Source organism: Edaphobacter modestus (genome assembly GCF_004217555.1).
GTDB classification, from domain to species: Bacteria; Acidobacteriota; Terriglobia; order Terriglobales; family Acidobacteriaceae; genus Edaphobacter; species Edaphobacter modestus.
The window spans coordinates 3,568,773-3,799,458 of record NZ_SHKW01000001.1 but is presented as its reverse complement, the minus strand read 5'-3'; the positions used below and the strand labels follow the sequence as shown (position 1 = coordinate 3,799,458).

210 protein-coding genes, 1 other RNA gene and 2 pseudogenes (2 of these 213 only partly in view) are annotated in these 230,686 nt (G+C 58.7%); 87 read left to right on the top strand and 126 right to left on the bottom strand.

Features of this window, described 5'->3' with window-relative positions; translation table 11 throughout:
- A protein-coding gene (gene aspS / locus BDD14_RS16230; RefSeq protein WP_130419717.1) for an aspartate--tRNA ligase crosses the window boundary here: on the top strand, positions 1 to 1,715 show its 3' portion. 109 nt of this gene lie to the left of the window's left edge; the window shows 1,715 of its 1,824 coding nt (coding positions 110-1,824); its start codon lies off the left edge, out of view; it ends in the stop codon at positions 1,713 to 1,715.
- A 22-nt stretch (positions 1,716 to 1,737) separates the two neighbouring features.
- Here aspS and BDD14_RS16225 read toward each other — a convergent pair whose 3' ends face one another.
- The 3 genes from BDD14_RS16225 to BDD14_RS16215 form a co-directional block, all read right to left on the bottom strand.
- Positions 1,738 to 3,285, bottom strand: coding sequence for a tannase/feruloyl esterase family alpha/beta hydrolase (locus BDD14_RS16225; RefSeq protein WP_242617991.1), 1,548 nt, complete (start codon positions 3,283 to 3,285; stop codon positions 1,738 to 1,740).
- 64 nt (positions 3,286 to 3,349) lie between these two features.
- Positions 3,350 to 4,786, bottom strand: coding sequence for a hypothetical protein (locus BDD14_RS32440; protein WP_207231756.1), 1,437 nt, complete (start codon positions 4,784 to 4,786; stop codon positions 3,350 to 3,352).
- A 204-nt stretch (positions 4,787 to 4,990) separates the two neighbouring features.
- A complete protein-coding gene (locus tag BDD14_RS16215; RefSeq protein ID WP_130419715.1) occupies positions 4,991 to 5,818 on the bottom strand; it encodes a rhomboid family intramembrane serine protease in 828 nt (275 codons plus the stop codon).
- 261 nt (positions 5,819 to 6,079) lie between these two features.
- Between BDD14_RS16215 and BDD14_RS16210 the strand changes: the two genes are divergently transcribed.
- From BDD14_RS16210 to BDD14_RS16195, 4 genes are all read left to right on the top strand, one after another.
- Positions 6,080 to 6,277: a hypothetical protein gene (locus tag BDD14_RS16210; protein ID WP_130419714.1), complete on the top strand. Its 198-nt coding sequence runs from the start codon at positions 6,080 to 6,082 to the stop codon at positions 6,275 to 6,277.
- A gap of 35 nt (positions 6,278 to 6,312) precedes the next feature.
- Complete coding sequence (locus BDD14_RS16205) at positions 6,313 to 6,702, top strand: carboxypeptidase-like regulatory domain-containing protein (RefSeq protein ID WP_130419713.1); 390 nt, start codon at positions 6,313 to 6,315, stop codon at positions 6,700 to 6,702.
- Between the two features lie 353 nt (positions 6,703 to 7,055).
- Positions 7,056 to 7,883, top strand: a complete 828-nt coding sequence (locus tag BDD14_RS16200) for an oxidoreductase (RefSeq protein WP_130419712.1) — start codon at positions 7,056 to 7,058, stop codon at positions 7,881 to 7,883.
- Between the two features lie 106 nt (positions 7,884 to 7,989).
- The gene (locus BDD14_RS16195; RefSeq protein WP_130419711.1) at positions 7,990 to 8,793 is read left to right on the top strand and encodes a DUF3050 domain-containing protein; all 804 of its coding nucleotides are present in this window, start codon (positions 7,990 to 7,992) and stop codon (positions 8,791 to 8,793) included.
- 138 nt (positions 8,794 to 8,931) lie between these two features.
- Here the strand turns inward: BDD14_RS16195 and BDD14_RS16190 are convergent, their stop codons facing one another.
- A complete protein-coding gene (locus BDD14_RS16190) occupies positions 8,932 to 9,474 on the bottom strand; it encodes a GNAT family N-acetyltransferase (protein WP_130419710.1) in 543 nt (180 codons plus the stop codon).
- Between the two features lie 142 nt (positions 9,475 to 9,616).
- Between BDD14_RS16190 and BDD14_RS16185 the strand changes: the two genes are divergently transcribed.
- The 3 genes from BDD14_RS16185 (at position 9,617) to BDD14_RS16175 (ending at position 11,566) form a co-directional block, all read left to right on the top strand.
- Positions 9,617 to 10,171: an RNA polymerase sigma factor gene (locus BDD14_RS16185; RefSeq protein WP_130419709.1), complete on the top strand. Its 555-nt coding sequence runs from the start codon at positions 9,617 to 9,619 to the stop codon at positions 10,169 to 10,171.
- Positions 10,168 to 10,731: a hypothetical protein gene (locus tag BDD14_RS16180; RefSeq protein ID WP_130419708.1), complete on the top strand. Its 564-nt coding sequence runs from the start codon at positions 10,168 to 10,170 to the stop codon at positions 10,729 to 10,731. The genes BDD14_RS16185 and BDD14_RS16180 overlap by 4 nt, the downstream gene beginning before the upstream one ends.
- 82 nt (positions 10,732 to 10,813) lie before the next feature.
- Positions 10,814 to 11,566 carry a hypothetical protein gene (locus BDD14_RS16175; RefSeq protein WP_130419707.1) on the top strand — a complete coding sequence of 251 codons (753 nt, stop codon included), beginning with the start codon at positions 10,814 to 10,816 and terminating at the stop codon, positions 11,564 to 11,566.
- Between the two features lie 222 nt (positions 11,567 to 11,788).
- Here BDD14_RS16175 and BDD14_RS16170 read toward each other — a convergent pair whose 3' ends face one another.
- Both BDD14_RS16170 and BDD14_RS31885 read right to left on the bottom strand, forming a co-directional pair.
- A complete protein-coding gene (locus tag BDD14_RS16170; protein ID WP_130419706.1) occupies positions 11,789 to 12,865 on the bottom strand; it encodes a Rieske 2Fe-2S domain-containing protein in 1,077 nt (358 codons plus the stop codon).
- A gap of 3 nt (positions 12,866 to 12,868) precedes the next feature.
- Positions 12,869 to 13,009, bottom strand: a complete 141-nt coding sequence (locus BDD14_RS31885) for a hypothetical protein (protein ID WP_165420111.1) — start codon at positions 13,007 to 13,009, stop codon at positions 12,869 to 12,871.
- Between the two features lie 263 nt (positions 13,010 to 13,272).
- Between BDD14_RS31885 and BDD14_RS16165 the strand changes: the two genes are divergently transcribed.
- A complete protein-coding gene (locus BDD14_RS16165; protein ID WP_242617990.1) occupies positions 13,273 to 15,234 on the top strand; it encodes a phospholipid carrier-dependent glycosyltransferase in 1,962 nt (653 codons plus the stop codon).
- A gap of 82 nt (positions 15,235 to 15,316) precedes the next feature.
- Here the strand turns inward: BDD14_RS16165 and BDD14_RS16160 are convergent, their stop codons facing one another.
- From BDD14_RS16160 to BDD14_RS16105, 12 genes are all read right to left on the bottom strand, one after another.
- Positions 15,317 to 15,655: a cytochrome C oxidase subunit IV family protein gene (locus BDD14_RS16160; protein WP_130419704.1), complete on the bottom strand. Its 339-nt coding sequence runs from the start codon at positions 15,653 to 15,655 to the stop codon at positions 15,317 to 15,319.
- Positions 15,656 to 15,676: 21 nt separating this feature from the next.
- Positions 15,677 to 16,438, bottom strand: a complete 762-nt coding sequence (locus BDD14_RS16155; RefSeq protein ID WP_242617989.1) for a cytochrome c oxidase subunit 3 family protein — start codon at positions 16,436 to 16,438, stop codon at positions 15,677 to 15,679.
- A complete protein-coding gene (locus tag BDD14_RS16150; RefSeq protein WP_130419703.1) occupies positions 16,431 to 18,104 on the bottom strand; it encodes a cytochrome c oxidase subunit I in 1,674 nt (557 codons plus the stop codon). Before BDD14_RS16150 ends, BDD14_RS16155 begins: the two co-directional genes overlap by 8 nt.
- Positions 18,101 to 19,144, bottom strand: a complete 1,044-nt coding sequence (coxB, locus tag BDD14_RS16145) for a cytochrome c oxidase subunit II (protein WP_130419702.1) — start codon at positions 19,142 to 19,144, stop codon at positions 18,101 to 18,103. The genes BDD14_RS16150 and coxB overlap by 4 nt, the downstream gene beginning before the upstream one ends.
- A gap of 9 nt (positions 19,145 to 19,153) precedes the next feature.
- Positions 19,154 to 20,062, bottom strand: coding sequence for an SCO family protein (locus tag BDD14_RS16140; RefSeq protein WP_242617988.1), 909 nt, complete (start codon positions 20,060 to 20,062; stop codon positions 19,154 to 19,156).
- Positions 20,063 to 20,160: 98 nt separating this feature from the next.
- Entirely contained in the window at positions 20,161 to 20,826 is a 666-nt protein-coding gene (locus BDD14_RS16135; RefSeq protein WP_130419701.1) for a hypothetical protein, read from the bottom strand.
- Positions 20,816 to 22,150, bottom strand: a complete 1,335-nt coding sequence (locus BDD14_RS16130; RefSeq protein ID WP_130419700.1) for a hypothetical protein — start codon at positions 22,148 to 22,150, stop codon at positions 20,816 to 20,818. The genes BDD14_RS16135 and BDD14_RS16130 overlap by 11 nt, the downstream gene beginning before the upstream one ends.
- Positions 22,151 to 22,184: 34 nt before the next feature.
- The gene (locus tag BDD14_RS16125) at positions 22,185 to 22,919 is read right to left on the bottom strand and encodes a c-type cytochrome (RefSeq protein ID WP_130423214.1); all 735 of its coding nucleotides are present in this window, start codon (positions 22,917 to 22,919) and stop codon (positions 22,185 to 22,187) included.
- Between the two features lie 28 nt (positions 22,920 to 22,947).
- On the bottom strand, positions 22,948 to 23,490 hold the full coding sequence (locus BDD14_RS16120; RefSeq protein WP_130419699.1) for a DUF3341 domain-containing protein: 543 nt from the start codon (positions 23,488 to 23,490) through the stop codon (positions 22,948 to 22,950).
- Positions 23,490 to 24,920: an NrfD/PsrC family molybdoenzyme membrane anchor subunit gene (gene nrfD, locus BDD14_RS16115; RefSeq protein WP_130419698.1), complete on the bottom strand. Its 1,431-nt coding sequence runs from the start codon at positions 24,918 to 24,920 to the stop codon at positions 23,490 to 23,492. Before nrfD ends, BDD14_RS16120 begins: the two co-directional genes overlap by 1 nt.
- The gene (locus BDD14_RS16110) at positions 24,921 to 28,115 is read right to left on the bottom strand and encodes a TAT-variant-translocated molybdopterin oxidoreductase (RefSeq protein WP_242617987.1); all 3,195 of its coding nucleotides are present in this window, start codon (positions 28,113 to 28,115) and stop codon (positions 24,921 to 24,923) included.
- A gap of 29 nt (positions 28,116 to 28,144) precedes the next feature.
- Positions 28,145 to 29,005 carry a cytochrome c3 family protein gene (locus BDD14_RS16105; protein ID WP_130419696.1) on the bottom strand — a complete coding sequence of 287 codons (861 nt, stop codon included), beginning with the start codon at positions 29,003 to 29,005 and terminating at the stop codon, positions 28,145 to 28,147.
- A gap of 453 nt (positions 29,006 to 29,458) precedes the next feature.
- Between BDD14_RS16105 and BDD14_RS16100 the strand changes: the two genes are divergently transcribed.
- The 5 genes from BDD14_RS16100 (at position 29,459) to accD (ending at position 35,892) form a co-directional block, all read left to right on the top strand.
- Positions 29,459 to 30,187 carry a DNA-3-methyladenine glycosylase family protein gene (locus BDD14_RS16100; protein WP_130419695.1) on the top strand — a complete coding sequence of 243 codons (729 nt, stop codon included), beginning with the start codon at positions 29,459 to 29,461 and terminating at the stop codon, positions 30,185 to 30,187.
- Between the two features lie 207 nt (positions 30,188 to 30,394).
- The gene (locus BDD14_RS16095; RefSeq protein WP_130419694.1) at positions 30,395 to 32,971 is read left to right on the top strand and encodes a DUF3536 domain-containing protein; all 2,577 of its coding nucleotides are present in this window, start codon (positions 30,395 to 30,397) and stop codon (positions 32,969 to 32,971) included.
- Positions 32,972 to 33,039: 68 nt separating this feature from the next.
- The gene (locus tag BDD14_RS16090; RefSeq protein ID WP_130419693.1) at positions 33,040 to 34,317 is read left to right on the top strand and encodes a serine hydroxymethyltransferase; all 1,278 of its coding nucleotides are present in this window, start codon (positions 33,040 to 33,042) and stop codon (positions 34,315 to 34,317) included.
- A 185-nt stretch (positions 34,318 to 34,502) separates the two neighbouring features.
- Positions 34,503 to 34,988: a DUF4126 family protein gene (locus BDD14_RS16085; protein ID WP_165420110.1), complete on the top strand. Its 486-nt coding sequence runs from the start codon at positions 34,503 to 34,505 to the stop codon at positions 34,986 to 34,988.
- Between the two features lie 52 nt (positions 34,989 to 35,040).
- Positions 35,041 to 35,892: an acetyl-CoA carboxylase, carboxyltransferase subunit beta gene (gene accD, locus BDD14_RS16080; protein WP_130419691.1), complete on the top strand. Its 852-nt coding sequence runs from the start codon at positions 35,041 to 35,043 to the stop codon at positions 35,890 to 35,892.
- 127 nt (positions 35,893 to 36,019) lie between these two features.
- Here the strand turns inward: accD and BDD14_RS16075 are convergent, their stop codons facing one another.
- Positions 36,020 to 36,505 carry a hypothetical protein gene (locus tag BDD14_RS16075; RefSeq protein WP_130419690.1) on the bottom strand — a complete coding sequence of 162 codons (486 nt, stop codon included), beginning with the start codon at positions 36,503 to 36,505 and terminating at the stop codon, positions 36,020 to 36,022.
- Positions 36,506 to 36,634: 129 nt separating this feature from the next.
- Positions 36,635 to 38,251: a murein biosynthesis integral membrane protein MurJ gene (gene murJ, locus BDD14_RS16070; protein WP_242617986.1), complete on the bottom strand. Its 1,617-nt coding sequence runs from the start codon at positions 38,249 to 38,251 to the stop codon at positions 36,635 to 36,637.
- Positions 38,252 to 38,373: 122 nt separating this feature from the next.
- Here murJ and BDD14_RS16065 point away from each other — a divergent pair, with 122 nt between their 5' ends.
- Both BDD14_RS16065 and BDD14_RS16060 read left to right on the top strand, forming a co-directional pair.
- On the top strand, positions 38,374 to 39,219 hold the full coding sequence (locus tag BDD14_RS16065; protein WP_130419688.1) for a class I SAM-dependent methyltransferase: 846 nt from the start codon (positions 38,374 to 38,376) through the stop codon (positions 39,217 to 39,219).
- 28 nt (positions 39,220 to 39,247) lie between these two features.
- Positions 39,248 to 40,342 carry an ATP-dependent DNA ligase gene (locus tag BDD14_RS16060; RefSeq protein WP_130419687.1) on the top strand — a complete coding sequence of 365 codons (1,095 nt, stop codon included), beginning with the start codon at positions 39,248 to 39,250 and terminating at the stop codon, positions 40,340 to 40,342.
- A 9-nt stretch (positions 40,343 to 40,351) separates the two neighbouring features.
- On the opposite strand, the gene BDD14_RS16055 is transcribed toward BDD14_RS16060, so the two are convergent.
- The 17 genes from BDD14_RS16055 to BDD14_RS15975 form a co-directional block, all read right to left on the bottom strand.
- Complete coding sequence (locus BDD14_RS16055; RefSeq protein ID WP_130419686.1) at positions 40,352 to 40,609, bottom strand: hypothetical protein; 258 nt, start codon at positions 40,607 to 40,609, stop codon at positions 40,352 to 40,354.
- A 30-nt stretch (positions 40,610 to 40,639) separates the two neighbouring features.
- Complete coding sequence (locus BDD14_RS16050; protein WP_130419685.1) at positions 40,640 to 40,855, bottom strand: hypothetical protein; 216 nt, start codon at positions 40,853 to 40,855, stop codon at positions 40,640 to 40,642.
- Positions 40,856 to 40,877: 22 nt separating this feature from the next.
- Positions 40,878 to 43,217 carry a hypothetical protein gene (locus BDD14_RS16045; RefSeq protein WP_130419684.1) on the bottom strand — a complete coding sequence of 780 codons (2,340 nt, stop codon included), beginning with the start codon at positions 43,215 to 43,217 and terminating at the stop codon, positions 40,878 to 40,880.
- The gene (locus BDD14_RS16040; protein ID WP_130419683.1) at positions 43,214 to 44,455 is read right to left on the bottom strand and encodes a phage portal protein; all 1,242 of its coding nucleotides are present in this window, start codon (positions 44,453 to 44,455) and stop codon (positions 43,214 to 43,216) included. Before BDD14_RS16040 ends, BDD14_RS16045 begins: the two co-directional genes overlap by 4 nt.
- Before the next feature lie 114 nt (positions 44,456 to 44,569).
- Complete coding sequence (locus BDD14_RS16035; protein WP_130419682.1) at positions 44,570 to 45,430, bottom strand: DUF3037 domain-containing protein; 861 nt, start codon at positions 45,428 to 45,430, stop codon at positions 44,570 to 44,572.
- A gap of 30 nt (positions 45,431 to 45,460) precedes the next feature.
- Positions 45,461 to 46,327, bottom strand: a complete 867-nt coding sequence (locus BDD14_RS16030) for a HipA domain-containing protein (RefSeq protein ID WP_165420109.1) — start codon at positions 46,325 to 46,327, stop codon at positions 45,461 to 45,463.
- Between the two features lie 78 nt (positions 46,328 to 46,405).
- The gene (locus BDD14_RS16025) at positions 46,406 to 47,866 is read right to left on the bottom strand and encodes a terminase large subunit (RefSeq protein WP_130423210.1); all 1,461 of its coding nucleotides are present in this window, start codon (positions 47,864 to 47,866) and stop codon (positions 46,406 to 46,408) included.
- Between the two features lie 87 nt (positions 47,867 to 47,953).
- A complete protein-coding gene (locus BDD14_RS16020) occupies positions 47,954 to 50,356 on the bottom strand; it encodes an SGNH/GDSL hydrolase family protein (RefSeq protein WP_165420108.1) in 2,403 nt (800 codons plus the stop codon).
- Positions 50,357 to 50,422: 66 nt separating this feature from the next.
- Positions 50,423 to 51,385, bottom strand: coding sequence for a hypothetical protein (locus BDD14_RS16015; protein ID WP_242617985.1), 963 nt, complete (start codon positions 51,383 to 51,385; stop codon positions 50,423 to 50,425).
- A complete protein-coding gene (locus BDD14_RS16010) occupies positions 51,382 to 51,879 on the bottom strand; it encodes a hypothetical protein (protein WP_130419681.1) in 498 nt (165 codons plus the stop codon). The genes BDD14_RS16015 and BDD14_RS16010 overlap by 4 nt, the downstream gene beginning before the upstream one ends.
- 38 nt (positions 51,880 to 51,917) lie before the next feature.
- Positions 51,918 to 52,349, bottom strand: a complete 432-nt coding sequence (locus BDD14_RS16005) for a hypothetical protein (RefSeq protein WP_130419680.1) — start codon at positions 52,347 to 52,349, stop codon at positions 51,918 to 51,920.
- Between the two features lie 4 nt (positions 52,350 to 52,353).
- Positions 52,354 to 52,977 carry a hypothetical protein gene (locus tag BDD14_RS16000; protein ID WP_130419679.1) on the bottom strand — a complete coding sequence of 208 codons (624 nt, stop codon included), beginning with the start codon at positions 52,975 to 52,977 and terminating at the stop codon, positions 52,354 to 52,356.
- 108 nt (positions 52,978 to 53,085) lie between these two features.
- The gene (locus BDD14_RS15995; protein ID WP_242617984.1) at positions 53,086 to 54,060 is read right to left on the bottom strand and encodes a hypothetical protein; all 975 of its coding nucleotides are present in this window, start codon (positions 54,058 to 54,060) and stop codon (positions 53,086 to 53,088) included.
- A 94-nt stretch (positions 54,061 to 54,154) separates the two neighbouring features.
- On the bottom strand, positions 54,155 to 54,571 hold the full coding sequence (locus BDD14_RS15990) for a hypothetical protein (RefSeq protein WP_242617983.1): 417 nt from the start codon (positions 54,569 to 54,571) through the stop codon (positions 54,155 to 54,157).
- Between the two features lie 33 nt (positions 54,572 to 54,604).
- Entirely contained in the window at positions 54,605 to 54,988 is a 384-nt protein-coding gene (locus tag BDD14_RS15985; RefSeq protein ID WP_130419678.1) for a hypothetical protein, read from the bottom strand.
- 37 nt (positions 54,989 to 55,025) lie between these two features.
- Positions 55,026 to 55,685, bottom strand: coding sequence for a hypothetical protein (locus BDD14_RS15980; RefSeq protein WP_242617982.1), 660 nt, complete (start codon positions 55,683 to 55,685; stop codon positions 55,026 to 55,028).
- Between the two features lie 113 nt (positions 55,686 to 55,798).
- The gene (locus BDD14_RS15975; protein ID WP_130419677.1) at positions 55,799 to 56,287 is read right to left on the bottom strand and encodes a hypothetical protein; all 489 of its coding nucleotides are present in this window, start codon (positions 56,285 to 56,287) and stop codon (positions 55,799 to 55,801) included.
- 666 nt (positions 56,288 to 56,953) lie between these two features.
- Between BDD14_RS15975 and BDD14_RS15970 the strand changes: the two genes are divergently transcribed.
- Together BDD14_RS15970 and BDD14_RS15965 are read left to right on the top strand one after the other, a co-directional pair.
- On the top strand, positions 56,954 to 57,673 hold the full coding sequence (locus tag BDD14_RS15970) for a helix-turn-helix domain-containing protein (RefSeq protein WP_130419676.1): 720 nt from the start codon (positions 56,954 to 56,956) through the stop codon (positions 57,671 to 57,673).
- 42 nt (positions 57,674 to 57,715) lie between these two features.
- Positions 57,716 to 58,927 carry an alpha/beta hydrolase family protein gene (locus BDD14_RS15965; protein WP_130419675.1) on the top strand — a complete coding sequence of 404 codons (1,212 nt, stop codon included), beginning with the start codon at positions 57,716 to 57,718 and terminating at the stop codon, positions 58,925 to 58,927.
- Positions 58,928 to 58,933: 6 nt separating this feature from the next.
- On the opposite strand, the gene BDD14_RS15960 is transcribed toward BDD14_RS15965, so the two are convergent.
- Complete coding sequence (locus tag BDD14_RS15960; RefSeq protein WP_130419674.1) at positions 58,934 to 59,548, bottom strand: Maf family protein; 615 nt, start codon at positions 59,546 to 59,548, stop codon at positions 58,934 to 58,936.
- A 2-nt stretch (positions 59,549 to 59,550) separates the two neighbouring features.
- The gene (locus BDD14_RS15955) at positions 59,551 to 60,468 is read right to left on the bottom strand and encodes a D-hexose-6-phosphate mutarotase (RefSeq protein WP_130419673.1); all 918 of its coding nucleotides are present in this window, start codon (positions 60,466 to 60,468) and stop codon (positions 59,551 to 59,553) included.
- Between the two features lie 150 nt (positions 60,469 to 60,618).
- On the opposite strand from BDD14_RS15955, the gene BDD14_RS15950 reads away from it, so the two are divergent.
- Positions 60,619 to 61,527 (top strand): hypothetical protein, encoded by a 909-nt coding sequence (locus BDD14_RS15950; protein WP_242617981.1) that lies wholly within the window; start codon positions 60,619 to 60,621, stop codon positions 61,525 to 61,527.
- 19 nt (positions 61,528 to 61,546) lie between these two features.
- Here the strand turns inward: BDD14_RS15950 and BDD14_RS15945 are convergent, their stop codons facing one another.
- Positions 61,547 to 62,701: a mechanosensitive ion channel family protein gene (locus tag BDD14_RS15945; RefSeq protein ID WP_242617980.1), complete on the bottom strand. Its 1,155-nt coding sequence runs from the start codon at positions 62,699 to 62,701 to the stop codon at positions 61,547 to 61,549.
- 164 nt (positions 62,702 to 62,865) lie between these two features.
- A complete protein-coding gene (locus BDD14_RS15940) occupies positions 62,866 to 65,025 on the bottom strand; it encodes a glycosyltransferase family 87 protein (protein WP_165420107.1) in 2,160 nt (719 codons plus the stop codon).
- Between the two features lie 148 nt (positions 65,026 to 65,173).
- Between BDD14_RS15940 and mnmG the strand changes: the two genes are divergently transcribed.
- Positions 65,174 to 67,138 (top strand): tRNA uridine-5-carboxymethylaminomethyl(34) synthesis enzyme MnmG, encoded by a 1,965-nt coding sequence (gene mnmG, locus BDD14_RS15935; RefSeq protein WP_130419670.1) that lies wholly within the window; start codon positions 65,174 to 65,176, stop codon positions 67,136 to 67,138.
- Positions 67,139 to 67,198: 60 nt separating this feature from the next.
- Positions 67,199 to 67,903 (top strand): peptide-methionine (S)-S-oxide reductase MsrA, encoded by a 705-nt coding sequence (gene msrA / locus BDD14_RS15930; RefSeq protein ID WP_242617979.1) that lies wholly within the window; start codon positions 67,199 to 67,201, stop codon positions 67,901 to 67,903.
- An 85-nt stretch (positions 67,904 to 67,988) separates the two neighbouring features.
- Here the strand turns inward: msrA and alr are convergent, their stop codons facing one another.
- The 4 genes from alr to dnaB form a co-directional block, all read right to left on the bottom strand.
- Positions 67,989 to 69,194 carry an alanine racemase gene (gene alr / locus BDD14_RS15925; protein WP_242617978.1) on the bottom strand — a complete coding sequence of 402 codons (1,206 nt, stop codon included), beginning with the start codon at positions 69,192 to 69,194 and terminating at the stop codon, positions 67,989 to 67,991.
- Between the two features lie 139 nt (positions 69,195 to 69,333).
- Positions 69,334 to 70,056, bottom strand: a complete 723-nt coding sequence (locus BDD14_RS15920; RefSeq protein WP_130419669.1) for a helix-turn-helix transcriptional regulator — start codon at positions 70,054 to 70,056, stop codon at positions 69,334 to 69,336.
- A 77-nt stretch (positions 70,057 to 70,133) separates the two neighbouring features.
- Positions 70,134 to 70,517 (bottom strand): VOC family protein, encoded by a 384-nt coding sequence (locus BDD14_RS15915; RefSeq protein ID WP_130419668.1) that lies wholly within the window; start codon positions 70,515 to 70,517, stop codon positions 70,134 to 70,136.
- Positions 70,518 to 70,640: 123 nt separating this feature from the next.
- Entirely contained in the window at positions 70,641 to 72,047 is a 1,407-nt protein-coding gene (gene dnaB / locus BDD14_RS15910) for a replicative DNA helicase (RefSeq protein WP_130419667.1), read from the bottom strand.
- Between the two features lie 247 nt (positions 72,048 to 72,294).
- Between dnaB and BDD14_RS15905 the strand changes: the two genes are divergently transcribed.
- Positions 72,295 to 72,504, top strand: a complete 210-nt coding sequence (locus BDD14_RS15905) for a hypothetical protein (RefSeq protein WP_130419666.1) — start codon at positions 72,295 to 72,297, stop codon at positions 72,502 to 72,504.
- Positions 72,505 to 73,566 carry a Gfo/Idh/MocA family protein gene (locus BDD14_RS15900; protein ID WP_130419665.1) on the top strand — a complete coding sequence of 354 codons (1,062 nt, stop codon included), beginning with the start codon at positions 72,505 to 72,507 and terminating at the stop codon, positions 73,564 to 73,566.
- A gap of 611 nt (positions 73,567 to 74,177) precedes the next feature.
- Here the strand turns inward: BDD14_RS15900 and BDD14_RS15895 are convergent.
- Positions 74,178 to 74,927 (bottom strand): SDR family oxidoreductase, encoded by a 750-nt coding sequence (locus BDD14_RS15895; protein WP_130419664.1) that lies wholly within the window; start codon positions 74,925 to 74,927, stop codon positions 74,178 to 74,180.
- A 126-nt stretch (positions 74,928 to 75,053) separates the two neighbouring features.
- Positions 75,054 to 76,001, bottom strand: coding sequence for an RNA polymerase sigma-70 factor (locus BDD14_RS15890; RefSeq protein WP_130419663.1), 948 nt, complete (start codon positions 75,999 to 76,001; stop codon positions 75,054 to 75,056).
- A gap of 638 nt (positions 76,002 to 76,639) precedes the next feature.
- Here BDD14_RS15890 and BDD14_RS15885 point away from each other — a divergent pair.
- Together BDD14_RS15885 and BDD14_RS15880 are read left to right on the top strand one after the other, a co-directional pair.
- Positions 76,640 to 77,821 carry a DUF481 domain-containing protein gene (locus BDD14_RS15885; protein WP_165420106.1) on the top strand — a complete coding sequence of 394 codons (1,182 nt, stop codon included), beginning with the start codon at positions 76,640 to 76,642 and terminating at the stop codon, positions 77,819 to 77,821.
- A gap of 138 nt (positions 77,822 to 77,959) precedes the next feature.
- Positions 77,960 to 78,784, top strand: a complete 825-nt coding sequence (locus BDD14_RS15880) for a class I SAM-dependent methyltransferase (RefSeq protein WP_130419661.1) — start codon at positions 77,960 to 77,962, stop codon at positions 78,782 to 78,784.
- Positions 78,785 to 78,817: 33 nt separating this feature from the next.
- Here BDD14_RS15880 and BDD14_RS15875 read toward each other — a convergent pair whose 3' ends face one another.
- Together BDD14_RS15875 and mltG are read right to left on the bottom strand one after the other, a co-directional pair.
- Complete coding sequence (locus BDD14_RS15875) at positions 78,818 to 79,702, bottom strand: DUF4292 domain-containing protein (RefSeq protein WP_242617977.1); 885 nt, start codon at positions 79,700 to 79,702, stop codon at positions 78,818 to 78,820.
- Between the two features lie 154 nt (positions 79,703 to 79,856).
- Positions 79,857 to 80,849: an endolytic transglycosylase MltG gene (gene mltG, locus BDD14_RS15870; RefSeq protein WP_130419660.1), complete on the bottom strand. Its 993-nt coding sequence runs from the start codon at positions 80,847 to 80,849 to the stop codon at positions 79,857 to 79,859.
- Positions 80,850 to 81,103: 254 nt separating this feature from the next.
- Between mltG and BDD14_RS15865 the strand changes: the two genes are divergently transcribed.
- From BDD14_RS15865 to BDD14_RS31880, 3 genes are read left to right on the top strand one after another with little or no spacing between them, the layout of a single operon-like run.
- Positions 81,104 to 81,577 carry a GreA/GreB family elongation factor gene (locus tag BDD14_RS15865; protein ID WP_130419659.1) on the top strand — a complete coding sequence of 158 codons (474 nt, stop codon included), beginning with the start codon at positions 81,104 to 81,106 and terminating at the stop codon, positions 81,575 to 81,577.
- 51 nt (positions 81,578 to 81,628) lie between these two features.
- The gene (locus BDD14_RS15860; protein ID WP_130419658.1) at positions 81,629 to 82,261 is read left to right on the top strand and encodes a CDP-alcohol phosphatidyltransferase family protein; all 633 of its coding nucleotides are present in this window, start codon (positions 81,629 to 81,631) and stop codon (positions 82,259 to 82,261) included.
- Positions 82,262 to 82,299: 38 nt separating this feature from the next.
- Entirely contained in the window at positions 82,300 to 82,503 is a 204-nt protein-coding gene (locus BDD14_RS31880; RefSeq protein ID WP_165420105.1) for a hypothetical protein, read from the top strand.
- Positions 82,504 to 82,527: 24 nt separating this feature from the next.
- On the opposite strand, the gene poxB is transcribed toward BDD14_RS31880, so the two are convergent.
- On the bottom strand, positions 82,528 to 84,264 hold the full coding sequence (gene poxB / locus BDD14_RS15855; protein WP_130419657.1) for a ubiquinone-dependent pyruvate dehydrogenase: 1,737 nt from the start codon (positions 84,262 to 84,264) through the stop codon (positions 82,528 to 82,530).
- Between the two features lie 23 nt (positions 84,265 to 84,287).
- Complete coding sequence (locus BDD14_RS15850; RefSeq protein WP_242617976.1) at positions 84,288 to 84,593, bottom strand: KTSC domain-containing protein; 306 nt, start codon at positions 84,591 to 84,593, stop codon at positions 84,288 to 84,290.
- A gap of 130 nt (positions 84,594 to 84,723) precedes the next feature.
- Here BDD14_RS15850 and BDD14_RS15845 point away from each other — a divergent pair, with 130 nt between their 5' ends.
- The 4 genes from BDD14_RS15845 to BDD14_RS15830 all read left to right on the top strand — a co-directional run bounded on the left by BDD14_RS15845 (position 84,724) and on the right by BDD14_RS15830 (position 87,284).
- Positions 84,724 to 84,954, top strand: coding sequence for a hypothetical protein (locus tag BDD14_RS15845; RefSeq protein WP_130419656.1), 231 nt, complete (start codon positions 84,724 to 84,726; stop codon positions 84,952 to 84,954).
- A 4-nt stretch (positions 84,955 to 84,958) separates the two neighbouring features.
- Positions 84,959 to 85,897, top strand: coding sequence for an isoaspartyl peptidase/L-asparaginase (locus BDD14_RS15840; protein WP_130419655.1), 939 nt, complete (start codon positions 84,959 to 84,961; stop codon positions 85,895 to 85,897).
- A 143-nt stretch (positions 85,898 to 86,040) separates the two neighbouring features.
- Positions 86,041 to 86,385, top strand: coding sequence for a VOC family protein (locus BDD14_RS15835; RefSeq protein WP_130419654.1), 345 nt, complete (start codon positions 86,041 to 86,043; stop codon positions 86,383 to 86,385).
- A gap of 131 nt (positions 86,386 to 86,516) precedes the next feature.
- Positions 86,517 to 87,284 (top strand): endonuclease III domain-containing protein, encoded by a 768-nt coding sequence (locus BDD14_RS15830; protein ID WP_130419653.1) that lies wholly within the window; start codon positions 86,517 to 86,519, stop codon positions 87,282 to 87,284.
- Between the two features lie 57 nt (positions 87,285 to 87,341).
- Here the strand turns inward: BDD14_RS15830 and BDD14_RS15825 are convergent, their stop codons facing one another.
- The 6 genes from BDD14_RS15825 to BDD14_RS15800 all read right to left on the bottom strand — a co-directional run bounded on the left by BDD14_RS15825 (position 87,342) and on the right by BDD14_RS15800 (position 95,184).
- Positions 87,342 to 87,929 (bottom strand): hypothetical protein, encoded by a 588-nt coding sequence (locus BDD14_RS15825; protein ID WP_130419652.1) that lies wholly within the window; start codon positions 87,927 to 87,929, stop codon positions 87,342 to 87,344.
- Positions 87,930 to 87,975: 46 nt separating this feature from the next.
- Positions 87,976 to 90,411: an arylsulfatase gene (locus tag BDD14_RS15820; protein ID WP_130419651.1), complete on the bottom strand. Its 2,436-nt coding sequence runs from the start codon at positions 90,409 to 90,411 to the stop codon at positions 87,976 to 87,978.
- 66 nt (positions 90,412 to 90,477) lie between these two features.
- Positions 90,478 to 93,210, bottom strand: a complete 2,733-nt coding sequence (locus tag BDD14_RS15815; RefSeq protein ID WP_130419650.1) for an ABC transporter permease — start codon at positions 93,208 to 93,210, stop codon at positions 90,478 to 90,480.
- 24 nt (positions 93,211 to 93,234) lie between these two features.
- A complete protein-coding gene (locus tag BDD14_RS15810; protein ID WP_130419649.1) occupies positions 93,235 to 93,600 on the bottom strand; it encodes a PadR family transcriptional regulator in 366 nt (121 codons plus the stop codon).
- A 136-nt stretch (positions 93,601 to 93,736) separates the two neighbouring features.
- The gene (locus BDD14_RS15805) at positions 93,737 to 94,261 is read right to left on the bottom strand and encodes a thioredoxin domain-containing protein (protein ID WP_242617975.1); all 525 of its coding nucleotides are present in this window, start codon (positions 94,259 to 94,261) and stop codon (positions 93,737 to 93,739) included.
- 161 nt (positions 94,262 to 94,422) lie between these two features.
- Positions 94,423 to 95,184 (bottom strand): hypothetical protein, encoded by a 762-nt coding sequence (locus tag BDD14_RS15800; protein WP_130419648.1) that lies wholly within the window; start codon positions 95,182 to 95,184, stop codon positions 94,423 to 94,425.
- Between the two features lie 19 nt (positions 95,185 to 95,203).
- Here BDD14_RS15800 and BDD14_RS15795 point away from each other — a divergent pair, with 19 nt between their 5' ends.
- A complete protein-coding gene (locus BDD14_RS15795; RefSeq protein WP_130419647.1) occupies positions 95,204 to 95,521 on the top strand; it encodes a hypothetical protein in 318 nt (105 codons plus the stop codon).
- Between the two features lie 269 nt (positions 95,522 to 95,790).
- On the opposite strand, the gene BDD14_RS15790 is transcribed toward BDD14_RS15795, so the two are convergent.
- Entirely contained in the window at positions 95,791 to 95,994 is a 204-nt protein-coding gene (locus BDD14_RS15790; protein ID WP_130419646.1) for a hypothetical protein, read from the bottom strand.
- A gap of 315 nt (positions 95,995 to 96,309) precedes the next feature.
- Here BDD14_RS15790 and BDD14_RS15785 point away from each other — a divergent pair, with 315 nt between their 5' ends.
- From BDD14_RS15785 to BDD14_RS15740, 10 genes are all read left to right on the top strand, one after another.
- Positions 96,310 to 98,088, top strand: coding sequence for a M20/M25/M40 family metallo-hydrolase (locus BDD14_RS15785; protein WP_130419645.1), 1,779 nt, complete (start codon positions 96,310 to 96,312; stop codon positions 98,086 to 98,088).
- Positions 98,089 to 98,296: 208 nt separating this feature from the next.
- Complete coding sequence (locus BDD14_RS15780) at positions 98,297 to 99,931, top strand: phospholipase C (RefSeq protein ID WP_130419644.1); 1,635 nt, start codon at positions 98,297 to 98,299, stop codon at positions 99,929 to 99,931.
- Positions 99,932 to 100,034: 103 nt separating this feature from the next.
- Entirely contained in the window at positions 100,035 to 101,636 is a 1,602-nt protein-coding gene (locus tag BDD14_RS15775) for a multicopper oxidase family protein (RefSeq protein WP_242617974.1), read from the top strand.
- A gap of 154 nt (positions 101,637 to 101,790) precedes the next feature.
- Positions 101,791 to 103,752 (top strand): C1 family peptidase, encoded by a 1,962-nt coding sequence (locus BDD14_RS15770; protein ID WP_130419643.1) that lies wholly within the window; start codon positions 101,791 to 101,793, stop codon positions 103,750 to 103,752.
- Between the two features lie 55 nt (positions 103,753 to 103,807).
- Positions 103,808 to 105,196: a DNA polymerase domain-containing protein gene (locus tag BDD14_RS15765; RefSeq protein ID WP_130419642.1), complete on the top strand. Its 1,389-nt coding sequence runs from the start codon at positions 103,808 to 103,810 to the stop codon at positions 105,194 to 105,196.
- A gap of 78 nt (positions 105,197 to 105,274) precedes the next feature.
- Entirely contained in the window at positions 105,275 to 105,799 is a 525-nt protein-coding gene (gene purE, locus BDD14_RS15760) for a 5-(carboxyamino)imidazole ribonucleotide mutase (protein ID WP_130419641.1), read from the top strand.
- On the top strand, positions 105,796 to 106,974 hold the full coding sequence (gene purK / locus BDD14_RS15755) for a 5-(carboxyamino)imidazole ribonucleotide synthase (RefSeq protein ID WP_130419640.1): 1,179 nt from the start codon (positions 105,796 to 105,798) through the stop codon (positions 106,972 to 106,974). The genes purE and purK overlap by 4 nt, the downstream gene beginning before the upstream one ends.
- 141 nt (positions 106,975 to 107,115) lie before the next feature.
- Positions 107,116 to 107,328 carry a hypothetical protein gene (locus tag BDD14_RS15750; RefSeq protein ID WP_130419639.1) on the top strand — a complete coding sequence of 71 codons (213 nt, stop codon included), beginning with the start codon at positions 107,116 to 107,118 and terminating at the stop codon, positions 107,326 to 107,328.
- A 10-nt stretch (positions 107,329 to 107,338) separates the two neighbouring features.
- On the top strand, positions 107,339 to 108,190 hold the full coding sequence (locus tag BDD14_RS15745; protein ID WP_130419638.1) for a hypothetical protein: 852 nt from the start codon (positions 107,339 to 107,341) through the stop codon (positions 108,188 to 108,190).
- Positions 108,191 to 108,387: 197 nt separating this feature from the next.
- Positions 108,388 to 108,693, top strand: coding sequence for a carboxymuconolactone decarboxylase family protein (locus BDD14_RS15740; protein WP_130419637.1), 306 nt, complete (start codon positions 108,388 to 108,390; stop codon positions 108,691 to 108,693).
- A gap of 79 nt (positions 108,694 to 108,772) precedes the next feature.
- Here the strand turns inward: BDD14_RS15740 and efp are convergent, their stop codons facing one another.
- From efp to BDD14_RS15700, 8 genes are all read right to left on the bottom strand, one after another.
- Positions 108,773 to 109,348, bottom strand: a complete 576-nt coding sequence (gene efp, locus BDD14_RS15735; RefSeq protein WP_130419636.1) for an elongation factor P — start codon at positions 109,346 to 109,348, stop codon at positions 108,773 to 108,775.
- A 99-nt stretch (positions 109,349 to 109,447) separates the two neighbouring features.
- Positions 109,448 to 109,906 (bottom strand): Holliday junction resolvase RuvX, encoded by a 459-nt coding sequence (gene ruvX / locus BDD14_RS15730; RefSeq protein ID WP_130419635.1) that lies wholly within the window; start codon positions 109,904 to 109,906, stop codon positions 109,448 to 109,450.
- A gap of 128 nt (positions 109,907 to 110,034) precedes the next feature.
- Positions 110,035 to 110,493 carry a GyrI-like domain-containing protein gene (locus tag BDD14_RS15725; RefSeq protein ID WP_130419634.1) on the bottom strand — a complete coding sequence of 153 codons (459 nt, stop codon included), beginning with the start codon at positions 110,491 to 110,493 and terminating at the stop codon, positions 110,035 to 110,037.
- Between the two features lie 252 nt (positions 110,494 to 110,745).
- A complete protein-coding gene (sucB, locus tag BDD14_RS15720) occupies positions 110,746 to 112,398 on the bottom strand; it encodes a 2-oxoglutarate dehydrogenase, E2 component, dihydrolipoamide succinyltransferase (protein ID WP_130419633.1) in 1,653 nt (550 codons plus the stop codon).
- Positions 112,399 to 112,575: 177 nt separating this feature from the next.
- Positions 112,576 to 113,334, bottom strand: a complete 759-nt coding sequence (gene lipB, locus BDD14_RS15715; protein WP_278045487.1) for a lipoyl(octanoyl) transferase LipB — start codon at positions 113,332 to 113,334, stop codon at positions 112,576 to 112,578.
- Between the two features lie 46 nt (positions 113,335 to 113,380).
- Positions 113,381 to 115,432, bottom strand: coding sequence for a DNA/RNA helicase domain-containing protein (locus tag BDD14_RS15710; protein WP_130419631.1), 2,052 nt, complete (start codon positions 115,430 to 115,432; stop codon positions 113,381 to 113,383).
- Between the two features lie 113 nt (positions 115,433 to 115,545).
- Positions 115,546 to 116,967 (bottom strand): dihydrolipoyl dehydrogenase, encoded by a 1,422-nt coding sequence (gene lpdA / locus BDD14_RS15705; protein ID WP_130419630.1) that lies wholly within the window; start codon positions 116,965 to 116,967, stop codon positions 115,546 to 115,548.
- A 163-nt stretch (positions 116,968 to 117,130) separates the two neighbouring features.
- Positions 117,131 to 118,471: a cytochrome P450 gene (locus BDD14_RS15700; RefSeq protein ID WP_130419629.1), complete on the bottom strand. Its 1,341-nt coding sequence runs from the start codon at positions 118,469 to 118,471 to the stop codon at positions 117,131 to 117,133.
- Positions 118,472 to 118,623: 152 nt separating this feature from the next.
- Between BDD14_RS15700 and BDD14_RS15695 the strand changes: the two genes are divergently transcribed.
- On the top strand, positions 118,624 to 119,580 hold the full coding sequence (locus tag BDD14_RS15695; protein ID WP_165420104.1) for a nucleoside hydrolase: 957 nt from the start codon (positions 118,624 to 118,626) through the stop codon (positions 119,578 to 119,580).
- Here BDD14_RS15695 and BDD14_RS15690 read toward each other — a convergent pair whose 3' ends face one another.
- The 3 genes from BDD14_RS15690 to BDD14_RS15680 all read right to left on the bottom strand — a co-directional run bounded on the left by BDD14_RS15690 (position 119,581) and on the right by BDD14_RS15680 (position 122,130).
- Complete coding sequence (locus tag BDD14_RS15690; protein ID WP_130419627.1) at positions 119,581 to 120,468, bottom strand: 2-dehydropantoate 2-reductase; 888 nt, start codon at positions 120,466 to 120,468, stop codon at positions 119,581 to 119,583.
- Positions 120,469 to 120,547: 79 nt separating this feature from the next.
- Positions 120,548 to 121,537, bottom strand: a complete 990-nt coding sequence (gene hemB, locus BDD14_RS15685) for a porphobilinogen synthase (RefSeq protein WP_130419626.1) — start codon at positions 121,535 to 121,537, stop codon at positions 120,548 to 120,550.
- A 50-nt stretch (positions 121,538 to 121,587) separates the two neighbouring features.
- A complete protein-coding gene (locus tag BDD14_RS15680) occupies positions 121,588 to 122,130 on the bottom strand; it encodes a hypothetical protein (RefSeq protein WP_130419625.1) in 543 nt (180 codons plus the stop codon).
- A gap of 100 nt (positions 122,131 to 122,230) precedes the next feature.
- On the opposite strand from BDD14_RS15680, the gene BDD14_RS15675 reads away from it, so the two are divergent.
- Complete coding sequence (locus BDD14_RS15675; RefSeq protein ID WP_242617973.1) at positions 122,231 to 124,744, top strand: endonuclease MutS2; 2,514 nt, start codon at positions 122,231 to 122,233, stop codon at positions 124,742 to 124,744.
- An 88-nt stretch (positions 124,745 to 124,832) separates the two neighbouring features.
- On the opposite strand, the gene BDD14_RS15670 is transcribed toward BDD14_RS15675, so the two are convergent.
- From BDD14_RS15670 to BDD14_RS15650, 5 genes are all read right to left on the bottom strand, one after another.
- Positions 124,833 to 126,368, bottom strand: coding sequence for a tannase/feruloyl esterase family alpha/beta hydrolase (locus tag BDD14_RS15670; RefSeq protein ID WP_165420103.1), 1,536 nt, complete (start codon positions 126,366 to 126,368; stop codon positions 124,833 to 124,835).
- Positions 126,369 to 126,504: 136 nt separating this feature from the next.
- Positions 126,505 to 127,812, bottom strand: a complete 1,308-nt coding sequence (locus tag BDD14_RS15665; protein ID WP_130419622.1) for an alpha/beta fold hydrolase — start codon at positions 127,810 to 127,812, stop codon at positions 126,505 to 126,507.
- Positions 127,813 to 127,848: 36 nt separating this feature from the next.
- On the bottom strand, positions 127,849 to 128,262 hold the full coding sequence (locus BDD14_RS15660; protein ID WP_130419621.1) for a hypothetical protein: 414 nt from the start codon (positions 128,260 to 128,262) through the stop codon (positions 127,849 to 127,851).
- On the bottom strand, positions 128,259 to 128,612 hold the full coding sequence (locus tag BDD14_RS15655; RefSeq protein ID WP_130419620.1) for a PadR family transcriptional regulator: 354 nt from the start codon (positions 128,610 to 128,612) through the stop codon (positions 128,259 to 128,261). Before BDD14_RS15655 ends, BDD14_RS15660 begins: the two co-directional genes overlap by 4 nt.
- A gap of 207 nt (positions 128,613 to 128,819) precedes the next feature.
- A complete protein-coding gene (locus tag BDD14_RS15650) occupies positions 128,820 to 129,260 on the bottom strand; it encodes a hypothetical protein (RefSeq protein ID WP_130419619.1) in 441 nt (146 codons plus the stop codon).
- 134 nt (positions 129,261 to 129,394) lie between these two features.
- Here BDD14_RS15650 and BDD14_RS15645 point away from each other — a divergent pair, with 134 nt between their 5' ends.
- A complete protein-coding gene (locus BDD14_RS15645; protein WP_130417184.1) occupies positions 129,395 to 130,486 on the top strand; it encodes an IS5 family transposase in 1,092 nt (363 codons plus the stop codon).
- Positions 130,487 to 130,933: 447 nt separating this feature from the next.
- Complete coding sequence (locus BDD14_RS32435; RefSeq protein ID WP_207231755.1) at positions 130,934 to 131,221, top strand: hypothetical protein; 288 nt, start codon at positions 130,934 to 130,936, stop codon at positions 131,219 to 131,221.
- Between the two features lie 11 nt (positions 131,222 to 131,232).
- On the opposite strand, the gene BDD14_RS15635 is transcribed toward BDD14_RS32435, so the two are convergent.
- Positions 131,233 to 131,457 carry a hypothetical protein gene (locus tag BDD14_RS15635; protein ID WP_130419618.1) on the bottom strand — a complete coding sequence of 75 codons (225 nt, stop codon included), beginning with the start codon at positions 131,455 to 131,457 and terminating at the stop codon, positions 131,233 to 131,235.
- A 110-nt stretch (positions 131,458 to 131,567) separates the two neighbouring features.
- On the opposite strand from BDD14_RS15635, the gene BDD14_RS15630 reads away from it, so the two are divergent.
- The 3 genes from BDD14_RS15630 (at position 131,568) to coaBC (ending at position 134,805) form a co-directional block, all read left to right on the top strand.
- Entirely contained in the window at positions 131,568 to 132,851 is a 1,284-nt protein-coding gene (locus BDD14_RS15630; RefSeq protein WP_130419617.1) for an MFS transporter, read from the top strand.
- A 32-nt stretch (positions 132,852 to 132,883) separates the two neighbouring features.
- Positions 132,884 to 133,480, top strand: a complete 597-nt coding sequence (gene ruvA, locus BDD14_RS15625; RefSeq protein ID WP_130419616.1) for a Holliday junction branch migration protein RuvA — start codon at positions 132,884 to 132,886, stop codon at positions 133,478 to 133,480.
- Positions 133,481 to 133,545: 65 nt separating this feature from the next.
- A complete protein-coding gene (gene coaBC, locus BDD14_RS15620; protein WP_130419615.1) occupies positions 133,546 to 134,805 on the top strand; it encodes a bifunctional phosphopantothenoylcysteine decarboxylase/phosphopantothenate--cysteine ligase CoaBC in 1,260 nt (419 codons plus the stop codon).
- A 12-nt stretch (positions 134,806 to 134,817) separates the two neighbouring features.
- Here coaBC and BDD14_RS15615 read toward each other — a convergent pair whose 3' ends face one another.
- Complete coding sequence (locus tag BDD14_RS15615) at positions 134,818 to 135,000, bottom strand: hypothetical protein (RefSeq protein ID WP_130419614.1); 183 nt, start codon at positions 134,998 to 135,000, stop codon at positions 134,818 to 134,820.
- Positions 135,001 to 135,507: 507 nt separating this feature from the next.
- Here BDD14_RS15615 and BDD14_RS15610 point away from each other — a divergent pair.
- Positions 135,508 to 135,762: an N-acetylmuramoyl-L-alanine amidase gene (locus BDD14_RS15610; protein WP_165420102.1), complete on the top strand. Its 255-nt coding sequence runs from the start codon at positions 135,508 to 135,510 to the stop codon at positions 135,760 to 135,762.
- The gene (locus BDD14_RS15605) at positions 135,756 to 136,157 is read left to right on the top strand and encodes a hypothetical protein (protein WP_165420101.1); all 402 of its coding nucleotides are present in this window, start codon (positions 135,756 to 135,758) and stop codon (positions 136,155 to 136,157) included. Before BDD14_RS15610 ends, BDD14_RS15605 begins: the two co-directional genes overlap by 7 nt.
- A gap of 1,069 nt (positions 136,158 to 137,226) precedes the next feature.
- Here BDD14_RS15605 and BDD14_RS15600 read toward each other — a convergent pair.
- The 5 genes from BDD14_RS15600 to BDD14_RS15585 form a co-directional block, all read right to left on the bottom strand.
- Complete coding sequence (locus BDD14_RS15600) at positions 137,227 to 137,982, bottom strand: hypothetical protein (RefSeq protein WP_130419611.1); 756 nt, start codon at positions 137,980 to 137,982, stop codon at positions 137,227 to 137,229.
- A gap of 1,365 nt (positions 137,983 to 139,347) precedes the next feature.
- Positions 139,348 to 139,797 (bottom strand): hypothetical protein, encoded by a 450-nt coding sequence (locus BDD14_RS15595; RefSeq protein WP_130419610.1) that lies wholly within the window; start codon positions 139,795 to 139,797, stop codon positions 139,348 to 139,350.
- Positions 139,775 to 140,380 carry a nucleotidyltransferase domain-containing protein gene (locus BDD14_RS15590; RefSeq protein WP_130419609.1) on the bottom strand — a complete coding sequence of 202 codons (606 nt, stop codon included), beginning with the start codon at positions 140,378 to 140,380 and terminating at the stop codon, positions 139,775 to 139,777. Before BDD14_RS15590 ends, BDD14_RS15595 begins: the two co-directional genes overlap by 23 nt.
- A gap of 297 nt (positions 140,381 to 140,677) precedes the next feature.
- Complete coding sequence (locus BDD14_RS31875) at positions 140,678 to 140,848, bottom strand: hypothetical protein (protein WP_165419823.1); 171 nt, start codon at positions 140,846 to 140,848, stop codon at positions 140,678 to 140,680.
- 103 nt (positions 140,849 to 140,951) lie between these two features.
- Positions 140,952 to 142,043, bottom strand: coding sequence for a hypothetical protein (locus BDD14_RS15585; protein WP_130419608.1), 1,092 nt, complete (start codon positions 142,041 to 142,043; stop codon positions 140,952 to 140,954).
- 82 nt (positions 142,044 to 142,125) lie between these two features.
- On the opposite strand from BDD14_RS15585, the gene BDD14_RS33750 reads away from it, so the two are divergent.
- From BDD14_RS33750 to BDD14_RS33045, 3 genes are all read left to right on the top strand, one after another.
- Positions 142,126 to 142,407: a transposase gene (locus tag BDD14_RS33750; protein WP_278045486.1), complete on the top strand. Its 282-nt coding sequence runs from the start codon at positions 142,126 to 142,128 to the stop codon at positions 142,405 to 142,407.
- A gap of 177 nt (positions 142,408 to 142,584) precedes the next feature.
- A complete protein-coding gene (locus BDD14_RS33745; protein WP_278045485.1) occupies positions 142,585 to 143,331 on the top strand; it encodes an IS3 family transposase in 747 nt (248 codons plus the stop codon).
- Positions 143,332 to 143,601: 270 nt separating this feature from the next.
- The gene (locus tag BDD14_RS33045) at positions 143,602 to 143,949 is read left to right on the top strand and encodes an antitoxin VbhA family protein (RefSeq protein WP_242617972.1); all 348 of its coding nucleotides are present in this window, start codon (positions 143,602 to 143,604) and stop codon (positions 143,947 to 143,949) included.
- Between the two features lie 18 nt (positions 143,950 to 143,967).
- Here the strand turns inward: BDD14_RS33045 and BDD14_RS34525 are convergent.
- The 7 genes and pseudogenes from BDD14_RS34525 to mnmE form a co-directional block, all read right to left on the bottom strand.
- Positions 143,968 to 144,420, bottom strand: a pseudogene (locus tag BDD14_RS34525) (ParA family protein); the annotation flags it as partial.
- Positions 144,417 to 144,623 carry a helix-turn-helix transcriptional regulator gene (locus tag BDD14_RS15570; RefSeq protein ID WP_130419606.1) on the bottom strand — a complete coding sequence of 69 codons (207 nt, stop codon included), beginning with the start codon at positions 144,621 to 144,623 and terminating at the stop codon, positions 144,417 to 144,419. The gene BDD14_RS15570 and the pseudogene BDD14_RS34525, both read right to left, overlap by 4 nt.
- Before the next feature lie 58 nt (positions 144,624 to 144,681).
- Positions 144,682 to 145,035 (bottom strand): hypothetical protein, encoded by a 354-nt coding sequence (locus tag BDD14_RS15565; protein WP_130419605.1) that lies wholly within the window; start codon positions 145,033 to 145,035, stop codon positions 144,682 to 144,684.
- 189 nt (positions 145,036 to 145,224) lie between these two features.
- On the bottom strand, positions 145,225 to 145,548 hold the full coding sequence (locus tag BDD14_RS15560; RefSeq protein ID WP_130419604.1) for a hypothetical protein: 324 nt from the start codon (positions 145,546 to 145,548) through the stop codon (positions 145,225 to 145,227).
- Between the two features lie 11 nt (positions 145,549 to 145,559).
- On the bottom strand, positions 145,560 to 146,075 hold the full coding sequence (locus BDD14_RS32430; RefSeq protein ID WP_278045526.1) for a tyrosine-type recombinase/integrase: 516 nt from the start codon (positions 146,073 to 146,075) through the stop codon (positions 145,560 to 145,562).
- A 7-nt stretch (positions 146,076 to 146,082) separates the two neighbouring features.
- The gene (locus tag BDD14_RS32425) at positions 146,083 to 146,733 is read right to left on the bottom strand and encodes a tyrosine-type recombinase/integrase (RefSeq protein ID WP_207231753.1); all 651 of its coding nucleotides are present in this window, start codon (positions 146,731 to 146,733) and stop codon (positions 146,083 to 146,085) included.
- A 184-nt stretch (positions 146,734 to 146,917) separates the two neighbouring features.
- Positions 146,918 to 148,300, bottom strand: coding sequence for a tRNA uridine-5-carboxymethylaminomethyl(34) synthesis GTPase MnmE (mnmE, locus tag BDD14_RS15550; protein ID WP_130419603.1), 1,383 nt, complete (start codon positions 148,298 to 148,300; stop codon positions 146,918 to 146,920).
- 179 nt (positions 148,301 to 148,479) lie between these two features.
- Here mnmE and BDD14_RS15545 point away from each other — a divergent pair, with 179 nt between their 5' ends.
- Positions 148,480 to 149,571 carry a glycoside hydrolase family 88/105 protein gene (locus BDD14_RS15545; protein WP_130419602.1) on the top strand — a complete coding sequence of 364 codons (1,092 nt, stop codon included), beginning with the start codon at positions 148,480 to 148,482 and terminating at the stop codon, positions 149,569 to 149,571.
- 69 nt (positions 149,572 to 149,640) lie between these two features.
- On the opposite strand, the gene BDD14_RS15540 is transcribed toward BDD14_RS15545, so the two are convergent.
- The 3 genes from BDD14_RS15540 to BDD14_RS15530 form a co-directional block, all read right to left on the bottom strand.
- Positions 149,641 to 151,098 (bottom strand): energy transducer TonB, encoded by a 1,458-nt coding sequence (locus BDD14_RS15540; protein WP_165420099.1) that lies wholly within the window; start codon positions 151,096 to 151,098, stop codon positions 149,641 to 149,643.
- 379 nt (positions 151,099 to 151,477) lie between these two features.
- Positions 151,478 to 154,888: a TonB-dependent receptor gene (locus tag BDD14_RS15535; RefSeq protein WP_130419600.1), complete on the bottom strand. Its 3,411-nt coding sequence runs from the start codon at positions 154,886 to 154,888 to the stop codon at positions 151,478 to 151,480.
- 239 nt (positions 154,889 to 155,127) lie between these two features.
- A complete protein-coding gene (locus BDD14_RS15530; protein WP_130419599.1) occupies positions 155,128 to 158,487 on the bottom strand; it encodes a TonB-dependent receptor in 3,360 nt (1,119 codons plus the stop codon).
- Positions 158,488 to 158,788: 301 nt separating this feature from the next.
- On the opposite strand from BDD14_RS15530, the gene obgE reads away from it, so the two are divergent.
- A complete protein-coding gene (gene obgE, locus BDD14_RS15525) occupies positions 158,789 to 159,889 on the top strand; it encodes a GTPase ObgE (RefSeq protein WP_130419598.1) in 1,101 nt (366 codons plus the stop codon).
- Between the two features lie 184 nt (positions 159,890 to 160,073).
- Here the strand turns inward: obgE and BDD14_RS15520 are convergent, their stop codons facing one another.
- Positions 160,074 to 162,599 carry an ABC transporter permease gene (locus BDD14_RS15520; RefSeq protein ID WP_130419597.1) on the bottom strand — a complete coding sequence of 842 codons (2,526 nt, stop codon included), beginning with the start codon at positions 162,597 to 162,599 and terminating at the stop codon, positions 160,074 to 160,076.
- 203 nt (positions 162,600 to 162,802) lie between these two features.
- Between BDD14_RS15520 and BDD14_RS15515 the strand changes: the two genes are divergently transcribed.
- From BDD14_RS15515 to rsfS, 4 genes are all read left to right on the top strand, one after another.
- Positions 162,803 to 163,702, top strand: a complete 900-nt coding sequence (locus BDD14_RS15515; protein WP_130419596.1) for an alpha/beta hydrolase family protein — start codon at positions 162,803 to 162,805, stop codon at positions 163,700 to 163,702.
- 236 nt (positions 163,703 to 163,938) lie between these two features.
- A complete protein-coding gene (locus BDD14_RS15510; protein WP_130419595.1) occupies positions 163,939 to 164,454 on the top strand; it encodes a hypothetical protein in 516 nt (171 codons plus the stop codon).
- A gap of 34 nt (positions 164,455 to 164,488) precedes the next feature.
- Entirely contained in the window at positions 164,489 to 165,118 is a 630-nt protein-coding gene (gene nadD, locus BDD14_RS15505) for a nicotinate-nucleotide adenylyltransferase (protein ID WP_130419594.1), read from the top strand.
- A gap of 78 nt (positions 165,119 to 165,196) precedes the next feature.
- Positions 165,197 to 165,733, top strand: coding sequence for a ribosome silencing factor (gene rsfS, locus BDD14_RS15500; RefSeq protein WP_130419593.1), 537 nt, complete (start codon positions 165,197 to 165,199; stop codon positions 165,731 to 165,733).
- A 73-nt stretch (positions 165,734 to 165,806) separates the two neighbouring features.
- On the opposite strand, the gene BDD14_RS15495 is transcribed toward rsfS, so the two are convergent.
- Complete coding sequence (locus BDD14_RS15495) at positions 165,807 to 169,448, bottom strand: TonB-dependent receptor (RefSeq protein WP_165420098.1); 3,642 nt, start codon at positions 169,446 to 169,448, stop codon at positions 165,807 to 165,809.
- 265 nt (positions 169,449 to 169,713) lie between these two features.
- Between BDD14_RS15495 and BDD14_RS34520 the strand changes: the two genes are divergently transcribed.
- Genes BDD14_RS34520 through BDD14_RS33735 form a run of 3 tightly spaced genes read left to right on the top strand, consistent with a single transcriptional unit; the run spans position 169,714 to position 170,745 of the window.
- Positions 169,714 to 170,157: a 23S rRNA (pseudouridine(1915)-N(3))-methyltransferase RlmH gene (locus BDD14_RS34520; protein WP_130419591.1), complete on the top strand. Its 444-nt coding sequence runs from the start codon at positions 169,714 to 169,716 to the stop codon at positions 170,155 to 170,157.
- On the top strand, positions 170,126 to 170,425 hold the full coding sequence (locus BDD14_RS33740) for a cob(I)yrinic acid a,c-diamide adenosyltransferase (RefSeq protein WP_278045484.1): 300 nt from the start codon (positions 170,126 to 170,128) through the stop codon (positions 170,423 to 170,425). Before BDD14_RS34520 ends, BDD14_RS33740 begins: the two co-directional genes overlap by 32 nt.
- 2 nt (positions 170,426 to 170,427) lie before the next feature.
- Positions 170,428 to 170,745: a cob(I)yrinic acid a,c-diamide adenosyltransferase gene (locus BDD14_RS33735; RefSeq protein WP_278045525.1), complete on the top strand. Its 318-nt coding sequence runs from the start codon at positions 170,428 to 170,430 to the stop codon at positions 170,743 to 170,745.
- 229 nt (positions 170,746 to 170,974) lie between these two features.
- Here BDD14_RS33735 and BDD14_RS34515 read toward each other — a convergent pair whose 3' ends face one another.
- Positions 170,975 to 171,223, bottom strand: coding sequence for an energy transducer TonB (locus BDD14_RS34515; protein ID WP_423201799.1), 249 nt, complete (start codon positions 171,221 to 171,223; stop codon positions 170,975 to 170,977).
- A gap of 304 nt (positions 171,224 to 171,527) precedes the next feature.
- Positions 171,528 to 171,773, bottom strand: a pseudogene (locus BDD14_RS34510) (BlaI/MecI/CopY family transcriptional regulator).
- Between the two features lie 272 nt (positions 171,774 to 172,045).
- On the opposite strand from BDD14_RS34510, the gene BDD14_RS15470 reads away from it, so the two are divergent.
- Complete coding sequence (locus BDD14_RS15470) at positions 172,046 to 173,761, top strand: alpha-N-arabinofuranosidase (protein WP_130419590.1); 1,716 nt, start codon at positions 172,046 to 172,048, stop codon at positions 173,759 to 173,761.
- A gap of 89 nt (positions 173,762 to 173,850) precedes the next feature.
- On the opposite strand, the gene BDD14_RS15465 is transcribed toward BDD14_RS15470, so the two are convergent.
- Positions 173,851 to 175,182, bottom strand: a complete 1,332-nt coding sequence (locus BDD14_RS15465; RefSeq protein ID WP_130419589.1) for an Hsp70 family protein — start codon at positions 175,180 to 175,182, stop codon at positions 173,851 to 173,853.
- 217 nt (positions 175,183 to 175,399) lie between these two features.
- Positions 175,400 to 176,701 (bottom strand): aminotransferase class V-fold PLP-dependent enzyme, encoded by a 1,302-nt coding sequence (locus BDD14_RS15460; RefSeq protein WP_130419588.1) that lies wholly within the window; start codon positions 176,699 to 176,701, stop codon positions 175,400 to 175,402.
- Positions 176,702 to 176,914: 213 nt separating this feature from the next.
- Here BDD14_RS15460 and BDD14_RS15455 point away from each other — a divergent pair, with 213 nt between their 5' ends.
- The 3 genes from BDD14_RS15455 (at position 176,915) to BDD14_RS15445 (ending at position 179,699) form a co-directional block, all read left to right on the top strand.
- Positions 176,915 to 178,321 (top strand): LssY C-terminal domain-containing protein, encoded by a 1,407-nt coding sequence (locus BDD14_RS15455; protein ID WP_130419587.1) that lies wholly within the window; start codon positions 176,915 to 176,917, stop codon positions 178,319 to 178,321.
- An 85-nt stretch (positions 178,322 to 178,406) separates the two neighbouring features.
- The gene (locus BDD14_RS15450; protein WP_130419586.1) at positions 178,407 to 179,111 is read left to right on the top strand and encodes a DUF2461 domain-containing protein; all 705 of its coding nucleotides are present in this window, start codon (positions 178,407 to 178,409) and stop codon (positions 179,109 to 179,111) included.
- A 291-nt stretch (positions 179,112 to 179,402) separates the two neighbouring features.
- A complete protein-coding gene (locus BDD14_RS15445; protein ID WP_026387847.1) occupies positions 179,403 to 179,699 on the top strand; it encodes an HU family DNA-binding protein in 297 nt (98 codons plus the stop codon).
- Between the two features lie 224 nt (positions 179,700 to 179,923).
- On the opposite strand, the gene BDD14_RS15440 is transcribed toward BDD14_RS15445, so the two are convergent.
- The 8 genes from BDD14_RS15440 to BDD14_RS15405 form a co-directional block, all read right to left on the bottom strand.
- On the bottom strand, positions 179,924 to 180,661 hold the full coding sequence (locus BDD14_RS15440) for a methyltransferase family protein (protein WP_130419585.1): 738 nt from the start codon (positions 180,659 to 180,661) through the stop codon (positions 179,924 to 179,926).
- 50 nt (positions 180,662 to 180,711) lie between these two features.
- On the bottom strand, positions 180,712 to 181,665 hold the full coding sequence (locus BDD14_RS15435; protein ID WP_130419584.1) for a ParB/RepB/Spo0J family partition protein: 954 nt from the start codon (positions 181,663 to 181,665) through the stop codon (positions 180,712 to 180,714).
- Between the two features lie 70 nt (positions 181,666 to 181,735).
- Positions 181,736 to 182,737, bottom strand: coding sequence for a ParA family protein (locus BDD14_RS15430; protein WP_130419583.1), 1,002 nt, complete (start codon positions 182,735 to 182,737; stop codon positions 181,736 to 181,738).
- 209 nt (positions 182,738 to 182,946) lie between these two features.
- A complete protein-coding gene (gene rsmG / locus BDD14_RS15425; RefSeq protein ID WP_130419582.1) occupies positions 182,947 to 183,555 on the bottom strand; it encodes a 16S rRNA (guanine(527)-N(7))-methyltransferase RsmG in 609 nt (202 codons plus the stop codon).
- Positions 183,556 to 183,640: 85 nt separating this feature from the next.
- Entirely contained in the window at positions 183,641 to 184,429 is a 789-nt protein-coding gene (locus BDD14_RS15420) for a gamma-glutamyl-gamma-aminobutyrate hydrolase family protein (RefSeq protein WP_130419581.1), read from the bottom strand.
- A 41-nt stretch (positions 184,430 to 184,470) separates the two neighbouring features.
- Positions 184,471 to 185,265: a lysophospholipid acyltransferase family protein gene (locus BDD14_RS15415; RefSeq protein ID WP_130419580.1), complete on the bottom strand. Its 795-nt coding sequence runs from the start codon at positions 185,263 to 185,265 to the stop codon at positions 184,471 to 184,473.
- On the bottom strand, positions 185,258 to 186,736 hold the full coding sequence (locus BDD14_RS15410; protein WP_130419579.1) for a bifunctional folylpolyglutamate synthase/dihydrofolate synthase: 1,479 nt from the start codon (positions 186,734 to 186,736) through the stop codon (positions 185,258 to 185,260). The genes BDD14_RS15415 and BDD14_RS15410 overlap by 8 nt, the downstream gene beginning before the upstream one ends.
- Before the next feature lie 350 nt (positions 186,737 to 187,086).
- Positions 187,087 to 187,341 carry a hypothetical protein gene (locus BDD14_RS15405; protein ID WP_130419578.1) on the bottom strand — a complete coding sequence of 85 codons (255 nt, stop codon included), beginning with the start codon at positions 187,339 to 187,341 and terminating at the stop codon, positions 187,087 to 187,089.
- Between the two features lie 152 nt (positions 187,342 to 187,493).
- Between BDD14_RS15405 and thrS the strand changes: the two genes are divergently transcribed.
- The 3 genes from thrS (at position 187,494) to BDD14_RS33035 (ending at position 191,194) form a co-directional block, all read left to right on the top strand.
- Entirely contained in the window at positions 187,494 to 189,542 is a 2,049-nt protein-coding gene (gene thrS, locus BDD14_RS15400; protein WP_130419577.1) for a threonine--tRNA ligase, read from the top strand.
- A gap of 230 nt (positions 189,543 to 189,772) precedes the next feature.
- The gene (locus BDD14_RS15395; protein WP_130419576.1) at positions 189,773 to 190,303 is read left to right on the top strand and encodes an SRPBCC family protein; all 531 of its coding nucleotides are present in this window, start codon (positions 189,773 to 189,775) and stop codon (positions 190,301 to 190,303) included.
- A 183-nt stretch (positions 190,304 to 190,486) separates the two neighbouring features.
- On the top strand, positions 190,487 to 191,194 hold the full coding sequence (locus BDD14_RS33035; RefSeq protein WP_130419575.1) for a PEP-CTERM sorting domain-containing protein: 708 nt from the start codon (positions 190,487 to 190,489) through the stop codon (positions 191,192 to 191,194).
- Positions 191,195 to 191,239: 45 nt separating this feature from the next.
- On the opposite strand, the gene BDD14_RS15385 is transcribed toward BDD14_RS33035, so the two are convergent.
- The 8 genes from BDD14_RS15385 to rpmH all read right to left on the bottom strand — a co-directional run bounded on the left by BDD14_RS15385 (position 191,240) and on the right by rpmH (position 197,101).
- Positions 191,240 to 191,779: a Jag family protein gene (locus BDD14_RS15385; protein WP_242617969.1), complete on the bottom strand. Its 540-nt coding sequence runs from the start codon at positions 191,777 to 191,779 to the stop codon at positions 191,240 to 191,242.
- Positions 191,780 to 191,965: 186 nt separating this feature from the next.
- Positions 191,966 to 192,862 (bottom strand): arsenite methyltransferase, encoded by an 897-nt coding sequence (gene arsM, locus BDD14_RS15380; protein WP_130419573.1) that lies wholly within the window; start codon positions 192,860 to 192,862, stop codon positions 191,966 to 191,968.
- A 190-nt stretch (positions 192,863 to 193,052) separates the two neighbouring features.
- Positions 193,053 to 194,867, bottom strand: coding sequence for a membrane protein insertase YidC (gene yidC, locus BDD14_RS15375; protein ID WP_130419572.1), 1,815 nt, complete (start codon positions 194,865 to 194,867; stop codon positions 193,053 to 193,055).
- Between the two features lie 304 nt (positions 194,868 to 195,171).
- The gene (yidD, locus tag BDD14_RS15365) at positions 195,172 to 195,438 is read right to left on the bottom strand and encodes a membrane protein insertion efficiency factor YidD (RefSeq protein ID WP_130419571.1); all 267 of its coding nucleotides are present in this window, start codon (positions 195,436 to 195,438) and stop codon (positions 195,172 to 195,174) included.
- Between the two features lie 2 nt (positions 195,439 to 195,440).
- A complete protein-coding gene (rnpA, locus tag BDD14_RS15360; RefSeq protein WP_130419570.1) occupies positions 195,441 to 195,881 on the bottom strand; it encodes a ribonuclease P protein component in 441 nt (146 codons plus the stop codon).
- Positions 195,882 to 195,954: 73 nt separating this feature from the next.
- Entirely contained in the window at positions 195,955 to 196,317 is a 363-nt protein-coding gene (locus BDD14_RS15355) for a PilZ domain-containing protein (RefSeq protein ID WP_130419569.1), read from the bottom strand.
- Positions 196,318 to 196,550: 233 nt separating this feature from the next.
- Entirely contained in the window at positions 196,551 to 196,718 is a 168-nt protein-coding gene (locus BDD14_RS31865; RefSeq protein ID WP_165420095.1) for a hypothetical protein, read from the bottom strand.
- A gap of 227 nt (positions 196,719 to 196,945) precedes the next feature.
- On the bottom strand, positions 196,946 to 197,101 hold the full coding sequence (rpmH, locus tag BDD14_RS15350) for a 50S ribosomal protein L34 (protein ID WP_130419568.1): 156 nt from the start codon (positions 197,099 to 197,101) through the stop codon (positions 196,946 to 196,948).
- A gap of 966 nt (positions 197,102 to 198,067) precedes the next feature.
- Here rpmH and dnaA point away from each other — a divergent pair.
- Complete coding sequence (dnaA, locus tag BDD14_RS15345) at positions 198,068 to 199,504, top strand: chromosomal replication initiator protein DnaA (RefSeq protein WP_130419567.1); 1,437 nt, start codon at positions 198,068 to 198,070, stop codon at positions 199,502 to 199,504.
- A 203-nt stretch (positions 199,505 to 199,707) separates the two neighbouring features.
- Positions 199,708 to 200,718 (top strand): methyltransferase family protein, encoded by a 1,011-nt coding sequence (locus BDD14_RS15340; RefSeq protein ID WP_242617968.1) that lies wholly within the window; start codon positions 199,708 to 199,710, stop codon positions 200,716 to 200,718.
- A 53-nt stretch (positions 200,719 to 200,771) separates the two neighbouring features.
- Here the strand turns inward: BDD14_RS15340 and BDD14_RS15335 are convergent, their stop codons facing one another.
- Entirely contained in the window at positions 200,772 to 201,359 is a 588-nt protein-coding gene (locus BDD14_RS15335) for a hypothetical protein (protein WP_207231752.1), read from the bottom strand.
- An 82-nt stretch (positions 201,360 to 201,441) separates the two neighbouring features.
- Positions 201,442 to 202,083 (bottom strand): NAD(P)-dependent oxidoreductase, encoded by a 642-nt coding sequence (locus BDD14_RS15330; RefSeq protein ID WP_130419566.1) that lies wholly within the window; start codon positions 202,081 to 202,083, stop codon positions 201,442 to 201,444.
- Positions 202,084 to 202,759: 676 nt separating this feature from the next.
- Between BDD14_RS15330 and dnaN the strand changes: the two genes are divergently transcribed.
- The 3 genes from dnaN to BDD14_RS15315 all read left to right on the top strand — a co-directional run bounded on the left by dnaN (position 202,760) and on the right by BDD14_RS15315 (position 205,915).
- On the top strand, positions 202,760 to 203,923 hold the full coding sequence (gene dnaN / locus BDD14_RS15325) for a DNA polymerase III subunit beta (RefSeq protein ID WP_130423180.1): 1,164 nt from the start codon (positions 202,760 to 202,762) through the stop codon (positions 203,921 to 203,923).
- Positions 203,924 to 204,366: 443 nt separating this feature from the next.
- Positions 204,367 to 205,311 carry a hypothetical protein gene (locus BDD14_RS32415; protein WP_207231751.1) on the top strand — a complete coding sequence of 315 codons (945 nt, stop codon included), beginning with the start codon at positions 204,367 to 204,369 and terminating at the stop codon, positions 205,309 to 205,311.
- A gap of 142 nt (positions 205,312 to 205,453) precedes the next feature.
- Complete coding sequence (locus BDD14_RS15315; protein ID WP_130419565.1) at positions 205,454 to 205,915, top strand: GyrI-like domain-containing protein; 462 nt, start codon at positions 205,454 to 205,456, stop codon at positions 205,913 to 205,915.
- Positions 205,916 to 205,993: 78 nt separating this feature from the next.
- On the opposite strand, the gene BDD14_RS15310 is transcribed toward BDD14_RS15315, so the two are convergent.
- Positions 205,994 to 207,127 carry a phosphatidylinositol-specific phospholipase C1-like protein gene (locus BDD14_RS15310; RefSeq protein ID WP_130419564.1) on the bottom strand — a complete coding sequence of 378 codons (1,134 nt, stop codon included), beginning with the start codon at positions 207,125 to 207,127 and terminating at the stop codon, positions 205,994 to 205,996.
- Positions 207,128 to 207,270: 143 nt separating this feature from the next.
- Here BDD14_RS15310 and BDD14_RS15305 point away from each other — a divergent pair, with 143 nt between their 5' ends.
- Together BDD14_RS15305 and BDD14_RS15300 are read left to right on the top strand one after the other, a co-directional pair.
- Positions 207,271 to 208,110 carry an ATP-binding response regulator gene (locus BDD14_RS15305; protein WP_130419563.1) on the top strand — a complete coding sequence of 280 codons (840 nt, stop codon included), beginning with the start codon at positions 207,271 to 207,273 and terminating at the stop codon, positions 208,108 to 208,110.
- Between the two features lie 83 nt (positions 208,111 to 208,193).
- Positions 208,194 to 208,673 (top strand): NUDIX hydrolase, encoded by a 480-nt coding sequence (locus BDD14_RS15300; RefSeq protein ID WP_130419562.1) that lies wholly within the window; start codon positions 208,194 to 208,196, stop codon positions 208,671 to 208,673.
- 69 nt (positions 208,674 to 208,742) lie between these two features.
- On the opposite strand, the gene BDD14_RS15295 is transcribed toward BDD14_RS15300, so the two are convergent.
- From BDD14_RS15295 to BDD14_RS15285, 3 genes are all read right to left on the bottom strand, one after another.
- Positions 208,743 to 209,186, bottom strand: a complete 444-nt coding sequence (locus BDD14_RS15295; protein ID WP_130419561.1) for a PA2169 family four-helix-bundle protein — start codon at positions 209,184 to 209,186, stop codon at positions 208,743 to 208,745.
- 192 nt (positions 209,187 to 209,378) lie between these two features.
- Positions 209,379 to 209,936, bottom strand: coding sequence for a ferritin-like domain-containing protein (locus BDD14_RS15290; protein ID WP_130419560.1), 558 nt, complete (start codon positions 209,934 to 209,936; stop codon positions 209,379 to 209,381).
- A 251-nt stretch (positions 209,937 to 210,187) separates the two neighbouring features.
- Positions 210,188 to 211,783 (bottom strand): carboxylesterase/lipase family protein, encoded by a 1,596-nt coding sequence (locus BDD14_RS15285; protein ID WP_130419559.1) that lies wholly within the window; start codon positions 211,781 to 211,783, stop codon positions 210,188 to 210,190.
- Between the two features lie 313 nt (positions 211,784 to 212,096).
- Here BDD14_RS15285 and BDD14_RS15280 point away from each other — a divergent pair, with 313 nt between their 5' ends.
- Complete coding sequence (locus BDD14_RS15280) at positions 212,097 to 214,310, top strand: outer membrane protein assembly factor BamB family protein (RefSeq protein ID WP_130419558.1); 2,214 nt, start codon at positions 212,097 to 212,099, stop codon at positions 214,308 to 214,310.
- A gap of 119 nt (positions 214,311 to 214,429) precedes the next feature.
- Here BDD14_RS15280 and BDD14_RS15275 read toward each other — a convergent pair whose 3' ends face one another.
- The 6 genes from BDD14_RS15275 to BDD14_RS15250 form a co-directional block, all read right to left on the bottom strand.
- Positions 214,430 to 215,338, bottom strand: a complete 909-nt coding sequence (locus BDD14_RS15275; protein WP_242617967.1) for a 3-keto-disaccharide hydrolase — start codon at positions 215,336 to 215,338, stop codon at positions 214,430 to 214,432.
- Between the two features lie 334 nt (positions 215,339 to 215,672).
- Complete coding sequence (locus tag BDD14_RS15270; protein ID WP_130419557.1) at positions 215,673 to 216,770, bottom strand: hypothetical protein; 1,098 nt, start codon at positions 216,768 to 216,770, stop codon at positions 215,673 to 215,675.
- 11 nt (positions 216,771 to 216,781) lie between these two features.
- On the bottom strand, positions 216,782 to 217,594 hold the full coding sequence (locus BDD14_RS15265) for a hypothetical protein (RefSeq protein ID WP_130419556.1): 813 nt from the start codon (positions 217,592 to 217,594) through the stop codon (positions 216,782 to 216,784).
- A 124-nt stretch (positions 217,595 to 217,718) separates the two neighbouring features.
- Positions 217,719 to 218,163, bottom strand: an RNA gene (gene rnpB / locus BDD14_RS15260) — RNase P RNA component class A.
- Positions 218,164 to 218,296: 133 nt separating this feature from the next.
- Positions 218,297 to 219,100, bottom strand: a complete 804-nt coding sequence (locus BDD14_RS15255) for an SDR family NAD(P)-dependent oxidoreductase (RefSeq protein WP_130419555.1) — start codon at positions 219,098 to 219,100, stop codon at positions 218,297 to 218,299.
- Between the two features lie 125 nt (positions 219,101 to 219,225).
- Positions 219,226 to 219,816, bottom strand: coding sequence for a TetR/AcrR family transcriptional regulator (locus BDD14_RS15250; protein WP_130419554.1), 591 nt, complete (start codon positions 219,814 to 219,816; stop codon positions 219,226 to 219,228).
- A gap of 167 nt (positions 219,817 to 219,983) precedes the next feature.
- Here BDD14_RS15250 and BDD14_RS15245 point away from each other — a divergent pair, with 167 nt between their 5' ends.
- Together BDD14_RS15245 and BDD14_RS15240 are read left to right on the top strand one after the other, a co-directional pair.
- On the top strand, positions 219,984 to 221,210 hold the full coding sequence (locus tag BDD14_RS15245) for an ABC transporter permease (protein WP_130419553.1): 1,227 nt from the start codon (positions 219,984 to 219,986) through the stop codon (positions 221,208 to 221,210).
- A gap of 44 nt (positions 221,211 to 221,254) precedes the next feature.
- Positions 221,255 to 222,502 carry an ABC transporter permease gene (locus BDD14_RS15240; protein ID WP_130419552.1) on the top strand — a complete coding sequence of 416 codons (1,248 nt, stop codon included), beginning with the start codon at positions 221,255 to 221,257 and terminating at the stop codon, positions 222,500 to 222,502.
- A 43-nt stretch (positions 222,503 to 222,545) separates the two neighbouring features.
- On the opposite strand, the gene BDD14_RS15235 is transcribed toward BDD14_RS15240, so the two are convergent.
- A complete protein-coding gene (locus BDD14_RS15235; RefSeq protein WP_130419551.1) occupies positions 222,546 to 223,016 on the bottom strand; it encodes a cupin domain-containing protein in 471 nt (156 codons plus the stop codon).
- A 90-nt stretch (positions 223,017 to 223,106) separates the two neighbouring features.
- On the opposite strand from BDD14_RS15235, the gene hpnI reads away from it, so the two are divergent.
- The 6 genes from hpnI to BDD14_RS15205 form a co-directional block, all read left to right on the top strand.
- A complete protein-coding gene (gene hpnI / locus BDD14_RS15230; RefSeq protein ID WP_341273330.1) occupies positions 223,107 to 224,399 on the top strand; it encodes a bacteriohopanetetrol glucosamine biosynthesis glycosyltransferase HpnI in 1,293 nt (430 codons plus the stop codon).
- A 128-nt stretch (positions 224,400 to 224,527) separates the two neighbouring features.
- Complete coding sequence (locus tag BDD14_RS15225) at positions 224,528 to 225,520, top strand: tetratricopeptide repeat protein (RefSeq protein WP_130419550.1); 993 nt, start codon at positions 224,528 to 224,530, stop codon at positions 225,518 to 225,520.
- A gap of 52 nt (positions 225,521 to 225,572) precedes the next feature.
- Complete coding sequence (locus BDD14_RS15220; protein WP_130419549.1) at positions 225,573 to 227,054, top strand: deoxyribodipyrimidine photo-lyase; 1,482 nt, start codon at positions 225,573 to 225,575, stop codon at positions 227,052 to 227,054.
- 12 nt (positions 227,055 to 227,066) lie between these two features.
- Positions 227,067 to 228,014, top strand: coding sequence for an SDR family oxidoreductase (locus BDD14_RS15215; protein WP_130419548.1), 948 nt, complete (start codon positions 227,067 to 227,069; stop codon positions 228,012 to 228,014).
- Positions 228,015 to 228,027: 13 nt separating this feature from the next.
- Complete coding sequence (locus BDD14_RS15210; protein ID WP_130419547.1) at positions 228,028 to 229,413, top strand: nucleotide sugar dehydrogenase; 1,386 nt, start codon at positions 228,028 to 228,030, stop codon at positions 229,411 to 229,413.
- Positions 229,414 to 229,593: 180 nt separating this feature from the next.
- On the top strand, positions 229,594 to 230,686 hold the beginning of the coding sequence (locus BDD14_RS15205; protein WP_130419546.1) for a choice-of-anchor D domain-containing protein. The gene runs 3,350 nt beyond the window's last position; the window shows 1,093 of its 4,443 coding nt (coding positions 1-1,093); its start codon is at positions 229,594 to 229,596; its stop codon lies off the right edge, out of view.

Genomic DNA, 230,686 nt, shown 5'->3' with positions numbered 1-230,686 from the left:
GGGATCACGGCAACCTCATTTTTCTGGACCTACGCGATCGCACAGGCATCTCCCAGGTCGTACTGGACAAGGAATTTGCGGACGAAGCGCACGCGAAAGCTGAGACAGCGCGCTCTGAGTATGTGGTTGCCGTCAAGGGCAAGGTTCGCCGGCGCGAAGCCGGCCTCGAGAATCCGAACATGGCCACGGGAGCCATCGAGGTGGTCGCCAAAGATCTTCTGCTGCTGAACGAGGCGAAGACGCCTCCGTTTTCCCCTGCAGAGGACGACATTGCCAACGAAGAGGTACGGCTGAAGTATCGCTACCTGGATCTGCGTCGCGGGCAGATGCAGCGTAACTTCGCCCTGCGTCACAAGGTCGCGCGCGCCATTCGCGAATATCTCTCCGAAAACGGCTTCCTCGAGATCGAAACACCATTTATGACGCGCTCCACTCCCGAGGGAGCGCGCGACTACCTCGTCCCCAGCCGTATCCATCCGGGCGAGTTTTATGCGCTGCCGCAATCTCCGCAGATCTTCAAGCAGATCCTGATGATCTCGGGCTTCGACCGTTACTTTCAGATCGCACGCTGCTTCCGCGATGAGGACCTCCGCGCGGACCGTCAGCCGGAGTTCACCCAGATCGACCTTGAGATGACCTTTCCGCAGCAGGAGACGGTCTTCCGCGTGGTCGAAGGCTTCCTCACCGCCGCCTTCAAGACGGCAGGTATCGAGCTCAAGGCTCCGTTCGTGCAGATGACCTACGACGAAGCCATCCGGCAGTACGGCATCGACAAGCCGGACATGCGCCTGCCCGCGATGGTAGAGCTGACCGATGAGTTGACACCCGAGCTTCGCGAACAGCTGAAGATCGAGCAGAAGCTGCCCGTCCTCAGCTTCATCATCCCGAAGGCCGGCGGACTCAGCGGCACCGAGCGGAAGAAGCTCATCAGCGAAGTGCGCGCAGGCTTCGGCGAGAGCGGGCTCGACCTGCTCGACACCGAGCGCCTGAAGACAAGCGAGACCTTTGCTCCACTCGCCGCGACGATCACGCAGAAGCTCGAAGCCGGAGCCGATGACCTGACCGTCGTCGTCACACCCAAGCTCGGCACGCCCGAGAAGTGGAACTACGATCCGCAGTGGATCTACAAGCGCGTCGGCGCCCTGCGTCTCCAGCTTGCACAGAAATTCGCTGACAAGCACGGCCTTTTCACACAGACCGGCACCGCAGAGGACTTCAAATTCCTCTGGGTCACCGACTTCCCCATGTACGAGTGGGATGAAGAGACGAAGACCTGGAACGCGGCGCATCATCCCTTCACCTCGCCGCACGAGGATGACATCAAGTCCGGCGCTTTATTCAACGACAAGGGAGCCGTTCGCGCTTTAGCCTACGACATCGTACTTAACGGGACCGAGCTGGGCTCGGGCTCTATCCGTATTCACCGTCAGGATGTGCAGGCGGAGATCTTCCGCTCGCTGGGTATGAGCGACGAAGAGGCCAAGGAGCGTTTCGGCTTCTTCCTCGATGCGCTTGAGTATGGCACACCTCCACACGGCGGCATCGCACTCGGCCTCGACCGCATCGTGATGATCCTCGCAGGAGCCTCAAGCCTGCGCGAAGTCATCGCCTTCCCGAAGACCGCAAAGGCAATCGACCTGATGGTCGACGCGCCAAGCCCGGCAACCGAGCAGCAGATGAGAGAGCTGCATCTGAAGACGGTCGTGCGAAGCTAGCTCTTTGGCAACACAACACTCGTCATTTCGACACGCAGGAGAAGTTCTCGGCCTCGTCGATGCTTCCCTCGCCCTTATACCGCGCAACCTGCGGATAAGGGCAGAGCGGCCGGGTGCGATCGACCTTGCCTCCAGTGTGATGCGCAGCGACGATCCGCTCCGGAGACTTGCCTCGCTCCACCCAGTCCTCAATCACCGCAATCTTGTCGAAGCTGTCCGGACCTTCTCCACCGGAACAATGTCCCATGCCCGGAACCATGAAGAGACGCATCCACTCCGATGCATGTGCGGGATCTCCACTCATCTCGGCCGCGGAATGATAGAAATCGACCGTTGAACCAGGTGCGACCTGCTGATCTGCCCAGCCATGATAGAGCAGCAGTCTTCCACCATGTTTCGCGAAGGCGGCAAGGTGCGGATCAAGCTCGTCGACGTCTTTGTCGATTGCATTCGCCTTGGCCGAGTCGCGCTCGAGATCGAAGGTGCGCCAATCCCATTTAGCGTCCTGATAGACGACATAGCGAAACTGATCGAGAAATAAATCGTCTGGCTCGGGCCCTCCCGCCAGACGACCCCACCGAAGCTCGGTGCCCGGTTCGAGGCGCGGAAAGAGTACTTTGCCCGAGGAGTTCTTCGCGGGGCTGAGAATGGTCTGCGCGGTATGCACCTGGCTGGGCGTGAGACAGTCAGGTCGATCGCCGGCTTTACACGTCAGTACAGTGAAATCCACATGGCAACCTTCAGGATTGTCAATGAGGCCGTCTTTCAATCCATCCTTTGCATCGCAGGCGTCGAGAACGGCGCGATGAATCATCGGATACTTCGCCGGTGGGATAAAGTCCCGCGAGTCCTTGAACGTCTCATTCGCCAGCCAAAGCGCCCATGCATTGCGTCGAACGTTTGCCGGATCGCCGGCGATGATTCCGTCGAACTCCTCCGGGAAGCGATAAGCCTGTAACAGCCCCTCACGACCACCACCGGAGCAGCCGTTCCAATACGCGTAGCGCTGGGGACGACCATAGAAGGCTTTGATCAAAACCTTCGCCTCGGTCGTCGTCTCGTGTTCGGCACGGTAGGCAAAGTCGATAAACTTCTCCGGATGGCCCACGATAAAGCTGGCGCTTGGTCCCGTGTGTCCATCATCGGTCGCACTGGTCGCATATCCCCTGCGCAGGGCCTCGGCCATGGCATCGTAGGCCAACGAACCTCCCCATCCGCCACTGCCGACGGCCATGTATTTACCATTCCAGCCGGAGGAGGGAAGCCATATCTCCGCATGTATCTCGGAATCAGCCGTCGGCCTCAGGATCACTGCGACGCGGCAGAACGCAGGCAGGCTTTGAATCTTCTTTCCACCTGACCCCACGGTCAGATCACCCTCTGCGATTGCTTTTGCACTCTGGATGACGGTCTTTCGTGAAGCTGGACTCGAGAGTTCCTCGCACGACTGCGCATGGACCATGGACAGGGAAACGGAAGTGAAAGCAACCGCGACGAGCAACCATCGTTCGTTCATGACGAAACTATAGCGGCTCCCATGCCTGGAATCACCCCATCTTGTACGGCTCATGCCAAAGTGCCGCGCCCTGAAGAACAGAACGCGGCACTTTTGGTTGGCGCGACTTGCGAAATAACTACTGCACGGTAATGGTGATGGTCTTGCTGCTTCGATCGAACTGGTTGGTTGCGTAAAGCGTGTAGGTTGTCGTCGTCGTCGGATGAACCGTAACGCTGTGTCCGCGTACGGCCCCGGCTTCGGGCGAGACGATGTAGTAGCTTGCATTGTCAGCAGCCCAGCTCAACGTCACTGCCGTGCCGGCCGAAACGGTCGCGTTGTCGGCGGTAAAGCTGGTGATGTTGGGAGCGCTGCCGCTGGGAACATTCGAAGGGGTGTAGACCGTTCCGGACTGCACCACCTCAAACGCCGACGCAGGAACCTGCTTCAGCGAATTGAGGTCATCGTTGTTCCAGCGGTCGTCAGGCGCGCCGATCATGAACATGTTGCTGCCATTGTCGGCATTGATCAGGCCATAGTTCTTCAACGCGGTAAGAATGACCTTAGCCTGCGGAGGGAACGATGAGATGTCAAAGTTTGCCTTGAGCCTCATGCGCATGCCCATGGGCGCGGCATTCGGATCGGACGAGTTAGGCGCCCAGTGCGAAGCCGGAGCCACGAAGGCCTGACGACTGCGACTAAGCGTGACACGGATTGCGTGATCGATGTGGCCGGCTGCAACCTCGTCATATCGCACGAGGCCCGGGAACACGGGAAGACCAGCCGCATCGGTAGAGGTCCATCGGAATGGACGTGCGTTTTCGTTGAGCATATCCCAGACCGCTCCGGCCGCGGCCTGCCATGTTCCGTCTCCCTGTGGGGAAGCGGCGCCGATCTCATAGAGCCAGCAGTTATCGCGATCCAGGACGAGGACGTGGCGATCTCCATCCCCGGGATTTGGAGCGCCTTCGATCAGCGTTGAGGTCGAGATGGGCATGGGGCCCGGATCGCTCTCATCGCCATACAAGTTGTAGTTGATTGTGGTGAAGGGTGAGCCGCTCACTACGGTATAGGGAATCCCGATGATGTTTCCATCATAGGTTCCGGAACCGAAGTTTGCGCGGAGGCTGGAACCTCCAATGAAGTTGATCAGGTTGCCGGAATTGCCATCGACTGGCGCGTTGGCAACGTTCTGCCGCCACGCGCTGTTGGCCTGAAAAGGAACGAAGCCATTCAGATTCGCACCCGCGCCGAGATCCATCACACTGCAAGCAGACGGTGTGGGGGTCGTCGCCGGAGGAGTGGTGGGCTCTGTAGGAGTGGTAGTCGGAGGAGACGTCGGCTCCGTGGGAGGCGTTGCGGGCGGAGTTGTAGGCTCCGTCGGGGTTGTCGTTGGAGGAGTCGTCGGCTCCGTCGGAGTGGTAGCAGGTGGAGTCGTCGGCGTACTTGGCGGCGGCGTCACTGGCGCAGGCGCCTTGAGTTTCACGATGGTGTAGCGCGTATTCGAACCTTGTCCATAGCTAAACGTACTTGCGGACAAGGCAATAAGGGCCAGCATGGGGAGGGTGCGTGGCATAGATGGCGTTTCTCCTTGATGGCTGTTTCGTGCAAGCCATTGTTGACTGGTTAATACGCCAAGGACAGAATTTTTTTGGGAAGGTTACTGACTGTAGACCCGGGGGGAATGCTCTGCGGTGCGGCTGCCTGTAACGTCAGAACTAATTTCGCAATTATAGAGGAACGAGCCTCTCGGTCTATAAAATGCGGTTCGGAAAAATTTTTAATTCATCCAGCGTTTATCGTTTGGATCACGGCGGAGCTCGTCTGGATCGATATAGCGTCCGTCCTTATCAAAGTGTACCTCGCGATTCTGTTTCCGCATATACACTTCGAACTTTCGCGCTGCCCGGCGCCGCTTGTACCGGTAGTAACTGTTACGTAAACCATACAGCCGTTCCGTCACACCGAACGCGAGTCCCCGGCGCGGAGCAAAACGTACAAACAAAAAACCGGCGAGAGCCCCCGAAAGCTGTAACAGGGCCCCAAAATTATCGGATTGTTTCAGCAGAACGGCGATCGCGATCAGGATATAAATCGCAACCATATACTTCGCCTTGATTCGGACCAGAAACCAGAGCAGAAATTCCTGGTCTCCGAAAAGCATGGCGATCGCCACAAGAAGGCCGAAGATACCCGCCCACGCCCCTACAGCAACCGCATCGGGCCGAAGGCCGAACACGTGCGTGAACGAGATCGCCGAGGCTATCGCCGCTCCGCCAATCACCGAACTCCAGTAAAGCTCCGTAAGCCACCGGCTGCCGTAACTTCCCTCAAGCAACGACCCAGTAAACCAAAGGGTCAGCATGCTGAAAACAATGGACAGAATTCCGGGATTAATCAGCGAATAGGTGAAGAGCTGCCACAACTCCCCCCGAACAACCGCGAGTGGCTCCAGTAACAGATGGGCCGTCAAAATGCGATTCAGACCAGGGGATACCCATGAAAGCAGGGCGAGTGCGAAGAACACCCCCACATTCAGCAGGATCAGCCTGCGTACGGCTCCTCCGAAGGAGGGCAAAGCGAGCGGGATGGATCCGGTACGGCGCATGGTGATTCGTCTCTTTTATTTCATCACAGCACGCGCCTTTGTGCTCGACCTAGTGACCTCAGACCAGTTCCCGTTTTAGACGCCCCACGGTTCGGTGGACGACAAGGCAGCCGAGTGGGGAAACCAGGTAATGGGCGAATCCTTCGAAGGAAAGATCAGCATGGATCATCGTTAAGCTTGACGCCCCGTCTCAGGGAGTCGATAAATTATTAGCGGACCCGGGGAACGGCTAGCCCATCCGCTCCACTGGGGAGGCTCATTATGGCTACATTATGTCCCGAATGCGATAACCCGCTCGATTTCGACGACGAACTGGACGAAGGCGAAACGATTCAGTGCGACGAGTGCGGCATGGAGCTGGAGGTTGTCTCAACCGATCCGCTTCAGCTGGCACCGGTCGAGGAGGCCAGATATGACGATGAGGATATCTCTCACCTGCCCAGCGAAGATGACGAGTAAATTCGCCTTCGGGAGCCGATCCGTATACTGGAACCATGAAAGGTTTCTCCTTGCTTCCCTCTTGCATTGGTAAAGCCGCCCTGGTGTTCTCGTCGTTCTGTGCCACCACTGTTCTGCCTGCGGTTGCCGCAGTCCCGGCTGCCGCACAGCAACGAGGTCCCGTGCAGCGCATCGTTCAGGGCAAAGTGACCGATCACGCAAACTCTTTCATCAAGGGGGCCGTCGTCTATCTCAAGGATGGCCGGTCCGTGAAGAGCTTTATCGCAAACGATCAAGGAGAGTACCGCTTCGGCCAACTCGCTCAGAATACGGATTACGAGATCTGGGCGGAAGAGAACGGAAAGAAGAGCGATGTCAAAACCATCAGCTCCTTCGATAGCAAGAATCACTTCTACATCGATCTGAAGATCGACACGAGCAAGTAGTCTCCAATAGAGAGCGAACTTCGCTGTACGAGCGAAAGTCACCGCACGAACAGGGAAACATCCGCCGCTGCGCCATGGATTCCGTTACCCGAGGGCTGCAAGACAGTCCCCGGGTCTGGTTGATCATGGTTCAAGGTTAGAAGATATACGCAATCTTGAACTGGGTCGCGCCTAACGACCGGCAGCATCTGGCCCTGCGTCCTTATGCGCCACTCATCATGCCTTCAAATCGTCTTCGCCCCTCTCACCCTCCGCGCCGGTAGAGCCGTCTGGAATCGCCTCGGAGTTCGGAAGTATCGTATATCCAGATAAGAACGAAACACGACGTTTCGATATTCCGCGAGGAGGACATCATGGCACAGAAGGTATGGTTCGTTACAGGCGCATCCCGTGGGTTCGGTGCCCAGATCGCGAAGGCGATCCTCGCCGCAGGCGACAGGCTCGTCGCAACAGCGCGTAAGGCCGAGGCGCTGAGCTATCTCTCACAGCAGGACAATCTCCTGCCCCTCGCCCTCGACGTCACCGACGAGAAGCAGGCCCGGCAGGCCGTCGATGCCGCGCTTGCCCGCTTCGGCCGCATCGATGTCCTCGTCAACAACGCCGGCTACGGCATCCTCGGCGCCGTCGAGGAGACCAGCGCCACCGAAGTGGAAAATGTCTATCGCACCAATGTCTTCGGCTCGCTCAATCTCATCCGCGCCGTGCTTCCCGCCATGCGGCAACAGCGATCCGGCCACATCATCAACATCTCTTCCATCGGAGGCTACGGTGCTTACGCGGGCTGGGGAGTCTACGGCTCCACGAAGTTCGCAATCGAAGGCATCACCGAAGCATTGCACGCCGAGCTTGCACCCCTCGGAATTCACGCCACCGTCGTCGAGCCCGGTTTCTTTCGTACCGACTTTCTCGACCCAAGCTCCCTCGTCACAACCCGGTCTCGTCTCGACGATTACGCCGAGACCGTTGGCAGGACGCGTGACTTCGCCGGTGGCCACAGCGGTCAGCAGCCCGGCGATCCCGCGAAGCTGGCGCAGGCGTTCCTCCGATTGGTCAATGCTCCTGAACCACCTCTGCGCCTTCCCCTCGGGACCGACACTCTCGCCCGGATCGCCGAGAAGAACGTCTTCGTCGAAAAAGAACTCGAACAATGGCGTTCGCTCTCCGTCTCCACCGATTTCTAAAGATTCCGTTCGTCCCACTCATGCAGGCTCATCGATGGGCAGCAAGTCTGATAGACCTGGGTCAGAGCGTCGGTTTCTCTTAGGCCCACGTTCGAAGGTGAAAGGAATGCTCGTCTGGAACGATAATGGGAAGGTGCAGATCACCGAAATACCCCCCTCCATCAAAGCCATGGAGTTGCGTCTCAGCCCTCTGCGTCAGCAACTCCACTCGCATTCTCTGTACAACAGAATTCACCATCTCAGCGATATTCGTCTGTTCATGGAATCCCATGTCTTTGCCGTCTGGGATTTCATGAGTCTCCTGAAGGCATTGCAACGGACGTTGACCTGCGTCGATGTCCCCTGGGTGCCGACACCATTCCCCAGGAGCCGTCGCTTCATCAATGAAATCGTCCTCGGCGAAGAGAGCGACGAATATCAGGGTCGCGCCATCAGCCACTTTGAGCTTTACCTCGAAGCCATGGAACAGGCCAAGGCAGATACCCGCCCTATCCGTAGATTGCTGAGCAGCGTTTCGCGCGACCCAGGAGAATTGATCTTCGACGACGTTCCACCTGCGGCCAAAGAGTTCGTTGCGGCGACCTTCCAGACAATCCGCAATGGGTCTCCGGCTGCACTTGCCGCTGCATTTGCCTTCGGTCGCGAAGATGCCATTCCAGCAATGTTCCGGTCATTGGTACGCCATCTAAGTCATACACTCGACGGCGAACTCGATCTCTTCGTCTGGTATCTGGAACGGCATATTGAAATCGACGGTGAGGATCACGGACCTCTCGCGCTGAAGATGGTCTCCGATCTGTGCGGAGACCATCCCGAAGCCTGGGAAGATGCCTCTCTGGCCGCCGAACAGGCATTGCGTGCACGGCTCAGGCTGTGGGATGGTGTACTGGCTCAGATCGACGGGAGATAGGCGGTCCCACTTCGTGGCCAAAAAAGCCGGGGTCGATCTTATAACCAATGCAATAGAAATAAACTTGAATGGGCTATTTACTTGTGGCTCCTCCAAGGGAATGTCGTCCGCCAGTGGATCACAGGCCGCTTGTCTTGCTCAGCGCAGGTTGAGCCGGTAGCGGATGGTACCGGGCTCCTCGCCGTCGCCGTCGAAGGTGAGGCCGCACTTCTCCATCACGCGGATCGATCGCGGCAGCGACGGGAAGGTGTGCGCGATGATGCTTGCGACCCTTCCATCGCTGCGTAGAAATTCGATCAGCGCTTGTGTGCCCTCGGTAGCGAAGCCCTGGCCCTCAAACGAAGGCAGGATACCGTAGCCGATCTCGCAGGTGCCAGGAGGATCGTTTTTACTAAAGGCCCCCAGCGAGCCTATCAGTGTGCGCGTTCCATCGGGCTGCGGCAGGGCGACGTAACGATTCCAGCCGACCTGGTCCGGATGCTCGCGAAACTGTTTGAGGAAGAAGTCGAAGACGTGCGGCTCCCAGTGGATGGGAGGCCACTCGCGATGAATGGTGCAGCCGATGCGTTCTCCAAAGCGGCGGTAGTCGCCGCCTGCTGACTGCTCGATGAGGACGCTCTCCGGTGTGAGTGCGATGAGAGCGAGCCGTGACGTAAGAATGTCCGAAGGGTGCAATGACATTGCGGCAAATCTCCTGAATCGGCATGCGGGCAACGAGAGCTGGGCTGAAATAATTCAGCATTCAGGCAATCATAGACAAGCGGCCCAAAATTATTCTCGAGCGGAAGGACGGTTTCGCCGTCTGTCCTGATAGATGGGATCTATGGCATCGATCGAGGAATATAGCCTGGTATTGTCTTCCATAAGGAGCGCCGGTTCGGAGATCGACCTGACAGCTCTGGTAGAGACATACTCCACGCTTCTCTTCCGCGTCGCCTTCTCGCTCCTGCGCTCTCAGGCAGAGGCCGAGGACATGGTTCAGGACGTCTTCGTTCGCGTCCTCGAACACCAGCGATCTCTGCCCGAAGTGCGGGAGATGCGTGTCTGGCTGGTCCGCATCGCCTGGAACCTCGCCATCGACCGACGCCGGCGTATCAAGCCTGATCAGATGGACGTCGTCCTCGCAGAGACCCTTGCAGCAACCAGCATCTCCGCCGAAAAGGCGCTCGACGAGGCTCAGCGTATGCAGGCCGTTCTGCGCGAGCTCGAGAGACTGCCGAAGGTCGAGCGCCACGTCCTTCTTCTCTCGTCGCTTGAAGATCTGAATACAAGAGAGATCGCTACCGTTCTGGGGAAAACCGAATCGGCCGTCCGTGGGCTGCTCTCCCGTGCCCGAACCCGTCTGCGGGAGAGGCTCGAGAAGGGAGGGAGGAAATGAAGAATTCTGAAGATGCAATCACCAAAGTGCTGGCCGGTCTGCGGGACTCTCCCGCTCCCACGGGCATGGAACGCCGCATCCTCAAGGCACTTGAAGATCCGGCAAACCTGCGGACCCGATCGCGCTGGCGCTGGCTCTCGATCCCGGGCTACAGGACACCAGCCGCATGCAGTCTCGCACTGGCGGCGGTGGGCGCAGTTATCCTCACCCTCATCGGTCCCCCACGCCGCCCTCCTGCGAAACAGGCGGACACGCAGAGAAACTCTCATACCGCAAATCTGCACTCTGCCAAAGAATCCGCTGGCGAGGTTCCAAATACCCAGACCACCGGCGCCGCTACGCGAAGCCTCTGTTCGAAACGGCATGGAAAAATGCCGCACATTCGGACCACAGCCGATGCAGATGCCGCAGAATCCGCCGCAATCCGTCCCGCCAACATCCCTCCGCCTCCCATGCCCCTGACCAGGCAGGAAAGACTTCTGCTGCAAATTGCACGTGTGCAGCCCCATGTTCAGCTCGCTGAGCTGAGCTCCGCCAGAAGAGCAGCCCAGGATGAGTAGGAGAGAGGTGAGTTTGAACGATTCTTTGATCCAAAAAAGACGGAAAAGACCGATGAGGCACAATGACCGCGAAAGGCGAACAATGAACCGTACCCATGGAATCCTCAAAGCCGCACTGATCCTGATCATGAGCGCGACCGCCGCATGGTCACAGCCCAGCTCCGCGCAGCGCGAGCCCACTTCCGTCCAGACCTACCACCTCAAAAACACCACTCAGATGCAGGACGGGAACGAAATTTTTGAGGCGTTGCGCAATACTCTTACACCCCAAGCCAAGATCACATTCATCCGGTCGCAAAATGCTTTCCTTATAGAGGCGACTCCCGACCAGCTTGCGCTTGCCGAGAAGATCCTCAACGAGCTCGATCCTCGGAGGAATACTTATCGCCTGACGTACACGATCATCGACAGGGACAGCACGAAGCGCATCGGGGAACAGCACTATTCCATGATTGTTGTCGCCGGCCAACGAACGCTGATGAAGCAAGGTAGCAGGGTGCCGATCATGGTGAGCGACAACAAAAACCCCGCCAGCTCCACAGTCACTTACATTGATGTAGGCATGAACTTCGAGGCCACTCTCACCGAAGCAGAAGGTGGCGCGAGCCTCAGGACAAGGGTAGAGCGCTCCAGCACGGCAGAAGAGAAATCTGCCGTAGCTCCACAGGATCCCATAGTGCGGCAGTCTCTGGTTGAGGGAACGTCTTTTCTGACACTCGGCAAACCACTGACCATCGGCTCCCTCGACGTCCCCGACAGCACCCGTCATCTCGATATAGAGGTAACGATTGAGTCATTCGCTCCCGATGCCCAGAAAAAGCCTGTCAAGCCCTGAAACGATGCAACTAGCAGATAAAAGAGTAGATAGACTCTGCCGATTTCCTGGTTTCCACCTGCTCTTCTTAAAAGAAGAGGAATCCCCCGGCGACCATTGCCGGGGATTCGTTTTTCCAGAGAGAGAGAGAGAGAGACCCGTAGGGAGGCGTCCCTCGAAGGTCCAAAGCTAAGTCTTTTTATCGGAAGATTTTGCAACAAATCGATGGGAGGGGGAGGGTACCTAACTCCTCCAGTGCAACGTTACAGGCCCCGTGAGCGGATGTTCGTCTGTTCCATTCAGCCGTGCCTGCTTCAGCGCGAAATACCACTTCGCTGGCTTGTCTGCATCGTCGATCAGCATCAGCGCCGGATGGAACCGCAGCCCCTGCGCCTGCTCGATCATCGTCTCCTGGTCCTGACGCACGAACCGCGCCCCAAAGAACCGTGCGATCGAAGTCACCAACGGAACGTTGTAAAACACATTCCACGCCGCGATCACATCGATCCGGCACGTCGATGCGGTAACCGGCGTGATCGTCGTCAGGCTTGAGAACCACTTTGCGCCGGCACGGATCGTCTCGTAACGCCGATTCGGGAGTACAAAATCGATCGTCGTGGTAATCGGCTCACCGTACACGCCAAGCAGCTTGTAAGGAGCCGAATTCGCGCTGGGAGCATGCGATGACATTCGGAATCCCTGCGGTATAGGCTCGAAGTGTTTTTCCTTCTCGTGAATACTCGCCCGGCTGCGCCACCACCACGCCTGGTGTACAAACGGCCCATGCGCAGGATCCATCAGCCCGATGATCCCATGATCGACGTTGCAGGGAAGATCGGCCACCAGGTGCGCGCTGCGATATCGATCGGAGAACTTCGGAAGCTCCGGAACTGGCGGCACAGATCCGGCCAGCCGCCCCGAACCTGGCTCAGGAAGATAGACCCACGCATACCCGTCCCGCTCCTCGCAGGGATAGGCACCTGCATAGATCTTTCCGGGATCGAGAATCTCGAACTTCGTCAGCGAGGGAATCTCAGTGCACTGCCCGGAACACGGTTCGAACTTCCAGCCGTGATACTTGCACTGAACATTCTCACCATCGAACCATCCCGCCGAAAGCGGAATCCCGCGATGCGGACAGAGATCGCGCATCGCGAAGATCCTTCCATCGCGCTTGCGGCCCAGCACCAACGGGACGCCCAACAGAAGCGCCTGCGTCATCCTGCCCGCCCGCAGATCGCCAGAGCGCAGCCCCGGATACCAGTCGCCGAAGATCAGCTCCGCCGGAGGCGCAGGTGCAATGATCTGTTCATAGCTCATCACTCAAATCTTCTCGGTTGTCTGCTCATTGATCGCGGACACCACTTCATCATAGGGGATGGAACCAGCATCCGGAGTGTTGACCGCCTTGAAGTCATTCGGTACGCTAAAACCATATGTCAGCAGGGATTTCCAATCTCTCATCTCTCGCTGTCATGAGCTCGGAGGCACCTCTAAAACAGGAACACTCCAGTCTTCCAGCCCCTGAAAACAAGTACTGTCTTTTGTGGCCGGTCCATTTCGGCAACAATGGCCATGTGCTCGCGATCCACACGCCCATCTCCAGGTTCGGCGCTCTCGAGCAACTCCGCTCTCGCTTCAGCGATCTCCAGTTGAGCGAGTCTCCCTTCCTGAGACTGAAGGATCGCTGACCGTCTAACCGGCTGCATACCATGAAGGATGCCTATTTGGAATCCGGTCGACTGCGCAGACCTCTCGTAATCGTCGCACTCTGGTTCGTCTTCTACTCGACCTTCGCCCTGCTCGCGCCGCCTCTGCTCGACGACGCCGACTCGGTCCACGCCGAGGTCGCCCGCGAGATGCTCGTACGCCACGACTGGACCACGCTCTACGCCAACGGCATCCGCTACCTCGAGAAGGCCCCGCTGCTCTACTGGTCGATGGCCAGCAGCTTCAAGATCTTCGGTGTAGGCACCGCGGCGGCGCGGCTCCCGTTGGCCCTAACCGTCCTCGCGCTCGCCCTGGTCGTCGAGGCTTTCGCGCGAAGAGCGTTCGGCGCCAGTGGACCGAAGGAGTCGTCTGACTCCGGACAGGAAGAAGCCGAGACGGAAGAGGAAACCGCAGCCGTGAACAAGTCCGGAGCGAGGGCCGGCCTCTACGCCGGGCTCATCCTGCTCTCGAGCTTCGGAATCTTCATCTTCACCCGCATCACCATCCCCGACGCGATGGTCTGCCTGTGGCTGACGCTCTCGATCTTCTGTTACTGGCTCACCGAGCAGCAATCACGGCCGGGCGCACCGCTCTGCTACGGCTTCGCCCTCTGCTGTGCGCTCAACATTCTCACCAAAGGACTCATCGGCATCGTCTTTCCCATCGGCATCGTACTGCTGCACCTGCTGTTCACGCGAGGGCTGCGCGGCACGATCGCCCGACTGCGCCAGCTTCACCCCTTCGGCAGCCTGCTGGTCTTCCTCCTCGTCGCCGCGCCGTGGCACATCCTCATCGCTCTCGCCAACCCGACCCAGGGCCACCCCGGAGAGATCTCCTTCACGAAAGGACACTGGATCGTCCCTCAGCCGACCGACGGAAACGTCCACGGCTGGACGTGGTTCTACTTCGTCAACGAGCACCTGCTGCGCTATCTCAACCTCCGCGTCCCGCGTGACTACGACACCGTTCCTCTCTTCCTGTTCTGGGGATTACTTCTCATCTGGCTGATGCCGTGGAGCGCCTTTCTCTTTCATGCTCTCGCTGCGGTTCCGTGGCGCAGGATGCTGCGGCGCGCTGCACTCGACAGGCAGCAATCCACTCTCGCGTTGATGGGGATCTGGGCCATGTTTCCTATGCTCTTCTTCTCTTTTTCAACACGCCAGGAGTACTACGTTCTGCCTGCCCTTCCGGCGCTGATTATGCTGATCGCGCTATGGCTCTCCCGTGAGGCAGACGAGGCCGAAAGCTTTGCGGTCCCGAACCTCCTCGTCATCGCAGGACAACGAATCTCACTGGTACTGCTCGCCTTTGGTTCCCTGGCCACCTTCGCCGCATTCTTCTTTCTTGTACACAGCCAGCCTGCTGCACCCAATATGGACCTCGCCAGTCTGTTGCAACAGAATCCCAGCGAGTATGCTCTCTCCTTCGGCCACTTCCTGGACCTGAACTCCAGGGCCATGGGAGCCTTCCGCCGGCCGCTTGGCCTCACCGGTCTCTCGCTGTTTACGGCAACGCTCGCGGCCTGCCTCTTACGTCGGGCTTATCGCCCGCATGCGGCGAATCTCTGGCTGACTGGCGGAGCCTTTGGATTTCTCCTGGCTGCCCACCTTGGCCTCCAGATCTTCTCTCCAGTCCTGACCTCGAAACAACTGGCCGATGTCATCGCACCCTATCTGAAGCCGGAGGATATTCTCGTGATCCATGGGGAATACGAGGCAGGCAGCACCCTGGGCTTCTACCTGAAGCGGAACAACCTGCATATCTTCGAAGGCCGCAGCTCCAATCTCTGGTACGGCGGCTTCTTTCCTGACGCGCCGCATATCTTCGAAACCGAGACCACACTGAACCTGGAGTGGACCGGTCCGCACCGCGTCTTTCTTTGGCAGGACGTAAGCCAGCCCCTGCCTCGGCTTCGAGGAAGAAGCTATGTACTTATTCAAAGCGGTGGCAAGGAGATCCTGAGCAATCGACCGAACTGAAGTAGAACGATCGAGCATCGTCGTTTCATTCAAAAAAAATGCGGCCCGAAGGCCGCTTCATCGTTTGAAACAAACTTTTGACCTACCAGAGCCCCCAGGCACGGCTCATATAGTCGGTCAGCGTCATGACAATCAGGATCAGGAAAGTGAAGAATCCTGCGGCCACTGTCATCTTGATCAACTTGGATTGAAAGATGACGTGCATGAAGAACAAGATGACGATGACTGCTTTGATACACGCAATCGCAACCGCAATGATCGGGTTGAAGATGTGCAGGTCGACGAATGCTGCTCCAACCGTGATTCCGGTAAAGATCAACAGCGCGATATAGACAGCGATGTAGGTACCCGGCTGAACGATACGATGCTCAGCGTGCTCCGGATTGGTCACGTTGGCCGGGTCATGATGATGAGACGACATGATCTTCTCCTTATAGCGCGGCTACGTGCCGGGGTGTCGATTGATGAGATAGAGCAACGGAAACAGAAAGATCCACACAATATCGACGAAGTGCCAGTACAACCCGAAATTTTCGATCGGGGCCACATACCCTGAACTGAAATCCCCTCGATTCGCTCGAATTGTTAGCCAAACCAGCAACACAATACCGATGATCATGTGCAGGGCGTGCATACCGGTCATCGCAAAGTAGAGCGAGAAGAAGACCTGGGTCTTTTGCGCCATGTCTGGCGCCAGGGGCTGTTCGATCGGTTTTCCGGTCTTCGGGTTCAGCGGAGGGTTCACGAACTCCGAGATATCAAAGCTTGCGCCTGGAATGTGATGCTTCTCCCACTTCTCCTTGTACTCAAAATATTTCACGCCAAGGAAGATGCAGCCGGACAGGATCGTCAGCACCAGGAAGATAACCAGAAGGCCCTTTTTGCGAACCTCCGCAGCCCAGACGCCCAACGCCATAAAGAAGCCGGACGAGATCAGGACTCCCGTGTTCACCGTGCCAAGCGGTATGCTCAGCTGGTTAGAGGCCGCCACAAACGCAGGGTTGTACCAGTTCCGATAGAGCAGGTAGGCAAAGAACAACCCGCCGAAGAACATGATTTCGGTCAGGAGGAAGAGCCACATGCCAAAGGTTCCGGCCTCGCGCTGCTGCTCCTCTGTCTCGAAGTGATGACGGTGCTGCGGGAGCGAGACGTGATGATGCTCCTCTGCCTGAATATCGTGTGTTGCTACGATCGTGTTATCCAACGGTCGTCACCTCTTGTTCCGTCTTGTGAGCGAGCCACTCATAGTCGTAGGCCTCGTAGTCCACAACCGGTGTCTCGATAAAGTTCTCGGTCAGCGGCGGCGACTGAATCTGCCATTCAAGGCCGGTCGCCTGCCAGGGATTGTTGCCTGCAATCTCGCCATACTTCAGCGACCAGGCCAGGTAGATCAGAGGCATCAGGAAGCCGATACCGAGCACGGTGGCTCCTGCCGTCGAAAGTACGTTAAGTACTTGGTATTCCGCTGGATAGGCGTGATACCGACGTGGCATACCCAGGTATCCAAGGATGAACTGCGGCATGAAGGTCAGGTTGAATCCGATGAAGCTTGTTACCGCAGAGAGCTTCGAGATCGACTCCGGATACATACGACCCGTCATCTTCGGCCACCAGAAGTGAACCCCGCCAAGGAACGCCATCAACATGCCGCCCACCATCACGTAATGGAAGTGCGCAACGATGAAGTAGGTCTCCGTTAGGTGAATGTCCATACCCAGCGAACCCAGGAAGACGCCCGTAAGGCCGCCGATGGTGAACAATCCGATGAACGCAAACGCGTAGAGCATCGGAGTCTCGAAGGTGATCGATCCCTTTTGCAGGGTAAAGGCCCAGTTGAAGACCTTGATCGCGGAGGGAACCGCCACGAGCATCGTCAGCAGCGAAAAGACCAGGGCCGAGTAGTTGGAGACGCCCATGATGAACATGTGGTGCTCCCACACGAAGAACCCGAAGACCGCGATGGCCACCGAGGAGAATGCAACCGCCGTATAACCAAAGACGCGCTTGCGGCTGAAGGTCGAGATGATCTCGGAGATAACACCCATTCCGGGGAGAATCATGATGTAAACGGCAGGGTGAGAGTAGAACCAGAACAAATGCTGAAAGAGCAGGGGATCGCCGCCGAGGTTCGGGTCGAAGACGCCTATATGAATGGTTCGCTCGAGCACCACCAGTACCAGCGTGATCGCCAGGACCGGGGTTCCAAGAACCATCAGGATCGAGGCCGCGTAGTTGGACCACACGAAGAGTGGCATACGGAACCAGGTCATGCCGGGAGCGCGCATCCGGTGGATGGTCACGATAAAGTTCAGCCCGGTAAAGATCGACGAGAAGCCGATAATAAAGACGCCAAGCCCGGCCGTCACCACATGCGTGTTCAGATAATGAGTGGACAGCGGGGTTGTAAAGGTCCAGCCGGTATCCACGCCACCCAGAACCAGGGCTGCCAGCGTGAAGATTCCGCCGATCATGTAAAGGTACCAGCTTAGAAGGTTGATCTTCGGGAATGCCAGGTCCTTGGCCCCGATCATAATCGGCAGCACGAAGTTCCCGATGGTTGCCGGTACAGACGGAACCAGGAAGAGGAACACCATGATGATGCCGTGCATCGAGAAAAGCTTGTTATAGGTGTCCGAGGCTACGAGATCAGGCTGAGGTGTCAGCAACTCCAGACGGATGAGGCCAGCGAAAGCGCCCCCGATGAAGAAGAAGAACGTGATCGAGATGAGGTAAAGCATCGCGATACGCTTGTGATCGCCCGTGAACAGCCAGCTGAGAAGACCATCTTCCGCGGAGATGTAATTCATCTTCGGAATGGTCGCCGTCCTCTGATCCGGAAGGTTGACGATGGTTGAACTGGTAGTACTCATGGTTTCACCACCCCTGGCGTCATCGGCGCCGCTTGGTTGGACTCTGACGTGGTCAGCGTTTGCTGCACGCGATAGTTCGTCTTAAGGGACTTCAAATATTCCACCAGATCGATCAGGCCCTCTTCGCTGATCTGCCCCTGGTAGGTGGGCATGATGGGCGCATAGCCCGCGGTCAGGTGCTGCGACGGATTCAGGATCGCATCGCGGAGGTAAGCTTCGTTGACCAGAACTTGAGATCCATTAGCCAGCTGGAGCTTTGAACCGTACACTCCCGCCAGGCTGGGGCCGCGGGCCGCCGCGTTGCCAGAATGGCAGGCATTGCATCCCATGCTAGCGAAGAGACGCTCTCCGTTCTGGGCCAGCGACATGCCGCTGGTCGAGCCCTCTGTCCACTTCTTGTAATCCTCTGGGCTCAGAACCGTGACCTCACCAATCATGCCGGAGTGCTTGGTCCCACAATATTGTGTGCAGAAGATGTGGTACGTTCCTGGGGTCGTCGCCTCAAACCAAACAGTGGAGTACCGGCCAGGGATGACTTCACGCTTCACGCGGAAATCGGGAATCGAGAAGCTGTGAAAGACGTCCTGCGAGATCATGGTCAGCTGAATCGGCTGGCCCATGGGAACATGCAGGTTGTTGATCTCATGCTGCCCGCCAGGGTGCTCAGCCTTCCACATCCACTGCTTTCCTACCACGTAGATGTTCATCGCGTTAGTCGGAGGGTTATAGATGCGGAAGTACAGCAAGGCTCCCCAGACGAAGCAGATGAGAAACAGGGCCAGCGGAATGATCGTCCAGGTCGCCTCCAGGAGAGTGGATCCCTCCACCTGGGTGGCGACGGGATTACGCTCTTTGCGGTAGCGGATGGAGAAGCCGAGCACCAGCGCTCCCACCAGAACGAGACCAACGATCGTAATCAGCAGAAGAAAGAAGTAGAGCGCGTCGGCATAAGGCGCAATCGTCGACGCCTCGCGCGGAAAGAGCGCTGAGTTCGTGAGCCACTTCACCAGAAACTGCCACAGTACGGGACTGATATGCATCGTTACCCTTTATCCATTCTCTTTCTTCGTCAAATCGTGGTCACGGCCAAGCTTCATATCCCGGCGGAACATCAGGAACATGAAGCCACCCAGTCCAGCCACCGTCACTACGCCGCCTAACTGGACCACGCGCGCGACAATCAGCGAATGCTTGTTGGTCTGAGGATCGTAGTGATAGCAGTAGGTCAGGATATTCGCCACGGGAGAGCCAATCTTGTTGCCGGACGCTTCAATCAGCCCCAACAAAATGTCCTTCGGCGAATATTCGACGCCAAGGTAGTACTGCGCTAGCTTGCCATCGGTCGTCACGACTTCGATCGAGCTGGCGTGTGCAAATTGGGTCAGCTTGCCGTCAGGTCCTGGAACCCGAACATAGCCGAAGCCGGTTGCATCGGTCACTCGGTCAATCGACGGGCGCTGCCCCGTAAGGAAGTGCCATCCGCCCGCAGTCTCCGGTCTGCCATAGCGTTTTACGTAATACGCCTTCTTCTTTGCAGCGATCTCCGGGGTATCGCTGGGATCGATGGAGATGACGACGACATTAAAGTCTTTGCCCGGCGTAAGCTTGACCATCTCAAGCGCGCCCGCCAAACCGTCCAGCTCTTCGGAGCAAAGCATCGGGCAGTTGTAGTAGACAAGCGTGAGGATCGCCGGATGCTTGCCGAAGTAATCCCCGAGGTGAACCGGCTTGCCCGTATCATCGACGAACTGAGCATCGAGCGGGAGCTGCTGGTTCAATTTCTGCGTGACGCCGACTCTTTGCAGGACCTGAGGAAGCTGATCGCCGGAGTTTTCTCCGCTTTGCTTGTCTCCGTAGCTGGAGACCTGGGCTGCCAGCGGGGAACACAAGAGAGTGCAGCCAAGCGCGGCCATCGCCGCCCCCCGCCATCCGCCTCGCATTGTGCCCCACTTCGTCATCTTCCGATCCTTGATCCTATAGGCTCTTGTTCGCCCGGAGAGATCTTCCATACTTCCATTTTAAGTCGCTGGCTTTCGAGCGCCTACGACTGCACCGATTACCGGACGGGTGTCAGCTGCGCATGCGCAGCCTCTTCGGCTTTTCCAAAGTCCAGCCTTTGCTTGCGTGCCTCAATCACATCCAGCTCATAGCCTGTCCGCGCAAAGCCATTCGTCAAAGGTGCCTGAATCTGCGGCTCCACATCCCCGGCCATTTTGACCTCAGAACCAGCAGGGCTCGTATGAACTGGCAGGCCGCGTTGCGCGATCAGCTGCATGGCGCGTTCGATCGGAATACGAATTCCAGGCTGCCCTGGATTGCTGCTATAGTGCTCCAGCATCAGGTCTTCCCTTGCATGCAGATCCGCGGTCTGCTGATTGCCATCATCAAGGTCCACGCGGGGTTCCGGGAACTCAGAGGTCAACTGCTGCAGTTGCTTCTGTTGAAGCTGAGGATTGCTGGTCAGTCCCTTGACTCCGTTTTCGTTCGCCGTCTGGTGCCACTTGTCTTCAGGTCCATCCGACTTCTGGAGAGCGCCGTTGATGACCTTGCCCATCAGAAAGCAAAAGATGAAGAAGACGAATACCGAGCCCACCAGGCCCGAGAGAAACACCACGATGCCGTTGACATTGACGTCAGTCGTTTCGTAGCCCGGGTCGTCCGGTGTGTGGGCATGCTGATCGTGTTTTGCCGGCTTGTTCAGATCATGGTCGTTAGTGGGCATGTTCGGGCTCCAGCATCTCTTCCAAGTGCGGGTCGTTGACGTTCATCAGCGGTCGCTTCATCAGTTCGGTCAGATAATAGGCGCCCCAGACCGACAGGACAGCGACCGGGACCGTAATGTAAGCAAGAATTCCAAGATTTCCTGAGAGATGCAGGTTGCCAGCAGCGTCCGGGAAGTTCGGCTCAATCAACCAGAACATGTCCAGGCACCGGGCAAAGATCATAAAGCAAGTCAGCCAGATCATCTTCTGCTTGTTACGCTTCAGATCGCGTGAGAGCAGCAGCGTGAATGGAATCAGCCAGTGGCAAATGAAATCGAGCGAGCAGATGTACCACCATCCACCATGAATGCGGGCCAGGTACCAGGGAATCTCGTCCGGAATGTTTCCCGACCAGATAATCAGGAACTCCGCGAAGCAGAGGTAAATATTCAGCATCGTGAAGGCGAAGGCGAACTTGCCCAGATCATGCTGCTCGGTCACTCGCAGCAGGGACTTCATGGGTTGGTACCGCGAGAGCAGGATCACGATGAGGATGCCGAGCGCTAGCGTCTGGTAGCCTTGGCCGACGAGAAACTGAAGACCATAGATCGAGGAGTACCAGGTCACGTCGAGGGATTTGATTAGAAGAATCGCGAGGTCCGTCAGCAGGATGACGTAGATCAGGATGCCGATACCGGAGAGATTCTCAAACTTGATGCGCCAGTAGTCGAAGCTCGACTGTGATCCCGCGTTGGGGTCCGCGTCGCGCTGGAGAGACCAGCGGTTCAGCAGCGTAGTGAACAGCAAGAGAATTCCGAAGACAATAACGACTTGGACCACGGCGGCGCTTGGACTCAGCATCGCGTGCTTGGCATTGGCCGTGAGCATCTGCTCCTGGGTCATCAACCCTTTTGCGTAGGCCGCTGCGGTGGCCTTGGCATTCGGGTAAGCCGCCCACTGGTAGAGATGCTTCATGAAGAAGAGGACAGGGATTACCATGGCAGCAACGAGCCACAAGGTGCGCGAGGCTGCTTCGAGCGGACGGCGTAGAAGCAGACCCCACTTGCCGCCCGAGACATACTGCAGCATCAGCATCGCCAGTCCGCCGCCGGCAAAGCCGAACGAGACCATGAAGCCCATCAGGTAGGCGCGCAGAATATGCCCCGGCCCACCCTTCAACAGAAGGAAGGCCAGGGAGATCAATGCGGCGGCCCCGCCGACGATCAACAGACGTGTCCGCCAGGCCTTGATGGCCTCCTCGGGCGCGGCAAGCGATGAAGGAAGCACGCGCGGCCCGTGGTCGTGGTGTCCTGCGTCTCCGTGATGTTCGTGTCCAAGTGACATGCGTTTTCAGGCCTTCATTCGGAAGCTTCCGAGATTATTGCTTTGGTGCTGCTCCAGGGGTTTGCGACTTGACTGCTGCAGGAGCGCTGGGGGATGTCCCCGCTCCTGGCGTCGGGAGAACAAAAAGTTTGCCGTTGGGAGTTCCGGTGACCGCCGTTGCGGGAAGTACCGGTTCCTGAGCGAACGAGGCGGGTACACCCTCGCTCTCGGCGATGTTCTTCAGACTCGCAACATGGGCTCCGGCCGGGACATCGGCCTGGGTGGCATTCTGGCTCAGTTGCAAGGCGCGAATGTAGGCCGCGATTGCCCAGCGATCAGTCGGGTTCACCTGCGCGGCATAATCCGGCATCGCGCCGTAGCCATTCGTAATTACGTGAAAGAAGTGGCCCAACGGCGCAGAGCGCAAACGTTCCGAGTGAAGACCGCCCGCCTTGGCGTAACCGCGCTGCACAATCATGCCATCACCATTTCCTACTCGCGAATGACACGGGGTGCAGTAGATGTTGTAGCGTTCCTGGCCACGCTCGAGAACCTGAGCCGTGACCGGGAAGGGAAGACCGTCGCCTTCCTTACCGTCCACCAGACCTGTATAGAAGTAGTTATCCTGGTGCAGCTGGTCGCGCGCAACCGTGTTCGCCACCTGCGGGCGCACGGAGCGCCCGTCAGCGTAGAGTGTTGTGCCCCGCTGGGGGAAGAACTTGGGCTGGTCGTGCATATCCTGGCGGCAGCCGATGGTCGCCGCAAGCGCGATCGTCGCCACCACGGACATCCTCAGCCTCACGGGTGTGCTCTGGGTATTAATGATCCACCTCCACCACGGAGACCGCGTGAAACCGTTCCAGGAAAGCCCTGGTTCCAGCCGAAGAAAACTGGGGATCGGTCGCCTCGAGGCACAGAAAGAACTTGTCGGTCGTAGCGCCATTGCGAAAGTTCGGCGCATTGAACAGCGGATGGTAGAGCTGTGGGAGTCCATTGAGGGCGAGCATCCCGAAACCAGCCGAGAGGCCGGCGAACAGAATAGTCCACTCATACGCCGGAATAATAAACGCCGGCCAAGAGAACAGGGGACGCCCCGCGATGTTCAGCGGATAAGCCCAGACCGCGATCCAGGTCTGCATCAGGAACGCTGTCGTAACTCCCATCAAACCGCCCAACAGACATATCAGCGGAACGCGATTCTTGTGGAAGTGCAGGGCCTCGGCGGCCTCTTCGACCGGATAGGGCGTGTAGCACTCCATGCGGCGATAGCCGACGCGGCGCGCCTCTTCGGTCGCAACCACCAGTTCGCCGGGAGTGTTGAACTCCGCCAGCAGGCCGTAGATTCCTTCTCTGCGCGGCATTACGTCGTCTCCTCAATGACCGTCTCGGCGTCAGGTCCGCGGCGGGTAATCTTGGTCTGTGGCAGCATCATCCGAATCTCGGACATCGGGATGATCGGAAGGAAGCGCACGAACAGGAGGAACAGCATGGTAAACAGGCCCCAGGTTCCGATAAAGAGCATGTAGTCCCACTTGGTTGCCCGGTAGGTTCCCCAGCTCGACGGCAGGTACTCGCGGTAGAGCGAGGTTATGACGATGACGAAGCGCTCAAACCACATGCCGATGTTGACGATGAACGAGAGGACGAACAGGTAACCTACGTTGACCCGGAGCTTGCGCGACCACAGCGTAGTCAGCGGAATCGCGATGTTCGTCAGGATCAGGAGCCAGTAGCCCCACCACATTGGACCAAACATGCGATTCCACATCATGAAGAACTCCCAGTGGCTGGCCGAGTACCAGCTCATGAAGACCTCCATGCCGTACCCGTAGGCCACGATCGATCCGGTCGCCAACATAACCTTCGCCATGTTGTCGAGGTGACGCAGGGTGACCAGGTCCTCCATGTGGTAGAACTTTCGGATCGGAATCGCCAGTGTGAGCACCATGGCAAATCCGGAGTAGACGGCGCCGGCGACGAAGTAGGGTGGGAAGATCGTCGTATGCCATCCAGCAAGGGCCGCCACAGCGAAGTCGAAGCTGATGACTGTGTGTACCGAGAGCACCAGGGGAGTCGAGAGTCCAGCCAGAAGCAGCGAGGCCGTCTCGTAGCGAATCCAGTGTCGCGTCGATCCCCTCCAGCCCAACGAGAGCATTCCGTAGAAGTAGCGGGCCAGCGGCAGTGTCGCGCGATCACGCAGCGTACCGAAGTCTGGAATCATACCGATGTACCAGAAGACGATCGAGATCGTTGCGTAGGTCGAGACCGCGAACACGTCCCATGCCAGAGGCGAACGGAATTGCGGCCAGACGTTCATCGTGTTCGGGTACGGGAAGAGCCAGTAACCCAGCCACGGACGGCCAACGTGGAGCAGCGGGAACATGCCGGCGCAGACCACGGCGAAGATCGTCATCGCCTCTGCGAAACGGTTGATCGAGTTTCGCCACGTCTGCTTGAAGAGAAGCAGAATCGCCGAGATCAGCGTACCGGCATGGCCGATACCGATCCACCAGACGAAGTTGATGATCGCGAAGCCCCAGGCTCCTGGCATCGTGATGCCCCAGATGCCGACGCCCTTCAGGAACAGCCAGGTCACGGCGATGACCACCAGCGAGGCCACCCCTCCGGCGACCATCAGCCCGAAGAACCAGCCAAGCGGGGTGTTTGACGTAAGCACCAGGCCCGCGATCTTCTGCGTCACCGACTTGAAGTTGTGGCCCGGGGCGATGACCGCGTACTCACCGGTTCGCGGATCGATCATCGGGTCATTGATGGGTTGTTTGGTCGCCATTTATGCCAGCTCCGGATTCGGGTTGATGACGCCAGCCGTGTAGGTTGTGCGTGGACGGTAGTTCAGGTCGCCCAGCACCGGGTAATTCCGCTCGGTGGCTTTGCGCTTGGCAACCTTGCTCGCAGTGTCGTTGATGTTGCCGAAGATAATGGCATCGGTCGGGCATGCCTGCTGGCAAGCCGTCACGATCTCGCCGTCGCGAATCGCGCGATTCTCCTTGTCGGCCGTAATCTTTGCGGCCTCGATGCGCTGCACGCAGTAGGTGCACTTCTCCATGACTCCGCGGGAACGGACACTGACATCCGGATTGCGCATGAACTTCAGACTTTCGGTCTCGTAATCCGAGTACAGAAGGAAGTTGAACCGGCGAACCTTGTACGGGCAGTTGTTCGAACAATACCTTGTACCCACGCAACGGTTGTAGACCATCATGTTCAGGCCTTCCGGCGTGTGCACCGTCGCTCCTACCGGGCAAACCTGTTCGCAGCCTGCATTCTCGCAGTGCTGGCAGGCCATAGGCTGGAAGTGGGCCTTTGGCGCATGCAGATCGCCCTCGAAGTAGGTATCGATGCGCAGCCACTGCATGTTACGGCCCACCTTCACCTGTTCGCGGCCTACCACGGGAATATTGTTCTCCGCGTAGCAGCTCACGATGCAGGCGTTGCACCCGATGCAGCTGTTCAGGTCGATCGACATGCCCCAGGAGTTCTGGATCTTCAAGGAAGACGGATCGGTCTTCTTGTAGTCCCAGGCATTCGGGAACATGGTGAGGTTGACCTCTTTCTGCGACTTCCAGCCAGGGTCGCCGTGGGCGGGGTTCTCGCCCTGCGGACCGTACCCAACCTTGTTCACAAGCGTGCCGCTGGCGCCCTCTTCGGCGAACTTCGGGTTCTTCTCCGCCTCCTCCACCGTCGCATAGCGGATAATCGACCGCTCCATCGCCTCGTGGCCTTCGAGCGAGTAGGTGCCCTTGGTGTCGTACTCCGGCCGCTCGAGGTCGTGCTGCGCGAACGTGCCGCGGTGCTCCGTGCTGTGAACCTTGGTGACGCAGAGGTCGTAGTAGCTTCCATTGACCTTCTTCGCGATTCCGCCGGAAGCGGAGAGCAAGCCCGTCGAGGTGCGCAGCTTATAGGCGTCGAAGCCGACTCCCGAACCCACACGCCCTGCCTCCACCCCACGGCCGAGACCAAGATGGACCGTGATCGTATCGTCAGGATGGCCGGGAACCATCAGAATCGGAGCGGTCACCTTGCGGCCGCCCAACTCAAGCTCGATCAGCTCGGTCTCTTCCACCTTCAGATCGGCCATGGTCTTCATGCTGACCAGAGCGGCATTATCCCAGCTCAGGTTGGTCACCTGCTTCGGAAGCTCCTGCAACCAGCCGACGTTACCAAATCGGCCGTCAAAGAGAGACGGGTCGGGCCGGAAAGAGATCTCGTATCCCGATCCAGTGGAGGCCAGAGCCGGGAATGCGGTGACGCGCGCCGGGACACCAGCCTTGGGGGTAAACGCGGTGCCATCCACCCAGCCGTCGTGCAGCGCCTTACGCCATCCCGCCGCGAAGTCACCCTTAATATAGGTCGTCGCGTTGGCAGCTACGACATCATATGCCGAGGACTGCGGATCACTGAGCAGCGTCTGGAAGATGTCGTGCGCGCTCTTTCCGCCGTACATCGGATCGATCATCGGCTGAACGATCGTAAGGGTGCCATCGTAGGCGCGAGCGTCCGACCAGCTCTCAAGGTAGTGCGCTTTGTTGATGTGCCAGGTCGAGACCGCACCGGTCTCATCAAGATGCGTACCCAGGTGAACCGTAGTCGGAACCTTCGCCATTGCGCCGGCAAAATCGAGGTCCGCGGGTGCCGAGTAGATCGGGTTGACCCCAAGCATCACCAGCCACTGAACCTTACCGGCGTTTACGTCAGCGACCAGCGTCTTGAAATCGGCCAGCTGCTCGCTCGGGAGCGGATTCACCGTCTCGGTATAAACGACCGTCTTTCCGACCGCGCCGATCAACGTGTTGATGGCGTACGCCGCGGCGTGAACGGAGGGCGGAGCCTGCTCGCCGGGAATCACGACCGCCCTGCCGCTGGACTTCTTGAGATCATTAAGCAACGCGGTAAAGAACTTTTGCTGTTCCGCACTGAGGCCCTGGGGTGCGGAGCCGTAGACCAGGGCATCGGCAAACTGTGCAATCTGGCTCGGCTTCAGAGCCAGCCGATGCTCCGCCTTGAAGCCCGTTACCGTCGGCATCGACTCGACGACATACAGCCTATTCATCGTCTTGCCTTCTTCGTAACGGTGCCGCTCGGCATAGGAGGCAGCCAGCGGCAGGAAGCCCGGATGAGCAATCCCGCCCAGGAAGTCAGCATCGAGCGAGAGAATAACGTCCGCGTCCTCTAACTTGTACTGCGCATCGGAGTAGCTTCCGAAGGCCGCCTTCGAGGCAGCGCGCGAAGAATCCTGATTGACCGGCTCCCACTGGACCAGCTTTGCCTGGGGATACTTTGCCTGCACCGCCTTCCACTGCGCGGCCAGCGTCGGCGAGGTAACGGTCTCGCTCAGAAAATAGATTCCCTGCCCGCCGGAGCTCTTGTTAGCCGCGTCCTGAAATGCCTTCTGGAAATCACCGTAGCTTGATCCCTGCCCACGCAGACGAATGCGCTGGGAGCGATCGGGATCATAGAGGTCGAGCAGCGTAGCCTGGGTCATGGCGTCCGATCTGCCCTTCGACATCGGATGCTCCGGATTGCCGTCCACCTTGATAGGCCGGAAGGAGTCCGACTTGATCAGGACCGGAATCGCACCGGTCGGAAAGGGGTACGCCGTGGCAAAGTACATCGGCTTGCCCAGGATAAGATCCTCGGGCTGCTTTACGTAGGGATAGATCGGCTCGTCGGGCTGCTTGGTGCATCCGGCCAGTCCGGCGAGGGCAAACGAGGCGCCCATTACCTTGAGGAAGCCACGCCGGGATACGGGATCGACCCACTCACCAGCGCCAGCCTGCCGAGGAAACTCCTCCTGCATCAGCTCCTGAAACGCCGAGGTCTCCGCCAGCTCATCGAGGTTCTTCCAAAATCGCCGCCCGGTCTTGCCATCCAGCTTCGCCCGAACCTCGGCAAGCGTCATCTTCGCCGGCGCAATCTGTGTCACCACCTGCGCTTCGGCCTGCGTCTGTGACTTGGTATCAGTCATGATTTCTTCTGTCCCAATCCCTGTCGTCTTCATCGGTGGCACGTCTCGCAGCTGGAGAGCTCATTCGGCGTGCGAATGTGATATTGCGCGGTGAGGTATTTGCCCAGCTCGATCTGGCCGGTGAACTTCTGGTAGCTGGCCGGAATCACAACTCCGCCCGCCGGAACATCGCTGACCGCGCCCGAAGCCGTACCAGCGGGACCACCCTGCAGCTCAGCCAACTCAGAACCACCCTTGTTCGGATCGGTAGTCGTGCAGGCGACCGCATTCGCAGTCGGCCCACCCTGCCCAGTCGACGCGCACCAGACCGGCTTCGTGCTCGACGGCCCGGTCCAGGCCATGTTGTAGATCTCCGAGGTTGGACGGAGGTTCACGGCAGGATTGCGGTGGCAGTTCAGGCACCACTCCATCTGCAGCGTATTCTCCTGGTACATCAGCGGCATCTCGTCCACGCGGCCGTGACAGCTGGCGCAGCCGATGCCCTTATTCACATGAATGTCGTGATTGAAGTAAACGTAGTCCGGAAGATCATGGACGCGGATCCACTGGATGGAGGCTCCGGTCGCCCAGCTCTCGCGCACCGGCTCCAGATAGTCGGCATTGGTCCAGATCTGCGCGTGACAGTTGATGCACGTCTTGGTTGGCGGAATTCCGGCATAGGCCGCCTTTTCCACCTGCGTGTGGCAGTACTGGCACTGCAGCCCGAGCCCTTCGACGTGGTGCTTGTGGCTGAATGGAATCGGCTGATCCGGCCGCTGACCCTGCTTGGTCACCCACGGGGATCGCTGCAGCTGATTCAGGGCAATGCCGAGCGCGATGACGATCAAGCCTGTCAAAACCAGGCTCGCTCGAGCCAACGCGTTCGAACTGCGGTCAAAAACTTGCGCCATGAGTGCTTTCCTGCTTCCTCTCCGGTTTGCCTGTCCTCAGGCCGAGAAGGGGGTTCAAGGGTTGTGGTTCTTGGCTGCTGCACCGATCAGTGCCTGCATCGGTGGTTTCGGCTTCCGCCCGTAGGCTTCAGCCGGAAATTTTCGTCTCTCAGAAAATCTGAGTATAGCAGTGGAAAAAGGCATCCCCAACCATGTGACCGATACTCGAAAGTGATTTTTCGCACACGAATTCGATTATCGAAACCTGTGGAATGCCCCTCGAGATAGTGGCTGCACAATATCTCGTGTACCCACGCATCCGGAGCGCCTCTGACCACAACATCTACCCTGCCCTAAAGGTATCTCTCTTGTAAATCCGCACCGTTTGAGTCCGATTTCAATCGGACCGGATTTCGGCTAATATCAGCTGCTGCAGCAACTTGAAGTCAGGCATTCTCTGTTACGGTCGTCCACATGGCTCGAATCCTTCTTCGTCCACGCGCGCCACACTATGATTCCAGCGCAGCCGTTGCACATCTTTCCGCAGCCGATTCAAAACTAGCCCGTCTGATCGAGCGGGCCGGTCCGTTCACGCTTCGGCTCGCCAGCTCACTGTCTCCGTTTGAGGCGCTCGTCGAATCGATCATCTATCAGCAGCTACACGGCAAGGCCGCCGCCACCATCCACAAGCGCGTGATTGAGAGCTTTCATGACGTCTGCGGAATCGGAGTACATCCATCGGCGCAGCACCTGCTCGACTGTCCCAATGAACAGCTTCGTACGGCAGGCCTGTCCCACAACAAGATGCTGGCGTTGCGTGATCTGGCGGCCAAGACCGTTGACGGAACCGTGCCGACGCTTGCGCGCATTCGCCGCATGTCCGACGAAGAGATCATCGAGCACCTCACCCAGGTTCGCGGCATCGGCCGCTGGACGGCAGAGATGTTTCTGATGTTCAGACTGGGCCGCCCCGACGTTCTTCCGGTTTCGGACTATGGTGTGCGCAAAGGCTTCGCACTCACCTTTCAGCGACTGAAGGCAACGGCCAAGGTCACTCCCGGCGATCTTCCCTCCGCGGAGGTCATGCATAAGCGAGCACGCCGTTGGGCTCCATGGCGCTCGGTCGCGAGCTGGTATATGTGGCGGGCCTGCGATCTCGCCAATGGCGCCGCATCGCCAAGACCGGGGGCTGCGGAATCTTGATCCGTTCGACTGATATTGGTGCGCGCACAGCCACTCTTCGTCCCTCGAGACAGGATCGATGTCCGGCACTTACTCATGGGCATACCGTTGGCTTGGAATCCCGATGTCAAACTCTGATAAATTTTCCCGCGCGCACTTTTCTCTCTATCTTCAAGAATTGCGCCGACATACCAACCCCGAACAGCCCGATTGTCTCTAAGGTAGAAGATGGCAACAGCCGAACAATCTCCGAACGCTTCCGATTTGACCGAAACGCCGCGTGGCGAAACGCCGCGTTATGTGTGTATTCATGGACACTTCTATCAGCCCCCGCGCGAGAATCCCTGGCTCGAGACGGTCGAGGTGCAGGATTCCGCCGCCCCTTATCACGACTGGAACGATCGCATCACGGCCGAGTGTTATGCGCCGAACGGCGCCTCCCGGATCACCGATAAGGAAAACAAGATCGTTCGCATCATGAACAACTACTCGTGGATCAGCTTCAACTTTGGCCCCACGTTGCTGAGTTGGCTCAATGACTTTGCCCCGCGTACCTACCGCATGATCCTCGATGCCGACCGCAGCAGCTCGGAGCATAATGGCGGCCATGGATCGGCGATGGCACAGGTCTACAACCACATCATCATGCCGCTGGCGAACGAGCGGGATGCACGCACCCAGATCCGATGGGGCATCTCTGATTTCGAGCACCGGTTTGGGCGCAAGCCCGAGGGCATGTGGCTGGCAGAGACGGCGGCCAGCCGCGCCGTTCTCGATCTGATGGCCGAGGAAGGCATCCTCTTTACCATCCTCGCGCCCAATCAATGCGCGAGAGTTCGTCCTCTACAAGACGCAATCGATCCGGCTGAGCCCGAGAGTTCGCTCGAAGGCACTCCCTGGACCGAGACCCCGGGCGCCTCCGTAGACACCCGCCATCCTTACAGGGTCGAGCTCGACGAGGGCCGGTCCATTGCGGTCTTCTTCTACAACGGGCCCAATTCCCGCGCCATTGCCTTCGAGGGCCTGCTTAATAGTGGCGTCGATTTTGGAAAGAGACTTGTTTCCGGATTTGGCGATGGCTCCAAGGTCGTCGACGGCCAACCCGCGCTGTCCAATGTGGCGACGGACGGCGAAAGTTACGGCCATCACCACCGACACGGAGAGATGGCTCTCTCTTACGCAATCCACTGGCTCGAAGACGAACAGCAGATCCAGCTCATTAACTATGCGGCGTTTCTCGCAAAGTATCCTCCGTGCTGGGAGGCCGAAATCGTTGACGATACCTCCTGGAGCTGTGCTCATGGTGTCGAGCGCTGGCGTTCCAATTGCGGATGCAACAGCGGACGCCCGGGATGGAACCAGGAGTGGCGAACACCCTTGCGTGTGGGCCTCGATCAGCTTCGGGACGCGACGATTCCCCTGGCTGAAAAGCTGTCGAAAAAGCTGTTCAAAGACCTTTGGGCGGCTCGCGACGCCTATATCAGCGTCATCCTCGACCGTTCGCGCCCAAACATCGACGCCTTTTTCGACACGCACGCCACCCATGAGCTCTCGCAGGCCGAGCGCATCACCGCGCTTGAGCTGATGGAGCTGGAGCGCCACGCTCAGCTGATGTACACCAGCTGCGGCTGGTTCTTCGATGAGGTCTCCGGAATCGAGACGGTCCAGGTGATCGCCTACGCGGCTCGCGTTCTTCAGCTTGCCGCTCGGCTCTTCGGCAAGCCGGGCGAGGTCCTCGAGGCCGGGTTCCTGGACATACTGACCACTGCGACCAGCAACCTTCCCGAGATCGGCAACGGCGCAGAAGTCTACAAACGATTCGTGACCGGCATGAAGATCGGCCTGGAAGAGGTAGGCGCCCACTACGCCATCAGCTCCATCTTTCGCTCGTATCCGGAACAGGGCGAGCTGTTTTGCTACAACGTCCGGCGACAGAGTCACCAGGTCTTCAGCTCAGGTCGTGGACGCGTCGCTCTCGGAGCCGCCTGGATCGACTCCCGCATCACCGAGGAGACCGAGGAAATCTGCTTCGCCGTTCTTCATCTGGGCGACCAGAATCTCTCCGCCGCCGTCAAGCGCTACGACTCCTCCGACCCTGCCCAAGTGCAAGCCTTCGAGACCTTCTGCCGCGACGTGGCCGCAGCTATGCGCCGGGCCAATCTTCCTGAGGTGATCCGGTTGATCGATCAGCTCTTCGGAGGCATGGACTATTCGCTTCTCTCGCTCTTCGCCGACGAACAGCACCGGATCCTTCAGGCGATCCTCACCCAGACAGTTGCAGAGATGGAAGATTCGCTGAGCAAGATCTACGAGGACCACGCCTCACTGCTCGATTTCCTCACCGATTGCGGCATGGCTCCTCCGCCAGCTCTCGAAGTAGTTGCCAATTATGCCATCGGGTCCATGCTGCGGCGCGCTATCGAGTCAGAGAACTTCGAACCCGACCACGTGCTTGCACTTGCCCACCGCGCCAGCGCCGAACATATCTTTCTGAATGCCCACGAGCTCGGCTATGCCGCCGGCCAGCGGATGAAACGCGCCATGGTCCAGCTTGAGGCGGCCGCATCTGGTGAAGAACCGGCCTCCAAGGCGCTCACGGAGGCCCTCGTCATTGCGGAGACCTTCCGGCAGCTCCCGTTCGAGATGAACTTCTGGCAGGCCCAGAATATCTGGAACGACCTGTTGCGCCGCAGCGACAGGAGCTATTGGACCGACGAATGGTGGGAAGCCTTCCGCCAGCTCGGCGAAGCCATGAACATCCGGGTGGATCAACTCGTTACCGAAGAGGAGGTCAGCGTCTTCTAGGCGCTACCTTCCCTTCCCGGATGTTGCTGGTTCTAGGGCTCCCGCCTTACCGGGCATAAAATATCTTCATGCCTATCGACCAGAACGCGCCGCTTGCCTTAGCCGATCCTGAGATCGCCGCACAGATCGAAAACGAAGTCGTCCGCCAGCACGAAGGCCTCGAGATGATCGCATCCGAAAACTTCGTCAGCCGAGCCGTGCTGGAGGCCGCCGGCACCGTCTTCACCAACAAATACGCCGAAGGCTATCCCGGCAAGCGCTATTACGGCGGCTGTGAATTCGCCGACGTCGTTGAAAACATTGCCCGCGATCGCGCCAGGAAGCTCTTCGGAGCCGAGCACGCCAACGTGCAGCCCCACTCCGGCTCGCAGGCCAACGCCGCCGCCTACATGGCTATCATCAATCCCGGCGACACCGTTCTGGGCCTCGACCTGGCGCACGGTGGCCACCTGACACACGGCCATAAACTCAACTTCTCCGGCAAGCTCTACCGAATCGTCGGCTACCAGGTCCGCAAAGACACCGAGACCATCGACTATGACGAGCTCGAAGCACTGGCCCTGCGGGAAAAGCCGAAGGTGATCGTCGGGGGCGGCAGCGCATACCCGCGCATCTTCGACTTTCCCCGCATGCGCGCCATCGCCGACAAGGTCGGAGCCTTCCTGATGGTCGATATGGCCCACTTCGCCGGCCTGGTCGCCGGTGGAGCCCACCCTTCACCCGTGCCGCACGCCCACATCACCACCACCACCACCCACAAGACCCTGCGCGGTCCTCGCGCCGGCCTCATCCTGTGCAAGCAGGAGCACGCCACAGCCGTAGACCGCAGTGTCTTTCCCGGTCAGCAGGGCGGCCCTTTGATGCACATCGTCGCGGCCAAGGGCGTCGCCTTCAAAGAGGCCCTCGATCCCTCCTTCTCCACCTATGCCCACCAGGTCGTCGCCAACGCCAAAGTTCTGGCCGAGGCACTCGCCGGTGAGGGATTCCGCATCATCTCCGGCGGAACCGACAATCACCTGATGCTCGTCGATGTCTTCCAGAAGGGCATCCTCGGCTCCGAAGCCGAAAACGCGCTTGGGGAGGCCGGCATCACCGTCAACAAGAACGCGATCCCCTACGACACCAACCCGCCCATGAAGCCCAGCGGAATCCGTATCGGAACGCCGGCCCTCACAACGCGCGGCATGAAGGAGCCCGAGATGCGCACCATCGCAGGCTGGATTGCGAGCGCGCTCGAACATCGCAACGATCCAGCACGTCTCCGCGCGATTCGGACGGAGGTCGCTGGGCTTGCCGACCAGTTTCCGCTTTACGACTGGCTCCGCCAGCCCCAGCCCGTCGCCTGATTCCAGCCGAAACAGCTCTGAGCCCGGACCGCATCTCACATTACAGATGCAGGCCGGGCTTTCTTACTTTTGATTCGTCCCCGCCACTTGTGCGAGTCTTCATGCGTCGTGCGCTCGTCCATCCCTACAGGTGGCAACTTGGCAGGAATGTTCCGTGTTTATGTCCTAGAGGAGGAGTTAGCGTCATGACCCTCGAGGTCCTCACATGGCTCATTGCAATTCCGCTGCTCGGCTTCATCACGGGCATGCGGACCTTGACGCCGATCACGGTCCTCTGCTGGTTTGCCTGGCTCAAACTTCTTCCCGTGGACCATTGGGCCTGGTGGTCCGCCAAACTTGCGGTTGTCATCCTCTTCACTGCGCTAGCCACTCTCGAATACGTTGCCGACAAGTACTCCCGGATGCCCCGCCCGACGCGTCCCGTTGTGCTCATAATCCGCGTCTTCTTCGGCGGGCTGGTCGGCGCGATCGTCGCCTCTTCGCTGGACGCTCCGGGAATCGAGGGTGTGATTCTGGGGGTTCTGGGTTCGCTCGCGGGAGCCTTCGCGGCCTACCAGCTCCGGCATCAGCTCACCCATCGCATCGGCTGCAAGACATGGCACGTGACCGTAAGCGAGGACATCTTCGCCATCGCCTGCACCATCCTTTGTATGGGCATCGTCACCGGCTGATGGACGCGAACGCTACAATAGTCGAGGCATATCCGGAAGGCATACGACAGGCATGAGCTGGTTTAAGCGCGAAGAGAACGAGATCGTCAACGATTCCGAACGCACGGTCCGCACCGAAGGTTTATGGGTGCGCTGCCCGGACTGCCGGCAGGTGATCTTCAAGGCCGATCTCGAGGCAAATCTTCACGTCTGCCCCAAGTGCGGACACCACTTCCGCATCGGGGCACGTCAGAGAATCAAAAACCTGCTGGAACCCGGTTATCAGCTCGTCGATCTTGACCTTCGCTCGACCGACCCGCTCGAGTTTACCGACCTGAAGCCCTACAAGGCCCGCCTTGCCGACGCCCGCAGAAAGACCGGGCTCAACGACGCAATCATCAACGCCATCGGCAATCTCGGTCCGCAGCCGGTCGTGCTCTCCGTCATGGAATACAGCTTTATCGGCGGCTCCATGGGATCGGTCGTCGGCGAAACCATCGCCCGCGCCGTCGATCGCTCCCTCGAGACCCGCCATCCTCTTATTATCGTTTCGGCCTCGGGCGGAGCCCGCATGATGGAGGGCATCGCCTCCCTGATGCAGCTTGCGAAGGTCTCCGCAGGACTGGCGCGGATGGACGACGAGAAGATCCCCTACATCTCCGTGATGACCGATCCCACCACCGGTGGCGTCACCGCGAGCTTCGCGATGCTGGGTGACCTCAACATTGCCGAACCTGGCGCCTTGATCGGCTTTGCCGGCCCTCGTGTCATCGAACAGACCATTCGCCAGAAGCTTCCCGAAGGCTTCCAGCGCTCCGAGTTCCTGCTCGAGCACGGTTTTCTCGACGCCATCGTCGGCCGCAAGGAGATGAAGCAGTATCTCTCGCAGGCCCTCACATGGGCGACCTCGCAGGAAGTCTCCTAAAGACTGGCGCACCAGCAGCGGGCGCCAGTCTCACCCAAGGGAAGCTAAGAATCGATCGTCGGTTCGAACCCATTTCGTACAACCAGAAAACGGCCCTTTCCCGACCCGCAACTCTTCTTCGACAGGTTCAGGCCGGACGCTGAAACGGCCGTATCCCCTGCGATTTCACACGGGTCGCATTCAGAAACCCTTCGCGCTCGCTCTTCGCCTTGTCACTCGCGCCCCACGAACTCTCCTTGGGACGCGCCGGTCCGGCCCAGGAGTCCGCTTCAATCATCGCCACGGTCTCCCGGTCATAGCCCATACGCTCGAGAATGGGAATCTCATCGTGATCGGACGCAGGCTCCACGAAGCTCTCCTTCTTTTCGGAGACGGCTTCCTTCGTGTTTTTGCTCACTTGCAGGCCGGCCATCATCGACGCCGTAAAGTTGTCCATCAGCCGCTGCACGCACTTCTGTCCGCACAGATGCTTCATATTCTTTCGAGCGCCCTTCGGTGACTGCCATCCGCGCAGCCTGAGCTCGCCGCCTACCTCGTCCGCCACAAACCAATGACTCGCGGGCTCCAGCCTCTCCGCCCCACATATATCGCAATTGATTGCCTGCCGGATCATCTCTCCCTCTCCCTGGTGCCTGACGGCACAGTGCTCTCATCGGCAGGAACCAAAGCTAGATGAGCCCTTCTGGAAGAGCCTTTTATGGAAGAGAGTCATTTCGAAAGGCGCCAGCCGGTACAGATCTGCTCAGGCGCGACGGAACAATCGCTGCAGCGAGCTCGGCGCGGCGATACCAAGTAGCCGACAGAAGACCAGGTACAGAACTCCGAACAGCGGAAGCACAATCGCACCCACGGTCAAAGCCGAGAGATGGCCGGGAGGGATGGGAAGCAGCCGCTTTGCGCCGTACCCGATCAGTGCGGCCAGAACCGCCGCACCCCAGAGCTTCGCTGTGCGGGAGCGCTGCGACGGAACCGCGCCGATTCTCCTGTGAAGCTCACGTCGCAGAAGAACAAACTCGACCCAGCCGGCAAGACCGGCAGAGAATGTCAGTCCGGCCACGCCCCACAGACGATCCACACCCAGCAGCTTCGGCAGCGGCAGGGCGAAGAAGTACCCCAGGGCCACCGTGAGGACCACCCGTATGACCGCAAAGATCAGCGGCGTCCGCGTATCGCGCAGCGCATAGAAGGCCGACGCATACAGCCTTCCGGATGTTGAAGCCAGCAGCCCGACGGCAGAACCCGCGAGCACGCTCCAGACCAGCGTCACATCCTTCGCCGTGAACTGACCGGTCCGGTAAATCGCCGCCACGATGACGTCGCCCAGGATCAGGAACGCCACTGCCGAAGGAACTACAAAGAACGCAATGTTCTTAAGTCCCTGTGCCAGCCGTTCGCGCAGCACTCCACCAACCTGCTCCGAACTTCCCAACGCGCTCGACATTGCCGGCAGTTCAGCGGCGGAGACGGCCATTCCGAACAGGCTGACAGGAAGCGAATTCAGGGTCTGTGCATACGCAAGCGCGGAGACGGCGCTGGTCGGCAGAAAGCTCGCGATCATGGAATCGAGAAACGCACTGACCTGGACCACTCCGCGTCCGAAGAAGACCGGGAAGAAGTTACGAACCACGGTCCGCACAGAATTATCGCGCAAACGGAGCCGCAAAACCAACGGCCGAAGCAGGCGCAGAACTGCCGGCAACAGGACTGCAAACTGCAGGCCGCTGCCGATCACCGAAGCCCATGCGATCACGATGGCCAGGTGCACCTGCCCCTGGCGTCCGTCATCCCATAGAAAGGCCGCGATCATCGTTACGTTCCAGACCACAGGAGCGGCATAGGAAAGCAGGAACTTCCTGTGGCTGTTCAGGACTCCCAGGCACCACGAATAGAACACCAGCAGGGCCGCTCCCGGAAACAGGATTCGCACCAGGCGAATGGTCAAGGCGCGCTTCTCGCCGTCGAAGCCTGCCGCAATGACGTCGCTCAACAGTGGAGCAGCGAAGACCCCCACCAACACCAGCACCGACGTGACGAGCACGAGGATCGCGAAGATCGCCTCCGCAAGCTCCGAAGCCTCCTCATTGCGCTCCTCTGCCCGCAATCGCGCGTAGACCGGGATAAAGGACGCAGATAGAACGCCTTCGCCGAAGAGGTTCTGCAGGAAGTTTGGGATACGGAAGGCGGCACGAAACGCATCGGCGATATCGGAGTTGCCGAGGTAGTGGGCGAAGACACGATCCCGAACCAGGCCGAGCAGACGGCTCATCAGGATGCCGCTGGCAACGGCGACAGCCGAGGATCGGGCCAGAAGGCCTTTAGGATGGGGTGGGGTCACTGATTTTGAGGGCGGATTGCTCACCGTACCTTTAACTTTACCGGCCCGGCGCACCTTCCACATCACATAGATAAAGAAGAGTTAACAGGAAGGATCACGCAACGTCTCATTTGCTTCACCACGAGCTAATAAGATTTAGACAAGTCATGGAAGCCGCCCGCCCATCCCGCACCGCACTCCGTGTCGCCATGCGACGAGCCGCACATCAGCTTTACGACGCGCAGCCGCTCGTCTTCGACGACCCCATCGCGGTCCCCATCCTCGGCAACGAATACCTTCCCGAAGTCGAGCGCACGATCACCAAGCTTCAAAAGCCCTTCTCCGTCTCGCTGCGCGCGTTCCTCGTCGCGCGCAGTCGTTATGCGGAAGATTTGCTCGCCGCGGCGGTTGCACGCGGTGTCGGTCAATATGTCCTCTTAGGCGCTGGACTCGACACCTTTGCATATCGGAACCCCTTCCCCGGTCTTCACGTCTTCGAGGTCGACCATCCCGCCACGCAGCAGTGGAAGCACGAGCTACTTGCCTCCAACAATATCTCGATCCCGTCCAACCTGACCTACACGCCAGTGGACTTCGAGCATCAGCAGCTCGCAACGCAGCTTGCGGCCGCAGACTTCGATGCCTCCGTGCCCACGTTCTTTGCCTGGCTCGGTGTCGTACCTTACCTGACGAATGCTGCCTTTCGCTCGACCCTCGCACTCATCGCCTCCTCGCTCGCGGGCAGTGGCGTAGTCATGGACTACGGTCAGCCGCGTTCGGCTCTGCCATTTTTCGAGCAGCTCGCGCACGATTCGCTAGCCTCACGGGTTCAGCTGGCAGGCGAACCCTTTCAGCTCTTCTTCACCCCTTCAGAGATGGCAAGCGAGCTCGCCGCCTTTCGCACCATCGAAGACCTCGGCAGCGACGAGTTGAACGCCCGCTACTTCACAGATCGCAAGGACAACCTGAAGCTGCTGGGCAGCGCAGGCCGAATCGTAAGTGCGTGGTTATAAATTCTCACGTAGGTATACCATCGCTAGCGTGAATCTTCCTGTGCAGCCGCCGGTCCTGCCCATGCTCGCCAAGCGGGTCGATGAGATCCCAAATGGGGATTCCTGGATCTTTGAGCCCAAGTGGGATGGCTTTCGCGCGCTGCTGTTCCGCGACGGCGACGATCTCATGATTCAGAGCCGAGACCAGAAGCCACTCGACCGCTACTTCCCCGAGCTCTTTGAGCCTTTGAAATCGCGGCTTCCTGAACGCTGCGTACTCGATGGCGAGATCGTCATCGCGGGAAGCGACGGCCTCGACTTCGACGCGCTCCAGCTCCGCATCCATCCCGCGGCCTCTCGCATCAAGATGCTCTCGCAACAGATTCCCGCCTCCATCGTCTTCTTCGATGTGCTCGCCATCGGGGATCGCGATCTTAGTCAGCAGCCCTTTGAAGACCGGCGCACGCAGCTTGAATCGCTGCTCGCATCCGCAGAGCCGCCGCTCCACATCACCCCGGCCACGCGCGACGTCGCCACCGCGCGCGACTGGTTTCAGCGCTTCGAGGGAGCAGGGCTCGACGGCGTGATCGCCAAGCCCGCAAGCGGCACCTACCAGCCCAACAAGCGCACCATGCTCAAGGTGAAGCACGAGCGCGACTGCGACTGTGTCGTTGCAGGTTTTCGCTGGCACAAGGACGCGGAGAACGAGGCGATCGGCTCTCTTCTGCTCGGCCTTTACGATGCCTCGGGCTCGCTGCAGCACGTCGGCGTCTGCGCAAGCTTTACCCAGGCGAAGCGGCGTGAGCTCGTCAAGTTTCTCGAGCCCTATCGCCGCAGCGCACTCACAGATCATCCCTGGCGCGCATGGGCCGAGGCTGGGTCCGAGGCCAGCGGCGCAGCCGAAGACCAGCGCATGCCCGGCGGCCAGAGCCGATGGAGCCAGGGCAAGGACCTCTCCTGGCAGCCGTTGCGACCCGAGCTCGTGGTCGAGGTCGCCTACGAACACATGCAGGGCACGCGCTTTCGCCACATGGCCCAGTTTCGCCACTGGCGCACCGACAAGCCACCTGCCGAATGCACCTACGCTCAGCTCGAGGTCGTCGCCCCGCATGAGCTCGCTGCCATCTTCGCTACTGGCCGCTGAGAACACCCGCTACGACTTCGCCCATACACTCGCGTTCAGGCACTCGACCACGCCATCGATAATGGCGCCCAGCCCTGCTGTAAAACGGTCGGCGTCGACGATCTGCTTCGACGTCACCGCATCGGTGATGTTGATGGCCGCGCCCACAATTTCAATCGCGGCCTTCTTCTTCTGCTCGCCACCACCTTCCCCGATCAGAGCCTCGGTACCGTGCAGCGCAGCAGGCAGAAATGCCAGTCCGCGGAGGAAGATCTTTAGAAAGTCCATTGCTGTTCTCCTGTAGTTTTCGTCCTTGGGCTATCGCCGGAAATAGTCGATTGCAATGTGAGCGAGAGTCACCAAAGCGCCTACAGCCGTGGTGAATCCCTTTACACGCTGCACGCTTCGCTCGTGCCGCTCCACCCGTTCTTCGAGGTGAATCAACCTTCCCGGTTGACCTACTCCGAGCAAATTGTCCATCTGGCTCTTCAACACACGCAGGTCCCCGAGGACCTTGCTTTCAAACTCCGTCATCCTGTAGCTCCCAACAAGCCCGTCAGAAAGCGACGGGCAGATTTGTAAACACCGCACTTGAAAAACGCGAGTACACCGGCGGATTGGATCCGTCGTACATGCGCACGTAGTAACGCTCGACCTGGGCCTCGCGCGGAATCGAAAAGCTTCGCACCGGCGAACGCAACACCAGATCCTGATCGACACCCGGGCCGAAGTCCCAGTCGCGACGCCGAACCTCGAAGCCGCCCCCGGGCGGCGGATTGGTTCCGGCGTCCACTTGCAGCGCTGTCCCCGTCGCGCTCACCACCTGCAGGGATTGCAGGTTCGGCAGCACGGCTCCGGGCGCGCTTGCCGCCGTTTCGGGCAACAACGCATCCACGGCGACAGCCTCGGACAGCTTCAGTCCCAGGCCCTCCGCCCAGTCGTTGGCGCAGGCGATGCGATACTGCATCAGCTCGGGCCGGGCATGGCCGTCGTCGATCGTTACGTTGCGCACAATCAGCTTCAGCGTATCGTCGCCGGAGTTTACTTCGAGCACATCGCCGGGCCAGATATCCGCCGCGGGATTGATCATCGTGTAGCTGCCGGAGACCGCTGCCGACCGGCTGGATGCGAATCGCAGCACCGCCAGCGCTGCGTTTTCGCAGTCCTGCGTACTGCGTGCAGGAGGGCTAAGCACCTTACCCAGCCACTGCGCCGCGCCGGGTATGCCTCCCGCGGCCTCCGCCTCCACACTGGCCGGATCGTTCAGTCGCGCAACCGACCGCCTGCGTCCGCGATACCAGACGGTAAACCGCTCGCCAACTACGGGAATCCTGCCGGAGAAGAAGGTGATTCTACCCGCCGACGAGACCATGCAGTCCACGCCCTCACCCGCTGCTCCCGTCATGCGTACGATTTGTGTGCCGTCGGCCATCGTGCTGACGATCCACACAGACCCCGCCTGCGTGATGCGACAGTATCCCAGAGAGCCGATCAGCTCCACGCTGTCTAAGGCCGCGAAGCTGCAGCGTGCTGGTGACGTCGCCACCTGGCCGGAGTAGAGCACCGTCGCAGGCATGTTCGAAGAGATGCCCTGGTCGACCAGCTCGAACAGCAGCGACATCGGCGCATCTACCGACCCGCCACCGAAGGATTGAAGCACGCCATCCACCATCGTGTACCAGGTCTGTAACACACGCTCGGTCTCCGGACAGTGAAGCCGGATGCGCAGCGTGTACTTGTGTCCGTTGAGCACCGTGAATGGCGTCCCGACCTCAGCGCCGTTCACGAATGGAACCACCAGAGTCGCTCCACCGCTCTGCCGCACGTTGTATCCGGCGAAGCAGTTCGCGCTCAGCACGGCTCCGTTATACAAACCGCAGAGGATGCCCGTGCTCGGACTGCTGAGCTGGAGGCTTCCCATTTCGACGATGAGCGTTCCTCCCATCTCGATCAGGTCGAGCCCGGTCAGGGTCGTCTGTCCGTCGAGGCCGTTGCCGCCGGTCATCGTGAGTCCCGACGAAGTGATGGAGAGAAACGAGCCGGGATCTCGAACCGACCAGATGCCAGGGTTGATCGTGCCCTGGTTGAAGCTGTCCAGAAAGACCTGCGAAGCAGTCGAGCTGGCGGCGGAGCGGGTTATGCGAGTGGGACGGTACGGGGCTTCCGCGAGATCGAAGACGCTGGTCGTTGCATCCCCCTGGAAGGTCTCCATGATGTATGCCGCCGGTTCCATATCGCCGCTCAGAGTCACGTCGTTGGCAAGCTCGCGCACCGACGCCGTTCTCAACGCTGCGATATCGAGAGTTCCATCGCCATCGTTCAACACATGCGTCGTCGTACCTGCGGTCCGCAGGCTCACGGCTCCGTCCAGTACGCGGTAGGAGGCGTAGGCCGCATCTGCGATCTCGCCCGCGTTGGCTGACCACGACGAAGCCTGCGCAGGCGCGAAGACCCCCACTGTGCCCGAATCGTCGATCGCCTCGGTTACAAAGCGTCCTGCGTCCACACGACTGGTCAGCGTTCGCAGCAGCTCGCCGCCTGGCTGGGCGAGACCGGTACCCCCCGGGGGCGTGCTCTGCTTGTCGAGCAGCCACTCGTCACTGAGGGCGCTGAACGTAAGCCGATAGACCGGTCCGACGCTCGCCATGCCGGCGTAGATGCTCTCCGGCTCCGTCGCCATATACCCCGTAAACAACAGCGTACCGTCGTCCGCCGAGACCACAATCCGCGCACGCCTCACCGGCACGGGAAGGCCGGACGCGCTCACATCCAGCATTCCCGTACAGCGCGAAGGAGCATTGAGGGTCCGCTCGATCTTCAGAGGTCCGGCGGCGGAGACGGACGCAGTGTAATCGCGCACGCCCGCTCCGTCGAGATTGTCGATCGTTATCCTCACTGCTGAACCTCCTTGCTCGCAAGCGGCGCGAGACCGCGCATCTCGCGCACCTCGTTGACCGTGAGCACGCCAGCCTCAATCAGCGTCTTCTGAATCGCGGCTTCGCTGGCGTCGTCGCGGCCCTCCAGCTCGTTGAAGCAGAACTCGAACTCGCGCCAGCCCAGCTTCTTGGCGAAGAGGTCGCGCGTGATGTGCTCGGCGAGTAACTTCGCCACAGGGACAACAGCGCTCTGGAAGGCCTCATCGGCAAGTTCAGCGGCGGTCGAGCGATTGACGTCGCCCTCGACGCCCAGCAGCATCGGCGGAAGCTCGAAGGCGTTGGCGATCATGCGGATCAGCATCTCCTGCCACTGCAGCCGCAGATCGGCATCGGTGCCGCCCGCAAAGCGCAAGACCTCGGGCTTCTTCTCGCTGCTCAGCACCGGCACCCGGCCTGTGCCTTCAATCTCGTCCTGCCACCAGCGAATCAGCCGGTCGTGTTGCTCCGGTGTCGCCTCATTCAGCCACAGGGCGTACTGCACCACGGAGTTCGAGGCCAGCCGTCCCGCATAGCGATGCGCGCTGAGGAACTGGTTGACCGCTTCGAACGCGACCTCCAGCCTTCCCAGACCGAATGGGGTGTGGCTGCGTGGATTCAGCCGCACATAGATCAGCTCATCGTCGCGCAGCGGGACCAGGGCATCCGCGCCAAGTCTTCCCGTCGCCTGCGCGTAGCGCGGCGCTGCGGGATCGCCATCCCATCGGCTGTCGACCTGAATGGTTGCGCCATCCACGGCCCACAGATGAAAGGGCCGAAGCGGGTCTCCGGTCGCTTCCATCTCGACCGCCCCGAAACCTCCTACGAGAAGGTCCTCGATCACCTGTTCCCACAGCACGCGGAAGCTGTCGGAGGCATTGGGCTCCTCCATGCAGCGGCGAAGGATGCCGAGCCGTTCCTGCACGTTCTCGACTGCATCCGCCGAGTATCCTCGACGCACGCGAACCTGCCAGTCCATGCTGGCCACCTTGTCTTTCACCAGGTTGATCGCGCGGCGCACCACCGGCGTCTCGGAAAATTTTCTGAGATTCGCCGGCGTCGGTTTGGGCAACGCTTCCTGTCCCGAGCGCGCTCCCCGATAAGGCGTCAGGATCGAGGGCAGCATCCTCGTCTTCCTGTCGCCCCTGGTGGCATCACCCTCCGCCGCATCCACGCCGGCCAGCCTCTGCCAGACGTCCTTCACTGTCTCCCGAACTCCCATCTACTCACCTCGTCCTTCGCTGTGGTCTGTCGCAAAAAAGAAGGGCACGGCCTCGTCGGCCATGCCCGTGATTCTGTCTTGATGCTCTGTCTAGCTCGTCACACCCTCAACCCGTCACACCCTCAGCTCCAACCGCGCTGTTTCGGCAGCGCGCGCCAGGTCGTTCAACGTCACCACACGAATCGCCTCGCGCTCCATCGCCTCCACACCAAAGCGATACCGCTCCATCGCCTCGTCCTCAGCATCGGAGATCGAGCGTAGCGGCTCCACCACAGCCGTTAGTTCCAGCCGCGCACTTTCCACACGCTCCACGCCCTCGCGGAGTTGCGGAGCCGACCAGGCCAGCCCCTTCGCCGCTTCAACATCCCCTTCAAGCGAGACCGCCTGGAACAGGCGAATCACTCCCGACGCGTTTGCAGCACCTCCATCGACGCGGTAGCCGCAGTCGATCTTCATGGGATCGCCCGGCCGCGTGTAGAGAGAGGCCGCGATCCGTTTGCGCATCAGCCCCCACACGCCGGCACGCTCAAACTGGCTCCGCATCGCGCCCGCGATCGCGGCGCGTCCTGTCTTCTTCCGTTCCTGCTTCACCTTCAAAGGCTCGACGTACATCCGCATCAATTGCTCGAGCTCCGCCGCCATATTCTCGGCCAGCGATGCCCGCGCCTCGGAGATCTGCACCGAGTTCGAAAGCGTATCCTCGAGCAGTGGAAGCACCTCTTTCGTGTCCGCCGCCCCCAGCCGCAGCCGCTCCGCGATCTCGCCTTCGAGCGACTCCAGCAGGCCAAGATCGGCGTCGGCGTCCATGCAGCGCACGCGGCTCCAGTCGCGGGTAAACCGCACCACTGCGTTGGCATCGCGGCTGGACGAAGCATTGGCCTCGCGCAGCACCACCCCGATGTTCGTGAACTCGCCCTTCACCACATCCGGCACATACCGGATGAGAAAGAACTCGCATTGGACCCGCTCAGGCAATCAACCTCCAAAATGCAGCCTTCAGCTTCCCTACATTACAAATGTTCCCGCACCGCCCGCCTCCGCGAACTGCCGGGGCACAACAACCTTGGTAACCTTGTTCCACATCGGGAAGGGCTCCCGGTTCGAGTCGCGGAACGACGCGATCAGCTCGCGTACCCGCGACCGCCGCACAAGCATCTGTTCCATCAGGCGCTCGAGCACCGTGGTATCGCCGCCATACCACTCCGGCGGAACCTGCTCGGCGATCCTCCAGACTGTATCTGCCTCCATCGCCTCAACCTTGCTCAGCCACGGTTCAAAGCTCTCCCATCCCGTCACCGACGCATAGACGCGGTTGCGCTGATAGACGCCCCGCAGCGGCGAGTCGGGAAAGTTCCACTCGCCCGCGTTGAAGCAGAACCCCTGATCGATGAAGGTCGCGCGATACTTGCGCTCACGCGGCCTGCGCTCAAAGACCGCCTGGCGTCCGTTGCAGTTTCCCGCCCACTTATCGATCACAAGCATTCCGGCAAACTCCCGCAGGTTTCTCACCTCGTCGAGATGCGGATCGGGAAGGTAGTCCACCACCTGTCCCGGCATCAGCCCACCCACAAACTGCGATCCGAACTGCAGCCCCGGTCTGTATCGCTCGCGCTGTCCCCGAGGAAGCTCAACCACCATGTCCAGCGTGTTTGCGACCAGCCAATCCGTCACCTCGACGACATCGCACAACGGCACGGTAAGCCCGGCCACGGCAGCCAACCGGGTCGCCAGGAATTCGTTGGCGAGCACGCGGCAGTGCTGCGGATTGTTCTGAAACTTCACCACCCACAGCTTTCCGTCCGCACCCAGCATCAGCTGGCTCTGCGCGCCTCCCCGCATCCGTCGAATCGCCTGCACTGCAAGTACCGCCAAATCTGCCTTCCTCTCGCAACAGCAGAATACAGGGTGTGGGCGGCCGAGCCCCACCAGCTCTCTGCCGCCCGGATCCCGTTATGCACGCGTCAGCATCTCCGCCCGCACCGACTGCGCGATGGCCATCGCCATCAGGCAGTCGTCATGCGCGCCCGCTGCGGCACCGGTGCGTCCGTTCGGCCAGTTCACAAAGGTTCTGCACTCCCCCAGCAGCACCGAACTGGCAAACATCTCCGGCGACTGGACCAGAAGCGCGCCCATCCGGCCAATCATTCGCGGCTTGTTTCCTGCGGTCGTCAGCCAGCCCGCCGCTCCGTCCATCTCATAGACATTGGCATACCGATGCACACTGTCCAGGTACGCCAGCACGCCGGAGCCATGATTATTTCGCTCGACGGCGATCTTTGCGCTCCCATACTCCCGTGCGAGATCCACCGCTGCGCCTGCCAGTTCCAGCGGGCCCAGCTTCTGCCGCAGCTCGGCACACTGCAGACCGGTATGGAGCTCGATCACCTGCACGGCGGCATAGTCTCCCTCCGACCCGCCGCCCGCCGTATCGACCGCCACCAGGTAGCGATTGCCCGGAAGCGGAGGCAGCCAGAGCTGCAACGCACCTCCGCGCCGCGTCTCGATCGGAGCCGATGTCTTCGCAAGCCTCTCTTCGATCGCCGCAACATCGAAGCAGCAGTCACCGGTCGCGCGAAAGCAGGTAACCGCGTCTTCCGCAAACTCCTGCGATCGCAGACCCTGATAGCTGGTCTCAAGGTTTCGCCGGAATCCGATCTGCTGTGCCGTCAGGCCGTGTGCCAGAACCAGAGTCTTCTCCTTGGGAGTCAGATCTGTAACTGCACCTGCTACATAAGCCGACTCCATCCACCATGGGAAGAAGTGCTGTACCGTACCATTCGCCGCAGCCCGGTTCCACTCACTGTAGAAGCAGCCATAGGCTCCATTCGGGGTGGACTCGATGATCATCTCCCCTGCCGGCGAAAGGGCGGCACGCAGCCCGGCGAGAGTCTCCTGCGCATCGCCCGGCCAGCGACTCACCTCGCTCAGGTGCAGATTCTGGATCGAAAGCCCGCGTCCCGCGCCCTCATCGCCAGCGCTGAGAATGCGAAACTCGCTATCCAGCTCTGGAAAGCACATCTGCCCCACGTTGGCACGGCTGCGCCGCAGCGGACCCTCTCGAGCCTCCTGCGGCAACTGATCCCAGAAACGCTGCACCATGCGGAAGATTCCCTCCGCAGCTTCGCGAGTCTGCGCCACCTGTACGGTCAGCACGCCGCCAGCCGTAATGGTCTTCAGAAACAGCCTCGCCGCAACCCAGGTCGTCACGCCCATCTGCCGCGCCTTCAGAACGATATTCCATCGTTCGCGCCTCGCTTCGAAGGCGCGCTGCACCGCATTCGCTTCGAGGGGCTGTATCAGCCCATATCGATCGCGCACCTTCAGATGATGTTTAATCGCATCGATCATCTTCTCCGGGTTGGTGTCGATCTCCACTCCCAGCTTCAACAATCCATCTACATCCCATGTCATCTCCACCCGCCATTTCTTCTTTTAGCTCTTTGCCACACGAAGCGGCGGCCAGAGCTCCTCTGCTCTGACCGCCGCTCTCCGCTGCGATTACATCTCCCAATGACAGCCGCTCACGGTCCTGGGATTTGGAACATCCCGCAGAGTGAGGGTTCCATTGGAAGGCACCGTCACCGGACTTCCGAAGGCAATTCCATTGATCAGCTGGTTGGCATTCAATGGAGTCACCTTGACGGCGAACGCGGACTGCGGATTGTTGATGCGATACGTCGCTCCGCTTTGCCCCGTGCAATCCGGCAACGTCAGGTTCCCCGCACCGGCAACTCCGGCTAGCGAGATCACCCCGTCCCCGGCCGTCATGCTGTAAGGCAATGCCGTCACCGTGTGAGGATTGATCTCGTTGTAACCGAAGAAATAGTTCAGAGCATTGCTGGCCGCCGCGGCCATCAGCTGCTGCCCTGTTGCGCTGGGATGCGTATGGTCCGGTTGGAAATTGGAGTTCGTGTTCGCGCCGTCGGCCCCCAGCAGCGGGTTCGCGGCGAAGTCCAGAATGCCATCCGCCCCGGCACTCTTTGCCTGCTGCAGGATCAGCGCGTCATAAGCATTCTTCTGCACATCCATGGTTGGTGTGCCTGAGACGCTGCTGTTTCCGCCGTCTGAGAGCATCGTGCCCACGAAGACCCTGCAACCTGCCTCCTTGAGCGTCTGTATCTCCCCCGTCAGATACTGGAACGTCTGAGCGGGCGTAGCGTTGCCCAGGTCGTTGATCCCTGCATCGACCAGCGCTATGGCCTGACCGGCGTTCGTACTGCACCGCCTTGCCACGCGATTGGCCTCCGACCCCACAATCCCCTGAATCGTGGCGCCATAGATGCCCCAGTTCGTTCGCGTATAGCTCGGCTGATTCGTCAACGTAAGCTGCGACGACCAGGAATAAGCATCGTTGCACTGCGATCCATTCCACGAGCACGAGATGGAATCGCCAACGATGTGAAGCACCGGCGAATTGCTTGAAACCTGCTGCGGAACAACGGCCGCGCCACGGGCTGCCACCTCATTGGTCAGTGCGAGCGAGTCCGACAGAATCTGCGCCGGTGTAAGGGCAGTTGAGAAGAACCGTGCCCGATACATCGTGCCCAGAGTACCGCTCTGGGCGTATGGAGAAACCCCGCCACCGCCCAGGAAGTAGTTTCCGCCCGACTGAAGGCCAAAGGAGAAAGACTGAGTAGAGTACGGATACTCTATCCCGTCAATGTAGACGTGGTCGGGACTTCCACTGGAGGTGCCGAGCACATATGTAAGCACATGAAACCCACTGAACATCTGACTGCTGGTAAGGCGAACCATACCCCCGGCGAAGATTCCCGGCATGTACGCTCCCGGAACCGGACCGGCATGTAGCAGGTTGATACCGCTGCTCCCGAGACTGCTCGTAAGGAAGACTGGATACTGGTTCGATTGCGCCAGGCCGTTGGTCGCCGGGAAAGGATTTACGTAGACGGCGAACTCGAACGTCATCGTGCTGTTCAGAGTCGCCGGCAGCGTAACTCCCTGGTATGGGTTGGTAGATGTGAAGCTTAGACCATTCCGCACCCATACCGGTGCGTGGGTTCCGGACAGAAGAGTTCCATCGTTGCCGTTGCCGGTCGCATCGGTGACGACCGTTCCCGTAGCCTGCGTAAAGCTGTAGTCGGCCGTCGCACCTGGCGTCAACGTGGATCCGGGTACAGTACTGCCCGAGCTGGAGACGCCTCCCGCAGGCACAGTCCACATGCCATCCTCGCGGAGAAACCGGGTTGTTCCGGCAGTTGCGCCGGGATCGGGTACGGCACCCTGCGCGTGCGAGGCTCCCGAGGCCTTGAACACTGGAAATTGAACGGCTGTTGCGATATTCACGTCCACATAGTTCTTGCTGGCCGCCTGCGACGGCGTCGTGGGATCGCCCGCAAGGGTCAACGGCCCGCTCATTGAGGCACCGCTCTTGAGGACGTATGGGTTCGAGGAATCGAGGGGGGCTCCAGCAACCGCCGCAGCAATCGCGGTATCGACATAGCTCTTGCTGACCGTCTGCATCGCTACGGAAGTGGGGAGCACCGTGCTGCGCACCGCGCTGATATGCACCGGCGCCTGGCTTACGGGAACTACCCAGTACTCGCGACTGACGCTGCCGTCGTCCAGATGATAGACCGCGGTGTAGTAGGTTCCGATCGGACTTGCGCCCGCATTCGGGGTTAGCCGAATGTCAAGCAAACCAGACAAGCTGAGCGTCGCCGACGTACTTCCGGTCGCCACCGCCTGACCCGACGATGTCGTAAACGCAGGCCAGCTGATAAGAACGGACCCACCCGCCGGAGTGCCATTCGCACGATAGATCGTGTCTGTAACCTCAGTTGTTACAACCTGGCTCCATGCCGGGGCTGTAAGCAAAGTAAGCATTCCGGGTATCGCCAGCAGAATCCCGGCCAGCGTCCATCCTCCCTGCCTCAAGCTCATCGTTTGCTCTCTTTCTTGGTCCCACTGTTGTTTGTCGTTGTGGCGCTGCCAGGCTTCGATGTCGGGTTAGGCCGGCAGATAACTGCGGAAGCACAGAACTCTCTCGCTGTCGCTCGTATCGATCACTGGGAGCGCGCGGAAGGCGCCAGCCAGTCGAAGGCGATCGAGTGGAGGCGAGAGAGTCTCTCGCGTCTCCGCGGCTCCCTGCATCGTCTGGAGGCGTGGATAGTGATAGATCACCCGGTCGCCCTGCTCCCCCTGCATCACAAACAGGGCGGACCACTCCTGGAAAAAGCAGCCGCCCTCACGATCGACGAAGCCAATCATCCGGCTAAGCTGCATACCGGCTGCAGGTGCTCCGGCCAGAAGCGGAGCTTCCAGTTCCAGCGCGCCGGCGTTGATCGTTGCGATTCGGCCGACATTCAGCGAAATGCGCCGGATATAGTTTTGATCGCCATTCACCTCGGAAGGAGAACGGAGATAGGTTCCACTTACGCCGCTACCGAGATATCCGGTCTGGCCGGTGTAATCCACATCGACCGAGACCAGGTCTCCCACGGAAAAGCCTGTCGCAGCAGACCCAATCTGCAGCGAAGACGCCGTCGAGCCCGGCTGCAAGGGAACCGGAGCGGCGGCAATGCCCCCGCTTCCGTTTGGTGCGGCCGCGTTCCCGGTCTCCAGCAGATTCATCTGTTGCGAGCCGCACGCCAGTGCCATCTGCAGCTTTCCCCAGCAGGTGAACTCTATCTCGACGATGGCTTCAAACAGGGTCCGTACCTGAGTTGCGGTAAACGCCGGCGAGCCTGCCTGCAGGGGGCTTACACCACTGTTCGTTCCCTCCCCGCTTCTTCGGCGAAAAGCCTCGCACCATCCCAGGTCGAGCCACGGAGCCGGGGGCGTGTCGAGCCCAAACCTGCCGTCCCGCGCGGCATCGAAGATTGTCGGAACTCCTGTTGCTCGATTCACAGGAGCAAAGTAGGCGCGAAGCCGGCGTGTAACCGGCGACACGCCATTTGAGAGATCACTCATCGTTCACCTGCTTCCTGGTAGCTGTACACGTCCACGGTTGCCACGCGTTCCAGCTGTTCTCCGTTGAGCTGGAGAGGCTCGAAAGCTACGTCGCTCCAAAAGATGTTTGTCTGTGGAGCCTCTGGTCCGGATGGGATCGCATAGTCTTTTTTGGCAGCGTTTTGTGGCGCCTCATTTACGGCAGCCGCCAGTTCCGCATCCATAACAGTTATCAACCTCCCGCGATCCATTCCGCCATTGCCCGGGTTCCCCGCTGTGGAATAGTGGATCTCGCAGCGCATCTTCATCAATGGCATCGCAGCGCCGGGATTCACTGACAGAGCAGTCCACCGAAGTCGAAATGCATTTGCCGGTGGATACTCCACGGCAAGCTCGTTTTCCTCCACCAGCACACCGGGCCTGAGAACTCCCCGCACCAGTACGGTACGTGCGGGATTCAAGGACGCGATACGGTCCCTCATGGCGATATAGAACGTGTCTTTTGCACGCTGCATAACATGTAACCTCTTCCGTAGCAAATGACTCCCCACGTCTATGGGGCGTTTTGGATTGCTTCCCGCAGTGCCAGCCTGTAGGCGTAGACAGCACCGCCTGCCTCGAGCTCCGTCGCAGCGGTAATCGTGAGCAGCGCGTCGTCGACCAGAACACCGAACGCAGAGGCAAATAGGGCATCGGCCGATGCAAATTTCGCCGAACCAGTGAGTGACTCCACGGCGCTCGCAGAGACGATGAGATCGCGGCGAAGGGCCTTACCCTCCGCAGATTGTGTGGCAGCGTTTCGAAAGACGACCGGCGATAGCTGGATATCCTGAAACTGCGGCGTCGCCAGCCCCAGTTGCTCGGCAGGATCGCCGGGGATCGCCGGGGCGGGTATCCGCAGCATGACGGAGCGAGCACCAGCGCTGGAAAACAGAGCATCTGCCGCGCGTCGAAGTGCAATTGGAGATCGTGCGGTCTGAGTCATAGCGTCATCCAAGCCTCTCCGCGACGTAAGGACGCAAGAGTGTCTGCACCTGGACGTCAACCAACGATCCGGCGAAGTACTCCATCTGCATCGTGTCGATGCGGCTGCTCCTGACATTCATCGCCGGCATAGCCTGGGCATTCTTCACCACCTGCGCGCAGGCAACCTTGACTGCCGGGGGAATGATCGTCAGACCGGAGGTATAGGTCACCTCGACTTCGTTGTAGTTCAGGCCGAGAAAGTTCTCCGGAAACGTCACCTCTCCCGCCGCAAGATTGATGTCGAGACTTGCCGGGTCCAGGTCACTCCAGCTTCCAGGCACACCGAAGACAAAGGCGACCTGTTCACGAAACAGATCGGCCGTTTCGCCGCGCCGCGGTTTTCCGAAGCGGACTTTCACCTGCACCAGCGGTGAATCGGCTCCCTCCGCAGCCGCAAGCGGACGGTAACTGAGCCGCGCCGTCTGCGAGCCTGATGTAAGACGGATCCTCTCCACATATTGCGTAACCAGCAGACTGGGGCGCCTGCAATAGGCCTCCATCAGCACTGACGCCGTCACGACCAGATCATCCGCGGTCTCCGGACTGAGTCCGTACTCCACATATTCGGTAGGTAACAAATACCCCACAGCACCACCTCCCTATAAAAGAACAGGGACCGGCACAAATGGCCGATCCCTGCTTGTTTGCCTTCTTCCTCAGCGTCCGGAAGGTTCGCCGCACGCACCGACTGGGGTTTAGCGATCGACCAGTACCTGGCTGTGCGCGTAACCCGCACCCTTGACCACGAGACCACCGAACTTGACGACCACATACTGCGACGCCAGCGAGCCCGGAACTCCGAGTTGGAAGACGCGTGGGTTGGGATCACCAAGCCAGTGATACTCGATCAGGTCTTCGGTCACGATGTAGGCCGGAAGAACGGCGGTTCCCGAGCCGGGAGTACCGGTGTAGCTCAGCGTCCACTCGGGGATCAGAGGGAGGTCGCCAGCCTGCGTCGAGAGCGTCTTGACACTCACACCCGCAGCGATCTCCCTGGTCGACAGAACGACATTGAACTCCTGCTTCATCTCGCGGTCGATCAGATCGAGCAGTACGGGATTGGCATAGATCGCCGTAGGACGAACCCCGTATGAGGTATTCGCCAGCATCTTGGCAACCTGCGACTTGAGATTGTCGACGATGCTGTCGGTCGTTGCCACGGTCACACTGTTTCCACCCGCAGCGATCTGGCTGGCAGCGCCGAAATACTGTGCCGTGGTCGATGTGGCGAGGCTGGTATCGTTGCCGTTCCAGAGAGCGACGTCGTGGGTCCGGAGAACACCATCCACCGTGTCCGCCAGATCCTTGGCCTGCAGGTAAGCGAATTGGCTCTGCTGCTGGCCAAGTTCGAGATCGAACAGGTTGTAGTTGATCTGGGCCACCAGCGCCTTGAGGGGAACACTGCGCTCGACGCGAGTCGGGGTCACCAACGGGGCCACAATGTTGCGCGGATCCACAAATCCCGACGTTGCAGACGGGGCTGGAATCGCCGTCTCCTCGAAGAACCGCGAGGGATGGCCGGTCGCGGGAACCTGCTTGATACGTTGTCCAAAGATGCCGCGACGCCGCACCAGGTCTGTAATCTCGGACTGATAGGCGGGGACTTCAATCGCTCCCGGACCCATGAAATCGGCAGCTGCGTGAATCTCAGTAAACTTCGCGTTCATCATTCTCCCTTTCAAAAGAAAAGGCGCAGCTCTCGAGAGCCACGCCTTCGTGTTCGTCCTGCATTTTCAAAAACGAAAAAGTGCCTGCGAGCGTCTTCTAGCTCAACATTCCCGCACGCATCAGTTGCGCCTTCACGGCGATTCGCTGCTCCACGCTCAGGCTGCCGAGCGCGGCGTCGAGAGCGCCAGCGTCCAGCGAATCGATCGTGACTCCCTGTTTCGCCAGCATGTTCGCCATGCCCGTGGGCAAAGTCTTGCGCCCATTTGCAACGACAGTCGTCGCAGTGGCCGTGGCTTCGGCCTCCAGTTGCGCGATCTTCGCTTCAGCCATGGCAAGCCGCTCTTCGAGGGCCGCCTCTACCGTCGCCGAGATGCGTCCAATCGTCAACTCCGACTGCTGCTGGCGGTCCGACAGCCGCTGCATGGCCTGCTCCAACAGCGTAGCCGCTGCGGCGAGGCGCTCCACTGGCGCCTCCATCTCAACGCTGGACACATTCTCCATCTCTAATTCCATCGTTCTCCTCGCTTTCATCATTTCGATCTGCCACTAAACCGTCGCCGGTGCCTGTGCCTGCTGCACATTGAGAATGGCGACTACCGCCGAGATAATGGACGCGATGAAGCCCGAGTCCGCATTGATTCCTGCCTTCGCCAGCAACGCAGTCACTGCCTGCTCGGTAAGAAGCAGCACCTCACTCAGCTTTTCGGCACCTGTTCCACTCTGAGCACCGCTGGCCGCATATTTCTGCTCCACCAGCAGAACGGCGTTCTGGATCAAAGTCGTGGCATCCACAATCTCAGCCGCGACAGGTGATGCTGCCGGAAAAAGCAACACCAGCAATTTCTCTACCGGAATGGCATAATTCAGTGCCCACTTCAGTCCTTTTTCGAAACCTTTTCCGACTGCTTCGAGCACACCGATAAAGCTCATCGTTCCTCCTTTGGTAAAACTCCTCTTGCGCCTCCCTCTACCTGACAGCGGATACCTGACGGGACTGCGCCGCGAGCCGCTGTACGCGGAAGCTCGTGCTGCGATACGCAGCTTTGTCCCTCAGCAGAATCGCTGCCCCCGTGAAGGTCGCGCGCGTCAGCGTCCAAACCGAAGCGCGCATATCGGCAACATGCGCGTCCGCCAGCTCGTAGCTCATGCCCATCGGCCCTGACGCGTGAATCTTTTCTTCCATCTCCGGAAAATCGCGCGCGAAAAGGTATCCCGCGACTCGAAGGCGACTGCCGTCGACCTCAGCCGAGGTGATGATGCCGCACTTCTGACGGGCATCATGACCATCCCATCCCGCCTTGTAGTCCACCGCCATACCGAGAAGACTGGGAAGCGCAGCCTCCGCTGCACTCCGCGTCAGGATGACCCTATGCCCGCGCGCACCGTTGGGGGCTTTATCGCTGGCGATATCGACCAGCGTCAGGACCCCTTCAAACGGCAAGCGGTTCGGATGTCCATGGACCACAGGAAACTCCACCGCCATCGCCCGCAGCTCTATCGATGCCGCGCCGCGGGTTGCGCTTGTTGTTCGCCGGTGCCCCCGGGCCGCCTTTGTCATGCGCTCTTCCATTCCGTCTCCCTTCGCCTGCAATACTTTCCCCTCAATGCAAAACGGGAGAGCACCCATCAGGGTCTCTCCCGTCTCATGTCTCGATTACCTTTCCAGAATAGCAAGTTGCACGAAACTAATCGGCAACTTTCAAGACAGCGATAACTACAAGCAATTCAATACGATATAGGCTACAAACGGATTTCCACATCTTGACAGGCTACGAGAGGCTCCAGAAGTCTTCGTTCCAGAAAGAGTCTCGTCAGCACGTCCAGCGCACGCTCATAGCGACGGAGCAGGGTCCGGACAGGCAGGTTCAGCATTCCCGCCGTCTCGCCCTGCGTATACTCCTGCATTGCGATCCGCGTGATCAGAAAATTCTGATCCTGGTTCAGTAGCTTCAGACAGCGGTCGACATCGTGAACGAAGATGACGACATCGTCGAAGCACCGCACGCGATATTGCGTGACCTTTCCTCGAAACATCTCGCGGCCCAGAAGAGAGGGAGCGCGTCCCGCTTCCATCGAAAGCTTCACATAGCGCCGTAACAGGCCCTCCGTGTACTTCCGATAGAACGCCAGCTCTGGCGCGACCCTCACTTCAGTTTTCTTCGCTACGGGAGCAGACGTCTCCTCGGCTGTTGCCCATACCACCGGCAGAATAACGACGGCTGCATTCATCGGGCACCTCCAGACGCTTCGACTGCTCCATTGCAGCGAGGACCGCGTTCAGGACGCCTTTTACGGCCACCGGCATGCTTTCCGCGAGGTGCCGGAAATTCTGCCAGACGGGCGGCGCACTGTCGACAGTAGATGCCATCCGCGTTTCCTCCGCGAAGCCAGAGAGCTCCGCAGCCTTCACATACTTTCAGATCCAATCGCAAGTACTTCATGTAAGTCCCTTTCAAAGCGTAAGTCTCCCCTGGCGGGCCTTTGTTTTTCAGCGGTCGAAAGGGCTCGCGCAGGCTGCTGTGAATGCTGGCGCCTCGAGGATCCTCAGGGGTTCATCACGGGCTTGAGCAATCTTTCTTTTGTGTTATCTCGTGCAGCAAGTGACCTTTTGGGATAAATTCAACGCCATTTCCCTCCAAGGCATCAGCGATGGACAAGACGGCTACGCCGGCAGAGCCGGGTCGCCATCCATCTCTCCGAATTCGAGGAGGGAAAGTCTCAAGGTTATAGCTTTAGACAAAAATGATGTCAATGGCATTTTTTACCTCTGCCGCTTCATTCTAGAAACTGTCAGTTTTCAAATAGTTACATGTAATTGTTATTGCATAAAGATAAAGTTTCGCCTAATCTTCGTCTTGCAGAAAGATATCGACCTTCGTCGCAAACTTGAGAGATATGAATTTCCAAGATCTTCATGAGTTGGTTCGCCTGGAACTTCTTCGCCGGATCGAGCGCGGAATCTTGACTGGCAGCCGCTTAGCCCAGCAAACGGGATTTCAGCAAGCCCACATCTCAAATTTCCTCAATCGCAAACGGGCGCTCTCACTCGAGGGTCTCGATCGCGTGCTGGCCGCGCAGGACCTGCGTATCGAGGAGATCCTTCCGGTCGATTTAGCCGCGGGCGCCGCGGAGCCTTCCTGTGGCCCAGAGACCGAACCTGTGGAACTGGTCCCGATCGTCTCACCTTCCTCTGCAATGGACGATATCTCGATCGCCGCATCGGCTACCATCGAGACGATTCCAATTGCTACTTCGCGGCTTTATGAAAACCGCGCGCGGCCATCGGCGCGTCGAACTCACTGGCAGCGTTTTCTGGCGATACGCACAGATGCTCAGCAGGCCACCGCAATGGCACCGCTGCTTCCTACGGGGTCTGTTGCTGTGCTGGACCGGCACTACAACTCGCTCGCGCCCTACAGAGCAAATCAAGCCAGTATCTATGCGGTCCGGTTAGGCCCTATGCTCCTGCTTCGCCATGTCAACTTCGACGAGCGCCACCTCATTCTGAAGCCCTACGTCCGCGACTTTCCGGTGCAGCTGCTTCCGTTGGTTGCCAATGAATCTCCGGGAGACTACATCGTGGGACGAGTGTGCACAGTCATCGCGGACGTGTAATCCCATCAGGCCCGATTCTGGGCAGGTTGGTAAACTAGGAGGATGCTCGGAAAGCTTTACACGAAGTGGATGTACGCCTGGGAGACGGCGCTGACTACCCGCGACACCAATCGCATCGTCCGACCGTTGGAATGGGGGGAGGACTGGCTCAGCGATTCCATCGACGCCGGAGGTCTCCGTGGAGCTTCCGAGTTCGACCGCATGGTCTGGCTCAACGAAAAGATCGTCGAGCAGGCGGACACCTTCTTCGGCTATGAGTCGCCGATCGACTTCCGGCTGGAACACAGGCATCCGCAGCTCTTTCCCACCAACGTGCGTCCCGAGACCCTCGAGCAGGATGCGGAGCTCAGGCGACAGGCCCATTCGGGAGAGCTTTCCACCGTAGAGTTCCTGAGGTTTACTTCGCCGGTGGGGACGCGTTATCCGGAAAACGACACCGTCAATGCGCGCTGGTATCCGGCGTCGCCCGAAAAGCAGGCGGGCAAGCCGAAGCAGGCCATGATCGTCATGCCGCAATGGAACGCAGACGCCTTCAGCCACAACGCATTGTGCACGCTCTTCAATCGCTTTGGAATCTCGGCGCTGCGGTTGTCCAAGCCTTATCACGACATTCGGCGGCCGGCGGAGCTTGAGCGCTCAGACTATGCCGTCAGCTCTAACATCGGCCGCACCGTCGCGGCATGCCGGCAGGCCGTAGTAGATATCCGCAGTTGCGTCGATTGGCTCGAGCAGCAGGGTTACGAGCAGTTCGGGGTACTGGGAACGAGCCTCGGGAGCTGCTATGCCTTTATCGCCGCGGCCCATGATCCACGCCTGCGTGTCTGTGCCTTCAATCACGCCTCCACGTGGTTTGGGGACGTGGTATGGACAGGGCAAAGCACGCGGCACATCCGCGCGTCCTTCGAACGGGAAGGACTTACGCAGAACGATGTGCGTCGCATCTTCACCTCAGTCAGCCCGATGTCGTATATGGAGCGGTTCGCTGCAACGCCAAAGCAGGTGTTGGTCGTGCATGCGACCTACGACCTGACCTTCCTCGAGGAGTTCTCGCTGGATGTGCTCAGGAACTTTGACCGGCTCGGAGTTGACTACGTCTCGAAGGTGCTGCCCTGCGGGCACTATACGACAGGAGAGACCCCCTACAAGTACATGGACGGCTGGTACCTGGGATCGTTCATTTACAGCGCCTTCCGCAGGCTCGCAGCGGATGCGACCGAGATGAGCAGGCCGCTTCAGAGTCAATTGACTCCCTAACCCTCTCTAAAGCGCAGCGAGCCTCGACTCAGGAGGACGGGCCTCGCTCCGCCCTTCCCGTGCTTTGGCCAGCAACTCCAACGTGCGCGAGATGGGGAGTCCCATGACATTGAAAAAGCATCCTTCAATCCGAGGAATCCAGCGGGCCGCATAGCCCTGAATTCCATAGGCGCCGGCCTTATCCATGGCTTCGCCGCTGGCGAGATAGTGAACCATCTCTTCTTCGTCGATGAGATCGAAGAAGACCTGCGTGATCTCCACGTTGCTGAAGAGTCCACGGATCGAGACCGCGGCAATTCCAGTAAGAACCTGATGGGTGCGTCCGGCGAGCATCTCCAGCATGCGGCGGGCGTCTGCCACGTTAGCAGGTTTTCCAAGAATCGTCCCGTCGCAAACTACAGTCGTGTCCGCACCCAGCACAATAAGATCCTCGCTGATGTCCTGTCGACGAAGATCCCAGATAGCCTGCGCCTTCTCAAGCGCGAGTCGCTGTACATAGGTAGCCGGCGTCTCGCCTGGTTGCGTTCGCTCGTCAATATCTGCAGCCTCCACCGTGAAGTCAAGACCGGCGAGCTGCAGTAACTGGCTGCGACGAGGTGACGACGACGCGAGGATCAGCATAGTCAGCCTCGTTTCTCCTGCGGCTTCGACAACGAAACGTGGGCCTGCATCACGTGAGTCGCCTTGGGCGCAAGTGTTACGATGCCAGAGCCTGCATTGACCGTCTCAACACAAACCATCTCATGCCACTCGTCGGGTCCCATATCGGGTAGCTCTCTCCACGGATTGAAGACAACCGTGGTGTTGGAGTTCTGCTTCTCCACCGTGATCGTGCGTTTGAAGTGCTCATCATGGATAGCGCAGGTCGCCGTGGTGTTGGGATACACGCGATCGGTAAAGCCGGTCAACCTGAGCGGAACATTCGCAGCAGGTTTGAACCGGAAGTTATCCGTCTTGTCCACGTACCCCGTCGGCTCGAGACCCGTGATGGAGACTTCATGAACATCACCGACCGCGAAGTACGTGTGCAGCGCTTCTTCAAACTGCAGTGGGGTCTCCGAGTCGTTCGCGACCGCGAGGCGCATCGTAAGGCTTGGCCCGATCACCAGCTCAAAGGCGAGCCGGAAGCGATCGAACCCCATCTCGCGGCTTAGCTCGGTCGGTCCGAGCGTGAAGGTGAGGTGGAGATCATCGCCCGAAAGCGCAGCGAAGCTCAGGGTCCAGTCCTGAATACGAGCAAAGCCATGAGAGGGTCCCGGCTTGCCTTGGAAACGATCCTCCTTCGAATCCGTCGCAAACCAGGGAAATGCGATCGGAACTCCGCCGCGGATAGGCTTCCCGGGAAGAAAATCGCTCTTCCGGCTCATGAAGAGAACCGGACGCTCACCAGTCGGCTGCCAGTGGGCGAGGTGCGCTCCCTGCAGGTAAATGGTTGCGCTAGCCGCTGGAGAAGTAATTACAGCGCGCATCAGTCCCGCATGCTCATCGAAGCTGAGGACATTGGGAATTCCGAAGTGATCGTTAAGCTGCTGAAGGTCCATATCGGTATCAAGTGTAGCCTTTGCCGAGCCACAAATGCGCTCCGTGTGAAAACCGGTCAAGGGCTTTGGTGCATATTACAGTCTGCTTTGTGAGATTTAGTGCGATACTGCCGTCTCCCCGGGAAATTATCAGCTTGAGGTATTCAAGAGATGAGCCAGCTTCGCCTCCGCATCTTTGATGGCAGCCGTCAGTTATTCTCCGCGCCAAAGAAGTTTCTAGTGCGCATTGTGGATGGAAACCAGAAACAGCATATCTGGGCAGAGTATGCATCGAATGACATCACGTTCAGTCTCCCCTTCTTCGATAATCTCGGCGACAACTACAGCGTGCTCGTCTCAACGGATGGCTACAAACAAGCTGGCATTTTTCCTGTAAAGCTCTCTAACGCCTACGTGAGGACCCTCGACGTCATGTTGGTCTCCACCACCCCGGGTTTTAGTTTTGTGAACGCGCGATGGGAAACCGTAAGGTCGAAGTATCCGTTCCTAGCGAGTGATGTCGAGAACGCAGCCGGAAAAGCTCGCTACGAAACTCTGCTGGATACTTCAGAAAGATCGCTTGCGTGCTTCCTGAATCTGGCCGCGGCGATGGAAGAGATACCACTCTCTCAGGGAACACCTCTGAGCTACATCAAGCAACTTCGCTGGGACCAGGACTTCAAACCGGCGCAGGATCGTTTCTTCTCATGGTGTGACCGCCAGCTCATTGACCAGGTGAGAATAGGGACGAGCATGGGGCAATTCTGCGAAGAGCCTGCGCCAGGGCTTCTGCACCCAGGAGCAACTCACTCCTGGAAGCAGGAGCGTTTTGGAGAGGCAAACGTTCAACTCACATTCCACGAGGGAGACGTCCAGGTAATCGGGGGCACCGAGTGCGTCACGCTCGAAGTGGATATCGATTACTATCGCGATCCCCTGGCGCACGCGATTCTTGAGGTTGTTCCCAACGGTTTGACCCACGCGCTCACCGATCCGGTCGAGGTTTACGTTCTGCGATGGATGGCCGGACAAATGGCCGGCGTGCCGGAGTTCGCGCCGTTGTACACGGTGACTAACTGACGGTCGACCAACGCGAGCGTTAATGCCGATCGGAAACTCCAACCGACTCCAGCGTGCCCGGCGAGGCTGATTGCGGATTTTCTCTCGAAGTTCCCCGCAGTTCGAGTGGAACCTCCGAAGTAGCGGCGAATCGCGTCGTCGGGAAAGCATCGGGATAGTGCTGCTGAATATAGGCGATCATCTGTTCCCGAACGAGGCAGCGCAGGTCAAAGTTTTCGCTTGAGTTGCGAGAGCTAACCAGGCAGCGCAGTTCCATCGTCCGCTCCGAGAGGTTCGTCACCTGCAGGCCACAGACCTTCTTGTCCCACAGGCGCGAGACCTCCACGACGCGGCGCAACTCAGTGCGCAGCTCTTCGACCGGGATGGAGTAGTCCACGTAGAGAAATGAGGTGCCGAGAATGTCAGAGGATTCCCTTGTCCAATTCTGGAACGAGTTCTCGATGAAGTACGTGAGCGGAACAATAAGACGGCGCAGGTCCCAGATGCGCACAACAACGTAGGCGGAGTTGATCTCTTCGATGCGGCCCCACTCGCCCTGGATAACCACTACATCGTCGATGCGAATGGGCTCCGTGAAGGCAATCTGAAGTCCCGCAAGGAAATTGGAGGCGGTCGATTTGGCCGCTGTGGCAAGGATGAGCGAGGCAATGCCTGCCGAAGCAAGCAGCCCGGATCCATAGTGCCAGATCCGCGGATCATTGAAGGTCCACAACAAAGCGCCGATCGTCACAACGACGATGAATGTAATAAGCATGCGGCGGAAGAGTTGAAACTGCGTGTGAATGCGACGGGCGCGAACATTGTTCTCCGCCTTGAGGTCGTACCGGCGGAGCATGATCTCCTGAAAAACATACACGCAGCCGACGGCAAACCAACCGAGACAGGCAACCACGGCCATCGCAATCCCTTGGCGGATGATGGCGTTCAGGTTTTCCGGCAACGGAGGAAGTAGCGGAAGCGCAATTCCAGCGCAGGTAAGAAAAAAAATGGCACGCGCGGGTTGGCTGAGATAGCGTCTAAGCCCCCAACCAGCCCCTACCTGTTGTTCTTCTTTCTTCTTCAGAATGCGGAACAGAACATAGTGGATGAGATTCGCTATAACGATAAATGCACAGAAATAAAAAATGGCAGCGAACCAGGGATGGCGGAAGTGGAATACGGAAGCGATCATCATAAATGGGTGCGGCTGCCAGCAGGCGCTATTTAGGAGGATGATAACCGACCATGGCTGGTTGCTTTCTTCTCTCTTCCGAGGTGGGTTGAAATTCGATGTGGGTTGAAATCGGAAGGTCTCCGCGGGATCGTGCGATGCGCAGAAAAAGTGATGTCCCGGGCTGTCTATAGTTTCGCCGCTGAGAGATCGAAGGAAGACAATGCGGTCAGACCCACACCCCGTCCGCAATCGGTCGCATAAACAATCGAAGTTGCTGCCGACCAGGACGGTGTATAGACGTTACAGTCCGCTTCTGTAAGGACCGTCGTACGTCGAGAGTCCACGTTCAACACGACGAGTTGCCAGCGATTGTGAATCAGCTGGGTCAAAGCTATGCGGTGCCCGTCTTCTGAAACAGCGAAGCTCCCAATCTCAACGTCTGGCACAAAGAACCTTACAGGCAAAGCGCCCGGCGTCATTGTGAAAAGGGCTGTACGTCCCTCATGTTGGGCGAGAAAGAGCAGAGCATCACTGCGAAGGAACGAGGCCTCGCGCACATCGTAGCTTTCATCCGTAATACGCAAAGGCAGCACCGCCCGCCCGTCACTGGATGAGGAAGTGGATAACGTCCAAAGGCTGCCCATACCTTTGTTCTCTCGAAGGAACGCAAGTTGCTTGCCGTCGGAGGAGATCGCCGGGGACTCGGCATCTTCCACTAAGACCGAACGGCCCGGGCCACGAATGATGCGAGAGCCTGACGCACCGGCAAGCTCAACAAGCAACGACCCGTCCCGTGCCACAGCGAACGAAAGCTGATCTGCAGGTCGCCGCGCATGAAGGCTGGCATCTGGGAGGACACTATGGCCCTCAGCATCAGAGATGCGATACCCATCAGGAGTCATTGCCACAAAAACCATAGGTCCGGAGCGCGACCGGGGCATTGTTGCAAGCAGTGTGGCAGCAGGTGGCACCAGACGGCGCCCCATCTCCTGCTCGCGGTGAAAGAAATGACGTCGATTCGTCGCTACACTCGAGGCCAGAGCGACGAGTGTGAAGAAGCAAAGCAGGGCGAATCGAGCACCTCTGAATTGCATCGTCCCTAAGGGACCACGGTACAGCCGAGCGAGGAAGATGACAAAAAGAACAATCCCAAACCACAGGCGCGAGAAAGCAAAGAGTGTATTTACGCCGGCACCGGCATGAGCTGGAAGCGCAATAAGCCCGGATTGAGAGATAAGGAAATAGAGCAGCGCGACCGCGATGGCGAGCCCGCGCCTGTTCTGCCGTATCAACACGTCCAGGAGCAGCACAACGCACAGGATCATCACCACGAAGTGATAGGTGGAAGGAACAGGCGACAGCAGTAATAGAGCGAAAAGAAAACCGGCCCACTCCATTTGCTCCCGCTCCTTATCTCCGTCGAAGGGGCGCAGAACGGCGAACAAGGGAAACAGTATCGTCGCCTGCCACAGCGGATACAGAAGGGCATAGAGAGTGGGCGATGCAAGCGCCGGGACGGGATTGAGCGCTGGCTCGAAGAGAAAGAGGCGATGAAAAAGAGCGGCCCCCGACCCGGCGCGAAGACTGTAAGGATCGAGCGTCTCCCCCTGCAGACTACGTGGAAGCATCTCGAACGCATACACACGAAGCGGTTCCCACCCCATCACCAGACCACCGACGATGAAGACCGCAAGAGCTGCGCCGCTCGTCGCCAGAACCGCACGCCACTGCCGCTTCCAAATAAAAAAAAGGATAAACGTGAGGGGGTACACCTTTAGCGCTGCCGCTAGCGCAATACACAACCCGCAGAGCACGACGTGATCGCGGCGATAAAAGAAGTAAGCCAGTACCATCAGCAACAGGACGAGCAGATGCATCTGTCCATAGAGAAAGCTGGTGCGAAGCGGCAACACCGCCAGCAACGTAATCAACCAGATACGCCGCCGCCCCAGCGAAGTGGAACGATGCATCAGTTCCGCGCTCGTGGCTAGAAACGCCAGGTTGACGATGATCCAGATACGTTTAGCCGTCAACGCGGAAAATATCGTAAGTGGAACGATCGGAAGGGCGGAGAACGGCGTAAGCCCTGCAAAGCCCACCAATGGCTGATCCAGGCCCCAGTGGTCCTTGATCCGCTGAAGCCAGACCCAGTCATAGATGCGGTCGAGACTATACCCCTCATGGAACAGACGGGCCACGAGATAGTAGTTCGGAAAGTCTGTGTTGAGCACCCGCCACGCTGGAATCAAGCCCTTCCATAGAAGAAGCATCGCAGCTGCAGCGCACAGCGCAATCTCGACACGCACGATCAGAGCTGAATCGCCAGCCTTGTGTTCGCTCATCATAGCCATCCGCTTCTGAGCTTATGGTGCACTTCGCTCATTCGGGTACAACGGGCCGCTCTTTTTACATCTTCGAGACAAGTTTGCCGACCAAAAGGGCCGCAGGCATTCAAGTTACCGGACATTTCCGCGGCCCGGTAAAATAGAAGAGATGGCGTTTACGGAACAATACGATGTGGTCGTCGTCGGTGCGGGGCATGCAGGCTGCGAGGCCGCCGTGGCTGCTGCGCGCATGGGACTACGCACGGCGATCTTTACGCTGAATCTCGACCTGATTGCCCAGATGAGCTGCAATCCCGCCATCGGCGGAATCGCCAAAGGGCATCTGGTGCGCGAGGTGGACGCACTGGGCGGCGTAATGGGCGAAGTCGCCGATGCCTGCGGAATTCAGTTCCGGCTGCTGAATACCTCGCGTGGACCAGCGGTATGGTCACCCCGCGCGCAGTGCGACAAGGCCCTCTATCGGGTAAAGATGCGCGAGGTGCTCGAAGCGCAGAAGAATCTTTTCATCAAGCAGGCCGAGGTGATTGATCTGATCGTCGAGGCCGACCGTTCTGTTCGCGGCGTAAAGCTGCGCGACGGGCGGCAGATCCACGCCACTGCCACGGTAGTGACGACAGGAACATTTTTGAACGGACTGATTCACTGTGGCGAACAGCAATATACAGCGGGGCGATCCGGTGAACCCGCAAGTGTGTTGCTGGGAGAGAGTCTGAAGAAGCTTGGCCTGCGCGAGTGCCGCTTGAAGACCGGAACCCCGCCACGGCTGGATGGACGAACCATCGACTGGGAACGCTTCGAAGAGCAACCGGGAGACACAGAGCCTACGCCGTTCAGTTTTCGTTCGCCCTTTGCGAAGGGCGGAGTTCCTCCACTGCGTCAGGTCAGTTGTCATATTGCCTACACCACCCCGGAGACATTGCAGCTCATTCGCGATAACGTGCATCGCTCGCCGATGTACACCGGGCAGATCGAGGCGGTCGGACCGCGTTATTGCCCATCGATCGAAGACAAGATCGTCCGCTTCCCTGATAAGACCCAGCACCAGTTTTTCCTCGAACCCGAGGGACTGAATACACACGAGGTCTATATCAACGGCATGAGCACCAGCCTGCCGATGGAGGTTCAGGCAGCGATGGTTCGCTCCATCCCGGGGCTTGAAAATGCCGAGATGCTGCGTCCGGGATATGCCATCGAGTACGATGCGATCGATCCAACGGAACTGAACCGCGCCCTGAAGGTGAAGAAGTTTGACGGCCTCTATCTCGCCGGACAGATCAATGGGACCAGCGGCTACGAGGAGGCCGCCTGCCAGGGCCTGATGGCTGGAATCAACGCCGCGCTCGGAGTGAAGGGCGAGCCCTCCTTCACGCTTGACCGCACTGAGGCGTACACCGGAATCCTGATCGACGACCTTATCAGCAAGGGAACCAACGAACCCTATCGCATGTTCACCTCGCGCGCAGAGTTCCGTCTGCATCTGCGCATCGACAACGCCGACCGTAGGCTGACACCGCATGGCCGAAGCCTGGGTCTGATCGGTGACGAGCCCTGGTCAGAATATGAAGCGCGACAGGAGCGAGGTTCCGCCTTTGCGAAGCTGCTGGAAACTACGAAGGTTCGTGTTGCGGAGCTTCCCGAGGGGTTGCGCAGTGAACTTGAAAGTACCAAGGTCGAGGGACTCACCTTTGCACAGCTTTTGAAGCGGCCCTCGATGAACATCGAGGCCGTCGGCCCTGTGCTGCGTGAGGCAATGGCTACGCAAGTCGAACTGGGTGAGTGGATGGAAGCCCTGGATGCAGCGCCAGGCGCACGGCTGCCCGCGTGGGTTCGCAATGAGATGAAGACGGTCGAGACGGAGATCAAGTACGCGGGCTACCTCGATCAACAGCGCAAATCCATGGAAAAACTCAAGCGCGCCGAGCAGAAGGTGATCCCGGAGTGGTTCGACTATACCGCCGTGAGCGGCCTGAGCCGCGAAATGAAGGAGAAGCTGGGTCACGTTCGACCGCAGACGCTGGGCCAGGCGAGCCGAATCGCGGGCGTAACTCCTGCTGCAGTTAGTCTCATCCTTGTCTTTATCGAGATCCAGGCCCGCCAGCAGAGCGTCGCATAGCTGTTGTTACCTTCGAGGCCGTCCCGACATCAAATAGTGGATGTGCAACAGGAGCGTACGATGAGAAACGGGGCAACATGGTTAAGGCTTGGTCTGGCCTTCATCGCGCTTCTGGCTGTTGTGCTGGTGATGGGAGGACGCAAGATGGCAGGTGTAGCGGAGGCAGGACGAGGACCGATTCCGGCTCCTCAGGTCGACGAGCCTGTACAGGGTTCGCGCAGCGAAACCGCCGTGTTTGCAGGCGGATGCTTCTGGGGCGTGCAAACTGTCTTCCAGCGCGTAAAGGGCGTCACCGCCACCACCGCAGGCTACTCCGGCGGAACGAAGGAATCGGCCAATTACCGAGACGTCTCCTCCGAGCGCACCGATCACGCCGAGGCAGTAAAGATCGTCTTCGACCCCTCGAAGGTCAGCTACGGAACCCTGCTGCGCATCTTCTTCTCCGTCGTCCACGACCCCACGCAGCTCAACCGCCAGGGCCCTGACGTCGGCACCTCGTACCGCTCGGCGATCTTCTTCACCACGCCGGAACAGCAGAAGGTCGCCGCCGCTTACATCGTCCAGCTCGACGCCGCGCACGTCTTCCCGAAGAAGATTGTCACCCAACTCGTCCCGCTAGCAGCCTTCTACGATGGCGAGGACTACCATCAGGACTACGCCGAGAAGAACCCCGATAATCCCTATATCCAGGTCTGCGATGTTCCCAAGATCGCCGGCCTGAAGCAGCAGTTCCCCGAACTGTTTCAGGACTACAAACACAAGTAATCCGAATCACTTGTAGCCGATTCTACGGTTCCGTAAGGATGCGGACGAGGTCCGGGTGCATGCGCGCTGGCCCCCAAAAGAAGGCTTAGCGCAAGCATCGCGTACTTTTGACTCCGCAGAGAATCTCGTAAGGAATCGTGCCTGCCAGTCGGGCATGATCGTCCGCGGTGATACCCGCGCCCAGAACCACTGCCTCATCCCCCACGGCAACGGATTGGATCCCGGTCACGTCAACAATCGTCAGGTTCATCGAGACACGTCCCACAAGCGCGGCGCGTGCTTCGCCAAACATCACCCAGCCTCCGGTATGCGCTCCCGTCGCAGAAAGTTCCCGTCTCAGGCCATCTGCGTAACCCACAGGAAGCAGCGCCAGCCGCATACGGTGCGGGGCAGTATAAGTCCCGTTGTACCCGATCTTCGTGCCAGGCTCGACCTCGCGCACCCCGGTCACCCGCGTCTTCCACGTCATCACCGGCTGCAACCGCGATCGAATCCGCGATCGAGCATCACCGCCATAGCCCTGCTCGCGCTCAACCGGAAGGCTGTATCCATAGAGAGCCAGTCCGCTACGAACCATGGCACGCGCCCCGGCCATGCGAGCCACGTTCACAAGCCAGGGAAGCGATCCTGTCGCCGTCTCTGCGTCAGCAGGGTTGTCGATCGTGGACGAATTGCCTGCGTGAACCCAGGCCGGCTTCAGTCCCGCTGCAACCACCTGCCCAACAGCCTGTTCGAAACGTGTCCTCTGTTCCGAGGTCTGATGCGAGCCTGCAATCTCGGCCGAGGCAAAATGAGTCATCACGCCATCCAGGCTGATCGCGCTTTGCCTGCTTAGCCACCCCAGCACGTCGTCGAGCGCGCCGCCGGGAGAAACTCCCTGCCTGGCCATCCCTGTATCCACTTCAAGGTGAACACCAAACGGGCGCGAAGCATCGTTTCCTGCAGCACGGGCAAGCGCCTCCATCTGCTCTACATTCGATACAACGGGAGTGAGACCATGCTCTACCACTGTCTCCGCCTCCTCACCGAGCGCCTCGCTCATCACGAGCATCCGCGGTTGGACGCCTGCCTGAGCCAGAGAGGCCTGCACCGCTACGCCTTCTGCGGCATCCGTTACGCCAAGCCACTCCGCACCGGCTGCGGCCAACACGACGGCGCACGGGTCAGCGCCATGCCCGTAGGCATCGGCCTTCACAACGGCCATCACCGATGTCTCGGCCCCCACCATGTCCGCGAGCAAGCGATAGTTTGCCGCGAGCCGCTGTCCTGAGATCTCCACCCAACTCTTCACACTTCTATCCTACGGCTACCGTCGGAGTGTTATCCCGGCCCGGCGTGCTGTGATAAGACGACAACAATGCTGATCAAAAGCTCAAATGTGATTCTCGGCCATCGAGGGAAACAACAGTAGCGGGAATCCATGCACGCAGTCAGACGGTGGTCGAAGGTGCAAGAAACTCGCGACGTTCCTCTGCGGACGGCACAACCTTTCTCAGATGATCTTCGAGCCGCTGGCCCTTCTTCGGCGTGAAGGTTCGCTCGAGAATCGCCACCTCGTCCATGCGGTCCAGGCGGAAGTCGCGAAAATCGTTGCGCAGCTCGCACCATGTGGTCAGGGTCCACACCCCGCTCCAGAAACAGAGTGCCAACGGCCAGACGCATCGCTGACTGCGCTCGCCGTCTTCACGAACGTAGCGGAAGCTGGCGACGTGACTCGATTTGCAAGCGCTATGCAGCACATCAACCCTCGACCGCAGATGGGGAAGCATTCTGTAACCTGGCGCGTAGAGCAGGATGGAATCGAACTCGTTCCGCAGGTCCGCCGGCAAAACCGCTTCGATGCGCTGCAAGGCCTGATCGGCCCCAAGCACATTCTCCGCGCCGCCCCAGGCACGCACAAGGCGAGCCCCCAGAACGAGCGCGGTCAACTCACCACGAGTAAACATCAGAGGCGGAAGATCCATGTCGCGTCGCAGAGTATAGCCCACGCCCGCTTCCCCTTCGATCGGGGTCCCAGCGAGCTGAAGATCCTGGATATCGCGATAAATGGTTCGCTGCGAGACCTGCAGCTTCGTGGCGAGCGTCTGCGCCGTCTGCAGCCGCCCCTGACGGAGAAATTGGACAATACGAAAGAGACGGTCTGCTCGTCGCATGAAGATGATCTTAGGGGAGAGAGTTGTTAGTTGTCCGCTCGGAGTTAGCCGTCAAAGGAACGAACAACGGTGGACCACTAGTGCGAGTGCAGACCAATGTGGTTTCCTTCGGAGTCGCGCAGGCAGGCGAAGTGACCGTGGCCCCCGGGTACGGGAGTTTTGGGCATGAGGACGAGGCCTCCTGCCATGGGAACACGGGCAAGCACCGCATCGAGATCGCCGTCGCAGTTCAGGTAGACCATGGTGCCTCCGCGACCTGGCCTCTGAAAGGGCCGCTTGATAAGAGTGCCGCCAGTGCCGGCGTGCTCCGCGGAGAAGAACGCCATAGGGGTGTCGGTGCTGACGCGCTGCATTGGCGCGCCTAGAAGCGTTTCGTAGAACACAGTGGCACGATCGAAATCTTCACAGGGAATCTCAAACCAGTTGATCGCATTCTGCCGCAGGGTCGTCTGTTCGTTCATTGGGGGAACTCCTGAATGGAGAAACTCAAAGGCGATTACAGGACAGAGCATAGCGAACCCCTACTGACAGCATCATGTCAGCAGGTTTGTCGGTAGATCTTTTAAAGAGTCTCAGGGAAAAGCTTAGTACCCGCCGCCGCCGCCGTAGTCGCCGGAGCTCAGATTCTCAAAGCGAGTGTAATCCGACAGATACGCGAGATGCACGCTTCCTGTGGGGCCGTTGCGCTGCTTGGCGATGATGATCTCGGCCTTGCCCTTGGACTCCGGATCCTCGTCGCCATTCTCATCCTTGTTGTAATAGCTGTCGCGATGGATGAAGCAGACGACGTCGGCATCCTGCTCGATCGAGCCGGATTCGCGAAGGTCGCTCAGCATGGGTTTCTTGTCGCCACCGCGCTGCTCGCTGGCGCGCGAGAGCTGCGAAAGTGCAATGACAGGAACCTTCATCTCTTTGGCCAGGGCTTTCAGGCCTCGCGAGACCGCGGCCACTTCCTGGTTGCGGTTCTCGAAGCCCTTTTTGCCTGGGCCTGAGGAGCCCGTCATCAGCTGCAGATAGTCGATCATGATCAGGTCGAGACGGCCCTCCTGCTGGCGCAGCCGCCGCGCCTTGGCACGCATCTCGGCAAGCGTGATGCCGGGCGTGTCGTCGATGAACATCTTCGATTCGATCAGCCGTTCGAGCGCAGCCATCAGCTTGCCCTTGTCTTCCTTGGGCAAAAAGCCGGTCTGAATCTTACGCGAATTCACCATCGCCTCCGAGGCGAGCATGCGGCGCAGCAGGCTTTCCTTGGACATTTCGAGCGAGAAGACAGCGACCACTTTGCCGTCGCGCACAGCGGAGTTTTGCGCGATATTGATGGCCCAGGCAGTCTTTCCCATCGAAGGACGCGCGGCGATGATGATCAGCTCTGAATCCTGCAAGCCGCTGGTCATGCGGTCGAACTCAATGTAATGCGTCGCCAACCCGGTGACCTCGCGACCCTGTTCGTAGAGCTTGTCGATGGAGCCAAAGGAGGATTTGACGATCTCTCCGATATCGGAGAATCCTCCCGTCACGGCGTGATCGGAGATCTCCATCAGCCGATTGCTGACATTGTTCAGGACATCGAGAGCTTCCTGACTCTGATCGGCGGCCTCGACCATTCCCGTATCGCAGACTGTCATCAACTGACGCATCAGGCTCTTGTCGCGCACGATGCGGACGTAGCTCTCAACACTGAGCTTGCGAGGCAAGCCTTCACTCAACGAGGCGAGGTAAGGCACGCCGCCGATGGCGTCCAGTTCTTTCTGACGGCGCAGTTCTTCGGCGCAGGTGACGATATCGATCGCGTGTCCGGCCTCGGCCAGTCGCAGCATCGCCGAATAGATACGGCGGTGCGAGTCCAGCGCGAAGTCATCGGCTGTGAGGAGCATCGTGGCGTCGGTGATCGCCAGCGGCTCGACCAGCATTGCCCCGAGAATGGTCATCTCCGCGTGGACAGAAGCGGGACGCTCCTGTTGGTCGCCGACTATGTGGGGATAGGTTGCCATGGACTTATACCTTAGCCGAGGAGAGATTGAGGATACCTCCCCCAGCCTGTGGACAATGCGGAAAACACGGCCACCACCGTCAGTTTACCCGTCCGGATCCTAATCGGCGTGCATGCCGAACCGAGAAAGGAACCTATGGGAGGAATAGCAGGCCGCGCGGAACGCCGCTCTCTGGCGGGCGCTTCATTTGCGCGCCGGATGCGTAGACCGTTAAGATCGGGCTAGAGAAACGAGAGGGACCTCTTTCATGGAAGCCACAACGATTGCCGCGCGCAGCACTGAAGATATTGCCCTGGACCTGCTGAAGTTCGTCGCCGCGCATGCGAATGTCGCCAGCAAGGGCGCTGGCTCGACCGGATTTGGCGTTGCGCCCTCGGTGAAGCCTGAAGATCAGGTAACGTACCTCCTGGAGCTGTATGCACGCTGCCGCCAGGCGGTGGAAGCTCCCATCAAGTAAGTGAACGCTGCAAATCCACTCAGGGTCGCCGTCGTCGGAGCCGGGGCCTTTGGCCGCAACCATCTCCGCGTCTATAAGGAACTGGAGCAGGCCGGGGAGCCGGTGCGGCTGGTAGCTGTCATCGACCCTGACGCGGCTGCGGCCGCCGATGCGGCAACGAAGTTCGGAGTGCCTGCGTTCGGCTCGATCGCGGAGTGCCTTGCCAAATCCGCGGGCCTCGATGCAGCCTCCGTCTGCGTTCCGACGGTGCACCACCGCGCCGCCGCAGAAGAGCTGATCGCTGCGGGCCTCGACGTTCTCATTGAGAAGCCGCTGGCTCCGAGTCTCGAGGATGCGGACAGCATTCTCGCGCTAGCCGCGAAGCATCAGCGTATCGTGCAGGTCGGGCATCTGGAGCGGTTCAATCCTGCGGTGACGGCGGCGCGACGGTATCTTAACCAGCCGATGTTCTTCGAGTCGCATCGGCTCAGCGTCTTCACACCGCGGTCGCTCGATGTGGACGTGGTGCTGGACCTGATGATCCACGATCTCGATATCGTGCTGAGCCTGGTGGGCTCGCCGGTGACAGAGGTTCGGGCCGTCGGCCTGCCGGTGCTCTCACCGAAGGTGGACATTGCGAACGTCCGGGTGGAGTTCGAGAGCGGGTGCGTTGCGAACTTCACGGCCAGCCGGGTTTCGACGGAGCGGGTTCGCAAGCTCAGGTTCTTTCAGCCGCACCAGTATCTCTCGATCGACTTCGCGCGGCAGGATCTTCTGATGATCGACGTGACGGCTGCGGCGGGGATGGACCCGGCGAAGCTGGCGGCCATGGCTGAGATGATCCAGGCCTCGCAGCAGCTTCAGGCGTCGGGAGGTCATCCTTCGGCGGGGCTCTCGCTCAGCAAGGTTCCGGTGGAGCCGGGCGAGCCGCTTCGGCTGGAGATCGTCTCGTTCCTCGACGCGGTCCGGAGGCGGTCGGTGCCGGTGGTCTCGGGCGAGGATGGCCGTGCGGCGCTGAAGCTGGCGCTCGAGATCAACGCTGCCATCTCAGCCCATGCCCAGCGGGCAGGACTTACGATCTAGCACCCTCCCTCGTACAAAACGTGTCAAGATCTTCAAAAGATTCGGGTTAGCTTTAGACTTGCCTTCCCCTATCTGCGAAGATCCTGAAAGACGCGGGGTACTCCCCGCAAGATATTCGATTTATTGAAGATATACGCGGCGATCCATTTTGCCGGGGTTTAACCGCGGGTCCTTCGACTGCGTTTGGCGAAATACCGCCAAACTCCGCTCAGGATGACACTTTGTCGGGGCAGACTCGGAATGCTTTCATGAACTCCCCTCCTATTTCTACGCTCGTTCGAGTTCCAATCCCATATCTACGCTCGTTATCGTGAGCTCGAATCCGTTGTCGTCAACTCGAAATCTCCCTTGGCGATCGTTCGAGCAAAAGAAAAGCCCCAGAGACGTACCGGGGCTTTGTTTGCTTTCAGTTCCAGTATAGCGGTTGGAGGATATCTCGACGGCAGGTGAATGTTACTGATGTTATTGATGATACGGACACATGGGACTTGACAGGTTTTCCTCTAGTGGATTCTGAGGCATCGCCTTCGACACACTACATCTCCAGAATCGGTCCCACCCATGCGGTAAAGCCGCGTGGGTGGGACGGTTCAGTTATGGGTCCAATCCAGTTACGCTGTTTTGCGTAGCCAATCGTCGAACCGGGTCGGTGCGATGCGGGGATTGGGGCCACCGGGGATGAGGGAGTGGTCGTCGATCGCGTATCCGAAGTAGCGAGCACCAGGGTCCGAGACGACAGGACGCGGGTCGTGCTTCGCGGTAAGCGCTCTTTTGACGATCTCAGCCATTGGAAGCTTCTCCGGACCTGCCACTTCCACAACACCATTGGCAGGTTTAGCAGTCGCGACGTCACGCAGGGCGGCGGCAACGTCATCGGCCGCCATTGGCTGCATGAGGGCAGGTGGAAGCCAGACAGAGCCATCCTGTTGGCTTACATCGGCGATTCCCGAGAGGAACTCGTAGAACTGTGTGGCGCGAACGATGGTGTATGGAACTCCGGAGGCCTTGATGATGGACTCCTGCGCGACCTTGGCCCGCATGTAGCCGCCGCTGCTCATGCGATCGGCTCCAACAACGGACAGAGCAACGTGGTGTTGAACTCCGGCGGCGATCTCCTGCCTGGCGATGTTGCCAGCCGAGGTCTCGAAGAAGTTGAGAACTGCTTTTTCTTCGAAGGATGGTGAGTTTGAGGTGTCGATGACAACCTGTGCTCCCTTGAGAGCTTCGGCAAGGCCTGCGCAAGTAAGCGTGTCGACGCCCGAAGAGGGTGAAGCCGCGAGGACATCTTGACCCTGTTGGCGAAGCAGGTTGGCAAGTTTTTTTCCGATGAGGCCGCTGCCTCCGATGATGACGATCTTCATAAGATGAACCTTTCTTTTGGTCGCCCAAAGATGGGCAAGGAATTTCGTTCCTTCGCTGCAGGGAAGACAGGACAGGGGCGCCGGTTGTGACAGGCGTTTTGTTTTTTTCTCAAGAGAGCCCGATGGTCAGATACCGGCAGGGGACGAGGCGATGTTTTGCGGGGCCTCGGGCCATGACCTGGAGATGGATGCGAGCTTGGCCGGACTCATCACCCACAGGATCTGGCTGATGCTGTCGCCAGAGACTTCAAGGGTGGCGAAGGCAAATACGGAACCATTGCGCGAGAGGAGGATCGCGGGTTGTCCGTTGGCCAGAATGTAGGCCACGGTTGCACCGGCCCAGAAATGCTTCGGGAAGGAGACGACGAACTTCGCTACACGGGCGCGGCCTACGACCGGGATGCGGGCGGCGTTGACGATTCCGTTGCCGTCGGTGGAGGAGACAACCTCGGAAGCGAAGAGCCGTTCCAGTTCGGCCAGCTGCCCCTGTTGCGCAGCGCGAATAAAGGCATGGAGGAGGTTGCTCTGTTGTTCGAAGGTAGGCGGCTGGACGGATGCATGGCCCTGTGCGGCTATGTGGCGGCGGGCACGCGAGACGATCTGGCGGACATTGGCTTCGGTGGTCTCAAGCAGTTCGGCGATCGTGGAGTAGGGATAGTCGAAGGCTTCGCGCAGAACGTAGGCAGCGCGTTCGTGGGGCGAGAGCTTTTCAAGCAACAGCAGCAGGGCGAGTGAGAGTGCTTCGCCACGCTCGGCCCCGAGATATGGATCGGAGCTGGTATCGATTGGCTCAGGCAGCCAGGGTCCGATGTAGGTCTCGCGCCGCGAGCGAGCGGACTGGGCGAGGTTAAGGGCGAGCCGGATGGTGATGGTAGCGAGGAATGCCGGTGGATCGAGGACGGTAGCGCGATCTTTTGCCTGCCAGCGGATCCAGGTTTCCTGAACGATGTCTTCAGCCTCAGCCGCGCTGCCGAGCATACGGTAGGCGATGCCGAAGAGACGTTGGCGCACGTTGAGAAAGACAGACGTGGCCTGATCGAGTTCGCCGATCCCGTGAGTGTGCTCCGGCGGCATCCTTTGATTGTAAGAGGGACCTGATGGATAAACCTTACTGGGATGAGGCTCCCGGCCTGTCATTGCCGGGGGAGCAAATCACCCCATCAATGACTTGACGACGCCGATATCATCCCGAACAACTCAACCGTGCCCCTAATCGACGTCGCGAATCCTAAGGCAACATCTGGCTGTCACGGGACAATGTAGGCAATTCGAGAGAAGAGGAGGACGCGGAGAATCGCCAGAGCAATAGTCCGGCTGCTAAATGGTGGCCGGACTCATCTTCGATTCTTATCAAACCTTGACCAACTATCGCTCCAGTAAGCATCCATATGCTCCTGGCTGCAAAAAAATCCTGGACTTGCTTTCACCATTGACTCTCGAATCCCGCTGACCCCGCAGTATTCACAAACGAGATGTTCGGGATAAATGGCACGGTAAAACCTTCGCACCAAGGCGTACAAACGCACTTTCAAAAAAGTACCTCAATTGTTATTTGGGGAGAGGGAAAGTATACACACAGACCACAACATGGGGCGCCCGGTTTGTTCGGTGAGGTCACCGACTGGCGATGATGACAGGTAGCGATTTGGTAACGATTTGGTTTTGAGTCTCACGCATGAGCTTATCCAGGCTTTCGCTTAGGCTTAATGACGATGAGATTCTTTCGGGCCTGTTTTTGTTTTGTGCTTTTCTTCGCTTCCACCATCCTTTCCTGCTTTCCCGCCAATGCATCCGATCCTGCTCCGGCCAAGCCGCCGGCACCCGATGTGCTGATCTTTACGAATGGCGACCAGCTGACCGGCCAGCTGAAGTACTCCACCGGCGATACGGTTACGTTTCACAGCGATATGGCAGGAGACATCAGCGTGAGCTGGTCTAAGGTAAAAGAGCTGCGCTCGCAGAGGCAGTTCGTGGTGCTGGGCAAGGATACGGAATGGAATCGACGTTCGCTCAAAAAGGTTCCGGCGGGAAGCATTCAGGTTAAGGACAGCAAGATTCAGCTCAACGGCCCCAAGGATGTACAGGTGATGCCGATCAAGAGTACGGCGGAGGTTCTGGATCGGGACACCTTCAACCGGGAGGCGCTGCAGGAGGGGAGTTTTTTTCGGCGATGGACTGGAGCGCTGAACCTTGGAATGACGCTGATCCAGGCCACACAGAATAACTACACCTATACCGGCGGCGCCTCGCTGGTACGCAACACGCCGACGGTAGCCTATCTGCCGCCACGCAATCGGACGACGGTGAACTTTTCCGGATCGTACAGCCGCATCACGCAACGGGAGGCGGAGGGTGCTCCAGCGCAGCCGGACCTGAAGACATCGATCTACCATGTGGATACGGAGCGCGACGAGTATGTGTCGCCACGGGTATACCTGCTGGCGGGAACGGCGTTCGATCACAACTTTTCGCAGGGTCTCGATCTGCAACAGATCTATGGCGGTGGAGTGGGATGGACGGTGATCAAGCGAACGAAGCAGACGCTGGATCTGAAGGCGACGCTGCAGTATGAGAAGCAGGACTTTCTCCTCACGGTTCCCGAGGAGAATACAAATCTTGTGGGTTCGACGTTCAGCGCGAACTACGTCCGCAAGCTGCCCTTCAACTCAGTCTTCACGCAGCAGGTGCAATATCTGCCCGCATACAACCGGCTTGAAGCTTATTCGTTGAATGAGACCAACAGCTTGAGTTTTCCTGTCTACAAACGTTTCCAGTTTCAGGTAGGAACACTGGACAGTTATCTGAACAATCCGCCGATGGCGATCTTTCCGGCTCCCGACAATCGCCGGAACTCGTTCCAGTTCACGACGGGGATCAGCTACACGCTGCGATGATGCAGCAGGTTGTGGCCGAACGGCGCGGTCACGAGGGAGGCTTGCTGGTTGAAGCGCGGGGCGTCGGCTTAACGCACTGCCGCGCTTTCCGCATCTTACACAGAAGCGGCCGCGCTGAGACCGGTGAGGAGAGATGCAATGAATTCTTCCGAACCTTCCATCGAACAGATCAAAGAAAGTATGCGCGCCACGTGGATGGCGGGCGACTTCGGCGTGGTCGCGAAGATCATCAGCAAGGACGCAGAGGCGTTTGTGACCCGCCTTGGGATTGACCCGGGCTCACGCGTGCTGGATGTGGCGACGGGAACGGGAAACGTGGCGGTTCCGCTGGCGCGGAGCGGATGTGTTGTAACCGGCGTCGACATCGCACCTAACCTGCTGGAGCAGGCAAGAGAGCGCGCAAAGGCAGAGGGATTAACAGTCACCTTCGACGAAGGCGATGCGGAGAAACTGCCGTATCCAGATGCGAGCTTCGATGCAGTGGTGACGATGTTCGGCGCCATGTTTGCGCCACAGCCTGAGCAGGTGGCATCGGAGCTGGCGCGAGTGCTGAGGCCTGGCGGCCTGCTGGGAATGGCGAACTGGAAGCCTGAAAGCTTTACCGGCGCGATGTCCGGGGTGAGCGCGAAGCACGTTGCTCCTCCTCCGGGCGTCACTCCGCCTCTGTTGTGGGGAGACGATGCGACGGTGCGAAAGCGGCTGGCGGAGGGGTTCACGGAGATAGAGACCAGGGTGATCCCGATCGATTTCAATCTTCCGGTGAATCCCGCGGGAGTGGTGCAGTTCTTCCGCGAACACTTCGGGCCGACGAAGGTTGCGTTCTCACGACTGGATGAGGCGAGACAGGCGGCGTTTGCCGCAGATTTCGAGGTCTTGTGGGCCTCGGCAAATATTGCGCCTGATCCGTCGAAACAGACGCTGATCCGCAATGAATACCTCGAGGTGAGGGCAGTCAGGAAGTAGCTGAGGCCGACCGGGGAGACTGGCCCGGCGAGCCTACTTCAAAGTTTCGACAGGAATGGTTTCGGGGATCTTGAGCTCGAACTGGTCGTCATCGAGCTTGCCATTGAGGGTGAGCTTGGTGATGTTGACCGTGAGCGAGTAGTGGTCGCGGGGGCGCTCGATGATGATGTTCGAGGGGAAGGGTGTGTTGCCGTAGTACTGGTAGTTGCTGTAATGAGCCTTGGTGATGACCTGTCCATTGGTGTCGTAGATGTCCTGCTGGTAGGGCAACAGATCGGTGGAATTGATGTGAACGACGCGCAGAGTGCGGACGGTCTGGCCCTCGGGCCGCGCGAGGATCTGGAGGGAGTAAGCCGGCTCCTCGATGAGGTCTTTCTTCTTTTTTCCGCTCTCGATGACACGAATGTCGGTGGTCATGGAGATGATCTGGTCCTGGTCGGGGCCCTGGATGAACATGGAGTCGAAGAAGACGTCGGGACGAAGGTTTTCGAGGCCATTTTTCGACTGCGTGGTGACGGTGTTGCTTCCTACGATGGCTCGCTTGCGCGGTGGGATGAGGAGCTTGAAGTTCTTGCCGTCGGAGACCATGTCGAGGGCCTGGGTGCGCACAACGGGAACGAGCAGAAGGACGCGGAGGAGCTCAGGCTTGCGCATGAGGATGTAGCCGGCAAAGCTGAGCGACTGTGTCTCTTTGCCCTGGAGGCCTCCGCCGGTGGTGGCGGAGATTTCGATTCCCGCATTGAAGGCCTGGATGGCGTCGTAGCGGGTCGCAAGCTGCTTGGCCATGACGTCCAGCGAGGTGCTGATGATGACATCGGCGATGCGAGTCTTGGGGACGTAGCGGGTGTGGGAGAGGCATCCCGTCAGCGCGGGGAGCACGCCGATCATCCCCAGCGCCAAGGTTTGTCTTATCTTCATGCGCACGAAGCTTAAGTATATCCGTCGAGGGTCTGGTAGAAGTTGCGTTACAGGAGAGTTAGATGTGCGCAGAGATGTTGCGATTCCGGAAAATCGCCCACCCGGATAGTGGCTCTTTCGGTTCCCCGCGCGTTTGGTGGGCCGCCCGTCCACCTCAGCGCTGACTCTTACGGTACGCCTGAACGTTCTGATTGTGTTCTTTGAGGGTGGCGGAGAAGCGGCTGTGACCTGCCGCATCCGAGACAAAGTAGAGGTAGTCGGTCTTTGCGGGAGAGAGAACAGCGCGAAAGGCAGCCATACCCGGATTGCAGATAGGACCGGGAGGAAGGCCCGCGTGCCGATAGGTGTTGTAGGGTGACGGAGACTGCAGGTCGGAGGCGTGGATGGTTCCTCGCCAGCGGTTATCGAGCAGAGCGGCGTAGATGACGGTGGGATCGGTCGCGAGCGGGATGGACTTCGCCAGGCGGTTGAAGAAGACTCCTGCGACGAGAGGACGCTCGGCACCCTGGGACACCTCCTTTTCGACAAGAGAGGCGAGGATAACGGTGCGTGAGACATCCCCCTGGAGGCCGAGCTGTTGGGCGGCGTCGCGGAAGCGCCGCACCATGGCGGCGAGGATGTGCACGGCCGGGGTGTGGCGGGCGAAGTGGTAGGTGTCGGGAAAGAGGTAGCCCTCGAGTGAGGTGGGAGGATTGGCGGCTCCGGCGGTCCACTCGGCGATCAGCTCGGTGTGTTGGCGTTCTTCGGCGAGAAAGGCGTTGCGATCGCCGAGGCCGGCTGCTTCGACAGCCTGGGCGATGTCGAAGATGTTATAGCCCTCGGGGATGGTGAGGGCATGGGTGTAGATGTCGCCGCTCGCAATGCGGTGGTAGACCTCGGTCATGGGAACGGAGTGGTCGAAGCGATATTCGCCAGCCTTGAGGGTTCCGCCGCGGACAAGACGGAGGATGTCGAAGGCGTAGCGATTCCGGATGACTCCACTTTGCTGGAGCTGGGAGGCGATGGCCTTGGTTCCCGTGTGGGGAGCGATCTCGACGAAGGTTTCGGTGGAAGGACCAAAGGGGGTGTAGACAAAGTAAGCGGCCAGCCCGCCCGCGACGAAGGCTACGAGGATGACAAGGAGCAAAACTGTCCCGATAAACTTCAAAAGAGTCGCCTCCGCCGTGGTTCTTCTCCTCTATTTTAGTGGGTAAGAGAGCATCTTTAGCGTGAGCCGACTGCCAGTACGATTGATTCTGCGATATTTACCAGGCACACCAAGCACAGCGAGACCCGCCGGTCGGTAGTGATTTGCCCTGAAGTCGTATAATCCTATTTTCACCTCCATGCGCGAGTTTCGGGCACGGGGGATTCCGTGGCTTCCGATGTCGCGGGCAATTTAAGCGAAACCAGGAAGGCCCAATGCCAGAAAAGATCAAGAAGCGGCTCGAAGAGGAGATCAAACAGCTTGAGTACGAGCTGACGACAGAGCTTCCAGCCGAGATTAAGAAAGCCGTCGCCCTGGGCGATCTGAGCGAAAACGCCGAGTACCACATGGCGAAGCAGCGCCAGGTGTTCGTGAACGCACGCCTGGGTCAGCTGAAGAAGCGGATGGGCGAGCTGGCGATGGTGAACCTGACCAACATTCCGCACGATAAGGTCGGCTTCGGCGCGACGGTGACGGTGTTCGACGAATCGAAGAACGAGGAGATCGTCTACAAGCTGGTGACGAGCGAGGAGTCGGATGTTTCGCAGGGATTAATCTCGACGACCTCTCCCATCGGACGCGCGATTCTGGGCAAGAAGGTAGGCGATACTACGACAGTCGTAACGCCAAACGGGAAGCGCGATCTCGAGATTCTGAAGCTGGTAACGATTCACGACGCGGCGGAGTAGATAGCACAGAGCGCGGAGGAGCCGCGCGACGGGAAACGGCAAGAGGGCAAGTTGACCTGGACAAGTGCATTCGGTAAGGGCAGCGGTTGGTTGCTGCAGAAGATCGTTAACGGACTTGCGCTCTCCCGCATCTCTCCGAACACCCTGACCTTTATCGGGCTGATCATCAACATCATCGCGGCGCTGTTCTTTGGCTTCGCACGCGGACCGAACGCCAACCGCATGTTCCTGTATGCCGGGCTGATCATCATTGGCGCGGGCATCTTCGACATGGTGGATGGGCGCGTGGCCCGGGCGACCAATCAGGTCTCGGTCTTCGGAGCTTTTTTTGATTCGGTGATCGACCGCTACTCCGACGTGGCAATCTTCTTCGGGCTGCTGGTGTACTACGCGCGCGGGAACCGGCTGTTCTATGTTGGCCTGGTTGCGTTCGTGATGACGGCCTGCCTGATGGTGAGCTACACGAGAGCGCGGGCCGAGGCCCTGATCGGAAGCTGCAAGGTCGGATTCATGGAGCGGCCGGAGCGGATCGTCTGCGTGATCCTGGGGGCGCTTTGCAACCGGTGGGGCGTGATGGCGGCGGCCTTGTGGGTGCTGGCCGTGATGTCGACGATCACGGTGATTCACCGGATTCGTTATACGTATCTTGAGACGGAACGGCGGAAGCTGCAGCCGGCGGCTTAACACTGCAATGGGCCTAGGGCGGATCGCGCCGAGGCGCGATGGCCCACCTTAGGCGCGATGAAGCTGCGCCGAAGATGGGCACCCGGTGGAGTTTTGTCTGTCCGGGCGCGCTGATGGCGAGTGAAACAAATACTGAGATTCTTCGCTTCGCTCAGAATGACGAACATTATTGGCAATGGCTTGATGACCGCCACAGGCACACGGTTGATGACCGCATCCGCCATGGACAGATGGTTCGATGAGCCCATGCATCCGGTGGCCGGGTGCTACGACAGGATTCTCTGCAGCACGTTGGTCTTCGCCAGGTCGAGGACTTCGTCGCCTCGACCGCTGAGAACGGACTTCGCTGCCCAGAGTGAGAAGCCTTTGGCCTGCTCAAAGGTCACCGAAGGCGGCATGGAGAGCTCCTGCCGGTTGACCATGACTTCGATGAGCGCAGGGCCGGGAGTCTCAAAAGCGGTACGCAGCGCGGACTCAAGATCGTTGGGGTATTCGACACGGACGCCATGCAGGCCGGTGGCCTTGGCGAGGTCGGCGAAGTTGGGATTGTCCAGCTCGGTGCCGTAGTTGACGATTCCGGCGGCCTTCATCTCCAGCTCGACGAAGGCAAGCGAGCTGTTGTTGAAGACGACGATCTTGATGGGGAGCTTGAGCTGGCGCAGGGTGAGCAGGTCGCCGAGCATCATGGCGAGTCCGCCATCGCCTGCGAGGGCGACCACCTGGCGCGAGCGGTGAGAGGCCTGCGCTCCGATAGCCTGCGGTACTGCGCAAGCCATCGAGCCGTGTACGAAGGAACCGAGCAGGCGGCGCCGGCCGTTCATCGTGAGATAGCGTGCGGCCCAGACGGTGGGAGTGCCGACATCGCAGGTGAAGATAGCGTCTTCCGTGGCGAGCTTGTCGATCAGGCGGGCGACGTACTGCGGATGGATCGGTGTCTTGTTGTTGTCGGGCTGGGCCAGTTCCTCGAGGCCCTCGCGGACTTTTTTGTAGTCGTGGATGTGAGTGTCGAGGCGGGCCTGATCGGTCTTAGGAGTCAGCAGCGGAAGGAGTGCGGGCAAGGTGTGTTTGATCGAACCGACTAATCCCAACTGTAGGGGAGTGCGGCGGCCGAGCTGTTCGCCGCGTGTGTCGATCTGGATGACCTTTGCCTTCGAGGGAAAGAACTGCTGGTAGGGAAAGTCGGTGCCGAGCATGAGCAGGGTGTCGCAGCTCTCCATGGCGTGATAGCCGGAGCTGAAGCCGATGAGTCCGGTGAGTCCGACGTCGTAAGGGTTGTCGTACTCGATGTACTCCTTGCCGCGCAGAGCGTGGACGATGGGAGCCTTGAGGGCCGCGGCGGTGGCGATGAGTTCATCGTGCGCTTGCTTGCAGCCGGCGCCGGCGAGGATGGTGACCTTCTTTCCTGCATTGAGAATGTCTGCGGCCTTGCGGAGCTCGCCGTCGTTGGGACGAAAGACCGGGTCGGGGATCTGGATGGGGAGTACAGGGTTGCTGTTGACGGCATCGTGGAGGAAGATCTCGCCGGGGATGACGAGGACGGCGACTCCGGAGCGGGTAATGGCGGTGCGCATGGCTATCTCGAGCAGGCGTGGCATCTGTTCGGGGACGCCGACCATCTCGCAGTAGTCGCTGCATTCTTTGAAGAGATTCTGCGGATGGGTCTCCTGAAAGTAGCCTGTGCCGATCTCGTGGCTGGGGATATGTGCGGCGATGGCGAGGACGGGAACACGGCTGCGGTGGCAGTCGAAGAGGCCGTTGATGAGGTGCAGGTTGCCGGGACCGCAGCTGGCGGCGCAGACGGCGAGCGAGCCGGTAAGGTGGGCTTCTGCTCCGGCGGCGAAGGCAGCGACCTCTTCGTTGCGGACGTGCGCCCACTCGAGGGTGCCATCTTTGCGGACAGCGTCGGTGAAGCCGTTGAGGGAATCTCCAGGAAGGCCATAGACGCGTTTGACGCCTGCATTCTTGAGGCTTTCCACGACGACTTCCGCGATTGTCTTTGCCATGCTGTCTCCCTGAGGGCTCAATCTTATTTCACGAGATGAATGAAGTGAGATGAGTTGAGGCGCTCATAAGGATGCTGGCGCGCCTTGAAGGTTTCGTTCAGATAGGCTCCCTTGGAGGGCGCCGTGCGGAATGCGTCGTATTCTTCGGGAGTGACGTTGTAGTATCGGTAGGCTCCGCGCTTGCCACGATAGAGGATGGTTAGGGTGCGCTTCTGAGCGTCGTATTGCATCGAAGCGATCACGCTGGAAGGCATGGCGACGACAACTCCTCCATGACTACGATGCCGCCCGGCCTGAAGCAGGTTCGTTCCGGACGGAGCAGACGGCATATTTACCTTAAGCCAACTTTAAGAAATTGCCGAGATGCGTGCGTATAAGGAGTTTGATTTCAGTCGATTAAACCCTCTATTCACAATGTCGTAAGAGCCTGCTCACAACATCGACCAGTTTCCAGACACGATGAAACATTTTGTTGGAGTACCGGGAGCCCCTGGACTCCTGATCAATATGAAGAACTGCAATCCCACCACCGGCGCGAGGCCCTGCGCGGTCGACAAGCTGATCAGCTATCGCAAGTATGGCGAGATCACGTCGCTGAGCAAGGTTTCGAAGTACGGGTCTTCAATCACGGAATGCCGCATCGGACATAGCGCAGGTGAGCAGGTGTCGTCCGAGTTGCATACAATTTAGCTGAATGAGTATCTCTCCAATTCTCCTGATTCACGGCGGCGCATGGGCGATGCCGGACGATGCGATTGCGGCCCATGAAGCTGGAATCGCAAATGCGCTGACCGCGGGCTACGCTTTGCTTGAGCGGGGAGCCAGTGCGGTGGACGCGGTCGAAGCCGCGGTTGCGGCGATGGAAGACGACGACACCTTCGACGCGGGGCGGGGATCGTTTCTGACGCGCGACGGACGCGTGCAACTGGACGCTCTGCTGATGAACGGCGAGAATCTGCGCACTGGCGGCGTGGCTTGTGTCGAGAGACTGAGGAATCCGATTCATGCGGCGCGGCTGGTGCTGGACCATAGCCCTCATGTCTACTTCGTCGGCACCGGCGCGGAGCGGTTCGCGCGGCAGCATGGCATGGAGCTGATCGACAATACGGAGCTGATCGTTCCTCGTGAACGCGAGCGGCTGATGGCCTTTCAGAAGGCTGAGCTTGAAGGAGCGACGGATACGACGTTTTCCGGGCCGCTGGACTCACACGATACCGTTGGGGCGGTGGCGCTGGATCAACATGGCCATATCGCGGCGGGAACGAGCACGGGCGGGACGCTGTCGAAGGCTCCGGGGCGTGTGGGGGATTCTTCGCTGATCGGCTGCGGTTGCTATGCGGACGATGAATCGGCCGCGGTCTCGCTGACAGGGTGGGGTGAGCCGATTATGAAGCTGGTGCTGGGCAAGTGGGCGGTCGATCGCGTGGCGGCTGGAGCGCCTCCGCAGGAGGCTGCCGGGGCGGCGATCGACTATCTGTACACGCGGCTGGGTGGACATGGGGGCATCATTCTGCTTTCGCGTGACGGCCGGTTTGGCCTGGCGCACAATACTCCGCGCATGGCGTGGGGACTGCGGACACCGGAAGGACAACAGGTGGGTGTGACACGCGATGGAGCCCCCGAATTGGCGTGAACCAGCGATTGTTCGTTGATCCACGAGAATCCACGGGGATCCACGAGCGCTTCCTGCCCAAACCTTTGCGTAATCGATGGCATCCGACAGAATGACCGGGTTTGGTTTGTTTCATAAACAACCTGCGCGAAGGGGGCGGTTGCATGTCACTGAAGAAGATCTACGCGCACGTCGATTGTTCCGATCTGACTACGAGCATCGGTTGGTACGAGAAGCTCTTTGCCCGCAAACCGGACGCGCTTCCAATGAAGGGACTTGCTGAGTGGCATCATGGCGAGGATGCGGGCTTTCAGCTGTTTGAAGATTCCGCCCACGCGGGGGCGAATACCCTGACGCTGATCGTCGAAGAGTTACGGGAGGAACACAAACGCCTTGTCGATTGGGGGCTGAATCCCGGAGAGGTGGAATCTTCGAAGTCGGTGAGTATCGTACGGCTCAAAGATCCCGATCTCAATCTGATTGTTCTTGCGCAGTCGGGAGCCCAGTAGCTGCTCTGACGGCAGTGCCGCAGGTTCGCTCTGCCGGACCCACAATGTGGGGGCAGGCTTTCCATAGGCATTTTGCGTCAGAATAGAGAGATGCGCATGCAGACAACAGCGGTCGACATGCGGACGCGATCATGAACGATTTTCTCTTCAAGGAACACGCGAAGCCTGACGACAGCCTGGCGCACATTCATAGGCTGCTGCTCGGCCATTTCGACGAACAGAAGCCGCGCGAGCCATGGGATCCCCTGTCGCAGTTTATTTATTCCCTGCTCTCTTCGCGCACGAAGACCGAGACGACCTACCAGGTGGTCCGTCATCTGCGGGAGAGATTCGGGACGTGGGAGAACCTGCGCGACGCGTCGCTCGCGGAGATCGAGGATGGGATTCGGGACGTTACGTTCCCGGAGCAGAAGGCAGTGCAGTTGAAGGCGTCGCTGGAAGGGATTACACAGCGCTACGGCAGCCTGACACTCGATTTTCTGGCGCGGTATCGCACGGACAAGATTCGAGCGTGGCTGGAGCAGTTTCCGGGGGTGGGACCGAAGACGAGCGCGGCGGTGGTGAACTTCTCGACGCTCAGGAGGCGGGCGATGTGCGTGGACTCGCATCACCTGCGGGTGACGCAACGGCTGGGACTCACTCGACGGGCCGATGCAGCAACTACGGAAGAGCGATTGATGCGGATGGTTCCGGAGACGTGGACCGCAGAGATGCTGGACGAGCATCACCAGTTGATCAAGCAGCTTGGCCAGACGATCTGCACGTTCTCGGAGCCGAAGTGCGGACGATGCCCTTTGCTGAAGCTCTGCCCCTATGGTCAAAAGAGTATCTCTGCAGCGGAAGAGGCCAGGCTGAGTCTGCATGGCGATGGTGAAAGAGTGGTCCTGCCAGGCGTTTGATTGGAACCGCGCTGCGTTGGATACCGTATCCGTTCTGAACAGGAGAAGACCGTCGCTTCAATTGACTTTCATTCCGGCATCGACATCAAGAACGAGAAGGCTGCCCTGAACCAGCATGGAGTGGATCTTGAGAACGGTAAGGCTGAAGGCATAGCCGGTGGTTTCAGCCGAACGGCTGAGTAGCTGACGCATCAGGTCAGCCGCGTTGACCTTCATCTGCTGAGGAAGCTGGTGGCTGAGAAATGGGACGAGGAGGAAGTTGAGCTCGCGCGAGTCGCTGAGGTGATCGATGCGGGCGTCGCGGAAGCCGATGGTCTCGCCCTGTGCGTCGGGGAGCACGGAGACATCGACGTCGCGGGTGAGGGAGACTCCGACACAAGCTCCATATAGGCCGGTGCCCAGTTTGGCGCGGGTGTGGATGTGAACGATGACGCGATCCTGCGAGAAGGTGACTCGGGGAGAGTCGGCATAGACGAAACAGGACGATTTGCGGTCGCCACGAAGGTAGTGGCGACCGTCGGGATCGTTGAAGAGCTGGGTCTTGAGGGTACGCTCGAGCGCCTGCGCAGAGATGCCAACTTCGGTGGCCCGGGCAGCGGTAACAGTAAAAAAGAGGAGAACGCAGAGAAGCAGCGAACGGCTCATGACATAAGGATAACTTGCGCTTTGCCGTCGGTCGTTTTCCTGCGAACTAGTCGCGCGCGGCTGTGATCTGCCGTACGGTCTCGGATTCCTTCTTCTGTTCGGTTGCGGTGAGGGCTGGCAGGGGGTCGCTGCGAAGCTCGAGCCTCTGAAGCTTGCCTTGAAATGGAAATGGCGACGTATAGGGGCCGACCGGCGTGGCGGCGTCTTCGCCTACGTCGAAGGTCTCTTCATAGGAGTAGGCGCGTGGGACGGTATGTTCGATGCGTGCGTGGCCAGCCTCTTTGCCGTTGACCATGAGGGTGACGTTTGCGCCTTTGCCCTGGCCGCCGCCGTCGTAGACGAAGCGCAGCTCGATGATGGAGTCGCCGGGTGGAAGAGGATCTTTCGCGATGATGGAGGTGCGCTCGCGACGGAAGTAGTTGTAGGCGTAGGCGGGGTGGCCATTCTGGATGTAGAGCGAGTAGCCGGAGGCTTCGCCTCCTTCCGCTACGAGGACTCCATCGGCGCCTGCCGCCGGCATGGTGATGTACGCGGTGAAGGTGTGGGAGCGATTGCGTGTACCGGGCGCGAGGGCGTCGTAGAGATGGGTTGCGCCGGGATAGAAGGTGTAGAACTCACGGCCTCCGGGTGGCGGTGGGTTGGGGTGCTGGCGTCCGGAGATGCGTGGATCGATGGGGAAGACGTGGTTCCGTTCGGCCTCCTGGTCGAAGAGGGTCTCGAGCTCATGCAGCTTTGCGGGGTTGGATGCAGCGAGGTCGTGAGCTTCGGAGTAGTCGTCGGAGAGATGGTATAGCTCCCAGGGCATGGGCTTGTAGTCGCCGTTGAGCGCGTAGGCCCATGGCAGAAGGCCGGTTCGCTGGGCGGCGAGCCAGCCATCGTGATAAATGGAGCGGTTGCCGTGCATCTCGAAGTATTGCGTAGTGCGTCCGGGCGCGGCGGCGTCGCGGAAGGTGGAGGCGAAGCTTACCCCATCCATGCGCTGCTGCGCTGTGCCATCGACGGAGTTGGGAATTGGGATGCCTGCTGCTTCGAGGATGGTGGGGGTGACATCGATGACGTGCTCGTACTGGGAGCGCGTGCCGCCGGGATCGGAGATGTGGCCGGGCCAGGAGACGACGAGGGGATCGCGCGTGCCTCCCAGGTGCGAACCGATGCGCTTGCCCCACTGGAAGGGAGTGTTGCCTGCCCAGGCCCAGGCAGCGGGATAGTGCGGGTTGGTGCCGGAGAGCCCGATGGTGTCGAGGTGCTTGAGGATCTCTGAGGCGGGGGAGGGTAGGCCGTTGACCTGCTCCATGATGTTGTCGGTGCCCTTGAGATTGCCTTCCATGCTGGCGCCGTTGTCGCCGGGGATATAGAGGATGAGAGTGTTGTCGAGACGGCCGGTCTGTCGCAGGGTTTCGATGACGTGGCCGATCTCGTAGTCGGCCTGGGCCATCATTCCGGCGAAGACCTCCATCAGGCGAGCAGCGACTTTTTTCTCGTCGGGAGTGAGTGAGTCCCAGGCGGGAAGTTCGGCGGGGCGCGGAGTGAGGACGGTATCTTGCGGAACAACGCCGAGTTTCTTCTGGCGGGCGAAGACCTCTTCGCGGTATTTATCCCAGCCCAAATCGAACTTGCCCTTGAAGCGATCGATCCACTGCTTCGGGGCTTGAAGCGGAGCGTGGGTCGCGCCGGGAGCGTAGTACATGAAGAGCGGGCGATCGGGCGCAAGCGCGGTTTGCTGCAGGATCCAGGCGCTGGCGTGATTGGAGAGGTCTTCGTTGAGGGTGTAGTCGCTCTCCCGGCCGGGAGGCGGCTTCATCTCGAGGGGCTGGGTGCCTTCGGTGAGCTCGGGGTGCCATTGATCGGTCTCGGCTCCGATGAAGCCGTAGAAGTAATCGAAGCCCTGATGAGTGGGCCAGTGGTCATAGGGACCGGCGAAGGTCGTCTCAGCGTCGGGGATAAGGTGCCATTTGCCGATGCTTGCGGTGGTGTAGCCGTTTTCGCGGAGGATCTGGGAGACGAAGGCTGCACTCTTAGGAATAGAACCGGTGTAGCCGGGGTAGTTGTTGGCCCAGTTGACGATGGTTCCCATGCCGACGGCGTGATTGTTGCGGCCGGTAAGAAGTGCGGCGCGCGTGGGCGAGCAGAGCGCAGTCACGTGGAAGCGCGTGTAGCGCAGGCCGTTGCGTGCGAGGGCGTCGAGCGTAGGCGTGGGGATGAGGCCGCCGAAGGTTGCGGTCTGAGAGTAGCCCGCATCGTCAAGCAGGATGAGCAGGATGTTGGGCGCGCCCTGGGGAGCGGTGAGCGGCGATGCAGGCTGTGCCGTCGAGGTCCTGTAGTCGGGCGTGATGGAGCCAGTGAAGGGGGAAGGAGGAACCGGAAGGGTGGTGCGGTCGGGCTGTGGTGAAGTTTGCGCGAATGCAGGCGCACTGATAGAGGTAGCCGTAAGCAGAGAAAGAGCGGAGGCTAGTTGCCACTTGCTGCGCTGAACGCGTTTCATCGACGATGTTGTCTCCCAGGAAGACAAGATACATTGGCCGATGTAAAAGATTGTCTCCAACTGGTGTTATTCGTAGCGGAGCGCGACGGTCGGATCGATGCGCGAGGCTCGTCTCGCGGGCAGATAGCCTGCGATCAGAGCAACCAGCAACAGAGTGGCGGTTGCCGCAATGAGGCTGAGCGGATCGGTAGCTCTTAGACCGTAGAGCATTGTGGAGACGAGGCGGCTTCCGATGAGCGTGGCTGGAACTCCTACAGCGATACCGATGGCGATGAGAAGAACTACATCGCGCATGACGAGCCAGCGGACGTTGGAGCGCGCGGCGCCAAGAGCCATGCGGATGCCGATCTCGCCGGTGCGGCGGCTTACAAGATAGGACATGAGGCCGTAGATTCCGATGCAGGAGAGAAAGACCGCGAGCAGACCGAAGAAGGCGGAGAGCTGTGCGACGAGGCGCTGATTGGCGATCGTGCGTTGGACCTGCGCATCAAGCGTGGTGATGTGGCTGATGGGCAGGATTCGGTTGACGGAATGAATGGCGTGCTGCACGCCGGAGGAGATGGCATTGAAGTCGCCTTCGTAGCGCACGGCCAGACTGCCGTAGCCCGAGGGATGTTGCGGGTTGGGGACGTAGTCGATGTACCTCTGCTGTTCATCGAGGCGGCCAAACTTTACGTCCTTGACGAGGCCGATGACCTCGACGTCGGTGTCGGGGAGAGGGTCGTGTCCCATGAAGTAGTGGCGGCCAATGGGATTGCCCCCTGCGGGGAAGAGGTCGCGTGCGACGCTCTCGCTGATGATGACGACCTTGTGCGAGGTGGCGGTATCCGCTGGGGTGAAGGTGCGGCCCGCGAGAAGCGGGATCTGCATGGTGCGGAAGAAGTCGTTGCCGATGACGTTGTGCTGGACGTCGATGCGCTCGTTGTAACCGGCGCCAGGTACGTTAATAGAACCGTTCCAGCTTCCCTGGTGGAAGAAGAAGGAGGCAAAGCTGGCCCCTTTGACTCCGGGAAGCGAGGCGATACGCTGTTCGATCTCGCGGAACATAGCGATCATGCGCGGATCCCGCGCCTTAAGGCCGAGGACATCGGAGTCGATGTCGAGGCGAAGGACGCCGGTACTCGCAAAGCCGGTATCGATGTGGGTGAGGTTGACGAGGCTGCGTAGGAAGAGCACGGCGGCGACGGTGAGCACGACCGAGAGGGCGACCTGACCGATGACGAGCGCCTTGCCCAACGGAGTTCGTGTGGCTGCGTGGGAGGAGCCGCGGCCATCCTTGAGGGCTTCGGTGACTTCGATGCGCGAGGCGCGAAATGCCGGCACGATGCCGAAGAGGACGACAGTGCCGATGGTAGCGAAGAGGGTGAAGAGGAGCAGGCGCAGGTTGAGCGAGACGTCGAGCGGGATAGGATCAGCGTCGAAGCCTCCGGAGATCATGCGCAAAAGAAGGCGGTCGGCGACAGCGGCGAAGGCGATGCCGAGCGCGCCGCCAGCGATGGCGAGGATGAAACTTTCGGTGAGCAATTGCCGGATGAGACGCAGGCGCCGTGCGCCGAGGGCCTGGCGCACGGCGAACTCACGAGCGCGCGCCGTGGAGCGGGCCAAGAGGAGATTGGCGATGTTGGCGCAGGCGATGAGCAGCACGAGCACGGTGACTCCCATGAGGATCTTGAGCGGATCGGAGAAACCATGGCGCAGATAGGAGAGGCCGGTGGCCATTGAAGTGACCGGGACGTGCGTCTTTTCGAGATGCTGAAGGTTGTAGGCGTTAAGCTTGGCGTCAGGGAAGGCGCGGATGATCTGCTGGTAAAGAACGTTGACGTTGGCTTCGGCCTGCGTGCGGCTAACGCCCGGCTTGAGCCGACCGAGGATGAGGTTTGACTGGAAGAAGTTGTCTTTGTAGCCGTTCGAGTGTGGAGGAATAGCCTTCATCATCGACATAGGGACCCAGAGATCGGGTGCGTGACCGACCATGATTCCGAAGAAGTCGGGCGGCGCGACGCCGACGATGTTGAAAGTAGTGTCTCCGAGCTTCACGGTATGGTTGAGCACATTGGGATCACCGGCGAGAGCGCGCTGCCACCACGCATAGCTGATGACCGCAACGGGGTGGTCGCCTTCGGAGTTGTCATCGGCGTCGGTGAGCATGCGGCCCAGGGCGGGTTCGACGCCAAGGGTGGGAAAGAAGGTTCCAGAGACGATGTCGACCATGATTGGCTCCATCTGGTCGCGATGGTCGATGATGCCGTGCGGGTTGGCATTCATGCTGAAGACGCTGGCGACATCGGAGAAGACATCGTTCTTCTGCTGGAACTGGCGGAAGAAGGGATAGGAGTAGAGGGTGGTGGAACCGTAGCGGTCGGTGACTCCGGCCTCATCGCCGTCGCCGAGGACCACAAGCTGAGTGGGATCTTTGACGGGAAGAGAGCGCAGCATGATGGCATCCATGAAGCTGAAGATGGCGGTGTTGGCTCCGATGCCGAGGCCAAGGGAGAGGAGCGCGACGATCGTAAGAGCGGGGCTGCGCAGCATCGACCGAACGCCGTACGACACATCCTGCAGAAAGGTCTCGAGCCAGTTCCATCCCCATGCCATATGACTGTTCTCCCTGAGTACGGTTGGATTGCCGAATCCGCGCCGGGCGGCGCGACGCGCAGAGGCGGCCGAGAGGCCAGACTCTCTGTGCCGCTGTTCGCGCAGTTCGAGATGAAGCTGAAGTTCTTCGTCGAGATCGCGCTGAAACCGATCGCGGTGGAGGAGCATTTCGAGCCGTCGTTTGAGTTCGCCAGGCAGATTCATAGCTGGTCTCCTCGGGAGGTGGTGTCAGGCCGTCTGGATGACGCGCGCGATGGCTCCCATGACCCGCTGGAACTGGGAGACCTCGATGTGGAGCTGGCTGTGTCCGTCGGGAGTGAGGGTGTAGTAGCGGGCACGACGGTTGCCGGAGGTTACTCCCCACTCTGCTGCGACCCAGCCCTTGATGAGCATGCGCTGGAGAGCGGGATAGAGCGAGCCTTCCTCTACCTGGAGGATTTCGTCGGACTGCTGCTGGATGGATTCCGCGATCTCATAGCCGTGAAGCCGGCCACGAACGGCGAGGGTCTTGAGGACAAGGAGATAGAGTGTGCCTGGAGGGATTTCGTCACGATCTTCCGACGGGGCGGATCTCCGGTTGATGAGGGCGGCCATAAAGCAAATTCCTCCCGCGAACACTGACATAGTCTAACTATGGAAGTAATATCTCCGGATTCGATGCCTGTCAAGAGTTGGCTTAGTTAACCGGCCGGCCGGTGCAGAGGTTCACACGTTTGCGTGCGGCTTACGGTCAGCTAATAGACGCCCACCGGGTACGGAAGTGAAGTTTGCTAGAGCTGTCAAAACATTGACGGTGCAAAGAGGCCGCTTCTGCGCTTAGGTGGTGCGTGCGGAGTCGAGCCAGCTTTCCATCTGCTGGTGGCCTACGAGGCCGGCCTGCTGCGAGACGAGTTTGGCCTCCGGAGAAGACGGCGAAGTTGGGAATGCCACGCACGTTGTAGCGGGCCGAGAGTTGGGGATTCTGCTCGGTGTCGACCTTGAGGACCAGGGCGCGACCCTTGGTGTCGGCTGCGGTTCGTGCGACCTCATGGGCGGCCATGCGGCAGGGTCCGCACCATTCGGCCCAGAAGTCGACCAGGATTGGAACAGGGGCATTCTGCACGATCTCGTCGAAGAGCTGCGTATCTACGGGTATCGGTTCGCCGACGGGGGCGAGCTCATTTTTGCAGGCCCCGCACCGGCCTGTGTCGGCAAGACGGGTCGCGGGGATGCGATTCTTCTGCCCGCAGTTGGGGCAGGTTCGGATCACTGGCATGGCGTTCGGCTCCGGCTTTGTTGGATGCGAAAGGGGAGGGCGAAGATACAACTGGGACAAAAGGGGGGAGCTTATTCGACGTTGGCAGGCACACGTTCGTCCGCGGAAAGGGCGGAGCAGGAAGGGTGGGAGAGGCATCTGGCCGAAGCGAAGGGCTCGGCTTAGGCGCGGCGGCGGTAGCGGATGGCGAACTCGTAGCCGGAGTTGGGCGGAAAGAGTTTGGCGACGTGGCGCAGGCGCTCTGCAAGGGCTTGCGGGGCCAGAAGCGGGTACTCGCGCTCGCGCAGCTCGGTGTAGTCGAAGTCGATGGAGAGCGAGAGCAGATAGATGGCGATGGCGTCGGAGAAGGCGCTCTCGAGAAAGCTGGTCTTGGCACGCTCATCGATGGTGGACTTGCCTTCGGACCTTCCGGCGAGCGAGAGATTGCGGCTCTCCCAGGCGTCCTGCGAGGTCTCGCCCCGGACATCGGCGAGGGCCTGGGTCCAGGCGAGCTGCTGAAAGCTTTCGGGAACTCCGGCAACATCGACGAAAGCATGGCCGACGTTGATGAAGAACTCGAAGGACAGGGCAAAGCGGTCGCCGAGAAGGCGGGTGGAGATGAAGACTCCGTCGGCGTCGTCGAGAGTGACGTTGCGGTGGCAGATGGCCTGGTCGCCGAGCTCGGTGGTGTAGGCCGGAGCCACAAGGGTGGCATCGCCAGCGCGGCCTTCGCTGAGGGCGAGCGGAACGAAGTAGTAGGCCTTGCGGGCCAGAGCCGAGGCGATGGCCGAAGGAACGGCCTGCACCATGCGTTCGAGATCGGGCCCGTCGAGGCTGTTATCGCCAAAGGCTGCAAACGCAATGCCGTTAGGTGCATGATGCACCGCTGTCTCGCGAGCCACCTGTACGGCCCGCAGTAATCCGTTTTGAACGCCTTCTGCCATAAAGCAGTATTCTACTGGTATGACGCCAGGATCGCAGGAAGAAGGAATACCACGACAGACGCAGGAAGCAAAAGCAAATCTCTTCGGGGTGCCGATGGGCGACCTGGGATGGTTCGCGAGCCTGCTGATGGGAGCCGCCGTTGGATTTTCAGCCTTCTTCGCGGCGACCTTTGTGGGGATCTTCGGAATCCTGATTTACAACTCGACGACCCACCAGAATGTGGACCTCGCGCTGAGCTACGCGCGGGGCGGGTTGACCGTCGGCGTAATCACACTGATGGCGGCGTGGGGATACCTGGGCACGCTGTGGGTGAAGCGGATCACTCGTAAAAGCTAGCAGTATCCTGCAGTTGAAGACTGTCTATGACTGGCCTGGCGGGACCGAGCCTCTAGTTCTGCTTTGTATAGATGAGCTTAGAGGGTGTCGAAGCCAAGCGTTCGCGCATGGTCCGTGGGAACGGTCTGCATAGGTTCTCCGCAAGCCTAGGCCTCAGAGACAACGGCTGCGCAGGGAGTAAGCGGGATCGAGATTCGGACCCGCAGGTTGAGCAGCTGCATCTTTCCTGGATTCTTCAGATGCTTGTGCTGCCGCCTGGGTGGACCTGGTTAGGTGGCCTTGCGCTGGAAGTTGGTCTTTTTGGTATTGGCGAACGAATCTTTGGCCTTGACCGATGCCGCCGACTGCCCCGGGACCGCCTTTGCGCCATTCTTTGCCTGGGCCGCTTTTTCGCGCAGCGCTTGAAGCTTCTGCGCCTTGGGGCCCAGACCGCCGATCTTTATTCCGCCTGCTTTCGGGATGAAGTCACTCATATGGAGATTTTCTCATGCCGGGAACTTTCGGTGAACGGCCTGGCTCAAGCGCAATGGTTCATCCAGCTCACGGCCAGTCGAACTATCTTGTGACGATTGAGTTCGACCGGTGGGAAGGGTCTGCATCGTTCCTCCAAGGCTGACCACAAAAGGAACTCGGCAAAAGTGACTACGGGTTTTTACTTACCGCACTTCGAAACATTGGTTTCGACGCCGCTTTTATCAACTTTTTCGCCTGTGCCTTCGTCTCCATAGCCATTCTGCTATTCTTCGTTGTCCGATCACCCCTTATTTACTTTTGGAGGACCTTCAGGCATGTCACTCGTTCGCACCGTTGCGCGTTGGAGTTTTTATACGGCTGCAGTTGCTGGTCTCGCGATTCCCTCTGTTGCAGCCGACAAAAGGCCCGTCAAAAAAGAACCCATCGCAGAGACACCTTCTTATTACGGCCCGCAGCCGGCTCGAGAGAATCTCGACCTGACGATGTATGCGCGCATCCGCGAAGAAGGCTTCAAACACTCGCACGTCATGGAGTTTGCCGACGCGCTGACGAACGGTATCGGGCCACGGCTTACGGGTTCGCCCAACATGAAGAAGGCAAATGAGTGGACCTGCAACACCCTGACGAAGATTGGCCTGGAGAACGCGCACCTGGAGGACTGGGGTGAGTTCGGCATGGGATGGCAACAGATCAATACGTGGGGACGGATGATCACGCCCGACCCGGAGCCTCTCTGGCTGCAGGCGGCGCCGTGGTCGCCGGCGACGAACGGAACACTCACCGGCGAGGCAGTTTACGTGAACCTCAGCGAGGCAAAGGATCTCGACAAGTACAAGGGCAAGCTGAAGGGCAAGATCGTCCTCTTTGGGGGGATTCGTACGACTCCTGACCTGACGGACCCTCTCTTCCGTCGCTATACCGCGGAGGATCTGGCGGAGATGGAGACCTATCCGACAAGCGACGGTCGTCCCGGCGCTCCTAACGTTCAGCAGTTGATGGCCGACCGCAGAAAGCAGGCTGAGCTGCGGACCGAAGCGCTGAAGATGATGACCGCTGAAGGAGTAGCCGCGATCATCACTCCGACTCGCGATGGACGCAATAGCGGCGGCACCGGCATTATCTTCGACGACAACGGCGCGAATTTGATTCGCGGCGCGCAGACGAAGGAGACGGCAGTAACGATTCCGAACGCCGTCATGATGATCGAGCACTACAACCGTCTGGCGCGTCTGCTGGAACATAATGTACCGGTAACGCTGGAACTGAACATCGAGACGAAGTTCACGGGCGATCACGAGCATGGCTTCGACACGGTGGCGGAGATTCCGGGTTCCGATCCCAGGCTGAAGGACCAGGTGGTGATGGTGGGAGGCCATCTCGACAGCTGGATCTCTGGAACGGGCGCAACCGACAATGCGGCTGGTTCGGTCGTGGCTATGGAGGCCGTGCGCATCCTGAAGGCGCTTGACCTGAAGCCTCGACGAACGGTCCGGATTGCGCTGTGGTCGGGCGAGGAGGAGGGTCTGTTCGGATCGCAGGGGTATGTGAAGCAGCACTTCGGAACGTTTGCCGAACCGGAGCATCCAGACCCGACAGGCACGCCAAGCTTCATGCGGCGGCGTGGAAAGCTGACGACGACGAAGGAGTGGGAGACGCTGGACGCCTACTACAACCTGGACAACGGTACGGGCAAAATCCGCGGCGTCTATACCCAGGAGAACTATGCCATTGCACCGATCTTTGCGCAGTGGATCGCTCCGCTGAAGGATCTTGGCGTTACCACCCTCAGCTATCGGGATACGGGCGGAACCGACCACCTGTCGTTCGATGCTGTGGGCCTGCCGGGCTTTCAGTACATCCAGGACCCGATGGACTATGAGACGCGCACGCATCACTCTGATATGGACACCTTCGACCGGCTTCATGCCGAGGATCTGGAGCAGGCGGCTGTGATCGAGGCGATCTTCCTTTACAACACGAGCGAGCGGGAGGCGATGATGCCGCGCAAGCCATTCCCGCATCCTGAGCTCGAACCTCAGAAGACGGCACCGATCCCGGGAATCTATCCGAACGCTGTAACTGAAACGAAATAATAGAGAAGCCTGGACTTTATTGGAAGGCAGAGCGGCGGGAGCCTGGAGCTTTCGCCGTTCTTCATTTAAAGGGATGGAGTGACCGGCTAAGCACTTTTCTCGGTACATTTCGAACAATTCATTTCACAGTTACCGTTTTTTCACGATCGATGACTACACCTTTGGTTATGGCCAGACGAGTAGATAGGCCCTAGTTCAAGGAGATCGTATGCAGAAATTTTTTGCGAGCACTGTCGCCACGATGCTTGTGGCAGGACAGATCATGGGGCCCTCGCTTGCGACTGCGCAAGCAAACTCTAAAGAGTCGTCCACGCCGATCAAGCACCTGGTAGTGATCTTCCAGGAGAACGTCTCCTTCGATCACTACTTCGGCACTTACCCGATGGCACTGAACCCCCATGGAGAACCCAGGTTTGTAGCCGCGCCGGGAACACCCGGAGTGAATGGCTACACCGACGATCTTCTGTATAACAATCCGAATTTCCTGAACAAGACCCTGAATGGCGCTTCCGCCTCCAATCCGTTTCGTCTGGGCCGCTCGGAGGCGGCAACGGCCGATCAGGATCACGACTACACCCCGGAGCAACAGGCATTCCATGGCGGCCTGATGGACGGGTTCCCGAAGTACACGGGAACGCCCGGACCTCCTCCTGCTGGTCAGGCGACCAATGCGCTGGTGATGGGCTACTACGACGGCAACACGGTTACGGCGTTGTGGAACTATGCGCAGCAGTATGCGATGAGCGATAACTCGTATGACACGACGTTTGGCCCTTCCACTCCTGGAGCGATCAACCTGGTCTCCGGCCAGACGGGCGGAATCGTCGATTCGGTGAGCGCGGGTGATTCGGTGGTTCCGGACGGAAGCGGCGGACAGACGCTGATCAGCGATGCAGACCCGATTGGTGATGTGTGCTCGGGCACAGGGACGGTACGGTTCGGCGGCCAGAACATCGGCGACCTGTTGAACAGCCGTGGTGTGACCTGGGGATTCTTCGAGGGAGGTTTCGACCTGACCAAGACGAATGCCGATGGATCGACGGGCTGCAGCCGCAGCACCACTTCCAAAGTCACGATGACGAAGAAGGCGGACTATATTCCCCACCATCAGCCGTTCCAGTACTACGCTTCGACGGCGAACCCGAAGCATCTTCGGCCTTCGTCGGTGCACACGATCGGCTCCGACGATCAGGCGAACCATCAGTACGATACGGACGACTTCTTCGCCGCTGTAAAAGCGGGGAACTTCCCGGCGATAAGCTTTCTGAAGGCTCCTGGGTACCAGGACGGCCATGCAGGCTATTCGGACCCGCTGGATGAGCAGGCTTTCATCGTTCAGGTCATCAACTTCCTGCAGCAGCAAGGTCGTGACTGGGAGCACACTGCAGTCGTGATCGCGTATGACGACTCCGACGGTTGGTACGATCACCAGATGAGCCCGATCGTGAACCAGTCCGCGTCGGAGGCTGACGCGCTGGTGGCAACCGGATCCTGCGGCGACGGCTCGACGGCGCTTCCCAGCCCCACGGCGCTGCACGCGCAGGGCCGCTGCGGATATGGTCCGAGACTGCCGCTGCTGGTCGTCTCACCGTATGCAAAGCATAACTATGTAGATCACACGGTGACGGATCAGAGCTCGATCCTTCGCTTCATTGAAGACAACTGGGTCGGCGGACAGAGGATTGAAGGCTCGTTCGACAGCCGGGCGGGCTCGCTGCTGAACATGTTCGACTTCAGGAATCCGCAGAATGGTTCCTTCCTGCTCGATGAAGGCACGGGCCTTCCGACAAACAATCATGGTGGCAAGGATCACGACGGGGACTCGGGCAGAGGCTGGTTCTAGTTCTCCAGAAGCGTTGAGGTAGTAGCTTTGACGAAGGGTGCTGGAGGCGGTTCGCTCCGGCACCCCTCGTTTCTTTGTTTGTGAAAGAAAGAGGCGGACGGTTTTGATCTCTCGGAGAAGCTTTCTGCAACGGGCCGGCGTTCTGGCCACCGGACTATCCCTTGAAAAATCCGCAGTCGCGAGTGGAATGGTTGCGCCATCGATGGCGCTCGACCCAAGTATGCTGAAACCGTTCGTCGATCCGTTGCCGCTGCCTGCGGTGATGAAGAACAGTGGAATCCGCCCCGATCCAGACGATGCCGCGAAGAGCGTTCCCTTCTATCGCGTGGCAATGGAAGAGATTCACCAGAAGGTTCATCGTGATTTGCCTCCGACGCGGATGTGGGGATTTAACGGCAGCTCGCCGGGACCGATCTTCGAGACGCGAAGCGGCCAGGGCCTGATGGTGGAGTGGGCGAACCAGCTTCCGGGGAAACACTTTCTTCCGATCGATCACACGCTGCATGGAGCCGAAACCGATAAGCCTGAGGTGCGGTGCGTCATTCACCTGCACGGAGGACGGACCCCCCCGACAAGCGATGGATACCCGGAGGATTGGGTGGTGCCGGGCAAATCGCTGCTCTATCACTACCCGAATAAGCAGAATGCAGCGCTGCTGTTCTACCACGACCATACGATGGGTATAAATCGGCTCAACATTTATGCGGGTCTGCAAGGCATGTTCGTCATTCGCGATGAGGTTGAAGATGCGCTGAACCTTCCGAAGGGAAGGTACGAGATCCCGCTGATGCTCTTCGATCGATTTTTGCGGTCCGATGGGCAGCTGGAGTATCCGGTCTCCGGCGATCCGAAGTCACCTTGGGTTCCCGAGGTGTATAGCAACGTGATGCTGGCGAATGGGAGGCTTTTTCCATACCTTGAGGTGGAGCCGCGCAGGTATCGATTTCGTGTGATGAATGGGTCGAATGCGCGTTTCTTTCGACTCTCTTTCGGCGACCTGCTGGAGCTGCATGTGATCGGTGGAGACCAGGGTCTATTGCAGGCGCCGGTTAAGACGCAACACGCTTTGCTGACACCGGCCGAGCGGACAGACATTGTCTTCGATTTCAGCAAGCACGCTGGCGAGAAGATCGTATTGAAGAGTGACAGCTTCGACATTATGGAGTTTCGAGTAGCGGCCCCGGGTGCGAAGGACTCGAGTTCGCTGCCTGCGATGCTGCGTCCCGTTGCCCGGATTCCGGAGAGCAACGCTGTGCGAACGCGGCGCCTGACGCTCGACGAGACGATGAACAAGGTTCAGGAGTCGATGGGGATGCTACTGAACAATACTCCCTGGCACATGCCGGTGACAGAAAAGCCGGTGATCGACACGACGGAGATCTGGGAGCTGGTGAACCTGACCGAAGATACCCATCCCATCCATCTCCATCTGGTGAAGTTCCAAGTGCTGGACCGACGCAGCTTCGATGTCTTCCACTTTCAGGACACGGGCGAAATGCGATACACCAATCGCGCTATTCCTGCTGGCCCCGAAGAAGCAGGATGGAAGGATACAGTCCGCTGCGAGAAGGGGCACGTGACCCGCATCATCGTGCCATTTGAGGGCTACACGGGACGCTATGTATGGCATTGTCACCTGCTGGAGCACGAAGACAATGAGATGATGCGGCCGTTCGAGGTGGTGGAGCAAGGCCATGACGGGTAGTCTCCTCCTACTTCTCGATGCGCGAGGTAACCAGTCGAGAAAACTCGTCAGCGAACAGAACTTATTGAAAGTGCGCAGCAGTGGGTTATTGTAGACCGGACAAATAGTTCAACCCGGGCCCGTTTTGTTTCACTTCCAACCGAGAGAGGTCTGCATGGCGACGAAGACGAAGAAGCAGTCTGTCCTAAGCAAGAAGAAATCGGCGTCAAAGAAGACAGCGAAGAAGGCTACCAAAAAAACAGCCGTACGCAAGTGGCCAAAACGAAATGTGGTTCCCGATAGCATTGATCTTCGCGACCGGGCTTATCAGCCTTCCGTAATGCTAATTCCTGCTGAGGTGCTGGCTCCTTCCATCAATATTCCGGTACTGAATCAGCGGTTGACGAGCGCGTGCACCGGATTCGCGCTGGCCAGCGTGATCTTTCACCTGCAACACAAGGCGAAGCGCGAGAAGGTTCCGCAGCCGGTATCGTCCTTCATGCTGTACTCGATGGCGCGGCGTTATGACGAGTTTCCGGGCGACCCGACGAAGGACACGGGGTCTAGCCTGCGCGGCGCGATGAAGGGCTGGTACAAGTACGGCGCCTGTGCGGCGCGTCTGTGGCGTACGGCGGCGATGCCGGCTCCCGCTGCGAATCCTGATGACGATTGGTGGCAGGATGCGGTTCGACGCCCACTGGGTGCGTATTATCGCGTGGACACGCGAAGCGTAACCGATATGCAGGTTGCGCTGAACGAGATCGGGGTCCTTTACGCCAGTGCTGTGTGCCATACAGGGTGGATGGAGGGATTGAAGCCCAGGCTTCGCGGCAGGCCAACGATCAAGCCGAGCGATGACTACTGGGTGATTCCACGCAAGGAGGCAACGCCGGAGGATGGTGCGCACGCCTTCGCGATCGTGGGCTACACCCGTGAGGGATTTATTATCCAGAACTCGTGGGATACAAACTGGGGAACGGGCGGACGCGCAGTGCTGACCTACCAGGACTGGACCGAGAATGCGATGGACTGCTGGGTGGCGCAGCTTGGCGTGACGACCGACCTGCACACGGAGATCGCAAGCTCGGCCACGCTGCGAGTGAAGCAGGGCCGGGTTCAACTGGCGAGTGACGAGACGCTGAGGAACCGGGAGATCGGTCCCTTCATCATCGACATGGAGAACAACGGCAAGCTCAGCAATACCGGAGACTTCCGCACCCAGGACAGCGATGTGATGGCACTGCTGAACCAGCAGTTGGGCGAGGCGAGGAAGAAGTGGGGACTACGCGACAGCCAGCCCGTTGATGTTGCGATCTACGCTCACGGAGGCCTGACCTCAGAAGACGATGCGGCCAGAACGGCAGCACAATGGATTCCCGCGATGTATGACCGGCAGATCTTTCCTGTCTTTCTGATGTGGGAGACCGATCTGTTCGCTACCCTGAAGAACATCTGGGCCGATATCGCTGCAAAGCAGCCGCGAACTACCGGTGCGGTAATGGATCGGGTGAGAGGCTGGTGGAATTCCCGGCTGGAACGGCTGCTTGCGGTTCCGGGCTCCAGTGTGTGGGGCCAGATGAAGCAGAACGCGGACGCGATTTCAAGCGCGCAGGAGAGCGGCGGACTCAAGCTGTACGAAGCAAGTAAGAGATCGCCCTACTTCAAGGATATGTCGAAAGTCAGGCTGCACTTGGTCGGACACTCGGCAGGTGCGATCGTTCATAGCTACATCGTGAACAGGCTTAAGTGGAACTTCGAAACCGTGAACTTTATGGCTCCCGCGGTGCGCGCCGATGTGTTTCAAAGTCAGGTTGTGCCTGCCATTCGAAGCGGAAAGGTGAAGCAGTACAACCAATTCGAGCTGACAGACGAGATGGAGCAGAAGGATCCTACCTGCAAGCCGATCCTCGACTACAGCCGTTCGCTGCTGTACCTGGTCTCGCAGTCTTTTGAGAAGGGCGAGGTAACACCGATTCTGGGGATGGAGAGGTACTTTGCAAGCGAGGTTCTCTCGCTCGGCCTTCGGAATGTCGCAACCTTCAAAGCACCCCAGCAGTACTCGAAGAGCACGACCCACGGCGGCTTTGATAATGACACGACGACGCGGGACAAGATTCTTTCGCTGATCAAAGGCTGAGATATTCCGTCACTTCGCTCGACACAGGGTTGCCGGATCGGTATAGGCTGTCTTCGTGAGCGCAGACGAGGCGGCGGAGATTCTTTCGATCGGCGGACACGAGGTGCGGGTAACGCACCCGGAGAAGCTGTATTTCTCCAGGCAGGTGAAGGTCTCGAAGCTGGACTTGGTGCATTACTACCTTGCCGTTGCGCCGGGAGCGTTGCAGGGAATTCGCGACCGTCCTATCGTGTTGAAGCGGTTCGTCAATGGAGCCGAGGCCGAGCCCTTCTACCAGAAGCGTGCACCCAGCGACCGGCCGGAGTGGATTCGCACGGTGACGCTCTCGTTTCCCTCCGGACGCACGGCGGAGGAGATGGTCGTCGATGACGAGGCCGGGCTGGCCTGGATCGTGAACCTCGGATGCATGGAACTTCATCCGCACCCGGTCCGTACGGGCGATCTTGACCATCCAGATGAGCTGCGCGTGGATCTCGACCCGATACCGGGCGTGTGCTGGGACGACGTACGTCGCGTCACTATGGAGGTGAAGGCCGTACTCGAAGAGGTGGGGCTGCGCGGCTGGCCGAAGACGAGCGGGTCGCGCGGCATGCACGTGAATGTGCGGATCGAGCCGCGCTGGAGCTTCACCGAGGTGCGGCGGGCGGCGATTGCGTTGTCGCGGGCAGTGGAGCGACGGGTTCCGCAGCTTGCCAGCTCGAAGTGGTGGAAGGAAGAACGCCACGGCGTCTTTCTGGACTACAACCAGAATGCCAAGGACCGCACGACGGCGTCGGCCTACTCGGTGCGGCCCTTGCCAGATGCGCGGGTGTCGACTCCACTGGAGTGGAAAGAGGTAATGGAGTGCGATCCGCAGGAGTTCACCGTCTTCACGGTGCCGGAGCGCTTTGCGAAGAGAGGCGATGCGCATGCCGGGATGGATCAGGCGGGGGGCTCGCTGGAAGGACTGTTGGAGCTGGCTGCACGCGATGAAGCAGAAGGCCTGGGCGATGCTCCGTGGCCTCCGCACTTTCGCAAGATGGAGGGCGAGGGAAAGCGTGTGGCCCCATCACGGGCAAAGAAGACCGTCGCGAAGAACAAAGAAGATGAGGAACAAACAGAGTCCGGATCTTCAACTGCGTCGAAGAGAAGGCAATCGAAGATGCCGCTGATCGTGATCGCAAACTCCACGAACAAACAGGAGGCGATGGAAGGGCTGGAGCGCTGGAAGGTGCGACATCCAGATGCGGCGGAGCTGCTCGCAGTGGACGACGTTTTGGTCGACTCGATGCGTGGGAGTTCGTCCACGTGGACAAGGATTCGCGTAAACCTGCGACATGTTCCCGAAGAGATACGGCCACATCAGGAGACGCCGGACCCGGATGACGACCCGACACGAAAGTGGCGGGAGATGCGGGCAGATGGCGAGATGCCGAAACTCACGCGAAAAAAGAAGAAGGAATAGATTGCAGGCTCGTGTCACCCGAACGAACGGGGTCTGCAACCTTCTGAAAGCACGCAGCGAAGACCGTATAATCGGGCTATGGACGCCTCACCGCTGGTTGGAGTCATCATGGGAAGCCGCAATGATTATGCGGTGATGCGCGGCGCCGTCGAGATGCTCGCCGAGTTCGGCGTTCCGCACGAGGTGCGGGTGGTCTCGGCGCACCGTACCCCCGATCTTCTCTTCGAATATGCCGAGACCGCTGCCTCGCGTGGGCTTCGTGTCATCATCGCAGGCGCAGGCGGAGCGGCGCACCTTCCAGGGATGATCGCAGCGAAGACGGTCGTGCCTGTACTCGGCGTGCCAATTCCAGCGACCGCGTTGCAGGGAATGGATTCGTTGCTGAGCATCGTGCAGATGCCGAAGGGTGTCCCCGTTGGCACGCTCGCAATTGGTGCAGCGGGGGCGGCGAATGCGGGGCTGCTGGCGGCTCAGATCCTCGCCACTACGGATGCTGCGCTACGCGAAAAGCTTATCGCGTGGCGAGCTGCGCGACGCGACGAGGTGCTGGCGCAGACCCTGACTCAGCCAGCCGACGATGAGATCTCCGAGGCGAAGGCGTGAGCAGAGATCCAGCCGCACAGCCGATCCTTCCCGGCGCAACCATAGGCATCTTCGGTGGGGGCCAGCTTGGCCGCATGACCGCGATGGCAGCGCGAGCTATGGGCTATCGCATCCAGGTTCTCGATCCTGATCCCGCATGCCCGGCGCGCTTTGTCGTGGATGGATGCATCGAGGCAAGCTGGGATGATTCCCGCGAGGCCGCGAACCTGGCGCGAGGATGCGACGTGGTGACGCTCGAGATCGAGCAGATATCGCTTGCCAGCATGGACGCCGCGGCCAACTATGCCCCGGTAAGGCCCGGCCGCAACACGCTCGCCGTCATTCAGGACAGGATCGAGCAGAAGGACTGGCTGCGAAAGCATGGCTTTCCGGTCGGCGAGTACCGCGCAGTGCGTTCGCTCGACGAACTTCGCGACGCGATCCGCGCTCTGGGCGGCAGATGTTTCTGCAAGAGTGCGACCGGCGGATACGATGGCCGGGGACAGGGAAAAGTCGGCTTCCGTCCCGGCGCTGACGCTGAAGAGGAGGCTCGAGGAGCCTGGGAGGCGCTGGGCGAGAGAGCCGGAGTAGCCGAAAAGGCGGTCGATCTTGAACGCGAGATCTCAGTGCTGGTGGCCCGCAGCCCTTCTGGCGAGGTAAAGGTCTATCCCGCGGCCTGGAACCATCACGAAAACCAGATTCTGGCCTGGAGCGTGATGCCCGCGCCGCTCACCGACGCCATGGCAGCTGAGGCGCGGCAACTCGCTGAGACGATTGCAGACACCTTCCAGCTCGAGGGCATCCTGGCGGTGGAGATGTTCGTGACCACTGCAGGCGAGTTGCTGGTGAACGAGCTGGCGCCGCGCCCACACAACAGCTACCACTCGAGCGAGCGAGCCTGCGTGACCAGCCAGTTCGAGCAGTTGGTCCGCGCAGTCTGCGATCTTCCGCTGGGCGAGGTGGAGATTGTTCAGCCCTGCGCGATTGCCAACCTGTTGGGCGACGTATGGCTGGATGCTGACGGTTCAGCGCGTGAGCCGCATTTTGATCGCGCCCTGGCTGTTCCGGGCATTCGTCTGCACCTTTACGAGAAACATCGCCCCCGACGCGGGCGGAAGATGGGCCACCTGAGTGCCGTGGGAAGCACCGCGGACGAGGCCGTGGCGAATGTTCTGAAGGCGCAGGGGCAGCTTTAACCAATAGCCCGGGTTCAAATCGAGCTTCGACGGGATGACTCTTCCGGTTCGCAGTGGGTCGATAATGTCCGTATATCGCACGCGGACATGGTATCTTCTAAGGGTGCACAAGGTTTTGTGCAGGCAATTTACGAGGTTTCGGTGAGCAGCTCTGAACTGGAATACGTGCTTTCCCTGCGGGATGCCAACATCGGCACCAGCCAGAAACGTCTGCGCGCAGAGATCATCGACTTCATCCAGCGGCATGAGGATGCTGTGCTCGATCAGCTTCGCACGCACGAGTCCGCTGTGATCCCAACCTCTTTCGGCGAGATCACGCTAAACCTCGCCGACCTTCGCGAAGCCGTCGCCTAGGAGATCCCTGGTGCTGGCGCTCCTCGTCAGCTTCCTTATTGCCGTCTATCTTCTGGGCCCAGACCTGATCTCGCGTTGGGCTGCCGATCTTGTTGTGTTCCGCAAGACCCGCGTCCAAAGCCATGCAGAAGAAGTCGCCCGTTCCATCATCGGCGCCGTTGTTCCGCTAATTGTCGCTTTTCTATGGGCGCGATGGAGCGGAGCGCTTGGACGCACAGGCACACACTACGATCTCGAGACGGTCTTCTCCTCGCTGCAGAGCGACAATTTCTTCCAGGCCCACCGCCCGCAATTCTTCACGAGCCTCCGGGCTTTTTTCTGGATGAACTTCGTAATTCTCTGGCGGCTTTATGCGCTGGTGGTGTTGATCTCGATCGCGCGTATCGTCATCGTGCTGAGCTACAACCGCATCTGGCGCAGACTGCATAAGCGGTGGATGCGCACGTTGCTCGCGACCATTGTGCCGCGCATCTCGGAGTGGGATCTGCTGTTCAGCGACATGCTGCTGCCGGAGGGTAGCTTCCGCATCATGGCCGACGTGCTCACAAAGACTGGCGGTCTATACCAGGGCGCGATTCAGGATCGCATGCTGAACAATGACGGCTCACTGCAGAGCATCACGCTGGCCAACCCGCGCCGCTTCGAACGCGCCGAATTTCACAAGGCCAAGGCTGAAGACATCGAAACGGTCAGTGACGAGTTCTGGTTCAACATCCCAGGAAACCTCTTTATCGTGATGTCGTCCGACATCGCCAACCTGAATCTTCGCTACATCCGGCGTAAGCCACTTTCCTTCCAGCCTTCGGACGAAGAGCGCGAGGTACTGACGCGTCTGCTGGATCGACTGAGGGAAGGCAAGTGAGACCTCGTTGTCTCGTTCCAGTCAATCGAATGTCATCCTGTTGTCCCTGACGCCAGAGAGCACCTTCTGCGTGTAACCTTGTTGCTATTGCGCCACTCCAATGGATCGTGGCGGCAGCGATGCGGCGACGATCGCCACCGGCTCCCACACAATCAGCAAAGTAGCTTCAGCGCCGCATCCGTAAAGGAGGAATACGCATGTATGACATGAGGAATCTCACCCAGCTGAAGAAGCTGGATGAAAACGCGCCTGAGCAGATGAAGGCCTTCTGGGAGTTCGATAAGGTCGCCTACCAGCCGGGCGCGATCGATGGTCTGCATAAGCAGTTGATGGCACTCGCGGTCGCGTTGACCACCCAGTGCCCGTACTGCCTTGAGCTTCATCGCAGAGCCGCCGTCGAAGCAGGAGCGACCGAGCAGATGCTTGCAGAGACGGCAGCGGTCGCAGCCGCTATGCGAGCCGGTGCGGCAATTACCCACGCCACGCATCTGTTCAAAACCTAGAGCAGTCTTCCGGAGCCCCGTACGAACCGAATATAGCTGTGCTCCGCGCCGGCCCCAGAGTTCGCCGAAGGGAGCACACTCAGGCTCTTCCGGCGAACTCTCGGGTTTCGGTGGAGACTTTGATTTTTTCGCCTTCCTTGATGAAGAGCGGCACGCGGATATCGAGACCGGTCTCGAGCGTGGCGGTCTTGGTCACGCTGCCGCTCTGCGAGGCCCCGCTCAGACCGGGCTCCGTCTCGGTGACAGTAAGCTCGACAAAGATGGGAAGCTGCAGGCCAATGGGGTTGCCGTTGTATTTGTGCAGTTGGATTTCGAGGTTCTCGATCAGAAACTCGGTCGCATCGCCTACCATTGCTTCCGTCAGCGTCAGCGTCTCGAAGCTCTGTTGATCGAGGAAGTTGAAGCCATCGCCGTCGCTGTAGAGGAAGGTTGCCGGGACGAGCTCGAGGTCCGGCTCCTTGAACTTCTCGCCCGCCTTGAAGGTCTTCTCAAAGACCGCATTCGTAAGCAGGTTGCGCATCTTCAGGCGAACCAGCGTCTGTCCGCCGCGCGCCGTGGGAGAGCTCACATCGGCTTCCATGCAGTAGTAAGGGGTGTTTTCGTGCTCGAACAAGGTCTTGCGCTTGACGCTGATCGCTTCGATTAAAGCTGCCATGAACTCCTCAACGGCAGATTCGCAAATGCGATGCGAAATCTGAACCTTCTTCAAGTATAGGGAGTCGAAACGCATCGGACAAAGTGGCGGTGCATTACGTTATTGCCCCTCGCCGGTTCGTTCGTCGTTGCGCTCTTTCTGCTCTCGGGCTTCCATCCAATCGCGCAGAATGACCACCGCTGCAAGCTGATCGATAACATACTTGCGATCGCGGCGGTCGTGCCCTGCCTCGTTGAGAATCTCGTGTGCGGCAACGGAGCTGAGTCTCTCGTCCCATAGGTATACGGGCAGGCCGGAGCGCGCGCGCAGCTCTTCGGCGAACTGCTGCACCTTGGCCGCCCAGGGGCTGACATCGCCGGACATATGCAGCGGATTGCCGACCACGATCTCCACGACCTCGTGCTTGCGGATCAGCCGCAGCAGACTGCGAAGGTCTTCGCCGCGGCTCTTGCGCCAAAGTGTCAGCAGCGGCTGCGCCGTGTAGCCCAGAGGATCTGAGAGCGCCACGCCTACCCGCACCTTGCCTACATCCAACGCCATCACTCGTCCCGCGGCCATAAGTCAGTCTACCGATCCATGCATCGGATTTGCGACCGTGGATGTGGAGGATGCAGCCATAAACAGTCTTCGGGTGGCTGCTATAACACCATATTACGAATGATTTCGGGGTCGCCGTCAGACTACCTTCAACGAGCCAGCTGATAATAGATGTCTGTGCGAATCAGCGATGGATCGGTATTCCACTCGGTTTGCCAATGGCCGTAGATCTCCCAGTTAGGGCCCACGAAACTGTGACCGTTGGCCATGCACCACTGGCGAATGGCATCATGCGCAACGCCTAGACGGTTATAAGAACCGAAGTGCGTTCCAGATGCTACTGGACCCGCAGGGGTTGCCGAGCGGACAACCTCGCCGTCATCGGTAAACGGGCCATAGAGCTCCACGCCGACCTCGAGCCGGATGCCGCCATCCCAATAAATCGCGACGTGGCGTCCGGCTTTCGCTTGCTGCGCACGAATCGCATTCCAGACCAGACCACAGAGCTGCGGTACAAGGCTCGAGAGCTCGGATGGATTTGCATGGCGTCGTATGACAGCGAGCGGAATGCTATCGAGTTGCTGGAACTGGACGGCGGAATACGGCATGGCGTTCTCCTTTTACTGATCGGAGCCGTACTATCAGGAACCCAATCTTACCCGATGGCGCTTTCACCCTAATGCGATGGGACGAAGGTTGATGCTCCCTCTTCTCTTCAGGACGAAAGCAAATGAGGACTTGGTCGAGATTGCATATGTCGAAGTTGCGGATTGAAAACAAAATCGGCGGCTCCCTGAGGAACCGCCGATTGATGTTTAACTGACACGCGCGAAGCGCGCCTTTCTCCCTCCGCGAAGGACCTAGCCGATGTCTTCGGACCAGTTCTCGAGGTAGGCCTTGAAGTCGCTCATGAACTTGCCGGCGTCGGCTCCGTCTACGATGCGATGATCGAAGCCCAGCGTGAAGCGCTGGATCGAGCGGATCGCGATGAAGTCGTTGCCTTCCTTGTCGGTGATGACCTCAGGCTCCTTGTTGAGACCACCGATGCCGAGGATGGCGGCCTGGGGCTGGTTGATGATGGGGGTTCCAAACTGCTCGCCGAAGATGCCCGAGTTGGTCAGGGTGAAGGTTCCACCCGAGATCTCGTCCGGAGCGAGCTTCTTACCACGTGCGCGGTCGGCGATATCGACGATAGCGCGCGCGATGCCGAGGAAGTTCTTCTCCTCCGCCTGCTTGATGACCGGAACGATCAGACCCCAGTCCAGAGCCACCGCGATGCCTATGTTGATGTTCTTGTTGTAGCGGATCGCATCGCCTTCAACAGCACCGTTGACGATAGGATGCTTGCGCAGAGCGTAGATCGCCGCACGAGTGATGAACGGCATGTAGGTCAGCTTGACGCTGTTGCGCTGCTCGTACTTCGACTTCTCCTTCTCGCGCAGCTTCACGATGCGTGTCATGTCGACCTTGAAGACGGTGTGGACATGCGGGCTGGTGCGCTTCGATTCGACCATGCGCTGGGCGATGATCGAGCGCATCTTGGTCATCGGGACCAGCTCGCCGGGCTGCGGTGCAGAGGCTGCTGGTGCAGCGGGCTTCGATGCAGCTGGAGCCGCGGGGGCAGCAGCTGCGGCAGGCTTGGCTCCGCCCTCAAGATGGCCGAGGATATCTTCTTTAGTGATGCGGCCCGAGGAACCGGTGCCAGCAACCTGCGAGAGATCGACGTTGTTCTCCTGGGCGATCTTGCGAACCAGAGGCGAAGAGCGTCCGCGTTCACCAGCCGATGCAGAGGCTGCAGTCGCAGCCGGCGCGGGTGTCGCTGCGGGAGCCTGTGCCGCAGCTGCGGCGGGAGCTGCCTTCGCGGGAGCAGCGGCAGCTTTGCCTGCGCCTCCCCCGATGACGGCGACAACGGTGTTGATCGTGACGGTCTTACCCTCTTCGACCTTGATCTCGGTCAGGGTTCCGGCTGCGGGCGAGGGGATCTCGGCGTCGACCTTGTCGGTCGATATCTCGAAGATCGGCTCGTCGCGCTGGACGGTATCGCCAACCTTTTTCAGCCACTTGGTGATGGTGCCCTCGGTGATGGACTCGCCCATCTGCGGCATCAGAACCTCGGTTCCGCCACCCTGCTCGATGATGGTGCCTGCCGCAGCGGAATCGGCCTCAGCGGGATTGCCCTGGATCGCGGCAGGAGCATCTTTGGCAGCCGGAGTCACCGTGTCGGCAGCGGGCTCGGCCTTTGCGGGGGCAGCTGGGGCCGAACCGGAGGCGGCGCCTTCGGCATCGATCACAGCAACGATGGTGTTGATCTGGACGGTCGTTCCCTCGCCGATCTTGATCTCCTTCAGCGTGCCTGCTGCAGGCGAAGGAATTTCGGCATCGACCTTGTCGGTCGAGATTTCGAACAGCGGCTCGTCGCGCTGGATGCTGTCACCCGGCTTCTTCAACCACTTGGTGATGGTGCCTTCTGTGATGGACTCGCCCATCTGCGGCATGACTACGTCTGTCGGCATGAATCTCTCCCTGGAGCAGTTACGGACGGTTCAAAAGGACACTCCGCCCTCGCCCGGTCGGCGATCGGGCATACGAATGGGATTATACGGCGATAAGCTGTCGGCTTGCCCAAGGCAGTGCGGTTAGCGAACGGATGTCCTTTAAACGGGCGGGACTAGAGGATCGAAGGTCAGACGTCACCCTGCGACAGGGTTTGTGGCGGCAGGGGAGAGCAATTCTTCCAAGGAGCTACACCACAGCATCTGCCGCCCAAAGATCCTGCCGAAGTTGCGCGTGGTGGAGTGGATGGCGTTCTCCATCGTCGGCTGGCGCGAGGGGTCGTCGGTGGGCTGCGCCTCCAACTCCAGACTTGTGACGGTGCGGTCGGTGATGCCGCACGGCACGATCAGATCGAAGTCGCGCAGGTCGGTGGTGACATTGAGCGCGAAGCCGTGCGAGGTGACTCCTTGCGAGACGTGGATGCCGAGGGCCGCGATCTTCTTCTCCTGAATGGAGCCACCCGCGACGGTCCACACGCCGGTGCGGCCCGCGATGCGCTGGGCCGGAATGCCGAAGTCGAACGAGACACGGATGAGGACCTCCTCGAGCATGCGCATGAAGTCGACGGGACCGAGGTGCGGGCCCTTCTTTCCGGGCCAGTCGCCCCTCAGGTTGACGATGGGGTAGCCGACGAGCTGTCCGGGGCCATGGTAGGTGACGTCGCCGCCGCGGTTGATCTCGTGCAGCTCGACATTGCGCGAGGCGAGGAGTTCGTCGCTGGCGAGGACGTTCTCGCGGCGCGAGTTGCGACCTAGCGTGAGCACAGGCGGATGCTCGAGCAGCAGCAGCGTGTCGCCGATGAGTCCCTGCTTGCGCGCATCGACCACGCGCTTCTGCACAGCCAGGCCCTCAGCGTAAGGGATGCGGCCGAGATGGAGGAGGTGGAGGTACATCACTGCTTCTCTATTATCTGCCTTCGACGAAACACTATCGAAGCTCGATCTAGGCGAACAGACTTAATGCGGCATCCAGGTCTTCCGCATCCGCACCTTCCCCTTCGTCTAAGGGGAGAACACCGCAGCGGAGGAGAAATCGCGCTGTGGCATCAAACTCCCTCGGTGAGTTCGTTGGATCGTCCGTGGAACCACTCGGGACGTAGATCACCATTCCCTGACGGGCCCGCGTCAGCAGAACACGGTAAGCATTTTTCCGATACGTGATCTTCTCCTGGTTCTTGATTAGATTCCATTTGCTAGGAGACCCATGCCGGAGTGTTCTCAGCTTCCATTCCTTGGAATCCCAGACCATGTCGCCACCCCAGCACAGCCCAATCCAGTCAAGTTCCAAGCCCTGAATTTCAAACTCTGTCGCAAAGACTTCGCAGCGATAGCTCGATCGAACATCGTTGACATCGGCAAGATACCAGTGTTCCCATGGATATTCGGCATGAAACGAGGAACTAGGCTCCAAGCCTTCGGCACGCAACCTCGCCGCTCCTGAGGAACCGACCAGGCCATAACGGTTCTCGCCCCTCCTTTGTGCATGCAGCTTTTCGCGAGTCTTGCTCAAGTTGCGCGTCAGGAAGATGGGAAAGCGCTTTGTGATCTGAATCTCGGCGGCCCCTTTCGCATCGCCATCAAGTACTCGATTGACCCAGGTGGCCAACTGTTCGGCCCGTAAGCTGCGATTAGACGTACGCAAATGCAGATGGGAATTGGTCCTAATGCCACGGTTGATGACTCCATCTGCGAAGAGCTTGTGCCCGGCAGTGGAAGGTCCGCCTACGAGAACCTCAGGCGATGCGTAGATCGTCCAATCTGTCTTGCTATCCCGTAAAGCGCGACCCCACTCCTTTAGACCCGCCTCTCCATCGTTGATCTCTTGTCCACCACCGACGAGTGCCACCACGAAGCACCAGTCCTGATGTCGCCCCATGATCCGAAGCAGCATCTCGGGTTCCGAATAGTCGCGTTTGAACTTCTTCATGTTCTGAGCACGGTTCCAGGCCCGCTGTGCTTCATCGAAGATGATGGCGTGGTTTGAAGGAGCACGATTGTCGTCGTCCGTGTAGTTGCGGGCAAAGATGTGAACGTTCTCAATCAGGGTGCGAGCATGCTCTTTCGCCTCGTTGGCTCGCGTCCCCTTGCGCATACTTTCTTGAGTAAAGAGATGTTGCAGTACCTTCACAAGCGGACCATTGCCGCTCATAAAGTGGATGGGATTTTCCTTGTTCTCGCTTGAATGAGCGAGGCCAAGACCGACTAACGTTTTACCGGAGCCTGGAACGCCGGTCAGAAAGCATATGGCGTGCTGCCTCTCATTACGCGTTGTATCCATGTAACCCTGGATTGTGCGACGAACCTCTTCAATCTCATGCTCTGAAGCCTCATGGAGTGCAATCTCTCGAATGGAGAGACCGCTGCTCAGGGCGGTGGCCGCATCGATAATGCTCGGCACGGGAAAGTAAGGACTGCTTTCCCATTGCTGCTCTGAGATCTGATCTCCGCCATGACCTTCGATGTTCAACAGAGTCGCTGATAAGTTCTCCCAGGAACAGTTCACCACCGGGCTTATCCAGTAGGAGGACATCTGCGGAAAGAACTCTCTTTGATTGAGAGCCACAAGATCAGGCTCGGTGGCCTGCGGTGAGACAAGAATCGGCACGATCCTCCGATTCGCCGAGCCTTTATGAAAATAGTGCAATAAGAGAGCGTAGGTTTCGAGCTGTTGCTTCGCCGCCGATCCTATATCGCCGGATTTTGCCTCGACGATCACAACGGTATCTCGCACCAGCAAGACAAGGTCGATCCGTTTTTCTTTACGTGGGATAGAGAACTCGAGGATCGCTCCCCACCGGCCCGCGCTCTGTGAATGCGCTGAGCACACCGATAGAGCCTGCTGTAGCAATTGAAGGTCACGCTGCCACGTCAGAGTTTGATCCGCATATTGTGAGGTAAAGCCTCGATGCGCGTAAGCCGTGGAAAGTTGCGCCAGAAGAATCTCGGCCGATTGCAATAACAATTGCTCGACGGTTGAGATGTAAAAGCAAGCCATAGATGATCGAATAGCAGCGGCACCAGGATATCAACCAAACGTGCTGCTATCGGCCATCAAAAGCAAGAAGGCGGCCTTTGCAGGCCGCCGCTCTCGTTCTACCAAGTCGTGAACTACACGTTAACGGCCTTGCCTTCGACGCTTGAGAACGCGTCGAGCAGCGCTTCCGCCACCGTTGGATGGGCGTGGATGGTGAACATCATCTCCTCCACCGTGGCTTCGAGCTGGATCGCGGTGACGGCCTCGGCGATGATCTCCGTGGCGTAGGGTCCGATGATGTGGACTCCAAGGATCTCGCCGTACTTGGCGTCGGAGACGACCTTCACGAAGCCGTCGTGCGCGTCGAGGATGGTGGCCTTCGAGTTGCCTACGAAGGGGAACTTGCCGACCTTGACGTTGTAGCCCTTCTCCTTGGCCTGCGCTTCGGTGAGGCCCACACTGGCGACCTGCGGCTCGGTGTAGGTGCAGCCCGGGATGCGCGTGCGGTTGATGGGCTTGGCGTATTTCCCTGCAATCCGCGCCGCAACGACGAGGCCTGCCATCGAGCCGACGTGCGCGAGCTGAGGCATGCCGCCAACGATGTCGCCGATGGCGTAGACGCCGGGCTCGGTCGTCTCCATCCACTCGTTGGTCATCACGAAGCCGCGGTCGGGCTTGATGGAGGTCTTCTCGAGTCCGATGCCCTCGGTACGCGGAGCGCGTCCTACCGCCATCAGAACCTTCTCGGCCTGTTTGAATTGTGCCTTGCCGTTGGAGTCGGTCCAGGTGACCAGCGCGCCCTGCTTGTTCTTCTCGATCTTGGTGTCCTTGATCGACAGGTTGATGTCAATGCCCCGCTTCTTGAACTGCCGCAAGAGCTCCTTGGAGATCTCCTCATCCTCGACCGGAACAACTCGCGGCAGAACCTCAAGAACGGTGACCTCAGCGCCGAAGCTGTTGAAGATAGAGGCGAACTCCACGCCTACCGCGCCCGAACCGATAACAACCAGCGACTTCGGAGCGTCAGCGATCTTGAGGATCTCGTAGTTGGTGAGGATGATGTCGTCGGGCTTGTAGCCAGGCAGAACGCGGGCGTCAGAACCAGTGGCCAGGACGACCTTCTTGGCCTTGATGGTCTCGGCCTTGCCGTCAGCGAGTTTCACCTCGACGGTGTGAACGCCGTCCTTCGCGGGACCGGTCAGTTTGCCGAAACCCTTGAAGGTGGTGATCTTGTTCTTCTTCATCAGGAAGTCCAGGCCTTTGACGTGACGGGAGATCACGTCGTCCTTGCGGGCCAATACATTCTTCCAGTTCAGCTTGGGCGTGGACACGCCGTCGATCCCGTAGCGGTCGGCGTGCTTCAGGTGGTCCCACAGCTCGGCCGAGAACAGCATGGCCTTGGTCGGAATACAGCCCCACAACAGGCAAGTCCCGCCTAATCTGTCATTTGCGTCTACCAAAGCTACCTTGAGCCCATACTGCGCCGCGCGGATTCCGCAGGTGTAACCGGCCGGTCCGCCGCCAAGAACAACCACATCAAAGATCGTGTCTGCCAATGCCATCTCCTTCTCGTATACCCAAACATTTTAGATTACAGAAGATGTCAAGCGGTTCAGGCCGTGTGAGATGGGCTCAATCTGCAGCCAAAACGCATATTTGAAGCGCTGGCGCTACCTCTCTCTTTGGCCATGCGCAGGCATAGGCTAACGAACGCTCCGGCTAGATGTGGCGCCTTTCCAATTTGAAGGATAGCGGGTGTCGCGATCGCAGGGTGATCTGCGGCCAAAGCTCTACCTTCTGTCCCGGTAAGAGGGACAGCCGGAAGTGTTGTGCGATCGATGCCACCACCATCACCGCCTCCATCATGGCGAAGTTCTCTCCGATGCAGACGCGCGTTCCCGCTCCGAAGGGAAAGTAGGCAAACCTCGGACGAGAGGCTGCGCCATTGTCGGGGCTTCCGTCCATCCAGCGCTCGGGACGAAAACTCTCCGGTTCGGTCCAGAACCGCGGATCCCTGTGTGTGGCAAACGGACTCAAAATCAGGTTTGCAGTAGCCGGAACCTCGATCTCTTCCAGACGGTACGGCGTTACCGCCTCGCGTGAGATTACCCACGCAGGAGGAAACAGCCGCAGCGACTCGCGCACCACCGCCGTGGTAAAGGGCAGCCGCTGCATATCGTCGATCGATGGAAGCCGCCCACCGAGCACGGCGGCGAGTTCTTCATGCAGCTTCACCTGCGCGTCAGGATTCAGGGAAAGCAGATACCAGGTCCAGCTCAACGCGTTCGCCGTGGTCTCATGCCCGGCGAGAAAGATCGTCAGGCACTCGTCCAGCAGCAACCCGTTCGACATATAGCTGGTGCCCATCTCGTCATGCGAGCTCATCAGCAGTGAGAGCATGTCGTCGAATGCCTTCGGCTGAAGGCGATGCTTTTCAATGATCTCCAGCAGCACGACTTCAATGCCGCGGCGCGCCTCTACCGCCCTGCGCTCGTTCATCCGGCGCAGCGGGCCGACCATCTGGACCAGTGGATGATTCAACCGGATAAAGACCCTCAGTGCCTCGGTAAGGCTCGCGCCGACAGAGGCCGATTCCTTCGTCACGTCTGCGCTGAAGAGCGTAAGGCCCACGATGCGCAGCGTCAGCCGCATCATCTCCTCGCTCGTCACGAAGTCAGGTCCGTGCTTCCACTCCTCGATGAGATCGGAGGTGCAGCTCACGATCTGATCGCAGTAATGCGCTAACCTTGCGCCGTGAAATCCGGGTTGCGCGAGACGCCGCTGCCGCCGATGCAGCTCTCCCTCACTCGTCAATAATCCTTCCCCAAGCATGGGCTTCGAGTTCCGCAGGCCCCTGCCCTTGATGAAGTTCCAGTCGTGCGTCACCAGCACGTTCTGAATCAGCTCAGGATTGTTTACGAGAAAGAGGTTTCGCCAGCCAGCCCGAAAGTTCCACACATCGACGCTGCGGCGGCCCAGGTCGCCTACGTAGGCCGTGGGATCTTTGCGGAACTTCAATAACTCCGGTAAGCCGCGTGTGTATTCGACCTTTAGGCTCATTCTGCTTTCACTCTAGTGGATAGAACGACGGTGCGCCGCAGGATTCGACACATCTCCTACCCGGCGCGATCCATGATGGCAGCAAAGATTCAATGGCCGGGCGCGCTCAGTCACGGTCTATAGTGTTGTCGATGATGAAACAACCCCGCTCCATGGCACTCGCACTTGCGTTCCTCTTCGCGGCTCACGCCGCTGTGGCTCAGGTAAGACCCGCAAAGGTCATCATAGACACCGATGTGGGCGACGACGTTGACGATGCCTTTGCGATCGATCTTGCGCTCGCGAGCCCGGAGATCAAGATTCTCGGGCTCTCCTCTGCCTGGGGCGATACCGCACTGCGTGCGCGCATGCTCGATCGCTTGGCCTGCGAGACCGGGCGCGGCGAGATTGCCGTCCAAGCGGGCATTCCCACGAAATCGACAACTGCTTTTTCCCAGGCTCCATGGGCTAAAGCAGGCAGGCAACGCGCACACGGCGATGCTGTTACCTTCCTGCTTGATCAGATCAAGGCTCAACCGGGCGAGATTACTTTGCTCGCCCTTGGCCCGCTTACCAATATCGGCGCCGCATTCGATCGCGATCCGCAGACCTTTCGCAAGCTGAAGCGTGTCGTTCTGATGGGAGGATCGATCTATCGTGGCTATGGCGCGCCGGGTGCTCCTCCCGAGGCCGAGTACAACATTGCCCGAGACCCTGGAGCCGCGCAGAAGCTCTTTCGCTCAGATGTTCCCATCTTAATGCTGCCGCTCGATTCGACACAGCTGAAGTTCGACGAGCCGAAGCGTTCTTTGCTTGCCACGGTTAGCACGCCCATGACGGATGCCCTTCAGGTACTCATCGCGGAATGGCACCAAGGCACCCACGGCAAGGACCCAACTCTTTTCGATGCCGTGGCCGCGGCGTACGTGATCGAGGCCCAGACCTGCCCTATGGTTTCGCTGCATATTGAGGTCGATGAAAAGGGAATGACGCGCCCCACTACCGGCGCACCGAATGCACAGGCCTGCCTGAAGCCGCAGGAGGAGTCTTTTTTTGCATTATTAATGCCTCGCCTGCTGAAGCAGCGACTCGTTGGGACCGAGGTCTGCCTCGCTCCTTCTACGAACTAATTACTTTGCCGTCAGTGCGTCGAGAAGGGCTACGGCCATTGCGTTAGCAGGAGTGGGGATTCCATGCGCCCGGCCTTTTCTTACGATCGCGCCGTTACGGGCTGCTGTCTCCATTGGCCGGCCGGCAAGGCGGTCTGCGTGCAGCGAGTTAATGGAATCAGGTGCCGATCTTCGAGAGGCGGCAAGTACCTCCTCCGCGAAGGAGTCGGACAAGACCGCTCCCTCCGCACGGCCAACGGCAATGCATTCACGCACCATGTCGAGAGCAACTTCGCCGATCGCCTCGCCGCGTAGGACGCCCGCAGGCTGCAGGAGCAACGCAGGCAGAGCTCCCACCGCGTTGTGACAGAGCTTCTTCCACGCTACTGTCGTCCAATCGCTTACCGCTGCCGCATCGGCCGCGGTTCCGGCAAAGAGCGCTACAAACTCGCGACCATGCGTACTATCGGGGACCTTCAGGCTTATCGGCCCGCGCTGGGCGATCCGGTCCACACCGTCCTGTGACGGCATGCGCTCCGCCGGGCAATCCACAATCACCGGAACGATCTGGTCTTTGGCGATATACGGTGCAAACCGCTCACGATGCTCTACTCCATTCTGCAGAATGGCGACGGGGGCTCCGGCGGAGCAGAGTCCATCCAACCATCTCGCCGCAGCCTCCGCATCGTAGGCCTTCGTTGCGATCATCACCCAATCCACCGGTCCAGCCTCTTCGGGGCGGGTAAGTACCGTCGCATCGATGCGCAACTCGCCCTCCGGCTGAGACACCGCAAGCTGTCGGATGGGCCGGCGCACACACAGCACCAGCTCATGCCGTCCCGCGGTCTGCAGCAACGCAGCCACCACCCCACCAATCGCACCAGCACCCACAATCGCAATTTTCGCCATGCGAGCATTCTAGAATCACAGCCGTGGCAAAGCCTATCGGGATTGTTGCCTGCTGGCGCTGCGACGCGCAGTTGAAGAACTAGCCTAGTATCTTCGCGGCATCCTTTGCGAAGTAGGTCACGATAAAGTCTGCGCCCGCTCGGCGAATTGAAGTCAACGACTCCATCATGGTGCGCTCTGGCTCGAGCCAACCGCGTTCGAAGGCGGCGTGCAGCATCGAATACTCGCCGGAGACCTGGTACGCGCCGATGGGCAGATCGAATCGCTGGCGCGCCTCGTGCATAACGTCGAGATAGGGCATCGCCGGCTTCATCAACAACATGTCCGCACCCTCAGCGATATCCAGTTCGATCTCCCGCATGGCCTCGCGCAGGTTCGCGCCATCCATCTGGTAGCTTCTGCGGTCGCCGAACTGCGGGGCCGAGTCTGCTGCCTCGCGAAAGGGTCCATAGAACGCGCTTGAGAACTTTGAGGCGTAGCTGAGGATGGGAGTCTGCTCGAATCCACCCTCATCGAGTGCATCACGCATCGCCGCTACTCGGCCGTCCATCATGTCGCTGGGCGCAACGATATCGGCGCCTGCCTTCGCGAGAGACGCGGCCGTTTTAGCCAGCAATGTAACGCTTGCATCGTTCTCAATGTCGTAATGGTCGCCATCGCGTGCGACCACACCGCAGTGGCCATGGGAGGTGTACTCGCACAGGCAGACATCCGCCATCATCACGAGGGAATCGAGCTTGCGGTTCTTCTTGAACTCACGGAGTGCATTCTGCACGATGCCATCGTCGGCCCAGGCGCCGGTAGCCTGCTCGTCTTTTTCTGCCGGAAGACCAAATAACAGAAGAGCGCCGATTCCAAGCTCCGCGCACTTTTCCGCCTCTTTCAGGGCCTCGTCCAGCGACAGGTTGAAGACGTTGGGCATGGAGCTGATGGGTTTGCGCACACCTTCGCCGGGACAGATAAAGAGGGGATAAATGAGCGCGCCGGGGTGCAGGTGCGTCTCGCGGACCAGCGAGCGCATCGCTTCGGTCCGGCGCAGACGGCGCATACGCGTAACGGGAAAGTTCATGTCTTCAGTTTACGCGTCTGCAAACTTGTGCAGCGGCCCGGCAGAAAGGATCAGCTGCGATCGGCGATCGCATCATATTCCGCAGCGGAGTTCATTGGAGCGAGCACCCATAGCGTGTAAATGCCTAGCGCTGTGCCAACGGGAAACTTGAACAGGGCGAGCACTGCCAAAACAATCGTAAGCATACGGCCCCAGGGTTTGCGATTCAGCAAACTGTATCCAGCAAAGACAGCGAGCCCTGCCATAACCACCGTCATTGTTACAAAGACCGGCAGAAGCGCCATCCATGAAGGACCGTGCATGCCTCCCCAACCAAAGGGCCAGTCTCCACCGAAGTGTCGCCAGGTTACGGCGCGAAAGACAAAGAAGCCCAGAAGGGCCGATAGCACACGGAATGCCCCGAAAGCGCACCATAGGATGCCAACGCTCTGAAGATGTCTTTGCACCCGCGGAACCGCGACTACAGGTGGATAGGCGGGATAGGGCGCGTATCCCATGGGAGGAGGAGCGGGCTGTGAGAAGATCTGCGCTCCGCAGTGCGGGCAGAATCGCCCTCCGTTTTCGACCGCTGTTCCACAAGCCTGACAGACCATGACACAACCTCCGGGGCTCAGAGCCACCTTCTGGCCAACCACTTCTGTTTGCTACGCAGCCGGCGGGCAGCCGGTTCCCTGCGCGATTACGATAGTAGCTGTGTCCTCACCCGACTTCATCCCGAAGATTCCCTCTCCGCTGGCTGAGACGAGCTCCATAGCGCTGGAGTGGCCGCGCCTGCGTGAGCACATCGCCTCGCGGACGTTCTCTCCGCTGGGGCGCACCTGGGTGCTCGCACTGGAGCCCTCAGGCGATCTCGCCTGGATCAACAGCCAGCAGCAGCGTACCGAAGAGATGCGCGGCCTGTTCTCCGCAGGCGTCAGCTTCGACTTTCATGGCCTCTTCGAACCCACCGATCTGCTCGATAAAGCTCGCATCGAGGGCTCGGCGCTGGATCCGCTCGAGATTCTCTCGCTGGTCACGGTCGTCGAGCGCATCGTTGCCTGGATCAACCTGATCTTTCCTTCCACCAGTGCGTCGCAGACACAGATGCAGGCCGCCACTCCGGGCATCACACAGCTCTCTGCTCTATTGCGCGAACAGGATCTCGTTCCGCTCCTGCGGCAGTTGCACGGCAAGATCGAACCCGACGGCTCGCTCTCCGACGACGCCTCGCCCGAGCTCCACCGCATTCGCCGCGCCATCGACCGGCAGCACCGCGCCATTGAGGAGAGCCTGCGGCGGTCGCTTCGTCGCCTTAGCGAGGACGGCAGCACGCGCGATGAGCTCATCACGATTCGCGGGGATCGGTTTGTAATTCCTGTGCGAGCTGAGTTCAAGCGCAAGGTTCCAGGCGTGGTCCATGGCTCATCCTCCTCTGGGCAAACCGTCTTTGTAGAGCCGCTCGAGACCATCGAGCAGAACAACGAGCTGGTGCGGCTGCTCGACGAAGAACAGTCGGAGATTCACCGCATCCTGGTGGCCATGACGCGAGCGCTGTCGGCAAATGCGCCAGCGATCCACTCAGGCGCCGCTATTCTCGCCGAGGCCGAAGCGCACGCCGCTCGCGCGAGATTTGCCGCCGAGCTGAACTGTGTGCGGCCTGTCTTTTCCTCTTCCCCGGAGCCAGCGCTTTCGCTTACCGCTGCAAGGCATCCTCTACTTGAACTGCGAATGGTGGCCCAGGCAAGAGCGGAGGGCGTTGTTGCCTCGTCACCGATACCTTTGACCATCGCGCTGGCAAGCGATGCGAGACAGCTGATCATCAGCGGACCCAACACCGGCGGCAAGACCGTTTCGCTCAAGACCATAGGCCTGGTAACACTCATGGCGCAGGCTGGCGTTCCCGTTCCTGCTCTCGAGGCTCGTCTGCCGATCTTTACTGGTATCTATGCGGATATCGGCGACGCGCAGTCCATTGAGCGAAATCTGTCGAGCTTCTCGGCCCATGTCGTAAATTTAGATCGCATCTCCCGCGAGGCCACATCCTCTTCACTGGTCCTTCTCGACGAACTTGGCTCTGCGACCGACCCCGAAGAAGGAGCCGCCCTCGCCGTTGCGGTCGCACAGTATTTTCTCCGGATGCGGGCGTGGTGCTGCATCACGACGCATCTCACATCGCTGAAGGTCTACGCCGCCACTAATCCGGGCGTGCTCAACGCCGCTGTCGGCTTCGATCAGGAGACCCTGACTCCAACCTACCAGCTGCGACTGGGAGTACCCGGTGCCTCTGCCGGTTTGAACATTGCTGCGCGGCTCGGCCTCGATCCTGCAATCATCGCGTCGGCACGTGCACAGCTGAGCACCCAGACCGCCGACATCGCCGCCTTCCTCGATCAACTGCACGACCAACTGACAGCGACCGCCGCTGAACGTGAGACCTTGAAGCAGCGTGAGCAGGAGATTGCACGCGCAAAGATGCAGCTCGACCTGGAAGGACGCGCTGAGCAGCGTGCCCGCACCCGCGAGTTGGAGACCAAGTTAAGCGCCCTGCTGGACAGTTTTGCGGTTCAGCTTCGTGACTCCGTCAAGGCCATCGGCGATAAAGCCGCAGCCAAACGCATCCAGCGCGACTCCGCACTGGCGCTCGCCCGTGCCAGACGTGAGTTCTCTTCTGAATTCCAGTCCACGATTGCAACCCACGTGGCCTCAACCGCAGCAGGTGCGTCCCGCGGCACTTCACCGGCGCCCGCAGTCGTAAAGACTGCCGAGCCCGGCGATATGGTGAAATTGAAATCCCTTGGCCGGCAGGGCCGCATCGAGCGGGTGATCGATTCAAAGACCTTCGAGGTCTCCGTTGGGCCTATGAAGATGCGTGTCTCACTCGACGATATCTCCGAAATTGAGAAGGGAAGAGCAGTCACGCCACTGGAAGCAGCCCGGAAGCGTGGGGGAGTCACCGTCTCTACCACCGAGGATCCCGACTACATCAGTTCGGAGATCAATGTGATCGGCCGCACGGCCGACGAGGCACAGGACGAGGTTGCCCGATTCGTAGATCGCGCCTTTCTCGCCGGCCTTCCCCGCATTCGTATTGTGCATGGCACCGGCATGGGCATCCTGCGGCGTACTCTGCGCGAATACCTGCGCAGCCATCCACACGTTGCCACCATCACAGAGCCGCCACAGAATCAAGGCGGACAGGGCGCCACAGAGGTGGAGCTAAGACAGTAGCGGTCTTATTGCGCTCTCTTAATGGCGTCGCAACGGTGAACCAGGCGGGAGCGCTCCCATTCCCGATTCGAGTCTCGCTGGGACAGGCTCAGTTTCCCTCGGTAACCTGCTGCACTCTGCAGACAAAGTTCGCGGCATCGTTGGGATTTCCTTTGCCCGAGAAGACGGCCATCTGCGGATAGGGGCACAGCGGACGCGTGCGATCGACTACGCCATGCGTGGAATGGGAAGCTACGATCTGCACGGGGGCCACACCCTTTTCCACCCAGCGTTCGATGGCCGAGACCGCATCGAAGCTGTCCGTCCCTGGCCCACCGCCGCAATGCTGCATCCCCGGCACCAGAAAGAGTCGGGCAAAGTTACTGGTTCCGGGACCTGTCGCCTGTTCCATCGCCTTGTAATAATGGATCGTATTGAGGGGAGAGATATCCGGGTCGCTCCAGCCGTGATACAGAATCAGCTTTGCTCCTCGCCGCTCAAAAGGCCGAAGGTTCGCGTCGATTGCATCCAGTGCCGGTGCCAGCCGGTCCAGTGCACCCTTATCGCGATCGTAGTCGAAGGTCATGGGATCGTAGTTCGGATCGCCCATCACCATGAAACGAAAAAAGCTATCGGCGGCTTTCCAATGGGTGGCATGGAAGGGCGCCGAACCCGTCACCCAGCTCTGCCACCCACCCGATCCCCCCTCGCCGCCAGGAACCAGGCCGGGAAAGATCTGCCTGCCTCGATCGTCGTGCGATCCTGCCCAGATGTCTTTCACCGCCTTGACCTGTTTGGGGGTAAAGCATGTTCCCGGGTCCTGGCCTTGCTTGCATGCAAGTACCGCGGGATCGAAGTGACATGCCAGGGGATCGTCCAGCACGCCGTCCGTAAATCCATCCTTTGCGTCGCAGGCCTGATTGACGGCATCGGCTAACAGCTTCACCTTAGCGGGTTGAATGTAGCTCTCCGGATCCTTAAGGGTGCTCATCGCGTAGTACAAATGGGCCCCCGCATAAAGACGAGTCCAGTTATAGGCGGGGTCGCCGGCAACGATTCCATCGAAGTCGCCCGGATATCGCTGGGCCTCCATCAATCCCTGCCCGCCCCCCTTCGAACAGCCCACATAGTACGAGTGATTCACTGATTTTCTATAGAATTCGCGGGCGATCTGTTTGCCATTCACCGTCGTCAGATGAAGCGCGCGATGGCCGAAGTCCTCCACCAGCTCCGGTCTGTTCAACGACCAGCTTGCATCGAAGCCGCTACCGGTGGGCTGCGTGATATGACCCGTATTGGTACTGGCCGTAGCGTTCCCACGGCGCAGCGCGGCAGCCATTGAGCCATAGCTTATGGTCCCGGCCATGCCTCCGTTACCCACGACCTCAAAGCGTCCGGTCCACTTTCCCAGAGGCATCCACACCTCGAACCCGATCGCGGGCCTGGTTATACCTGTCACCCGGCAGAACGGAGGAAGCCGGCGAATGCTGTTCGTGGCCCCCGGCGGATTGAAGTTGCCGTCTTCAATGACCGCCGCCGATTCAATCGTGGTGTCGGGAATTCGCAGCGACGTCAGTTTCCTGCAGGATTCGCCGGGCTGCGCCAGAACCACCACCGGATGCACGGCCACCAGGCTTATCGCCAATGCCGCATCCAGAACTCGTCTCCTCCAGGCTCTCCTACTGCAACGCGCGTCCATCGTCCTCCCAGGCGTTGCGACCGATTGTAACGTCTTTGGTCCCACTCTCGCGCTGAAAGTCCTGGGGGAGGAAGCGGGCTGCTCATGGCAGGGTCGCGATAAAGGCGTTCATCTCCCGAAGTACATCTGCCTCGTTGGAGCGAAAGATGTAGTGATTGGCATTGGGAATCCGGACGACATGAGCGGACGGCACCTGCCTTTCGAAGGCCACTGCCTGCCGTTCGGTGTCGCGATTGTTAGCGGCGATAAAGGCGGCGCGAGCTTTGGGGTTGTCCTTCATCATTCCGCCAGGGTCGTGCGGATCGGCGAAGATGACAAGGGCTGGTGCGCTGATCGTCGTAAAGCGCTCTGTCCCGCCAATAATCGCAGGTGCTGCCTTGGGAATTTGCGCCTTTGCTGCAGCAGACATCGGTGGTGGTGGAGGTACGTCTTTCATGTCCTCCTGCTTTTGCGCAACCTCCTTCTCCACCCGCTCAAGGCTCGAATGAAGATCTTCCAGGAACTTCTTCTGGTCGTCGGGCATCTTGTCCGGCAGCAGCTGACCAAGCTGTTTCTGCAGTTCCTTGGAATCGGTCAGGAGGCTGCCGTTCACCTGATCGTAGAGAGCATAGGGATAACCCGCATCAAGATAGATAAGTCCAGCGACCTTTTCGGGATGACAAGAGCCGATGTAGCTCAACTCCTCGCCCGCCACGGAGTGCCCAGCCACAATCGGGCGCTCCAGATGAAGCGCTTCGATCACGGCGAGAACATCCTCCCCCAGACGATCAGCGGTATAGCTCGCCGTCTCAGGCGACGGCGCACTCGACACCCCGAAGCCCCGCCTGGTGATGCCGTAAACGTGATACTGGCTCGTAAGCTTCAACGCGAACTGATCGAAGACATGAGCATCGTTGCCCAAACCGGTAAGTAAGACAAGCGGTCTGCCCGTGCCTCCCCAGTCCAGCACCTCGAGTTTTACGTCCTTCTCTACAGGAATGAACTGTGCCTTGTGTGGCGAAGGATCGATCTTCCATGCCGTTTCCGGGGTGGCGCGTTCGAAGGTCAGGGGGCTGGTTTTCTCTTGCGTAAAATTACCAGCGATCGTCTTGCCGTCCGGACTGAGTGTGCCCTCGTAGGAGGCATGGAACCCATCGATGGTGAACTTCAGCGTCGAACCTATCAAGGAAAGCGTAGTAACAGGCACGGGAGTGGGAGACTGATCGATGCTGTAGCCGCGCCCTTGGAGAGATCCCCCGTTCCCCTTCTCGATCTCAAGGACGACACGAAGTTTTCTCTCCGTACTTAAGGTGCCTTGCCATTTGCCGACGATCTCCTGGGCCCGGAGAGGCGCGGCTACAAGCAAAATCACTGCAGTGATCCACACAAGGCCTAATCTGCGAACTTTCATTCGGTCTTCTCCAGCACAGCGTTTTTGAGATCGGATTTAAGTCTTCGGCAACCTCGCAGCAGGCAGCGAGGCGATGATTTTTAAGGTGGTTAAGTGGTATCTCTCCCGCGCTATGTGACTCATCGTACTTAACTTAGGAACCCACGGACTGATCACGATGGCCACCCCCAGGGCAAAGTAGAGGAACACCAGAATTGCCTGCGCCACCCGTTGCGCAGGCACCGCCGAATGGATCTCGACGTAATAACCGGCCGTGGCGGTCTTCTCGCTGGCCGGCCTTACGCGCCGCAGAGCGATCGAGCGTGCCGCATCCAGGAACAACGGCAACGTGCGGCTTGCGCGAGACTCCTCGTCGAAGATCCAGAGCATCTCTTCGCCGAACTCGCTGCGGAATGATGCAGGGTACATTCGGATCATGCCGCGATAGAGAGTACGAAGAAGAGGGCTCATATGTTGCGTGGCTTCCTTTCACGAAGACGCGCCTGCGCCGTGCGAACAACGTCCTGCAGACGCTCGACCTCAGAAGAAAGGGCGGCGCGACCTGCCGAGGTGATGCGGTAAAGCCGCCGATCTTCCTCTTTGGAGCGAGAAGAGCGAGGCGCATCCACCACCAGCTTCTGATCCATCAACTTCTTCAGGTTGTCGTACAGAGTGCCTGGCCCGGGACGATAACTCCCCTGTGACTGGCGAGCGATCTCCTGAATGATCCCATATCCATGGAGGTCTTCTCCGGCAAGCGCGAGAAGGATATGCAGCGTTGCAGACGACAAGGGAGGCAGGATTGGAGCTTCACTGTTCATGATCGGATTCCGACTATATCGGAATCCGATCATGAAAGGCAAGGAATTTGATATCTCCACACGGCCGCCGCCATGCCTGGGCTGCAGGCTCCATGACAACATCGGTCCTCGATCTTGCGCGGTTCACCGACGCGCTCCTATATCCCGGACCGTAACTTCTGAATAGTGGACGCCTCGGACGTGCAGTGGCGGCAAGCACGTTGAGATTTATTCAACTTTTTTGCCTGTCGCGATGATCGCATTCCCTTCCACGACCTGGCGGATCGTCTTGCCCTGCCTGTCCACCACGAAATACACCACCAAAGGTGGGGCGGGACTTGAGGGGATGGTGAGCGTTGCTTTTCCGGTGCAATCGGTATTGACGGTGTAGGTGCCGCTGCCGGGTCTCCATTCCTCAGACGGTGGCATACCGCCAACAACAACGTGGTCGACCTGAGTTATATGACCGTTGCCGTCATAATGTTGCAGGACGACGCCGCGCACCTGAATGCCGGTTCCGGGGATATCGAGAAGGCCTTCAATCGTTAAACCGTAATCGCCATCGAGGGTTTGATTCGAGCAGCCTCTATCTTTGTCTCTTCTGTTGCCGTTGGCGGCCCACGCGGAGGAGCTTACGGCGGCTAAAACACAGGCGATCATAATGGGCATCGCCATCCTCGTTATTTTCGAAACACACTGCCTCTGCATTTTCTTGGACCTCACTTTGCGGAATTAGTTCCCTAGGAGCTTGTTGAAATAGGTTCTGGCTTCGTCTGATCTGGGTGTTGGTCCGTCTCTGTTGTATGCGTGGCGACGAGCGGGTTCAGGGTGAGATGTTCAGTTGTGTGACGTTGGAGCAGCGGGTTCCACAGGATCATCCTTTGCGCGAGATTCGCAAGTTGACGGATGCAGTTCTGGTGTCGCTGAACGAGGATTTCGATGCGCTATATTCGGCATCAGGCCGTCCTTCGATTGCGCCCGAGTATGTGCTGCGGGCGCTGTTGTTGCAGGCGTTTTATTCGGTGCGTTCGGAGCGCCAGTTAGTCGAGCAGCTGAACTACAACCTGCTGTTCCGCTGGTTCGTCGGCCTGGGCATGGACGACGCGGTGTGGAACCATGCCGTGTTTTCCAAGAACCGCGACCGGCTGCTGACGTCGGACGTGGCGCAGCGGTTCTTCGCCGAGGTGAACGTGCTGGCGAAGCGCTTCATGAGTGACGAGCACTTCACCGTGGACGGCACGCTGATCCAGGCCTGGGCATCGCAGAAGAGCTTCCGGCCGAAGGATGGCTCCGATGATGGCGACGGCACTAACTTCCGTGGGCAGAAGAGGTCGAACGAGACCCATCAATCGACTACCGATCCGGAGGCGCGGCTCTACAAGAAGAGCTATGGCAAGGAGTCGAAGCTCGCGTACCTGGGCCATGCGCTGGTGGAGAACCGCAACGGCCTGATCGCCGCCGCGATGGCGACCCAGGCCGACGGCCATGCCGAGCGCGACGCCGCCCTGCTGATGCTCGACGAGCGGCAGAAGAACAGCTCGCGGCGCATCACGGTTGGTGCCGACAAGGCCTACGACGCGAAGGACTTCATCGCCGGAGCCCGCGCCCTCAACGTCACCGCACATGTGCAGAAGAACGACAAGGGACGCCGCTCGAACCTCGATGGCAGGACCACCCGGCACGCCGGCTATGCGCTCAGCCTCAGCCGCCGCTGGCTCGTGGAGAAGACATTTGGCTGGTTGAAGCAGACCGGTCCGCTCGACCAGCTGAAGGTGCGAGGACTCGCCAAGGTCGACTGGATCTTCGTCTTCAGCTGCGCCGCACATAACCTGCTGCGTCTGCCAAGGCTCATCCAAAGCCATACTCAGCAGGACCCACAGCAGCAGTGCGCCTGAAGGCCGGTTGAGTCTTCAACCCGGCAAGAAAACATGCCGCAGAATCCGCCAGCCAGCCGTCATAAACAACCCAACTCCCCTGCATCAACCCAAAACCTCATCAGTAAAGGAGTCAGCTCTAGCTATTTCAACAAGCTCCTAGGGGTCGTCGAAGGACAGGATGTTTTCCAGAACCCTCCAACTATTGGGCCGGAATCGACTCGACAAGGTTCGTACCACAAGGTTCGATATCACGCTAAAACTAGACTCGAACCAATGCTCTTGATTCCGAACAGGGTCGCTGACCTTGGAGGTCGCAGATGGACCCCCCAAGGGTTGTCCGATAAGAACCGAAGCAAGTCGCGAGTAGCGTACTTCATTTGCGTGCAAGAAGCTAGTTTCACGCGTGGATTTCTGAGGATGGCAGTTTTACGCCTTTATATCTTGTAGAAATGCACTCAGTCTGGCTTGCTGACGAAGACGAAGTATAGCCCGGCCTTCTTCAAGGAAGGTTACGGAGACGGCGCACAGAACTCCATCATCTGCTTCACCTGGCACCGCGACAGCATGATCCTTCTCACCAATTGCGACAACGGAGAACTCGCGTTTCGTCCGCTGCTGGAAGGCATCCTCGATGACACCGTAGCCCCATGGTACGGGGTAACTACACTCCCGAAGGGATTCTTGCCTCACACGAACAGCACTAGCTCCGTCGGCTTTCTAAGAGACCCTCTTGTCGCCAGACGAATATCGTAAACCTGCAGGCGCTAGCGATCTTTTCGGTACAGTAGATCGCGAATCGCCTTCCGCCTCTCGGCGTTTGCTTCGCGCTCCAACTGGCGTTCGGCGGCGTCCATGGAAGGCTTCGCGCCGGATTCGGTCGTTTCGGCTTCCACACTGCACTCAAGACAACGGTTCGCGAAACCAGGCTTGTCGGGCTTCAGCTCAAATTCTTCTTTGCAGATTACGCAGACTTTGATCGGGAACGGCATGGCACATCCATTTTAACGGAGATGCCCCTGGTCGCGCACTGCGGGTAACGACTCTTTTTGACTTTCTCGCGTACCTTGGCCATGAGAAGTAAACTTAAAGACAACCCACTATGAGTGAGACCTCTCTCTCCGCGACCTTTCCTGCTGGCGATGTAACTGAACTCGCGCCCGGCCACGAGGCGCCAGGCCTCACCGGGCCGTCGCGAACACTCTTTCGCGTGCTCGCCGCCATCAGCTTCTGCCACCTGCTCAACGACATGGTGCAGTCGCTGGTGCCAGCGATCTATCCCATCCTCAAGAGCTCCTTTCACCTGGACTTCACCCACCTGGGTCTGCTTACGCTGACGTATCAGGTTGTAGCATCGCTGCTTCAGCCCGTCATCGGCCAGTTCACCGACAGCAAACCCATGCCGTACGCGCTTCCCGTAGGAATGACCTTTACGCTTATCGGACTCATTCTGCTGGCGGTTGCGCCCACGTTTGCGTGGCTTCTCATTGCCTCGTCGCTGGTCGGTGTGGGCTCGGCGATCTTTCATCCTGAGTCCTCGCGCATCGCCCGCATGGCCTCAGGCGGAAAACACGGGTTTGCCCAGTCGTTCTTTCAGGTGGGCGGGAATACCGGATCGGCCATCGGCCCCTTGCTAGCCGCTTTCATCGTTCTGCCGCAGGGGCAAAAGGGAATGGCGTGGTTTGCTCTCCCTGCCATCGTCGGCATTGCCGTACTGATGCGCGTCGGCCGGTGGTACAAGGCACGTCAGGCCGAAAACGCGGGGAAAAAGAGGCATGAGCGACATACGCATCTTCAACTCTCCCGCGCGCGAGTCGGGGTTTCGATTGCGGTCCTTATTGCACTCATCTTCTCGAAGTACTTCTATCTCGCGAGCCTGACAAGCTATTACACCTTCTATCTCATCCAGCGTTTTCACGTGTCGGTGCGGACCTCACAGATCCTCCTGTTCCTCTTTCTCGCCGCCGTAGCCGCGGGAACACTCATCGGGGGTTCCGCCGGGGACCGGTACGGACGCAAGCTCGTGATCTGGATCTCGATTCTTGGTGTGCTTCCATTCACGCTGATCCTTCCGTATGCGAATCTCTTCTGGACCGGTGTTCTGAGCGTGGTCATCGGTTTCGTCATCGCCTCGGCCTTCTCAGCCATTCTGGTGTACGCGCAGGAGCTTCTGCCCGGCCGCGTCGGCATGATCTCCGGCCTCTTCTTCGGCGTCGCCTTCGGCATGGGTGGAATCGGGGCAGCGGTTCTCGGCAAGCTCGCGGATGAGAAGGGAATCGTCTTCGTCTATCACCTCTGCGCCTACCTTCCTGCCATCGGGCTACTCACAGGTTTGCTGCCAGACGTTGAAGGACCGAAAATCGCTCGTCGAACAGCGGCGGCTTAGGCGATTCCGCGCCCGTTTACAATCAGCCAAGCATGATTGCTCATCTGCGTGGACGCCTGCTCTCGAAGTCTCCCAACCAAGCCATCGTCGACTGTAACGGCGTTGGCTATGACGTCAGCATCTCGGTCACGACCTTCTCCGAGCTTCCGGCCGAGGGTTCCGAGGCGAAACTCTTCATCCACACCCATGTCCGTGAGGACCAGATCGCTCTTTTTGGCTTCGCCCATACCCAGGAGAAGCGCCTGTTCGAGCGCCTGTTAACCATCAGCGGTATTGGCCCCAAGCTCGCCATCACCGTTCTCAGCGGAATCTCTTCGGAGAGGCTGGTGGCTGCCATCCGAGGCAGCGACCATGCCACGCTGACGAGGATTCCCGGCATCGGCAAGAAGACCGCAGAGCGCGTCGTACTGGAGCTGAAGGACAAGCTCGACGACATGGCTGTGCCAATGACGGCCTCAACCGGACCTCACCATGGGCCCATCGGCGACGACGCTCTGTCCGCCCTGGTCAATCTGGGCTATCCACGGCCTGTTGCTCAGAAAGCCATCGAGGCGGCTATCGATAAGAACCCCTCGAGCGCTGAAGACTTCGAGGGTCTCTTCCGTGCCGCTATGGCTACCATCCGTTAGACCGCTGGCAAGCTGTATATACCGCTGTCCTCATTGGAGGCGTATATATAGAACGGAGCATCCGAATGGCAGTCGAGCGCATAAAAGTGACGGTTGGCGTTGCAGGCGGAATCGCCGCCTACAAGGCCGTCGAGGTCGTGCGCCAACTGCAGGATGCAGGCTTCGATCCACACGTTGTCATGACCGAGGCTGCCGAGAGATTCGTGCAACCTCTCACCTTCTCCGCTATCACCGGCCATAAGGTCATCTCCAGCCTCTGGAGTGAGGACGCTGGCGCATCCGGCGGCGAGGTGTCCGGGATTGAACATATCAACGAGGCTCAGACGACCGCAGCTCTGATCGTCGTTCCCGCCACGGCAGATCTTCTCGCTAAATTCGCTCATGGCATCGCGGACGATTTTCTTACGACAACATACCTGGCAACCACAGCACCTGTCGTCGTTGCGCCGGCGATGAACGTCAACATGTGGCAGCATCCTGCGACACAGGCAAACCTGGAAATATTGCGGGACCGTGGCGTGCGCATTGTTGAGCCAGGAAGCGGCTATCTTGCTTGCGGCATGGTGGGTGGAGGAAGGCTTGCTGAAGAGGGCGTCATCGTAGCCGCTGTAGCGGAGGCTCTCTCGAGTGCCGGCGCATTGGAGAAAGCCTGCAATCTTACCGGGGAGACAGTATTGATCACCGCAGGCGGGACCCGCGAGCCCATCGACCCCGTCCGCTTTATCGGGAACCGTTCCAGCGGCAAGATGGGCTACGCCCTTGCTGCACAGGCTCGGTGCCGCGGCGCACGTGTTCTTCTCATCAGCGCCCCCACATCATTACCTGTACCGGAGGGCTGCGAGCTAATCTCCGTTACTACCTCTGAGGAGATGCGCTCCGCCGTGCTGGCCAGGCTTGCAGAAGCCAGCATCGTCATTATGGCTGCGGCCGTCAGCGATTTCCGCATGGCTGTAACTGCCTCTCAAAAGCTTAAGCGCGAGGGACCACGTACCCTGCAGCTCGAGCCCACAGCCGACATCCTTCAGGAGATTGTCAAGCGCCGCAATCCCGACACGCTCGTCCTCGGCTTTGCCGCGGAAACAGAGAACCTGCTCGCTAACGGTCGTGCGAAGCTCCTCCGGAAGGGAGTCGACGCGCTGGTGCTCAACGATGTCTCGGGCAGCGAGACCGGCTTCGACTCCGATCGCAATGCAGGATGGTTCCTCACACCGGAAGGCACCACGGAACTTCCGCTAAGCACGAAGTCCGATATGGCCGGACGCATTCTCGAGGAAGCTGCACGCCTGCGATCTTCCCGCGATCAGGCGATCTCCTCTCAGGCGTAGTTTATCGATACATCAACCTGCAGAGAGATCTTCTCCCGGCAACAGGTCGGCTACGGGAACGCTTCCCAACGTGTGCGCGTCACTGTTTGTCGAAACGAGATCGACCGTCTGGGCGTCTTCATTCACTTTTTTGGCGATGAGCTGATCTTCTACATTCTCCAGCCGAACGATCTGTCCAGTCTCCGGAACGGGCATGCTGTCCTCCTCAGGCGCGCACAAACTCTTCGCTGAACAGATGCCGTTTGTAGGAGCACGGGATGCTCAGGTGCTCTAACCTGCTCTCGCACCTGCGCCACTAATGCTGAGAGTCGTGGAGGCTACCCATGCAGAAGGTGATCTGACTAGACATACTTCACAAAATGAATATCTTACGAGGAAGGCTGCGCTTGTGTGGACATACTTGTGGACAATGCTCGCGGATTTCCGATATCCAACCCTATTAATAGGGCCGCCCAATAAGCAACGCACTTAATCATCCACGACAATGTCACTTATGGGGGCACACTTTCTTCTTGATAAAGACGGCACAATGTACCAAACACTGGAGGTGACTCGTCGCCTCAACCAAGTTGCTCCGATAAAATCACGCTGCCTCGCAGAGCATAGATGTTCCCCCAGGACCTGAAGGAATATAGCGCGATTGAGAAAATAGCTCACAGTACATGGAACGGAACACACAACAAACTGGTCGGAAAATACGAAATGAAGAAGCCCTATCCAGATCGTTACCCTTGGAACCCGGATGCGATAGGAATTGAAGTGGTTGGACTAAGCCTAAAGAACAAAGAGGGCAAAGATACTGACTTCTACGAGAAGCCAACACCACAGCAGGCAACTTATCTTCACTGGTTCATCAAAGACCTGATGCAGGCGATGCACCTGACTCCCTCAGACATCTATAAGCATCCGCAACTCTCCGCAAAGCAACCAGGCGAGGCAGCAGACGTCACATGGTAGGGTTTCTTTTCAGCTTATTTCTCTATGTTTCGCTGGGTCCTCCCGGTACTTTCAGGATTCCTGCACGGGCAAAGATCACGATGAAGAGAGCTGTTCTCAGGTCCGGATATCCTGACTTGTCAGGGGGCTGCATAAACCGCCGCATCACCACCCGGGAACTTCGGCATTACTTTGCTACCTATCACGAACTCGGAGAACTAGAACGCAAAGAAGGCTATCAAGACTTAGGATGTGACATCGAGGGCGATATCTTCGTGGACGGAAAGCAGTTTCACTTTACGGAAGGAGCCATCGATCTCCTCGATACTACCTGGCCAGATGGGAAGCATCATTCTCTAGGTCGCGATCATTCAGACCTGGACGATGTGGACAGGACTGGAAAGGTTCCGCGCTAAGGATGTCCTGATGCGCGTGGTAGATGGCGATGCGGGTGGTGACACGGGTCGGACCGGTGCAAGGTTTCTAACTCTTCGACCTTTTCGCACATGGCTGGGGCAATCCAACCTTCTTATACACGGCGGAGTTGGAGGATATTGTCAGCCACGGCTATGTCGTTGCGGCCATCGATCACCCATACGACACCAACTACACTCGGTTCCCGGATGGGGAGGTGCTAGGGTTCGGGCAAGAAAACATTTGTCATTTCTGATGCAGCAGCAGGCCCAGACGAAGCAACTCGCTGAAATCGATGGCGGAAGTTATCGGCTGATGCTCTTTTTGATCTGCCCGGATACATCCATCGGAGTTTTACTGACCAGACTCTACTTGCTTCGAAACTGGACCACGAGCAGAGCCTTCACAACTTCCATGTTGCCGAGACATACACGCTGGCTTTCTTCAATAAGTACCTGAAGGGTGACAAGACAACTGTTCTCGATAGCGGTGAAACTGTTGATGGTCGAGCCAAGCTTGAAACGTTCCCCCCACACATTAGTCTTCTTTTGATCCTTCCTGTGACTTTGGCCCATCACCCACGAATGGGACGGCGATACCAGCCTACGTTGGAGGCGGTTCAGGTACTTACTGACGCCGGATTGGAGCCTAAGCTAAGAGTACAATTTTTGACGTTTGGTGTGGTGACCCCAACTTGATTGGCCATCCCGCTCCCCTATCCAAAAGAGGAGTTCGAAGTAGCAATCATGTCGAACGTGCGCTGGGATGAGATATTTGGGTCGGACACAGTTCCGCCCGATAGATTACATGCGAGCCTTCGTCATCGATGATGAGTTTCTTTAACCAAAGCGCCATCAAGAACGACTCCTTGGAGTTCGTGTCGCCCTGCGCTCGAAAAACGCCGACACCGCAGAGATTGTTATAGGTGTGCAGAGATTTTCTAGATGCCTGCGCAGATCTCTTCTCATCGAGCCTTTAGAAATGAGACTTGACCCGCGCAGGCATAAAGACGTACGTGATACCGTACAGAACACATTTATCTACCAGGCCTCATTCGAGGCGAGATCGATCCTACCGCGAACCGACTTCGACTTTGCCCGCGTCTAATTTAAATGCATCGTATACCGCAGCCAGTGACTGAAGAGAAATTTCCGCAGTCTGAGAGTTTTGGCAGCTGTCAGCATTAATCCACACGATTTGTCTGCCATTTCCTTGAAGCGTCCATGGCAAGGTTTGATTTGCAATCTTATTGATCGTAACCAGATCCTTAGAACCTCCAGCGTATTTCACGACGTTATCTGGATCTGTCACTTGATTGACAATGTTTACAACGGCTGAGTTTTCTTTGAATTGCACGGATATAAATTGATTTATGTCGCTACGTAAATATCCCTGATACCAGTGACTGGCAGGAACTGCATAGTATCGGGTGAATGACTCAAATGAGTGGGCTTGTCCATCTAGCGGCAAAGGCTTATTTTGAATGCCGCTTGTGTTTACTGGCATCTTTACGCTTCCAATGAATGCCTGAACTTGCACACCTGAGGCTATTGAACTGAGCGAGGCGCTGACAGTGTTGGTATCATCGCCTGAAACGAAACAGAGTGCGGCGAGTCCCTGATTGGCAGTGGTCCCGGGGACTACGACCTGGACTGGAGGCTGTGAATTGCTCCAGACTACACTCACAGGTGCATTGGCATCGTTGCCAGCAGAGTTGTAGAAGAATAGTGCGTAAAGCTGCCCGGGATTCAGTTCCCCAGCACATGTCGCGGTGTCTCCACCCTTGAGGTTGACCAAGCGCCCGTCATTCCAATTGATAGCTGACATAGGTATTTCTCCAGTAATTCCAGGATGTAATCCAGGGTCTAGGAAATCCGCTGTGATCGATCGATGCAATCGCATCCAAGTAGATTCCCGCATATTTGCTAATTACGGCAGCACGCATAACCGATAAGCTATGCGGGACACAGCATAGCCTAGAATTTGTTACTTAAGTGCTAATATTTTGAGACTTAATTGTTGCTTTAGTAACTTATCGATTATCGACGAGTAATGCCATATTGTTATGTCAAGCGCTGGTGCTCGCTGTTAGCCCAACACGAACGCTCCGGGGTCTCTCGGTCAGCGCCAGATGCGTGGCTAGTCGATTTAGCGATCCTCAGCAAACAAGGCTCGAATATGAATCAGCAACGCTTCGTCGCTGAGATGGTGGTCGCTGGGTTATCCCCTACGACGCGCAACGTGTTGGTGATCGCCGAATATGGTTATCCGCAGACGGCCAACTACCATTTATTCCGCGCTGTCGTCGCGACGCTTTGGTCGGACTCCACAAGTCGAACCGCCTCCTGCTTGAACTCAAGCGGTGTACCGATCCTGAGTAAGCTCGTCATACTCCAAAGAGGATATGTTTGCGGGGCCAAGGTCAATCCTTCGTCAATGTGAATCTCGAACTTGTGCGCTGGCTACTCACAACTTCCTTGCATATCTTCAACGGCGTCAGTTGCGTCTTCGAAGAAAGAGAATGGGCCGAATTCAGTAGCATTGGGAATGCTTAGCCAATAACACCGACTGCCCAGTCGAGAAATATACCAACCTTTCCGTTCCCATAAATTGACATCTATCGGCAACCATTCTGTAGTTCGTTTCATTGGTGATCCTTCCTTAATTGCTGCAACATCTATGAAGTTGATCAATTGAACCGAATTTTCCTCGAATAAACTAGATACCCTTTTCGAAACTTTAGTTACTAACCTCTTGGTGTTTATCCCAGTTCGCAAACGAACGATGATGTTGAAAAACTCTCAACTGAACCATTCAGTACCGATATTGGAAGGTCCTTTGGGGTCAACTGCTTCCTGCTCGTCGCTCCTGGGGCATTCTGGCGCTTTGCACTTTCAGCGACGCGACTTCATGGGTCTTTTTCAATGGCATCGAACGTTTCTTAGGAGGCGCTCTATGCAGAGATGATTTTGCTACACCAAGGAAGCTCACCTGAATGCCCTTCGTTGGGCCGCTAGAGTGTTTCGGGCGGAGTCCTGACCAAGAAATCAGGGGGCTCCTTACCGTGCTATATTGTCCGTTTTCCGACGGGATCCCTTTATAGAGCGTGACCGAAAATGCGACCTATGCCATACAGAGAAACCGCACCCCGGTTGATATCGAACTCACGAGCCAGCGCGGCTAAGCCTAGGCTCATGGATGTCCAAGGAGTTCTGGATGAGCTGTTCGCAACCACGCTTCGACGGTATGGCGAAGGTCTTCAGCCGTAACGAGGATTTGCTGCAATTCTTGGTTTGATATGGAGCCGGCCGAGTCGTAGCTGGCTACGTTCCGCTTCTTCGAGAAAGTGAGCAACTTCCGGATCAGCTTTGCGTCGGCGCCGATCGTGTATTCGAGTGTCTCGACGGTGCGGGTGTGATTCCCAGACTGGTTTGTCGTGCGATATCCGCTTGCACGCAGCGCGGTATTCGCAAGCGCAAGGACGGCGTTGAAGGTAGTGTAGAAACGAAGATCGTCAGAGATATCCTTTACACTGGCGTCCCTCATTGATCGGGCCACGATCCCCAATTGATCAGCAATCTCCTGAGGGCTGGTGGCTTCGCGACGCAGCCAGGCATTTTCAACGTATCTCTCTAAACTCATTTTCGTTTCCGATTAAAAAGGTTAGCTGCTTACTCTGTATAGACTTCAGGAAGTGATTGCCTGCGCGGAGCTTCGTTCGCAGTTCTTCCCGAGCATAAACGGTTGGGTTTATTGGCCTGCTCAACTTCAGTTCTACGGGGGAAATTTGCCCCAGAAGGTCGTCGAGCGTCACCTCCCCGACCACCATGAGATCGATGTCGCTCTCGGCTTTCTCCTCGCCGCGAGAAAAGGAGCCATAGACTAAGGCAAACTCGATGTTCGCGGCAAGAGGTGTAAGAGCCTCGTGCAGCAGGTGAAAGACTCCAGTGGTCTTTGCCAATAGGGCATGGAGTTCAGCAAAGATGGGATGGTCGCGATTGGCGCGATAGAATACCTGATTCTTGTTGTCGGTCCGTAGAATCAGTCCCGCGGCAGTCAGGGTGGTGAGTTCACGCTGGACCGTTCCCACGCTGCCCGCGATGTGGCGAGCTAGCTGCCGGACGAAGAATGCTGTTTCGGGCTTATCGTATAGAGTCGCAAGAATGCGCCCCCTCGTTTGACCGAAGAGCAAATGGCTGAGAGCAGTGTCTTTCGTTCTCAACATGAGAACGATTGTACTCAATATGAGTACGGACCGCGAATCGATTCGTTCCGCAGTGAATCATGAGTTGGCAGCCAGCAGCTGCTCTGATGACCTCAGGGTTTTCTCTAGGAACCTTACGCGACGCCTGACGTGTTACAAAATCACGCCTCATAAGGCGTTGCATTTGCTGCCTTTGGTACATGACATGGTCAAGGACAAAGAGCCTAACGTGACAAAGGAAAGCAACCAGCCGGTCAGCTCGTCGGCTATTTGCGGGCAGTTCCCTCGATCAGAAAGAGCTTCATCAGCCTGAAGGCGTCACGCTTGATAAACGTCTTGTGGACTCGGCGTCAGGCCGGCAAACGCCGCCAGCCGAGCATCCGAATACAGCCCTCCCAGAAACGTCAGCGACACCGGAGTCCCCGGCCCGCCCACATTCTCCGGATCCCCATCGCCCGTATGCTCGGCCATCCGGGCTATACATGGCACCCATCTCCTCAAGCACCGGAAGAGAAATCCGCCGCCCCCGGCGACGCCATCTCGGCTCGCCTGCGGACGGCGGATTCTTTTTACCATCGGCACAAGGCGGGTGTCAGTCCTCCCGCTTCACATTCGCTTTATTGTCGTGAAGACGGTTCGAGGTCTCGGCATCCTGGTTGATGGTCGCGTTCTGCAGCAGACGAATCCCCGCATCTGCGCTATAGGCAATCTCTGAGGCCGAAACGTTCGCATTGGCCCTCACCCCCACGCACACGCCCCCGGTGATCTGGCTGCTCTGCCCGGCGTAGGTGATGCTTGCGTGGCGAATCACATTCTTTGCGCTCTTCGACTCGAAGTAGATGCCCCTCCAGTAGCCCGGCGTCTGGTCCGCGCCCGTAAACACAATCGGCTTCTCCGCCGTTCCCTCCGCCGTCAGGCTTCCATTCTCGGTCACGTCGAGTCCATCATTCTCCTCGAACTCAAACTTCGCTCCTGGCTCCACCGTCACATGGCTCCCAATTCTGGCCGAACATCCGAAGTGATACGGCACCGCCAGCGCCCGCCAGCTCGCTTCGTCCTCCACCTCGCACTCGTTGAAGTACACCAGAACGTAGTTCTTTTTGTTGTTCGCAAACGTCGTCGCCGGATCGATCATCACCAGGTCAGCTGCCTTCACCCGCAGCGGAGTTCCCGTCGCCTCAAAGCGGTTCTGCTCGAATTTGCCCAGAATGCCTCTCTGCAGCACCGTCAGTCCCACGCCCTCGGCGTTCCGCACCGTCGTGTGGTCGATCCCGAGCCGCGCACCAATGCTCACCACCACCGCGGCCGAGTCGCCGCCCTTGGTTCCCGCATCCGCCACCGTCACATAGCTCAGCTGATTCTTCGAGCTGTTCGTCTGGAAGTTCAACCCCTCCCAGAATCCAGGCGTATGGTCCTTGCCCTCGAAGATGATCGGCTTCTCCGCCGTCCCCACTGCGGTCAACGAACCTCCGTTCTCCATATAGAGCGTCGTTCCCTGGCCGAAGACCAGATGAACCCCGGGCTCCACCGTAATTGATCCTGATACTGTTACAGACCCGCTCACGGCGTAGCAGGGCTCCGACAACGTCATCGCCTCACTCAGCTGGTGCTGCGTTAGGGTGTGGCATGGGGGCGGAGTTTTCTTCGGGGGAACAGGAAGAAAGGCGAAAACAGCAGAGGCCAAAAGTTCAATCATCACAGGCGGATGGAGTGCCCGGCTTGCTTTGTACCAGTGACTAAGAGACACACTGGAACGAGGAGAGCATATGGCACGAGGTAAGAGGTATCAGCCAGAGCAGGTGGTGAACCTGCTCCGTCAGATTGAAGTGGCAGTGGCGAACGGGAAGACGACAGCGCAGGCGTGCAAGGAAGCGGAAATCGTGGAGCAGACGTACTTCCGTTGGCGCAAGGAGTATGGCGGTCTGCAGGTGGATCAGGCGAAGCGGTTGAAGGAGCTTGAGCAGGAGAACGCGAAGCTGAAACGGTTGGTCGCTGAGTTGAGCCTGGACAAGCTTGTGTTGAAGGACATCGCCTCGGGAAACTTCTAAGCCCTGAACGACGGCGCAATGCGGTCAACCGTGCCTGCGAGCATGGAGTCAGTGAGCGGCATGCGTGCCTTCTGTTGGGGCAACCCAGGGGCACGCAGCGCTACCGGCCGACACAGCGTGAAGACGAGGATGCTCTGACTCGGGCCATTGTTACCCTTACCAGCCAGTATGGCCGCTATGGGTATCGCCCGGATCACGGCGCTACTCCAGCGAGCCGGCTGGCAGGTCGGCAAGGACCGAGTCGAACGCATCTGGCGTCGTGAAGGGCTGAAGGTACCAAAGAAGCAGAAGGCGAGAGGGCGGTTATGGCTCAACGATGGCTCGTGTGTGCGGCTCAGGCCGACACACTCGAACCATGTCTGGAGCTACGACTTCGTGAGTGCGCGAACGCACGATGGCCGCAGTGTGCGCATCCTCAACCTGATCGACGAGCACAGCCGGGAGTGCCTGCTGATACGGGCCGAACGGCGCTGGAGTTCGGCCAAGGTCATCAGCGCTCTGGCTGACGTCATGGTCTGGAAAGGAGTTCCCGAGCACATACGTTCTGACAATGGGCCCGAGTTCGTGGCCAAAGACCTGCGCAAATGGCTGGCGAACACAGGAGCAAAGACACTGTATATCGAACCCGGCTCTCCCTGGGAGAACGGCTACTGTGAGAGCTTCAACTCGAAGCTGCGGGATGAGTTCCTCAACGGAGAGATCTTCTACTCCATCAAAGAGCTTCGCGTGCTGGCAGAACGCTGGCGCGTCCACTACAACACCGTCAGACCACACTCTTCGCTGGGATATACACCACCAGCTCCGGCGGCCCGGATGATCGCAACAAGCAAGGGGCATGGAGAAGTGGAAACCGCTACGCGCTTCCCACTTCTCCACACCCCAGACGGCGGCTATCTGAACTCAGAGATAAACGCGCTACACTAACTCCTCATTGGTACAAAACATCGGGCAAGCCAATTGTAAATAAACAAGATAGATCGACCTACAAACGCCAGTTGGTCAATTCCTTTATGTTCCTATAGGGCTGTTGCTGTTGCCACGACACATGATTTGAGAGGTGAATGGTTACTCTGTGGTGATTCCATGGTGATTGTCCAGTTGATGGTGATTCTATGGTAATTATGTGGTGATTGTGTGGTAACTAGCAGAGGAGGGAACTTGCTCACAGCAGGTGACGCAGGACAGGATTGAAATATGCCACCAACCAAGAAAATCGACGAATGTTTTCAGGATGCTGAAGCGAACTTCCGGCTCTCCGGCCATGATCCGAGCGAGATCGCGCACTATCGGGAGATCAAGACCCGCATCCTTGCCGATGAAATTGACTTTGAGGAAGCGGTGCGGCTTGCAATTGAGCACCACACCGAAATCAATCGCGATTCAGTTTCATCCCCTGCCACCTCTGCCGGGGACGATCCCTACTGCTATCCCGGAACCGACGTGCTCATCAACAAACTCGGCATTCGGAACAAGCAAGCCCTTGAGATCGCGGAATCGGAGATCGGAACCCTGCGAAACACCCAACTTATCCTGCACGGCTAAGCTAGTTGATGTCGCACCCTGCACACTCAGAATGTCCATATCGACCGGAACCAGCACGTTCTGCTTATAAACCATCGCGCAGGTTTGGAAGAGACTGATGGATGGGGCCACGTCAATCAGGACGGCGTCGTGGTTTCTCTCGTAGTCCGACAGTAGATGCCGGAACAGGAATTCACTTCCTGGCAGGCCCATCGTCTTCGTTTCGGCGTCCGTGGTGAATCGGTTGCCGCAAATGATATCGAGACCCGGTTTTGCACTTACGACACATTCACGAATGGCCAGTTTCTCAATGAGCAGGTCGTTTAGGAACGCTGGAGGATTGAGTCCAAGGATGACGGCGAGGGACCCTTGTGGGTCGGCATCGATCACGAGAACGCGCAATCCACGATCGGAAAAGCACCGAGCTAGGGTCGCTGCGGTCGTAGATTTGGCAGACCCGCCACGTTGGTTAGCTATAACGATCCGGATCATGCCACCTGCTCCTGCATGCGTCGGGAGCTGGCAATTTGTTTATCGATCCACGCCTCAACATCGGCCTCAAGCCAGCCGACGGTGTTAGGCCCTAGCGAGAGTGCCGCTGGAAATGTTCCTTGTGAGACGCGAGCATAGATCGCACTGCGTGAAAGCCCTGTCTTAGTCTTTACCGCCGGAAGCCGCAGGATTTTGTTGGACATGTAAGAACCTCGATGGACGTCTTGGTTCCACATTGCTCCGACCCGGGGTTCCGATGGATCAATTGAAAAAATGTGGATCAATTGAACTATTTGCTTTAACCTTTGCGCGTGGAAGGAGATCAATTCCCGCTCTGAGCAATTTGCGGATGGTGTTCTCAGAAAGCGCATGATTCATTAGTGCGGCTACTCGCTGAATATTCGATACCAATTTTTTATCTCCGCTCTTGCGGCCTCTCAACTCCAGTGGCGCGGCAAGGACAACGAGAACCGAATTCTGTTCTTTGATGTGAAGTTGACGTTGGAATGGAGAATGTCGCTCGTTATGCAACGGTTTTTCCAGAGCCCGATTCTCCTCTAAAACGCGCGATAGTTGCTCTACAAGTTCGGTGTCATTGCCATCACCAGATTCCAACAACGATGTATATTCTTTGGGGGGCTCAATTCACTCTTGCCATATCCTTGCAACTCGCGCCTCACCCGAACGAGTCTTTCAATTTCTTTGGCAAGGGTTATCTCGGTATCCTCGTACTCTTCAAAAACTGGACGATCGACAAGAACCAATTTATCGGCATATCCGCTATGTGCGAGCCATTCAAGAAGATCACCATAGAAGATGAAGGCGATGCTTCTGAATTTTTCTTGTCAGCTGCGCCCGAAGCTTCGCTTCTTGCTTTTCATGCTGAGTTGATGAAAGACCCCAGGCGTTTAGCTTACTGAGGGGATACCGCCCGCGCTGGTGGAGATCGGCAACCATAAGCGATGCTGCACGGGGGATACTCAGATAAAGGACACCGAAGTGAGGCAAGTCCGGATAGGGCTCTGACAAAAACTCCCACCGATAGCTGGGACCTTCCGGCCGTTCAAGTTCGGAAGCATCTTGTTGGTCATTTAGCCACTCGGGCAGATTGAGATCCATATCGCTCATGAGGGATTTCCTTAGTGGTGAAGTGGGACGTTCAGACTTGAGATGTAATCAGCCCATGACTGCAGCATTGCTTTGCGCTGGTCTGCGTATTTGGCCCTGTTGTATACGCCACGCACACCACCAACGGAGTGATTAAGTGCCTTTTCGACAACATCCGAGGAAAGCCCCTGTTCCTGCAGGATCGTAGATCCTGTGCGCCGTAGGTCATGAATCGTGAACGGCGGGATTGGAAAGCTCATTGCACCCATCGCTTGGTTTAGGGCGTTCGATGCGAATGGCTTGGTAAGACTGCCGCGACCAGGGAGAACCAGCTCGGAGTCACCAGCCAGATGACGCAACTCCTGGAACATCTCCCGGACCTGCAGCGAGAGGTACACGATGTGCGGCTGGCCCGTCTTCGACTGTTCCTCAGGTATCACCCACTCCCCAGTTTCGAGATGCACGTTGATCCATCGAGCATGCATCAATTCCGATTTACGAACCAACGTAAGAAGAATGATGTTGAGTGCGAGTTTGCCGCCGGATATTGCTTCGCTACACGATTTGAAGGTAAGTCTTCAGCTCTTCCGGTGTCAGGGAGCGGGTCCGTGGCCGCGCTCTCGTGATGAAGCGCATGGGAGTGGCGTGTGTCGGGTTTACAGTGATGACGGCACAAACGATGGCGTAGTCGAAGATGCGCTTGAGGAGGTTTCTCAACTGCGCGGCGGCCGACTCGAAACGATTGTCGCGTTTCCGAAAGACGAGCCGCTGCACGTCTTGAGCGGTAATGTCTCTCCGAGACAAGTCACCAAACGCAGGATAAATCTCCTTCTCCAGGTATCGACGAAGTTGCTTGGTGTCCTTCCGGTCTCGTTCGATTACCTCCTTGAAGTAGCGCTCACTGAAATCACGAAGGGAAGTGGCATTCGCCAAAGCAAACTTTTCCAGTTGCTTTTGTCTCGCAGGTGACTCGCCATCGTGGACTGCCTTAGCAAACTCATCGCGCTTTAGCCTCGCAGCCTTGAAGCTTACCATCGGGTACTTGCCGAGCGAGACCTTCTCGGTCTTCCCCTTGAACTGATACCTGTATCGCCACGAAGCGCTACCAGTCGGCATCACTTCCAAAGCCAGCCCTCGACCATCACTCACGACATATCGGATGTCGCGCGGCTTCAAGGCCTTGATTTGAAGTTCCGTCAGCGGCATCTTGTCTCCAGTTTGTCCACTGTTGCCAAATGTCTTGTCCACACATAACGAGCGTACAACTGCTGTGGACAATTACAAATGCGGCTCCGCATGGACCGGCCTGGACGGGGTTGGATGAAAAACTACCGTATTTATTGATTATTTCTGATTTGGCAAACTAGCCTAGAGTTGTAGGGAATCGCTCTTATTTGCCGATGCAGAAGCTGGAAAAGATCCGATGCAGAATATCGTCGGCTGTGGTCGCTCCGGTCAATCGATCGAGGCCGCCAAGAGCCTCATACAAGTCAACGAGAAGTACCTCGTGAGGAAGGGCAGCCAGGGTAGCTTCACGTGCACGTTGCAGAGACACCAGTGCCTCTGTCACCGCCTGTCTCTGCCGCAGATTCGTCACCAGTGCTGTCTCTTGCGAAGATGCGCCTTTCGTTGCCGTCCGCAGGATCGCTCTTCGTAAATCCTCGATTCCCTCTCCTGTTACGGCCGAGGTTCGCACCACGAGGGCTTGTTCTTGAAGAGAAAGGTCTGCCACACCCAGATCGAGCTTGTTTGCGGCGACGACCAGGGGCCTATCGACGATAGCGCTAATGGTTTTTATGTCTTCGGGATGGAGCTGCGAGGCTCCATCAACAACAATAAGCACAAGATCCGCCTCAGCCATCGCCTCACGCGACTTCGTGATCCCGATCGTCTCGGCCTCATCGGTCGTCTCCCGCAGACCCGCCGTGTCGATCAGCTCCAGCGGGACACCTTCGATGGAGACGCGCTCGGTTACAAGGTCGCGCGTCGTTCCCGGCGTTGCCGTCACGATAGCGCGGTCTCGCTCGACAAGTCTATTAAATAGGGAGGACTTGCCCACGTTAGGTCTTCCCACAATTGCCAGACGCATCCCGTCGTGGATCAGCCGGCCATATCCAAAGCAGCGCTCAAGTTCTCGCAGCGGTGCTTCAACCTCCTGAAGACGCGACGAGATCTCGGTGGTGGGCATCGTATCGATGTCGTCTTCGGCGAAGTCCACGCCCGCCTCAAGACCCGCGATCAGCGCAATCAGTCGTTCCTTTACGGGAGCGATCTTTCGCGACAGGGCGCCCCCCATCTGCTGCGCTGCAACGCGGGCCTGATGCAGCGTCGACGCATCGATCAGATCGCGCACCGCCTCTGCCTGCGTAAGATCCAGTCGGCCGGAAAGAAACGCGCGTTCGGTGAACTCTCCGGGTTCGGCGAGGCGCGCCCCTGACTCCATGGCGCGTTCGAGCGCATAGTTCAACAGAACGGGTGAGCCATGCATCGCAATCTCGACGACATCTTCCGAGGTATAAGAATGCGGGGCGACAAAGAAGGTTACAACCACCTCATCCAGGGTCTCCTGGGTTGCAGGGTCTATCACATAGCCGAAGCGGGCTCTTCCCGCCTCCAACGGGCGCGCCAGGCGCACCAAACCCTCCGCGATCACGCGAGAGAGACCGCCTGAAAGACGAATGACACCGATGCCACCTCGCCCCGGAGGCGTCGAAATGGCAACAATCGTATCCGCCTGGATACCGGCTTCCGTGGGCTCGTCGCTCCCGGCCATGCTGTTGTTCATAAAGAAAAGTATGGCAGACCGGGCTTGATGTCTGGAGCACAAGACAAAGCAAGGGAGGTCTGGTGATTTTCAAAAGATAAAATATTTCTGTCTGATATAGGCAGCGATATGCGCCGATGTTTAGAATGGCCCCGACGGAAATCATGATGTACGGAAGGAATAAAGGGATGCCCCTGAAAGGTGTATTTACTGGATTTCTGCTTCTTTGTTCTCTGGCAGCGACAGCCGGCGCTCAGGAGAGCTATTTCACCAACTGGCCAGCCGGGACCAGTCCGCAGGAAGTCGGCAAGCATCTGGCCGATCACTTCGTCACCAGCCCCCACCAGTACACCAAAACCATTCATTACTCCGAGGTTTGCACCTGGTACGGCGCGCTGCAGTTCGCAGAGCTCACGCACGACACGGCTCTGCGCGATCAGTTGGTCAAGAAGTTTGAACCATTGATGCCTGGCGGTGCCGAAGCTGAGCGGCGGCCGGTTCGGCGCCACGTCGACGATTCCATCTTTGGAGTCGTGCCGCTCGAGATTGCGCGCCAGACCAAGGATGACAAGTTTCTTACTGAGGGTAAGTGGTGGGCCGATCGTCAATGGGAGAATCCCCAGCCGGATGGTCTCTCGGCTGAAACGCGCTTCTGGATCGACGATATGTACATGCTCACCATGCTGCAACTTGAGGCGTACCGCGCGACTGGCGACAAGAAGTATCTCGATCGCGACGCGAAAGAGATGGTTGCTTATCTCGATAAGCTGCAACAGCCGAACGGCCTCTTCTATCACGCACCTGACGTGAAGTACTTCTGGGGACGTGGAGACGGATGGGTTGCCGCCGGCATGGCCGAGGTTCTCGCCGAACTGCCTGAGAATCATCCCGACCGGGCACGCATTATGAAGGGCTACACGCTGATGATGAGCTCTCTGCTCAAGTACCAGGGAAAAGATGGTATGTGGCGTCAGCTGATCGATAAAGACGATGCGTGGCCCGAGAGCTCCAGTTCCGCCATGTTCGCTTTTGGCATGATCACCGGTGTCAAACATGGATGGCTGGATGCAAAGACCTATGGTCCAGCAGCCCGCAAGGCGTGGATCGCGGTCGTTGGCTATGTCGACCAGAACTATGACGTTACGCAGGTATGCGAGGGAACCGGCAAAAGGGATTCACTCGAATACTACTATCAGCGCAAGCGTCGTACCGGCGACTTCCATGGCCAGGCACCGGTTCTTTGGACCGCAGACGCCCTGATACGTGAGGGAGTTAAATAAAGAGCGCAGTGATTGAAGAAGAGCTCCCAAAAATGGGAGCTCTTCTTCTTTGCGGCTAAGGTCTTCCGGTTATCGCTCCGGTAGCTTGAATACGACACGAACCTGGGTTGCCGCTTCTACGGCACGCCCGTTGAGAAGGTAGGGTTTATATCTCCACTTCATCACTGCTTCTTCGGCCGCAACGCGCAAGTGTGGATCTCCCGAGATAGCTCGCGCATACTCTACGGCACCTGATCTTGAGATCATCGCCTCCACTACAACCGGCCCTTCAATGCCCATTGCTTTCGCGGTCTCCGGGTAGACCGGTACCCGCGAGGTTACAAGATTTGCTTCCATCGTCGAAGCTGGGACCCTGACCAGATCTCTCCTATCCAATGGCGTCTCCACACGAGGCGCTCGCGAGGCGCTCGACGGGGAATGCGCACTAACGGCCGGGGAAAGTTTTTGTTGGGGCTTAGTCGCCGCAGGCCGCGGTACAGGCGCACTCCTCGACCGCGTGGCGGATGAGTTCCTCGTTGGCGGACGATTTGGAGCGGGAGCTGCACGTTCCGGTTGCGAGGCTTGCGGGGTTGGCTGAGTCGCAGTTTTCGATGGTGGCGCGGTTAGCTCGTGGATCTCCTGGCGGACAAGGCCAAGCTTCTCCCTGGTAGCGGCTCCATACCGATCTATCAGATCCTTACCATATCCTCGACTCAACGCGAGCCACCCGGTACCTAACATTACGACTAACACCACGACGACTGCCGCGCGAATCGTTAAGCTTTCGTGATGCGACTCCGCATAAGCGGCTAGCGGTACAACGATCGAAGGATCGTCATCTGTGTCCTCGGAGAGTGCAAATCCACGACGGGAGAGGCTGCCGACTGGCCGTGGTTCGAAGACTTCCGGCTCCGTCGGAGGCGAGTGCGAAGCGATCCCACTTCTTCCATGCGCCTTCTCAGTGTTCGCTGTTGCATGAATCGCCGGCTCCTCGACCAATGCCGGCCTCCGCTCTTCGAAGGGCACCTCGTGTTCTATCGACGCCCCCTTCGCCAATCCCGGGGGAGGAACAATAATCGGTTTGGTCTCTTCAACCGTGTCTTCTTCTCTTTGCTCCTTGATCTCGCTTACTTCCGCGTTCTCGTTCGCGCGCCCCGTAGTCTGCTCGATTGCGGCCAGGTGATCCTGTAACTGACGGCTCGTTTCTTCCAAACGAAGCAGGGCCTCTGCAATCGTCCGCTGCGTTTTAGAAACCTCGGGAGGAGCAGTTCTTCGTTGTGTGGTCTGCCATGGCTCCCTGCGCTGTTCATCGGAAGCCCATATTCTTTCGCGCTCCTCTTCATCAGAAGTGAGGGTATCTCCTGGCTCCGAGATCGGGTCAGGCAGAACCGGCGCATCTACATCCACGCCTGCGAGCATCGCTTTCAACTCCGCCGCTGCGCCTTTCTCGGTTTGCGGCAAAGTCGCTGGTGTTATGCCCGAAGCCCCTTCGACGAGCGCCTCGAGCATCTCGTCATCGCTCAGTGTTCCCCGTTCGCGGACACTCATATCTCCCGCCATCGCCCAAAAATCCATTGCGAAATGGCGGTTCTCTCTAAGACTCGTGACAAGGTCAGTCAGATTTCTCCGCTCACCGAAAGGAATTCGATGCATGTCACACAGTGACCTGAATTTCTTAACAGCCTGGGCGTGCTTTTCCATCTCTTGCAAATCGATCATCATCCTTCGATTCCATCCTCTGGAAGTCCATCGAACACGCACACCACCCCGTTCAATTGGATGCAGTTGATAACGTGGATAGCCTACTCAGAACGCAATGAATCGATCTCGCTGGATTAGAAGGAGATATCATCCACAATATTTTGCTAAGTCAGATGTCTGTGGAAATTTCGAACTGCAAACTACTGCGCAAATCGCGCACTCAGGATTAGAAATCGAGACGTAGCCCCATCTGTATCTGTCGCTCTCTCGAACTGTTAGCGGTAGATGCCGTATAAGTCCCGAAGGGAAGAACGCTCAATCCCTCGGCCGCGATACTGTTTGCATCCTGAAAGATTAGAGGTGTAACTCCGGTTGCGCTCGGCGTTCCGACCAGAAACGCCCTCTGCTGCACCCCGGTGTAACTCACATGATTCGCCAGATTGAATGCTTCTACGCTGGCTCGCACCCGCACACGTTCCCCGGCGCGTAGAACGCGGGTCAGTCTCACATCCAGGCGATCCGTATCGGGGAGACGCAGGGTATTTCTCCCAATGGTTGGAAGATAGACGGCTCCTCCCGAGCCATTGATACTCTCGCGACCTCCCGTAAGACGTGTGCCGCCGAAGATCTCGTAACTGTAAGGTCTGCCGCTTGTCTCATAGAAGATGCCGGAGAGAGCCCATCCATTGGCCGCATAAGCCAGCCACCGCTCTGTAGTATGCAGTCTTGGCTCCCACATGGCGCTCGCAACGATCTTGTGAGGAAAATTCAATCGCGACAGACCCTTGTCGTACTGGACGGTAAAGGGGTCGAACCGAGAATTGCTTTGAGGAGTAGCTCCTGCATTCTGTCCCTGATCGATCGCCTTCGACCACGTCCACGCGACACGAAACTCCAGGCCCCTGCGATTCCTCCTGCGCGCTTCCAGCGTCAGCGCGTTGTAGCTCGCGCTAATGTCGGAGGTCACTGCGGTTACGGGACCGTAGTTGCCGCTGACTCGTGACGTATAGACAGGGATGACAAATAGCTCGCCATCCTGAACTCCTGCCGAACCTGTACCTCCCTGAATCTGAAGAGCCCGCGATTCAACCGACGGCGCGATATTAATATCGACTGCTCCCGAAAGTTGACGGTCGATGTTAACCAGATAGGTCGCGCTCGCAATCACGCCGGAACCCAAGCCTCGTTCCACCGCCACACTCCCCTGCTGAATCATCGGTGTCCGGAACGTTCTGCTGAAAACCGTTGCGGAGCTTGTGGAAGTGACTGCGGAAGGCGGAGCCGCTACGTAGGTGCACACATATCCAAAGCCCTGGTTGGCAACCTGTGGACAGGGCGTAATTGTGTTGGGAGTAATGCTGACATGGGTCGCGGACGTTGATTGCGCCGTGTTGACGAGAGCACTCTGCACGGTTGCCCCCAGAATGCGGCCATAATAGACGCCATACCCTATGCGCACAACTCCCTTCCGTTCGCCAAAGGGGGCCCAGGAGGCTCCAATGCGAGGTCCGAAGTTGTTTCTGTCCTCGGGCAGAATGCTCGTCGCGCCGCGCTCGCCGAAGATGGCATCGAGCGCGGCGTTTGGCTTCTGCGGAAGAGGCAACAGTTCGTATTCGTAACGCAGACCTGCGTTCAGGGTAAGACCCGGTCTCAGCCGCCATGTATCCTCGACAAAACCTGCCCACTCCTGCGTGCGGAACGCCACCTGCTGTTGGCCGAAACTCTGAGTGAAGGATCGAAAGCAGAAGTTATGGATTGCGGAGAAGATCGAGGGGCATCCGCCATTCGGATAGGCATGGACATTGAAGGTGTAATCCGTAATCCAGTCCACCAACCCGCCTGCATGTCCATTGGTTGTGCCACTGTCGTAATGAAATGTCCCCACGGTGTTATTCAGTGCGCTGATATTGTCGTGCACAAAGCTCGTATCCACGCCGGCCTGCAGAAGATGGTGTCCGAACGCCCAGTTCACTGTATCGACGACCTGTACTTTGGTTTCGTCGGGATACGCGAAACGCCCTACCCCCGCGGGCGTTCCAAACGTCAGCCCATCCGGCCCAATCGCTATCTCCGGAGCATAGCCTCCCGGACCGATGGCAGGCTCCTGCGGCAGCGGCGTCTGTGCCTGCTCGTACTGCAGATCTCGACCGTAGGCGAAACGCACTTCATTGCTGAGATGCGCTGAGGCTGTCCACGTCCATCGCGCAACTGCGGTATCGATCTTTCCGTAGCCACTGCCCAGGCTGGCGGCACCGCGGTCGACGACAGGAGCTCCAAGAAGCCCCTCGGGAGAAGCGGAGCGCATCCGGTTGTACTGCGCACTGATTCGGTTTCGCGCCGCCAGCTGCCAATCCAGCTTGCCAAAGTTGATCGTCTGGTCATCTCGACGATCGACCTTGCCCGTAAGGCTGCTGAGATAATTCAGCGCTGCATTTACCTTCGATGGGGTGACACCCCGGTTCGCAAGCAGCGCACTTTGCATCGCAGTCAAACGATAAAAGTTTGGATCACTGGGAGCACCGATGGCTGGAAAACCTCGCCGCTGTTGATCGAAGGCATAGAAATAGAAAATCTTGTTGCGGACGAGCGCGCCTCCCACCGTTCCGCCAAACTGCTGACGAAGATCGTGCGGTTTTACGTACTCACTTGTCACCAAACCATCTTCATAGGTCGTAGCGATGGAGAAGGGATTCGTTGCGCCCCACGCACTCGATCGTGCCGTGTAAAAGCCCGTACCATGCAGATCGTTGGTTCCGCTCTTCGAGATCGTCGCTATGGAGCCGCCGGCCCCGTGGCCATAGATCGCCGAATAATTCTGCGTACTGACCCGAAACTCGCGAACCGCCTCCTGCGAAAACGTGTAGGCCGCACCCGCCCGCCGCCACGAAGCTGCGTTGCGACGAGCCCCGCCCAGCTCTCCCCCCGTCTGTTCGTGGATATTGCTGTCGACCGTACTTTCCATTCCCTTCGGAATCGCCTGAAAGCTCTGATCGTCCGAGACTCCATCGACGCTGGTATTGTTCTGCGTTACCGCGAGTCCGCGGAAGCTGAGCAGGTCATCATCCTGGCTGGACGCATTCGCAGCAGGAGTGAGCAGAGCAAAGCTCTGCCATCGCCTGCCGTTCACCGGCAGCGTTTCCATCTCAGATGGCCCAATCACGCTCGTAACCGCCATACCCGACGGCTGCTCGAGACGAGCGGCTCCAGTTTCCTCCGCTTGGTCGATGACGTTCACCGTTGTCTCGGCGCCCGCAATCTTCAAAAGGAAATCCAGCCCGGTGACCCCGCCTACCTCGACTGAAACCCGGTTGAGAAGGATGGATGCGAATCCCGGTGCCCTGGCTGTTACCGCGTAGATCCCTGCCTGTACATGCGAAAAGACGAAGCTCCCCTGCGGGTCGGACATGGTATTGAAGACAAGGTTGCGTCGATCATCTTCGATGCTGATCCTCGCGCCTGCCACGGCGGCGCCTGTGGTATCGAAAGCGGTCCCACGAACAACACCGTCTACAGAGGTCTGCGCCTGGAGAGATGGCAGCGATATCGCGAATATCGGAAGACTCAGCGCGATATGCCATATGCCCCACCTCGCGGCCCCGGTAGCACGAGGTTCCGCGAGCCCGACCCGATCGAACATGTCGTCTCCACCAATGGTCTGTCGGTTACTGCTCAGCACGACCACGGCATCGGACGCGTCGAAAACCGACCTCTCCCCAGCCGCAGATATCACCAGCAAAGCTGGTGCATGCCAGAACGTTGAGGAGACAGCCGAAGATTAACGAACTTTGCTGGTTTAAAGAAGTCCCTAAAGGATGTAGTCGTAAAAAGAAAGAGGCGGCAGCCGAAGCTGCCGCCTTTGTGAGCTGGAATGCAACACTAGAACTGCAGCCGCGCTCCAATCTGAATCTGCCGCGCAGCGAACTGGAAGTTGCTCGAGTTCGTCGACGTCACAGCGCCAAACTGAGATGCTTGCGTCGTTGGGGAGGTGTTGAAGGTCAACGTGTTACCAGTCGGCCTCGTGACTCCTGCAGTGGTGACAGTAGTGGTGCCCAGAGAGTAGCCCAGCGTATTCACGCCCGTCACGTTCTGATGGTTGGCGAGGTTGAAGGTCTCACCCAGCAGCTCCAGCTTCGCCCGCTCCGTAATGGAGAAGCGCTTGGAGATACGCAGGTCGAGGACGTTCGTCTTCGGTTGCGAGAAGGAGTTGCGTGCGATACCCGGAACGCGGAACGTGCCGTTCGATCCGTTGATGCCGCCTCCGATCCCGCTGAGGTTCGCGCCGCCCGGTGTCCCGTTAAATCCTGCCGAGATCGTTCCCGACGTCGTCATGTTGTAAGGAAGACCGCTCTGCAGAGCATAGGAGGGCGAGAGCTCCCAGTCGTTCGTCAGATAAGCCATCCAACCGGTCTTCTTCCAGGGGGAGGTGAGGACCGAGTTGATCACGAGGCGGTTGGGCACGTTCGAAATGGCGTTTCCGTACTCGGCACGCAGGTCCTGCGGATCGAGCAGGTTGTTCGCAGTGGTCGCTGTCTGGTTGTTAACGCCGTAGTCCAGCGCATGAGACCAGGTGTAGTTCGCGTTGAAAGAGAAGTGGTTGGAGAACCGGTGGCTGATCTGACCCACCAGGCCCTCATAGTCGGAGTTCGACCCGCTGAAGACATCCGTCAACGAGCCGTACTTGCAGTTCGGACGCTGGCTTGCGCAGGGAGAGCCGGCGGTGTTCGGAAGCCTGTTGTAGAACTTCGAGGTAAACACCGAGCCGTTGGCTAGCGGTCCTTTGCCCGAGGGATCCACAACCGTGTAGCTCACCGTGGTCGGCGTCGCCAGATTGATGTCGGTGAAGTTCGGCAGCCGGCGGCCATAGGCTCCCATCCAGGTTACGCCCGCTATCCAGTTGTGGCCCAGATCCTGCTCGACCGTGAGGTCGGCCTGGTGGATCTGAGGAGCTTTGAAGTTCGAGTCAAAGAAGACCACATTCGGCGAACCCGACAGAGCACCCGCATTCGCCGGAGGAATGACCTGCGGAAACACCGGAGCGCCGGTGGACGTGCGAGTGTACGAGACCGTGTACTGACCCGCGGCAACGCCGGTGTTGATCAGCGAGTTGTAGATCGTGCCGTTGAGGATGCGTGCGAAGAACTCGCCATAGCCTCCGCGAACGATCGTCTTACCCGTGCCGAAGACGTCATAGGCAAACCCGACGCGCGGCCCGATGTTGGTCTTGCTCGCCGGACGATTGCTCGTCTGCGGTATGTCCGGGTTCACCAGGTTCGCGAACGGCGTCGGTAGCTGCTCGTACTCCCAGCGCAGGCCGTAGGTGATCTTCAGTTGCCTCGTCACGGCCCAGTTGTCCTCCGCGAAGATGGCATAGTCTTTGGTCTGGAACTCCAGACCTGGCCTGCCAAAGCCCTGCACAAAGCTGGTGTAGTTCTTTGCGCTGTTGAGCGTCGCTGCATTCTGCGCAAGATAGAAGTCGGAGAAGTAGTCCGTCAGGTTGTTATAGTTGTAACTACCAAATCCTGTGAACAGATTATTGATGAGGTCGTTCGTGTGCAGGAAGTCCACGCCGAACTTGATGTTGTGCTTGCCGTAGATGTAGTTGGCCGTATCGGCAACCTGCCAGCGGCGTTCGTCAGGAAGCGCGGCGCGGTTGAGGAAGGTGGGCGTGCCGAAGGTGAAGAGGTTCGTGATGAACACGCTCGGCGGCGCACCCAGAGGATTGGCATACCCGCCGCCCGATGCCATCAGGTTGCTGGCCTCGTAAGGCGTCGGGGTCTGGCCGTACTCAAACTCGAAGTCGCGACCGTACTGGTACCGCACTTCGTTGCTCAGATGGTCGTTGATCGCCGACTGCAGCCTTGCAATCAGGAACGACACGCGTACATCGTCGTTGCCGAAGCTGCGGATGCCGTAGTTGTTGGTACTTGCGGTCTGAATGCCGGCCGGAGAGGTCCAGCGCAGGCGGTTGAACTCAAACGAAGCATGGTTGCGAGAGTTGACCTGCCAGTCGATCTTGGGGAAGAAGATGGTCTGGGTGCCCGTGCGCGGAACCGTTCCGAGCATCGAATTGAGACCGTTCACGCCATTAATGTAGTCCTGCGCGGCAGCGGTGTAGGTCGGGCGGTTGAGCCGCGTCTGCAGAGTGCAGGCGGCGGCATCGATCGTGCTAGGAGCAGCCCCGCCAGTTCCGTTGCAGGCCTTGCCAGCGGGCAAGACCGTGTCCGGCAACGTGTAGAGATTGAGAGGCGCCTGCGCGACGGCGACGGCAGGGAAGTTGTGGTCGAACCGGTCACCCGCAAAGAAGAAGAAGATCTTGTCCTTCCAGATGGGCCCGCTGATCGCGCCACCGTACTGCTTGCGCTTGTCGGTCGGCTTGATGTTGTTCGATACCACCTGGCCTGATGAGTTCACGGAGGTCAGCTTGGCGTATGGGTTGGATGCGCCCCAGTTGGCGTCACGATCATAGAAGTAGAGGTCGCCGTGGTACTGGTTGCCGCCGCTCTTGGTGACTGAGTTCACCACGCCGCCGGCGGCGCGACCGAACTCGCTCGAGTAGTTCGAGGTATTGACCTGAAACTCCTGAATCGAGGACTTCGCCGTCGAATAACCGGCGCGCGTGCGACCGCGTTCCTCAGAGAAGTAAGCCTGATTGTCGTCCGCGCCGTCGATAGTGACGTTATTCATCAGGGTGCTCTGACCCCGGAAGCTCAGGAGACCGAATCCGCTGGAGTCCACCACCACACCGGGGGTGAGCGCTGCATAAGCGGACCAGCGATAGTTGCTGACCGGAAGGTCCTGGAGGGTGCGCTGAGGGATCACGCTCGCAACCTCGGGAGAGACCGTATTCAGGTCCGGAGTCTCGCTCGTCACCTCAATCGTCTCCGTGGTGCTGCCCACGGTCAGCCTTGGCGAGATGTCCGTCAGCTGTCCAACCTGGACGATCACCTCCTTGGACTGATAGTTCTGGAAGCCTGCTGCGGAGACCTTCACCGTGAAGGCCGACGCCGGCAGGTGAACCAGACGAAAGAAACCTGAATCGTCCGCCGTCGTCGTCTTCTCCGCGTTTGTTGTGTTCGACCGAATCACGATGGTCGCATGCGGCACCGGCAGGCCCGAACTATCCACCACCGTACCGCCGATCGCTCCATCCGTTGCCGATTGCGCATGGCCGGAGAGGCAGACTCCGCCGAGCAGCGCCATTAACAAGGCATACCGCGTTAATTTTTTGATCTTCATTTGGGTCTCCTGAAAAACTGAACCGCTCGCGCCCAACAGGCGCCAGAATCGGGTCAAAGGTTCTTATTTGATAGATAGAAACAGACTTTTCAATCGCGATGAATCCTCGATGAACCACCCTTTATCGGAAGGGTACGGCCGGACCATCGATCAATGAATCGGTCCGGATCATGATGACTGAGTGCCCTCTTTAATCTCTATACTTTCGTATCCCTATAGAGGTCAGGGCGCACCCATGTACAACGGAACTGTCTGTGTATGTGTGTAGTCTATCCCGCGCCCTGTAAACTGAATGTGAAAAATGTTTATTGACGAAGCAAAAATCCGAATTAAGGCGGGCGACGGAGGCAACGGCTGCATGGCCTTCCGCCGCGAGAAGTTTGTCCCCCGAGGCGGTCCCTCCGGGGGCGATGGCGGCCATGGCGGCGACATCCTCATGACCTCATCCCTCAGCCACAACACCCTCGTCCACTTCCGGTTCAACCCGGAACACAAATCGGGACGGGGCGAGCATGGCATGGGTTCCAACATGTCCGGCCATGCCGGCGACCCATTACTGCTGCAGGTCCCCATCGGTACTCTCGTCTATGACGAGGACACCGGCGAGCTGGTCCACGACTTTACTCGTCCCAACGAAACCGTCGTGGTGGCCCGTGGCGGTCGCGGCGGTCGCGGCAACCAACACTTTGCTACCAGTACCCACCAGGCACCCCGCGAACACGAATTAGGTCGTCCCGGCGAAGAACGCCATCTGCGCCTGGAGCTTCGCCTGCTCGCCGATGCCGGCCTGGTGGGATATCCCAATGTCGGTAAATCGACCCTGATCTCCCGACTCTCTGCCGCCCGGCCCAAGATCGCCAACTACGCCTTCACCACCCTCGAGCCAAACCTGGGTGTGGTTAAGGTAGGCGACTGGCCCCACGAACAGTCCTTCACCATCGCCGATCTCCCGGGCTTGATCGAGGGCGCGCACCTCGGCGCTGGCCTCGGAGTCCAGTTCCTCAAGCACATTGAGCGAACCAGCGTCATCGTGCATCTCGTTGACGTCTCCGACGCGAGCGGACGCCCCGACCCGGTGGATGACTTCAAGGTCATCACGGCCGAGCTCGCCAGCTTCGACCCCGAGCTTCCCAAGCGGCCCACTCTCCTCGTGGCGTCGAAGGCCGACGTGGCCAACCCCGACAAGCTCAAGAAGCTCACCACATACGCCAAACGCCGCAAGATCCCCCTCTATACCATCTCCGCCGTGACCGGGGAGGGAATCGAGCCGCTCAAGTACGCTATCGCGGCAGCCGTCGCCCAATATCGTCCGGTCCGCATCGAAATCGAGTCCACCGCACCCGTGAAACTGAAACCCGCGTATCCTCCGCCCGCTGCTTCCGCACGTCGCAGCAAACGCTAAGCCGTCTTTCCGTTATCGCGCATCCTAGGACTCGCAGTGGGTACGACTAACGGCTCCACCGAGATCATGTGCCAGTGCGGCCACTCCGGCTGCCGTGGCGACGCCGCTAAAATCTAACCCTTCTGACAAGGGCGCGCGCTTCCCCCGACCAGCGCGCCCTCCCCGCTCTCAAGCGCAGCGGCCATCATTCGGCTCGCAACACCTCGGAAGGCTCGACCGCAGCCGCCTTCCGGGCCGGCAGCAAGGCTGCGACCACTGCCACTATCGCCACGAGTCCAACCGCAGCAGCCAACACATAAGGATCGGCCGGAGATACTTCGAACAACTGGCTCCGCAGCAGCCGCGCCAGCATCACCGAGAGCGGCAGCCCCACAACTACCCCCATGCTCGCCAGCCGCAGCACGTCGCTGAAAACCAACTGCGAAATCAGCCTTCTCGACGACCCCAGCGCCATGCGTATTCCGATCTCCTTCGTGCGCTGTCCTGTCGTATAGGCCATCACACCATACAATCCCACGCCGGCAAGCACCGTAGCCAGCGCGCCGAACGTCACCGCTAGCAGCTCGATCAGGCGCTCGTTTTCAAGATCCTGGTTCACCTGTTCGTCCATTGTGTGCAGGTCGTCGATCGCCAGCATCGGATCGACATCTGCTACCAGGCGCCGGATCGAGGCGAACATCGTCGCCGGTGCCACATGCGTCCTCACATAAAAGTAGACTGCCCTGCTCACTTCCGTGCCCGTCGCCTGCTCCAGCGGCTGAAACGTCGACGGATAAATCTCCGAGCGAATCCCTTGCTGATTGAAGTCCCTCACCACGCCCACAATCTCCGTATCGAAGACGGGATGCGACGCCGCTCCCTCGGCAAACCTCTGTCCGATGGCTTTTTCAGCCGAGCCGAAATATCTCTTCGCCAGCGTCTCGTTCACAACCGCAACCTTCGGATGGTTTGCGTTGTCGGCTTCCGTCAACCCGCGGCCTGCGATCAGCGGCACGCGAAGCGTCTCGAAGAAGCTGGGGCTGATGTTCGTCTTGTATATGTTGATGTCTTCTTCAGGCCCGGCCTTGTAACCGGCAAAGCTTACATTGCCGCTATGGCCCTGGTGTGCGAGTTGCGGACTGTTCGCCGCACCCACCGCCTCCACTCCTGCAATCGCACCAAGGTCGTCGAGCATCCTCAGCCGCAGCGCCGGAATCCTCTCTGCGTCATACCCCGCCAATCGCGGCGCCAGGCTAAAACCCACAAGATGGTCGGTCTTATACCCCACGTTGAACGAGCGAAGTTGCTGCATCGTCCGCACAAACAGTCCCGCACCTACCAGCAGCAACAGGCTCAGACCAATCTGCGCTGCCACCACCATCCGGCGGAAGCCGAGCATTCCCCTGGCGCCTGTCGAAGCCTGTGTCCGAAGCGCCTGCATAAGGTCCGGCCGCAGCATCTGCAGCGCCGGCGCAAGGCTGAAGAAGATGCTGACGCCAATCGCAATGGCAAAGTTGAATAGCAGCAGCCGCATATCCATCGACGCCGTGAACGGTCCCATCCAGTTGTCCGCTCCCATACGTTGGACCAGCACCCGAATCGCCGTTGGAGCCAGCAGCATTCCTACCAGCCCGCCACCCACCCCGATCAGCAGACCCTCCAACAGGAGCTGTTGCATAATGCGTCCCGCACGTGCGCCCAACGCATACCGCAGCGAAAACTCCCGGACCCGCGCCGCCGAACGCACCAGCAGCAGGCTCGCCACATTCACCGCCGCAATTAGAAGCACCAGGAACGCCATCCCCATCACGGCAATCAGCGGTGTCTGATACTGCTCACGGTTGTAGGAGAAGCCTCTCGCCGCAGGCTGCACTTTCAAGCGGCTATTCGTCAGGAACGAATCCGTGAACCGCTTTGAGGCTGTTCCCAGCGCCTTCAGTTCGTCGGCCCGAAGCGCATGCCAGAGGGGTGCGCTCATCGCCTCTGCCTGCTGTGTCGTTACACCGGGCTTCAGCCGCCCGATGATGTTCATCCAGCGATCGGTATGGTCCGCCAGACGTCTTCCTTGCCCCGGAATCACCTGGTCGATCATCGCCATCGGAACAAACAGCGCGGGACTCTCCCCCCACACCCCGCTGCGAAATCCTGACGCGGCAACTCCTACTACTTTGAACGGATGCCCGTTCAGCGAGATGCTCTGATTTACCACCGATACATCGGAGTTCATGTGAACACGCCAATAATCGAAGCTGACGACGACTACGGGGGCTGCATCCTTCTGCTGGTCCTCTGTCTGTGTGAACACTCGTCCCAATGCGGGCTTTACTCCCAGCATGGAGAAGTAGTTCCCACTCACCACCTCCGCCTCGGCAAACTCCGACATATTGCCGCGCGTTAGGCCGACGGTCGTCTTTGAAGTTGCCACCAGCGCCTCGAAGGCCGCATGCTTGTCTCTCAGGTCGCGATACATGGGATAGGAGAAATACGACTCCACGCCTCCGCCATGGTTGCTCGTATGACCCCGCCACGCATCGCCCGTACCCTGCAGATAGACGAGGGTCTGGGGATCGCGCACCGGTAGCGACCGCAAGAGCGCCTGGTCCAGCAGAGAGAAGATCGCCGTATTGGCGCCCACACCCAACGCCAACGTGAGCACCCCCGTCAGCGCAAAGACAGGGGAACGCCGCAACTGCCGCAATGCATATCGAAGGTCGCTAAGAATGTTCTGCATGACTGGTTAGCCTCAACACGCAGGATTTGTCTCCTGTTCGAGGAGCAGTTTTATCTCCATTCCAGGATGCAGATTTTCAGTGGCTTAGCGACCTCCATAGCCGTTGCATTGTCCATATCCACAAAGCACCGTCCGGAAACGAACACCCGAAGATTCAGTAACTTCATGGCTTCCGGTCGCAGCTTTCGCTTTACAATCGCCGCATGCCCACCTACAGGTTTGCTGCCGCAGCGCTTCTCTGCGTCTCTCTTGGCCTGTCAGCGCAGATTCCCTCCGCCCTTGCGACCGACCCTGCGTCCGATAAAGCAAGCCCGGCTTCCATGCAGTCCTTCCAGCTCCCCAGCCATGGAGAGGTGCTGAACGCCTTCGTCTACGTCGCCGCTGGTGCCACACGCCACCCGGTAGTCGTCCTGCTGCATGGCTTTCCCGGCAACGAGCGCAATCTAGATCTCGCTCAAACTCTTCGCCGGGCCGGCTATGATGTTCTCTACCTCGACTATCGCGGCTCCTGGGGATCGCCCGGAAATTTCTCCTTCAGCAACAGCATCGAGGATGTGCTCTCTGCCATCGCCTACATGCGCGAGGCGGGGAATGCCGCAAGGCTTCATGCCGACCCAAAGAAGATTGTCCTCATCGGCCACAGCATGGGTGGCTTCCTCGCGCTCAACGCCGCAGCCCTCGATCCCGCCGTCAGCGCCGTCATCAGCATCTCAGCCGCCGACCTAAGCACCGGTCTGGTAGCTTCCGTTCCTGCGGGTAACCGTGACACCGCCATCAAAGGCATCGCCGCCGGTCTCGCCTCGCAAGGAATGGCCCCTCTGGTCGGCTGCACCCCCGAAGGTCTCGCGCAAGAGGTCTTCGCCAACGCCGCGAAGTGGAACTTTGTGGCTATCGCGTCTAAACTCGCTACGCGCCCGGTGCTCGTTATCACCTCCGACGACGGATTGGCCCGGCCGAGCGATCAGCTCGTCACCACGTTGCGGAAACTCGGCGATACGCAGGTGCAAAGCTTGCATTTCGCAACCGACCACTCTTACTCAGATCACCGCATCGCCTTACAGGAAGCGATCCTCAAGAGTCTCGACTCGATCCATTTGCATTGACGATCCAGCCCGGCTTGTCTGCCGCCGTACCCTTCTCCATGCTCACCTCGATGATTGAGGGAAGACAATGTCACGAATAACTCGCCTGTTCGGGAATTCTGTGATCAGGACGGTCGTGTAAAGACAACCTCCAGCAGATTTCCCGCAGCAAACGGAGTGACCTATCGGGTTCGTATCCAACGCAAACAACGCCGGCTCATCACCTCACTGCGTTACCCTTACCAGGAGGCCCTCCTATGAACCATCGTCACACTTTTCTTTTTGCTCTGCTCGCTCTACTGCTGGGTTCCACTGCTCTCCATGGCCAGATCGCCGTCTACGCCGGTTTCAGTGGAGCTCCGATCGGAGGAGTCCAAGGTGCGAACTGGGCCTATGGTCCACTCGTCGGGGTCTATAAGCAAACGGGACACGCAGCAAGTACTATCAGTATCGGAGGCGATCTCCGCGGATCGTTCCTCACACGCGACAACTTCCATTACTACACCGGAGCTGTCGGCCCTCGCCTCGCGTTCAAGGCGCCTATTCTTCCTTTTAGGCCTTATATAGAGGGCCTTGTCGGAGTTGGAAATGTGCAGCACGGAAACGGTACCGGCTCAAACACGAACTTCAACTACCAAGTGCTCGCCGGACTCGACACAACCATCTTTCCGCACATCGATTGGCGAATGGTGGAGTTCGATTACAGCGTCGTGCCCGGGCAGTCAGTAAACGCCAAAATTTTTAGCACGGGCCTGGTACTGCGCATCTGGTAAGCGTCCTCTTAGCCTCTGTGATAGCGTGAGCGGCATGCGTGTAGCTCTCTTCGGTGGCACCTTCGATCCACCCCACCGCGGTCATCTCGGCATTGCCAGGGCAGCCGCGGACGCTTTTCAACTAAGCTCCGTGCTGTTCGCGCCTGTCGGCTTGCAACCCCTGAAAGATGGTCGAACCACGACTCCGTTCGCCGATCGATTTGCGATGGTCGAGCTGACCTGCGGTGCCGATCCTCGTTTCCAGGTCTCGGCAATCGATGCACCACGCGCGGACGGAAGCCCTAACTACACGGTCGATACCCTCGCGACGCTGCACAGTCAGATGCCGGAGGCGGTGATATTCAGCCTGGTTGGAGCAGACAGCTTCCTTTCCTTGCGACAGTGGCGTGAGTCGCGACGTCTGCTCGCACTTGCCGAATGGATCGTGGTCAGCAGACCGGGTTCTCCCCTCGGCAATCTTGCCTCCCTGGGACTCATGGAAGAAGAACGCAAACGGATTCACCTGATCGAAAGCGTCCATGACGAGGTCTCCGCAACCGAGCTGCGCCATCGGCTTGCAGACGGGGATCCTTGCCGCAATCTGATTGCTCCGGCAGTCGCAGGCTATATCCACGACCACGGCCTCTATCGCCGTCCCGCACCCAACGACTATACCAAGCCGTAATAAGGTCTCTTTTGAGGCACGGTTGGCAAAAGTGGCATCCATAAGCGCGACCGACTACCATTGAGACCAAGGAGCCGCATGTCATCAATAGAAAGCAATCAGCTACTGCTTGCCGCCGCCGCGGCCGCTGAAGACAAAAAAGCCGAAGAGATCCGCATCCTCGCGCTCGACCCTGCCGAGAGCGGACTGGCGGACTACTTCCTGATCTGCAATGGAACCAACGACCGCCAGAACGTCGCCATCTCCGACGAGATCGAAATACGCCTCAAGCGCGAGTTCGGCGTCTACCCGAACGCCGTAGAGGGCCGGCGTCAGTCCGAGTGGATCCTGATGGACTACGTCGACTTCATCGTTCACGTCTTTTCGCCGGAGAAGAGGGCTTTTTACGGCCTCGAACGCCTGCGGAAGTCCGCCACAACACTCAGTGTCGACGACATCAACGCCGACCTGAAAGCCCAGATCGCGGCCACCCGCAAGATATCCGCGAAGGCGGCGAAGAAGACCGCACCCAAGAAGGCAGTAAAGAGTTCCGCCGTGAAGAAAAGCGTAAAACGTGCAAAGGCAAAGCCAACAAAGAAGTTGGTCACTAGTAAAACGACGAAGAAAAAGAAATAGAACTAAAGAAAAATAAAAGTAGGGAAGCTTATGCTTCCCTACTTTTTATTTTATTCGCCTCTTGCCGAGGCGATTAGAACTCCAGCCGGAGAGAGAATTGCCCCACGCGAGGACCTACAGCAGTAATCATTGAAGTAATTGCGCCAAAGGTGCTGGAGTTGATGTCAGAGTTCGCCGCAGTTGGGGTGTTGAAGACTGGGTGGTTTAGCACGTTGAAGAAATCTGCCCGAAACTGCAATCTTAGTTTTTCAGGAACAAGAGCGAACGTCTTACCTAACCCTGCGTCAAAGGTGAGGACCGACGGTCCACGAAGATTATTTCGGCTTCCAATCTGAAAGCCGACAGGTCCGGTGAAAGAGCCTTGAGCCTTTGCCTGGTCGCCGAAGAGCTGAAGCTGGCCACTTGAAGTCTTGTGGAGTTTAGCCGATACAGCAGCGGTATCGCCATTGAAGATTGCGGGAGCATTGTTCGCGTAGCCTGCCACGTATGCGGAAGTTCTGGTTGCCCAAGGAAGGCCGCTTCGCCATTGAGGGATTCCAGATAACTGCCATCCGCCGATAAGCTCGTCCAGCCACACAGGAGCATTCGCTCCGTAGCTCCTATGTCTGCCAAACGGAAGGTCGTAGACAAAGTTTCCGTTGATCACGTGCGTGATATCAAAATCCGAGTTGCCTCGGCAGACCCGCAGGTTTCGGGCGTCGCAGATAAAGCCCACACCAAGACTCGATGCGATCGAATTGGCTATAAGCGAGGTGTTATCGACAGAATGCGACCAGGTATAGTTCACGTCGAACTGCAACCCGTGGGATGTGTTCTTCGTAAGGGTCACCAGAACGCCGTTGTACGCGGACGATCCCTTGTTGGTGATGAACGTGTTCTCGGCGAACTGCGAAGCCATTCCTACGTTTGAATTAATCAGGCCGAAGGATGCCAGCTGTTGAATGAAATCGGTGAAATCGCCCAGCTGAATATACGAGCCAAAAGTATCAACAAGCAGGGCCGTATTGCTGTCGTAACCGTTGGCTACACCCACCCCCGGAGCAACGACATGCTCAAACCACGGTTGGATCTTTGCTGTTGTGTAATCTGCTCCTGCCCGAAGCTCTTGCGTTGTGTTGGCAAAGGCAGTTGACATTAACTGACCAGAAGCCTTGTCCGGAAAATCCAGGAGCTGCGAAGAATCAGCCTGGGCAATCAGGCGACGACCAAGCCTGCCTACGTAGTTCATCTTCAGAATGAAGCTCTGGGGGAACTGGTGCTGCATCCCGAACGTATACATAATCGAATATGGATCTTTCAGGTGTGGGTCCACAGCCGTGTTGAACTGGCTTGTTGCCAACCCGAACGGCGTTCCTCCATCTACAAAGGGAGTAAAGGGCTTACTGATCGCAGGCGCTGTGGGTGGGGCAGGAATGGCAAGGTTCGCTCCCAGGCGCGGATCCGTTCTTAGAGAGTTGACCGGACCACCACTGCCATAAAGGGTGGATGCGGAGTTCTGAAACAAGTAGGAGCTTTGATCCTGGACGAAGTTGACCGCATTGATGACCGTTCGGTCGTAGATGATCCCCGCGCCGCCGTTGAACACCGTCTGCCTGTCCCAGCTTGGGCTATAGGTAAATCCGAAATGCGGAGCGAAGTCCTTATAGTTTGGGGAATACAAATTGGGGCCGTGGTTCGCCTTTCCCCCGAGTTGGTAAACAAAGAACGGCACCGAACTATCACCCGATGCCCCAGCCGCACTCTGTGCCATACGCTCTGCAAAATATTGGTCGAAGCCCATATTTTGAACTGACTCGAGACCCTGCGCCTCAAATGGAACCGAGTAGAACTGGTAGCGCAGGCCGTAGTCCAGGGTCAGGTTGGGAGTAATCCTCCAGTTGTCTCCAACGTAAAGCTCGGTTTGGTAAAAGCGATAGGCTCGCACCGCACCGCTACCCTGAGCTCTTACGTTGCCCTGGTTGTCATAGTTATAGTTGCTGTCAATCTCTCCGACGCGCCCAAGAGCAAGGGCAAACGCACTGTCATAAGTCGTAACACCAGTCGTTCCCGCAGTCCGGATATCCGAAGGACGAAGACTCGCGTTGAGCTGAGATACATTTCCGCCAAGACCGATTTTGGCAGTATTGAAATCGCCTACCAGCTGACTATTTGTTTTGGGAAACTTGAAGCTGCCACCGAAGATCAATTGATGACTTCCGATCGTCCAGTTGAACGCGTCGGAAAACTGTGGGTTCGGGACCCTGCGGTTCTGTGAGGACTGATCCGAGTACGGACCATCTAGAAGGGACCCCGCAGATTGAGCGCCGAAGGTGTATTCGTTCGTTCCTACTGGATTGAAGGTCGTCGGGAAGTTGTACTTGCTGATGTTATCCCCATACTGGAACGAGTTCACCTTATTTGAACCGATCTGCCAGGTGTGGCCGATCACGTAGGCATAGCTTCGATCTACGAAAGGATGGGTAACGGGATCGGTTGGAAATTGCACCAACGTCTGTGTGGAATTGCGCCGATTGATCGTAAATCGCCCCCAGACAGACTGGTGAGTCGTCAGGTTGTAGTCGATTCTTCCAACGTAATTCACAGAATTGTCCGGCGTCGGCGTCGTAAATCGGAACAGTCCAGTATTGATACCATCCCCACCAGTCAGATCATTTGCGCGCGGGTAGCGGTCGTTGAATGTCTGCTGAACGACCGGGCTGAAACCGATGCCCGCAGGATCCATCGCCTTGACTTGGGTTGGATTGAGGGATCCGATGCAAGCCGGGATAGTATTTTGCCGGCTGGTTGCCGCGCAGCCGTTCAGAATATACGATACGTTCCCGTTGCGGTACGAATCCAACGGCACCACACGTGAAGTGTTCTGAGACTGGGCAATCCGTTGATCGTAGAAGTTGAAAAAGAAGAAAAGCTTGTTCTTTAGGACGGGTCCGCCGATGTTTCCGCCGAACTGGTTTCGAATCAGAGCCGCCCGCGGAACTCCGGCATTATTAAGGAACCAGTCGTTCGCAACCGTGGATGTGTCGCGGTGATATTCATTAAGGTTCCCATGAAACTGGTTCGACCCGCTCTTGGTTACTAACTGGAACTGACCGCCGCTTCCAGATCCGCTGTTCGCGCGTTGACCACCAGTAACTCCGCGAAACTCCTGAATAGAATCTACAGGCGCTCCGCCGATAATCTGAAAGTTTGACGTCCCTGCGCCCGTCGTTGCCGACTGGCCGGCAGCGATATCGTTTACGTCGAGACCATCAAGTGTCGTCGTGCTTTGGTCGACCCTGGCACCGGTCACCGCTCCTCCGGCGACACCAGGCTGCAGATTGAAGAGTACCTGCGGACTGTTCCGCAATTGAACTGGTAGATCGTTCACCATCTTCATATCGAAGTTGTTACCGATGGTCGCGTCCACAGTATTCAATGTGACGTTTGAGCTTCCTCCAGAAACCTCAATCTGATCTGAAGCTGAACCCACCCGTAACACCACGTCCTGGGTTCGGGTATTCGCCACCTGGAGATACAGATCAACCGCAGTGAACGTACTGAATCCATTTAGGTTGTAAGTTGCCTTATATCCGGGGCCTGGTGCCACGTTCGCAAACCGATAAATGCCTTGCTGATCGGTTTTTGCCTCATAACTCACCGTCGTTTTAGTGTTAACCAGCGTCACGCTCACGTCTGGGAGAACCGCTCCGGACGAATCTGTTACTACACCAGTCATCGAGGCAATATCTTGAGCCATCAGCAGAACAGGGGATAAGAAAACAAACATTAAGACTAGGATTTTGGCAAGGCGTGACATAAACGTCTGCTCCGGGTTTCTGTGTAGTTCTTGGCTTTGCTTGATTTCCGTATCATTCTTGGTTTGCACGGGAATGAAGGAGGTAATGCAATTTAGTTACCATAGTTTTCAAGCTCTTAACAGCGTTTTTGGTCGAATTTCGGTGCCCTCCCTTTAAGCCGAATATTGATTTTCATAGGAGAAGGTGTTGAATCTTGTTTTTTGTAGAACTGGTAGAGCTCGACAAGACTCCGCCTGGAGTTTTCTTACAGCCTCTTACCTCCAACGCCTGCGTTCGTACGCCTCCGTCAAAGAAGAGATCTTTCTAACGGAAGAACGCTTTCTTTCCGCTTTGGAGCGACGAGCACACGGTTTCTACCTCTTCCTCCTTGATCAACGGGGCAAACAACTCAGTTCTGCTCAGTTCGCACAGCAGTTGAGATCGCTAGAGGAAGCTGGACACCATGAGCTTATCTTCTGTATTGGGCCTGCGGATGGCTTCTCTGACTCTACCCGTAGTCGAGCCAACTTTCTTCTCTCTTTTGGACCTATGACTCTTCCTCATCAGATGGCAGCCCTACTGCTCGCCGAGCAGCTCTACCGCGCATTTACCATCCTTGCAGGTCATCCTTATCACTCCGGCCACTAGGGGTCATCGCCATCTATCCTGTCTGCAGGCCGAAACCTCCCGTCGCGGACTCATCCTGATCAACACCGGACCCGGTAAAGGCAAAACCACCGCCGCACTCGGAACCGCCCTGCGCGCTGCCGGCAACGGTATGCGCGTCCTTATCCTTCAGTTCCTCAAGGGCTCCTGGCACTACGGAGAGCTTGACGCCATCGAAGCTCTCGGCCGGGTCCTTGGCACACCGGACGACCCCACCATCGTCATCCGTCAGATGGGCGGGGCTTCGTAAAGATCGGTGGCGCCGAGACCGACCCCGCTGACCTTCGCCTTGTCGAGGAAGCATGGGCCGATGCCGCCGACGCCATCCTCTCTGGCGATTCGGACCTGATCGTTCTCAACGAGATCAACTACGCCATCGGCTACAAAATGCTCGACCCGGAGAAGGTCGCCGGGATCCTGCGGCAGAAGCCCGAGATGGTGCACGTCATCCTCACCGGCCGTAACGCGCACCCTGCCCTGGTAGAACTCGCCGATACCGTCACCGAGATGCGCGAGGTCAAACACGCCTACCAGAAGGCAATCCTCGCTCAGCGCGGCATCGAGTTCTAATCTGCGGAGAGCACGCAACAGAAGCGACGATCCGGCCACAAGAACATCCGAGCATCTGAGAAGGGATGCAAGCCGGCGATGAAGACCCTTGAAACGATTCGAGCTGCAGATTCACCTCTGATGCCCATCGCTGCGGAGGGGGCCCGCATCGGCACGCAACTACGGCTCGGGGGCGCATCAGTCATTCTGCTACAAACGGTCTCGACCACACTGCAGTGCATGGCGTGGGCTACCGTTGCAGCAGCCCAACGCTGTTTATAACGTAAGACTCGCATTTCTCAGTAATACGCGTATCTAACCTCAACCTTGAGTACTTTGGAGACTGCCTACCGTCACTCAAGGCCGGTTTGAATTGATATTTCCGTACGGCTTCGATCGCGTTCAGGTCGTAGTTTGCTCTAAAATTTTTCACAATATGAACGTCTTTCGGCACAGCCTGTTCATCGACGGTCAATCCAACATGGCAGCTTCCATTTATACGGTTCTCCTTGACACTGCAGGATATTGAACAGGTTCGTCGTGAATAAGCACAGGCATCGTCTGACCCGCTGTCTTGTCGGTACCGTTGTTTTTCGCGATGTGCTCAGCCCCGTCTGCTCCAGCCTCCATACGCAGCGTAAGTGCCGAAGCCCACGTGGCCGCACCAATGGCTATGCGAGTTCGCAACACACGAGACCGTCCATAGTTCTAGAGCGCTCGCTCCCCGCCTCCCTCTTCCTCCATCCGCTTCGTCAGTCGCGCAAACGTCGTCGTATCCATCTGCTTGCTCTTGATCAGGCTCATTACCAGCTCCTCGCTAGAACCCCAAACATGCGATCCACAAGATCTCGAACTGCGTGGCTCACCGCCTTCGACTCGGAGACCGTGGCACTGTATTCATAAGCACGGCCACGCAGTCTTCGTTTCAACTTGCCCTTGCGCTCCAGAATGTTCAGCACCCTCTGGACTGTTGCGTAGGCCAGCTGCTACTCCAAACCTTCCTGCACCGCGCTCACACTACTCGCACCCTGCCTCCAGATAACCTGCATGATTTGCAGTTCCAACTTTGTCCATACTCCTTTTCTCTCCGTCCCACACCTGATCTTCTAAGCAGTTAGGACATTAAGTCCGGATCGCACAAATCTGTCTACTAAAACTTTGAGAGATAAAGGAGGCGCCTTGCCCTATCTCGAAAGATGCGCATGCTGCGATGGGCGAAGTGAAAGAAACCGAGTGGGCAGGGGGAGCAGATTCTCGTAAGAAACTTGAACCTTCTCTACTTCCTCTATATCGTGGCTTCGTTACCAGGAGACCTCTTTCCATGACCCGAAATGCTTCGTCGCGCCGTGGCTTCCTTAAATCGTCCTCGCTCGCGGCTGCCGCTGTTGCCCTGCGCGGCTCCTCTCTCTATTCGCAAGCCTCCGGACAGGTTGATGCTCACATCGATATCAATCCCGCCGAGCCCATCGCGACCATCTCGCCCGAGATCTACTCCCACTTCATCGAGCATCTCGGCGGAGTCATCTATGACGGCGTCTGGGTAGGAGAAAACTCAAAAATCGCCAATGTCGACGGCATCCGCAAGGACTTCATCGACACCATGAAGGCCGTGCAGGTTCCTGTGCTGCGCTGGCCCGGGGGCTGCTTCGCCGACTCCTATGACTGGCGCGACGGCATCGGCCCGCGTGACAAACGCCCCGCGCGCGCTGGCTTCTGGAAGCAGCAGGACTCCAATCAATATGGCCTCCACGAGTTCATGCGAACCTGCCGCGCCATCGGATGCAAGCCCTACCTCGCCGCCAACCTTCGTACCCAGCCCGCGCGCGACTTCTATCAGGAGATCGAGTACTGCAACGCTCCCGCCGGCGACATTCCTTCCAACTCCGCTGCACCGGCGATGCCCGACGCGCTCGCCTCTCAGCGTGCTGCGAACGGCGACCGTGAACCCTTCAACGTCGACCTATGGGGTGTCGGCAACGAGAGCTGGGGATGCGGAGGCAACCTCACTCCCGAGGAGTACGCCGCCGAGTTCCGCCGTTTCACGGCCTGGACGCCCAGTTACAGTGAAGTTCCTCTACGTCTCGTCGCCGTGGGTCCTAACGGAGACGATGTCGACTGGACAAGCCGTCTCTTCAAGGCACTCTACGGCAACCCCGAGCGTCGCCACCTCTGGGGCCTATCCATCCACTACTACACCTCCGGAAGCCCAACGAAATTCGCGGCCGGCGATGCGCTCGCCTTCAACGACGCCGAGTTCTACGACCTGCTGACCCGCGGCAGCCTGATGGACAAAGTCATCACCGATCACTGGACTGCGATGGGCAGCGCCGTCTCCAGCTCGCTCTCAAAAGGCCAGCCCACGGTCAAATTCGTCGTCGACGAGTGGGGAGCCTGGTACGGCAAAGGCACCGAGCTCGCGCCCGAGTACAACCTCTCCCAGCAATCCACAATGCGCGACGCCCTTCTTACTGGCATCACCTTCGACATCTTCCAGCGCCATGCCGACAAGGTCGCAGTCGCCGCCGTCGCACAATCCATCAACTGCATTCACTCGCTCATGCTCGCCCAGGGCGACAAGTTCTGCGTCACTCCAACCTTCCACGTCTTCCAGATGTACCTTCCGCATCGTGGTGCGCAGTCCATCCGCGCCGAGTTCACCGCGCCCTCCATCCCCAACCCCATGGGAGATACCGCGAGCCAGGTCGGTGGTAACAGCTACATCGGTCAGCTTCCACCCGTGAAGTCACTCGCCGGTCTTAGCGGCTCCTCCTCCATCAAGGGCAAAGCGCTCACGCTCACCGTCGTGAACCCGCACCTCACCAGGCCGATGACCACCGAGATTGCGGTTCGTGGAGCGCGCGTCGCCTCCGCGAAGGGAACAGTCCTCGCCGAAAAGGATGTCCACGCCCACAACGACTTCGCCCACCCCGATGCGGTCAAACCAAGCACCATAGCAACCCTCAATCCATCAGGCGGCAAGCTGACACACACCTTCCCGCCCGCCAGCGTCACGTCGCTGGAGATCACGCTGATGTAGTAGTTGAAAGCTGTCACTTATTACAGGATTAGCGGCGAGGGAAGATTAGCTGCAAACGCGAGATTCCAAACCCATCGGTTTTGTTTTTCTCATTGGATAGGCGCGGTCATCATTGCTTCCTCTGCCCGAAGTGCCAGGCCGCGCGCGACCGAGGTGAACTCGTTGCCAGTTTGTATGCGATCTTCACCGAAGCGACTCGCGAAGATGCGCCGCACCGCTGGCACAAAGGAGCTTCCTCCGGTCAGAAAGACGCGGTCCACTTCGTGCGAACCAACACCTGAGCTCTCAAGCAGCGAGTCGACGCAACGCTCGATGACACTTCGGTCCTCCGCGATCCATTCTTCAAACTCACTCCGCGTAACAGGAATGCGCAGGTCCATACTGCCGTCGCGAAAGCGGAACTCCGCAGAGGTCGATCGCGACAGTTCGAACTTCACCTGCTGCACGGCCTGGTGAAGCTGATAGCCGAGGTCCTCTTCAATCAGCGCGGTCAGGGCCTCGATCTTCTCCGGCTCAAGCGCCCTCAGGCGAGCGCTCTTCAATATCTCGCTCACATTGCGCGTACGCAGGAACGAGAGATAGTGCCAGCGTTCAAGGTTGGCGTAGATCCACGCCGGCACAGCGGGCAGCGTCTTGTTCAGCGAGCGAGCGTAAGAGTCTGATCCAAGTGCGGGAGAGACGAGCTTCCGAACGATCCGCGCATCGAAAGCGTCACCCGCAAGTCCCACGCCACTGTTGCCGAGCAGATCCTTGGATGTGCGTCCGCGCCGGCGCACACCGGGGCCCACGTTAAGTAGGGAGAAGTCGCTGGTGCCTCCGCCAAAGTCGCCAATCAGAATCAGCTCGTCGTGGTCGAGCGTCGACTCGTAAGAGTAGGCGGCTGCGATGGGCTCCATCTCAAAATCGACACTCTCAAAACCAGCCATCGTAAAGGCATCGCGAAGCCGCGATACAGCATAGGCATCGTCATCCTCTGTCTCTGCGCCGACAAAACGCACTGGACGTCCCACTGTAGCGTGGCGGATAGGCATGCCAAACTGCAGTTCTGCGTGACCGCGTAGATCGGAGAGTATGCGAGAGACAAGTTCTTCGAGCGTGTAGCGGCGGCCAAAGACCTCTGTTCCGGTCAGAGTAGGGCTCGGAAGATAGGACTTGAGCGACTGGATAAGTCGGCCCTTCTCCTCAGCCTCAAGATAGTGTTCGACTGCAGTCGGCCCGGTTTTCGAGAGGGTCTGTTTCGCTCCGCCGGCCTTCTTCACCTGCTCCAGGTAAAGAACGGAGCGAAACGATAAAGTGCTCCCACCGCTGGTTGGAAACGAAGCCAGTTCGACCTTCGACTCACCTGTAATAACCGCAAGAGAACTATTCGTCGTGCCAAAATCGATCCCTATGGCAGGCCCTTGATATCGCGTTTCACGCATTCATCCATTATTTCGCAGCCAGAGGAACCGTGCATCGTCAGAAGGCTGGTACCGGGAACATTCATCGCATGGCTGAACTTCTCTTTTGTCGCCGACATCATCGACCTATGGACACAGGCTGGCGTCGACAGGATCGGCATCATTACTCCGCGAGCCCACTGGCTCCAACAACCCAGGTAGACTTACCCGCAAGCTGGACTGACAAGCGAATCAGCGTCTAAGCCTTCCTGCTCGCTGCGATCTCACCCATTGCGCCCAAAAACTTGTCCAGATCCGCGATCGTCGTGTAGACATGCGGTGTCACGCGGATACAGTGAATGTTTTCGTAGTCGATTCCTACCGTGTGAATCTTGTAGCGGTCAAACAGCGTCGTCATCAACTGGGTCGGAGGGATGCCCTCGATACTGACCCCGCAGATCGCGCAGGAGAACCGTGGGTCCAGCGACGTATGCAGCTTCACGCCTGGAATGTCTTTCACGCGCGTCGCCCAGTAGTTCTTCAGGTAGAAGATGCGCTCCTGCTTGCGTTTGGAGCCGATGGCCTCGTGAAAGTTGATCGCTTCGCCAATGCCTTGTTCGATGGGAAAGCTGCGTGTTCCCAGGGCTTCAAACTTGCGAATATCGCTGCTGTGAGGATCGCCGTAGCAGGTAAGCGGCCAGAGCTTCTCAATCTTGTCCGTCTTCACCCACATCATTCCTGAGCCAATCGGTGCCGACAGGAACTTGTGCAGACTCGTTCCAAAGTAGTCGCAGTGCAACTCAGGAATCTTGAAGTCCAGCAGGCCGAAGGAGTGCGCGCCGTCGACGATCACCTCACAGCCGCGCGCGTGCGCCATATCAGCGATCTGCTGCACCGGCATAAGTTGGCCGACCCAGTTGACCATATGTGTGACATGAACCAGCTTCGTTCGCGGTGTGATGGCCTGCTCGTAGGCCTTCACAATCGTCTCGACGTCCTCGATGGGGAAGTCGAAGCTGATCTGCTTGTATACGATGCCATCGCGTGCGGCCCTCTGGCGGTACGCATTCATCATGTTGGGATAGTCCTGCTTGCTCCCAGCCACCTCGTCACCTGCCTTCAAGGGAAGCCCGTAGATGATGGTGTTCAGGGCTTCGGTAGCGTTGCGGTTGATCGCAATCTCTTCGGCCGATGTGCCAGCCAGGCGAGCAAGCTTCTGTCGTAGCGGTTCGCGGCCCTGGTCAAGAATCTGCCACATGAAATACGATGGCCCCTCGTTGGTCATCTGGTTGTAGCGTTCCACTGCCTGCTGGACGACGATGGGCGACGGTGAGACTCCGCCATTGTTGAGATTGATGATCTGCGGGCTGACAGAATAGGAACGCTGAATCACGCTCCAGAAGTCTTCGTTCTGAGCGACCGCTCCGGCATCGAGGTGGTCCACAGCGCGGGATGCAGCCTGCCAATCGGCTGCATGTGCCTGATGAAAGAGGCTATCCGTCGAAAACGCGCCGGCGAGAGCTGCCAATTTGAGAAAGGATCGACGATCGTTCGGTGCCATACAAGCAATCTAGGCCATTGTGGAAGCTTCCGGGAGAGATGAAGCGAATATTTTCGGTCTCCTAAGCCGAACGAAGACGACCTCCGGCCTCCGATCGCAATAAGATTTGCCTACGGGCTACGGGAGGTTCACACTTGCGGACGTAGATCGGTAGTATCAGTCACCGTAACCTCCGTTTGGTATCGTTGAAGCGCGGGAGGGCGCCTCGCTGCTATGAGAACCCTGCTTGACCTGAATTGCAGGCTCGTCTTCTTGTGCGTGATCTGTACTGCCAGAGCTGCGCTTGGATGCGACCAGCTTCCTTCAGGGCAATCGCTCTGGATTCGCCTCTCCGCCCCCGTCTCCACCTACACCGCGAAAGCAGGCGATCTCGTCCATGCAGTCCTTACGCAAGATCTCGTCTGCGGCAACAAAGTCGTCTTTCCCAGGGGAGCGATGATCGAGGGCGCCGTTCGCAGCAAACGTAAAGTCGGATGGGGCATTCGCCACGAAACCGCTAACCTCGAGCTCGAATTCAATAGCGTCACGTCCGGACCGGGTATTGCCGTAGCGCTCACCGCGCGTGTGGAAGAAGTGTCGAACGCCCGCGAGTCCGTTCGTAAGGGCGTCATCCAGGGGATACGCAGCTCCGACACCTTTCAGGGACGCATCAACAGTCGCCTGATTCACCTGCCTACCTGGAATCCCTACTCCGATCCGGTTTTGATCGCCTATAAGACTGTCTTTCCGATCTTTCCCGAGCCGGAGATCTATTATCCGACTGGTACAGATATTCGCCTGCGGACCACGACGGAGCTCTCGTCTCCGCCGGTTGCGATCACCACCGCCCAAGAATCCTCCCCGCCTGCAAACCTGCAGTCCGATGAACTCGATCAGTTAGTGGAACAGCTCCCCTTGCGTGTTACCACCAGAAAGGATGTTGCCGCTGACCTGCTGAACATTGTGTTCCTCGGCTCCCGGCAAGAGGTTCAGACGGCATTTCGCGAGGCGGGGTGGCGGAACGCCGACCCCGTTTCCAAACGCACCATGTTCAAGAATATGTACGCTCTGCTGAACAATAGCGGCTACTCGCAACAGCCCATGATGACTTTCTTCTTGAACGGAAGACCGCAGGACATGAGCTTGCAGAAGAGCCTCAACAGTTACGATCGGCGTGACCATCTCCGTATCTGGCAATGGACGCCCAAGGGAACCGCGGACTCCGTCTGGGTCAGTTCGTCGACGCACGACACCAGCGCAGTGCTCGCCGTGAAATACAAGGGTTTCGTCCACCACATTGCGCCTGACATCGACGATGAGCGCTCGACAGTGATTCGCGACCTGACCTTTGCCGGCTGCGTGAAGTCTGTCAGCTACGTCGCGCGTCCTGACATGCCGACCACCACTCACAATGCGACCGGAGACGTCATGCATACCGACGGTCTTATGGCAGTGGTCGCATTGCAAAGCTGCAAATCCGCCGGCCCGCTACCAGAATCCGGCAGCTTCAAACCCGGCAACCACGCCTTCCGTTTTATGCGGCGGCAGATCCTCACCTTCCGCAACGACATATTCCGCGCCAACGTCATCTATGCCGTCTACGATGGCGGACGGATGACGTGGTTAGCACTGCGCCGCTAGCCGCGATTCAGCACTAGCCTGGCATATCACTGCGCCACGACCCCTGCTGACACCCTGCGTCAGCATCTCCATTTACGATAGCCGCATGGCGTCCGTCGCACCGCATTACAGTCCCGAAGCATTCAAATTTATGCGCGGCCTCAAGCGCAACAACGACCGCGAATGGTTCAACACTCGCAAGGCAATCTACGAACGCGAGATCAAGGCCCCAACACTCGCCCTCATCACGGCAATCAACGAAGCCATGCTTCGCTTCGCGCCGGAGAACGTGCAACCCCCGCAGAAGGTCGCGATGCGTATCTACCGCGACATCCGTTTTTCTTCCGACAAGCGCCCCTACAAGCGAAATCAGGGGGCGTGGTGGGCTTGCGCCGGGCTCGAAAAGACCTCCGGAGGTGGCTTTTACTTTCACTTCGGCCCTGACGAAGTCGTTATCGCCGCTGGCGTCTACATGCCTGAACGCGAACAACTCCTCGCCATCCGCCGCCATCTCGAAATCCATCACAAAGAGATGCGCCGCCTGCTCAACTCCAAAAAACTACGCTCTCTCCTGTCCGAATTCGAAGGTCAGAAACTCACGCGACCGCCGAAGGGGTTTCCGCCCGACTCGCCTGCGATGGACCTTCTCCTCTGCCGCCAGTGGGGAGTTAGTGCGCATCTTCCGCCCAGCGCCGCGACCACTCCCACGCTGCTGAAGGAAATCGTGAAACGCTTCGAGGTGGCAGCGCCGATTGTCGCTCTTCTGAACGCTCCTCTGGTAGCAACCAAACCGCGCAAACCGCTGTTTTAGAGAATGCGTTCCACCCCTCGGCCAACGGTTTTCCCGGCATAAAACCCTCAAAATTCGATAAAAAATAGCTAAAAATAGGACAAAACCGGGAAAAACCCGAAAAAACCTGTGGAAACCGGTCGAATCCGATTGACAAAGTGCTCAGAAAAGCTGAAGGTGAATTGCGGTACGGTTTCTCCGCGCCCGCATGAACACTGGCGATTCGCGCTTCATAGTATGCCGGAAAGACAGTTTTGAGAGCGGTCGGATGACCTGCTTTAGAACAAATAAGAACCTGAAGGAGCAAGACACATGGCAAAGGGATTGACTAAGACAGCACTGGTTCGCCAATTGGCGGAGAAGCTCGAGCTGACCAACAAGCAGACTGCCACCTTCCTGGACCTGCTGGCCGAGACGGCCGTCAAGGAGACCAAGAAGAACGGTGAGTTCACCATCCCCGGCATCGGCAAGCTGGTCAAGGCAGAGCGCAAAGCACGCCTCGGCCGTAACCCTCAAACCGGCGAGACCATCAAGATCAAGGCGAAGACCGTCGTCAAGTTCCGCGTGGCCAAGGTCGCAAAGGACACCATCGCTCCGCCGAAGAAGTAGTTTTATTCGAACGCCGCGCAACGTGCGCCACGCGAACGTGCGCTATTCATCCCTCTAGCCTGCCGTAGTGCCTTACATGCGGAAGGCAGCGAGATCGATACCCGAGAGCCCGTACAATCCGGCATTCGCCAGGATCGGCGGGCTCTCAGCTTTCCGCCAGCTTGCAGGATGACCGACTGACCCAGTTGTCGTCTTCAGCAGGCTCGTTGCGCGAGTGAGCTGTTTCAGCGTCCGACTTGAACCGCTCCCTGCCTCGGGAGAAGCGCCCGCATCACCAGCGATAGCCCCAGCGAAACCATCACGCCCTGCAGAATCAGAATCGAGTTGTACATCCACCCGAGCGCGGCAAACGAGAACGCCACGCCCCACATGTAGATCTCGCCCAGCACCGCCACGCCCCATACAGGCTTCACCGCAGATGACGCGAGCCGGGGACGCAGCGAGGGAATGATCCTGGGGACGACCGCACAGTAAGCCCGGTAGGGCTCCCCCAGCTTCTCTGTAAGAAAAGCCTCTTCGGCTCCGATCAAACGCAACTCCAGCACGCCGATGGTAACGAGCATGAACAAAGCACCGCTCGGCATCGTCAGCAGCGCCAGCGCAAAGGTATGGAGAAACGTTCCCAGGTACAGAGGATTTCGCATGTAACGATATGGGCCTGCCGCCACAAGACGATCCCCGTGCATAGCCGCATCCTGTACGACCCCCGAACCGAGATACGCCGCTCCCCACGTGCGCAGCAGGGCCGCCACCAGCGCAAAGAGAACGCCCACCACGAGCACCGCCACGGTGGATGCGCTGAAGCCAAGCCAGCCCGCACGCGACGGCCAAGACGCCAGCCACTGCCACGTGCGCACCGTATCCAGGTGAAGCCATTTGTTCCACGGCACGACGAACCCGAGCCCATACAGAACGGCGTGAATCAGAAAACGGAATCGAAACTCAAGAGCAGTTGCTTTCATGCTGGGCGCAGTCGCGCGGGGATCCTTTCGTTCTACAGAAACAAATTTTTCTACTTATCGCCCAACATCTCCAGAAGGGTATCGAAGTCCTCAAGGCCGGAGTACTCGATAATCACGCGGCCCTTGCCCTTCTTGTCCTCGATCTTCACCTTCAGCCCCAACGTTCTCCGCAGCCTGTCTTCCGCCTCACGAACATTTGGGTCTTCCGTCTGCGCCTGTTGCGGCTTGTCTTTCTTCTCTTTCGCTTCAGGGTTGATCAGTCCCTGAACATAGTTCTCCGTCTGCCGCACCGAAAACGACAACGCCACGACCTTCTGTGCCGCAGACGTAATGGCCTCTGGAGACTCAAGCGCCAGCAGCGCACGCGCGTGGCCGAAAGTCAGCTCTGCCCCTTCCACCTTCGCCTGCACCGCCTCGGGAAGCCGGAGCAGACGCAGGAAGTTCGCTACCGAGGCACGCTCCTTGCCCGTACGCGTCGCCATCTGCTCCTGCGTCAGCTTGAACTCCTGGCTCAGCCGCTGGTAGGCTCTGGCCTGTTCCATGGGGTTCAGATCCGTCCGCTGCAGGTTTTCAACGATCGTCATCTCCAGAACCTGCTCGTCGGCGACCTGCCGCACGATAGATGGAATCGTTGTCTTTCCTGCCTTGCGAGACGCCAGCCACCGCCGCTCACCCGTAATCAACTGATAACGCATGGGGTTATGGCCTGGCGGTTGAGTCGCCAAGGGAGGAATTGGTCTGACCACTATAGGCTGCACGACGCCTGTCGCCGCGATGGATTGCGCCAGCTCCGCAAGCTGCGCCTCATCGAAGTGCTTTCTGGTCTGCCAGGGATTGCGCTCAATGTGGTCAAGTGGAATCTCGAGTGGCCTTCCGGCCGGCTCAGGAGCAGCCGCGGCGTGAATGGCAGGAACGGGAGTCGGTGCGGCATTGCGTTGTGGAAGAAGGGATTCCAGCCCCTTGCCCAGGGCGCGACGTTTCGTATCGGACGATGCGGTTGGCATGATGTTGACTTTCAAAGAGAGAAATTTGGCGCTACACGGGAGATGGATCGGGAAAAGTATTTGATCCTGTTCAGGATCGCCAGAATCGGGACTTCTTTTCCGGTTTGTTGAAGGACTTCAGCGAGCTGGCCGCGGCTGCGGCGGCAGCCTTTCTTCTCTTGGCCTCGGGGCTCTCCATGCTGTTCCTGCTCAGAAGCTCCAGGGCAAGCTCCCGATAGGTCTCTGCTCCTCTCGAACGCGAGTCATAGAGCGCTACCGGCTTGCCGTGACTGGGAGCCTCGGCGAGGCGAACATTTCGAGGGATCGACGTCTTCAGAAGCTTGTCATTGAAGAACGATTTGAGATTTTCAGTGACCTGCACAGCCAGGTTCGTGCGGTCGTCGTACATGGTCAGCAGAACGCCTTCCAGCGACAGTCCTGGATTGAAGCTTCCGGTTACTCGATCCAGGGTCGACATCAGCTCAGAGATTCCCTCGAGCGCAAAGTACTCTGCCTGCATGGGAACCAGGAGGCCATCGGCCGCCACCAGCGCATTCAGGGTCAGCAGATCGAGCGCCGGAGGGCAATCGAGCAGAATGAAGGAAAACTGTGACCGCACCGGCTCAATCGCTTCGCGGAGCCGATACTCCCGTCGATCGGCAGAGATAAGCTCAATGGTCGCTCCGATCAGATTCTTGCTCGAAGGCACGAGCTTCAGGTTCTCAACCTCCGTCTGGATCATGCTGTCCGCAAGGGTCGCATTGCCCAGCAGCAGGTCGTACGTGCTGTTCCGGTGTTCCTCATCATCTCTCTGGCGAGCCACGCCCAGCCCTCCCGAGGAGTTCGCCTGGGGATCGCAATCGATCAGCAGCGTCGGAATCCCTTCGAGGGCAAAGGAGGCGGCAAGGTTAATCGCAGTCGTGGTCTTTCCGACGCCGCCTTTCTGGTTCACGATCGCAATGACGCGAGAGGGGGCCGAACCGTTCTTGGTCGGTGACGTCTCGGCAGCATCCTTGGACGGGATCGCTTTCTGGTCTTGTTTGGCCGAGAGGTCTTCAGTAGGCGTCTTGGGAGAAGAAGTAGGGCTGCTCATTGCAATAAGAAGAGGTTAGCGGGATCACCCTGGAAGGGCAACCTCACGGCTTGTGAAGAACTTCCGCAAGCTGTGGAGAACGTGTGGAACACGTCAAACTCTCGGAAAACGCGAGGGTTCCACGCACCATTTTGTGGAAATCTTTGTTCCACCTGAACACTTTGCTCAGGCTTCTTTCAAGCGGGACGCCCGATGTTCCACGTGGAACATTACCCGCGCTCGGCCCGCAGAAGAAACCGACTCTCGCTCTCCGGAATTCTTATGTTGCTGCGCACGATAAACCCCGGCGGAAGCTGCGAAGCCGAGGTACTAAGAAGAATCACCTGGCGAGACGCCCGTGCCCCTGCGGCTTCCAGGGCAACCTCCATCTTGTCTACCGCGCGGAGCGTGACGGTATGAAACATTCGATCCGTAGGCAGCCCCTCCACGCGCCCTACCCACACCTCCGCATTCGTTAACCCCAGTGTTCGCACCACCTCCCGTAGAAAAGTGGCTTTTTTGTTCTGCGATTCGGCGAGGGTCACGGAAATCGTGGGCTGAAAGAGCGCGATGGGAACTCCGGGGAACCCCGCGCCGGAGCCTAAATCTAGGAGCGTACCGGGGAGCGCGTCCCCGAGATTCTGCGCGGCAAACAGGCTTTCGCCAAAGTGCCGTCGAACCATCTCCTCCGGGGTACGGATCGCCGTAAGGTTTGTGCGAGCGTTCCAGCGAACCAGGAGATCGAGATATCCAGACAATTGAGAGAGAAGGGTGGAGTTTATCGGGGAGAGATAGGGGGCAAGAAGGCTCTTGATCTCAGTTTCCGGCAGAACGGGCATCGTTTCACTAGTATCTCAAAACTGAATTGTTCCACGTGGAACATGTGGCACTCCCATTTGAAGAGTGTTCCACGTGGAACACTGCCTACGATTCCTGGACCACGGATGTCCGGATGGCGCGAGGCGCCCACGAAGTCGCCTCAGAGATCAGGCGCGCGAAGATCGCCCGTGACGCCGGGCTGATCTCATACGTCCTTTCAGGATGCCACTGTACCCCGAGCACAAAATGGGCCCCCGGGTTCTGCTGATCCTGGCCGCCTTCCACCGCCTCCACCACACCATCCTCCGTGCTGCGGCCCACCACGCGGAGACCGTCCCCTGGAATCCCTATGGCCTGGTGATGGCTCGAGTTGATGGGAAGACGAAGGAATCCCCTTTGGTCGGGCGCCTCTTCGCGGGAAAGCATACCTCCAAGCGTGGATTCAGGAGGAACTGCCACGGAATGAGCCACCGCCACGGTCCTACCCGCCGAGTGATTGACCGGAACGGGAGCCAGATCCTGCACCAGGGTGCCGCCGCGCCAGACGTTCAGGGACTGGGTCCCGAAACAGATCGTCAACAGGGGTTTATAGAGGTTATGAGCATCCTGAATGAGAAGTTCATCGACATTCTCGCGAGCAGGATCGGCAGGGTTGCACTCCGGAATCGGCTCATGACCGTACTTATGAGGATTGACGTCGGCAGGAGAGCCGGGAAGCAGAACCCCCTGGCATGTGTTGATGAGATCTGCCGTAGCCCGCGGAGAGCTATCCAGGGGGATCTGCACCGGGTCACCCCCGGCACGGTTGACGGCCTCTGCATACTGGGCCCAGGATCTCGTGTTGTATTCAGGATTGTTGCTGGTGGGGACGGGAATAGCGATTCGAGGTTTCATGGCTATAGAAACCATGATACGGCGAGCCGAGCGCCAGCGCTTCAGCTCAACTCAGGGTGATAGTGAATGTAGGTTGCCGTAATTGTGTTGAGGAGCTGCTCGGTCAGGGCATCCGCATCGCGCGTGGTTAGGCCCACCGTAGAGATCGGGTCTCCGATAACGATGGCGAGCGGGCGCGGATGAAGATGGTAGGTATGCATCGGCAGGAGCTCGTAGGTTCCGACCAGAGTGATGGGAACAAGAGGAACCTGAGCCTTGATGGCCATGTAGGCAGAGCCTGAGACGAAGGGCTGGGGCCGACCGGTGTTGGTGCGGCCTCCCTCCGGAAAGATGACCAGTGGAAGACCGTGCTTAAGCGTCTGAACTCCGCGGTTCAGGCTGGCGACTGCATTTCGCGCACTGGACTGGTCAACAGGAACCTGGCCGGACCGGTTCAGGTACCAACCGATAAAAGGAACCTTCCAAAGGGATTGCTTGGCCAGGATGCGGAACTGGAAGGGAAGCCGGGCGAAGAGTACCGGCGTGTCGTAGTAACTAAGATGGTTCGACGCATACACAGCCGTCTGATGAATCCGGAGCTTCTCCTCTCCGATAAGGGTTATCGGAGACAGGCTCAGGATCAGAAGGGAACGCGCCCAGAGGTGGGCGATAAAGTGCTGCTGTCGTCCCGACTTGTCCCACAGACCGCAGAGAAGCGAGATACAGCCGAAGAAGATGGTCGACGCCAGGATGAGTGGGATAAGGAAGAGGTAGGTGAGCCAGCGAAAGAAGGCCGGGGCACGAGAAGGTCCGCTGGAGGCCGGAGCCGGGGTGAGGGTTGTGGTTGACTCAGGCACGCCTGGTTTCCTCTTCGGTGCTTAGGTTCAATGCAAGTGGGCGCAACTCGCCAATAAGATAGACCGAGCCGGTGGCGAGAATCAGGCCATCGAGCGGAGTGACGGCCCGGGCCTGGGCCAGGGCCTCGGCGAGCGTCGGAGAGACCTCCACCGGAATTTCGAGCGCCTCGGCCGCTTCGGATAGCTCTTCGAGCGAGGCAGCACGAGGGCTGTTGATCGGCGCCAGGAAGATATGGTCCTTTGGGCGGTCCGGCGAGGATCGATCGAAAAGAGGCAGAAGAATTTGGCTCATCTCGCGCAGATCTTTATCCCGCAGGCAGGAGAAGAGAAGGGTACGCGGAGTTTCTTCAGGAAGCTGCGCGAGAACGGCTCGAAGCGTCCATGCTCCTGCCGGATTATGGGCGACATCCATAAGCAAGGGGGCGGAGCCGGAAAGCGAAACCAATTCCAGACGGCCGGGCCAGAGAGTCTTGCGAATCCCGTCCTCAATGGCAGCGTTGGGTATTTCGTAACTCTTACTGTTGCTTTTATCTCTATTGTAGCCCTTACAGTTACGTAATTCCTCCGCCGCAGCCACCGCAAGGGCGATGTTTCGCTGCTGATGCTGGCCCATCAACGGAGAGTCGACGTGGAGGGCCTGGCCATCGACGGAGATGGTGTAGCGATTACGCGGAAGGTTTACGCCTGGGGCAGTCCCAGTTGTACCTGGCTCGGGATGAAGAAGCTTCTCGGCCGTGGGAATGTAGTTGGCCGCGCTGATGGCGTGGAGGTCCAGCATCGCGGCAGCCTCGCCGATGGCCTGGTTGGCCTCGGGGTGCTGGGGCAAGGTGACGAGAGTGCCCTGGGGCCGCAGAATTCCGGTCTTCTCCCGGGTGATCTCGGTGATGGTGTCTCCGAGATAATCCTGGTGGTCGAGCGAGATGTCGGTCAGGATGGAGATCAGCGGGTCGACGATGTTGGTGGCGTCGAGACGGCCTCCGAGGCCCACCTCGAGAACAGCGATGTCGACGGGCGCGGAGCCGGTGTAAGCGTCGCCGGAGAAGTGGAGAAAGGCCAGACCTGTGAGGGTCTCGAAAAAACTTGGAGGCTGAGGCAGCTCACCCGCAGCGACGAGGTGCTCTGCAGCTGAGTCTACTTGAAAGTAGAGTCGGGCGAAGTCCTCGTCGGAGATGGACTCTCCACTGATCTGAATCCGCTCGTTAACCCGGGAGAGATGGGGCGAGGTATAGAGCGCGGTGCGATATCCCGCGGTAGTAAGGATGCTGGCCAGGGTAGCGGCGGTGGAACCCTTGCCGTTGGTTCCGGCAATCAGTACGGAAGGGAAATTTTTCTGGGGATCGCCAAGGGCGCGAGACAGGATCCGCATATGCTCGAGATCGAACTTGCGGCGGGTGCCAACAGGTGCCGTCGGATCGGGGGCAAGCTCGAGGCCACGGGCGTAGAGGTGGTCGACCGCTGCTACGTAGGACATGAGGGTATTTTAGGCGGTGGCCGGGAGGGAACCAAGTTTGCTGCACTGGAACAACATCGAAAACAATCTGCCGGACGAAAGCGCCGCTATGCATCTGGACCGAATTTGCGCCCATTTTGTCTGGAGGCTGGAATTCGATTCATCCAAAAACGAAACATTGCAGATTTTCTTCGAGGAAGAGGGACCGGCAGGCGGTTTCCGCATCGAGAGACTGACGACGCAGTGGCAGGCCAGTTTCTCCGACGTCTGGCGCAGAATCGCTGATTCCAACTCCAGGTAAAGTTCCAACGCCTGCGCTTCAAGCCTGAACAATCCAGACTATAGCGCAGGCGTTCCGTAAACGAACCGGGCTAGTACGCCCCGCCGAGAAGGGCAGCGGCGGAGAAGTGGGGCAGTCCTGACCAGCTGGGGATGTTGAAGGGGGCATCAGGATGTGCGGCTACGCTGGCATCGCGGTGGTGATTGCGCAGCTCCTGGTAGATTTCAGGAAGCGTGGCCTTCTGGTCGGGTGCGCTGCTGCGCTCCCAGAAAACGCGAAAGCCCTGGTTGCAAACGGGGCACTGAATGTCGGCGTGGCCATCAGAAGGGTGACACAAAACTTGCATGGAAAACTCCTGTCGAAAAAACTGCAGTGAGAAACGCGGGGAGGTATGTTTCGAAGCCCACTGCGGGGCCCTTTTATACAGTATAGATGCATGTCCGGCCCTGGAAGTTGGTGCAAGGCAAGCAAAGCAAATATGCTGGATAGATACGCGATATGAGTGAACAGATGATTAAGGTACAGCTTCCTGATGGGTCCGTACGCGAGGTTACTCGCGGAACCACACCATATGACATTGCGATGAACATTTCGCCGCGGCTGGCGGCAGCCGTGGTCGTGGCACGGATCCGTCCGCTGAATACGACGGTGACTTCGGCCGAAACCGCGACGGATGAGGCCAATGAGGCGCAGACCGAGGCAGGAATGTACAGCTCCGCTGCGGAGACGGCGGAGCGGCTGGTTGACCTTTCGGCTCCGCTTAGCGAAGACGTCGCGCTCGAGTTGCTGAAGGAGAGCGATGAGGCTGCCCTGAAGGTGGTGCGTCACTCGGCCGCGCACGTGATGGCGACGGCGATCCTGGAGCTGTTTCCGGAGACGAAGCTGGGACATGGGCCGGCGACGGAGCAGGGGTTCTTCTACGACGTTTATCGCGAGGCGCCGTTCAGCGAGGCCGATCTGGCGGCGATTGAGGCACGCATGGCCGAAGTGGTGGCGCGGGACGAGAAGTTCGTGCGTGTCGAAGAGTCGCGCGACAAGGGGCTGACGGACTACGCGGCGCAAGGCGAGTTCATGAAGGTGTACTTCATCGAGAAGTTCACCAAGCTGGGCGACGAGATATCGCTGTACAAGAATGGCGACTTCACTGATTTCTGCCGAGGGCCTCATGTGCCTTCGACGGGGCGGGTGAAGGCGTTCAAGGTGACGAGCATCGCCGGAGCCTACTGGCTGGGCGACGAGAAGAACCAGCAACTGCAGCGCGTTTATGGCACCGCCTTCTTCAACACGAAGGACATGGAGGCCCACTTCAAGCGGCTGGAGGAGATCAAGGCGCGCGATCATCGCGTGCTGGGCAAACAGCTTGATCTGTTCTCGATCCAGGAGGTCGCAGGCGCGGGATTGATCTTCTGGCATCCCAAGGGCGGCCTGATCCGTAAGACGATGGAAGACTGGATGCGCGAGGAGTGTATCCGGCGCGGCTACGATATGGTGTTCACGCCGCACATCATGCGACGCGAGCTGTGGAAGGTCTCGGGGCACGAGGGTTTCTACTCGCAGAACATGTATCCGCCGATGGAGCTGGACGACGCGGAGTACCGGCTGAAACCGATGAACTGCCCCGGCCACATCCTTATCTATAAGAACTCGCCCAAGAGCTACCGCGACCTGCCGCAGCGGTACGCGGAGCTGGGCAACGTGTATCGCTACGAGCGGAGCGGGACTATGCACGGACTCTTGCGAGTCCGTGGCTTTACACAGGACGACGCGCACATCTTCTGCACGCCGGAGCAGATCGAGAGCGAGATCGCCGCGTGCGTCGAGTTCGCCGACGAGGTCTTGAAGGCCTTCGGGTTTGCTGAGTTCAAGGTGGAGCTTTCGACCTGGGACCCAAAGGACCAGAAGAGCTACGTCGGCTCGCCGGAGCACTGGGAGACGGCGGTGGGCTCGCTCAAGAAGGTTCTCGACGCGAAGGGCATTCCTTACCGCGTGATTCCGGGCGAAGCCGCGTTCTACGGACCGAAGATCGATATCAAACTGGTGGATGTGCTGGGCCGACTATGGCAACTTTCGACCGTGCAGTTCGACTTCAATCTTCCGCAGCGCTTTGAGCTGGAGTACACAGGCGAGGATGGAGAGAAGCACAGGCCGGTGATGGTACATCGCGCGCTGTTCGGAAGCGTGGAGCGATTCTTCGGTGTGCTGATCGAGCACTATGCCGGAGCTTTTCCGATGTGGCTGGCCCCGGTGCAGGTAGGACTTGTGCCTATTTCAGAGAAGCATCTTGATTATGCAAAGAGCGTAAAGGCAAAGCTTGAAGCCGCAGGATTGCGCGTGGAGCTGGATGCCCGCAACGAGAAGATGAATGCAAAGATCCGCGAGTTTACGCTGCAGAAGGTTCCCTTCGTGCTGGTGATGGGCGACAAGGAGTCCGCGGCAGAGGCGGTCAGCGTTCGTACCCGCGGCAAAGGGGACGAAGGCTCAGTAGGGCTCGCGGAGTTCATTGGCAGGGCAAAGACGCTCGTTGACTCCAGAGCTATGGCGCTGTAACGATGCAGGCGGCCTGAATGGATCGGGCCGCCGCGTTTCCCGTTGTATTCCCCATCCCCTGGGTTCGAGAGACAAGCGCTATCGGCCTTGATCTCTTCCGGTAGTGCGTTGGGCTGTTTCAGGATATTTCTCTTGCGTGGCTTCCCAAATCGCCGTGCAAGGCATCCAACACATAAGGCTGGGCCTTGGATTCCGCTGCCAACACGAATGACGGATGGTTACTTTCCCCTATGACTACGATTCGTTTGACGACCTGGGTGAATGCTCCCGTGGAACGGTGTTTTCTATTGGCAACCAACCGAAACCTTTCATCGCCAGGCCATTCCAATGTTCCCGACCACGCATTTGGCGGAGGATCCCTGGAGGTCGGCGAGGCGATTCGCTGGAAGATAGGGTGGAGTATGGTCTCCTACACCAGCAGAATCGAAGCGATTCGCCCGTATACCTACTTTCGCGAAGTGATGATGGACGGAATCTTTCGGCATTATGAACATGATCATCACTTTGCCGCAATGGACGATGGGACGCGGGTTCGCGACGAGATTCGTTTCACCACCCGGCTGGGCCCCTTGGGGCACCTCCTCGAGTCGGTTCTGCGGAACGGCCTGATGAACATTTTGATCGAGAAAAATGGCGAACTGAAGCGACTCGCTGAATCCAACGAGTGGCAAAGGTATGTGCAAACTGGCGACACTACCCGGCAGACAGTTTCCGTAAGTGAGGCACCGTCAACGGTTTCCAACCTGCAACGATTTGCTTAATCGAAAGTGAAAATAATTCTTTCTTTCGGTTCCAGAGTGGTAAATGAGTAGCCATCTTGCCGCAAATTGCACACTTATTGGCGCATAATCTCTCTTTTTCTTTTGGCTTATCAATTGCATAACCCATAGGCAGATTCACAAATTGCGGGTAAGCGAATCTGCTGCCCGATTTGGGTTATACCTATGCGCCGTATTTCTTTTGCCTTGCTTCTTCTCCTGGTCTTTGCCTCCGCTGCGACGGGCGTGCAGGTGCACGCCGCCACGGAGTGCGAGCGCTGGGTCTCCGAGTATCGGACTCAGCTGGCAAACTCCGACCTGGTGAAGCGCGCCAACGCGGCGCGGCACCGGTTGCGCCATTACGTTCATCGCAAGATTGCCGTGCTGCAGAAGCCTAAGCCACACCCACGGACGCGTGTGCTTCCAGCGCGACTGGGGCGGCCGAAGATGACGCGCGAGGAGATGTTGCGGGAACTGGAATTTGCGTGCGGCGATCTCCCCATAGAACCGCTGGAACTGAAAAATACAGTCGCCTATGAGCCTGGACCGGCATTTCTGGCTAGGCCTCTGGTTGACGATTCGACTTCGGGGCCTTTGCTCGCCCAGAACGGCCCCCAGGGTCTGCTGGCAGCAGGCGATGGACCTGAGCAGAGTGGAGGATGGACTCCCGGAGTTGGGGGGGGCGGAGGAGCTCCGGGTGGGGGCGGAGGGGGCGGAAAAAATCCGCCAACGGGTGGACCGGGAGGCGGCAATCCGTCCCTGCCGCCGAATGGTCCTCCTCCCACAAACCCGCCGACTGCAGTTGCTCCTGAGCCCGGTAGTCTGGTGCTGGTTGCGACAGGAGCTCTGGGAGCAGCGGCCGCACTTCGTCGAAGGTTCCGTCACGTCGCTTAGAGACCGAATCAGCGATTCGATGAGAGGGGCCTCGGATATCCCCCGTCAGCGACGGCGAAAACGCTGGCGAATAGCCTGTGCGCGGTCGTCCTTGGGGGTCTGCGGTGCAGGCTTCTCGCCTTCGGGATAGAGAACTACGAAACGACGCGGCCCTTCGCCTGAGGAGGACGTAGGGAGACCGGAAGAAGCCAGCGCCAGATGAAGCAGGCGCCGCTCACGGGAGCTCATCGGCGAGAAACTGTAGGGTTGGCCAGTCTGGCGAACACGTTCGACGGCCACATCCGCGGCCATCTGCAGCTCCTGGCGCCGAAGCACCTTGAAGTTTTCAGCGTCGAAGGAGATGCGGTCATGCTCCTCGTGTTCGAAGCGAAGGATCTTAGCGGCAATGTGCTCGAGGGAGAGGAGAAGCTCTCCGTTGCGAGCGAGAAGAAGGGGAGCATCGGGACCCGAGAACTCGACCGAGATCTCGGGACTTGAGCCATCGGAACTGGGCGCCGCATCCAGAATATTGAACTTCAGATTCAGACGACCCGGTGAGGTGATGGTCTGGAGAAAAGCAGTAACCTTCTTCTTTTTCGCTTCCATATCTTCCATGGGACCCGTTCAGTATACGGAATTAATCGGAAGAAGGTTGCAGACAACATGGCATGCCGACTGTATATCGCCCTATTCTTCCGTCAACCGATTTTTACTTTTGTGCGGTAGATAATCGATTGTCTTTCGTTTCCTTCCGATCCTCTGTCAGGGAGGTCAGGCGTGTTTCCGCCCCGTCTACACACAGCAGTCCGGTCCACAGCATAACTTCGCCGACGGCTTCAGGGCATAGACGCGCACGCTTGCCGCAGCCTCATTGATGTCATACTCCGAGAGCAGCGCGCCAAGATCTTCGTGCACGGTTGTCGGTGGTGCGCAGCATGAGTAGGATCCGCTTGCAATCTCTGTATTCATCGCCCGGGAGCAGCACCCGGATTGGTTTTCGATCTTGCGATAGGCGTTCAGGTCCGATCCGCTATCGACGATCTGTATAGCTTCAAAGCCGACGGCCTGGAGCTGCGTACGATAGTCGTCGATGCGGATGGCTCCCGCGATGCAGCCGACATATGCGGCCAGGCTGGTTGCGATCTCCTGCGGTAATTCAGCCTTGAGAGCTATATCGCTGACAGCCAATCTTCCGCCCGGCTTCAGTACACGAAAGATCTCGCGGAAGACCGCGGGCTTGTCAGGAACGAGGTTCAGAACGCAATTGCTGATGATGCAATCTACGGAAGAGTTCGCTAGCGGAAGCTCGTCGATGTTCGCGAGATGAAATTCAACATTGGCATATCCGCCGGCGCTGGCATTGGCCTGTGCTCGCTCGATCATCGAGGCGGTCATATCGATGCCGATGGCTCTTCCGTGCGGGCCAACCTTCCCCGCGGCGAGAAAGACGTCGAGGCCGCCACCGGAACCGAGATCAACCACGACCTCACCCGGCTTGAGGTTCGCTGTCGCAGTGGGATTGCCACACGAAAGCCCCATATTCGCCTCTGCGGGGATGGAGGTGAGTTCTTCGGCACTGTAGCCGAAAGCCTCGGCGACGGCCTTCACCCCAGCATCCTCACTCGAGAGAGAACTCTTCGCAACCGCGCCATACTTTGCTCTCACTGCATCCAGCAGCTGATCTGCCATGACGAGTCTCCTTTACCTACATATCTGCAAAAGCAAATATAGCCCTCGCTTATCGTATTCGTCAATACGAATATATTCCAAGTTTACTCGGCCGATAGAGATGAACAATTTGTGACATCTTCGTTCGTCGAACTCGAAAGCAAAAGAGAAAGGCTCCGCGAACGGAGCCTTTCTTTCCTGCTGATTCTGTTCAGCGTTTGCCCTGCAGGGTGGCGGGGGCTCCGGCCTTCCGTCGGGCACGTCTGGCTGCGATCTCACGCATCTCGCGACCGAGCGAGGTGCGGTTCATCACCCACTGCTGCGCGATACCGAAGAAGTTGCCGACGGCCCAATAGAGGCCCAGACCGGAGCCGTAGCTGAGGACGAAGTAGCCGGTGACGAGCGGCATCATGAATGCCATCATCTTCTGCTGCTGCGGATCGACTCCGGGAGATGGCGTGTAGTACTGCATGAGGAACTGGCTGACGACCATGACGATCGGAATGATGTAATACGGATCAGGCGCGGTAAGGTCTGGAATCCATCCCCACGAGGCGTGGCGAAGCTCTACCACCTTGGGCAACATGGAGAAGAAGGCGAAGAGCAGCGGAAGCTGAACCAGGGTCGGGATACAGCCGCCGAACATGTTCACGCCGTTGTCCTTCTGAACCTTCATGATCTCCATGTTCATCTCGTTGCGCTTGGGATCGTTGATCTTGTACTTCTTGTACTTCTCCTTGATGGCGTCCATCTGCGGCTGGATGCGCTGCATCTTCAGGCCCGACTGCATGGTCTTGACGCGCAGCGGAAGCAGAAGCACGTTGATGGCGAGCGTGAGGAGGATGATGGACCATCCCCAGTTGCCGACGATGTGCTGGTGGATGAATTGAAGCGCAAGGAAGAGATACTTGCCGATGGCTCCCCAGAAGCCGAACTCCAGTAGCGGCTCGAGTGTAACCCTGGTCCCGTTGGCCGACGTTGTAGAGATGTTCTTGAGAACACTGACGGCCTTCGGCCCAACGTAGAGGCGGGTCAGTGTATGGCCGCTGGTGTCCCCCAGCGCGGAGCCCAGAATCGAGACGTTGATCGCCTTCGCGGAGGGGGAGCCGGAGCCGAAGCCGGTGCGATGAATGGTCTTGGCGACGTCGAGCTCGTTGTGAAAGGTGACGAGGCTTGCAGTTGTCGGTGAGTCGGGAAGGAAGATTGCGGCAAAGTAGGCGTCACTGACGCCTGCCCAATCGAGAGGGCCATTCATGGTCTCGCCACCGGAGACCTTTTTTGCGGCGAGATGCTCGTCGCGGGCGCTACGGGAGAGGTCAACCTGGGAGCCGGCGTAGGCCTGGGCATTGTTCTGATCGCCGAAGCCGCCAGGCCACGCGATCAGTGCGCGGATCGGGCTTCCATCGCGAACAACCTGCACATCGGCATGCAGAACATAGGTCTCGTCGAAGGAGAACGTCTTTGTAACGTCGAGGCCCCCGTTCGAGTATTTGAATGTGAGCGTTGCGGGAGCGGTAAGTGTGCCAGTCGTGGACGGAACGTAGAGGGCCTGGACGAGCGACGCGTTTACGCCGGAGTCGTAGGTATGGAGCGAGAGCGGATAGCCGAACTTTTCGGCAGCCTGGGTATGGACGAGGTTCAGGGGATGACCGTCTGAGTCCTTGTACTGCTTGAGGATCCAGCTCTTGACCTGGGCTCCGCGATTGGTGAACTCGATGCGATAGAGCTCATTCTCGACGACGGTCGTGGATTCGGCGGCAGCCTGAACGGCGGGTGCCCCGGAGTTCGTGGTCGAGGAAGCCTTCGGCGCGACGGAAGCGCTGGGAGCGCTCGGGGGTGGCGCTGAAGTCTGCGATGCCGGCTGCGACGCCGCGGGAGCGTTGGGCGAGACCGTCTTCGGATTGGTCTTCTGACGGTAGTAACTAAGGCCGAAGAAGACTGCAATCATGAAGAACATGACGACGAAGAGGGAACGGCTGTCTTGTCCGCCACCACCCTGCTGATTGGGGTTCTTAAACTCTGCCAAGTGATGCTTCCTGTTCTTTGCTGGAGCTATGGGCTTGCAGTCGCCACCGCGAGGCGAGGGAACCGCATCTTCTATGGTAAATCGTTCGGGCAAAATGGGCGGAAATACCGGAAGATGCTGAAATTACGCGTAGCCGGGGATTCCGAGCGATGCAATTCAACTTCGTGGTCAGCACAAACGAGCGGGCGGTTTTGCGACCGTAGGCTGTCTCCCAAAAGCCTTTCTGCACCCGCAGGCACGATATGTAGACGCTTATGGGATGTACCGCAAACTCTGACCAGGAGAGCACGGCGCAATGTGGCGGCTAAGAGCGAGCTCTGGACGCAGGGAGATCGGGTACTGGATCCAGTCCACCCTTGGCGAAGGGATGACAGCGAGCGAGGCGGCGCAGTGTGAGCCACGATCCTCGGACAACACCGAAGCGCGTGAGCGCAATGTAGGCATACTCCGAGCAGGTGGGAAGGTAGAGGCACTGCGAAAAGCTGAGGGCATGCAGGATCGGCGATAAGAAGGATTTATACACGCGAAATGCAATGCGTATCGCGAGCGAGGGTTGCGTGTCTTCGCGCATGGTCAGCGTGGGTCAGGGGACTCAGGCGAAATCGTCTTTTCGCCTGAATTGGCTGCAGTTGGCTTGCCAGGGACTTTCGTTGCGGGACGCTGCGAAGCGTTTCGGATCGACCGGAAGACCTGCGCGATCTCCCGGTCGAGTACCGTGAATTCGAGATCGAGGACGCTGCGGCGCGGATGCAGGACGACATCAATGGGGCCTTCGAGCGCTGTGATATTACGGCGCACGGCCTCTCGCATGCGACGCTTGATTCGGTTGCGGTCTACCGCCTTGCCCATAACCTTTCCCACGGTCAGGCCTACCCGCGGGTCGGCGGCGCCATCGGAGGAGTCCGGATCACGCGGCGCGAAGAAGTAGCTCATCTGGCGCGAGAACTGCTTGCGGCTGGCTTGGTAGACGCGCTGGTAATCGGCGTGTTTGCGAAGGCGGAACGTGAGAGCCATGACCGGAATCGGGCAGTGAGTAGCCCGCAGAGATCAGTTTATCGCGTTGCCATGTGAGAAGCAGGGGATTCCCTCACAGCTCGGTGCCTGGTGGCCCGATGGCTGCCAGTTCGTCCACGAGCTCTCGCAGCTGTCTACGGCTGCGAGAGCTGAGACGGACGATCTCAACACCCAGGTCACCGGTCGGCTGAACCCGCCGAACGATGCACTGGGCACGGAAGGGGAGACGGTTGACCTCGAACCGCATCTCCAGCTGATCGCCAACCTCGTAGCCGCTGGCGAGCTGGGGCTCGATCAGGCAACCGTCCAGACAGAGATTGAGAATCCTCCCCTTCTGCAGATACCAACCCTGGATACGGAAGTCGATAGGACCATGGCATCGATAGCGCGTCGTTCTGCGCCGTTCCTGTTTGCTATGAATTGGAAATAGGGTCATCAGAAAGTCACGGCGCGCAGTCGTCTGTTTTCATTATCGGCAGCAGGCGCACTGAGTTGAGGAGGTTCTTGAGTACTGCCGATAAGCCGGTGTGTCCACTCTAAAGACCATCCCCCATGCCTTGTCCCCACAGGGTCGCGGACACCAAAAGAAGAGCCCGCTCGCTTGGAGCGGACTCTTCTGTCAGGCGATGGATTCGCCCAGGTAAATGTCGATGATTTCGGCTTGGAGGTTTATTTCTTGTCAGCCGGAGCGGACTGTCCGCCGTGACTTCCCTGACCCGGCGTGCTGTAGCCGCCCTGACGTGGACGATTGCCCTGTTGTGCCTGCTGGCCGCCGGAGGGCTTGCCTTGTTTATTTCCCCGACCTGGATTTTTCTGAGTCGGCTGATTCACCTTCATCGCAGTTCTCCTACGTATCCGCCGGCAGGGAGCTTCGTTCATCCTCGCGAGCTGGCAATGTGTAAGAGGTCCGAAGCTCAGTGGCAGGTTGCCCTAAATCCAGGTCCCGCCTGAGCGAATCCACCCTAAATTACGTAAAACACGAACGCATCTGAGTTTGGAAAATTTCTACGATGTAGGGTAATCGGGGCGCCCATCAGGACCTGAGACGCCCTTCGAGGCAGGAACTAGTCGCGAAAGCCCGCGCTGACGGCGATCTTATGACGTCCCTTGGCGCGACGACGGTTGAGAACGGCGGCGCCTGCCTTGGTCTTCATGCGGGTCAAGAAGCCGTGGGTTTTGGAGCGGCGGCGGCGGTTGGGTTGAAAGGTACGCTTCGGCATGGAACTAAACTCCTCGAGGGCAGGAGACGTCCTGCCGGATCTTTTTAGCTATTGCAGCAATTTCTAATTGTATCCTATCGAGCCAGATTTTCACAGGTCGGCCGTTCCGTCTCTTTCGGGACCATGTTCTCGGGAGCCCCATCCTCTCACTGGCCGCAGGCGACGCCAGCCGCGCATCGATCCTGCCGGACGCCGCCTCAAAACCGACGACTCACGCCGTGACAGGCGAGCTTTCACGAGAAGCACTCGATCGCGGAAGATACTTGCGACAAAAATTTTGCGGCCTGAGGGCGAGTGGGAGAACGACGATGCTACGAGGGTTCTCCCATTGCTTCCGAGCACTGTCCTGAAAGTTCAGCACGGAGCGAAAGAAGCTCCATGGCAAGGAGGGGGCGAGGCGATTGAGAATCTACTCTGGCGCGAGTGCATCGAAGGGATGTGGCTCAAGAAATACTTGTAGGAAAGAATGCAATCTCATTCCTGACAACGATTGCAGTAAGGATTGCGGTAAGCAAATTTGCCGTCATCGATGGTTGGTCTCCCAATTGCACGACGTACCACAAACATGGGCCGTCGGGTGGGGACAATCCCCCGAGAGTGGGAAGTTTTTTTCGCAATACACCGAAGGTTTTTCGTGTCTTCACCGCGAATGGTGCAACTCCATTTTTTTCGCCCCAGGCGCTTGAAAAGCGTCTCGTTTTCCGTGCTACTATCGAACCCGATTCGCAAGAAGTTTTTTGCTGATCCAGCAGCTCCGCACTCTGCCTTTTATTGCACTACTCCTCTTTCACGACGCACGTTGTGGTTGCGCACGGAAGAGAATTCTGGCGAGACAGACCTGTCACGAACTTGCCTGCTCTGGCGAGAGGGACGTCTGTTTGCTGGCTTTTACTTTTTGAGGACAGTCATCGGAATCGTGTGGGCGGCTGGTTTTTGACAACGGGGAACAGAAGAAGGAATTAGAGAATGTCATTCGTCCCTACGGCTACGGCCGTGCTGAATTATTGGGTCCGCATCCTTGCCGCGCTCGAGAAGAAGATCAATCGTCAGTCATACGAAACATGGCTGAAGCCGACCCGATTTTCCCACCTTGAAGGCAAGAAGCTCTTTGTGCGAATACCCTCTGCCGACTTCCAGCATATCGGTGACCGCTATGCGGACCTCATCCAGGAGGCGATCGATAACCTGGGGCTGGACGTTGAAACGGTGGTGTTCACCACACCGGAGCAGGACCCGCGTGCGCCAAAGGTGCGCGAGGATGGCGGGTTCGCGCCCGTGCCAAGCCACAGCCAGAATGCTCCGAAGCAAAGCAGGCAGGGTGCACTTACAAACGGCGTCGCGCAGGCGGGGCCGATGCCCGAGCAGTCACGTTTTGATTGGAATACAGCGTCGCAGCTCAATCCGAAGTACCTCTTCGATGCCTTCGTTGTAGGCAGCGGAAATCAGTTTGCCACGGCTGCCGCGCAAGCCGTAGCCGAACGACCGTCGAAGGCCTACAATCCGCTGTTCCTCTATGGCGGCGTCGGCATGGGCAAGACACACCTGATGCAGGCGATCGGTCACGATGTGAAGCGCCGCCAGGGTCATGCTTCGATCTGCTACGTCAGTGGTGAGAAGTTTACCAACGAGATGATCGATTGCGTGCGCTACCAGAAGATGACCAGCTTCCGGGATAAGTTCCGCACTGTGGATGTGCTGCTGATTGACGATATCCAGTTTCTCGCCGGCAAGGAGCGGACGCAGGAGGAGTTCTTTCACACCTTCAACGCGCTGCACGAGTCGATGAAGCAGATTGTCATCGCCAGCGATCGCCCACCGAAGGAGCTGGCGGACTTTGAAGATCGTCTTCGCTCACGCTTTGAGTGGGGCTTGATTGCGGACATCCAGCCACCAGACCTCGAGACCAAGGTTGCGATTCTGCAGAAGAAGGCAGAGAGCGAGCAGACGGCGCTGCCGACCGACGTGGCGCTGTTTATCGCCTCGAACGTGCGGACCAACGTGCGTGAGCTCGAAGGCGCACTGGTGCGTCTGATCGCGTGGTGCTCGATGCATGGCGTGGAGATCACGCTGGCAGTGGCGCAGCAGTGCCTGAAGCAGTTTATCGACACGCAGGTACGCAAGATCACCATCGAGACGATCCAGCGCACGGTCGCCGAGAACTTCGGCATGCGCGTGGCCGAACTGAAGCAGAAGAACAACTCGCGCCAGATCGTCGTGCCGCGTCAGATTGCGATGTACCTCGCCAAGCAGCTCACGGAGGCCTCGCTGCCGGAGATCGGTCGACAATTCGGCGGAAAACATCACACCACCGTGATGCACTCCATCGCGAAGATCGATGAGCAGCGCCGCGCGGACAAGGACCTCAACCGCACCATCAACAAGATGATGGAGACGCTGAGCTAACGGCGGCTCGAAACCTGAAGAAAGAGGCTGCCAGGTGCAGCCTCTTTCTTTGTTCTTCTCTTGTTCCTATTTCAGCGGCACGCGACGAATGGGGAACCGTCCCTGACGCAGGTAATCTTTTTTCTTCTTTCGATTCAAAGCGGTTTGCGGTGGTCTACAATTTCGACGCCGGGCCAATCCAATTACAAGAGAAGAGGAACGACATGAGCACGACCGCTGGCGTTACGCCTGAACGCATTATGCAGCTTGCCTGGGGATACGTCCCGCCGATGGTCCTGGAAGCGGCGATACGGCACCACGTCTTCGATGTACTGGATGAAGGTCCCAAGACGCTCAAAGAGACTGCAGCAGCAACAGGAGCTTCGGAACGCGGCCTGCGCGCGATTATGAACGTTCTGGTGGGATTGAACTTTCTGGCGAAAGACGGGGAACAATACAAACTGACTCCGGAAAGCGAGACGTTTCTTGTGAGCACGAAGCCGGGATTTCAGGGCGGAGTTCTGAAGCATTCGAGCGGGCAGTTGATTCCAAAGTGGCTTCAGTTGAACGAGATCGTCGGCACAGGCCGGCCCGGAGTGGCCGTAAACCAGGAAGGTGATGGAAGCGCCTTCTTCCAAAACTTCGTTACCGACATCTTTCCCATGAGCTATCCCGCTGCGTCGACGCTGGCGAAGCACCTCGCGTTGAATAAGCGCGCCTCACAGGTAAGGGTTCTGGACCTAGCGGCGGGATCGGGCGTGTGGGGCATTGCCCTGGCCCAGAGCGCGGAGAATGTCATGGTGACGGCAGTGGACTGGAGCGGCGTGCTGCCGGCGACACAGGCGACGGTCGATCGCTTCGGACTAACGAATCGCTTCTCGTTCGTGGCAGGGGACCTACTTACAGCGGAGTTTGGAAGCGGGCACGATGTGGCGACTCTCGGACATATTCTGCACAGTGAGGGAGAGACCCGAAGCAAGGAGCTGCTGCGGAAGACCTTCGACGCACTCGCAAGCGGGGGAACCATCGCGATTGCGGAGTTCCTGGTGAATGAGGACAGGACAGCTCCGGTTGGGTCGTTGATCTTCGCGGCCAACATGCTGGTGAATACGGAGGACGGGGACACGTTCTCGTTTGAAGAGATCAGCACGTGGTTGAAGGAGGCAGGCTTTATCGATCCGCTACTCCTTGAGGCACCCGGGCCATCGCCGCTGGTGCTTGCAACCAGGCCATAGAGAACCGGTAACAACAGCTTTCGTCGTGTCGGCTCGTCCGGAATGAGAGCCTGTTACTTTGGCAGATATCTTGTCGGGATCGGCGAGGCGGGAGTCTCGCTGTCCCACAGGACCTCTACGATGTAATAGCGGTCGGCGCTCTTGAGTAGCTGAATGCTGTTGATACCGCGAGCGAAGGGTTTGGAATCTTCGGCCATGTGGCGTGACTCGTAGGTGCTCCAGACGTGCGCGATGTTGCCGAACTCTTCTACCTCGTTGTGAATCCCACGCTCAAAGAAGCCCTCAGACGCCATACGGGGGCTGGAGCGCTCGATGTAGCCGTCGATCGTGAGGACGATTGCGTCATTACGATGTGTGTCGCGGTCAGTGCGCGAAGGGATCAGGCGACCATCCGGCAGGAAGAGCGACCGCATACGGTCCCAATCCCGCTGTTGCCCTTTCGGGCCCGAGATAACGTCATACAGCGCTCGGACGATGGCATCGACGGATTGGACGTCTGCGGGCTTCGCCGCGGGCCACGCCGGGTGTCCTGCAAGGGAGCCGACAAGCGGAGGTTGGGGCGGCATAGTAGGAGCTGACGGACGCTGAGCAAGAGCTGCAGTTGCCAACAAAGCAAGGATGAAAGTGGTTCGTTGCTTCATACGACTCCTTGGCTGCGTGAGGACACTGGATCGCGATATGAGAGAAAGAGTTGCTGTCCAATGGATTCTATCCTTGCCAGGGTCAATTACAGATGTAGACGCCTCGGCGAACCCACTGCGGACTTGTAACCTGCAGCATCATAAAGTTGGCTACGTCGGCTCGGGCGATCTGACTGCCATTCGCAGGCAAGGCCTCTCCGTCGACGCGATAAACACCTCTGGCAGGGCCATTGGTCAGCAGGGCAGGCATCACCATCGTCCAGTCCAGGCTACTGAGCGAGAGCGAGCGGTACTGGACCATCTGCTCATGCACGGGCCACTTCAGAAACAGGGTATAGACGATCTTCTGAACGAACCAGCGACGCCAGGCAGGCTGCTTTGCAAGCGAGTCAGGCAGCGCTCCTGCGGAACCGAGAGCGACGATCCGCCGGATACCAGCCTGCTGCATCGCCTGAACGATCAGAGGAACGGCTCGAGGAAGCACATTTTCATTGCGTATTGGGGAATGAGCCCCAAGAGCCGAGAGAACGACATCAGCTCCCTCCACGGTGCGGGAGACAGCAGAAAGATCGAATGCGCTGCCTTCTACGACGCGAACCTTGTTGCGCAGCAAGAAAGAGCCGGGGCTGCGAACCAGGGCGGTGACGGTGTACCCGGCAGACAGCGAGCGCTCGGTCAGTAGATGACCGGTGGCTCCGCTGGCACCAAAGATGGCGATTTTCATTGTGTCTCACCCTCCGGGCTCGCGTCGCCTTCTTCTGCTACCCGCAGAAGCAAAATACTGATTAGGACTGATTATCCTCCGGGCTGGCGCCTGGCTGTGAAAAATTGGGTCTCTGCAACCATCTGATTTTATTGATTTTTTTGGAAATTCCCACCATGAACACAGGGTCTTCTTTTCGAATGCGGGAGAGTGGTTGTGAAGAACGGGGATAAGCGAGGACACGAGCTTGAGTTTCCACCCTGTATTCCCGGTCTTGCGACTTTCCTTGTCCAGTTTTCTAAAACTGCGCATGAACGTAAACGATTGATAAAAAATGCTATAAACCAGTTATCCACTTTTCATGCGCGAACGATTACGACTACGAGCATTTCTCTTTAAAAACTCTTCTTTCTTAAAAGCCGTCCCTCGCGCGACATGGTTTGCCGGTTCGCACATAGCTTCGCCGGGCCTGCTCCATTGCCCACACACCGGGGCAGTTTCCCACAACAAATCCTGTCGCGCGAAAGGCTCTTTGCAACCTAGAATCAAGCTGTCGCATCGCCACAACCTGTATGGCATGGCATGGCCGGACCGATTCGGTGTACAGTTTGGCCAGCAGCCAAACTATGAGTCGACTGCGGGCGAACGCCAGCGACGGGGAGAAAACACTGTGACCACTGCCACCCAGGTTTCCGAGATGACCACAAACGCCGCCCCCACAGGCAACCTCGAGATCACCGTCTCTCGTGCAGAGCTGCTTCGCGAACTGACCGCTGCGCAGTCCGTGGTCGAGCGCAAGACGACTATCCCGATTCTCTCGAACTTCCTCTTCGAAGCTACCCAGGATGAGGGTGGTGACCGGCTTACGATTACGGCGACCGACCTGGATCAGAGTCTGAAGACCAGCTGCTCGGCGCGGGTCAAAAAGCCTGGCGCATGCACCATTCCTGCACGCAAGTTGTATGACTACATCAAGCTGCTCCCCGAAGGGGAGATCTCCATCAAGCTGATGGACAACCACTGGGTGCAGATTCGCGCAGGACGCTCGAACACAAAGATGGTCGGTATGGCGCGCGCGAACTTCCCGCAGGTTCCCGAGTTCCCATCCGCTGGCGCAGTGAAGCTTCCGGTAGCGGCGCTCAAGAATATGGTCTCGAAGACCATATTCGCCATCTCGAACGAAGAGTCGCGCTACACCTTGAACGGTGCACTGCTTGTGCTGAAGGCCGAGTCCATGGCGATGGTGGCCACCGATGGCCACCGTCTCGCCCACATCGAAAAAATGGGCGAACAGCTTGAGGGGATCCAGGGCGAAAAGAAGACGCTGATCCCTCGAAAGGCATTGGGCGAACTCTCTGGGCTCCTCTCCAATACCGACTCCGACGCCATCGAGTTCGCCGATGACGATCAGACGCTCTTCTTCCGCGTCGGCGGTCGTGTTCTGACCAGCCGCAAGCTTACCGGGCAGTTTCCTAACTACGAGGCCGTGCTTCCGCGCGACAACAACAAGTTCGTCATCGTGCGCTCCGAAGACCTGATGAGCGCGATCCAGCGCGTCGCCCAGTTCGCCGACGAGCGCTCGGGCGCGATCAAGATTCGCCTGGAGCAGAACGAACTGAAGCTATCGTCTTCGTCGACCGATGCGGGCGAGTCAGAAGACTCCATCGAGACGCCGTATAACTATGATCCGCTCGTAGTTGGATTCAACAGTCAGTACCTGCTCGATTTCCTGAAGGCGATCGGCAACACAGGCGAGGTAAGGCTCGAGTTCAAGGACGCCCAGTCAGCCGGCCAGATGCGCCCCGAGGACGGCAACGAGGACGTGAAGTATCGCTACATCCTGATGCCCATGCGCATCTGAGTGCCTCGCTCACGACGACGACGACGACATAATCCATAATCTGGCCAAATGGCCAGATTATGGCTATTTGCAGCATATGGGCGACGAATCGTCCGTTATTTGTCCTGGTTTGATCCTCGTAACAGTGATCTCTCCCACATCTTCTCCGTCGTTAGTCCTTGGCCCCAACCGTCCCGAATCCACCTCGAGAGGTTGCAAAGGGCATCCCGTAATTGCAAGGGCCTCACAGGCTCATGAAGTAAATTCTCGCTGTTCCCCACGTCACCATAAATTTTTATGGAAAAGCTGCAGAAAAAAATAACGTTGCTTGATTTTTTAAGCTAGAATCGCCGGCAGTTATCCAAGGGCCTCTCAGATCCGTCTCAAATCAGATTCTTCCTCTCCGGCAAAACCGAAGGTGTAGGGCACACTCCTTAGTTCACGTGTGTGTAGAGGAGATTTACATGAAGCGCTTTCTTGCCACGTTTTTCATCTTGTTGTCTGCTTCGCTTGCCTCTGGTGCAGAGCAGATGATTCCAGCTGGTTCGGTAATCCAGTGCATAGTGTCCGAGCCCAATCTGTCGTCGAAGACGATGAAGATCGGAGACCCGGTGCTCTGCCGGGTAAGCCACGTTGAGTTGTACGGCCGGTCAGTCTTTCCATATGAGAGCTACATGGTCGGCCGCTTTGAAGAATTCAAAGACCCCGGACACTTCGTTGGAAAGGGCTGGATGGAGCTGAAGTTTGATCGTTTGGTGGTGGGAAACGATACGGTGATCCCGATTTCGACGCGGGTGGTCGCGACCTCCGGAAAGAATGCGGTGGACGCGAACGGGAGAATCCTTGGGACAGGACATGCGGTTCGCGATACCGTGGAGTGGTTGATCCCGGTGCTGTGGCCGATCGACCTGATCAACTTGCCGCGGCGTGGACCGCGTCCGGTCTTGAAAGCGGAGACTCGCTTAACCATAAAAATCATGGACGACTTCGGGATTCCGACCAAGACCGAGGTGCAGCATCAACCGGAACTGATCTCCCGCTATAACTACGCGGATCCCGCGCCAGCGCAGCAAGCACCGGCCCCGATCGAACGAGCGTACGCGCAATCCGCGCAGCAAGCACCGGCCCCGATCGAACGATCGTACGCGCAACTCGCCCAGCAGCAGGCCCCCCCGATGCTGCAAACATACACCCAGCCGAACTCGACGGTGGTTGTGGTGATGAATCCAACTCCTCAGTTTTATGGATATCCAGCTCCAGCTGCAGCGTACCCGTATCCTCCTCCGCCTGCAGCGTACCCGTATCCTCCTCCACCTGCGGCGTACCCGTACCCGTATCCTCCTCCTCAGGTTTCTTCTGGCTATGGATATCCGCCGCTCGCATACGGGGGATATTACCGGCCTTACTAAATAACAGGCCGGTGAATAATGATGCTGTCTATTGGCCAGCTTATGCTTGAAACAGCATATGGCGCTCTTCCTGCCTTGGATTGGCCTCTTCGGCCTCCCGGAAAGGGACGAAAACTCGGTCTGAAAGAGAGAGGAGTGTGGAATGATCACAGAGCCCGAGATCGTAGAATCCCCCGCACAGACCATCGCCTTCATCCACACCACTGTGCCACGCGCAGAGATCATGGCTGCCATGAATGCCGGTCTTGAAGAGTTGAGTGCTGTGCTCAAAGCGCAGGCCGTCGTTCCCACCGGACCCTGGTTCACCTACCACTTCCGCCGCCCCAATGAGACCTTCGACTTCCGGATCTGCTTTCCCGTCGATGCCGAAATCAAGCCGACAGGGCGCGTCGAGGCTGGCCAACTCGCCGCCGCCACCGTCGCCCGCACCATCTACAGCGGCAACTACACTGGCCTGGCGGCCGCATGGGGCCAGTTCATGAACTGGATTGAAGAGCACCGCTATAACACCCGCGAAGACCTCTGGGAGCGATACCTCGTAAACCCCGACACCAGCGCGCAGCCCGAAGATTGGCGCACCGAGCTCAACCGTCCCCTGGCCTGAGCCTGCCCTCCGGCGCAGCTAACATTCGCGGATCACTTCGAAGCTGCGTGTCGTTTCATCTCCAGGAGATGGCAGGAATCAACGCTGCCCTTTCCCTTCAATCAATCCATCTACACACCCACTCGGGGCGTTCACTGGATTACACCGCGCCGCCAGGCCCCTCGGCAGCTCCACAATATACCCCGTCCACGGCGCAGGCTCGCTCACTGGAAAATCCGTACTGATCATCTGCGCGCCGCTGCCCAGCAGTTCCTCGCGTCGAGTCGTATCGTTCGTTCGCCCCTGATCCGTGTTGAAGTCCCCTCGCGAACGTACCAGGTATCCCTTCTTCACCAGCTCATCGATCTCCGCGGGCTTGCCGTTGTCCTGTTCGACAAACCCCGCCTCCGGCTCGCCTGGACGCCCGTTCACGAACAACACGCGATCCTTCATCATTGCGTGTCCCGCAAGATACGCCGGCGCCGACTTCCGGTTATAGAGAAGGAAGATCACCTTCCCCCTCGCCTCCTTTAATGTTGGCCACTTTCCTGCCAGCACCGCCTCCTCAAGCGTCGAATAGCTTCCGCGAACCTGATCCGGAGTGATGATCTCGCTCTCTTTGAACACCGAACGAATCTCCGCATCCATCGCGTCCCATGTCACTCCGGTCCAGGGCTCGGCCGTTACGGCGTCGGGCAGCTGGCTTACCTTTCCCTGCTTGTCTTCCACCAGGATGAAGATGGGCACATGTCCCTTATGCGCCTTCGACCACGTCCGAATCGTCCGTAGACATTCGACGAACAAAGGGCAGCTGCTGCGTTCGTTAAGATCGCCCAGGTGCAGTGTTTTGAAGCCCGGCTTCATCATGTCGTGGTTGGGGTCGAAGTCAGGATCGGCTGGCAGACCCTCCTGCCTGGTCAGTTCGACGATCCTGGGGTGCGCAAATCGTCCGCCCTTCGGGTCCTGCACGATGTCGAGCTCCAATTGACGCACACCTGCATCGAGCTGCTTCGTCAGCGTCTGGTGGTGATACTCCACGCCGTGATATGCCTTTGGATAGTGGGCTTCAAAGTACTTCGCCTCGCTGGGAGCGAAGCCCATGTTATAGCTGTTATGCGTTCCGATTACCTGAATCTGGTTCAGATGAACCACCATGTCCTGTGCGCTCTTCTTCTGCGCTACCACGGGAAACGAAAGAAGTGCGAGGGAGAGCGCAACCAAAGAACGCGACATGCAACAGGAACCTCAAAACGGAGTCTTTCTTTCAACAATATCCCATGCGAGTCGTGCAGCATTGTCGGACGAAGGTTTTCGATATCATTTCCATATCTGGGCCCCGACGCGAAGAAGTGCCATTCCATTCCTGGGAGAAGAGCATGAGCAGGGTCCTTGTTATAGGAACGGATAACGACGTAATCCATGAGATCGGCGATATTCTTTCTGCCGCCGGCACACCCATCGATTTCGCTGCCGGTCCAATCGGCGCGCTGCAGCGGTTGCGCCTGCGCTCGTTCGGCGTAGTCATCACCAGTCCCGCGACGCTCATCGAAGAAGACCTCGCTCTGCTTGAAGAGATGCGTCTCGTGAGGCCCGCCGTGAAGTGCATCCTGCTTGCGCCTCACAGCACTCCCGACGAAGTGATTGCCGCTCTGCGGGCTGGAGCCTTCGCATGCTTCGCCGCGCCATTCGATCCGCCGGCGATCGCAGACCTCGCCCTCAGAGCCGCCTCCGACAGTCAGTGGAGGGATAACATCGAAGTTGTGACAGCCCGGCCAGGCTGGGTATCGGTTCGTGCAAACTGCAACATGCTGACTGCGGAACGCCTTCTGACCTTTGCAAAGGAACTTAGTGTCCAGCTACCCCAGAACACGCGTCAGGAGATGTTGCAGGCGCTCTACGAGATCCTGCTGAACGCGATGGAACATGGCGCTGCATTCAACCCCGAACAGGTCGTAGAAGTTACAGCCGTGCGGACAGCACGAACATTCGTGTTTCACGTTCGCGATCCGGGATCGGGATTTCGACCCGAGTCCGTCGGTTCCGTAGCGATGACCAATTCATCGCAGGATCCGGTCGCTCACATCGTCAGGCGTGAAGAACAAGGAATGCGGCCCGGGGGGTTCGGTCTTCTTCTCGCTGCCGGAACCGTCGACGAGCTGATCTACAGCGAGCTCGGCAACGAGGTTCTACTTATTAAGTATGTGGACTCAGATTGAGCAGGCCAGAGCCTTGTGCACGCCCCAGATGTTGTGCAAGCCAAAGCTGAGCAATAGTGGCCTTCATAATTACGGCAGAGTTTATGGCAAAGAAAAGCGCAGGTCTTCTGATGTATCGACGTCGAGGCACTTCGGTGGAGGTCTTTCTGGTACATCCGGGCGGCCCCTTCTGGGCCAGGAAGGATCTTGCCGCCTGGACCATGCCCAAGGGTGAGTTCAGCGATGAAGAGCAACCGCTTGCCGCTGCCATACGAGAGTTCAACGAAGAGACAGGCTTCGATGTAAATCAACTGAAGCGGAGCGACTTCCTCGAGCTTGGTACAACGAAGCAGGCAGGCGGAAAAAGCGTGTTCGCATGGGCCGTTGAGGGCGACTGTGATCCTGCTTTACTCATGAGCAATCTCTGCGAAATCGAGTGGCCGCCCCGTTCCGGACGAAAGATAGAGATACCGGAAGCGGATCGCGGAGCCTGGTTCCCGATCCAGGACGCATTCGAACGCATATTTCAGGGGCAGACCGTATTCCTCCAGCGGCTTTCGGAGAAGCTCGGAATTGCAGAATAGATCTCCCGCGCGAAAAAAATAAGGCCCGGCAATTCCATGCCGGGCCACCACTATTTGTTGCAGAAGCATCTATACCGCTGTCGAATCCCGCATGGCCTTCACCTTGTCGTGAGAGGCCAGAATGTGAGTCTGCTGCTCTCTGAGAAGGCTCTGGATCGGTGGCGGAACATCTCTCATCTTCAACACCTCTTCGTATGCCTTCTTCGCCGCATCCTCGCCCTGCTCCGCGGTCTCAAGCAGTGTGTGGTCGCTGCCGCCCATCTTTGCCTTCAGCTCGCCCCAGGCGCGGTGTATCGCTCCTGACGTCGTGCCGCCTTCTGCAACGGCCTTGCCGCCGGCGGAGCTCAGTGCCGATTCAAGGTCGGATGCGAATCTGCCTCGGGTCGCGGCCTCTTCTGTGAAGTAGGACTTCGCCCTCGGATCCTTTAACTCTCTCCCCAGCGACTGGAAGCCTTTTTCGCCATCGTGGAGCACTTCGATAACCGTGCGGACTGCTTTAGTCTCGAAAGCCATAAATCACCTCTCTGCCTACATCAGATGGGTCTCGGTGGTTTGCAGTTGCGCTGGAGAAAAGTTGCCTGGACCAGCGAAATCCCCGTAAACACTGGAGTTTTGCCTCCCTGATTAGCTGCTGTATTCATGTGAAGGTGCAGAAAAGAAAAGGCCCGGCGTCACGCCGAGCCTTCTCGAAGTCTCGCTTTGCCTTCAGCGGGACGCCCGTTTGGTGGGGTGCTTTCCGTTGGCTTTTGCTCTCCGCGCCGGCGCTTCCTCTTCTTCTTCACCTTCGGACGAAGCTTCTTCTATCAGCGGTTGCGACTGCTCCAGCACCTTTCTGCCCGCCTCTTCCTCTTCGTTCAGCGTCTCGGTCAGCAACTCCACAATCTCATCCTGGCCCAGCGTCCTCGCAATGGCAATCGCAGCCGTATAGCCCGCAATCTCGTAGTGCTCGACGCGAAGCGCAGCGCCTGCGATACACACATCTTTGGTGGCGCCCTCCTCATCGCTCTCCAGTTGCTCTTTCCCTTCCTCAACAAGGCCTTCCATGCCCTTGCATAACTTGCCGGCTGGCCGCTTACCCAGCTGTTCGAAGATCTGCTTCAGCCGATCCACCTGACCCTTGGTCTCTTCCAGGTGCTCCGTAAACAGATTCTTCAACTCGGGATTTGAGGCTCCCTTGGCCATCTTCGGAAGCGCCTTCACCAGCTGGCTCTCGGCGCTATACAAATCTTTTAGTTCCTCGACCAGAACGCTCTCAAGACTCATTGTCGTTTCCTCGGTTGTTCGTTCTTCTCCCTCGTGCATGGAGTGAACCATAGGAAGCCGATTGCCGCATTGTGGTTGGCCGCAACAACCAATGAGTTGCCGATTCGCCGGCAACGCCGGGCACAGTTCAATGTAGCTTTCCACTTCTCGTATGGGAGGATCCAGCAGAGACAGCACACACGAGGACATCTCTACTGACGACGTACAGAGGAGCAATTCTGGAGGCGATCAGGCGGTGATACCCGCTTGCGTCAACGAGTTGCCGCTTCGTTCGAAGCCTTGCCCCAGATGCCATCCAAGAAGAGATACCGTTCCCGTTTCGCATCAGGCCGCGCGGCCGACGTCTTGTCCAAGTGCATCGTTTGCCACTCAGCAGGACCGTAAGCAGGCCAGTTCGGGACACCGGGACCGTTGGGGTTGCCGGTGCGCGCGAAGTTTGTCCAGTAGGTCTGCATCTCGCTCGAGAGCTTACGGTCTTCGGGACGCCACACAGCCTCGGGACGGAAGTCGAGGGTGCCGAAGACATACTCGATGTCGTCGGAGTGGAACGCTCCTGCCGCCGGCGTGTGAAAGCGATCCCCGGGATTGCCGAGCGCAAGGAGATAGCGGTAGACCGGCTTGCCGCCGGTGGCCACCTGTGCCTCGAGCCAGCGCCATGTGGAGTATGCAATGAACTTGTCTCCAGTGTAGTCGGCGGCGGAGCAGAGCGCGCTTGCTTCCGTGGTATTGGGATAAAGCCGGAGAAACTCAGCGGATCGGCCGGGAAACTCCGTCTCGGCCTGGGCCGCGAAGCCTGCGGCGGTGAACTGATTGAGGCTGCCCGCAATGCCTCCGCGACCCTCATCCGCGTTCCAGCCTGCGAGCAGAGGAATGTGCGCCTCCTCCCCCGCGGCGTAGATTTCGGCCACTGATTTGGGAAGAAAGTATCCATCGACTACGGGACCGAAGCGGGGTCCGGGCCGAGACGCAAGGACGGGACGGATGATGTCCTCCGTAGGAATGCGGCGAAGCTCCGAAAGCTTGCTGGTGCCGTAGGTGGCCAGCGCGAAGGCAGCGTCGGTCTTCTCGCGCTGCGGCAGCGTGGCCTCAGCCCCGCGAGAGGTGGCTATGGCTCCGCCGCTCTCGCCGATGGCCTTCTGGAACAGGTCGCGGGAGACAGGGGACGCCATGTGGAAGTTAACCGAAAACGATCCGGCTGATTCCCCAAAGATCGTAATGTTGGACGGGTCGCCACCGAAGGCGCTGATGTTGTCCTTCACCCAGCGGATCGCGGCGTTCTGATCCATAAGCCCATAATTTCCCGAGGCATGGTGCGGCGACTCGGCCGAAAGCTCGGGATGCACGAAGAAGCCGAAGATCCCTAGGCGGTAGTTCATCGAGACGACGACCACATCGCGATGAGCCAGAAACTCGCCATCCTGACGACGCTCGGACGTACCTCCACCACTCAGGCCACCGCCGTAGATCCAGACCATGACCGGCAGCTTGCCGGGCTGTGCGCCAGCCGGTGTCCAGACGTTGAGAGTCAGGCAGTCCTCCGACGGGCCGGGATCGTGAAAAGCCATGTCGCTGTAAATGGCCGACTGCACGCAGTGATAGCCGAAGTCGTGCGCGGAACGAACTCCGCTCCACGGCTCGGCCGGAGCAGGAGGAGCCCAACGAAGATTGCCGACAGGGGGCGCGGCATAGGGAATTCCCTTGAACGCCATCACCTTTCCGTCTGTTGTGGCTTCACCTTCAACGACGCCCTTGTCGGTTTTGACCTGCAGCGGAATGGCGGCGAAGGCGGCGGAAGCGACGAATAAAAAGACGGCGGGAAGGGCTCGGCGGAGGGGAAATGTCATCATCAGGTCTCGAAAAACGGTAGCACAAATCGAGAGCTGCTTTATGACTCCGTCAACGCACCCTCGACCTCTGTGGCCGCGACCTTCTCTCTTTGTAGCGGCAATGGGGCACGCTCGACGTGCCCTTTGCAAGTATCGTCTTTGCCACCTTTGCCGGGGCCGACAACCCAGCCTGCAGGTAAATCGGACGGCTTTGCCTCCACTCCTCCTCCGCTTTTGAGAAATCAAATTGCGTATAGTGCAAAACACATTGCATCATGTATTCTTCCGGACGCGAGAGTTTCCGCAATTCGTCAATCGCTACGAGGCCTTCCGGATGAATCGTTTCCACCTTTCTACCTTTGTGTCGCGTAAGCGGCTTTGTGCCGCCGCGCTGGGTGCCGCAGCCGTGGCAGCGTCCGTGTTCGCCGTGCAGGCAGCCCCGCCGAAAGGTGCCAACGGCGCATCGGCAGATGTCGACTGGGGGAGCTACGAAGGCACGCTGGGAGCGAACCACTACTCCACCCTTACGCAGGTCAATCAATCCAATGTCGACAAACTGCAGGTTGCCTGGACCTATGACCTCGGCTCCGCCGTGTCGGTAGGAAACCCTCTGGTGGTTAAGGGAGTCATGTACGTCTTCGGCAAGAATGGGGGAGCGATCTCCGCGGTCGATGCCGCGACGGGCAAAGAGATCTGGATCACGGAGCCAAAGATGGTGGGTCCGCGTCTGCGTGGCCTCACTTACTGGGAGAGCACGGACCACAGCAAGCATCGCGTCGTGTTCTTCAAGGGCAACCACATTCGCCAGATCGATGCGGCGACCGGAAAGCTGGATCCGGACTACGATGTGGACCTGAAGCTCGGCCTCGAGCGCGATCCCGAGGTGATCGTCAATGTACAGAACTCCTCGCCGCCGAAGGTCTGGCACGACACTCTCCTCCTCGGCTCAAGCCCAGGCGAGGAGTACGGCTCGGCGGTCGGCGACATTCGCGGCTTCGACCTGAACACCGGCAAGCTGCTGTGGCAGTTCCATACCATCCCCACGCAGGACGAGCCCGAGATCAAGACCTGGGGGCCGAATCCCCGCGCCTTCAACGGCGGAGCCAACGCCTGGACCGGAACCTCGGTCGACGAAAATCGCGGAATCCTCTACGCCGTCACGGGTTCAGGGACCTATGACTTCTGGGGAGTGGATCGTCCGGGCAACAACCTCTATGCAGACTGCCTGCTCGCGATCGACATCCGTACCGGCAAGCTGTTGTGGCATTTTCAGGATGTCCACCACGATGTGTGGGACTACGACCTGGCCTCATCTCCCGTCCTGTTCACCGCAAGAAGCAACGGCAGGATGGTGGATTCCGTTGCCATCGCCGGCAAGACAGGATTCCTCTTCGCCTTCGATCGCGTAACCGGAAAGCCGCTCTTTCCCATCGAAGAGCGTCCTGTGCCGCAGGGCGAGCATATGGAAGGCGAAAAACTCTCTCCCACACAGCCGTTCCCCACGGTGCTCAAGCCGTTTGTGCGGCAGACCTTCACGGTCGACGACATCGACCCTGCCATCCCAGAGCCCGAGCGTTCGGAGCTTCAGAAAAAATTAGCCTCCCTGCGCTGGGAGGGCATCTTCACGCCACCTTCTACCAGGGCGACCCTGCAGGCTCCAGGTAGTAACGGCGGCGCAAACTTCGGCCTCACCGCTGCCGATCCCATACGGGGACGCGTCTATGTGCTTGGCTTCGATATCCCGGCGGTCATTCAATTGACCAAGTCCATGCCTCAGTTCGGCGCAGGCAACACACCGATGGAGCGTGGCCGTTCGCTCTACCAGCAGAACTGTGCGATGTGCCACGGTGCCGACCGTGCCGGTCATCCTCCCACCTATCCGTCGCTTGTCGGCGTAAGCAGCCATATGAGCATTGAAGAGTTGACGGACTTGATTCACGTGGGCAAGCCTCCCATGCCTGGCTTCCCGAATATTGTCGGCCAGTCGATGACCGACCTGCTGACCTACGTAAACAACGGCTTCATTCCCAGCGACGCTCCGCCACGCAAGGTGATGAAGGGGTTGGCGGAAGGCGAGCCGCGCTGGCGCACCGACTACGGCTACTGGTACTCCAAATCCACGGGCAACGGCGTCATGCGTCCACCGTGGACGACGCTGACGGCCTACGACATGAATACGGGCAAGCAGCTCTGGCAGGTGCCGGTAGACAGCGATCCCAACTACCCGATTAAGGGCATCAAGACCGGGACGGGAGACCTGACGAAGTACGGGATCGCCGTAACCGCTGGCAATCTGCTCTTCGTGCCCGAGCCTCGCCTGAAGAAGCTGATGGCGCTTGATCCCGATACGGGCAAGACGATCTGGGAGGGCGATCTGCCGGAAAAGGCGGTCGGGATTCCTGCTGTCTACTCGGTCAATGGACGCGAATACATCGCCATGCCGGCCGCGAGTGGCACGGCCAATCCAAAGGGCGCTCCCAAGGGCGCAGCGCCGGCCGAGGTCCACAACAAGTTCGTTGTCTTTGCTCTGCCGACCGAAACAAAGTAAACCGCCGAACTTCAGGCGGGACGAAAGCGCCATCCAAACCCAAGGAAAAGCGCGCCAGGAGATCGCTGGCGCGCGCAGGAAAACACCGATACATCGTTCGAACCCGACCGAAGATTCGCCTAGTCCAACTTCCGCAGCCAGATGTCGCGTACGGAGATCTTGCAGGGTTGGCTTTCGATCTCGAAGCCGATCAGTCCCGGCTGGTTATTGACCGAGTCCTTGTTGTCATCGATGAAGATCGCCATCAATTGACCGTTCATGATGTGCATCATCACACCGCCACGCGCGATGATCTCGTAGTCGTTCCACTCGTTCACCTTCACATAGCCGCCGAGCGCCTGCTTATCGCCGATCGTTGCGACAAGGCGGTTGGTCTCACCCGGCAGCGCCTGCGTTACCTGGCCCCGATACGCGAGGATGCCCTGCATGGTGTTCTCGGAGTACCACTGGCCGGTGTGTCCGGCTGCCTGCGCCCGTACCGGGAACCAGAAGTCCGCCTGCGGCCCCGTCATCATGAACTTCAGGTCGTAAGGAGGCAGACCCTCGGGCTGCGCACGGGTCCACGGTGTGCCGGTCACACTGCGGTACTGAATGCCGCCGCCACCTCCCTTTTCAATCTTCATCTTCAGCTTCAGATCGAAGTCGCGGGTCTTGTCACCGCGATAGACGATGTAGTTGTTGCCCTTCGGCTTTCCTTCAAGGGTCTCCCCAATCATCACGCCGTCTTCAACACGCCAGATACTCGGGTCGGCATCCCATCCGGTGAAGGTTTTGCCGTCGAAGATCTGCTTATAACCCGTGTGCTCGTCGATGTCATACGGTGCGGGGTCATGAAACTTCGGCATCCCAGGCAGCTTTTCACCATGGGGACCGGTCTGGGGTGCTCTCGCCGGAGGAGACTCCAGTGCCGGAGGGACGGACTGGGCCACAAGTACCGCCGCTGGTGTCAGGAAGAAGAGGCCGAGCATGGTTGCTGGTAGAAAAGACGGGCGAAGGAAGCGGGTGCCGAGGCGGTGCGATGGAGACATGAGCGGTGTGCCTTCCCAAAATTGAGACGTATCAAAAACACTAGGAGTGTATCGGGAGCACGGAGCCTTTGGCGACAGCTTTCTCCGGAAGGCCTGTTTACAGAAGAAGTTGGCAGGTTAAAGCGGATGGCCCCGGGATCGTTTTGGCGATCTTCGGGGCCACTGGTTTCTGCAGACGGCCCGTAAGCCGAATTCTGTTTTAGATGATCATTCCTCTACGCGACGCATTACTGCGGCGCTTTAGCAACCTACCCGCAAGTCCAGCTTCCTCTTTCGAGGCCTCTCCAGGGGCGCATCGGGCCAATGCACTCTCTATTTGTATTCTCCTCTAGTTTTATTGAATGGTTATCGGGGCTGAGATCAATTGAGCATTTGCAGTGGGAAGCGAAGAGCGGCGCGGGCTTGTTTCCATATTTGCCCTTCCGTCAACCGCCGAGGTAATGACAAACAAGTAGGTCTTTCCGGACGACAGCAGGTTAGGTGGCACGGTTATCGAGGTCTTTGCGGTGCTCAACAGAGTGGTGGAAAAAAATCCGACTGTGCCGATGCCGCCGATTATCGTGCCGCCCGGCGGTGTGCCAACCGGTAATGTGCCGCCCGGCGATGTGCCGACCGGAAATGTGCCGACCGTGCCGATTATCGTGCCCTGCGGCGTGCCAACCGGTAATGTGCCAACCGGTAATGTGCCAACCAGCGATGTGCCAACCGGCGATGTCGTCGGGCTCATGATGGCGACCGCATAGCCGAACGGTGTGCCAATCGCGGGCGGGTCCCAACTGAGCGTCACAGCTGTGCCGTTGATTGTGCCGGCAGTGAAGAGGTCGGCGCCGTTGATCTTCGGGTTCTGGACTGCCGAAAGCAGCGGTTTGACCGTGGCGGTTGGCAGCGAGGTCGTCTGGGTGTTGAGCAGATTGAAGTTCTGGGTACTTCCTCCGGGCATAGGAATAGATATCGAAGCGGTCTGGCAGACGCGGAAGGTGCGTCTCCAGGCGGAAGAGAATGGATCGCTGTATTGCACGGCCCCGGCCTCCACGTCGGCCGTCAAAGGCTGATTCGTGGGGCGGGAGGGTGTGAGGATGGCCGAGAAGTCTCCGCTGGTGAAGTTTCCACTGCTGCAGTTTCCGCTGGTCCAGAGGAGATCAATCGGTTTTGAGCTTAATACGTTTGGACCGTCGGCCGAGATATAGGGCTGTACGGAGAGGTAGAAGCTGCCTCCCAGAGCGGTTGGCGCAGTTGGCGCAATGTGATCGAACAGGGGAGCCCACGCGGAACCTTTGACGCTGAGGTTAATCGAAGCTGGAACTGTGGGATTCAGTGCTCCGCTGATGGTATTGGGGCCGCCGGTCGTCAGGGACAGATCCGACAGCGTAAGCGAAGGTCCCATCACGTATCCATCCATGGATCCAAACGCAGTCGGTTCGTACTGCCTCACGAATGCATTCTTTATCGCGGAAAGATCAAGGTTGCTGCCAATCCCAAATGCTCCGGAGAATGTGGTGGAACCTGAATTCGTCGGACTCCGAAAGGTCGGAAAGGACGTTCGAGAGGATCGAATTCTAAAAGTCCGGGCGTAGCAGTTGGGTCCAACGAGGTGAAGCTGAAGTTGATGTCCGTCGTCGAGGGGGTCGGAGTGGTGGGATTGGCGGTTGAGACAAAGATGTCGCTGCCCATGTCGAAGCTGCTGCTGCTTGTCCAGTAGGTGTCGCGCGGTCCCAGCTTCAGCCAGTAGTATCCGGGAGGGACATTGGGAATCTCGAAGGTTCCATTCGCGCCGGCGGTTCCGGGGAATGACTTGAAGGAGCCATCCGATTGCGGCACGAGCGCCTCAACGTAGGCGTTCAGAGGACTCCAGTCGAAGGAAGCATTTGTTGAGCCGGTTTTATTCCACAACGTATCGACGCGGCTGATCCGGATGGTACCGGATGGCGTCACTGTCCAGGACTGTGTCGCCGATGCCCCGCCTGACACGTTCGCAGTTACCGTAAAGCTGTTTGGAGTGCGGGATTGTTGTGCCGTGGGTGTCCACGAAAGGGTATTTCCGCTGAGTGTCGCGCCGGTTGGTGCGTTCGTTACGGAAAACGCAACGGCAGTGTCGCTGGCTCCGAGCTGATAGCTGTAAGGCGACCCCTCGGCCGCTTGGGTGCTTGGCGTGCTGGTAAAGACAGGCGCAGCTGGGACCGGGATGGTGTTGTTCCCGTTACAGGCTGTGAGCAGAAAGGCGATCAGTGTGACAGGTACAACATGGTGTCGTGGCAAAAGGAGTTCCCCAGAGATGCAATGGCGATGCCGGTTCAGTTTCAAGATGCCCCGGCCAAAGTTCAAGAGAAATGTTGATGGCCCTGAAACCGTTTGTGCGATCTTCAGGGCCATGGTTTTTGAGTCTTGCAGACGGCCCGTAAGCCGAATTCTGTTTTAGATGATCATTCCTCTACGCGACGCATTACTGCGGCGCTTTAGCAACCTACCCGCAGGTTTCGGCTCCGGTTTTGAACTTTCGTTCTCTGCCGGTCTCTCCGCCTGGGCGCACCGGGCCGATACGCCATCGCCGCCTGGAGAGAAGCGGCGAAGTCCCTGCCTATTTGGTCTTGCTCCGTGTGGGGTTTACCATGCCGCGTTCATTACTGACCGCGCGGTGCGCTCTTACCGCACCTTTTCACCCTTACCCCGCTTGCGCGAGGCGGTATGTTCTCTGTTGCACTGGCCGTCCAGATGGCTTGAACCATCCGTCCCGGACGTTATCCGGCACACTGCCCTGCGGAGTTCGGACTTTCCTCTCCCGTGCTTAGCCTCGCGGCTTGCGCGGCAGCGATCATCCGGCCGCCTGCCCCTTAAGTGTATCGCGTCTCCTCCCTCGAAAATCGCGGCAAAGGGCTTTTCTCGAGGCCACCGAGGCGGCCTCGACCGCTTCCAGTCGGTTAAGGCAGCCTGCGACGGTGTAAGTCTTCAAAACCTCGTCCGTCAGGCGTTCACGCCATAACGCGATGCGGCATGCTGGTGAGAGAGGTTGGGCCCCAGAGCCTTGCGGGCCGCCTCGAACTTCTCCCAGTCGCCCAGCTCCGGCAGTGAGGGAACAGTGATCAACTCGTCCCGGTCGAGTCCGGCCAGCGAGGCATCCACCATCTCTTCGGCGGTCATCACGATGTGCTTAGGAAGATTCGCCACGGGAAGGCTGGCGCGATCCCAGAAAGCAGTGCTGGTGGCTCCCGGAAGAACCGCCTGCACCCGTATGCCCTTATCCTTCACCTCGTTGTGCAACGACTGCGTGAGATTGACGACGAAGGCCTTGGTGCCGCTGTAGACGCCATTCAGCACCTCCGGACTCAGCGCGGCGATGGAGGAGATATTGATGATGACGCCAGTCTTCTTCTCGAGAAGACCGGGAAGCACAGCCGCGGTAAGACGGGTAAGAGCCGTCACGTTTAGCTGGATCATGTTCTCCATCTCATCGACGTTCGAATCGATGAGCTTGGCGGTGGCCCCGAAGCCGGCATTGTTCACCAGTGCCGTAATGCCCGCATCGGAGCGGAGGCGCTGCTCCACTCGCGTGAGGTCGCCTTTCAGGGTAAGGTCAGCGGGAAGCGTCTCTACCTTGCGGCTGGTGTCTGACGCGATCCGTTTCGCCAGGGCATCGAGGCGCTGGCCGTCGCGGGCGACGAGAATCAGGTCGTAACCGCGCCGCGCGAGGCGGTCGGCGTAGACAGAGCCGATCCCAGTGGATGCTCCGGTAATGAGTGCGGTTCCTTTGTTCGATGAGGTGGACATGACAGGTCTCCTGGAGTTGAAATTTGTGAGCCGTCAGACGGCTTCAGGAGAGTAGAGTAGACCAGTCGGTCTAAAGATTCAGAAAGAGGCTCGGAAAAAGAGACTCAGAAAAGGAGGTGCCTCCCTTATCTCCCCTGTTGCAGCAGTACGTCGAAGCTGTAGTGCAGGAACGTCTCCAGCGGCTTGACGGAGCGGTCCGCCTTCGACCGCAGCAGGGCCCCTTCATAGCTGTTCAGCAGAAAGCCGGCAAGTTCCTCCGGTTTCGTAGATCGGGGGAGATCGCCACGCTCCATGGCCTCGCGCAGAACCTCGGCGAGGATCGCCTGCCAGGTCGAGAAAGATTCCTGCAGTAACGCCTGCGTGGAGTCGCTGTGATCGGCTAGCTCCAGGGTCAGGTTGCCGAGCATGCAGCCTGTTACCTCGGCGGTGGGTCCATAGACCCGTATCAGTTCCTCGAAATACCGGTGCAGGCGCTTCAGGGGAGCGATCTTCCGATCACGAAGCATTCGTTCGCCGCGTTCCCCCTCCCCCTGTGCATAGAGCTTCAGCACTTCGTTGGCATAAGCTTCCTTGCTCGGAAAGTAATGATAGAAGGACCCCTTGGGGACCTGGGCCTCATCCAGGATCTCCTTCATTCCAGTGGAGGCGTAGCCTCGCGAATGGATGAGCCTCAGACCTACCTCAAGGAGATGATCGCGCGTGTTCTGAGCCTGCATGTTCTTCCTTTCCGGCTGGAGAGTCGTCAAACCGACTAGTCTATTCTCGATGCCAGGCGCGGCCTAAAAGATTCAGCGAAAGAGGTCCGGGCTCCCGGGAACGTTCGTCACACTTTCTGCGTAGACCGTTGGACGGCGGGGTAGACTGGACCCTCCGGATCTGGGCTATGGAATTTAAGGAAGCTGTAAAGATTGCCCTGCAGTCCCTCTGGGCGAACAAGCTGCGATCGATCCTTACGCTGCTCGGCGTCGTTATTGGCGTGGCCAGCGTGATCGCGGTCGTGACCCTCGTCAACGGCGCGAACGTCTACGTGGCCAGCAAGGTCAACAAGTACGGGGCCGATACGTTCACCATCAGCAAGCAGCCCCAGATCATCACCAGCTATGAGCAGTACCGCGCGTTCCAGAAGCGGAAGAACATCCTGCTGGAGGATTATCAGTTCATCGCCGAGAACTGCAGGCACTGCGAGCAGATCGGGGCCCAGCAGACCGCAACGGGCAAGATCGTCTTCGGAACCCAATCCTCGACCGACACCATCATTCGCGGCCAGACCTACGCCATGCCCGAGATGCAGAACATGAACATCGTGCAGGGGCGGGGATTCACTCCCACCGACGATGAGCACGCCTCGCACGTGGCAATTGTCGGGGCGGATATCCACGAGAACCTGCTGAAGGAAGAGGATCCCATCGGTAAGGAGATTCGCGTCGATGGCGTCCCCTACACGATCATCGGTCTCGGAGAAAAGCAGGGGAAGACTCTCGGTCAAAGCCAGGACAACTGGGTTGCGGTGCCCCTGTCCACCTTTCAGAAGACCTATGGAACCGCGAAGAGCCTGACCATCTATGCCAAGGCCGGTGGCAGCGAGGGTGCGCTCGAGGCAGCGACCGACGAGGCCCGGCAACTGATGCGCTCGCATCGGCATGACCGGCCAGGTGTCGACGACAGCTTCACCCTCGAGACGAGCGATACGTTCGTGGGGCTGTGGAAGAGCATCAGTCAGGGATTCGAGGCCGTTGCCGTGGCGATCGCGGGAATCTCGCTGGTGGTGGGCGGAATCGTCATCATGAACATCATGCTGGTCTCGGTGACAGAGCGAACCCGCGAGATCGGCGTGCGCAAGGCCCTCGGAGCCAGACGCGGAGACATCCTCATCCAGTTCCTCATCGAGTCCGCCACTATGGCTCTTGCAGGAGGCGCAATTGGCGTGATGGGTGGAATGGGCGTAGCGCAGGTCGTTACCGTGCTCCTCGGCTTCCCTTCCTCGATCGCCATCTGGAGTATCTTTGCCGGCCTCCTGGTTGCGACCAGCGTTGGAATCTTCTTCGGGGTCTACCCCGCGCGAAAGGCGGCCGACCTCGATCCCATCGTCGCGCTGCGATCGGAGATGTAACGCAAAACGTTGAGGCCGGGAGTGACGAGACCAGGAGTGAAGAGATGAACGTTGGAGACCAGAAAGAAGCAGTGAAGATGGCGTTCGATCAGCTGCGCGCCAACAAGCTGCGCTCCGGGCTGACGATACTCGGCATCGTGATCGGTGTGGTCACGGTCATCGCGATCTCTTCGGTCATCAACGGGCTCAACTCCCAGGTCTCCGGCATGGTCGAGGCGATGGGAACCAACGTCATCTGGGTCTTCCGCTTCCCTGTCATCGGGGTACGGCCAACGACGGAGATGCTGACCCGTAAGCAGCTCACGATGGAAGACGCCGAGGCGATGGCGCAACTTCCACACGTCGTGGCCGTCTCGCCCTCGCTCCGCTACCAGAACTTCCAGTTCAACGCCGGCTCGGTCACGGCGAAGTATGGCACCCATAAGGTCGAAAGCGTCTCGCTCGAAGGCGATACCACCTCGTCGAAAGATGTGTACGACTGGGACGTCCACGAGGGACGGTACTTCAACGAAGGCGACCAGGAGCGGGCAGCCAACGTCACCGTCCTCGGCCACGACACAGCCGAGGACCTCTTCGGCGAAGAGAGCCCCATCGGGAAGGAGGTCCAGATCGAGGGGGGAACGTTTACTGTCGTCGGTACGCTCGAGAAACAGAAATCGGCCTTCGGTGGAGGAAAAAATCCCGAAGACAACTTCGCCTACTTCCCCATCACCACCTTTCACAAGCTGCACCCGGAGGTCCTGGACTACTGGGTCAGCGTGAAGTTCGACGATCAGAAGAATAAGGCTGCTGTGATCGATTCCATCACCGACCAGCTGCGCCGTCGCCGCAAGGTGCACAATGAGGCCGAGGACAACTTCGCCATCTTCGGGTCCGACTCCATCACCCGTCTCTGGACGCAGATCACGGGCTCGCTCTTTCTGTTGATGTTTGGCCTCTCGGCAGTAGGGCTGATGGTCGGCGGAGTGGGCGTGATGAACATCATGCTGGTCAGCGTGACCGAGCGAACGCGAGAGATCGGGGTCAGAAAAGCCATCGGAGCAACGAAGAAGATCATCCTTATGCAGTTCACGCTTGAGGCCATCACCCTCTGCGCCCTGGGCGGGATCATTGGAATTCTCCTCGGCAGCGGCCTCGCCATGGGACTGCGCTTCATCCTGTCGTCACAGGTTTCCCTCCTGTGGGTTACGGCCGCATTTCTCTCTTCATGCGGTATCGGGCTGGTATTTGGAATCTATCCCGCGTGGAAGGCAGCCAATCTCAACCCCATCGACGCGCTGCGTTACGAGTAGCGGGCAACTATAGGGAACGGTCTGCCTCGGCGATCCTCTCCGCCTAAATCCACTCCGGCTCGTCGACAGCTTCCACATCCTCGAGGTTGATCACCACTTCCTCTCGCCCGCTGCGAACCAGCACACAATGAAGTTCCTCGGTGGCAGAGGCGTTTAGCTCCTGGTGAGGCACATACGGTGGAACCAGCAGAAAATCTCCCGGCCCCGCCTTGGTGATCCACTCGAGCCTCTCGCCCCAGCGCATCAGGGCCTCTCCGCGCACCACATAGATGATGCTCTCCAGGGCTCCGTGGTGATGAGGCCCGGTGGCCGCTCCGGCTTCAATTCGATTCGTGCCCGCCCACAGATGCGTGGAGCCGGTACGTGACCCGCTGATGGCGACCTCGCGGTTCATGCCAAGCGTCGGCGGCGTATCGCAGCTGCTTTCGCCGGAGCGCACCACGCGAATCCCATCGACTCGCCAGTCCGTTGCCTGCGAGTGCGCCGTTTCCTCTTCCGAAGTCCTTGCCGACATCACGCTCTCCTTTGCAAAACAGCGTCTCTGCCCTACCGGACTCTTCTACGCGTAGGCTTCGATTCCGCTCCGGAATCTCCGTTGCCGATCGTGGCTCTCAAGAATACCAGCGCGCGCGAACTCCGCCATACCCGAACCTATCCATTCCTCGTGCTGCATGGACCCGTTAGACTGAAAAGCATGCTGGCAATCTGCATCGAGGGCCTCACTGCACTGCTGGCGCTGGCCGGCGTCGTTTACATGATGCTGGTTCTCTGGGGCACGCGGGACTTTCATCTTGCCTGCCGCATACGGGGGGGCGCGTCCGGGTTTACTCCCGATGTCTCCATCCTCAAGCCCGTCAAGGGTATCGATCACAGGATGTATGCCGGCTTTGTCAGCCATTGCAGCCAGCAATACGCCGGGCAGTTCGAAATTCTCTTTGGAGTCTCCAGCCTCTCCGATCCGGCGGTCGCGGAGATAGAGCGTCTGAAGGCGGAGTTTCCGTCGATTGCCATTCGCCTGATTGAGTGCACGCGCCGGCTCGGCACCAGCGGTAAAGTCAGCAACCTGGTGCAGATGCTCGAGGAGGCCCGGTATGAGCACGTCGTCATCAACGACAGCGACATCCTCGTGTCGCCTCATTACCTCACAAAGATCATGAGCTGCTTCAGGGATTCTTCTCGCGACGCCGGACCGCGCGTTGGTCTCGTCACCGCGCCTTACGTCGGGCATACGCGGACGAAGAACGTCGGCTTATGGTCGCGACTGGAAGCGCTGGGAATCTCGACCGATTTCTTTGCCGGTGTCCTCACCGCGCGCAAGCTCGAAGGAGGCATCCGCTTTGGCCTGGGATCGACGCTGGCGACAACGAGGTCGGTGCTGGCGGAGACCGGGGGGCTGGAGCCGCTCGTCGAATATCTCGCGGACGATTACGAGATGGGGGTTCGCATTGCAAATGCGGGTTATCGTGTTGAGCTGGCGGACGAAGTAGTCGAGACCTCCGTTCCCGACTACAGCCTTCAGGGCTTCGTCGATCACCAGTTACGCTGGGCACGCTCCACGCGCGACTCCCGCAAGCTCGGCTACGTGGGGCTCGGAATCACCTTCTGCCTTCCCTGGGCCATCTTCGCCTGCATCGCCAGTGGCTTTGCGCTCTGGAGCTTCACACTGCTGAGCCTTGCGCTGCTGGCCCGCGTTGCAGTGGCGTTATCGGTCGGGGTCGGCGTGCTCCGCGACGAGCAAGTCCTCCGCGACCTGTGGCTTCTTCCGCTGCGGGACTTCTTCGCCTTCGGTTTCTGGCTGTGGAGCTTCGCCGGCGACACCGTCGTCTGGCGCGGCGAACAGTTCCACCTTCACGATGGTCGTCTGCGTCGGTCCACACCGCTGGCCGACGCGAAGTAGGGCCGAACTCAATTTCCACGCCTCTTTACCGGCTTTTCATCCGCGATTCGTCACAAACCGCGAACTCCCCCAAAATCCGCGCGTAGATCGACACCATACCCGCTCCCCGTTTCTCGACGAGGTGATCCATGGTGTCCCCCCGTAGTCTCCGCCGCTCCGGAAAGAAGCCTTTCCCCCATTCGATTTCACTCCCCTGGATATGGCTTCTCGCTCTCGCATTCTCTCTGACCGCTGTCCAGCCCACTCTTGCCCGGCAGAACATCTCGGGGCAGAAGGGCACGCAAATCGCTCAGGCTCGTCGAGCCATCGACGATGCCCGACGACTGAATCTCACTGACGATGCAGTCGGGCGTCTCTGGGCTCAAATCGCCTCCGATGAGCAAGACCTCGGTCAGTTTGACCGGGCGGAAAATGCCTACCTCCACGCCCTGCACGTCTTCGAGTCCCAACCCTTCATGCAGGAGGACTATGCGGTCACATTAAATAACCTCGGTACGCTCTATACGCTCACTCAGCGCGGGGAGGCATCGCTGAACTGCCGCAAGCGCACCCTCGTCATCTTCCAGAAGCTCGGCGATCCTCTCCAGGTCGCTCGCGCTGAAGGTCACCTCTCCGATGCCTACCTCATGCTCGGCAAGAACAAGGACGCGAGGCACCATGCCGAGATTGCTGAACGCGAGCTGGCCCTGCTTCCCCAGGCCAGCCGCGAAGACAAGGCTTCGGCGCTGGTAGGCTATGCCTTCGCAAGTTGTTTCACGGGCCGCTGCGGCGAAGGTGTGGTCGCGGCAAGGCAGGCCATGTCGCTTGTCCAGGGGGGCTTCGCCCCGGAGTCCTTCCCCATGGGCCAGGTCCACGTTGTGCTTGGATTTACCGAGTGGAAGACAGGCGAGAAGGCGAAGGCCGAACAGGACCTGCGTGAAGGAATACGGATTCTCCGCCTCAATCTGCCGCCTTCGCATCCTCTGGTGCTGCATGCACTCGAGATCTACCGCCACTATCTCTCCGATCTTCATCGAGAGGTGGAGGCACAGCGAATCGCGGAGCAGGAGAAGGACGGAGAGACATCCCAAAGCCACTGCGACAGTTGCACCGTAAGTGTCTACGGCCTGCGTGAAAGGTAAGGTGTTCGAGGTTCTTTGTTTCAGGTAGCCTTGAGACCGGGGGACGTTGCCGATGGATCCATCCGGCCGGAAGGCTGCACGGCATAAGTCAGCCACAAGCCAGCCATCGAACCTTCGCGGGCTTGCCCGGGAGTTTGCGGAAGATCCGCGAGTCACGGTGCGGTGCCCGGGCGAGCCCGATCGCGATGGCAGATGCGTCGTCTACTGGATGCAGCGCGCCCAGCGTGGCCGCGATAATCACGCCGTCGATCTCGCGGTCAGAGTCGCGAATGCGCTTGGCCTGCCCTTGGTGGTGTACTTCGCGGCGATCTCGAACTTTCCTCATGCCAACCTGCGTCACTATGCCTTTCTCAATCAGGGATTGAAAGACATCGAAGAAGATCTGGCTGCGCGGGGAATCGCATTTGTAATGCGCCGCGCACCCAACGAATCGCGCGAGCGCCTGTTCGCTGAGGTCGGCGCGGCGATCGTCATCGGCGATGAAAACCCGATGCGCGAACCGGAGCGATGGCGCCAGCAGCTCGCCTCCCGTCTGCGGATTCCCTTCTGGACCGTCGATACCGACGTCATCGTGCCCTCGAAGCGGATGGAGCGTACACAGTACGGTGCCTACACCATCAGGCCGCGCCTCTATCGTCTGCTTCCCGACTTCATGCAGCCGTACGAGAACCTCAAGGTCGACCGCGAGTGGAAAAGGCCTAAGGGCTTCCACGCCGATTCGGTTCAGCAGGACATCACGCGCGGATGGAACGATCTCGACCGCACCGTGTTACCCGTCGACGCCTGGACCGGAGGAACCAAAGCCGCACTCAAACGTCTGCGACACTTCGTGGATACGATGCTCGTGGACTACGAGACCAGCCGCAGCCGGCCCGAGATGGATGGCACATCCTGCCTCTCGCCCTACCTGCACTTCGGCCATATCGGGCCATTGACCATTGCGCTTGCGGTTGAGGCCGCGGTGAAGAAGAATCCGCAGCTGCGTCCGGCTCGCGACGCATTCTTCAACGAGCTGATCGTCTGGCGCGAGCTCGCGGTGAACTTCGTCCGCTACACCAAAGACTATGACTCCCTAGGGTGCGCCGAGCCCTGGGCGAAGCAGACCATCGCGGAGCACGCCCGGGATGAGCGCGAGTTCGTCTACCAGCTCCCTGAGCTCGAGGCCGCCCAAACCCACGACGACCTCTGGAACGCCGCGCAGCTCCAGATGCTGCACCACGGCTGGATGCACAACGTAATGCGCATGTACTGGGCCAAGAAGATCCTCGAGTGGACCCCGGACGTGAACACGGCCATAAAGTATGCCATTCACCTCAACGACAAGTACTTCCTCGATGGCCGCGATCCCAACGGGTACGCCGGCATAGCGTGGGCCATTCTCGGCAAGTTCGACCGCGCATGGAGCGAGCGGCCCATCTTCGGAAAAATTCGTTACATGTCCGCGGCTTCGACCGGAACAAAATTCAATTCCAGACGTTATATGCAACAGATGCAGGTTCTCCCCGCGCAGGCGGGTCTCCACTTCCCAGACTGATATTCTTAAAACTTGGCAAATTACCTTATTACCGGCGGCGCAGGTTTCATCGGTTCGCACCTCGTTCACGCGCTCTTGGAGCGTGGAGATCAGGTCAGGGTGCTCGATAACTTCGAGACCGGCCTCAGGCAAAACCTCGACCCTGTAAGCGACGGGATCGAGCTGCGCGAGGCCGATCTGGCGGATGCCGATGCTGTCCGCAGCGCCTGCGAAGGCATCGATTACATCTTCCACGAGGGTGCTTTGCCCAGCGTCCCGCGCAGCGTGAAACAGCCCCGGCCAAGCCACGAGGCGAACATCGGCGGCACCTTCAACGTGCTCGAAGGCGCTCGTCTGGCGGGCGTGAAGCGCGTGGTCTATGCGGCTTCCTCCTCTGCCTACGGCAACCAGCCCGGCTTCCCTCGCGTGGAAACCATGGCGCCGCAGCCTCTGTCGCCCTATGCGGTGCAGAAGCTGACCGGCGAGCTGTATATGCAGGCTTACTGGCGGGTCTACGGTCTTGAAACCGTTTGCCTGCGTTACTTCAATATTTTTGGCGCGCGGCAGGTCCCGGACTCCCCCTACTCCGGAGTGATGGCACGCTTCATCCTGATGATGATGCGCGGGGAAACGCCGACCATCTTCGGCGACGGCGAGCAGGGCCGGGATTTCACCCACGTGGACAACGTGGTCAGTGCCAATCTGCTGGCCGTGGAAGCTCCCGCGCATCTGGCCGCCGGGCGCGTGTTCAACATCGCATGCGGAGAGCGCCACACCCTTAACGAAACGTATGCGCTTCTAGCAACCTTACTCGGCTTTGAGCATCCACCTATACATGGCCCCGAGCGCGAAGGTGACGTTCGCGACTCACTCGCCGATATCTCCGCCGCGTTCGCCGCTCTAGGGTATGCTCCCCGAATAGGTTTCGAAGAGGGATTGCGCCGCACCGTCGCATGGTATCGCGAAGAATTTGCTGGTTAGGAAGACAGAGAGAGTGACACCACCAAACATTGCTGTATCGACGGGAGCGGGACTGGAAGAGTGGTTGGCGGCGATCGACCAGCGCACGGCGCAGGTCGGAATCATCGGGCTGGGCTATGTGGGGCTTCCCCTGGCGCTGCTCTTCAGCGAAGAACGCTTTCGCGTTACCGGCTTCGATATCGACGCCAAAAAGGTAGCCAGCCTCAACGCGGGCCGGTCGTACATTCATCGCATCGAGCCGGATCACATTCAGGCCGCACGACGCAGCGGCTTTCGCGCAACCGCGGAGTTCACGGAGATCGCCAGTATGGATGCCGTGCTCATCTGCGTTCCCACTCCGCTCAACGAAGACCACACGCCGGATATGAGCTTCGTCGTCTCGACCATCGAGGCGATCGCACCGCATCTCCGTGCGGGACAGCTGGTGGTGCTTGAAAGCACTACCTATCCCGGAACGACGGAAGAGATCATCGTCGAGACGATCAATCGCGTCGGCGGCAAAAAAGGTCTCAAGGTCCTGCGCAATCCTTCGGCCTCCGAAACAGAGAGAGAGATTGACGGCGTGATGGTGGCATTCTCGCCGGAGCGCGAGGATCCGGGCAACATCATCACTCCGCGCCGCGATATCCCGAAGGTCATCGGCGGAGTCGATGCGCGCGCAACCGCCGCCGCGTCGGCGCTCTATGGCAGCGTCTTCCGGAAGACCGTGCCCATGTCCACGCCCGCTGCGGCGGAGATGACCAAGCTGCTCGAGAACATCTATCGCTGCGTCAACATCGCGCTCGTCAACGAGCTCAAGCAGCTCTGCGGGCCCATGGGTATCGACATCTGGGAGGTCATCGAGGCCGCCGCTACCAAACCATTCGGCTTTCAGGCGTTTTACCCCGGGCCCGGCGTAGGCGGCCACTGCATTCCCGTCGATCCCTTCTACCTCAACTGGAAGGCGCGGCAGTTCGGCATCCAGGCAAAATTCATCGAGCTTGCGGGTGAAGTCAACGAGGCCATGCCCGAGTACGTCGTGCAATCGACCGCACGCGCTCTCGAACGCAACGGCACCGCTCTCAGCGGAGCCAAGGTGCTGGTGCTGGGGGTAGCCTACAAGCGCGACGTGGACGACCTGCGCGAATCGCCCTCGCTCGTCGTCATCGAGAAGCTTCGTCACGCCGGCGCACAAGTGGAGTACAACGACCCCTTTTTCCCCGAAGTAGGACGGGGACGCCACTACGACCTCAACATGCGTTCGACACCGCTTGAAGATCTCGAGCGGTTTGACTGCGTACTCATTCTCACCGACCACTCCCTCTACAACTATGGTGAAATTGTCAGCCAGGCCAGGCTGGTCGTAGATTCCAGGAATGCTACGCGGTCGATCGACTCTCCCAAGATCGTGCGCTGCTAGAACAGCGGCGGCACGAGGCGCCGCGTCTTTACAAGATCACTTCAGATGGCGGGAAAGATTAAAGTTTTCTTACCCCCTTCTGAAACTCTCCCTCTCTCTTCTTTCGCCTTCCGCGTTGACTCCATCGACGCAGCTTTGCAGCATCAGGAACAGGTGTTTGCGTTGAGCAGGTAGCACGTCATGGGGTCAGGGAAATCCATACAGCTCGAAGTGCGCCTGCGCGAAGCAGGAAGGCTCGTTCGCGCCTCTGTATGGGCAGTTCTCCTCGCTGCTCTGCCGTTCAGCATCGCGCAGACAAGGACAACCGCTGCCCCTCGCGCCACCGGTCTTGCGGCTTCATGGCAGCCGCTGGGACCGGCCCAGGTCAGCTCCGCGGCGTACGGCAAAGTCACCGGGCGGGTGACGGCGATTGCAATCGATCCGGCGGACTCGACCGGCAACACGGTTTATATCGGCACGACCGGCGGAGGCGTGTGGAAGTCGACCAATGCGGCCGGACCGGCGTCGGCGGTCACCTTTGCTCCTCTCACCGATACGCTTCCGGTCTTCAGCGGCAATGCGGGAAGCGGTGCGGTTCCGTCCCTGAGCATTGGAGCAATGAGTGCGCGGGGACCCCTGGTGTTTGCCGGAACCGGAGATCCTAACGACGCAACCGATTCGTTCTATGGCGGAGGGCTCCTGCGGTCGGCCGATGGCGGACTGACCTGGACGCTCGTGAACGGTTCGCAGGATGTTCCGAACCAGAACTATCTCTTCACCGGGCTGAGCTTTGCCGGCCTTGCCTGGAGCACCGTCTCGTCTGACACAGTGGTCGCTGCGCTCTCGGAGGCTGCCGAAGGAACCCTGACCGGCGCAGCGACACCGACCGACAGTGTGATGGGGCTTTACTACTCCACCGATGCCGGCCTCACCTGGCATATGAGCACGGTGATGGATGGCGCGCAGACGGTGCAGCGGCCGCTCGCCGCCGGAGTCATCACCAGCGGAGGCAATGCGGCCACCGCAGTGGTGTGGAATCCGGTGCGTAATCGCTTCTACGCCGCGCTGCGTTTTCACGGCTACTACGAATCGGTCGATGGGGTTACCTGGACGCGGTTGCCGCAGCAGCCCGGCCCCGGCCTCACGACAGCGGCATGCCCTACCAATTCTGATCAGGTGGGGAGTAGCAACTGTCCCATCTTCCGCGGAGCCCTGACGGTCGAGCCTTCGAGCGGCGATATGTATGGCCTCACCGTAGACCGTGGCAATCGCGACCAGGGGCTCTGGCGCGACG

Coding starts and splice junctions, on each gene's coding strand:
- BDD14_RS15830 (WP_130419653.1), top strand. CDS start 86,517: ATGAACGATTTTCTCTTCAAGGAACACGCGAAGCCTGACGACAGCCTG.
- BDD14_RS15850 (WP_242617976.1), bottom strand. CDS start 84,593: ATGCCGTCTGCTCCGTCCGGAACGAACCTGCTTCAGGCCGGGCGGCAT.
- hemB (WP_130419626.1), bottom strand. CDS start 121,537: ATGAACTTTCCCGTTACGCGTATGCGCCGTCTGCGCCGGACCGAAGCG.
- BDD14_RS15770 (WP_130419643.1), top strand. CDS start 101,791: ATGGCGACGAAGACGAAGAAGCAGTCTGTCCTAAGCAAGAAGAAATCG.
- BDD14_RS15275 (WP_242617967.1), bottom strand. CDS start 215,338: ATGTCTCCATCGCACCGCCTCGGCACCCGCTTCCTTCGCCCGTCTTTT.
- BDD14_RS16110 (WP_242617987.1), bottom strand. CDS start 28,115: ATGACTGATACCAAGTCACAGACGCAGGCCGAAGCGCAGGTGGTGACA.
- purE (WP_130419641.1), top strand. CDS start 105,275: ATGGACGCCTCACCGCTGGTTGGAGTCATCATGGGAAGCCGCAATGAT.
- mnmG (WP_130419670.1), top strand. CDS start 65,174: ATGGCGTTTACGGAACAATACGATGTGGTCGTCGTCGGTGCGGGGCAT.
- BDD14_RS15225 (WP_130419550.1), top strand. CDS start 224,528: ATGGTGTCCCCCCGTAGTCTCCGCCGCTCCGGAAAGAAGCCTTTCCCC.
- BDD14_RS15660 (WP_130419621.1), bottom strand. CDS start 128,262: ATGAGCCCTCTTCTTCGTACTCTCTATCGCGGCATGATCCGAATGTAC.
- BDD14_RS15615 (WP_130419614.1), bottom strand. CDS start 135,000: ATGCCCGTTCCGGAGACTGGACAGATCGTTCGGCTGGAGAATGTAGAA.
- BDD14_RS16085 (WP_165420110.1), top strand. CDS start 34,503: ATGACCCTCGAGGTCCTCACATGGCTCATTGCAATTCCGCTGCTCGGC.
- BDD14_RS15980 (WP_242617982.1), bottom strand. CDS start 55,685: ATGGGTGCTCTCCCGTTTTGCATTGAGGGGAAAGTATTGCAGGCGAAG.
- BDD14_RS15455 (WP_130419587.1), top strand. CDS start 176,915: ATGAGAACCCTGCTTGACCTGAATTGCAGGCTCGTCTTCTTGTGCGTG.
- BDD14_RS16130 (WP_130419700.1), bottom strand. CDS start 22,150: ATGTCACTTGGACACGAACATCACGGAGACGCAGGACACCACGACCAC.
- BDD14_RS15700 (WP_130419629.1), bottom strand. CDS start 118,471: ATGAGCCTAAAGGTCGAATACACACGCGGCTTACCGGAGTTATTGAAG.
- ruvX (WP_130419635.1), bottom strand. CDS start 109,906: ATGGCCGCGGGACGAGTGATGGCGTTGGATGTAGGCAAGGTGCGGGTA.
- BDD14_RS16095 (WP_130419694.1), top strand. CDS start 30,395: ATGGCAACAGCCGAACAATCTCCGAACGCTTCCGATTTGACCGAAACG.
- BDD14_RS32425 (WP_207231753.1), bottom strand. CDS start 146,733: ATGCCGCTGACGGAACTTCAAATCAAGGCCTTGAAGCCGCGCGACATC.
- nadD (WP_130419594.1), top strand. CDS start 164,489: ATGCGTGTAGCTCTCTTCGGTGGCACCTTCGATCCACCCCACCGCGGT.
- BDD14_RS15710 (WP_130419631.1), bottom strand. CDS start 115,432: ATGGCTTGCTTTTACATCTCAACCGTCGAGCAATTGTTATTGCAATCG.
- BDD14_RS15470 (WP_130419590.1), top strand. CDS start 172,046: ATGACCCGAAATGCTTCGTCGCGCCGTGGCTTCCTTAAATCGTCCTCG.
- accD (WP_130419691.1), top strand. CDS start 35,041: ATGAGCTGGTTTAAGCGCGAAGAGAACGAGATCGTCAACGATTCCGAA.
- BDD14_RS15560 (WP_130419604.1), bottom strand. CDS start 145,548: ATGAGCGATATGGATCTCAATCTGCCCGAGTGGCTAAATGACCAACAA.
- BDD14_RS15995 (WP_242617984.1), bottom strand. CDS start 54,060: ATGATGAACGCGAAGTTTACTGAGATTCACGCAGCTGCCGATTTCATG.
- BDD14_RS16180 (WP_130419708.1), top strand. CDS start 10,168: ATGAAGAATTCTGAAGATGCAATCACCAAAGTGCTGGCCGGTCTGCGG.
- BDD14_RS15545 (WP_130419602.1), top strand. CDS start 148,480: ATGCCCCTGAAAGGTGTATTTACTGGATTTCTGCTTCTTTGTTCTCTG.
- BDD14_RS15825 (WP_130419652.1), bottom strand. CDS start 87,929: ATGAGCCGTTCGCTGCTTCTCTGCGTTCTCCTCTTTTTTACTGTTACC.
- BDD14_RS15535 (WP_130419600.1), bottom strand. CDS start 154,888: ATGTTCGATCGGGTCGGGCTCGCGGAACCTCGTGCTACCGGGGCCGCG.
- BDD14_RS15590 (WP_130419609.1), bottom strand. CDS start 140,380: ATGTTGAGAACGAAAGACACTGCTCTCAGCCATTTGCTCTTCGGTCAA.
- BDD14_RS15880 (WP_130419661.1), top strand. CDS start 77,960: ATGAATTCTTCCGAACCTTCCATCGAACAGATCAAAGAAAGTATGCGC.
- coxB (WP_130419702.1), bottom strand. CDS start 19,144: ATGCATATCAGTCCCGTACTGTGGCAGTTTCTGGTGAAGTGGCTCACG.
- BDD14_RS16225 (WP_242617991.1), bottom strand. CDS start 3,285: ATGAGCCGTACAAGATGGGGTGATTCCAGGCATGGGAGCCGCTATAGT.
- BDD14_RS16135 (WP_130419701.1), bottom strand. CDS start 20,826: ATGCCCACTAACGACCATGATCTGAACAAGCCGGCAAAACACGATCAG.
- BDD14_RS16010 (WP_130419681.1), bottom strand. CDS start 51,879: ATGCAGCGTGCAAAAGACACGTTCTATATCGCCATGAGGGACCGTATC.
- BDD14_RS15945 (WP_242617980.1), bottom strand. CDS start 62,701: ATGATGATCGCTTCCGTATTCCACTTCCGCCATCCCTGGTTCGCTGCC.
- BDD14_RS15235 (WP_130419551.1), bottom strand. CDS start 223,016: ATGTCGGCAAGGACTTCGGAAGAGGAAACGGCGCACTCGCAGGCAACG.
- BDD14_RS15395 (WP_130419576.1), top strand. CDS start 189,773: ATGACTACGATTCGTTTGACGACCTGGGTGAATGCTCCCGTGGAACGG.
- BDD14_RS15310 (WP_130419564.1), bottom strand. CDS start 207,127: ATGTCGCGTTCTTTGGTTGCGCTCTCCCTCGCACTTCTTTCGTTTCCC.
- BDD14_RS15630 (WP_130419617.1), top strand. CDS start 131,568: ATGAGTGAGACCTCTCTCTCCGCGACCTTTCCTGCTGGCGATGTAACT.
- rpmH (WP_130419568.1), bottom strand. CDS start 197,101: ATGCCGAAGCGTACCTTTCAACCCAACCGCCGCCGCCGCTCCAAAACC.
- BDD14_RS15445 (WP_026387847.1), top strand. CDS start 179,403: ATGGCAAAGGGATTGACTAAGACAGCACTGGTTCGCCAATTGGCGGAG.
- BDD14_RS15405 (WP_130419578.1), bottom strand. CDS start 187,341: ATGCAAGTTTTGTGTCACCCTTCTGATGGCCACGCCGACATTCAGTGC.
- BDD14_RS15895 (WP_130419664.1), bottom strand. CDS start 74,927: ATGAAGATCGTCATCATCGGAGGCAGCGGCCTCATCGGAAAAAAACTT.
- nrfD (WP_130419698.1), bottom strand. CDS start 24,920: ATGGCGACCAAACAACCCATCAATGACCCGATGATCGATCCGCGAACC.
- yidD (WP_130419571.1), bottom strand. CDS start 195,438: ATGCGCGAAGACACGCAACCCTCGCTCGCGATACGCATTGCATTTCGC.
- BDD14_RS32415 (WP_207231751.1), top strand. CDS start 204,367: ATGAAGCGCTTTCTTGCCACGTTTTTCATCTTGTTGTCTGCTTCGCTT.
- BDD14_RS15355 (WP_130419569.1), bottom strand. CDS start 196,317: ATGACCCTATTTCCAATTCATAGCAAACAGGAACGGCGCAGAACGACG.
- dnaA (WP_130419567.1), top strand. CDS start 198,068: ATGTCATTCGTCCCTACGGCTACGGCCGTGCTGAATTATTGGGTCCGC.
- BDD14_RS15975 (WP_130419677.1), bottom strand. CDS start 56,287: ATGAATGCAGCCGTCGTTATTCTGCCGGTGGTATGGGCAACAGCCGAG.
- BDD14_RS15695 (WP_165420104.1), top strand. CDS start 118,624: ATGGCACTCGCACTTGCGTTCCTCTTCGCGGCTCACGCCGCTGTGGCT.
- BDD14_RS15915 (WP_130419668.1), bottom strand. CDS start 70,517: ATGAACGAACAGACGACCCTGCGGCAGAATGCGATCAACTGGTTTGAG.
- BDD14_RS33045 (WP_242617972.1), top strand. CDS start 143,602: ATGCCACCAACCAAGAAAATCGACGAATGTTTTCAGGATGCTGAAGCG.
- BDD14_RS15515 (WP_130419596.1), top strand. CDS start 162,803: ATGCCCACCTACAGGTTTGCTGCCGCAGCGCTTCTCTGCGTCTCTCTT.
- BDD14_RS16195 (WP_130419711.1), top strand. CDS start 7,990: ATGCTCGTCTGGAACGATAATGGGAAGGTGCAGATCACCGAAATACCC.
- rnpA (WP_130419570.1), bottom strand. CDS start 195,881: ATGGCTCTCACGTTCCGCCTTCGCAAACACGCCGATTACCAGCGCGTC.
- BDD14_RS15440 (WP_130419585.1), bottom strand. CDS start 180,661: ATGAAAGCAACTGCTCTTGAGTTTCGATTCCGTTTTCTGATTCACGCC.
- BDD14_RS31880 (WP_165420105.1), top strand. CDS start 82,300: ATGGCCCACCTTAGGCGCGATGAAGCTGCGCCGAAGATGGGCACCCGG.
- BDD14_RS16210 (WP_130419714.1), top strand. CDS start 6,080: ATGGCTACATTATGTCCCGAATGCGATAACCCGCTCGATTTCGACGAC.
- BDD14_RS15795 (WP_130419647.1), top strand. CDS start 95,204: ATGACGCCAGGATCGCAGGAAGAAGGAATACCACGACAGACGCAGGAA.
- BDD14_RS16200 (WP_130419712.1), top strand. CDS start 7,056: ATGGCACAGAAGGTATGGTTCGTTACAGGCGCATCCCGTGGGTTCGGT.
- BDD14_RS33035 (WP_130419575.1), top strand. CDS start 190,487: ATGCGCCGTATTTCTTTTGCCTTGCTTCTTCTCCTGGTCTTTGCCTCC.
- BDD14_RS16005 (WP_130419680.1), bottom strand. CDS start 52,349: ATGACTCAGACCGCACGATCTCCAATTGCACTTCGACGCGCGGCAGAT.
- BDD14_RS16150 (WP_130419703.1), bottom strand. CDS start 18,104: ATGAGTACTACCAGTTCAACCATCGTCAACCTTCCGGATCAGAGGACG.
- BDD14_RS16205 (WP_130419713.1), top strand. CDS start 6,313: ATGAAAGGTTTCTCCTTGCTTCCCTCTTGCATTGGTAAAGCCGCCCTG.
- BDD14_RS15780 (WP_130419644.1), top strand. CDS start 98,297: ATGCAGAAATTTTTTGCGAGCACTGTCGCCACGATGCTTGTGGCAGGA.
- msrA (WP_242617979.1), top strand. CDS start 67,199: ATGAGAAACGGGGCAACATGGTTAAGGCTTGGTCTGGCCTTCATCGCG.
- BDD14_RS16015 (WP_242617985.1), bottom strand. CDS start 51,385: ATGAGTGATCTCTCAAATGGCGTGTCGCCGGTTACACGCCGGCTTCGC.
- BDD14_RS16040 (WP_130419683.1), bottom strand. CDS start 44,455: ATGGGAGTTCGGGAGACAGTGAAGGACGTCTGGCAGAGGCTGGCCGGC.
- BDD14_RS16025 (WP_130423210.1), bottom strand. CDS start 47,866: ATGACATGGGATGTAGATGGATTGTTGAAGCTGGGAGTGGAGATCGAC.
- BDD14_RS15845 (WP_130419656.1), top strand. CDS start 84,724: ATGAAACATTTTGTTGGAGTACCGGGAGCCCCTGGACTCCTGATCAAT.
- poxB (WP_130419657.1), bottom strand. CDS start 84,264: ATGGCAAAGACAATCGCGGAAGTCGTCGTGGAAAGCCTCAAGAATGCA.
- BDD14_RS15790 (WP_130419646.1), bottom strand. CDS start 95,994: ATGAGTGACTTCATCCCGAAAGCAGGCGGAATAAAGATCGGCGGTCTG.
- BDD14_RS16160 (WP_130419704.1), bottom strand. CDS start 15,655: ATGTCGTCTCATCATCATGACCCGGCCAACGTGACCAATCCGGAGCAC.
- BDD14_RS15665 (WP_130419622.1), bottom strand. CDS start 127,812: ATGAAAGTTCGCAGATTAGGCCTTGTGTGGATCACTGCAGTGATTTTG.
- BDD14_RS16065 (WP_130419688.1), top strand. CDS start 38,374: ATGGAAGCCGCCCGCCCATCCCGCACCGCACTCCGTGTCGCCATGCGA.
- BDD14_RS15495 (WP_165420098.1), bottom strand. CDS start 169,448: ATGACTGGTGTAGTAACAGATTCGTCCGGAGCGGTTCTCCCAGACGTG.
- BDD14_RS15820 (WP_130419651.1), bottom strand. CDS start 90,411: ATGAAACGCGTTCAGCGCAGCAAGTGGCAACTAGCCTCCGCTCTTTCT.
- thrS (WP_130419577.1), top strand. CDS start 187,494: ATGAGTGAACAGATGATTAAGGTACAGCTTCCTGATGGGTCCGTACGC.
- BDD14_RS15875 (WP_242617977.1), bottom strand. CDS start 79,702: ATGAAGATAAGACAAACCTTGGCGCTGGGGATGATCGGCGTGCTCCCC.
- mnmE (WP_130419603.1), bottom strand. CDS start 148,300: ATGGCCGGGAGCGACGAGCCCACGGAAGCCGGTATCCAGGCGGATACG.
- BDD14_RS15940 (WP_165420107.1), bottom strand. CDS start 65,025: ATGATGAGCGAACACAAGGCTGGCGATTCAGCTCTGATCGTGCGTGTC.
- BDD14_RS16185 (WP_130419709.1), top strand. CDS start 9,617: ATGGCATCGATCGAGGAATATAGCCTGGTATTGTCTTCCATAAGGAGC.
- BDD14_RS15340 (WP_242617968.1), top strand. CDS start 199,708: ATGAGCACGACCGCTGGCGTTACGCCTGAACGCATTATGCAGCTTGCC.
- BDD14_RS16105 (WP_130419696.1), bottom strand. CDS start 29,005: ATGGCGCAAGTTTTTGACCGCAGTTCGAACGCGTTGGCTCGAGCGAGC.
- BDD14_RS15540 (WP_165420099.1), bottom strand. CDS start 151,098: ATGAGTGTCCGCGAACGGGGAACACTGAGCGATGACGAGATGCTCGAG.
- BDD14_RS15410 (WP_130419579.1), bottom strand. CDS start 186,736: ATGTCCTACGTAGCAGCGGTCGACCACCTCTACGCCCGTGGCCTCGAG.
- BDD14_RS15905 (WP_130419666.1), top strand. CDS start 72,295: ATGGAAGCCACAACGATTGCCGCGCGCAGCACTGAAGATATTGCCCTG.
- obgE (WP_130419598.1), top strand. CDS start 158,789: ATGTTTATTGACGAAGCAAAAATCCGAATTAAGGCGGGCGACGGAGGC.
- BDD14_RS15420 (WP_130419581.1), bottom strand. CDS start 184,429: ATGAAACCTCGAATCGCTATTCCCGTCCCCACCAGCAACAATCCTGAA.
- BDD14_RS31865 (WP_165420095.1), bottom strand. CDS start 196,718: ATGAAGGTGAATCAGCCGACTCAGAAAAATCCAGGTCGGGGAAATAAA.
- BDD14_RS16050 (WP_130419685.1), bottom strand. CDS start 40,855: ATGACGGAGTTTGAAAGCAAGGTCCTCGGGGACCTGCGTGTGTTGAAG.
- rsfS (WP_130419593.1), top strand. CDS start 165,197: ATGTCATCAATAGAAAGCAATCAGCTACTGCTTGCCGCCGCCGCGGCC.
- BDD14_RS33745 (WP_278045485.1), top strand. CDS start 142,585: ATGGGTATCGCCCGGATCACGGCGCTACTCCAGCGAGCCGGCTGGCAG.
- BDD14_RS15605 (WP_165420101.1), top strand. CDS start 135,756: ATGGTAGGGTTTCTTTTCAGCTTATTTCTCTATGTTTCGCTGGGTCCT.
- BDD14_RS32440 (WP_207231756.1), bottom strand. CDS start 4,786: ATGCCACGCACCCTCCCCATGCTGGCCCTTATTGCCTTGTCCGCAAGT.
- BDD14_RS15385 (WP_242617969.1), bottom strand. CDS start 191,779: ATGGAAGCGAAAAAGAAGAAGGTTACTGCTTTTCTCCAGACCATCACC.
- BDD14_RS16125 (WP_130423214.1), bottom strand. CDS start 22,919: ATGTCCGTGGTGGCGACGATCGCGCTTGCGGCGACCATCGGCTGCCGC.
- BDD14_RS15600 (WP_130419611.1), bottom strand. CDS start 137,982: ATGTCAGCTATCAATTGGAATGACGGGCGCTTGGTCAACCTCAAGGGT.
- BDD14_RS15725 (WP_130419634.1), bottom strand. CDS start 110,493: ATGCCGTATTCCGCCGTCCAGTTCCAGCAACTCGATAGCATTCCGCTC.
- BDD14_RS15690 (WP_130419627.1), bottom strand. CDS start 120,468: ATGGCGAAAATTGCGATTGTGGGTGCTGGTGCGATTGGTGGGGTGGTG.
- BDD14_RS31885 (WP_165420111.1), bottom strand. CDS start 13,009: ATGAGAGATTGGAAATCCCTGCTGACATATGGTTTTAGCGTACCGAAT.
- BDD14_RS16170 (WP_130419706.1), bottom strand. CDS start 12,865: ATGAGCTATGAACAGATCATTGCACCTGCGCCTCCGGCGGAGCTGATC.
- BDD14_RS15280 (WP_130419558.1), top strand. CDS start 212,097: ATGAATCGTTTCCACCTTTCTACCTTTGTGTCGCGTAAGCGGCTTTGT.
- BDD14_RS15255 (WP_130419555.1), bottom strand. CDS start 219,100: ATGTCCACCTCATCGAACAAAGGAACCGCACTCATTACCGGAGCATCC.
- BDD14_RS15985 (WP_130419678.1), bottom strand. CDS start 54,988: ATGAGCTTTATCGGTGTGCTCGAAGCAGTCGGAAAAGGTTTCGAAAAA.
- BDD14_RS15740 (WP_130419637.1), top strand. CDS start 108,388: ATGTATGACATGAGGAATCTCACCCAGCTGAAGAAGCTGGATGAAAAC.
- BDD14_RS15885 (WP_165420106.1), top strand. CDS start 76,640: ATGAGATTCTTTCGGGCCTGTTTTTGTTTTGTGCTTTTCTTCGCTTCC.
- BDD14_RS15865 (WP_130419659.1), top strand. CDS start 81,104: ATGCCAGAAAAGATCAAGAAGCGGCTCGAAGAGGAGATCAAACAGCTT.
- BDD14_RS15645 (WP_130417184.1), top strand. CDS start 129,395: ATGCGTGGCGACGAGCGGGTTCAGGGTGAGATGTTCAGTTGTGTGACG.
- BDD14_RS15890 (WP_130419663.1), bottom strand. CDS start 76,001: ATGCCGCCGGAGCACACTCACGGGATCGGCGAACTCGATCAGGCCACG.
- BDD14_RS15785 (WP_130419645.1), top strand. CDS start 96,310: ATGTCACTCGTTCGCACCGTTGCGCGTTGGAGTTTTTATACGGCTGCA.
- BDD14_RS15920 (WP_130419669.1), bottom strand. CDS start 70,056: ATGCGACGAGCAGACCGTCTCTTTCGTATTGTCCAATTTCTCCGTCAG.
- BDD14_RS15595 (WP_130419610.1), bottom strand. CDS start 139,797: ATGAGTTTAGAGAGATACGTTGAAAATGCCTGGCTGCGTCGCGAAGCC.
- BDD14_RS15315 (WP_130419565.1), top strand. CDS start 205,454: ATGATCACAGAGCCCGAGATCGTAGAATCCCCCGCACAGACCATCGCC.
- BDD14_RS16055 (WP_130419686.1), bottom strand. CDS start 40,609: ATGGACTTTCTAAAGATCTTCCTCCGCGGACTGGCATTTCTGCCTGCT.
- ruvA (WP_130419616.1), top strand. CDS start 132,884: ATGATTGCTCATCTGCGTGGACGCCTGCTCTCGAAGTCTCCCAACCAA.
- efp (WP_130419636.1), bottom strand. CDS start 109,348: ATGGCAGCTTTAATCGAAGCGATCAGCGTCAAGCGCAAGACCTTGTTC.
- BDD14_RS16120 (WP_130419699.1), bottom strand. CDS start 23,490: ATGCCGCGCAGAGAAGGAATCTACGGCCTGCTGGCGGAGTTCAACACT.
- BDD14_RS15520 (WP_130419597.1), bottom strand. CDS start 162,599: ATGCAGAACATTCTTAGCGACCTTCGATATGCATTGCGGCAGTTGCGG.
- BDD14_RS15305 (WP_130419563.1), top strand. CDS start 207,271: ATGAGCAGGGTCCTTGTTATAGGAACGGATAACGACGTAATCCATGAG.
- BDD14_RS15245 (WP_130419553.1), top strand. CDS start 219,984: ATGGAATTTAAGGAAGCTGTAAAGATTGCCCTGCAGTCCCTCTGGGCG.
- dnaN (WP_130423180.1), top strand. CDS start 202,760: ATGACCACAAACGCCGCCCCCACAGGCAACCTCGAGATCACCGTCTCT.
- coaBC (WP_130419615.1), top strand. CDS start 133,546: ATGGCAGTCGAGCGCATAAAAGTGACGGTTGGCGTTGCAGGCGGAATC.
- BDD14_RS15810 (WP_130419649.1), bottom strand. CDS start 93,600: ATGGCCGCCCTCATCAACCGGAGATCCGCCCCGTCGGAAGATCGTGAC.
- BDD14_RS15295 (WP_130419561.1), bottom strand. CDS start 209,186: ATGGCTTTCGAGACTAAAGCAGTCCGCACGGTTATCGAAGTGCTCCAC.
- BDD14_RS16100 (WP_130419695.1), top strand. CDS start 29,459: ATGGCTCGAATCCTTCTTCGTCCACGCGCGCCACACTATGATTCCAGC.
- BDD14_RS15335 (WP_207231752.1), bottom strand. CDS start 201,359: ATGAAGCAACGAACCACTTTCATCCTTGCTTTGTTGGCAACTGCAGCT.
- BDD14_RS16175 (WP_130419707.1), top strand. CDS start 10,814: ATGAACCGTACCCATGGAATCCTCAAAGCCGCACTGATCCTGATCATG.
- BDD14_RS15570 (WP_130419606.1), bottom strand. CDS start 144,623: ATGTCCAACAAAATCCTGCGGCTTCCGGCGGTAAAGACTAAGACAGGG.
- BDD14_RS16215 (WP_130419715.1), bottom strand. CDS start 5,818: ATGCGCCGTACCGGATCCATCCCGCTCGCTTTGCCCTCCTTCGGAGGA.
- BDD14_RS15430 (WP_130419583.1), bottom strand. CDS start 182,737: ATGAGCAGCCCTACTTCTTCTCCCAAGACGCCTACTGAAGACCTCTCG.
- BDD14_RS15955 (WP_130419673.1), bottom strand. CDS start 60,468: ATGGACCTTCAGCAGCTTAACGATCACTTCGGAATTCCCAATGTCCTC.
- BDD14_RS15465 (WP_130419589.1), bottom strand. CDS start 175,182: ATGCGTGAAACGCGATATCAAGGGCCTGCCATAGGGATCGATTTTGGC.
- dnaB (WP_130419667.1), bottom strand. CDS start 72,047: ATGGCAACCTATCCCCACATAGTCGGCGACCAACAGGAGCGTCCCGCT.
- BDD14_RS15680 (WP_130419625.1), bottom strand. CDS start 122,130: ATGGTCTGTCAGGCTTGTGGAACAGCGGTCGAAAACGGAGGGCGATTC.
- BDD14_RS15250 (WP_130419554.1), bottom strand. CDS start 219,816: ATGCAGGCTCAGAACACGCGCGATCATCTCCTTGAGGTAGGTCTGAGG.
- BDD14_RS15805 (WP_242617975.1), bottom strand. CDS start 94,261: ATGCCAGTGATCCGAACCTGCCCCAACTGCGGGCAGAAGAATCGCATC.
- BDD14_RS15450 (WP_130419586.1), top strand. CDS start 178,407: ATGGCGTCCGTCGCACCGCATTACAGTCCCGAAGCATTCAAATTTATG.
- BDD14_RS15960 (WP_130419674.1), bottom strand. CDS start 59,548: ATGCTGATCCTCGCGTCGTCGTCACCTCGTCGCAGCCAGTTACTGCAG.
- BDD14_RS15635 (WP_130419618.1), bottom strand. CDS start 131,457: ATGCCGTTCCCGATCAAAGTCTGCGTAATCTGCAAAGAAGAATTTGAG.
- BDD14_RS15965 (WP_130419675.1), top strand. CDS start 57,716: ATGCTCGGAAAGCTTTACACGAAGTGGATGTACGCCTGGGAGACGGCG.
- BDD14_RS15330 (WP_130419566.1), bottom strand. CDS start 202,083: ATGAAAATCGCCATCTTTGGTGCCAGCGGAGCCACCGGTCATCTACTG.
- BDD14_RS15650 (WP_130419619.1), bottom strand. CDS start 129,260: ATGCCCATTATGATCGCCTGTGTTTTAGCCGCCGTAAGCTCCTCCGCG.
- BDD14_RS15460 (WP_130419588.1), bottom strand. CDS start 176,701: ATGGCACCGAACGATCGTCGATCCTTTCTCAAATTGGCAGCTCTCGCC.
- BDD14_RS16090 (WP_130419693.1), top strand. CDS start 33,040: ATGCCTATCGACCAGAACGCGCCGCTTGCCTTAGCCGATCCTGAGATC.
- BDD14_RS15840 (WP_130419655.1), top strand. CDS start 84,959: ATGAGTATCTCTCCAATTCTCCTGATTCACGGCGGCGCATGGGCGATG.
- BDD14_RS15510 (WP_130419595.1), top strand. CDS start 163,939: ATGAACCATCGTCACACTTTTCTTTTTGCTCTGCTCGCTCTACTGCTG.
- BDD14_RS15655 (WP_130419620.1), bottom strand. CDS start 128,612: ATGAACAGTGAAGCTCCAATCCTGCCTCCCTTGTCGTCTGCAACGCTG.
- BDD14_RS16075 (WP_130419690.1), bottom strand. CDS start 36,505: ATGATCCGGCAGGCAATCAATTGCGATATATGTGGGGCGGAGAGGCTG.
- BDD14_RS15240 (WP_130419552.1), top strand. CDS start 221,255: ATGAACGTTGGAGACCAGAAAGAAGCAGTGAAGATGGCGTTCGATCAG.
- sucB (WP_130419633.1), bottom strand. CDS start 112,398: ATGCCGACAGACGTAGTCATGCCGCAGATGGGCGAGTCCATCACAGAA.
- BDD14_RS15530 (WP_130419599.1), bottom strand. CDS start 158,487: ATGAAGATCAAAAAATTAACGCGGTATGCCTTGTTAATGGCGCTGCTC.
- BDD14_RS16190 (WP_130419710.1), bottom strand. CDS start 9,474: ATGTCATTGCACCCTTCGGACATTCTTACGTCACGGCTCGCTCTCATC.
- BDD14_RS15800 (WP_130419648.1), bottom strand. CDS start 95,184: ATGGCAGAAGGCGTTCAAAACGGATTACTGCGGGCCGTACAGGTGGCT.
- arsM (WP_130419573.1), bottom strand. CDS start 192,862: ATGGCAGATCAGCTGCTGGATGCAGTGAGAGCAAAGTATGGCGCGGTT.
- BDD14_RS15220 (WP_130419549.1), top strand. CDS start 225,573: ATGGATCCATCCGGCCGGAAGGCTGCACGGCATAAGTCAGCCACAAGC.
- BDD14_RS16140 (WP_242617988.1), bottom strand. CDS start 20,062: ATGACGAAGTGGGGCACAATGCGAGGCGGATGGCGGGGGGCGGCGATG.
- BDD14_RS15835 (WP_130419654.1), top strand. CDS start 86,041: ATGTCACTGAAGAAGATCTACGCGCACGTCGATTGTTCCGATCTGACT.
- BDD14_RS16020 (WP_165420108.1), bottom strand. CDS start 50,356: ATGAGCTTGAGGCAGGGAGGATGGACGCTGGCCGGGATTCTGCTGGCG.
- BDD14_RS15970 (WP_130419676.1), top strand. CDS start 56,954: ATGAATTTCCAAGATCTTCATGAGTTGGTTCGCCTGGAACTTCTTCGC.
- BDD14_RS33750 (WP_278045486.1), top strand. CDS start 142,126: ATGGCACGAGGTAAGAGGTATCAGCCAGAGCAGGTGGTGAACCTGCTC.
- BDD14_RS15950 (WP_242617981.1), top strand. CDS start 60,619: ATGAGCCAGCTTCGCCTCCGCATCTTTGATGGCAGCCGTCAGTTATTC.
- rsmG (WP_130419582.1), bottom strand. CDS start 183,555: ATGCCCGTTCTGCCGGAAACTGAGATCAAGAGCCTTCTTGCCCCCTAT.
- BDD14_RS15610 (WP_165420102.1), top strand. CDS start 135,508: ATGAAGAAGCCCTATCCAGATCGTTACCCTTGGAACCCGGATGCGATA.
- BDD14_RS15435 (WP_130419584.1), bottom strand. CDS start 181,665: ATGCCAACCGCATCGTCCGATACGAAACGTCGCGCCCTGGGCAAGGGG.
- BDD14_RS15990 (WP_242617983.1), bottom strand. CDS start 54,571: ATGGAATTAGAGATGGAGAATGTGTCCAGCGTTGAGATGGAGGCGCCA.
- BDD14_RS15290 (WP_130419560.1), bottom strand. CDS start 209,936: ATGAGTCTTGAGAGCGTTCTGGTCGAGGAACTAAAAGATTTGTATAGC.
- BDD14_RS15300 (WP_130419562.1), top strand. CDS start 208,194: ATGGCAAAGAAAAGCGCAGGTCTTCTGATGTATCGACGTCGAGGCACT.
- BDD14_RS15815 (WP_130419650.1), bottom strand. CDS start 93,210: ATGAATCTGCCTGGCGAACTCAAACGACGGCTCGAAATGCTCCTCCAC.
- BDD14_RS15285 (WP_130419559.1), bottom strand. CDS start 211,783: ATGATGACATTTCCCCTCCGCCGAGCCCTTCCCGCCGTCTTTTTATTC.